This window comes from Pedobacter miscanthi (assembly GCF_032678605.1).
GTDB classification, from domain to species: Bacteria; Bacteroidota; Bacteroidia; order Sphingobacteriales; family Sphingobacteriaceae; genus Pedobacter; species Pedobacter miscanthi_A.
Genome location: NZ_JAVTSU010000013.1, coordinates 1 through 206,438, shown reverse-complemented (window position 1 = coordinate 206,438; position 206,438 = coordinate 1). Strand labels below are relative to the sequence as shown.

Below are 206,438 nucleotides of genomic sequence, written 5' to 3'. Positions count from 1 at the left end.
AGTTATTAAAAAGCTATAATTGCGCTTCGACTCCGCTCAGCGTGACATAGCTCTGTAAATCGCTCATCTTAAATTTATGATCGGTTGTCATCCTGAGCGGGGTCGAAGGACTAATCCAGCTGCAAGGTTAAATGAACAAAAAACTCGTTGGCACTTTCGCGAATAATCAGTTCATGTTTTCCATAATATAGCAAGGATAAACGCTGTTTTACATTTTCCAATCCAATGCCACTTTTCAATTTCTCCGGATCGCTATCAGCCTTAATATAAATACTATTGCTTACATCGAAGTATAAAGTGCTTTCTTTTGTTTGTAAGGTAATTTTAATATACGATGGCTGTTGCAAACTGATACCATGTTTAAATGCATTTTCGATAAATGGAATCAATAACATTGGAGTAATCTGCAAATTATTCAGTTGTTCCTCAATATGCGTATCAATCCTGATGTCGGCAGAGCGTGAAGTACGCAGTTTTTGCAGGTCGATATAATTGTTCAGGTATTCCACTTCGCGCGTTAGTGAAATTTTATCCTGTGTATTTTCATGGAGCATAAAACGCATCATATCGCCCAATTTCTGGATGCCTTCTCCGGTTCTTTCTGCATTTTCCTGCAAAGCAGTTCCAAACAAAGTATTTAAGGCATTGAATAAAAAATGTGGATTGATTTGTGATTTTAGAAAATTCAGGTTCGCATCCGATTTGCCCAGTTCCGTTTTCAACATCTGTATTTCACTCAGTTTCTCAAATTTATGTTTGTAAACATACCAGGCAGATGGTGTAGTAATGCAGATTAAACATATTGCATTTAAAATGAGGGTAACCGGTACAACTGAGCCATTGCGCATAAAAGGGATAAGAACGATTAAAAGGAGGAGCGAAATAATAATGGTTATGCCAATGTTGCCCCAGAAATAACGGCCAAAGCCTTTAAAATCCTTTCTAAGGTTTGGAATGATATAATAAATGGCACAAAAGGCGATAAAAATATTTACCGGTGGCACAATAATCCAGATTACCAGTAATTCATAGTCTATCTTAACAGAAAGCACCGCAGTGAAAATCATGAGGGTAATTAGCCATATTTTAGTGCTCACAAATATTTCTGAAACAATGTTCTTGTTATAATCCTTTAAAAACTGAATTTTATTAAAAAGCTCTATGCCACGCTCGTTAAAAAAGGCATAAGCGTTAAAGAGTAGGTAGAGAAAGAAAATATAAGTAAATGCCTCACCAAAAAATATCTCGTACCCACGCTCCATATCATCATATTCCACGAGGCGGTAAGCTTCAGAATAGGTACTGGCTACCATCCAGCCAATAATAGAAAACGCAGTAACGGCAATGGTCATGATGAGGTTCATGGTAACATTCTTATTCCGGGCTAATTGTGGCATCGAAACAAAATTGAAGAGCAAAAAGCTGAAATAGAGGATACTAATCTTAAATAGTTCGGGGAGAAAAAAATTCTGCATGATACTATATTCAACTGAACTATCCGAAAAACGGTAAGAGCCACCACCAGCATAAGTAGATTGTGTGCAGATACTGATTAAAGCAAGAATGTATAATGTTGTAGAAATCCAAAACTCAAGCTGGTTGATGTTTTTAGTTGTATATGGTTTACCTGAAATAATTTCCATTTTATTTTATTTATGGTACAATTTTACAAAGAGAAATGGCTCTAATATTTAAAATGTGATGGATGCGGCAAAAAATGTGACGAATGAATAGGGTTGGTAGAATTGTTGAGGTTTTTAGGATCAGGTTAATTGTACAGCCAGATATAATTGTGCAGTCGGATGTTACCATCTGACTGTTTACGAAATTAACAATAATAAACTCCGAGTCAGATAGAAATATCCAACACCACGAATACTATGCCACCACCCATCTTACATCATCCCTTTTTTACTATCTTTGAAACGGATTGTTGGATTGGTTTCCATCATCCATATTACATTATCCATTTTTCACTCACTCACTCATTCAAAATTCAATAATGACCGTTTACGGAATTCCAAATTGCAATACAGTTAAAAAATCACTCGATTGGTTAAAAGCGCATCAGGTTGATTTTGAATTTCATGATTTTAAGAAAAAAGGCATTACCGAAGAAAAATTAAACGAATGGTGTAATACCTTTGGCTGGGAAACCGTACTGAACCGAAAAGGTTTAACCTGGAAAAAACTAACTAAAGAGGAACAGGCTAAAATTGATAACCAGGCCCTTGCCGTTGCTTATTTAAAAGAAAATACGAGTGCCATAAAACGCCCGATTATTGAGCAAAACAACAAAGCCATATTAATTGGATTTGACGATAACAATTATTTAAAAACACTAGCCTAATTCAATTGTTCTAATGTTAAAGTTTGTTAAATGCAGATTTTAAATGTCGAACTAAATTACTTTTGAGTATGTACAAACTGATCATTTTTCTATTGCTTGCCCTGCCCATTGGCGTTTTTGCACAAACGGTAACTACAGGTACAGTTTTCGATTATTCGAAAAAAACGCTTTCACTGCCTGGTGTTTCCATCAGAAACCTGAACAGTAAAAAATCAACCAGCACCAATAAAGAAGGTAAATATACCATTGCTGCTAACATTGGCGATTTGATCGAGTTTTCTGCCATTGGTTACCATACCGATACCTTATATTTAACCAATCTTTTAAACCGGACTATATATCTGCCGGTTAAATCGAACAGCTTAAAAGATGTAGATGTTACGGCCGTAAGAATGAACAGCCAGGTTACAGATGCTAAAGATCCATTGGCCGAGAAATACACTTTATTAAATACAGGCGGTAATTTAAACCGTAAACGTATGAAAGATAAAGTGGGTGGTTTAAACCTGAACCTCGGTTACGGCAAATATAAAAGACAGCAACGTAAGGAAGCCGATTTAGAAGAAAAGGAAATGTACCAGGATGAAATCGACGAAAACTTTACCCCCAAAGCCATAACCGATATGACGAAACTGGAAGGCGAAGACCTTAAAAACTTTATGATCATTTACAGGCCATCTATAGAAGCTGTAAAAGCCGAAAGACCGTTTCGTTATGCTTTTTACATCTCACGTGCCTTTGTTGCATGGAGAAAATTATCACCACAAGAAAGAAAATTGCAGGATTTGCCAAAATTGAAAGCAAACTAGCATGCTTTAATCAATTTGTACCAAGATAATAACCATTATTGGTAACATTATAACCACATATAAATCTATATGTGGTTATTTTTTATATTTACCACATATTACAACCTTATTATCATGAAACTGACTAAACTGATTAATTTTTGTTTGGTTTGTTGTGTTTTTGCTTTATCGGCATCGGCTCAACAGGCTACAACCACTGCACCAGCCACCAATTATAATCCGGCTGAAGCATTTGGACCACTATTTTACACCCAAAATGGGAATGAATTCCGCTCGGCAATTGGTGCGCCAGGACCAAAATATTGGCAAAACCGTGTAGATTATAACATTACCGCTAACCTTGATGAAACCAAAAACATGGTTTCGGGAACAGTTACCATTACCTATAAAAACAACAGTCCTGATAAGTTACCTTATTTATGGTTACAGTTAGATCAGAATACTTTTAAAGAAACTTCTCGTGGTTATGCCATTACCCCTTCACGTAGCCGTTATGGTGCACAGGGTGAAAAATTTGATGGTGGATATAAAATCCAGAACATTAGCGTAGCGCAAAAAGCAGGCGCGGTAAAATTCACCTCTCTGGTTGAAGATACCCGTATGCAGATCCGTTTAGATCAGCCATTGGCCGCTAACGGTGATATTGTAACCATTAAAATGGATTACTCTTACATTGTACCTAAAGAAGGATCGGACAGAACAGGACACTTAACCACGAAAAACGGTGAAATTTTTGCCATTGCACAATGGTTTCCACGCATGTGTGTATACGATGATGTAATTGGCTGGAATACTTTACCTTACTGGGGAGGTGGTGAATTTTATTGCGAATACGGCGATATCAACTTTGCCATTACTGCACCGGCAAGCCATATTGTAATGGGTTCGGGCGAGTTATTAAATCCTGCTGAAGTGTTTACTCCAGAACAGTTAAAAAGATGGAATGAAGCTAAACTGAGCGATGCTACAGTACACATCCGCTCCGAAGCAGAGGTAACCGATCCAAAATCACGTCCGGCGAAAGATAAATTAACCTGGAAATTTAAGATCACCAATGCTCGTGATGCGGCCTGGGCTTCATCAAAAGCATTTGTTTTAGATGCTGCACGTTACAAACTGCCAAGTGGTAAAACAGGTTTAGCTGTTTCTGCGCAACCGGTAGAAAGCAACGGTGTTGATTCTTACGGCCGTGGTGTAGAATATGTAAAATCAACTATCGAGCATTATTCTTCTAAATGGTTCGAATATCCTTATCCAATGGCGGTTAACGTAGCCACAAATATTGGCGGTATGGAATATCCTGGTATTGTTTTCTGCGGGTGGACAGCTAAAAAAGGAAGCGCATGGGGTGTAATCGATCACGAATTTGGTCATACCTGGTTCCCGATGATTGTAGGTTCTAACGAACGTAAATATGGCTGGATGGACGAAGGTTTTAATACTTTCATCAACGGTATTTCTAAGAAAAACTTTAACAAAGGTGAGTATGCTACTCCACCGTCTGATTTACATAAAATTGGTAAAAATGTTATCGGTAACCCGATTTACGAAAACATTATGCAGATGCCAGATGGCATGACCGAAAGAAATATTGGTGTTAACCTTTACAGCAAACCAGGATGGGGACTTGATATTTTAAGAAACCAGATTTTAGGTGAAGACCGTTTCGATTATGCTTTCCGCCAGTACATTAAAAACTGGGCATTTAAACACCCAACACCATTTGATTTCTTCCGTTCGATGGAAAATGGGGCAGGTGAAGATTTAGCCTGGTTCTGGAGAAGCTGGTGGTTAAACAGCTGGAAAATGGATCAGGGCATTGCTGCGGTTGAGCAGGTTAAAAAAGATGATAAATTGGTAGGTTATAATATTAAAGTTGTCAACTTAGAGAAAATGCCAATGCCGATTATCCTGCAGATCAAAACCAAAAGCGGAAAAACTGAAATCGTAAAAGTGCCGGTTGATGTTTGGATGAAAAATACCAGTTGGCTGGTGCGTTATCCAACAACTGAAGAAATCGAATCGGTTACTTTAGATCCGGATAAAGTATTACCGGATTCGAATCCTGATAATGATACCTGGACGGCTACAGGCAACTAAGCTTTCTTTAAATAATTCCAGACCTCCTGATTTTAAAAGATCAGGAGGTTTTTTATTGCAAAATACCGACGTTTTAGTGCATACTATCGGATAATTTAGCATGCTATAAACTTACACGATGGAAAAAACTACTTTAGAAATTACCAACCCCGAAGGTATATACGATCCCCGTCCACATGGATATTCGCACGTGGCCTCAGTTCAGGCTGATAGTCAGCTCGTATTTGTTGCCGGTCAGGGCGGTAGCAGAACAGATGGCGTTTTAAGCCATGATTTCAGGACACAAGTAAGCATAGTTTTCGAAAATATTGCCTTAGCTTTAAAAAGCAAAAATTTAACCATGGCCAATATTGCAAAACTGACTACATTGGTGGTTGATTATGATGATGAAAAACACCAGGTGCTGATCGAAGAATCGAACAAAATTTGGCCGGACCAGAAATTTCCGGTGAATACCTTAATTCCTGTGCAAAGATTGGCCTTAAACGGTATGCTGATTGAAATTGATGCTACAGCTGTCGGCTAATTTACAAACCCGGTTGCAATTATTGTTAAGCCGATATTGTGTTTTTTTGGAGAAATGAAGGGTTCTGCTCTCTTGGCGGTTTTCAGGCCCGCTTTCCGTTCAAAGTCCTCGCTGTGCTGCGGGCTTCCACTTCAATCGGGTTTAGAAACATCGGGTATTATACCTTCGGCGCGATGCTGGGAGCAGACCGTTCATCTTAAACCTGACAGTAGCGGGCATCGATTTTACATCGGGATCAAGAGGGATAAAGCGGATGGCAGGGCTGCATTTGCCAAGAATCGTTGTACGTTAGTTTTCAAAAAAAAGGAAATATGATGAGTATGGTGTTGCTAAAGCAGGAGGAGTTGTTCTGAATATTTTAAATCTTTGAATTCAAAATTAACATCAATAATAATCGAATTTTATACGGATGGAAAAGGGAGAACGTAAAAACGTTTATCAGGTTTATAATAAAATAGGTCAATGGTTTGCCGAAAACCGCTATGCCGATGCTGTTGAAGAAACTTACCTTAAAGAGTTGCTTCAAAATCTTCCGGCAGATGCAAAGGTTTTGGATTTAGGCTGCGGTAATGGAAAACCCATATTAGCATATTTTGTTAACCGGAGTATAAATGTTTTAGGTATCGATGCCAGCGAACAGATGCTCGAAATGGCAAAAGCCAATTTTCCAGCTACGCGGTTTATGCTGAAAGATATGCGTGAACTGGATCTGGATGAAAAATTTGATGCGGTAATTGCATGGCATAGTTTTTTTCATCTGCCTGCTGATGATCAACCTGGCATGTTCGGTATTTTTAAACAGCACCTTAACCCCAATGGTATTTTATTGTTTACCTCCGGAACCGAAAGGGGAGAAGCCTGGGGGCTAAATGGTGGCGAAAACCTTTTTCATGCTTCTTTAGATACAGCTGAATATCAGGCTTTACTTCAATCGAACCAGTTTGAAGTATTAAAACACAAAATAAACGATCCTGATTGCGGCGGCGCAAATGTTTGGGTGGCACAATATAAACCCTGATAATTTTGCCTTAACTTTGTGCTATGGCCGAACAGCAAAAAAATAACCCTTTACATGGGATCACCTTAGAAAAAATTGTAACCGATCTTCAAACACATTATGGCTGGGAAAAACTAGGGTCACTAATCAGGATTGATTGTTTCAATAATAACCAAACGGTTAAATCAAGCTTGAAATTTTTAAGAAGAATGCCCTGGGCACGAAAAAAGGTTGAAGAATTATACCTCGATACGTTTCATAAATCATAATCATAAAATGAGCGAAGGAATGAGTTAGAAGTCAAATCAGCATTCAATCATTCCTTCGCTCATCCGTTTATATAATTCATCCAATCTTCATCTTGATTTTCGAGATTTAAATAAACAAAATAACAAAGGTTTATTCATCATTAATCAATTTGAAAATGAAAGCAATTAAAGTTTTAGTAATCGCACTAGTAGCCGCTTTTACCATTAATACCGTAAGCGCTCAAACCGCAGCTCCGGCAAAAGCAGGAACAGAAAAATCACAGACCAAAAAAGGCCATAAAAAACACCATCATAAAAAGCACACAAAAAAAGTAGCTAAAGCTTAAAAAAAGGAAAGTCTTTCAGGTAAAACTGGAAGACTTTTTTGTTTATTTTGTTTGTTCAGAAATCCTGTTTTCGTAAAATTTAAGCATAGATGTAAATTCTGACCCGTATATTTGATTTTTAAAGCAGATTAATCACAGAATAACGCTAATGTCTCTCTCATTCTCCTCTGAAAATAGTTTTTCCGGTTTAAATCAAAAAGGAATGGTCATCTGGTTATTTGGACTTTCGGGTTCCGGAAAAACAACCATTTCGACCTTACTAAAAGAAAAGCTCGAAAAAGAAGGGTTTTTTACGGTAACCTTAGATGGCGATGTACTTCGTAGCGGAATCAACAAAGATCTGGGCTTTAGTGAATCAGACAGGGCCGAAAACATCAGAAGGGCAGCAGAAATTGCCAAACTGATGTTAACAAACAATATCATTACCATTTGTTCTTTCATTACGCCCTTAAAAGATCACCGCACATTGGCCGCCGAAATTATAGGCAAAGAATATTTTGAAGTTTATTTAGATTGTCCCTTGGCCATCTGCCAGGAAAGAGATGTAAAAGGCCTCTATAAAAATGCAGGTTTAAACCTGATTAAAAATTTTACAGGTGTCAGCGCTAAGTTCGAACCTGCAATAAACGCCAACCTGATGATCGAAACCCACAAGGAAAGCCCGGTTGAAAGCAGAGATAAAGTATTTGCTGAAATAATTTCAAAAATCTGCCTTTTTGCATAAACATCTTGTGCTAAATATCCGTAACTGGTTAAAATTTCCATAAAATCTTTAATGATTACTCCTTTTAGTTGTATTTTGAAGGCTTTTTTATTGTTTCAGATTAAAAATCTTAACGCAAACGTTTGTTAGTTTTTTTATTTCACCACATTCATCTGGTTTATTAGACAGATTTTTTTAATTAATGAATTAAAAAAATGAGTTCATTAATATTCCCTCCATATTCCTTCATTAGGTTTCCATTGTCTGGTAATAAGAGCGGTAAAATTGTTCCATTTCATTATTTAAGATCAAACGTTTGCGTGGTGTTTTAAGATTTTACCTGCTTCAAATCGCCTAAATTAGGTTTAGAAAGGACAAAAATGGGAGTGGGTAACCAACTTCACTGTTGAAGTTCTTTTTAAAACGAATGAGCAAAAAGCAATCTGAAATCCCCATGGTATAACGAAAAGATAACTGGCCTATGATTTAAAAAAACCAGATCTAAATTATCTCGCAACAACCTATCAACTAACTTAAAAACAACAATAACATGAAGATCAAGTCTTTACTGATTTTTGGTGCAATTGGCTTATTCTGGCTTAACGAAAGTAAAGCCTTTGCCAATATAAACCACAACACAAACATTAAGGCGAAGGGCCCTGCTTATTTTGCCGATATCACAATTAAAGGAAAAATAACCGATAAATCTGGCCCGGTACCCGGAGCAACCATCACCTTAAAATCAAATCCTGGTATTGGCACCTCTACAGATGGCGCTGGTAATTTTGCAATCACCGTACCTGCAGATGGTATTTTAATCATTAAATCCGTAGGTTATAAAACACAGGAAATTCCTGTTCAGGGCAGAAGCTCCATCAACATTAGCCTCGAAGAAGAAAATAATAACCTGAGCGATGTGGTTGTAGTAGGTTATTCATCAAAAAAGCAAGGAGAATTATCCAGTTCTGTTTCGGTAATTTCTGCCGAAAAGTTAAAAGGAGTAGCCTCTAACGATGTAATTTCAATGATCCAGGGTAAAGCACCGGGAGTGGTGGTTTCTTCAGGTAGCGGAGACCCGACAGCTGCACCTAGAATGACCATAAGGGGTATTGGAAGTATTAATGGAGGAACAGCGCCATTATTGGTTGTTGATGGAAATATCCTTGGTGCTTACGGTACCGAAGGAGCCACCTACAGTCCGAATGATGTAGAATCTATTACCATCTTAAAAGATGCCGCTGCTACCGGTTTATATGGCTCCCGTGCAGGTAGTGGTGTGATCATTGTAACCACTAAAACCGGTAAAGCAGGAGAATCGAAAATAGAATTTAGTTCAACAGTTGGTTTTAACTCGCCTTCTACGGGGCATTTCAAATTGATGAACAGCCAGCAATTGTATGATTATCAAAAAACATTTTCTAATCCCAATCCATCGGTTTTAAATAATGATACCAATTGGTGGGATTTGGCTACCCGTAACGGAATGACCCAAAATTACACAGTCTCAGCTTCTGGTGGCACCGAAAAAACAAGATATTATGTTGCAGGTAACTTTTACAGGGAACAGGGTACAGTGGTTAATAATGACAAGAATGCCTATAACCTGCGTGCAAACTTAAATAGCCAGTTAACTAAAAAACTAAAATTAAGTTTGCTGCTAAACGGTGTTTTTACGAGAAATAATTATGCAAACAGCAACTCTTTAGGTGATGGGTATTTGAACCTGCCTTTCGACCCGGCTTACAATGCGGATGGAACACCGGTTGATCCACGGATTACTCCAACATGGAAAGGCCGCGATGTTGAAAATTTTCTTCACTCTACGCAGTATAATTTATCTTATCAGAGAAGTTTGAACTTAAGTGCTGATGTAAATTTAGATTATAATATTGTAAAGAACCTTACATTTTCTAGTTACAACAGAACCACTTTTTACAATACGTTTGCCGTAGATTATTACGATAAAAGAACCAAAGAAGGTGGTGCAAACAATGGAGAATTATATAACTCCACAACTTACAAAAACAGGTTATTAAGTTCGAACAGGTTAAAATATGAAAACAGTTTTGGCGAAAACCACTTAACGGTACTGGCTGTAGGCGAAGCGGAGAAATCATATTATGATGATGCTTATTTAAATGGTAAAAACCTGCCTGCCGGCCGCCCGGTAATGTCTACCGCAACCGATATTATCAGTAACCCATCGGGAGGTACCAACGAATATAATTTTAGTAAATATTTAAGCCAGGTTGATTACAATTATGCAGGTAAATATTTTGCCATTGCATCATTTGTGCACGAAAATTCCTCGCGTTTTGGTTTAAATAAAAGTGGGGGCGATTTTTACCAGATGGGTGCATCCTGGATTTTAAGCAACGAACAATTTTTAAAAGGGTTTAAGCCCATTAGTTTCTTAAAATTAAGAGCAAGTTACGGCACAACTGGTAATGCCGAAATTGGCGATTACCCATCTTTAGGTTTGTATGCCATTGATGCATCGGCCAGTTATGGTGGTTTACCAGGAGCAAGACCAGATCAAAAAGGCAATCCTGATTTAACCTGGGAAAAGCAAAAAACAGCCAACATAGGTTTAGATATCGGTTTCTGGAATCGCATCGATTTAACTGTCGATTTGTATGATAAACGATCTAATGCCTTATTGTTTAAAGTGCCATTGCCTTCAACCGATGGATACGGTTATATTTTTCAAAATGTTGGGGCGTTAAAAAATAGAGGGGTTGAGTTTAGCTTAAATACCAAAAACTTTACCGGAGAATTCAAGTGGGAAACCAATTTTAACATGGCTTTTAACCGCAATACCATTTTAGGGCTTACAGAAGGAAAGGATGCCATTACACCAGGAGGTTCTCAGCCCAAAGCTGTGGGTCGTGATATTTACGATTATAAAATGCCGATCTGGGCAGGAGTAGATCCAAATAATGGCGATCCGCTATGGGAAAAAGTAATTACCGATGCAGATGGTGTAAACCATATTGCCGTAACCAATACTTACGCTCAGGCTACCCGCCAATATACGGGTACATCGGCCTCGCCAAAATTTACCGGCGGTTTTACCAATACATTCAGTTATAAAGGCATTTCGTTAAGCGCATTTTTCAATTTTGTTTATGGCAACCAAGTGTACAACAACAGTCGTGCTTATTTTGATAATGATGGCCTGTACGAAAGTTATAATGCGATGGTATTAAAGTCAGGCTGGAGCAGATGGGAGAAGCCAGGTGATATTGCCACCCATCCAAAGCCACTTTTAGGTGGTAATCACGATTCCAACCAGCAATCATCACGTTACCTGGAAGATGGAAGTTATATCCGTTTGCGCAACATTACACTCGGTTATCAGATTCCTGCCAGCTGGTTAAGCAAAATTAAAATCAGTAGCGCCAGGGTTTTTGTAAGTGGCGATAACCTTTGGACAGGAACTAAATTTTCGGGTATCGATCCTGAAGTTGTACTTGCACCAGATGATAACGATACCAATGTTATTCCAGGTAGCTCAAGTTTCAGATACCCAATGAGTAAAAAAATACTGTTTGGTGTAAACATTAGTTTATAGGAGAGGAAAAATATGAAAACGAATCAAATTAAAATATATATAGTTGCCCTTGCATTAATTTTTAGTGTAAGTAGTTGTAAAAAGGAAGTAAAACCCTCAACAGCGATAGATGATGAATCAGCATTAACCAATCCTGGTGATATAGAAACCGCAACAATTGGTACTTATGCCGTATTGAGAGATGCCACTTATGTAAGGAGCGCACATTTTTTAACCGAATATCAGGGCGACAATGTTGCGCAGGGCCAGCCCTCATCTGATGATTTATCGAGGTGTTACCGTTATAACCATATCCCCACGGGTACACACGGGGCAAATTTCTGGAAACAGGCATTTTATGTAATCGTAGCGGCTAACAAAATTATTGCAGCCATCCCGGATAATGCAAGTGTAGATTTAAAGCAGCTAAAAGGCGAAAACTTCTACCTAAAAGGAATGATGGAATTTAACCTCGTTCGTGTTTTTGGTAGGCCCTATACACAAGGCAATGGAGAAAACCCGGGTGTGCCCATTTTAAAAGAAGGGGTGCCTGCAGGTACTCCGGCAAGAAATACCGTTAAAGAAGTATATACGGCGGCCATTGCCGATTTATTAAAGGCTGCTGATTTAATGACAGTTTCCAAATCTGATATTTTTGCATCGAAAGAAGTTGCTTATGCATTGCTATCACGCGTTTATTTAAATATGGGCGATAATGCAAATGCTATAAAATATGCTGATCTGGTAATTGCTTCAGGCCGCTATAAACTTTTACAAGGGGCAGATTATGCCAGTTACTTTACCAAAACGCCCGAAGCCAATTCGGAAACCATTTTTGCCATCCGTTATACCAAAACAGAAGATCAGGATTTTGGCGCAATTGGCTCAATGTATTATAGTGGTACACCCGGAAGTTTGGCTACGCCAGGGCCACAAGGCAGTACCGGATATGCCGAAATTTATGCATCACAGCAATATGTTGCCGAGTTGGATAAAAACCCGGAAGATTTAAGACATAGTTTCATTGCACCTTATAAAGATAAAGGCGTACTGCAGGTAAATACCAAAATTTCGCCCAATGTGCCGATGTATTATGTCACCAAATATAATTTACAAGAAGGGATTGCAAATTTAAGTTCGCCGGTTTACCTGCGTTTAGCCGAGATGTATTTAAATAAAGCCGAGGCAAATGCCAAACTGGGCAATGCCCAACTGGCACTCGATGATGTAAACCTGATCCGTACCAGGGCCGGAATTCCTGTTTTAACGATTGCAGGAATTGCTGCGGCAAATAAAACAATATTGGATGTGGTTTTAGAAGAACGTAGACTAGAGTTTGCATTTGAAGGACAGCGTGCTTACGATTTGTTCAGAAACAACAGGCCAATGGTTAGAAACTATCCGGGTACACATGCTTTAAATAACACACCCAATACAAACATTACGCAAACCATTTTACCTACCGATGCACGTGTTATTTTTTATGTTCCACAGTATGAGATAGACAATAACAAAAATCTAACTCAAAACCCTTAACTCATTCGTGGTAAAATTATGATGGCTTTATCACCATTGAAATCAAAATTAAAGAGATGAAAAATATAAAAATATATGCTACGTGCCTGCTCTTTGCAGGCTTAGCCATAAGCTCGTGTAAAAAGGATAAAAGTGCTGAACTCACCTCCAATTTAGAAGAGGTCGTGTTAGACCGTTCGGGCTGGAGCGCAACAGCTTCTAGTCAGGAAACGGCTAATCTGCCGGCAACCGTTTTAGATGGCAATACCAATACTTTTTGGAGTTCGAATGCTACCGCAGCATTTCCGCACTGGTTATTAATCGATATGAAAAAACAGACGGTAGTTACCCAAATCGGTTTAACTACGAAACAGGGCGACCCGAAAGGGTTTACCAAATTTAGGCTGGAAGGCAGTAACGATGGAACCAGTTTTATAGCTATTGGCGAACTTGCATTTAACCCGGCACTTTATACCGAACAGGCATTTACCTTATCGCCGGCTAGAAATGTGCGTTACCTTAAATTAACTGCCATAGAAAAAGCTGCAACGCAAACGGGTAACATTACTTTTTTAGCGGAATTTAGTGTGACTGGCCTGCAGGAAAGAAAACCGCTTACCGATGTTGCATTGAGCAAAACAGGCTGGACGGCAACAGCTTCGAGCGAAGTAAATTTTCCGGGCGATGAACTGAACCTGGCCTCAATGATCGTAGATCCTATATCTACCAAAAGCCCGATACCTGATGATTCAAAAGTTCCTTCATTTTGGCAGGCCGATTACGATGTGTTGCATCCGTATCCGCATTGGATTATTGTTGATATGAAAAAAGCAAGTTTACTTTCTTACATCGGTCTTAATGCCCATACCGACCCGAAACAAGGTTTTAGCAAATTTTCTATTTCGGGGAGCGTAGATGGTGTTACTTTTACTCCATTGGGTGATGACCGCAATTTCAATCCAACAACGGTAAACGAACAGAAATTTGCGGTTTCTCCTGCAACTCCAATCCGTTATGTAAAAATTACCCTGCTTGAAGGTACAAGTTACCCTTGCCTTGCTAATTTTGAAGGATATGTGAAGTTATAAAACGTGGTAATTCAGTTAAAGCGATCGAATAGGATCGCTTTAACTGTTTATAGGTTGCTTTGTTATAGAATCTTAAACGATAAATAATATCTTTGGGCAGTTTCCATTATTATGAATAAAATTTTACAGATCATCCTTATTCTCAGCCTAACCTCATCTGTTTTCAGCTGTAAAAAGGGAAATATTAAAAACCTGAACAGCATTACTTATGGTTCCTCATTTGGCATGTGTGTTGGCTATTGCTCTAACAGCTTAATGATTAGTGATTTAAAACTTACCTTTTCTAAATCAAACAACGGACAGCCGGCAGTGACCAAAACCTGTAGTAAAACCATTTCGGAGGCTGATGTAGCTGCGCTGAAAAATGAGCTGAATATCAACAAAATCTCCTCTCTGCCCGAAGTAATCGGTTGCCCTGATTGTGCCGACGGCGGAGCAGAATGGATTGCCATTAATGCAGATGGTAAACAGTATAAAATTACTTACGAGTATGGTAAAGCGCCAAAAGAGCTGGAAGCCGCAGTGGCGAAACTAAAAGTGCTAAAAGATAGTTTTAAAGATTGTAATTAGCATACCGCGTTCTCTCATTAATTTTAATCAGTTCTTTTCAGTCTTTGTTTTAAAAAGATTGCTTCACTCCGTCACAATTTCCATCAGTTCGCAATTACGATAATTTGGATTTTTAAACCTTGAGTGGGCAAACTTAAATAGCTCCGGTTTTTTTGCCACCTAAACCCGATATACGTGGAAAGTGAGTTCTTCACGAGCTTGTAACATTAGCGGGGCCGAACCCAGCCTAAGGATTGCTGCAATTGCTTTCCAAATAATGTTTTGTAATCAAGAAAAGATGCTATAATGGATTTAATGTTTAAGGTGAGGTAGATTGCCTCACGCCATCACCGCTTCCTCCGCTTCGGTTCGCAATGACGATGACCTGGAAGAAAAATTACAACTCCTTAATCCTGAACTGAAAACCGGCAATTGCCAACTGAAAACTTTTTACGCTAACCCCTTGATTTTTAAAAAGAATTGTTCTACTTTTGCAGTCCGTTTTATGGGCTATCTGTAAAGATGCCGGGGGAGCGGTAAATTTTTTAATAAAAAACATAAAAAAGCACAATGCCAACCATTCAACAATTAGTTAGAAAAGGTAGAGTAGCACTGGAGTTCAAGAGTAAGTCTCCAGCGTTGGACAGCTGTCCACAGCGAAGAGGTGTATGTACACGTGTGTACACCACTACCCCTAAAAAACCAAACTCAGCAATGCGTAAAGTAGCCCGTGTTCGTTTAACGAACGGTAAAGAGGTTAATGCATACATTCCTGGAGAAGGTCACAACTTACAGGAACACTCTATCGTATTGATCCGTGGTGGTCGTGTTAAAGATTTACCAGGTGTACGTTACCACATCATCCGTGGTGCATTAGATACATCAGGTGTAGCTGGTCGTAACCAACGTCGTTCTAAATATGGTACTAAACGTCCTAAACCAGGACAGGTAGTTGCGGCACCAACAAAAGGTAAAAAGAAATAATCGGGAGGAAATAAGAAATGAGAAAGTCAAAACCAAAAAAGAGAATTATTCTTCCTGATCCAAAATTTAATGATGTTCAGGTAACTCGTTTTGTAAATAATATGATGTACGATGGAAAAAAATCTATCGCTTATTCTATCTTTTACGATGCTGTTGAAATTGCTGAGAAAAAAGCAGGTGAAAACGGTTTAGAGATATTTAAACGTGCTTTAACTAACATTATGCCAGCTGTAGAGGTTAAATCACGCCGTGTTGGTGGTGCTAACTTTCAGGTTCCAACTGAGGTTAGACCAGAACGTAAAACAGCTTTAGGTATGAAATGGTTAATTTTATATGCTCGTCGTCGTGGTGAAAAAACGATGAAAGAGAAATTAGCTGGTGAAATCGTAGCTGCTGCTAAAGGTGAAGGTGCTGCTGTTAAGAAGAAAGAAGATACGCACAAAATGGCTGAGGCTAACAAAGCGTTCTCTCACTTCAGATTCTAGTATTAGGATTAACAGATTAGTAAGATTACACAGATTTAATTAGAAGATTATACTGATTAGATAAATTACACCGATTTGTTATTACATAATCGGTGTAATCATTTAAAATCAGAAATCAAAAACATAACATGGCAAGAGATTTAAAATTTACAAGAAATATTGGAATCGCGGCTCACATTGATGCAGGTAAAACTACAACAACTGAGCGTATTCTTTATTATGCTGGTGTAAGTCATAAAATTGGTGAGGTGCACGAAGGTGCTGCAACAATGGACTGGATGGCACAAGAGCAAGAGCGTGGTATCACGATCACTTCTGCTGCAACTACGGTTGATTGGAATTACAGAGGTCAAAAGTATCACGTTAACGTGATTGATACTCCGGGTCACGTGGATTTTACCGTTGAGGTAAACCGTTCATTACGTGTACTAGATGGATTAGTGTTCTTGTTTTCGGCTGTTGATGGTGTTGAGCCTCAATCGGAAACTAACTGGCGTTTAGCAAACAACTACAGTGTGCCTCGTATTGGTTTCGTTAATAAAATGGACCGTTCCGGAGCAGACTTTTTAAAAGTTGTTAAACAAGTTAAAGAAATGTTGGGTAGTAATGCAGTTCCATTACAATTACCTATCGGATCTGAAGACCAGTTTAAAGGAGTGGTTGATTTAATCAACAACCGTGGTATTGTTTGGAATGAGCATGATAAAGGAATGACCTTTACTGAAGTGCCAATCCCTGAAGATATGGTTGATGAGGTTGCTGAGTGGAGAGAGAAATTACTTGAATCGGTTGCTGATTATGATGAGTCGTTAATGGAGAAATTCTTCGAAGCGCCAGAAACAATCACAGAACGCGAAGTTTTAGATGCTTTACGTGCAGCTGTTTTAGATGCTAAAATTGTACCTATGGTTTGTGGTTCATCTTTCAAAAACAAAGGTGTACAAACCATGCTTGATTATGTGATGGAATTATTGCCTTCACCTATGGATAGCGAAGGTGTTATTGGTACTAACCCAGATACTAACGAAGAAGTTTTATTAAAACCAAGCATTAGTGAGCCGTTTGCAGCTTTAGCTTTTAAAATTGCAACCGATCCATTCGTAGGTCGTTTATGTTTTATCCGTGTTTACTCGGGTAACTTAGAGGCGGGTTCTTATGTTTATAACTCTCGTTCAGAAAATAAAGAGCGTATTTCACGTATCTTCCAAATGCATGCTAACAAGCAAAACCCTGTGCCAAATGTGGCTGCTGGTGATATTGCTGCGGTAGTTGGATTTAAAGATATCAAAACAGGTGATACACTTTGTGATGAGAAAAACCCAATCGTTCTTGAATCGATGGATTTCCCAGAGCCAGTTATCGGTTTAGCTATTGAGCCTAAAACTCAGGCTGATGTTGATAAATTAGGTATTGGTTTAGGTAAATTAGCTGAAGAAGATCCTACTTTCAGAGTTCAAACAGATCAGGAAACTGGTCAAACTGTAATCTCTGGTATGGGTGAGTTACACTTAGATATTTTAATTGACCGTTTAAAACGCGAATTTAAAGTAGAAGTTAACCAGGGTGCACCACAAGTAGCTTACAAAGAAGCTATTTTCGGTACAACTACTCACCGTGAGACTTATAAAAAACAATCAGGTGGTCGTGGTAAATTTGCTGATATTTCAGTAGTGATCTCACCAATTGATGCTGATTTCGAAAAAGGTGGCTTACAATTCGTAAACGAAATTACTGGTGGTTCAATTCCTCGTGAATTTATCCCTTCTGTAGAAAAAGGTTTTGCGGCATCTATGGCGAATGGCGTATTAGCAGGATATCCACTTCCTGATATGAAAGTTCGTTTAACAGATGGTTCATTCCACGCGGTCGATTCAGATGCTTTATCATTTGAGCTTGCAGCTAAAATGGCATACCGTGAGGCTTTACCTAAATGTAAACCTACTTTGATGGAGCCAATCATGAAAATCGAAATCTTAACCCCTGAAGAAAACATGGGTGATGTGATCGGTGATATGAACCGTCGTCGTGGTCAGCTATTAGGTATGGATACCCGTAACGGATCTCAGGTAATTAAAGCAACTGTGCCTCTTTCTGAAATGTTCGGTTATGTAACCCAGTTACGTACCATCACTTCGGGCCGTGCAACTTCTACAATGGAATTTGACCACTACGAAGCTGCGCCTAAAAACGTACAGGATGAAGTAATTGCTAAATCTAAAGGAAGAGTAAAATCTGAAGACTAGTTAGAATAAGTATTTTAGTATCAAGTATCGAGTATCAAGACGGATTGTCCGATCTTGATACTCGATACTAAATACTTGCTACTTAAAAAGATAAATCCGGTCTTTGTTATTAATAGCTCTAACAAGGATCATAATTAAAATAAAAAATGAGCCAAAGAATCAGAATTAAATTAAAATCTTACGATTACAACTTGGTAGATAAATCTGCTGAGAAAATCGTAAAAACTGTTAAACCTACGGGTGCAGTGGTTAGTGGTCCGATTCCACTTCCAACAGAGAAAAAAATCTTTACTGTATTACGTTCTCCACACGTAAACAAAAAAGCCAGAGAGCAGTTCCAATTATGCGCTTACAAACGTTTATTGGATATTTATAGCTCTAACTCTAAAACAGTTGATGCTTTAATGAAACTTGAATTACCTAGCGGTGTTGAAGTTGAAATCAAAGTTTAATTGATTTTAAAAGAACAGAAAAGGTTGTGATGCAAATCACGACCTTTTTTTATGCCCAACCATTTTCAAACAAAAACGGGTAAGTTCGGTTTAACTGATATGAACAAAGATGAGAATCAAAACGAAAAACTGCCCGTTGAAGGACAGGATTTTGCTAAGCCGGCAGAAGAGCAGGAAAAGAAACCCTCCTCACACGGCGAAGTAGCCAATCAAAAAGAAGGTGACTTTTCTGAATTGGAAGAAAGCAGGATGGAACACCCACCCAAACATCGTGAAGAAAACGGATCGGGCAAGGATGATGTAGACAGTGATACCAAAATTAACCAGGGCAAAGGGGTTAAATAGTAATTAATTATCAACTAAACATTTTCATCATATTAATTGTTATTAAGCAGTAGAATCACCTGAAAGTATTGCGATTATGGAAATGAATGATGAGAATAATAAAAAGGAAATTGATCCGCAACCGGATGCTAATCATGACCAGGAAATAGATTGGGATAATGGAGAGGCAACTTATGGACATAAACGTACTGATTTTAAACGTAAAGACCAGCCCGATGAAGCCCATTTGGAGAAAACTGAAAATGCGGGAGAGCATGATGTGAATACTGCACTAAAAAATGCCAACTTAAGCCAAAATGATGATATTGGCAGCAGAAACAAAGAAGCAAATAAAGGATTGAAAGGAACAGATCAATAGCCCAATTATTTAAAAGGGAATATTCATATAGAATAATCCCCTAGTAATATTGATGCATTTTCCGGTAGATGGAAATTAATGAGGATTCCACAACTTAATGCTTTAATCAAGTGGCAAATGCCCTTAAATCGTTTAGTCTCTGATTTTTTTAGTTAATCTTTGTCGCGAATCCTACAGCCGTGCAAATTTCAACGATTTAGCGACAATTTACAAAATACACAACTATATCTTTATTGATATATGTCAAATTTAAATGTCTTTCTCATCTATGCGGCATTGTCAATATAAATCACTGGTCTGTGAATAATCCTGCCTGATTCTTTCTCCGTAATTTTTAACCCGATCAACATATTCTGGTGCTTTTTCTCTAAAATCATCTACTAACGATTTTCCGTCTGTAGTTCTTTTTCTTGTAGCATATTTAAATCCGTAAACAGCTGCAGCACCTAATATGGCATATTTTAATAGTCCCATAACTTATAAATTTATATCCCGGTATTTAATGCGCGGTCCTCATCTGTTTCATCAAGGCCAGTATTGGTTTTAAAATCATCTGATGAACTTCCGGTATGGCTTTCGGCACTTTTTACAGTAGGGTGCTTATCCGGGCTATTATAGGCATCATCACTAAGCGAATCTTTACCCTGAGTACCCGAATTATCATAGCCGTCTTTAGCCAATGGATTGCCTTTAATCAGTTCACTCGGTTCCTTGCCATAAGCGGTAACCTCATTAACATCATTGCCAGCTTCATAAGCTTTTTGTACATCCGATTTTTCTTCCTGTTTGTTATCTTGCCCTACGTAACCTTCGGTATGTTCTTCCTTATTATAGATGCTCGTTTTCATACAAATAAATTAAATCTCATTTAAACAACGTTTCTGAAACCAAAAGGTTTGTATTTTATTATTGATATCGTGACTTAAGGCTTAGAATATATTTATTTTAATCGTTGATATTTAACTTAATATTACTAAGCTGATAACTGGTATAATTTTAGCAAATGCACGAGTAATTAAATTTAAATATGAGCAAGGCAGAGCAAAATCGAATTAATCAACAATATGCCAATCAAAAAGCATGGCTTAAGTGGGGGCCATATGTTACAGAGCGACAGTGGGGAACCGTGAGGGAAGATTATAGCCCCGGTGGAAATGCCTGGGACTTTACAACACATGATACTGCGAGGAGCAAAGCCTTTAGGTGGGGTGAGGAAGGATTGGCAGGCATAAGTGATGATCAGCAACTGCTTTGTATAGGATTAGCTTTATGGAATGGCAGGGATGCTATTTTAAAAGAACGGCTTTTTGGTTTGAACAATGGAGAGGGAAATCACGGCGAAGATGTTAAAGAAATTTATTATTATCTGGATAATACACCCATGCATACTTATATGCAAATGTTGTATAAATACCCGCAGTCTGCTTTCCCTTACACCAGGCTTATAGAAGAAAATGCTAAACGATCCAGGCAGGAGCCCGAATTTGAGCTGATGGATACTGGTATATTTGATGAGGATAAATATTTTGATGTTTTTATCAATTATGCAAAAAATGATGTGGATGACTTGCTCATTAATTACACCATTTTTAACAGAAGTAATGAAGATGCCGAGCTTCATATCTTACCACAACTATGGTACCGTAACAACTGGAGTTGGAATGGCGCTACTGCTAAACCTGCAATTAGCAGTATTGGACAAAATAAACTGCTTTTGCATTCAGAAAAACAAGGTAAATTGTATTTTTATACAGATGGCGGGCCTGAATTTTTATTTACCGATAATGAAACCAATAACGAACGTTTATATCAATCTGCCAATGTATCAGATTTTGTAAAGGATGGTATAAACGACTATCTGGTAAACGGGAATAAAAAGGCTATAAATCCAGCTAAAACAGGAACCAAAGTTGCAGTTCATCATACAAAGCTTATTCCTGCAAAACAAAGCGTCAGCATCAAATTAAGGTTAAGCAGTAGCCAGTTAAAAGCACCGTTTGAAGATTATGATCAGATTTTTGAAGATCGTAAAAATGAAGCCAATGAATTTTATGCCGGTAAATATGCTGTGGATTGTAGTGATGAAGAAAAAATGCTGCAACGGCAAGCTTGGGCGGGTATTTTGTGGAATAAGCAGTATTATAATTATGATGTAAATACCTGGTTAAAGGGCGATGCAGGTTTCCCAAAACCAGCAAATGAAAGATCGTGTGGTAGAAATTACCATTGGAGCCATTTTATGGCCAATGATATTATTTTAATGCCTGATAAATGGGAGTACCCCTGGTTTGCGGCCTGGGATCTTGCTTTTCATTGCATAGCGCTTGCACCTATAGATCCGGATTTTGCCAAACAACAATTGCGATTGTTATTAAACAATAGTTATATCCATCCAAACGGACAATTACCTGCATACGAATGGGATTTTACGGATGCAAATCCGCCGGTGCATGCATTGGCTTCTTACAAGGTTTACCTGGTAGATAAGAAAATAAAAGGAACCGGTGATTTAAAGTTTTTAGAAGAAGTATTTCAACGTTTACTCCTCAACTTTACGTGGTGGGTAAACCAGAAAGATAGTGAGGGTAATAATATTTTTGAAGGTGGCTTTCTGGGACTTGATAACATTGGGGTGTTTAACCGCAGTGAGCCTGTTCCCGGCGGTGGTTTTTTGGAGCAAGCCGATGGCACCAGCTGGATGGCTATGTATGCTTTGAATATGCTTCAGATAAGTATAGAACTTGCCTTACAAAATTCGTTATATGAAGATATGGCAATAAAATTTGCAGAACATTTTTTATTTATTGCCGGATCAATTGATAATATGGGCGACCATCACGTTGGATTATGGGATGATCATGATGGCTTTTACTACGATTTATTACGTAATCCCAATGGAGATTGGGATCGGTTACGCCTCCGCTCTCTTGTTGGTTTAATCCCCATGTTTGCGGTAATCGTTTTTAGCGATAAAGATTGGAAAGATTTGCCGAAACTTAGATCTCATTTGGAAGCTTTTATGCTCCAACGCCCTGATTTAGTGCAACTGGTGAGTCATTGGGCAGATACAAGTGGAAATGATAAACACTTGTTTTCGCTTTTACGTGGCCATAGGATGAAAATGCTCTTACGCAGAATGCTGGATACTACCGAGTTCCTTTCTGATTTTGGTATTCGATCGGTTTCTAAAACTTATGAAACCCATCCTTATCGTTATTGGTTAAATGGGAGTGATTATTCTGTAAAATACGTTCCTGCAGAAAGTGATACTGGCATGTTTGGTGGCAACAGCAATTGGCGCGGACCAATTTGGATGCCTTTAAACTATTTACTGGTTGATGCTTTAAAACACTTTCACGAATATTATACAGATGATTTTAGGGTAGAATATCCAACAGGATCAAACGAATATTTCTCATTGAATGAAATTGCAGATTTATTGAGCAAAAGGATGAAAAATTTATTCCTTAAAAATGATAAAGGGGAGCGTGCAGTATTTGGGGGTTATCCCAAATTAAATCACGACGAACATTTTAAAGACTATATTTTATATTACGAATACTTTAACGGTGAAAATGGAAAAGGCTTGGGTGCTAGCCATCAAACCGGGTGGACTGCTTTGATTGCCCTTTTATAGAAGTAAAAATGATCCATGCCATATATTCCACTTAATAGACTTAAAAAATCAAAGGTTTTAAAAACGAATCTTTTTATTAAAGCCCCTGAATCATTAACTTCGCCCAAAATTAATGGAACGCATGGAGTGGAAATATTTACTTTCGAATAAACGGTACGGTCAGGAACAATACGGGGCCAGTACCGATCGTGCGCGTTCTGATTTTCAACGTGATTACGACCGTTTGATTTTTTCATCTCCATTTAGAAGATTGCAGAATAAAACGCAGGTTTTCCCTTTACCAGGTAGTGTTTTCGTTCACAATCGGCTTACCCATAGTTTAGAGGTGGCAAGCGTGGCCCGCTCCATGGCTAATATTTTTCTGAACAACATCAGCATAAATCAACCCGAACTTATTAAAGAAGTGCCTTTAATTAATGAAGTAGGGAATATTGTGGCCGCGGCTGCATTGGCGCATGATTTGGGTAACCCTGCTTTTGGCCATTCAGGTGAAGCAGCCATTTCGAGGTACTTTACCGATGGCGACGGCCGTGTGTATCAAAAAGACATGAACGAATCGCAGTGGCATGATTTGATTAATTTCGAAGGAAATGCAAATGCCATCCGGATCCTTACCCACCCGCTAAAAGGAAAAGGCAATGATGCTTATGCCTTAACCTATTCAACCCTGGCTTCTATCGCAAAATATCCATGTGCATCAATCGCAGGGAAACAAAAAGGCCTTTTGCACCGTAAAAAATATGGTTTCTTCCAGTCAGAAGAAGCAACATTTAAAAAAATTGCTACCGAACTTCATTTAGATCAGGAAGAAAACCACTACCTGATTTATAAACGCCATCCTCTGGTGTACCTGGTAGAAGCCGCAGATGATATCTGTTATAGCATTATCGATCTCGAAGATGCACACCGTTTAAAAATCCTGTCGTACGAAGAAGTAAAAAACTACCTATTGCCATTTGCCAATTCTACAACGATTGAAGAACGTTTAAAAAATGACTATGAAGACGATGATGCCAAAATCGGATTGCTAAGGGCAAAAGCCATTAACACCTTAACCAACCAGTGTGCAAGCATCTTTTTCGAACAACAAGAAAAATTGTTAAAAGGAGAACTCAATCAAAGCCTAACTGATTTATTGCCTGAACCATACATTTCAGCCTGGAAAGCTGTCGAAAAAATTTCTGTCGAACGCATTTATAACTTCTCTTCCGTAATACAAAAAGAAGTGGCAGGTTACAAAATTATGGCAGGTTTGTTAGAAGAGTTTGTGCCGGCACTCATCCACAACAATACACACTATTATAAAAAACTGGTAAAGCTGATCCCTAAACAATACCATACCGATTTAACCGATATTTATTCGATTATACAAAGTGTATTAGACTTTGTATCGGGCATGACCGATCTGTATGCTGTAGATTTATACCGGAATATTAAAGGCATTTCATTCCCTTCTGAAACCTAACCTTATTTAGGTGCCTGTCTATTTTCTTTATCTGTCGCGATTTATTGTGATGGAAATGACCGTTGGTGTAAAATTATGAATCATGTTTTTATATATAAATCTGATTTTCAATATTTTGAGTATTTGTAATTAGTCTTTCGTGTAAAACAGGGATGCCAACCTGTACTAATTATTAGATTTGATCGTTCGGCTTCTTATTTTTTGAGGCCGGATAATTAGATCTCATCCCTATTTCATGAAAAAAATTTTACTGATCACTTTGCTAAGTATGGGTTTGGCTTTGGCTGTTAAGGCACAGGCTCCACAACAATTTAACTATCAAGGGGCCGCCAGAAATGCAAATGGTACTCCGCTGGCAAATAAAAGCATATCACTTCGAATCAGTATCCTGGATGCCTCGGCAACCGGCACGGTACAATATTCGGAAGTAAGGAGTGTAACCACAAATCTTTTAGGTTTATATGCGGTAGCCATCGGATCAAGTGGTGCTAATTCAGCTACCGGCACTATAGGAGGAGTTACCTGGGCAGGTGGATTAAAATTTGTGAAAGTAGAAATCGATCCTGATAATGGAAGCAATTTTACTTTAGCTGGAACGGCACAATTGTTAAGCGTTCCTTATGCCTTGTATGCCGCCAATGGACCAATAGGGCCCAAAGGCGATCCGGGAGCAACCGGGCCGGCCGGAGCACAAGGTATAGCCGGTGTGGCAGGACTGCAAGGACCAGCAGGCGTTGCCGGAGCAACGGGCGCGCAAGGACCCATCGGTTTAACCGGCGCACAGGGCGCAGTGGGTGCTACAGGTGCACAGGGCATAAAAGGTGATGCTGGTGCAACAGGCGCTACCGGATTGCAGGGTTTGCAAGGTATCCAGGGTGTAAAAGGTGATAAGGGCGAAAAAGGTGATGTTGGGCCTGTTGGTCCATCTACCGGAACTGCCGGAGGCGATTTAACCGGAAATTATCCAAATCCAACCATAGCCAGTCTTCAGGGGAAAACATTAAACGCAGCGGCACCAGCCAATAACCAGGTACTTTTATTTGATGGATCTGCCTGGAAACCCGTAACCCTGGATGTTAATCAGTTATCGGGGGCAAAAGCATTAACTTCTACCGATTTAAGTGTAAGTGCTAATGGGACTTCCGCATTATTAAAAGATGTAGTAATTGATATTAATGCAGGTGCCGTAAGTACAATTAAACTGGCTGATGCTGCAGTAACCTCCATTAAAATCGGGAATAAAGAAGTTAAGAATATCAATATCGGTGATGCCGCTGTAAACACCCTTCAACTTGCTGATGGTTCGGTAACTACACCTAAACTGGCTGATGCTGCAGTAACCTCGATTAAAATCGGAAACAAAGAAGTTAAAAATATCAACATTGATGATGCTGCTGTAAATACCCTTCAACTTGCAGATGGTTCGGTAACTACACCTAAACTGGCTGATGGTGCAGTAACCTCCATTAAAATCGGAAACAAAGAAGTTAAAAATATCAACATTGATGATGCTGCTGTAAATACCCTTCAGCTTGCAGATGGTTCGGTTACTACACCTAAACTTGCTGATGGTGCAGTAACCTCTATCAAAATCGGAAACAAAGAAATAAAAAATATCAATATTGATGACGCTGCTGTAAATACCCTTCAGCTTGCAGATGCCTCAGTTACCCTTGCTAAATTAACAACCAATGGTACAACCGACGCAAATAAGGTGTACATCACCAACGTCACCACTGGAAAACCCGAGCTGATTAGCAGAACATTATTTGCAAATGCAAATGCCTGGGCTTTGCGTGGAAATACCGGAAACATCGATCAGAACAATAATTTCCTGGGTAATACCGATGATGTGGCCATTAACTTTTTGGTTAACGGTTTAAAGTCGGGGCGATTAGGCAATTCGGCAGAAACCAATATTTCTTATGGTTATAAAACACTTACCGCAAATGTAACTGGTTTTAATAACAGTGCATTTGGAAGAGAGGCCTTGTCGGTAAATATTTCGGGTTACGAGAGCAGTGCATTTGGTTATCAGGTATTACAACATAGTTTTAGCGGAATTAACAATAGCGGCTTTGGTTCACAGTCATTATCAGCAAATACAGTTGGTTCTAACAATACGGCACTGGGTACGCACACTTTAATGGCCAACGGAACAGGAATTTCTAACACTGCTGTAGGAAGTTTAGCGCTGGAGGCAAGTAATGGTGACAATAACACTGCAATTGGTTATGCTGCAGGCTCAAAAAACAATGGGCTAGGGAATATTTTTATTGGCAGTAATGCCGGTAGCAATAGCACAAATATCAATAATGCGCTCGTAATTGCTAACAGCAATACCAATTACCCTTTAATAGCCGGAAATTTTACAACAAACGGAGGTTCCATAACCCTTAATGGAACGGCGGCTGCCACTTCTACAGCTTATGCACCGGCCAGCGCCAGTACCTTAAATGTAAATGGTTCTGTTTCGGCCAGTATTTTAACATTTACTGCGGCAGGTACTTTAACGCTTGATGCCAGTCATTATACCGTTAGGATTAAAAATGTGGGTACGCCTGTAACGGTTAACCTTCCAGCGGCCAGTAGTTGCAAAGGAAGAATTTATGTAATTGTTAAAGCTTTATCATCAGGTGATGTGACGTTGAATAATCCGGTGCTGTTGAACGACGATTCGGGTTTAACCACCATTACCGGAAATAAATCCTTTACCATCCAAAGTGATGGTTCAGCGTGGATCTCTTTAAACTAAACGTAATGAGGAAAATATACTACCTGCTTATATTCTTGTTACCAATGTTTTTTGCGAACAAGCTGAAAGCACAGAACTTGCCCTATATATTTAATGCTACCAGTGGCTACAGCAAAATCAATAATCAATTATACGATTTTAGCATAGGAGAAATGACAGTGGTGCAAACTTTCCAGGCCAATAGTACCACATTGAGCCAGGGTTTTTTGCAACCTTTCCTGATTATAGCAACCACAGCTGATGTTGCTGTTGTAAACAATATCCTAACGCCAAATGGCGATGGTAAAAATGATTTTTTTGTAGTTAAAGGGTTAGAAAAGTATCCGAATAACAAACTCACCATTTTTGATAGGGGAGGAAGGATGATTTATACTGCTACAAACTACCAGAACAATTGGGACGGTTACTTTAACGGGAAGCCATTGATGGAAGATACCTATTACTACATGCTCGATTTGGGTACAGATGGATCTATTAAAGGTTTTATATCAATATTATATAAAAAATAACGGTGTGAGAAAGATGAAATATTACCTATTGGTGCTGTTGTTTTTATTGATTACACCAGCATTTGCCCAGCTTAACCCCATGGGAAGTATCTATTACCAAAACCAGTTTTTGGCCAATCCGGCAATGGCGGGCCTGGAAACGGGTTTAAACTTAAATGCAGCTTTTAAAACCCAATGGGCTGGGGTAGAGGGCGCTCCAAAAATCCAGTACCTCACCGGTGATTATGGTTTGGCCAATAATAAAGTGGGCTTGGGGTTTCTTTTTTATAATGAAAGCGCCGGAGCCATTAACCGCACCAGGGCAACCGTTACCTACGCATACCATTTGCCTTTAAATGGTGGAACGAACTTTCTGGATTTTGGTTTATCGGCCGGGATTATGAACGAATCGGTAGATTTTGCCAAAGTTAAAGGCGATTTTGATGATGATGTGCTGAACAGTTTTAACGATCGCAAACTTTATTTAGATGGAGATTTTGGTGCCGCTTACCGAACGGATAAATTAACACTGCAAGCGGCTTTACCCAATCTTAAACGTTTTTTTAAAAGAGATGTGTTAAGAAATGTGGTAGACCGTTCTACCTATTTTATTGCAGCAGGTTATAAATTTACCACCGATAAAGTGATTAATACTATCGAACCAAAATTGGTATACAGAGGTGTACAAAACTATGATGGCATTTTCGATGCTGGTGTAAACTTCCAGCTTTTGGAGAACAAACTCATGCTAAATGGCATTTACCACAGTACAAACAGTTTTACAGCTGGTTTTGGTACCAATTATAAAAACCAGTTTTCGCTGTTGTTCCAGTACACCACCAATACCTCAAAAATGCTGAATTATAGTAACGGAGAGTTCGAACTGGGCCTGAAATATAGCATTAAGAATTAATCTCTATCGGCATATCGTTTTGATCAGGTTTGGGTGGCCAACTAGCAATGCTGTGGGTGCAATATACCCGACAGCAGCGGCAGCTCCCGATTTTTCATCGGGACTATAGCGAATGGCGGGGCTGGCGGAACCGAAGGGCCACAAGCCCTGCTTTACAAAATAAAAAGACTATTTATTTAATTTTTTAATGGTGTAAGATATTACCATCTGACACCGATCAGAACATGCTCAACATTTTGCCAGATGCAAGAAATTCTCCCTGTTGATCTGTGGCTAGATCTTTTTTATCTCCCTCTGCCTTCGTCCCATTTATTACGTTCATCCTGCAGTTCACGGGCAAGCCTCATCTCTTTATCTTTCGCTTTTACCTTATGCGCCTGAAACTCGTCGGCCACTTCCTGATAAAGTTCCGTTCTATATTTTGCCTCGTGCCTTAATTTGCCCGATTGAAAAATAATAAAAGCCAAACCGATAGCCAATACAATAATAATGGCCCAAACAATGGTATTGTAGGTGCCTTTATCGAAAGAAATTCCTAAAAACTTAATATCATTAACAGCCGCATTGGCATTGGCCAGCGAACTTTCTTTTCCAGTTACTTCACCTTTTAAGCTCGAAATATTGCCTGCCTGCGCTTTAATTTCCTGTCGGGCTTCCTGTAGTTGTTTGCGTTCCTTTCTCAACGTATCAGTAACACTTTTCCATAAGGATGATAACCGGGTTGGATTAATCAGCCTTGCGCCATACAAGCTTTTAGATTTCGATAACATGAAGTTATACTGTCCGTTTAAAGATGGATCAGTATTCTTTGTGGTGTCTTGTTTGGTTTGCGCAAATGTGAAATTTACAAATAGCAAAGCGGCTAAAAACAATAGGGTGTGTTTAATTTTCTGCATAGTTTAAATATAGGTGTTAGATTATAAAAAACATTTTATCCATTTGTGACGTAATCTGTTTTTAATTAAGCTGCGAGTAAAATTGATAAAAATGTTTCGTGTTTGACACCTAAATAACAATTTTATCTAAGTTTTATTATAAAATTATTTACGATAGGTTACTTTTGTTGCATGCAAATAGGAATTATTGGTTTGGGCGATATGGGCAAATTATATGCAATATCGTTTGTAAATGCTGGTTATAAGGTGTGTGGGGCAGACATGCCCTTGCGTTTTACCGATTTAAAAAATGAACTGGAACCTAAAGGAATCGAGGTTTTAATCGACGGTCATGAGGTTGCACGTAAATCAGACTTTATTATCTATTGCGTTGAAGCCGAAAAAATTGATGAAGTGGTGGCCACTTTTGCGCGATCGACAAAATATGGTGCCATAGTTGCCGGACAAACCTCTGTAAAACATCCGGAAATTGCTGCTTTCGAAAAACACTTGCCTGAAGATACCCAGATTGTAACCTGTCACTCTTTGCATGGTCCGGCTTTTAGTCCCGAAGGGCAAACACTGGTAGTGGTACGCCACCGCGCAACCGATGCTGTTTATGCGCAAGCTTTGGAAATTTATAAATCTTTAAAATCGAACATTATTGAAATGGACGATTACCGGGAACATGATCGTATTGTAGCCGATACACAGGCGGTAACGCACATGGGTTTCGAAAGTATGGGTTCTGCATGGAAAAATGCAGGTTTCTTTCCATGGGATAACCCTGCTTATGCCGGCGGAATTGATAATGTGAAAATTTTAACCACACTGAGGATTTTTAGCTATAAATCGCACATTTATGCCGGTTTGGCTATTTTAAATCCTTATGCACAAAAACAGGTAAAGTATTATGCACAGGCAGAATCAGAACTGTTTAAACTGATGATCTGCGAAAATGAAACCGAGTTTAGGGAAAAGATTTATGCTGCCCGCGATTTTGTTTTTCATGAAAGTCGTTCGCTGCTGCTTTTGGATGATAATATAATGAAAGAATTCAGCCTGTCGGATGCAAACCACAAACAGAAACCCAATTCGCATTTAAGTTTGTTGAGTATGGTGTATGCCTGGTATAAAATGGGGGTAAATCCTTACGATAACCTGATTTGCCAAACGCCACCTTTTAAGTTAAGGTTGGGTATTGCAGAATACCTTTTCAAAAATGAAGCCATGTTAGAAGAATCGATCAATACCGCTTTATACGATAAATCGATCCGTGGTGATGATTTGGAATTCCATACCGCTGTACACGAATGGGCCTCGATTATTGGTTATGGTGATTTAAAAGGTTACAAAGCGCATTTTGAAGCTGCCAAATCATTCTTCGCGAACCGTTTAAATGATGGACGCGATTTGAGTGCAGAGATGATTAAGCGCTTAGGTAAATAATTATTCAATATGAAAACCATTTTGAATAAACCTGAACTGGTTTTGCTGTTGGAGCAGGTATTAAAACAAATAGAAATACTTTGTGGTGAATATGATAATGGAAACGAAGCTGTTATCCAATTAATTGCCGAAAAAATTGTGCCGATGTTTCACAACACTGATCATTCGAAAGCGTTGATGAGCCAACTTAAATTAAGCCATCTCGATATGTATTGCAGTTCGGAGATTTACAATGCTAAAAGCCTCACTAATTTTATTGGCTTATTAAAACTGACGCATCATGCCGGAAAGGGGTGGGGATATTCTTCCAAATTAGACCGGCCGGAATTAAAAAAAGTATCTCAAGAAAACTGGTGGAGTAATAAAAAAGTAATTATTGATTCAGATGGTATTGCTTTTACGAGAGGTAAAATAGTAAAGTCATTAGCCAGTGCCGATCATTTGGTGTTAAACACTTCTGGCTGGATAATAAAAGATGGCGAAGGCAACAAATCAACTATCAACCCAATGGCCGAAACTGTTAGGCAAATTGCTTTCGAACTGCTGGAAAGTTTTAAGGATGTTGATTTGGATAAAGAAAGTAAGCTTTATTATAAATCTTAATTAACCTCAACAAAAAATTGACAATAAACATCTCAAAAATAAAACAATTCTGCCTTTTATTTTTTAACTTTATTATTATGATCACTTTAACTGTGAATATCGACAATAAGAAATCAGAAAAAGCTGTTTTAGATGCTTTAGGCTTAATTTATAATGTTGATAAGCCTTAATCCCTGGAGTAATATAATGCCGATCTTGAAGAAGGAAATGCCGAAATAGAAAATGGAAATTTTATTTCCGCAGATCAGTTGAAAGCCGAAGCCACTAAATGGTAGTTGTTTGGAGTTAGAGAGCAAGATCAGAACTAAAAAAGGTTTTTGATTACATTGCTTTAGACTCTTTAAAATATGCAGTATTGGTCAGGGATGAAATTATTGATTTGACAATAGCGCTCGATAAGCATCCTGAAAAATATGGTTTGGATAAATATAAAATAAATAACGATGGCAGTTGGCGGGCCTTTGAAAAATATCGTTACCGCATATCATATAAAATTACCCCAAATCAAATCCGCATAGTCCGGTTACGTCATACCAGTAAATCCCCCTTACATCATTAAGATCTCTCGTACATCTTCCATTTTCCCTGATCCATTTTACATCTCCCATATACCATATAGACTTTATTTTATTCCCTTAATCCTTCGTTTCCCCAAAAACGGTGCATTATATTTGCCCGCATGTCGGTATTGCTGTTTACCATTATCGTTTTATTAGGTGCTTTTTTAGCCGGATTATTGGGCTCGCTTACGGGGTTAGGTGGAGGGGTAATTATTATCCCGTTGCTCACTTTGGCTTTAGGCGTCGATATCCATTATGCCATTGGCGCATCTATTGTTTCGGTTATCGCTACTTCATCAGGTTCAGCAGCTGCTTATGTAAAAGAGGGCATTACCAATATCCGTATCGGGATGTTTTTAGAGATTGCGACCACGATAGGGGCGGTTTGCGGTGCCATTGTAGCCGTTTACCTCAATGCAAATTACATTGCCATTCTTTTTGGCTGTATCCTCATTTTTTCGGCCATCATGACCTTAAAGAAAAAAGTAGATCATACCACCATGGATGATACCGATAAATGGGCTAAATTTTTTAAACTAAACGGATCTTTCCCCGATAAAGGTGTAGATCATCCATATGCAGTAAAACATGTTCCTGGTGGTTTTTTAATGATGCTTTTTGCAGGAACGTTATCCGGACTGCTGGGTATTGGCAGTGGGGCACTAAAAGTAATTGCCATGGATAACATTATGCGTTTGCCTTTTAAGGTATCAACCACCACCAGTAATTTTATGATGGGGGTTACTGCCGCGGCAAGTGCAGTGGTTTATTTGCACCGCGGACAGATTGATCCTGGTATTGCCATGCCGGTTTGTATCGGTGTTTTAACAGGAGCTTCTTTAGGCTCTAAAATTCTGTTAAGAACAAAAACCGATAAACTTAAAATGGTATTTGCTGTAGTGGTTGCCTTTTTGGCCCTGCAAATGATTTATAAAGGCATAAGCGGATTATAATGGATACAGCAAAAAAAGAAAAGTTGAACGATAAAGATATCCAGGTAATTCTGGGTACACTTTTGCGTGCAGGTGTAATCATCTCGATGAGCATTGTATTAATCGGCGGAGCCATTTTTCTTGTCCATAATAAAGGAGCTGTTACCGACTATAAAGTTTTTAAGCCCGAACTCAACAATTTTTCTTCCATAGCTGCCATATTTAAGGGTGTATTAACCTTTCAGGGCGATGCCATTGTACAGTTTGGTATCCTGATGCTCATTTTTACGCCTATTGCCCGTATTGTTTTCGCTATTTTCAGCTTTTTAATCGAGCGCGATTACCTTTATGTACTCATCGGAATCATCATTTTAACCATCATCACCATCAGTTTAAATGGTGGAATAGCGCATTAATTTTATTTTCGCATCTATTTAACAATTCTCTTTAAAATATTTAGTTAAACCACTAAAATTGTAAATAGAAATTTATAATACAAATCCAATGGCGAAATCTGCTAAAGTTGTTCAATTATTCCAAAAACCTGAGAATTTTATTAAATCCCGTGCCAGAGAACTACAGTTGGGCAACTGTTATATCAATTTCGATTGGGAAGCATCGGGCATTGCAAGTGCGTTGGTGAGCCGGAAACATACCAGTGGAAATGTTACCCTGGGCTTTTATCTCATCGATTTGAAATGTCTGGGGATTAAAGATGCATTTTTTAAGTTTAATATTGCTGAAAACGAAATGCTCGACCTTGTAGACTATATAAGCGGAGTTGAGATCGAATACGAAAAAATACATAACATCATTTATGGCGCAGAAGCTTTTGCCAATGATTGTGGTTTTAAGGCCCATAAAGATTGGGCAATAACCCAATTTATATTGGAAGAAGATGATGATAAAATCCCATTAATCGAAATTGAGTTTGGGGAAGATGGCGTCCCTGCTTATTATGTCGGCCCCGAAGATAACCAGGTTAAGATAAATCAGATACTGGCCACGTTGGATAAAAACGTAGGAGAGGGCAATTACCTGTTTTATAACGATGAAGATGAGTTTGGGGAAGATGAAATTATTGAAGACGATAATGATCCAGGTTTTAAGGAGATATATTATACCCTTACCGACAATTACCGAGATAAATTTGAGGAGAGCGACACAATTACCTTAGATGAAGACCATATTGCCGAAATTTGGGACAATAAGGTACGATTAGGCCTTTATAGCCTTGATGATGATTTGGACGATAAAATTATGGAATGCGCTGAAGAATATGAGCCGGTTTTTGATGTCAAAAGCGTCGAAAGTCTTAATCAGATTCATTCTCTTCTAATCAAAAAACCTGATATGCCATTATTTTACGCAGAATTATTTTTGCAATATAAAGTTTTTGGACTTCATGCAAAGGCTGATGCCATAGCCAAAAAGGGGATGCAGCTTTTTCCTGATTTCTTATATTTAAGACTTTATGTGGCCCATGCCGCGATGGTTGATGGTGAATTGGAAAAGGGCTTAAAGTTATTGAATAAAAAGCACAACATTGATGAAGCGTTCCCACAGCGAACAGCATTTGCAGAAGGCGAGTTTATGCTTTTTTATGCTGCGCTATGTCAATATTTTATGGCTAGTGGTAATTTAGTTGATGCCATAATTTGTAGCGATGCGTTGATCATTGAGATTTATAAGTATGCTTGTAGCGAAAATGCGGTACTTAATGTTTTACAGCTGGTAAAAGCCAAACTCAAACAGGTTGAATAAACTGCTAATATTTTAAATTAAAAGCATTTTTACATCTGAAAATATTGCCTAAAGTGCTTTTAATCAAAATTATAACTACTGCTTTAAACACGCTAATGGCCTGCTAACCTCCCTTTTTAAGTTAAATGCCATCATATCAGCAATTTATTTGAAAAAATATTTCGCTAACTATTTGAAAATTAATAATTCTTGCCTATCTTTGCCGTCCCTTTCGGGGGATGTACAACCACCTTGAACGAAGCCCTACTGCTTCGATGGGTGTTAAAATTAAAAGATAAAATGTCAGGAATTATTGGAAAAAAAGTAGGAATGACCAGTATCTTTGATGCCGAAGGAAGAAACATTCCTTGTACGGTAATCGAGGCTGGACCTTGTGTAGTTACACAGGTAAAAACCGAAGAAGTAGATGGTTATTCATCAATCCAGTTGGGTTACGATGAGAAAAAAGAGAAAAACACAACTCAACCATTGAAAGGCCATTTCGCGAAAGCAAACACAACTCCGAAACGCAAGCTGGTAGAATTTGATTCGTTTACAACTGCACTTAATTTAGGTGACGTAGTAACGGTTGATTCTTTCGCAGAAGGCGATTTTGTTGATGTTGTAGGTACCTCAAAAGGTAAAGGTTTTCAAGGTGTTGTAAAACGCCACGGATTCGCCGGTGTTGGTATGCAGACTCACGGTCAGCATAACCGTTTACGTGCCCCAGGTTCATTGGGAGCATCGTCTTTCCCTTCACGTGTATTCAAAGGAATGCGCATGGCAGGAAGAACAGGTGGAGACAGGGTAAAAGTTCAAAACTTACAGGTTTTGAAAGTTTATGCTGATCAAAACTTATTAGTAGTTAGTGGTTCCATTCCAGGAGCTAAAGGTTCTTACGTAATCTTAGACAAGTAATCAGATGGAAGTTAAAGTATTAAACATTTCAGGTAAAGAAACAGGTGCCAAGGTGCAACTTCCTGAATCGGTATTTGGTATCGAGCCTAACGACCACGCGATTTATTTAGATGTAAAACAGTATTTGGCTAACCAACGTCAGGGTACTCACAAATCTAAACAACGTAATGAGATTGCTGGTTCTACCCGCAAACTATACAAACAAAAAGGTACAGGTGGTGCCCGTGCTGGTAGCATTAAATCTCCGTTATTTAACGGTGGTGGTCGTGTTTTCGGTCCTCAGCCACGTGATTATAGCTTTAAATTGAACAAGAAATTAAAATCATTAGCACGTAAATCTGCTTTAGCTTATAAAGCAAAAGATAACAGCGTGGTAGTTTTAGAAGATTTCAACTTCGATACTGCTAAAACTAAAAACTATACAAGTTTATTGGCTGCGTTAAACGTAGGTACTCAAAAAACTTTATTGGTTTTACCTGCGCAAAATAATAATATCTATTTATCAAGCAGAAACGTTCAGAAAACTAAAGTAATCTCGGCAGCAGATTTAAATACTTATGATGTATTAAACGCTGGTGTACTTGTGTTAACTACTGATTCTGTTAAAACTTTGGAGGAGGCATTTGCCAAATAATATGGAAATTTTAAAAAAACCAATATTAACCGAAAAAGCTTCAGCTTTAACTGAGAAATCTAACCGTTTCACTTTTAGCGTTAACCACAAGGCTAACAAAATCCAAATCAAAGCTGCTATTGAAAAATTGTACGGTGTAACCATCGTTGCAGTTAACACAATGGTTGTTGATGGAAAAGCTAAATCTCGTTACACTAAAGCAGGTTTTGTATCAGGTCGTAGCCCGAAATACAAAAAAGCAATTGTAACGTTAAAAGACGGCGAAACAATAGATTATTACGCAACCCTTTAATTTAATAATATATTATAACTATGGGCTTAAGAAAATTTAAACCAGTTACTCCAGGTACCCGCTTCAGAGTTGGTGCTAGTTTTACGGAGATTACAGCAACCAAGCCCGAAAAATCATTGGTTGTATCATCAAAAAAGTCTGGTGGACGTAACAATACAGGTAAAATGACTATGCGCTACATGGGTGGTGGTCATAAAAAATCATATCGTTTAATCGACTTCAAACGCGATAAATTCGATATTCCTGCAACAGTAGCTACTGTTGAATACGATCCTAACCGTACTGCCCGCATTGCATTATTACATTATGCAGATGGCGAGAAGCGTTATATCATTGCTCCAGAAGGATTGCAAGTTGGTTCGGTATTATTATCGGGCGATAAAGCAGCACCTGAAGTAGGTAACACTTTAACTTTATCGAAGATTCCATTAGGTTCTATCATCCACAACGTGGAGATTCACCCTGGAAAAGGAGCACAATTGGCTCGTAGTGCAGGTGCTTATGCACAATTAGCTGCCCGCGATGGTAAATATGCTACCTTAAAAATGCCTTCAGGCGAAACCCGTTTAATCTTGACTACTTGTCTTGCTACTATCGGTGCTGTATCTAACTCAGATCACGCAAACGAAGTATTAGGTAAAGCTGGTCGTAAACGTTGGTTGGGCCGTCGTCCGAGAACCAGACCGGTAGCGATGAACCCTGTCGATCACCCAATGGGTGGTGGTGAAGGTAGATCATCAGGTGGTCACCCACGTTCAAGAAAAGGTTTATTGTCTAAAGGCTTTAAAACCAGAGAACTTAAAAAATATTCTAATCGTTACATCATAGAGAGAAGGAAGAAATAATGGCTCGTTCGATAAAAAAAGGACCTTATATTGACCATAACGTAGAGAAAAAAGTAAACTCTATGAATGATTCAGGCAAAAAGTCTGTAATCAAAACTTGGTCTCGCAGATCAATGATTTCACCAGATTTCGTGAATCATACATTTGCAGTACACAACGGAAATAAATTTATCCCTGTGTACGTTACAGAAAACATGGTTGGTCACAAGTTGGGAGAATTTGCTCCAACCAGAACATTCAGAGGACACGCTGAAAAGAAAAAATAATTAGACAATGGAAGCAATAGCAAAATTAAACAATTGTCCAACCTCACCACGTAAGATGCGTTTGGTTGTAGATCTTATCAGAGGTGAACGTGTAGAAAAAGCATTAAGCATTTTAAAGTTTACCAATAAAGAAGCAGCAATAAGAGTTGAGAAATTATTATTATCTGCGATCAAAAACTGGGAAGCTAAAAATGATGGTGCCCGCCCTGAAGAAAGTCAACTTTTTGTTAAAACAATTATGGTTGATGGTGGCCGTCAGTTAAAACGCTTACGCCCAGCTCCTCAAGGCCGTGGATATAGAATTCGTAAACGTTCTAACCACGTAACGCTGATTGTAGATAGTAAAAACACAGAAACAACTCAAAACTAATTAGGAAATGGGACAAAAAGCAAATCCAATAGGTGCCAGGTTAGGAATTATCAAAGGATGGGATTCTAACTGGTTCGGTGGCAACAACTACTCCGATAAATTAGTTGAAGATGAGAAAATAAGAAAATACCTTTCTGCCCGTATCGCTAAAGGTGGTGTTGCAAAAGTAGTTATCGAGCGTACCTTAAAACGTATCACTGTAACTATCCACACAGCCCGTCCAGGTATCGTAATCGGTAAAGCAGGAGCTGAGGTTGATAAAATCAAAGAAGAGTTAAAGAAATTGACTAAAAAGGAAATTCAAATTAACATCTTCGAAATTAAACGCCCAGAACTTGATGCACAATTAGTTGCAGAAGGTGTTGCAAAACAATTAGAAGCAAGGATCTCATTCCGTAGAGCAATGAAATCTTCTATCGCATCAACCATGCGTATGGGTGCTGAAGGTATCAAAATCATGACTTCTGGTCGTTTAGGTGGTGCTGAGATGGCACGTACCGAGCAGTACAAAGAAGGAAGAGTGCCTTTGCATACATTCCGTGCTGATATCGACTATGCTTTAGCTGAAGCCTTAACTACTTATGGTAAAATAGGTGTTAAAGTATGGATCTGTAAAGGTGAGGTTTATGGAAAACGTGATTTGTCTCCAAACATTGGTGCAACAAACAACGGTCCAAAAGGCCAATCTGAAAAACCAGCTTTCGGCGGAAGAGATAACCGTGGTGGTGGAAGAGATAACCGTGGCGGTGGTAACGACAGACGTGGTGGAAACCAAGGTGGTGGTCGTGGTCCAGGTCAAGGTGGTCCCGGAGCGAACAGAGGTGGTGGCGCAGGCGCTAACAGAGGTCCTCGTAAATAATTGATTTATTAACATCGTTTAACGATTAGAACAAAATAAAATGTTACAGCCAAAAAGAACGAAGTTCAGGAAGATGCAAAAAGGCAGAATGAAGGGTTTAGCTTCTCGTGGAGCTGAGTTAGCATTCGGATCTTTCGGTATCAAATCTCTAGAAGCTACTTGGATCACAAGTCGTCAGATAGAGGCTGCCCGTATTGCCGTAACTCGTTTCATGAAACGTGAAGGCCAAGTATGGATCAGGATCTTCCCGGACAAACCGGTAACTAAAAAACCTGCTGAGGTACGTATGGGTAAAGGTAAAGGTGCTCCTGAGTATTGGGTAGCAGTTGTAAGACCTGGACGTGTAATTTTCGAAGCTGAAGGTGTGCCTTTAGAAGTAGCTAAAGAAGCATTACGTTTAGCCGCACAAAAATTACCAATCCAAACCAAATTCGTAGTACGTAGAGATTACGTAGAAGCATAGTAAAGGTGTTGAGATGAATGTTGTAAATACTTGTTTATTATAACCGCTACACTCAACGTAAAAGAAAAAGAAAAATGAAAAATTCAGAAATCACAGGGCTTTCAAAAGAAGAATTAGTAACTAAGATTGCGGAAGAAAAAGAGAACTTATCAAAATTGAAGTTCGCTCACACTATTTCAGCTATCGAAAATCCTTCACGCATTGCAAAAGTAAGGAAAGACATAGCCCGTTTAAACACTGAGTTGACTAAAGTGAAAAACACTGAGTCAGCTACTGAAACTAAATAATTCGAGAGTCATGGAAAGACAATTAAGAAAAACAAGAACGGGGTTAGTGGTTAGCAACAAGATGGATAAATCTGTTGTAGTGAGCGTTGAGCGTAAAGTAAAACACCCGATTTATGGTAAGTTCGTAAAGAAAACTACCAAATTTATGGCTCACGACGAGAAAAACGAATGCGGTATCGGTGATACAGTATTGATTATGGAAACTCGTCCTTTGAGTAAAAACAAGAACTGGAGATTGGTACAAATTTTAGAAAGAGCTAAATAAGATGGTACAACAGGAATCGAGATTAAACGTTGCTGATAACAGCGGCGCAAAAGAAGTATTGGTAATTCGTGTGCTAGGTGGAACCGGCAAACGTTATGCTTCAATTGGTGATAAAGTAGTTGTTACCGTAAAAAGCGCGTTACCTTCTGGTAACATTAAAAAAGGTACAGTTTCTAAAGCAGTTGTTGTAAGAACTAAAAAAGAAATCCGTCGTAAAGATGGTTCTTATATCCGTTTTGACGATAATGCAGCTGTATTATTGAACGCACAGGATGAGCCAAGAGGTACACGTATCTTTGGCCCGGTTGCGAGAGAACTACGTGAAAAACAATTCATGAAAATTGTATCATTAGCACCGGAGGTATTATAAAATGGGAAACAAAGTAAATACACCATCAAAACTTAAAATCCGCACAGGAGATTTAGTTAAAGTAATTGCTGGCGATTCAAAAGGTCAACAAGGAAAAGTACTTTCAGTACAAATAGATAAAAACAGAGCCATTGTAGAAGGCGTTAACTTAGTATCTAAACATACTAAACCAAATGCTGCTAATCCTAACGGTGGTATTATTAAAAAAGAAGCTGCTCTTCACATTTCTAACTTGATGTTGGTTGATCCAAAATCTGGTAAAGCTACCCGCGTTGGTCGTAAACTAAACGCTGATGGTAAATTAGTTAGAGTTGCTAAAATTTCAGGAGAGGAGATTAAATAATGGCTACACCTAGATTAAAAAGCAAATACAAAGAAGAAGTTGTAAATGCACTAAAAGAGAAATTTCAGTACAAAACTGTAATGCAGGTTCCCAAATTGGAAAAAATCTGTATCAATCAGGGTGTTGGTCGTTTTTCTGTTACTGATAAAAAGATTATGGATACCACTATCGTTGAGTTGACTACCATTACTGGTCAGCAAGCGGTTCCGGCTAACTCTAAGAAAGATATCTCTAACTTTAAATTACGTAAAGGTATGCCAGTAGGTGTACGTGTTACTTTACGCGATAACAACATGTACGAGTTCTTAGATCGTTTGATCTCTGTAGCTTTGCCACGTATCCGTGATTTCAAAGGTATTAACGATAAAGGTTTTGATGGAAAAGGTAACTATACATTAGGCGTTACTGAACAAATCATTTTCCCAGAAATTAATATAGATAAAATCAATAAAATTTTAGGGATGGATATAACTTTCGTAACTTCGGCAAAATCTGACGTTGAGGCTCTTGAGTTATTGAAACAATTCGGATTACCATTTAAAAATCAAAAAACAGCAGAATAATGGCAAAAGAAGGTGTAAAAGCACGCGAAGTTAAGCGCCAAAAATTGGTAGCTAGATACGCTGAAAAACGTGCAGTATTAAAAGCTGCAGGAGATTTCGAGGGTTTAGATAAATTACCTAAAAACTCATCTCCGGTACGTTTACACAACCGTTGTAAATTAACTGGTCGTCCTCGTGGATATATGCGTACCTTTGGTATTTCAAGGGTAACGTTCCGCCAGATGGCATTAGACGGTAAAATACCAGGTGTTAAAAAAGCATCTTGGTAATATAAAGTATTAGTACTGAGTATCAAGTATAGAGTAGCAAGTATCAGGGCCATATCGGACTTGATACTTGTATCTTATTACTTGATACTTATGTCTATATACTAAAAAAAGAATTTTAACCGGTAGCAGGTCTTACAGCTGAGTAGCAGGAGGAAACCACTATCAAAAACAATAAAAAATGAATACAGATCCAATAGCAGATTATTTAACAAGAGTAAGGAATGCCATTAAGGCCAACCACCGTGTTGTAGAAATTCCTGCATCAAACCTTAAAAAAGAAATTACTAAAGTTCTTTTCGATAAAGGTTACATAGCGAACTACAAGTTTGAAGATACTACCGTTCAAGGCATCATTAAAATCGCTTTGAAATACAATCCGATTACTAAAGTTCCTGCTATTCGTACATTAGTGCGGATAAGTAAACCAGGTTTGAGAAACTATGCTGGTGTTGAAAATATGCCAAGAGTATTAAACGGTTTAGGTATCGCAATCTTATCTACTTCTAAAGGTGTAATGACCGATAAAGAAGCAGCCAAATTAAACATTGGTGGTGAGGTATTGTGTCACGTTTATTAATATTAGGAGAACAGCACAATGTCAAGAATAGGAAAAGCCCCAATTACAATCCCTGCAGGTGTTACCATTACCGTATCTAAAGATAACGTAGTAAGTGTAAAAGGCCCTAAAGGTGAATTAACACAAGCAGTAGATTCAGATATCACTGTAAGTCAGGAAGACGGAATTTTAACAGTTCAACGTCCTTCAGAACAAAAGAAACACAAAGCATTACACGGTTTATATCGCTCATTGCTTAACAATATGGTTATTGGTGTTACAGAAGGTTACAAATTAACTCAAGAATTAGTAGGTGTTGGTTACCGTGCTACAAACACAGGTAATACACTAGATCTGGTTTTAGGTTATTCTCACCATTATGTATTCCAGTTACCAGAAGAGATTAAAGTAACTACATCATCAGAAAAAGGTCAGACTCCTAAAATTATTTTAGAAAGTATTGACAAACAATTGATTGGCCAGGTAGCAGCGAAAATCCGTTCGTTACGTGCACCAGAACCATATAAAGGTAAAGGTATCAAGTTTGTAGGTGAAGTGTTAAGAAGAAAAGCAGGTAAATCAGCATCTAAAAAATAGTAATCATGGCAGGTAAAAAATTATCAAGAAGAGATCGTATTAAAAAAGGGATCAGAAAAAGACTTACCGGTTCAGAAGAACGTCCAAGGTTATCTGTATATAGAAGCAATAAAGGGATTTATGCTCAGGTAATTAACGATGTAACCGGTAAAACAATAGCATCAGCATCATCATTATCGAAAGATTTTACTGGTACTGGAAACAAAAGCGATCAGTCTGTTGCTGTAGGCAAATTAGTTGCCGAAAAAGCAATCGCTGCAGGTGTTAAAGAAGTTGTTTTCGATAGAAACGGCTATTTATACCACGGTCGTGTAAAATCGTTGGCAGAGGGTGCCCGCGAAGCTGGTTTAGTATTTTAATCTGAAGAAAAAGTAAGATGTCAACTATTAATATAAAAAGAGTAAAAACCACCGATATCGAATTAAAGGATCGTTTGGTTAGTATACAACGTGTTGCCAAAGTAACCAAAGGTGGCCGTACTTTCAGCTTCTCAGCAATTGTTGTTGTAGGTGATGAAAACGGTGTTGTTGGTTTCGGTTTAGGTAAAGCGAAAGAGGTAACTGAAGCAATTGCAAAAGGTGTGGATGATGCTAAAAAGAACTTGGTTAAAGTTCCAATTTTAAACGGTACTGTTCCTCACGAGCAAATCGGTAAATTCTCAGGTGGTTTTGTATTAATCAAACCAGCTGCAGTAGGTACCGGAGTAATTGCAGGTGGTGCGATGCGTGCTGTATTAGAGAGTGCTGGTGTACATAACGTATTGGCAAAATCTAAAGGATCATCTAACCCACACAACGTGGTAAAAGCAACTGTTGATGCGTTAACTAAAATGCGCGATGCTTATACAGTAGCTCAAACCCGTGGTATTGATTTAAACAAAGTATTTAACGGATAATATCATGGCTAAGATCAAAATAACACAAGTAAAAAGCGTTATCGACAGAAGCGAGCGCCAAAAAAGAACCGTTCAGGCTTTGGGTTTATCAAAAATGAACCAAAGTGTTGAGGTTGAAGCTACACCACAGATTATCGGTATGGTTCGTAAAGTGAACCATTTGGTAGCAATCGAAGCAATTTAATAAAAGTTTTAAAGGTAATATTGGGTAAAACCGGTATTACCTTTATATATGTTTAATCGTTGTACCTGTTTAGTGAAAGCGAAGGGCAACACAAATTCAAAAAAATGAATTTAAATAATTTAAAACCTGCAGTAGGTTCTACAAAAAACAGCAAAAGAATTGGTCGTGGTACAGGTTCTGGTCGTGGCGGTACTTCAACCCGTGGTCACAAAGGTGCGGGTTCTCGTTCAGGTCACAAAACCAAAATCGGTTTCGAAGGTGGTCAAATGCCTTTACAACGTCGTGTGCCTAAGGTTGGTTTCAAACCAATCAACCGTACCGAATATGTTGGTGTAAACTTAGACGTATTACAAACATTAGCTGAAAAACACAGCTTAACAACTATCGATTTTGCTGCTTTACAAGCACATGGTTTAGCATCTAAAAACGACTTAGTTAAAATTTTAGGTCGTGGTGAAGTTAAAGCAAAGCTAGAAATTACAGCACATGCGTTCTCTGCAACCGCACAAAAAGCTATTGAAGCTGCAGGTGGTTCTATTGTAAAATTGTAATTATTAAATGAAGAAGCTATTTACTACTTTAAGTAATATCTGGAAAATTCAGGAATTAAAAGAGCGTATATTGTTTACGCTCTTAATTCTTTTGGTATACCGTTTCGTATCTCACGTGGTTTTACCAGGTGTAGATCCAACTGCTTTAGGCAATAACGAAAAATCAGGACTTTTAGGCTTACTGGATATGTTTGCCGGAGGATCTTTTTCTCGTGTGTCTATCTTAGCATTGGGGGTAATGCCTTATATCTCTGCGTCTATCGTGGTGCAACTATTAGGTATTGCTGTTCCTTCTTTCCAAAAAATGCAGAAAGAAGGCGAAAGTGGTAGAAAGAAAATGAACCAGATTACCCGTTACCTAACGGTAGCGATCACAATCGTTCAATCTGTTGGTTACGTTAAAACGCAGGTTCCTGCAGAAGCTATTTTATTACCAAACACTTTATTTTTAGTATTATCTACGTTTGTATTAACGGCAGGTACATTATTTGTAATGTGGTTAGGTGAAAAAATTACTGATAAAGGTATTGGTAACGGTACATCACTAATCATTATGGTTGGTATTATTGCCCGTTTACCAGTTGCAATTTCTCAAGAGTTTAGTGCCCGTGTAGGTTCTGCCAGTGAAGGTGGAGGCCCGGTTGCTTTGGTTTTAGAGATCGTTGCATTATTTGCTGTGGTAATGTTTACCATTTTAATTGTTCAAGGTGTACGTAAAGTACCTGTACAATACGCTAAGAAAATTGTTGGTAACCGCCAGTTTGGTGGTGTTCGTCAGTACATTCCTTTAAAAGTGAATGCTGCTGGTGTTATGCCGATCATTTTCGCCCAGGCGTTAATGTTTATTCCAGGTGCTTTAATGCAGTTTGTTCCTTCTTTACAAGGTTCTTGGTTAATCCAGTTCAGTAACACAACTTCGTTGGCTTATAGCTTAACGTTTGCTATTTTAATTATCGCATTTACTTTCTTCTATACCGCCATTACGGTTAATCCAACCCAAATGAGCGATGATATGAAGAAAAATGGTGGTTTTATCCCGGGTGTTAAACCAGGTTTTGCAACATCAACTTTTATTGATGATGTAATTTCTAAAATCACTTTCCCAGGTGCAGTATTTTTAGCAATCATTGCTATTCTCCCTTCATTAGCTGTTAAGTTCGGTATTAAACAAGAATTTGCACACTTCTTTGGTGGTACTTCTTTATTGATTTTGGTTGGTGTTGTTTTGGATACTTTACAACAGATCGAAAGTTATTTATTGATGCGCCACTACGATGGTTTAATGAAAACGGGTAGGGTTACAGGCAGAACAGGTATTCCTGCTGCAAGTAGCAACGCAGCGTTGTAAAAATGGAATTATTGAATTTTGAATGATTGAATGAGCGAAAAGCTGGTTTAGGCATTTTGCTCACTCAAAATTCACTCATTCAAAACTTTAAATGAATGTCTAAAATTTATTACAAATCTCTTGAAGAGATCGAGTTAATAAGAGAAAGTTCCATGCTTGTTTCTAAAACCTTGGCCGAAGTGGCTAAAGTGATCAAGGCGGGCATGACTACTATCCAGTTAGATAAGCTGGCTTATGAATTTATTAGTGATAACGGAGCAATCCCGGCATTTTTAAATTACAATGGCTTTCCTTATTCTTTGTGTATATCGCCTAATGAGCAAGTGGTTCATGGTTTTCCAGGCGAGTATGTAATTAAAGAAGGGGATCTGATTTCGGTTGATTGTGGGGTAATCAAGAACAATTATTTTGGCGATTCGGCTTATACTTTCTCCATCGGGGAAATTGATGCTGAAAAACAGAAATTGGTTGAGGTTACCAAACGTTGTCTGGAGTTAGGGATAGAAAAAGCAGTTGCTGGTATGCGTATCGGTGATGTTGGCTTTGCTGTTCAGAACCATGCAGAAACTAATGGATTTGGCGTAGTAAGAGAATTGGTTGGACATGGTGTTGGAGTAAAGCTTCATGAGAAACCAGAAGTTCCTAATTATGGAAAACGTGGCGCAGGGCCAAAACTTGAAGAAGGAATGGTGATTGCAATAGAGCCCATGATCAATGCAGGCGTAGCCGGTGTTAAATTTCATAAGGATGGGTGGACTGTAACGAGTAAAGACAATAAGCCATCGGCACATTTTGAACACACAGTAGCCATAAAAAAGGGCAAAGCAGAGGTTTTATCAACGTTTTCTTTAATAGAAGAAGTTTTACAACAAAAAAAATAAATAATTAAAATTTTTTATTTAATTTTGCAACCCTGTTTAGAAGCAGCTAATTAAGTAACAATCAATAAAATATGGCTAAACAAGCCTCAATTGAACAAGACGGAGTAATAAGAGAAGCATTATCAAATGCGATGTTCCGGGTAGAACTCGAGAACGGGCATGAGATTATTGCTCACATTTCAGGTAAGATGAGGATGCACTACATCAAAATTCTTCCTGGAGATAAAGTTAAATTGGAAATGTCTCCTTATGATTTAACAAAAGGACGCATTACTTATAGATACAAATAAAATGAAAGTTAGATCATCAATTAAAAAACGTAGCGCTGATTGCAAGATTATTCGCCGTAAAGGAAAACTTTACGTAATCAACAAGAAAAATCCTAAATACAAGCAACGTCAAGGGTAATTAAGAATATTGTAATGAACCGCACAACGGTGGCCCGCCGTTCGGAGTTACGTAAAAACATAAATAAATATGGCAAGGATTTCAGGTATTGATTTACCAAGAAACAAAAGAGGAGAGATCGGTTTAACCTACATCTACGGAATTGGCAGAACAACTGCACAACGTATATTAACTACAGCAGGTATCGATTTGAACAAAAAAGTACAAGACTGGTCTGATGATGAGTTAACAGCAATCCGTACAATGATCAACGATGAGATTAAAGTAGAAGGTGCTTTACGCTCTGAGGTTCAGTTAAACATCAAACGTTTAATGGATATCGGTTGTTACCGCGGTTTACGTCACAGAAAGGGTTTACCTTCTCGTGGTCAGCGTACTAAAAACAACTCACGTACTCGTAAGGGTAAGAGAAAAACAGTTGCTAACAAGAAAAAAGCTACTAAGTAATAGATAGATAGGAGCGGTGAGATTTTAGATGTGAGGTTCGCGTCTTTAAAATCTGCTCAGATCTGGAATAAAAGAGAAAAAGTAGGATACTGAGTATCGGGGTAGAGAAAGTCTCATATCTCAAGTCTCATATCTAAAATCTAAAAGATAAAATGGCTAAGAGTAAAAAAGTAACAAAAAAACGTATCGTTGTAATTGAGTCTGTTGGTCAGGCGCATATCAATGCTACCTTTAACAACATCATCGTTACCTTAACAAACAACAACGGACAGACTATTTCATGGTCTTCTGCTGGTAAAATGGGCTTTAAAGGTTCTAAAAAGAACACGCCGTATGCAGCTGGTCAAGCAGCTTCAGATTGCGGTAAAGTTGCATTTGATTTAGGTTTACGTAAAGTTGAAGTATTTGTAAAAGGTCCGGGTTCAGGTCGTGAATCTGCAATCAGAACTTTGCAAGTAGCAGGTATTGAAGTAACATCTATTAAAGATATTACTCCACTTCCTCACAATGGATGTCGTCCTCCTAAAAAGAGAAGAGTTTAATTAATTTTAAAGCTAAGAATCTCCAGCTTCAGGTTGGATGATACTTTAAAAACAGAAAAAAATGGCAAGATATACAGGCCCAAAATCAAAAATCGCCCGTAAATTCAGAGAACCAATCTTCGGTCCTGATAAGGTGTTAGACAGAAAAAATTATCCTCCTGGACAACATGGTGTGTCTAAAAGAAGAGGAAAACAATCTGAATATGCAATCCAGTTAATGGAGAAACAAAAAGTAAAATATACTTATGGTGTATTAGAAAAGCAGTTCAGTAACTTGTTTAAAAAAGCATCTTCACGTGCAGGTATCACTGGTGATAACTTACTTCAATTATTAGAAGCACGTTTAGATAACACAGTATACCGTTTAGGTATTGCAACAACCCGTTCTGGTGCACGCCAGTTAGTTAGCCATAAACACGTAACTGTGAATGGTGAAGTTGTAAATATCCCTTCATATCAGTTAAAAGCTGGTGATGTGATTGCTGTTCGTGAAAAATCTAAATCTTTAGAATCAATTAGTAACTCAGTTGCAGGCAGAACAATTAACAAGTTCGCATGGTTAGAGTGGAATGCTGGTGAATTAACCGGTAAATTCTTAACTTACCCTCAACGTGATGAGATTCCTGAAAACATCAAGGAAAACTTAATCATCGAGTTATACTCAAAGTAATAAATAAGATAGTTAATTACCTCAAAAGGGTAATTAACTTTTTTCTTGTTACTATATATTCAATAACGAATTTAAAAAATTATAAATGGCAATTTTAGCATTTCAGAAACCAGACAAAGTGATCATGCAGAAATCAACTGATTTCGATGGCACATTTGAATTTCGTCCTTTAGAGCCCGGTTTCGGTGTAACAATTGGTAATGCCTTAAGAAGAATTTTACTTTCTTCATTAGAAGGTTATGCTATTACTACTATTCGTTTTTCAGGCGTTTCTCACGAATTTTCTACCATGAAAGGTGTTGTAGAAGATTTAACTGACATCATCTTAAACTTAAAACAAGTACGTTTTAAGAAAACAGGTGATTCAGGTGATTCTGAAAAAGTTTTCATCATCGTTAATGGTCAAGATCAGTTTAAAGCTGGTGATATCACTAAATTCTCTAACAACTTTACAGTTTTAAACCCTGAGCATGTAATCTGCAATATGGATAAATCTGTTACTTTGGAAGTGGAATTAACCATCAATAAAGGACGTGGTTATGTACCTGCTGAAGAAAATAAAGTTGCTGATGCTGTTGTAGGTGTAATCGCAATCGATTCGATTTATACTCCAATGAAAAATGTAAAATACACGATCGAAAACTTTCGTGTTGAGCAAAAAACGGATTATGAAAAATTGGTTTTAGATATCTCTACTGACGGTTCAATTCATCCGGAAGAAGCATTAAAAGAAGCGGCTAAGATCCTTATCCAACACTTTATGTTATTCTCTGATGAGAATTTAGTATTAGAATCTCAGGCTAAAGAAGAAACTAAAGAAGTTGACGAGGAAATTTTACACATGCGTAAAATCCTTAAAACTGAATTAGTAGATATGGACCTTTCAGTTAGGGCATTAAACTGCTTAAAAGCTGCTGATATCCGTACTTTAGCTGATTTAGTTTCTTACGATGTTGCTGATATGTTAAAATTCAGAAACTTCGGTAAAAAATCTTTAACAGAGATCCAGGAATTAGTAAAATCAAAAGGTTTATCATTCGGTATGAACCTGTCTAAATTTAAATTAGACGAAGAGTAAGATTAGTCCTGAGTCTTTAGTTCGGAGTCGTGAGTCTTCTTTCTAAAGCCTTAACTAAAATAAATAATTTTTCACAGTGTATAATTCCCTCAGCTTAATTGCAACGAGACGGTATACACTCAATTAAAAAACAATGAGACACGGTAAAAAAGTAAACCACTTAGGTAGAACCGCAAGCCACAGAAAGGCGATGTTAGCTAACATGGCTTCATCACTTATTTTGCACAAAAGAATTACAACAACTTTAGCTAAAGCTAAAGCTTTACGTACTTATGTTGAGCCAATTATCACTAAATCAAAAAATGATACTACTCACTCACGTCGTACAGTATTTGCTTACTTACAAGATAAAGAAGTAGTAACAATCTTATTCCGCGAAATTGCTGAGAAAGTTGCAAACCGTCCAGGTGGTTACACTCGTATCATTAAATTAAACAATCGTCAAGGTGATAACGCTGAGATGGCTTTAATTGAATTGGTAGACTACAATACAGTTTACGGTAAAGATGTAGAAGTTAAAGAAGAGAAGAAAACAACTCGTCGTGGTAGAACTAAAGCTACTGCTGCACCTAAGGCTGCTGAAGCGAAAGCTGAAGTTACTGAAGAAGTTGCTCCTGCTGAAGAAGCTCCTGCTACTGAAGAACCAAAAGGAGAATAGTTTTATTCACCTTAATAAGAAAGTCCTGTTCGAAAGAGCAGGACTTTTTTTGTTTTTCTGTCATTCTGAACGCAGTGAAGAATCTCTATGCTATGAAATACTGCACTCAATAAACAGATTAAGGTGCCGTCAGATGTTTCCATCTGACGATTTGTTAGATCTTTCGATGATTATCTATCAAAGGATTTTTTCTTGTGTCAGATGGTAACATCTGACACCACATGAATCTATGAAATGAACTCCATTAAGCGACATGCGCTCAACTAATGAACCATTGAGCAATAAACTATTGGCTAATGAACCAAATAAACAAACGTTTGTCTCATTTTTTCATTACATAGCTTTATTTCAATCCGCTATACATAAATTAGCCTAAAACAAATTGATAATGAAATTTAGGCTTTTTCTATTGCTCTGTCTATTCGGGCAGCTATCCCTTAATGCACAAATATTAAAATATACCAACGGTAATAATGCCTGGAATCCTGATTCGTTGGGGAACCATCGGATTGTATTGCAGTTTGCAGGTACCAGTAAAATTGCCCATGCTAAAATCGATTGGCGCAGAAGGGATGAACATCCGGAGTTAAAAGGTATTATTGTTCAGGATGCAAACGGCAAAACGATTTCAGCTGTTGGTACAGATCAATTAAGCAGAGAAAGTGCCGATGTATATTTTGAAACTTCTGGTGCTGACAAATATTATGTGTATTATCTTGCTTATAAGAACGAAGGCAGGAGCAATTATCCTAAAGGCGTTTACATTAAACCTAAACAAGTAAACCAGACGTGGTTGGCTACCGCAAAACAGGCGAAAGTGAATGCTGCTGTTGTCGAAATCCAATCTATCGATGCTTTCAACTCTTTTTACCCGATGGAAGTAATTGCCACGGCTAAAGAAACGGCTTCTATTAAGGCAAAATATCCTTCGGATGCATTTATTGTATTTCCGGAGGACAGGATGTTTCCAATCAAAATGCAGAACGATTTACCTTATCGTTGGGTGCAAAAGGGTGCTACAAATACTTTTGCAGGTTTAGCTGGTAAAGGCGAAAATTATGCTTTTCAATTGGGGGTATATGCTTTAAAAGATTTAAAAAACGTTGAGGTGAGCTTTGGTGATCTAAAAACCACGACAGGAAAAGTTATTTCTTCAAAATATATCAACTGTTTAAATACCAATGGAACAAGTTACGATAATAAGCCACTGGTTGAAACAGTAAACGTTAACGCTGGTAAAATTCAGCCGCTGTGGATTACCGTTAATATTCCAAAAAATACCATTGCTGGTGCTTATGCTGGTAAATTTACGGTTAAAGCCAATGGAAAACTTAAAGTGATTGATGCTAAAATTACCGTGGGTAACGAGGTTTTAGCCGATGCAGGTGTAGGGACACCAAATAAGCAAACCCGCTTAACATGGTTAAATTCTACCCTGGCACAAGCCAATACCGTTGTTGCGCCTTATACACCACTAACTGTAAACGGTAATGTAATTTCACTTTTAGGTAGAAAATTCGAAATCAATACCGATGGTTTTCCTAAGCAGATCCAAACATTTTTTAATGCGGAAATGACGGCTTATAGCGAAAAACCAAATAATATTTTAGCTGAGCCTATTCACTTTCATTTTTTTAATACGCCGAAAACACAAGAAAAATTTGTACCAGGCAATTTCCAGATTACGAGTAAAGAAGCTGGAACAGTAAAGTGGTCGGCAACGAATACCTCCGAAAACCTGAAAATGGACCTGGAAGGTACTTTAGAATTCGATGGTTATGTACATTATGTAATTAAGGTTACTGCTTTAAAAGATGTGGAATTTAGTAATGTAGATTTTCATATCCCGTTTGATAAAAACTCAACAAAATATTTGATGGGATTGGGAGAAAAAGGTGGCGTTAGACCAGATACCGTAAAGTGGAAGTGGGATGTGGCGAATAAAAATCAGGATGCCGTTTGGATCGGGAACGTAAATGCGGGCCTGTATTACAACTTAAGAGACGAAAACTATGTTCGCCCGCTTAATACTAATTTCTACCTTCAAAAACCTTTATTATTGCCTAAATCGTGGGGTAATGGAGATAAAGGTGGTATCCAGATTAATGTTAAAGGCAGTTCGATGCTTGCCGACAACTTTACAGGTGCCAGAAGTATGAAAAAAGGCGATGTGCTATATTACAATTTCAATTTATTGATCACTCCTTTCCATTTACTTAATACAGATTTTCAGTGGGATAACCGCTTTTATCATAAATATGGTGATTTAGATTCTATTAAATCAACTGGAGCAACGGTAGTAAATATCCACCACGCCACGCCAATTAATCCATGGATCAATTATCCGTTTATTGAATGGAAAAAGATGAAAGATTATATCGGTAATGCACATTCGAAAGGTTTAAAAGTTAAAATTTACAATACTGTTCGCGAGTTATCAAACCACGCTTACGAGTGGCCAGCTTTAAGAAGTTTGGGCACCGAAGTTTATTCTCCCGGTAAAGGAGGAGGCTTTAGCTGGTTGCAGGAGCACTTAGATTCGAACTATATTGCTGCCTGGTTTGTGCCCGAAATTAAGGATGCTGCCGTAATTAACAGCGGAATGAACCGTTGGCATAATTATTACGTGGAGGGAATGAACTGGTTGATAAACAATGTTGGGATAGACGGCGTTTACCTGGATGATGTGGCATTTGATCGTGTAACCATGAAGCGGATTAAACGTGTACTTACGCAGAATAACCATCCCGGTATTATCGACCTGCATTCGGCCAATCAATACAATAAAAGTGACGGTTTTAACAATAGTGCCATTTTATACCTGGAGCATTTCCCTTATTTAAACCGTTTATGGTTTGGTGAATATTTTGATTACCAGAAAAATAATCCTGATTTCTTTTTAACCGAAGTAAGTGGTATTCCTTTCGGTTTAATGGGAGAGATGTTACAGGATGATGGAAACCCCTGGCGTGGAATGATTTATGGCATGACAAGCCGCCTGGGCTGGTCGGACAAAAGTGACCCGAAACCTTTATGGAAAGCCTGGGATAATTTCGGAATAAAAGGATCTGAAATGATCGGTTACTGGAGCGAAAACTGTCCGGTTAAAACCGATAATCCTAATGTATTGGCAACTGTTTATAAACAAAAGGGTAAAACAATGGTTGCATTGGCAAGTTGGGCAGAAGAAGATACTAAGGTTAATTTGACTATTAATTGGGCTAAGTTAGGTTTGGATGCCTCTAAAGTTAAGGTGATAGCTCCTGCGATTGATAAATTCCAAACAGCAGGAAGTTACCCTGATGGAAAATCGGTTCCTGTAGAAAAAGGAAAAGGTTTGATTTTGATTGTAGAATAGTTTATATAAGTTTTCGTCATTGCGAGGCACAAAGCAATCTTAATGCGCTTAAAAGGTAGCGATAGTTTTAGGGTTGCTTCGTGCCTCGCAATGACGATTTTTTTTAGATTATACCTTCACGTTTTCCATGCCGTACTGTTTCAGTACATCGGCAGGAACACCGGCCCATTGGTTTGGCGCATTGCCAACATAACCAATATCCTTTACGCCCATTTCTGTGGTGTAAAAGCCTGATGCCGTTAAATCTCTCATTCTGTTAAAAAAGGTTACGCCTGCCCGCATTTCTGGTCTGGCTTTTTTAGGATAGGCAATTTCATCCACAACCGAAATCTGCTGGTCTGCCGAGGCTTCCACAAATGATTTTTGAAATTTGTTAAAACTGTATAGATCCAGCCATTTCAGGCCACCACGCATCGGTACTTTATGTTCGGGAATATCTTTTACAATAAACTCGATAAACTCTGGTACTTTAGCCTCAGATGCACTGCCCGAAACCTCATCTTTGGGGATGATAATATCAGCTAATACTGTAATCGTAGCCATTTCATGTTTGGTGAAAAAGGTTTCAGATTTCAGGTTTTTATTGCGGTCTAATTCCCACTGTTCCCTTCCGGCTTCCTTTGCGGTTTCTTCTGGTGCAGCTGCTTCGGTTTTTGTTTCAGGTTGTTTACAGGCCTCTAGCAATACCGTTGTACTGATGGCTGTTATCCCTAATGCTTTTAGTGAATCACGTCTGTTCATATGGTAATTCTTAAATGTTTTGTTTTTTCTTTTGGGCTAAAATATATTCGGCGGTACGCATCGAAAGTGCCAAAATGGTCCAGGTGGCATTTTTATCGCCTTGTTGCACAAACGGACCGGCATCAACCACAAAGAGGTTTTTACAATCGTGCGCCTGGCAGTATTTATTAAGTGCCGATTTTTTAGGATCATCGCCCATACGAATGGTGCCCACCTCATGAATAATTTTACCAGGGTTAAGTAAACCATAATTGGTATCTGCACCCTGAATTTCGGAAGTAACCACTGCACCCATTTCTTTCATAATCGAAAGGAAGGTTTCCTGCATGTGTTTCGCCTGCATGATTTCATCTTTGTCCCATTTATAATTGAACCTTAAAACAGGAATACCATATTTATCTACCATATTCGGATCGATTTCGCAGTAATTGCTTTCTCTGGCAATTGCAGTACCACGACCAGCCATCCCAACACCAGTTCCATAGAAACGGCGGTAATCATCTTTTAAAGATTTTCCATAACCTCCGGCCTCTTTCGTTTTGCCATCTCTGCCTGGAACCATCCCGTTCATTTGGGCTACACCGCCGCCAAAACCGTAAGCAGGCATGCCCATGCCACCCCAATACTCAATATGATAGCCACGCGGAAAATTTAATTTACGGTTATCCAGCCACCAGGGCGAATAAATATGCACACTGCCAACACCATCTTCGTTATAACGTTTTCTATCCATTAACTGAGGCAGAAAACCTGATACGCTTGCGCCTGTAGAGTCATGCAAATATTTTCCAACCACCCCACTACTATTGGCCAAACCATTTGGATGTGAGGCTGATTTTGAATTTAATAATATACGGGCAGATTCGCAGGCACTGGCACCTAAAATAACCAGTTTACCATTTACCTGATATTCCTGAAGATCTTTACGGTTTACGTAAGAAACACCTTTGGCAGAGCCATCTTTATCGGTGATTACCTCGCGTACCATGGCATCAGTAATTACGGTTAAATTGCCGGTTTTTACCGCTGGGTTTACCAAACACGATGAAGAAGAAAAATCGCCGTAAACTTTACAGCTTCTACCACATTGACCACAGTAAAAACAAGGCGCACGGTCGCTATTATTTGGTAATGCTTCAGTTAATACAGATCCACGGCCGGTAATTACCTTAACACCCGCTTTTTCAGCTCCTTTTTTAATAAAAAGTTCGTTTAGTCTCGGTTTTGGTGGTTTCATGAAGATCCCATCGGGTTCGCTCTCAATCCCTTCTGCTGTTCCATAAATACCAATCATACGATCTACTTTATCGTAGAAAGGTTTTACATCAGCGTAGGTAATTGGCCAGGTATCAGTTAAGCCATCTTTCGGTTTAAAATCTTCCGGCCCCATTCGCAAAGAAATCCTTCCCCAGTGGTTGGTACGGCCACCGAGCATGCGCGAACGAAACCATTCAAACTCACTTTTGTTTTTCTGGGTATAAGGTTCGCCTTCTAATTCCCAGCCTCCATAAGAGGCATCAAAATCGCCAAATGGACGAACGGTACCAGCACCACGGCGTGGCGACTCCCATGGCCATTTTAATTGATGTGAATCTAATCTAGGATCGAAATTTTGACCAGCCTCGAGTAATAAAACCTTTTGACCAGCATGTGCCAGAACGTACGCAGCCATCCCGCCACCAGCTCCAGAGCCAACAATAATGGCATCATAAACGGTAGGCGATTTTTTTATTTGAAAGTCACTCATGTATTATGGTTAGCTATTTTTATATCTCTAATCTAAAGTTTAATTTTTTGAAAAAAAAGTGTTCGGCTATTTTGGAATGAATATAGATAATATTGCCCGTGCGTATTTCTAAATCGTATTACGTCATTCATTTATTTAAGTTGGTGCAAACGGTTTTTGAAACATAAACGCTATCCACTTTCCCTTTTACCTCTTTCATCATTCTCTGTATGGTCTCTCTATTGTTACATTATCAGGGATATGTGATGCTCCGGATAAACTTGATTATCTTTGCAGTTCAAAATTATCAATGCCAGTGTCAGAATATATAGAACAATTTACCACAGCTCTAAAAGAAAGCCTAAACGCAGCAACTTTTGTAAAAGTATCCTTAGGGAATTATAAAGGCGAAGAAGAAACACTAAAACAGATTTTGGTTCGTAAAGTGGTGATTAAACGTGAAGATAAACTGGCTTTTACCTATCGCTACAAAACCCGCGATTTGGTAAAAAACTACGTTATTGATGAGGCTATCGATCTGATTGCAGGTTGCCTGGAGAATGGATTTAAAATAGCCACATTGTTTACCACTGAAAAAGACCTGATTTTGGAGGAATTGAATAATGGCAAAGTTGTTTTAAGGGAAGGTCAAGCTTCTAGTAAGGAAACCCCATCTGCCAGTCATGATAAAGAAAAAATACGGTTGATTAAACCTGATTTAAAATCGTACCTAACCGAGTTGAAAATCACCGATGCTGATGGTAAGGTTTTTAAAAACGCACAGGATAAGTTCAGGCAGATTAACCATTACATTGAAATTTTAAGTTCTTTGATTAAGGAGCTACCCGAAGGTACCATTAAAAAAGTAGCTGATATGGGCTCTGGTAAAGGTTATTTAACTTTTGCGCTATATGATTATTTACATTCGGTTTTAAAGCTGGAAACTGAAGTGGTAGGCGTAGAGTATCGGCTGGATATGGTTGATTTGTGTAATCAGGTTGCAGCTAAATCTGCTTTCACTCAATTGAATTTTGTACAGGGAACGATTGAAGATTATAATGCAGATGATGTAAACTTATTAATCGCACTACATGCCTGCGATACGGCAACTGATGACGCCATTTTTAAAGGAATTAAAGCCAATGCCGAACTGATTGTGGTTGCACCTTGTTGCCACAAACAAATTCGCAGGGAAATAGAGCAACATAAAGTAAAGAATGATGTGTCTTTTTTAACTAAATATGGCATCTTTTTAGAACGTCAGGCCGAAATGGTTACGGATGGCATACGTGCGTTGATTTTGGAATATTTTGGCTACAAAACCAAGGTATTCGAGTTTATTTCTGATGCGCATACCCCAAAGAATGTGCTTGTTGTTGGAGTGAAGAAGGCAGAAAGCTTAAAGACTAAAGCTGAAAGCGAAAGGCAAGCGGAGATTTTGCGAAAAATTAAAGCAAGTAAGAAATACTTTGGGATTGGTTACCACCATTTGGAAAGGCTGTTGGAGCTTTAAGGGATATTCGTCATTCTGTCTTTTTGTGAGAAATCTGATAAACCTAGTATTTGTACTTTATATAGAACTTAAAATGGTCCGTGTCTCCACGAACCATAATATGTTTTTAGTAGCGGCAACAACATGTTTGTTATTTTTTAAACCTTAAAGCGTTAAAAATAACTGGCGTCACATGTTTTTTAATATTTTCCATATCATCGCTTAATATAAATATATAAGCATCTGCAATGTCTTCTTTGTGTATGGCAACCATCATGCAGAATTTGTAATTTTTACCGAAATTTTTTGTTGGTGTAATCACGGTAAAAAATCCGGCGTCGGCATTGAAATCTTTTTTTACAGACTCGATAGGAAATTGTTGTATAGCTGGTGGTTTAGTAAATTCATTAGCGATGTTCATGCCTATTGCCATAATTGAGGCGTTAACCATTCTATTGGGATCTGTTCTAATTTCTCCTTCTTTTTTTGTCTCTTGCCACTTTTTGAATTCTTTTACCCGCTCAATCAAAGAACGAACAGCATATCTGATCTCAATATGTTTTGCAGTATCGATAACTGCATATTCATACATCATACCTGTATTTTTGATTGGTTCGGTTTTTACAAAGCCCACTGGTTGATCCAGCATTAAGCCGTTATTCTCGATTGTTTTTTCAAAACTTTCTTGAGGTTTAGCATTTTGAGATTTAGCGGCATAGACTATACCCATTAGCGCCATTGCGATAAAATATTTCTTCATTTGTTTAATGGTTTAAGGAATGATGTAGAGATAAGCTAATTTCCATAACCTAAAATGTCAGAAATATTTATCACATAAAGAGAAGACTTGATGCTACAGGTGCAACAAAATCAACGCAATTAATGCTGGTATTGATTGCACATAAAGGATTTTTTTACTCGCTGTTGCGGCACCATAAATGCCGGCAATAATTACACAGGTTAAAAAGAATATGGCCACATAAAATTTCCAGTGATGGTCGTTTATGCATAACGACCAGATTAAACCTGCGGCTAAGAATCCATTGTACAAACCCTGGTTGGCAGCTAACGTTTTTGTGGGCACAAATAAATCTTTAGGGATGGTTTTAAAAACTTTTGGCGCCCTGGTAGTCCAGGCGAACATTTCTAACCAAAGGATATAAATATGAATAAAGGCTACTAAGCCGATTACGATTTGAGCTGCTATTTGCATTTTTTTGGTGATTACACAGATGATTTTAATTTAAAGATATAAAACTTTGAGGTTTATTGTATAATTGTGTTCTAGCTCGCCAGTCGTTTTTTTGCATTGTTTGCTGTTTATAAACCCGATAGCAGCGTGCATCCCGATTTTTCTATCGGGATAAAGCGGATAGCGGGGCAGGTGTTCCCGAAGCACTACTAATTCTCATTTTCAAACCCTTTTTAAAATATACTTCGCTTTGGTCTTTACCCTTTTTACTTCCCATTATCCATCTTCCATTTCACATCACCCATCATTTTCTGTCATGCTGTCAGTAAACTTCAACCTCTTTTTTTACATTTTATCAGTCTTTTACCCATATTTTCTGCCAAAAACCAATTGGCACAAGCATTGTTTAATAGGAGTAGAAATTATAATACTTTAAAAAGAGAAATTAAAAATACAATGGGAAAAATTATTGGAATAGACTTAGGAACAACAAACTCTTGCGTGAGCGTAATGGAGGGCAACGAGCCTGTAGTTATCGCAAACAGTGAGGGTAAACGTACTACACCGTCTATTGTTGCTTTTGCAGAAAACGGTGAGCGCAAGGTTGGCGAGCCTGCTAAACGTCAGGCTATAACCAACCCAACAAAAACGATATATTCGATTAAACGCTTTATGGGTAACAGCTACGACGAAAGTGCGAAAGAAGCTGGGCGTGTACCTTATAAAGTAGTAAAAGGTGATAACAATACACCACGTGTAGAAATCGACGACAGAAAATATACTCCACAAGAGATTTCTGCCATGATTTTACAAAAAATGAAAAAAACTGCTGAAGATTTCCTTGGTCAGGAAGTAACTGAAGCGGTAATTACGGTACCTGCTTATTTTAACGATGCACAACGTCAGGCTACTAAAGAAGCCGGTGAAATTGCAGGTTTAACTGTAAAACGTATCATTAACGAGCCAACTGCAGCTGCTTTAGCTTATGGTTTAGATAAAGCACACAAAGACATGAAAATTGTTGTGTTTGACTGTGGTGGTGGTACGCATGACGTTTCTGTATTAGAATTAGGTGATGGTGTTTTCGAAGTAAAATCAACCGATGGTGATACTCACTTAGGTGGTGATGACTTTGACCACATTATTATTGATTGGTTAACAGACGAATTCAAAGCTGAAAACAGCATGGATCTGGCTAAAGACCCAATGGCTTTACAACGTTTAAAAGAAGCTGCTGAGAAAGCTAAAATTGAGTTATCAAGCACAACTTCTACTGAAATTAACTTACCATACATTACTGCTGATGCAAGTGGCCCTAAACACTTAGTACGTACCTTATCTCGTGCTAAATTTGAGCAATTGGCTGATAGTTTGATTAAACGTACTATCGATCCTTGTAAATCTGCTTTGAAAAATGCTGGTTTAAGCACAAGCGATATCGACGAAATTATATTGGTAGGTGGTTCAACACGTATCCCTGCTATCCAGGAAGCGGTTAAAGCTTTCTTTGGTAAAGAGCCAAGTAAAGGTGTTAACCCTGATGAGGTTGTAGCAATTGGTGCCGCTATTCAAGGTGGTGTGTTAACTGGTGATGTAAAAGATGTATTGTTATTAGACGTTACGCCTTTATCATTAGGTATTGAAACTATGGGTGGTGTAATGACTAAATTAATTGAGTCTAACACAACTATCCCAACTAAAAAATCGGAGACTTTCTCAACTGCAGCTGATAACCAGCCTTCAGTAGAAATCCATATTTTACAAGGTGAACGCCCAATGGCTGGCCAGAACCGTACAATTGGCCGCTTCATTTTAGATGGTATTCCACCAGCACCTCGTGGCGTGCCTCAGGTAGAAGTATCATTTGATATTGATGCTAACGGTATCTTACACGTAAGTGCTAAAGATAAAGCTACTGGTAAAGAGCAAAAAATCCGTATCGAAGCATCTTCAGGTTTAACTGATGCTGAGATCAAAAAAATGAAAGAAGAAGCTGAAGCTAATGCAGCAGATGATGCTAAGCAAAAAGAAGAAGCTGATAAAATTAACGGTGCTGATGCATTAATCTTCTCTACTGAAAAACAATTGAAAGAGTTTGGTGATAAATTATCTGCTGATAAAAAAGCGCCAATCGAATCAAGTTTAGAGAAATTAAAAGCAGCTCACTTATCACGTAACTTCGCAGATATCGATGCAGCACAAGCTGAATTGCAAGCTGCCTGGAACGTAGCTTCTGAAGAAATGTACAAAGATGGCGGTCAGCCTCAAGGTGGTGAACAACCACAAGCTGATGGTCAGCCTCAAGGTGGTGGCGATAACGTTACTGATGTTGATTTTGAAGAAGTAAAAGAAGATAAATAAGTCTTGAGTCTTCAGTCCTGAGTCGAGAGTCTTGGGAGAATATAAAAAGCGTTTCTGATTAAGTTCAGGAGCGCTTTTTTTGTGAAATATCGTCATTGCGAGAAGGCTTTTTTAGCCGACGAAGCAATCTTGTTACAATGAGTTTAGACAATAGTTGCATCGCTTCTTGTTTCAGCAATGACGATAAAATTAATATTTTAAAAACGAATGGTTCTGTACTTTTCGGAAACTGCAGTCCCGCCATTCGCTAAATCTTTTTTAAACTTCTGTCATGCTGAAGAACAAAGCATCTCTTCCATCGCTTACAGTTGCTTCGTACCTCAGCATGACAGGGTATTCAAGTTGCTGCAACAAAAAAGTATTTTCGTTGCTGTCGGGTTTAAGGTGGATGGATTGTGCTTTTTAAGGTTTAATAGCGATTGGGTTAGCTTATATTTTTAAATGTGTTATACGGCTCAAAAATAATTAGGAAATAAAGGGTTCTGTACTTTTCGGAAACTGCAGTCCCGCCATTCGCTACAATCTTTTTTTAACTTCTGTCATGCTGAAAACGAAGCATCTCTTCCATCGCTTACAGTTGCTTCGTACCTCAGCATGACAGGGTATTCAAGGTTGCTGCAACAAAAAAGTATTTTCGCTGCTGTCGGGTTTATAGAGGAGGGCTTGGTGTTTATGGATGGGTTTTAATAGAGGTCGTCATTTCGAGCGGAGTGAAGCGTAGTCGAGAAATCTATCGAGATAGATCTCTCCATTCCACTGCGTTTCAGTCGAGATGACTCTTCTTTTTATTAAACTATCAATGGTAGCAGAGTGAACCTAGCTTGGACCTCTGAAATAAATCCGATAGCTATCGGATCAGGGTGACGAATGAGGCCTAAACCAAATTCTCCTCGATAATGCCCTGTAATTCTTTTTCATTCACAGATAATTCATGCAACAGTTTAAACTGGTTTTTAACACGGTCTAAGTTTTGTGTAGGATAACTTATCGGATAATAGGTATTGCCGCTTAAAAAGTCGGTTAAAAAGCGCAGGGCCTGCATATAAATCATGTATTTGCCCGAAAATAAAATAAGTTCTTTTTCTGTTTCCGTTAAAATACCCTTCATTTCAGATAAATACCCTTTTACCGTTGCTTCGAAATAAGGCAAACGTAATTTAATCTTATCCAGATCGGTTTCATTTTCAGAGCAGGCACAAAGGTAGGTACGCATCATATCGCCCAGATCGGAAATAAACTTACCTGGCATAATCGTATCGAGGTCGATTACGCAAATCCCTTCATTTGTTTCACGATCTAATAACACATTGCTGATTTTGGTATCATGATGCATTACCCGGTCTGGGAAATCATTTCGATGCGAATAAGAGTTATAATAATCTAAAATATATTGATGCGCTAAAGCATCTGATAGCTGTGTTTTAGCCGTTTCTCTAAGCGTTTCTTCAGCTTGATTTAATGCATCTGTAAACTGCTTATACCTTAAATTTAAATCATGGAAACCTGCAATAGTAGGTTGAAGTGTTTTCGCATCAAACTTGTCTAAAAGCCTGCTTAGTTTACCAAATTGTTTGGCGGCTTCATAAGCCTGTTTTGGGTAGGCCAGTACCTCCGGCGAAATGGTATTGGGTACAAAAGGAAGCAAACGCCAATATTCATGATGGATATGCGCCATTTCTTCACTTTTTACAGTTGGTACAGGTTTTATAAAAAGATAATCAGGAAAATTGAAGGTAAGGTAATCGGCAATTGCCCTGAGGTTATGGGCGATAGAAAGCGGCGATTTAAATACCGAGGTATTAATATTTTGAAGAATGTATTTTTTTTCTTCTGATTGGGGTGAAAGCAAATAAGTACGGTTAATTAAACCCGTACCTATTTGTGTGATTTTGGTATTTTCTTTAGCGTATCCGTAGGCTTCTAAAACTTCGGAGTCTAAATTTAGTTCCATAGTTTTTCAGGATATGTTCCGTTTTTAACCAATTGGTCAATACTATCCTGAACATATGGTTTATCTTCCTTATAAGTTACACCAAACCATTTGTTAGGCGTTGGTACCACTTTAAAAGTTGCTATATTTCTTTTTACCAGGTTTTCACCGATTAATGGAATAAAAAATTCGGCTTTTGGTTTGTCTTTATTGGCTTCTGCAAATTCCCTGAACATCTCTTCGGTAATTTTGAAAACTGCAGGCGTAAATCCCCAGAAATTCATTGAAACAGGTGTTTCGTAAGCTAAAGGAAATTCTTCTCCGTTTTCTTCGTAAAATATACTGCCATCTTTAGGGTAAACTTTGGTACGTTCTACAATTTCTTCCAGGTTACCTGATTCATCTACCTTGCAAACACCACGCGAAACTGCGCCAAACTCTGATAATGTTTTACCAATTTCGTAACCGATAATCGAATAATTACTATCTGTTACTTCAGTGGTTAAGAAATCAACCATTTTTTTAAAGGCATCGTAACCATAATAATCATCTGCATTAATTACACAGAATGGTTCTTTAATTACGTTTCTGCCCGAAAGGATTGCATGTGCAGTACCCCATGGTTTTTCTCTGTATATTTCTTCTTCAATACCGAATTGCTTTAAATCAAAATTCTGGAAAACATAATCGGTTTCGATTCTTCCTGCAAGTTTCGGTTCAAAAATGGCTTTGAAGTTTTCTACAAACTCTTCTTTAATGATAAATACAACTTTACCAAAGCCGGCATTAATTGCATCATATATAGAATAATCAATAATGGTTTCTCCATTTGGACCAAAACCATCGATTTGTTTCATGCTTCCATAACGGCTTGCCATACCTGCAGCCAATATTAATAGGGTGGGTTTCATCTATTGTTATTATATTTATTAGTGGTTTGAATCCTTTAATGATTAATAAATGATTCAATCATTAAAGGATTCATTGCGAAATTAATAATTTACGCGTTTTATATTGTTAATTAGTCAATTTTTTAAAATCCAAAAAGTCCGCCACCAGTTTTCGACCGTGTTTTTTTTCCGGTAAGCATGCCAAATATACCCCGAACAATTTCTTTGCCGATCTGGCGGGTAATGGTTGCACCCATTACCTGTTCCACCAGGCTTTTTTCGCCTGGTTTAGGTTTATTTTCCTGTTCTGCCTGTTTTTGCGCCTCAACTTCCTGTTTTTGTTGTTCTGCAGCAGCCGTTTGGTCGTTAATGCGTTTCGTTAAAATTTCGTAGGCGCTTTCCGGATCAATGGCGTCTTTGTATTTGGTATATACCGCACTGGCATGAATCAGCTGGTCGAAATCGGCTGTAGTAAGTGGCCCCATAACAGCTCTTGGTGGTGTTAGCAGCGTTGCCGAAACCTCTGTAGGGATACCTTTCTCATTTAGTACAGTAACTAAAGCCTGTCCGGTTCCTAATGAAGTTAATATTTTGTCAATCTCATAAAAATCAGATTTTGGATAGGTATTAACGGTCTTTTTCAATGCATCTACATCATTTGGGGTAAATGCCCTTAATGCATGCTGTACACGGTTACCCAATTGACCCAAAACACTTTCTGGCACGTCGCCAGGGGCCTGTGTACAAAAGAAAACTCCAATGCCTTTTGAACGGATTAACCTGATAATGGTTTCTATCTGTTCTAAAAATGCTTTTGATGAGTTTTTGAACAATAAATGTGCCTCATCAAAGAAAAATACCAATTTAGGTTTATCTAAATCTCCAACCTCTGGCATGGTATTAAATAACTCGGCCAGCAAGCTCAATAAAAAAGTAGAATATAATACAGGCTGATTTTGAACATCGGCAATGTTTAATAAACTGATGGTACCTTTGCCATCAACCCTTTCGAAAAGATCATCAATATCGAAAGATTTTTCTCCAAACATACCGCCCAGTCCCTGCTGTTCTATGGCGACGATTTTCCGGAGCATGGTACCTGATGTAGCTGTTGAAATACTGCCATAACTATTTTTAATTTCAGCAGCACCTGCACCCTCAGATAGATAGGAAACCAGTTTCTTTAAATCATTTAAATCAATGATTGGCATTTTATTATCGTCGGCATATTTAAAAATAACCGCCATAACACCTGCCTGTGTATCATTTAAATCTAAAATTTTTGATAAAAGCGTAGGGCCAAATTCGAGTACAGTTGCACGCATTTGTGCTCCCATTTTGCCCGAAAGCGAATAAATCTCAATAGGAAAACTCGTTGGCGAGAAAGCTTTGTTCAGCTGTTGGGCACGTTCCTCAATTTTTGGATTAACTGAGCCCGGCTGGTTCAATCCGGATAAGTCGCCTTTAACATCTAACATAAAAACGGGAACTCCGGCATCTGATAACTGCTCTGCCAGTAATTGCAGCGTACGTGTTTTGCCTGTCCCTGTTGCTCCAGCAATCAAGCCATGTCTATTCATCATTTTTAATGATAAATTAACTTCAGCTTCGCTGTAAACCTGTCCGTCTAAAATTCCGGCGCCTAAATAAATGTACGAGCCCGTTGGGGCATAGGATGATTTTATTTTTTCGATGAATTTTGAAGAAAGATCGCTCATTTTTTAAAATTAGATTGCCAATTTAAGAAAGATATCTTAAAAAGGTAGTGTTTTTGTTACCACTTTTAATGTGAAAGACCGCACAAACGGTTGTTTATTAATGGTAATTATAGTTGCTTATAATAATTTAGTTCGTTCCTCAGGGTGGTTATTTCTTCCTGCATATGCTGCAATTGATTTAACAAAAGCGAAACGGCATGAATACCCTCTAAATTGATCTCTAAGTCCTGCGACAAACGGAGATATCGTTCCAGTTTAGACAATTCATCAACAGGCAAAAAAACAGATTGCTTTTTAATGGTCGTATGAATCAGTCCAAAATCTTCGAGAGATTGAATGAAATTGATTTCTACACGATGATAAGCGCAGATATCTTCTACAGGTATTAGATTGGTTTCCATAATGGTTAGAATTTGGAAAGTTTTTCGAATAATTCTTTTTGCTCAGGGTTTAAGTTGGTTGGTAGTTTTACCTGCCATTTGATATAAAGATCGCCAAACTGGTTTTCTTTCTTGTAAACAGGAAATCCTTTACCTTTTAACCGTAGGGTAGCATCGGGCTGTGTGCCTTCGGGCACTTTAAGTTTTACCTTGCCATTAAGTGTTTCTACAATTTTTTCTCCGCCTAAAACAGCTGTGTATACGTCTATTTCTTCCTGAATATAGATATCGTTTCCTTTTCTTTTAAATTTAGGATCGTCGGCAATGTTAAATTTGATGAACAAATCGCCCGGAGGACCATTGTTAACGCCTGCTGCACCATAGCCCGGGAGTTTAATTTTTTGGCCGTTTTCTACGCCTGCCGGAATGGTAATGCGAACCTGTTTACCATTTACGGTTAGGGTTTGTTTATGTGTAGCATAAGCATCGAGCAGGTTCAGCTGTAAATCGGCGTTATAATCCTGACCTTTGAAAGGTGAATTTCGGCTGCTCCGGCCGCCGCCGCTGCCAAACATGGAGGAGAAGAAATCAGAAAAATCATCACCACCAAAACCACCCGAATAGCTGCTGCCACCACCATAACCGCCACCTTGCGATTGATATTGCCTTTGTTGCTGCTGCTGGGCATCTAACTGATCGGCATGCTGCCAATCTTTACCATATTTATCGTACTTCTTCCTCTTCTCCGGATCGCTCAACACTTCGTTAGCCTCATTAATCTGCTGAAATTTTTTATTGGCTTCTTCGTTATCCGGATTAAGATCGGGATGGTGTTTTCTGGCTAGTTTTCTATAAGCTTTTTTAATATCCTCAGTAGTTGCATCTTTCTTTAAATCGAGGATTTTATAATAGTCTATGTAGTCCATAATGGCTTAACAAATAAGTAAAGGTAATGTTCAGTTTAATGGAATAAATGTAAGGTTTTAATGTGTAAATGTGCATAAGGCGAGGGGGCAAACAATATATAGCCGGAGGTTTCCATCTGATTTATAGATGAAGTTAATTATCCGGATGATGTAAGGATAGTGCGAAAGAAAGATCTGTAAATAATACCCTTGTTATTTATAATGATTCAAAGCTGCACAATGCAGGAAGCTTTCAAAGTTACTTTGATCAGTCGCTGCGCACTGCGGGAAGCTTTCAAAGTTACTTTGATCGGTCGCTGCGCACTGCGGGAAGCTTTCAAAGTTACTTTGATCGGTCGCTGCGCACTGCATGAAGCTTTCAAAGTTACTTTGATAACATTTTGCTCCAGGCATTTATGTGCTGTCAGATGTTACCATCTGACTGATCAATTAATTGTTGTTCGGTATAGATAGTGGCAGATAGAAATATCTGCCACCACGAAAACCATGGAAAGCGTGTTCTTTAAACAAAAAAAGTGCCCCAATAGGAGCACTTTAATCGATAAAGGTAGAGAGAATATTATTTTTTGTTTTTTACATATTTTTCTAACCACTGATCCTGTTCCCAAAGCATGTGCAACAGGTTTTCTTTGCCACGGTAGCTATGTGCTTCGTAAGGCAAGAACACAAAACGGGTAGTACCACCAGCTCCTTTAATGGCGTTGAACAAACGTTCGCTATTAATCGGGAAAGTGCCGGGGTTGTCGTCAGAATCACCGTGGATCAACAATATAGGTGTTTTAATTTTATCGGCATAACTGAACGGACTCATTTCGTAGTACAACTGAGGGGCCTGCCAGTAAGTGCGCTCTTCATTTTGAAATCCAAATGGTGTTAAGGTACGGTTGTAAGCACCACTACGTGCAATACCAGCAGCAAATAGGTTGGTATGAGCCAATAAATTCGCCGTCATAAATGCACCATAACTGTGACCGCCAACGGCCATACGTTTTTTATCACCAACACCCAAATCCGATAATTTATTAATGGCTGCCTCAGCATTTAACTGTAGCTGCGCTACAAAAGTATCATTAGGTTTTTTACCATCTTTCGCTACAATTGGCATTTCTGCATTATCTAAAACGGCATAACCGCGGGTTACCCAAAAAATAGGAGAGGCCCAGCTGATGGTGGTAAACTTATCTTTTGAGCCACGGATTTGTGCAGCATCTGCAGCAGAGTTAAATTCGCGCGGGTAGGCCCAGATTAAGGTTGGCAATGGTCCGTCTTTATCTTTGTTATATCCTTTTGGTAAATACAAATCGCCGGTTAAATCAACTCCATCGGCACGTTTATACGAAATTTTCTCTTTGGTAATGCCTTCCAGTGATGGGTATGGATTGGTGAAACTCGTAATCGGCTGATCGGCAATACGCAGCACCAGGTTTTTGATAAAGTAATTCGGAACCAGTTTCTGACTTTCTTTTCGGGTAAGTAAAACCAGCTTGTCGGGATTGATTACATCGCTTACATATTCGAAAGTACCTTCCGCACTCCTCCAGATTATTTCATTTTTTTTCGTAGTTAGGTCGAACTTAGCCAGGAAAGGCAGATCTCCTTTTTCTGATGAGCCCACCGTGTTGTTCATTAACAGTTTGGAGCCATTATCAACAGTTTTAATTACCTGCCGACCGTATTTGTTTTTAACGGTAACCGGCGAACCTGGATTGCCATAAGCATCGGTTTGGTTACGGCTGTATAATTCTTCAACAGCTCCTGTGGTTGGATTGTAGCGGCTAACTTTGCTGGTTTGTTTGCTGCGTAAACCTTCCATAATTAATGCCAGGTTGGCATCGCCCCATTGTACACCACGGTAACGGGTTTGTGTTTTAAATAATTCTTTTTCCGTTCCTGTAAAAGGTGCACTTAAAGCATAAACGGCGTCGTGAAAAGGAACATCTTTTTTGATCAGGCCGCTATCTAAAGGTTTACTCCAAACCAGTGTGGCAGGTTCATCGTCGCGCCAATCAAAACCGCGGGCCACATTCTGTGTATTGTCATAACCCGATGGCGTACCTTCTGATGATGGCAGCTCGGCGATAACTTTGATGATTTTACCAGTTAAATCGGTGATGCTTACTGTTGAAGGAAAGCCATAAGCAGATACAAGGTAAGAAAAAGGCTTACGGATGGTTTCTACCATCATATAAGTTTTATCGGGCGATAAACTGGTTGAACCATAAATGGCCGGTTTACCGATTGTTGTTTCTATACCAGCTGTATTTTTAACTAGCTGTGAGGTTGCAAAAAACTCAAACAACTGTTCATCAAAAGGTGATTTAATTAAATCCTGATAAGTAACACTTGGCGCCGCCTTACCTAAATTTTGTTGAATGGTTGGCCCTTTAGGCATCAATGGTTTGGTTGGTGCTGCACTGGCTGGTTTAGTTATGGCTCTGTAAATAATGGTATTATCATTTAACCAGGTAAGGCCACTGCCTAAAACTACGTTTAAGAAAGTTTTGTTGGTTTTAGTGGCTTTTTTGGTTACCAAATCTATAATGTAAAGATCTACACCTTTTTGTGTAGTATTGGTAAAAGCAATTTTATTTTCTGATGGATTCCAGCTGATGTTACCCGCAAATAATGGCGTTGGCAGGCCGGCAACCTGGAAACTCTGGTTCGATTTTATATTTTTAAGACTGAAATTATTAATATAAGTCTGCCTGCTCGGCGAATAGTTATTGGGATTGAGCCTTAAACCTGCAATGCGGTATTCGGGCATCGCTAATTCTTCTACAGAAGGGTAGGAATTACGTTCGCTAAACAAGATCCACTCTGCTTTACCATCAACACTAACGCCCGGAGTTGGCTTAGCAAGTAAGAGGTCGGCAATTTCTTTTGGTGGGGTTTGATAGCTTATGGCATCCTGGGCTGTCGCATTAAGCGATGCACAAGCGCCTGCTATTAGTAAATAGAGGTGTAGTTTTTTAATCATTTCCGGTTTTTGTTCGAAATAAGGAATAATCAAATATTGCAAAATTTAAGGTATTGTAGCGTAACTTCTTATTTACATGGTTAGGTCGGGTTCGAACCCTTTCGCGGCGATTTAACGGCAAAGGGTGCAAAAATACGCAGACCACGCAATTTATAGATCTTTCTATTTTACACTCAAAACTTCTGACCCTGGTCTTCCGGCTTTCGGACTCAAGGATACAAACTACTAATCCACGCAACAGAACTGGTAACCATTTCTTTTAAAACCTCCACATCGATATCGCTCATTTTTTTAACGTAAACGCAAGCTTTGGCTGTTTTATGTTTGCCGAGTTTTGCCAGCAGTTCTTCGCGGTTGTTAAACTGAGAAGATAAATATAAGGCAATGGCATCTTTCCGTGGCGAAAAACCTACTAATGGTGCATCGCCTTCCCTGCCACTTTCGTATTTGTAATGATAGCTGCCAAAACCAACAATAGCAGTACCCCACATTTTCGCTTTAAAACCTGTGGTTTCTGCTATAATATCCGTAAGGTTAAAACAGTCTTTGCGTTTAGTTTCGTCGGTTACAGTGTTTAAAAAGTCGGTAACGCTTAAATTGTTTTCGGTGGTTTTATTCTGTGCCATTATTTTTTTTATATGAATATAAGCTTATTCAATAGTGGTTTCAAATCGAACAGCCCACTTTGTAATATTTTTAAGTCTTAGCCCTAAGCCTTTTATAAATTTCTAATTTGGTCATCATCAATTTAGGAAACATCATATGAAAGCGAACAATCCATTGAAATATTTTTTAGCCGTCAATAGCCTTATTATTTGCTTATTACTTTCTTTTATCAGCGTTAATGCGCAACAGAAATTAAATGTGGCAATAGCTGGTTTAAACCACGATCATGTATACCTGATTATGAACAGCTATCAAAAGGCCGAAGTAAATATTATTGGTATTGCTGAAAGTAATCCTGAATTGATTACACGTTTTAAAACCCGGTATAAATTACCGGATAGTATATTTTATAATAACCTGACGGATTTATTAAAGAAAAGGAAACCCGATGTGGTTTTGGCTTACAACGCCATTAGCGATCATTTAGCGGTAGTAGAAGCCGCTGCCCCGCTGGGCATATCCGTGATGGTAGAAAAACCTTTGGCGGTAACGGTTAAACAGGCCGAAAGAATGGCCTCACTGGCTAAACAATATCAGGTGCATATACTCACCAATTACGAAACCACCTGGTATCCGAGCAACCAGGAGATTTATAAAAATGTAAAGGAAAGTAACAGTGTTGGTGCGCTAAGAAAAATAATAGTACACGATGGGCACCAGGGACCAAAGGAAATTGGTGTGAGCAAGGAGTTTTTAAGCTGGTTAACCGATCCGGAAAAAAATGGAGCAGGAGCACTGGTAGATTTCGGCTGTTATGGTGCTAACTTAATGACCTGGTTAATGGATGGCAAAGCGCCAATTTCTGTTACCGCCATTACCCATCAAATTAAAAAGGATGTTTACCCGAATGTGGATGATGATGCAACCATATTATTGGAGTATCCTGATGCCACCGGAATTATCGAAGCTTCATGGAACTGGCCCTTTAGTATAAAAGATATGGAGGTGTTTGGTGCAACAGGTTATATTCAGGCCATCAACGAAAAAGATTTAAGAGCAAAGCTAAATGGTAAAGAAGGTTACAAAATTTACCAGGCACAAACTTTAGCGCCTGCCGGTGCAAATCACCTAAACTATCTTTCTGCCATTTTAAAAGGAGAGATCAATCCTAAAAATGACTTATCATCCTTAGAGAATAATTTAATCGTAGTTAAAATTTTAGAAGCCGCCAAAGTATCCGCCAAAACCGGTAAAAAAGTGATTTTGAAGTAAAAATGCCACAAAATAAAATAGCCACCTAAATGATGGCTATTGATTAAAGATTTTCATCTTTTTTATGGTGTGCCTGCCCTCCGCGGATCACCCGCTCACAGGACTTTTTTATCGTCTCTTTATGCATAACAATTTAGGCAATACTTGGTTTTGTTCTGCAAAATAATTTTACACATCGTGTGGAAAATGTTAGTATCTCCGTAAAACATACTCAATTAGTTAAAAAAGGGTAGATTCCGGCGTAATTCTACCTAAATTTTTAAAGCAAAAACTTTTTAGGACGTTTGATGTTTGTGATTTGATTGTTCGCAGGGTATAATTAATCCGGATATCTAAAATTAAACATCCTTAATCATGGTCGAATTAAATAAAGAGCTTTTTTGTACACTTGGCGATTTGTCTGCTGACGGATATTTTATTTTTGAACCTCAACAGCAAAAATTTTTATACCTGAACAAGTCCTTTGGCGACATTTGGGAATTGGAAACAGATCAGATTTTTGATCATTCGCAGATTCTTTTAAAGCAGGTGCATCCCGAAGATTTGGCGCATGTAATATCCTGCTACGAGGAATGTATTGATGGCGGAACTGAGAAAAAGTATGAATTTCGTTTGTTATTGGGCGATAGGGAAAAATATGTGCGAACCATAGTTTCTGCTGTTCAGGATGCAACAGGCAAGCATTTGGTTGGTACAGTAGAAGATACTACCGTAATGCGGCACAATAAAATCCACATCGAACAGATCAATGCCCGGAAAAACATTACCCTCGAAGTTCTTGCACATGATTTAAAAGAACCACTGGGCATGATGAAATTAACGGCATCATCAATGGAAGATGGCATTGCGCAAACGGGTGATGAACAGATGATGAATTCGCTTGCTTTTATAAAAGATATGTGCGAGCGTAATTTACTTCTGGTAAGGAGCATGATTAACCGCGAATTCTTAAAATCATCAGTCGTAGAAATCGGTAAAGAACGGGCAGATCTGGTTTGGGAACTTAGGGATGTAGTCCGTTTCTATAAACGGTCTAAACTGGGTAAAACCAAAAATATTAAGTTTACCAGCTCGGCTGAGCAGATTTACCTGCATTTAGACAGTATGAAATTTCTTCAGGTAATTAACAACTTAATTTCCAATGCACTGAAGTTTACCAATGATAATGGTTACATTGGCCTACATGCCGAAGAATTGGAAAACACGGTGCTGATTACAGTAACCGACAATGGAATCGGAATCCCGGATGATTTACAGCCCGGCCTTTTTGATCACTTACCAGAAACACTAAGACCCGGTTTAAAAGGGGAAGAATCTGGCGGTTTTGGGATGGGCATCATCAAAGCAATTGTTGATTTACATCAAGGAAAAATCTGGTTTAAGAGCAAAACCGGTATCGGAACTACCTTCTATATCGAGCTACCAAAGTAGCCGTTTTTAATTTTAAAATACCGTAAGTTATATTTGGATTATGATTAACATTATTCTTGCGGATGATCACAATATTATCCGGACCTCACTAAAAGTACTGATCGAAAAACATGAAGGGATTAAAGTTGTAGCAGAAGTATCTGATGGTTTAGGTGTTTTAGAACTTCTGGAAAAAGGAATAAAAGCTGACATTGTTTTATCAGATATTGTAATGCCTAACCTTGATGGGATAGGATTGATCAGCAAAATAAAAGCGGGTAATTATGACACAAAAGTGGTGGTGCTTTCTATTTTGGATGATGAAAAATATGCTTCAAATGCCTTTATTTCAGGAGCTTTTGCTTACCTCTCGAAAGACATAGAGGAAGATGAACTGTTGTTTTGTTTACAACATGTAATGAAGGGGAAACGTTATCTTTCTTCCAATTTATGCATTGCAATACTGGAGCGTTTTAATACCGAATTGAATATGTTATCGCAAAAAACCAGTACAGAAATTAACTTTTCTGAGCGCGAAATCAATGTGCTAAAACTCATTGCCGATGGCCTTACCAACCAGGAAATTGCCGACAAATTGTACCTCAGCAGGCGTACTGTAGAGAGTCAGCGAGAGGCTTTGATTAACAAAACCGGCACAAAAAACTCAGCTTCTTTGGTACGTTTTGCCATGCGGAATGGGTATGTTTCATAGTGTTTTTGGCTGTTTTAGGGTGCTTTTTTGATGGTTTCGAATAAACCGTAAAAAATCGGGTATTTCTACAAATAACATTGGATGATGGTATTTTGTTGATTAAGTACAATAACCCTAAAACCAACCTATGGAAACATTAAATTTCAACTGTGATATCTATCAGTACAAACAACCGCTTCTCGACCGTGCCTTAGCTTATACCCGTGATGAGGATGATGCTGCAGACCTTGTGCAGGATACTTTTATGAAAGCATTCCGGTTTTCGGCAAAATTCGAAATGGGGAGTAATGTACGGGCCTGGCTTTTTACAATTTTAAAAAATACCTTTCTCAATCACTATTATAAGGTAAAAAGGAAAAATGAAATGATCCAGCAGGAAGATGATCTTACCTCAGTTCAATTGGTGCCAAGCGCCTCAGCAAACGGCGGTGCAGCCAAATTTATGATGGAAGATATACAGCGGTCTTTAAATTTATTACCAGAGGATTGCCGTTTCTGTTTCTGCCGTTATTTTGAAGGGTATAAATACCATGAAATTGCTGCAGAGCTCGATATCCCGTTGGGAACGGTGAAAACTAAAATACATGTTGCCAGAGGTTTATTGAAAAAGATGCTTAAAAACTATAAAGATGGTTTAGCAGCCTAACCATAACTTATAACCAGCGGGGTTAAAATCAAGTATAAATACGGTATGCGTGGTTAATTAACTTATTTAGCTTTGCTGGCAAATGAGTACGCCCCCGGTTAAGAAAATTTTTGTTGTTGATGATGACGAAAGCATTCACGACATTATTAATTTAATTTTTGAGCAAGATATAGTACATGGTGTTTTAAATGCTGACCATTTAGAACAATCAGTATTAAGTTTTTTGCCTGATATCATCCTGATGGATATCCGCATGGGAGATGCTGATGGCCGCGAACTTTGCAACAGGTTAAAATCAAATCCTAAAACAGCACATTTACCTATTCTCTTATTATCGGCTTTAAATATCGATCTAAACAATTTGGGCTGCATTCCTGATGATGTAATCGAAAAACCTTTTGATATTAGTCACCTCATTAAAAAAGTTAACCAATTATTAGGCAGGGGTAACGTTTAGCATAAAAAAAGGGACAGACCAAAGGCCTATCCCTATATCTAAACTCAAACATGCGCTCAAACATGAATGAATCTTAACAACTAAACATTTCAGTTTAGTATTGGTTTTAAAAAGACAAATTTATCCACCATTATTAGCTGGATTTTATCTGATTTTTTGTTTTAATTCTATTTTTAATTCTTTAATCTGTTCCTGTGCCTGCCTGTTCTCCAGGTAAAAGTAAATGGCAGAGGCTAAAAATACTTTACCCAACACAAAAACAGCAATAAAAACCCATTTCCAGGCTTTATTTACACGCATTTGGTTCGATTCTGATTCAACCTCTATATATCTTTCCTGTTTGTTTTCCCGGTCTGTTCTATCATGACGGTTTTCTGGCTCTGGTGCGGCTTGTATCGCCTGGTTGCGGCGTTGAATTTCGTTAATCTCATGCTCAATTTTAGCCAAAGTACCAGCAGGCGGTTGGATGCTCATGCTTTGTGCAAGCACTTCCATGTCGAATTCCAGTTGCTCTAAAGCATCTTTAAATTCAGGGTACTCTTTTTTGAGTAATAAAACTTGTTGCACCTCCTCTTCAGTGGCAATACCCATTACATAGGTTTCCATTAAGCCACTGTCGATAATTTTATTAATTTCCACTTGCCCTCCTCATTTTATCTATCGATAATTTTAACTGATTACGGATTTCATTTTCATCAGTGCCCATGGTTGCCGCCAGGTATGGAATTGATTTTCCATGATAATATACCGCGCAAAATATTCGCTTTTGTACATCATCTAACAAATCTAATTTCCCCTTATTTGTCAACTGAGTGGGTTTTAACTGATGATCTTTTGCCGTAAACAACGTTAATTTGCTTTGTGCATACTGGCGTAATTCTAACCAGGTATTTAACTTATTTTTTTCTTTTAAAACAACATCCTTCACAAATGAGGTAAGAATGATAACCAAGTGCTCTTCTGATTTTTGATGATCTTGTACAATACCGTTGATATAGCCAAGCAGCATTGGGGCATACTGGTTATAAAACCAACGGATGTCTTTTGGTTCGGCAGAAGGGATGTTTAAAACTGCTTTGAACATGGGGATATTTGAACGGTTACGCTAAAATGAATCGCAAGATAATCCCAAATTTTTAAATTATCTTAATTATTTGCATAAAATGTGCCTCTGGAAATGTAATATGATGTTTTCTGGAACCGAAATATTTAATATTGGTTTCATTTTTAAGTTAAATTACGGAGATTTATAACATAGAAAACATCATGATTTTAAATAAGGGTTTTAATCATTCATGATCACTTCAGCACAATTAAAATATACAGATGAAAATAGCAACTTATAATGTAAACGGTGTAAATGGCCGTTTGCCTGTGCTGTTACGTTGGTTGGAAGAAACACAGCCAGATGTAGTATGCCTGCAGGAGTTAAAGGCACCAGAAGAAAAATTTCCTGAACAGGCCATTAAAGATGCAGGTTATAACGCCATCTGGCATGGCCAGAAAAGCTGGAACGGTGTGGCCATACTGGCCAGAAACTTAGAAATAAAAGAACTGAAACGGGGGTTGGAAGGCGATCCGGAAGATCTTCAAAGCAGGTATATCCAGGCCTTGGTTAATGGTGTGGTAATCGGTTGCCTTTACCTGCCAAACGGCAATCCGGCGCCTGGCCCAAAATTCGATTATAAGTTGCAGTGGTTTGAGCGTTTTGCGGCTCATACAGCAGATTTGCTCGCGCAGAATGTACCAGTGGTTTTGGCAGGCGATTATAATGTGATTCCGACTGAGCTGGATGCCTACAAACCTGAAAGATGGGTGGAAGATGCTTTATTTCGTCCTGAAACACGCCTGGCATTTAAAAACTTGCTGGCGCAAGGGTGGACAGATGCGATCAGAAAGTTATATCCTGAAGAAACCATTTATACTTTTTGGGATTATTTCCGTAATGCCTATGGCAGGAACGCCGGTTTACGGATTGATCATTTTTTGTTGAGCCCTCAGGTGAGCGATCGCTTAAAATCGGCTGGAGTAGATAGAAACGTTAGGGGATGGGAAAAAACAAGCGACCACGGACCTGTGTGGATAGAAATTGATGATTTGTAAATTAAGATAATGGCTGTCTAAAATCGGTAATATCTAAAGTAGTGCCAATTAATTTTAAGCATTCGCCGTCCTGTTGTGAGAGTATGCCGTCGGCTTTGATCCAACGGATTGCCCCATCCGGACGGCGGATCCTGTAGACAACATCATAGCAGTTTTTTTCTCTGGTAACCGTATGGTCTATTTCATCTTGAACATGATCAAGATCTTCCGGGAGGATTAGGCCTAAAACGGTTTCGTAGCTTAAAACGCCATCAGGTGGGTAACCAAAATTCTTCTTAAACGACCGGGTTGAGCGGAGTATTCCTGTTGCTACACTTAATTCCCAAAAACCTACACCAACCTGATCGAATACAACATCCCAATGATCATCACGGATAATTGAGAGATCGACACTTCTTTTGTTTGATCTCATAATAAGGATAAACTGAATAGTTAAATAACGAAACAATGTAAAAATAATTTCGGGTATAATTAACAATAAACGTAGTCCTTAAAGTTTTAGTCAGCTTGTTTATTGATCTTATTTTATTCCAGGTAATAATGCCTGATTTTTTGGAGATTATCATCCAGTTCGTAAACCAAAGGCACACCCGTTGGGATTTCGAGTGCCGTTACTTCTTCGTTCGATAAATTATCGATGTATTTAATCAGCGCCCTTAAGCTATTGCCATGGGCCGATATAATTACTTTTTCGTTTCTGCTGATAGCGGGTACTATGCTTTCGTTCCAGTAAGGTAATACCCTGGCAATGGTATCACTTAAATTTTCGGTTAAAGGTAGTTCTTCGGGCTTTAAAAGCTGATACCGCAGGTCGTTTCCGGGGTAACGCTCATCATCTTTGTTAATTTCTGGAGGTTCTTCATCAGGATTCCTTCTCCATTTATACACTTGGTCGGTGCCATATTTTTCTGCAGTTTCTGCTTTGTTAAGGCCCTGTAAAGCGCCATAAAAACGCTCGTTTAAGTGCCAGCTTTTATATTCAGGAATCCAAAGGTGATCGAGGTCTTCTAAAATAATATGAAGCGTTTTAATCGCTCTTTTTAGTAAGGAAGTAAAAGCAATATCAAAATTGTAATCGTGTTTTTTTAAGATTTCTCCGGCCTTTTTGGCTTCCAGATAACCATTTTCTGATAAATCTACGTCAGTCCAACCTGTAAAACGGTTTTCGAGGTTCCAAACACTTTGTCCGTGGCGGATCAATACAATTTTTTTCATAACTATATGCTAAACAATCAAGATGTGAAATGTTCTGAAAATAATTGTCCTATGATTGTAAATTGCCTGGGAGGGGGGAGACTGTGGTTACCTGTAATGCCGTCATTTCGGGCGAAGTGCAACGTAGTCGATAAATCTGTTTAGACAGATCTCTCCGCTCCGCGATGCTCCGGTCGAGCTAACGGGTTTTAGTTATAAAAGAAGTCAGGTTTCATGGGCACATTTGCCATTAAAACTTGACTTCTTTAGAGCTTAATGCTGTTTATTTCCTTTTTCTACCAGTTCTTTTTGATCGGTTAGATCTTTATAATAGAAATAAGCCGTAAAACCGAAAATAAGGATGATATTACTGATTTTAAAACTATGATCGAGCCAATAATTAAATGGGGGCACATTTCCACTATAACTTTGCTTAATGCTTGGCCATGAGTTTGAAATAAAAACGATCAAAACAATCAGCAAAAACTTTAAAAAAGTTCTGATGATGATTTTTTTATAGTTTACTTTTTCCATTATTTAAATTCTCTGAAATCCTGTCCGTCGGTAATGTTCAGCAAGCTTTCGTAAATCAAGCTAATTACATTATCAACATCTTCTTTATGCACCATTTCTACTGTAGTGTGCATGTAGCGAAGCGGTAGAGAAATTAATGCTGAAGGTACACCTCCATTCGAGTAGGCAAAAGCATCAGTATCGGTTCCGGTAGAACGTGATGAAGCCTGACGCTGGAACGGAATATTGTTCTTTTCAGCCGTTTTTATCAGTAATTTATTCAGGTTGGTTTGTACTGCTGGTGCGTAAGAAACCACTGGTCCTTTACCTGCAGCTAAATCTCCCTGGATGTTTTTGTTAATCATTGGGGTTGTGGTGTCGTGCGTTACATCTGTAATAATAGCTACATTCGGTTTAATGCGTTGTGCAATCATTTCAGCACCACGCAAACCAATTTCTTCCTGTACAGAGTTAACAATATACAATCCGAAAGGAAGTTTTTTCTTGTTTTCTTTTAATAAACGAGCAACTTCGGCAATCATAAAACCACCCACGCGGTTATCCAAAGCGCGGCCAACATAATAACGGTCGTTTAAAACCATAAATTCATCTTCGTAAGTAATTACGCAACCTACATGGATCCCCAGTTTTTCTACCTCTTCTTTGGTGGTACAGCCACAATCTAAAAAAATATTTTTTAACTCAGGAGCCTGTTCTTTTTCGCCGTGACGGGTGTGGATAGCCGGCCAGCCAAATACTGCTTTAACCAACCCTTTTTCGGTATGGATGTTTACACGTTTAGAAGGAGCAATCTGATGATCGGAACCACCATTGCGGATCACATAAATTAAACCATCATTGGTGATATAGTTTACATACCACGAAATCTCATCGGCATGAGCTTCAATAACCACTTTAAAACTTGCTTTAGGGTTAATTACCCCAACAGCTGTACCATAATTATCGATAAAATGTTCATCAATATATGGTTTTAAATAGTTTAACCAAAGTTTTTGTCCTTCCCATTCATAACCGGTAGGGGCAGGGTTATTGATGTATTCTTCCAGAAACTGTAGCGATTTTTTGGTTACTACAGGTGTGTGTTTCTTTTTTTCTTCGTCTTTTTTCTTAGCCATTTTTAATAGATATGAGATGGGAGTATTGAGATCCGAGATCTCCTCCTCATTTTTAACTAATTTGATAATTCCTTTTCCATTACCACAAAATCGTGTCCATCCTTAAAAAAGGTTTTATCGGTTTCGTGGAAGCCAAATTTAAAATAAAATTCCTTAGCATTTATACGGGCGTTGCACCATAGTTTCGCTGCTTTTTGAATTTTACAAAAATCTAAGATATATGCCATTAACTGCGAACCTAAACCAGCTTTTTGCGCTGTAGGGAGGATGGCCAGCTTCCTGAACTGATAAACATCGCCATGATGAAAGAGTGAAACCACACCCGTTAGTTTATGATCGAGGTATAATCCAAAATGGATACCATCAAAATCATCGGGCAGTTTTACAATGTCGAAAGGTTTATCAGGGTACATGGTTTCATGCCTGATGCGCCAGGTTAGTGAGGGGAATATCTGTTCAATCTGGATCATTTTTACAATAAAAAGCTAAAGCCTATTCTTCCATCAACGCCATAATAGGTTTGATATTTATTGATGCGCATGGTAGGACCTAATGAAAGTTCGAAATTTGTTCTTTTGCCGATGCTCCGTTGAATGCCCCATTGAGGAGTGATTCCAATTTCAAAATCAACCACATTGTACTGATTCATATTACCTCCTTTAATCAATGGAGAAAAATAACTGGTTACATCGAGGCCAAAATAATTCGAGGCATTATTAATGGTTTTTTTGCCTTTTTTTATTCTGTTTTCGAAGTTGTAATATTTCCTGATCCCGGCATACAAATTTGGTGCAAGGTCAAAATAAGTGTTGGTTTTGCCTCCTGATATATAGTTGTAATTATATTCTACCAAAAAAGTTCCGGCTACACCTGCACCTACATAGGCAGTGGTTAATTTTCCTATCTTTTGTTCTCTTTCGTAATGAAGCGACAAAAGGTTCAGTCGTATTTTATTTAGCGATTTTACCTCTGTAGGTTGCGTTACTTTGGTACTGTCTTGCGCTTTTGCCTTACCAAAAATGGCCAGGCAAATAATTAACGTGAATAATGTTTTGATTGCGTTTTTAGATTTCATGAATTTTATTGATTAGTTATTTTTTTCTTCCGTAAAACTGATAAATTAGCATGTTAAGCACAATAATGCCCGTCATGCCGTAACAAAATAAGGCCCAGCCTCCCTGTCCCCATAACCATAAACCTAAAGCTGATCCGCAACTTGCACCAATAAAACTTACCGACATAAAAATGGTATTGAGTCTGTTTCGGGCTTCAGGTATTAGGGTGTAAATGCGGGTCTGGTTGGTTACATGTATGGCTTGCTGGCCGATATCGATTAGTACAATACCAATTACAAACAGGAACAAATGTTCGCCCGTAAAATAGAATAGCGCGATACTGATGATCTGCAGGATAAAACCGATCATCAGGTTTTTACGGGGGTTATTGCCATCACTTAATTTACCAACCAATGGGGCAGCCAATGCACCTGCAGCGCCCGCAATTCCAAACAAGCCAATTTGTAAGGTTTGGAAGTTAAATGGCGGATTGGCCAGAAAAAGCACCATGGTGGTCCAAAATGCACTGATAATGGCAAAGGCCAGAAAATTGATGATGGATGTTTCTCTTAAAGCGGGTTGCGTTTTAATGTAGCTGAACATGGAGCGCATCAGTTCTTTGTAGGTACCTTTAAATGCCGGGTAGCTTTGCGGGAAACGTTTTGCCATTAAAAAGATCAGTAATCCACAAATGCCGGCTGCGATATAATAAACAGCCCTCCAGCCCAACCAAAAACCAATGCTTCCGCTTACCGCACGCGAGGCTAAAATGCCGACCAGTAAACCGCTCATAATCATGCCGATATTTGCCCCACGGTTTTCGTCGGTACTTAAATTGGCTGCTAATGGCAAAATTAACTGGGGTACAATAGAGCAGGTTCCGATGAGGATAGAAGCCACTTCTAGTATAAAAAAGGTGTGCGAAAGGGCCGCAACAAGTAATGCCAGAATGGCCATCCCGGTAATGATCAGGATCTGCTTTTTGCGTTCGAACATATCGCCCAGCGGTACCAAAAGGAATAATCCCAAGGCATAACCAATTTGGGTAAGGTAAGTAATCCTTCCTGCATCGGTTTCGGTGAGGTTAAAATCCTTAGCAATCAAAATCACTAAAGGCTGGCAGTAATAAATGTTTGCAACAATGAGGCCTGTGCAAAAAGCCATGAGAAGAATATCCGCTCGTTTTAACATGTAGGGTTATGTAAAATGGGGTTAATATGTAAAATGTATGTTGTAAAATGGGTGATGGGAAATTAGTCCATTATCCATCTTACCTCATCCATCTTACATCCTTACAAAGGTATATTTCCATGTTTCTTTCTGGGATTGTTTACCACCTTATTTTCTAACATCTTAAAGGCTTTTATCAACTTTATACGGGTTTGGGCAGGTTCAATTACTTCATCAACAAAACCACGTTCGGCTGCACGGTAAGGGTTTGCGAAGATATCAGAATAGAGTTTTTCTTTCTCCAGCCATTTTTCTTCAGGATTTTCTGCTGAGGTAATCTCTCTTTTAAAAATAATTTCTGCCGCACCTTTTGCACCCATTACTGCAATTTCGGCACTTGGCCAGGCGTAGTTCATATCAGCCCCGATGTGTTTACTGTTCATTACATCGTAAGCACCACCATAGGCCTTACGGGTAATTACGGTAATGCGGGGTACGGTTGCTTCGCTAAAAGCATATAATAATTTTGCCCCATTGGTGATAATACCGTTCCATTCCTGATCGGTACCCGGTAAAAACCCAGGAACATCCTCAAATACCAGTAAAGGGATGTTAAAACAATCGCAAAAACGAACAAAACGGGCCGCCTTGCTTGATGAATTGCTATCTAAAACGCCGGCTAAATAGGCCGGTTGGTTGGCTATAATGCCAATGCTTCTTCCTGCTAAACGTGCAAAGCCCACCACAATATTTTCTGCATAAGCAGCATGTACTTCTAAAAAGCTGTCGGTATCGGTTACCGTGCTAATTACCTCGCGGATATCGTAAGGTTGTGAAGCATTCTCGGGCATAAAAGTATTCAGTTCCGGCCGACTTTCGTCAGCAGCCTCATAAGGTAAATGACCGGCTATTTCCTCACAGTTTTGGGGCATATAGCTTAATAATTTCTTTACATGGTTAATGGCGTCGATTTCGTTGGTACAGGCAAAATGGGTAACCCCCGATTTTGTGGCATGGGTACTGGCGCCACCGAGCTCTTCTGATGTTACTTCTTCGTGGGTTACCGTTTTAACCACATTTGGGCCGGTAACAAACATATAAGAGGTATTTTCTACCATTAAAATAAAATCGGTAATGGCGGGCGAATAAACAGCTCCCCCGGCACAAGGCCCCATAATAGCCGAGAGCTGCGGAATAACACCTGATGCCTGTACATTTTTATAGAAAATATCAGCATAACCACCTAAAGATACTACCCCTTCCTGGATACGGGCACCGCCACTATCGTTTAAGCCGATTAGTGGTGCACCATTTTTCATGGCCATATCCATTAGCTTACAGATTTTTTCGGCATGGGTTTCGGATAACGAACCACCAAACACGGTAAAATCTTGTGAGAATACATAAGTTAAACGCCCGTTAATGGTTCCATAACCCGTAACGACACCATCACCCAGATATTTTTCGCGTTCCATTCCAAAATCGGTACTTCGGTGGGTAACCATCATGCCAATTTCTTCAAAACTCCCTTCATCCATTAAAAAATGGATACGTTCGCGGGCGGTAAGTTTACCTTTTTTATGCTGACTGTCAATACGTGCCTGTCCGCCACCAAGGTTGGCCTGGTTGATTTTATCTTTAAGTAATGCTATTTTTTTATCCATTGCTGAAGCTATGAGATTTTAAAATTAAAAATTACTAACGGTAATGCAAGGTTACGGGATGTTATTTTATCTATGAGCAAAGTGTGGTTTGATTAAAAAACGTTTGTGCCCGTTTCTAACGGGCGTTAGCGGAGGTTTTTAAAACCTGCGAGGTTTGAATACCGCAATTGTGTTACAGCCCTTGTTAAATAAACCCGATAGAAGCGAACACGTAGTGCAACGAAGTAAAGCGATAGCGGGACTGAAGTCGCCATAAAAACTGAATCCCTCATTTCCATAAAAATATTGACCGCCTGAGCCATCTAAAAACAACTAAGGAAAACCTTGATGTTTAAATCCTTTAGGTTTTTGAGACCTGCGAGATTTGAATACCGCAGTTATGTTACAGCCCTTGTTAAATAAACCCGATAGAAGCGAACACGTAGTGCAACGAAGTAAAGCGATAGCGGGACAGAAGTCGCCATAAAAACTGAACCCCTCATTTCCATAAAAATATTGACCGCCTGAGCCATCTAAAAACAATTAAGGAAAACCTTGATGTTTAAATCCTTTAGGTTTTTGAGACCTGCAAGATTTGAATACCGCAATTGTGTTACAGCCCTTGTTAAATAAACCCGATAGAAGCGAACACGTAGTGCAACGAAGTAAAGCGATAGGGGGACAGAAGTCGCCATAAAAACTGAACCCCCCATTTCCATAAAAATATTGACCGCCTGAGCCATCTAAAAACAACTAAGGAAAACCTTGATGTTTAAATCCTTTAGGTTTTCGAGGCCTGCGCGATTTGAATAGAAAAGCATCAACCATGGCACTTTTTACTTAAATTACATTTTTTTTACAGCTTAAAGTATTGAAAAACCAATTATCCGTTTATTTTTGTAACCGTTAGTTATTAAAACAGCATTAGAATTTTTAGATGTTTTTAAGAAAATACAAATATATCATCGTTACCGCATTCATGTTCATCTTCATGGCGAAGATGGGTATTTCTGGTGCGCCGGTATTTTGTACGAGTATTGACAAGGAAATTATGAATGCGGTAATTATGCAGATTGAGTTAGAGCATGAAGGCGGGAAGGATACCGCCAAAGACACCGCAAAATTTACCGATTTTAAACTCGTTGAACTTAATCATCCTATCTTTTCTTACGAGTTCTCTTCAAGTCACTTTATTTTGAAGAGCAGTTTTATTGAACATTTTAAAAGATATGTAGATCCATATCATCCTACGGTTCCAACACCGCCACCCAACTTTATCTAGTTCTTGTTATTGGGGTAACTCATTGTGCCTACTCAATTGTATTGAGCATTATTGCCATGTTTAAAATTGGCAGATTATGCCCATCTTTCTGTAGCGCAATTATTAACTCCTGCGATTTTATTCGTTAAAATTTACTAGATAATTATATCGTTATGCAAAAGTTTAACCCGGCCTTTTCAGGTTCGGACGTGAAAAAATATATTCTTAAAAAGAATTTAAAGAAAGATTTACCTGCAAGTATTGTAGTGTTTTTAGTGGCATTGCCATTGTGTTTAGGTATTGCACTAGCCTCAGGTGCGCCATTGTTTGCCGGTTTAATTACAGGCATTATAGGAGGGATAGTGGTTGCCTCTTTTAGTGGTTCGCAGCTTAGTGTAAGTGGCCCCGCAGCCGGTTTAACCGTTATTGTGCTGGGTGCCATTACTTCTTTGGGCAGTTATCCAACCTTTTTACTTGCTGTTGTGCTTGCCGGGGTATTTCAATTAATTTTGGGATTGGTTAAGGCAGGAACGATTGGTAATTATTTCCCATCCAGTGTAATTGAAGGTATGCTTGCCGCCATCGGACTGATTTTAATTTTAAAGCAGTTACCGCATGCTTTAGGTGTTGATACCGATTTTACAGGAGATGAGGGATTCTTTCAGCAAGATCACGAAAATACTTTTTCTGCAATTACAGCAGCTTTAAGCCATTTTAGTTTGGCAGCTGTGGTAATCAGTTTATTATCGGTAGCCATTTTAATTATCTGGCCTAAATTTCCGAAACTGGCCGTGGTACCTGCACCTTTACTAGTAGTAACACTGGGTGTTTTAGGCACGCTGTTGTTTGCGGGTACTGATCATCCTTTACGTGCCGATCAGATGGTAAAGATTCCGGTAGTGAGCGGCTTTGGAGAATTTTTAGGGCTGTTTACGATGCCTGATTTCTCTCAGTTGGCCAATAAAAACGTGTACATTGTAGCCTTAACCATTGCTGTTGTGGCAAGTTTAGAAACTTTGCTCAGCATTGAAGCAGTAGATAAAATAGATCCTATTAAACGTGTAACACCAACCAACAGGGAGTTAATTGCACAGGGTATAGGTAACATTACCAGCGGTATGGTTGGCGGTTTACCCATGACATCGGTAATTGTACGTAGCTCGGCGAATGTAAATGCCGGTGGCAGAACTAAAATGTCGGCTATTTTTCATGGCATTTGGTTGTTATTGTCGTTGCTGTTTATACCAGGTTTGATTAACATGATCCCACTATCATGTTTAGCGGCCATTCTTTTGGTAACGGGATATAAATTAACCCGTATCAGTTTATTTAAACACATGTACCATAAAGGTTGGGATCAGTTTGTGCCGTTTGTGGTTACCGTTTTAGCGGTTTTATTTACCGATCTGTTAAAAGGTGTTGCCGTTGGCATGCTGGTTTCTATTTTCTACCTGTTGCGTACCAATATGCGTAATCCCTTCTTTTACAGGATCTCGAATGAAGGCGATAAAAAGAACATCAGGATTAAACTGGCAGAAGAAGTTTCCTTTTTAAATAAAGCAGCGATACAGGTAGTTTTAACAAATATTCCAAAAGAAACCAATGTAATTATTGATGGTTCCAATGCCAGGTATATCGATCCGGATGTATTGGAAACGATTTACAATTACAAACATAATGCTTATACTAAAGGCATTATTGTAACTTTAGAAAACATACAGAAACATTATTCTGTACCAAAATTAAATATAAAAGTAGAAGAAGATATTAATAAATTATAGTTATGTGCGCAAAAACAATAGATACGAAAGATATAACATACGATAGCTTGTTACAAGGTAATAAAGATTGGGTTAAAGATACGATTGATAACGATCCTGCCTTTTTCGATAAACTTTCTGAAGGTCAGAGCCCACCAGTACTGTGGATTGGCTGTTCTGATAGCCGTGTGCCAGCAAACCAGATTACCAATACCAGACCAGGCGATATTTTCGTTCACAGAAACATTGCCAACGTAGTGGTACATACTGATATGAACCTGCTTTCAGTACTCGATTATTCGATCAATGTATTAAAAGTAAAACATGTTATTGTTTGTGGCCATTATGGCTGCGGTGGCGTTAAAGCTGCTTTAGGCAATAAACAGGTTGGTATTATCGATAACTGGTTAAGAAATATCCGCGATGTGTACCGTACCCACGAACGTGAGATGGCTACAATCAAAGATCCGGATCAGCGTTTTGACCGCTTAGTTGAATTAAATGCCATTGAAGGTGCCGCAAACGTAACCAATACTTCCATTGTACAAAGTGCATGGGCTAACGGACAAGAGTTAGCGGTACATGCATGGGTTTATAGCTTAAAAACTGGGATTATTAAAGACTTAAAAGTAACCTGTACTTGTCTTGATGATGTTGCCCCAGCGTTTAAAGTAGGATAAAACACTCCATAGGTGTTATTTTTTAGTTGTTAGGGAAAGTCCCCGATGTTACATCGGGGGCTTTTATTTTTCTGTGCTGTTTGGCATATTGCCGGCATGGCCCTTATTGCCTTTTTCGGCATCTTCGCGAGCCTCTTCTGAACCAAAATCGCCCATTCCGAAATCTCTGCCCAGGTTGCCTGCCTCAGTTTCTATCGTGTTTTTCTTTTCGTTATCGTTGCTGCGGTGGCGTGGCACCTGCTGATCGGGCATATTGGTTTTATCTGCAGCATTATCTGCCTTTTTATTGGCTAAATTTTCGTTGTTATCTGTTTTGCTTTCCATAATCTTAAGTTAAGATGTTTATTATAGAACAGCATAGCAATGAATTGGTTTTAGCATGGTTTGTTAAGTTTAACTGGTTAACTGAAAATTGCAAACTATCTTGTTTTAAGGCTGGTTTGGCACAGCTTTAAAGTTGAAGGAAGATCTGTTACTGCCACTAATGATATAAAGGGTAAAATCATAGTTTTGCCCTTTCTCGAATGTATTGCCTACAGGGAATGTTTTAATGATACTTGTATATTTAGCTACAGGTAGAATATCGCCTTTGGCTACTAATTTCTCTTGTTGATTGATGCTGGCATAAAGTTCTATCTTACTGTTTTGCGAAGTGCTTAAACCAAAATTTTCTATATTTATTTCTGCTGTTTGTTGTCCTGAAATGGTTTTAAAAATGGGTTTTCTCGCACTTAAAATGGCTTCATCGTATTTTACCCAGGGCACACGTGTATAACCGAAAAGCATTTTTCCTGAACGGTATTTGCCCAGCAGTTTTGGTGCAAATTCATCCTTGGTTAAAGTCAGACCAGCTGTGCTAAAAATTAAAATAAGATCTTTGCCCGATTTTTCTGTACCGGTCACTTTGGCGCCTTTACCAAAATTTACGACTTCAGATGAGCCAAAACGCAACGATTTAAGATCAATATCTGTGTATGGATTAAAACCCTTTTCGGCTTTAATTTTTATTTTAATGTTTTTGGTTTTAATATCGGGCAAGGTTTTAGTTAGCATGGTAATTAAAACCCCTGGATTTAAAGGGATTACGATGTTTTTAGAGCTATGGTTGTCGTTGGCAAAATCTTCTTCTTTCTGTGCATCAATAACCGCAAAATTGGCTTGTGTTGCCCTACCGTATTGATCTTGAAAAACACGCATTCTTTCGTATTTAAACCAGCTTTCTACCAAACCATCCTGATGGAAAGAAATGCCCGGAACATAAGCTTCGCCTGCTTCGGTAACCCAGTTTACCCCATCTTTTGAGCGCAGGTAATAAGCAATCCGGCCAAGCCAGTCGTTTACGATTAAGTTATACTGAACATGATCACGCCAAATTACAGGATCTTCAAATTCTCCTTTTATATTTGGATAAGCAGTTTTGTTTGATATTTGATAATAGGTTGATAGGCCAGATTCGCTAATCCAGCTTCCGCCGCCCCTGCAAACCATCAGGTAAGAGCCATCTGTTCTCTGCGCAAAAGTAAGGTTAGAAAGCCCTTCTATAATGGGCCGGTCTCTTTTATCAAAATTGAATTTCCCTGCTGTCCAAGGACCGTTTTCGTTGTCGGCAACATAATTTTTATCTATGGCGTACAATACCAATTTACCATTTTTTGCCCTAAAGGCATCTACATTATGGCCATAGCCAATGGTATCTTTAATCATGAAAGGACCGAAAGAGCTTTGAGCTGTAGCGTGGTAAATAATTGATTTTGGCCATTCGAAATGGCCCTTTGGGGCACTTTCTTTCCAGCCAACCACATATAAATGATATAAATTATCTTTTGCTTTGATAATGTCGCCACACCAGTAAGATCGCTGCCTGTCTTCAATGCCATTATCCACATATCTCGGCAGTACATTTTTTGCCCCCCAGGTATCGCTGCTCAATTTCCCATCGGGCATGGGTAAAAAACGGTCTTTGAAAGCACCACCTTTTTTCAGTTGCTTCCAGATTTCCGGACGGGGCCGTTCGGTGATTTGCGCATTAACGTAGTTGGTAATCGTAATGAACAATAAAAAATGTAGTAGCTTTTTCATAATCAGGTTATTCAATCGTAATCCATTTATATTCTTCCGGGTTAAGGGTAACTGGTATTGCTATTTCGTATGCCCTGTTTAATGTTAATTGTTGTGATTTTTCATCATTAATCCGAACAGATGCAAACTGTGTGAGGCCTGTATAATACAAAGGAATTTTGATTGTCCTGGTTATTTTTTCTTTTAAAGGATTGAATACCATGGCAAGTCCTTTTTGTTTAAGCGTTGGGTTTACATGTAACCAGCCATCCCAATCTCTTCCATCGGCCCTTCGTAAATGGATCAGGTCGCTATTTAAAATATTGCGGTACTTTTTATACCAATCAATCACTTCTATAACCATTTTTTTGGTTGTTTCGGTGTCGTATAAACGGGGACCGCGGTAACAAGCTTGCACGCCCGCCCCATAATATTGCATCATCAACTGTTTATAATCAGTAAGGTGTTCTGATAAAGGTTCGAGTATAGCTTCCGGGCCACCGCCCTGATATTTAGTTAAAGGCACAAAACCCCAGCTCATTGAGGGTGTTTTTTCCCAGTTACCGTCAAAAATATTCTGCCTGTTTAAAATTTTTTGCTGCTCACGTGGTAAGGAGAAATTCACTTCTCTGTAACCTATCGAAACTTTGTTTGTCCCATCCAGCAGGTACCAATCGGGTGCATTTACATAAATTTCGTTTTCGTTGCACCAGTGGTAAAGTTCTTTTTGGATTTCCATTTGCCGCCATTGCGAATCTTCCTGGTTGCGGTGCCCGGGATGGGAGGTTGATGCACAAATATCGCCAGGATAGGGGCCATCATTTTCCCAAATGGTAAAACCGGTTTTGGTTAAAAAGTATTTGATCTTGTCGCGGTAAGCTAAACCCCATTTGCTACCAAAGCAGGGAGCGTTACCAAAAAATGAACCACCAATTTTACCCGTTTTAGGATTTACCACATCATCTTCTTCGCTGATATGGCGGGAACTAAAAAGTGAATAACTACCAATGGCTATGCCTTTTTTCCGTGCGATATCTGCTATATTTTTCCAATGGCTTATGTTTTTTGCAGAGGTATCTTCCATATTACAGTGACTTCCAAAACTCATAATTAAAGCTTCGTAGCCGGTATTTGCACATTGTGTAATGGCATTAATCACTTCGGCATCATTTTTACTAACCAGATGCATAAAAATAGGATTCTGTGTAGTCCATGGTGCAATAGTACGGTACATTTTCCTGATCATTAAGCCTTTTCTTTCGCGATCGTAAGTATCAATCAGGAGTTCATGCGTGCGGATAGATTTGAAATTTTCTTTGGGGTTTAATAAAATTCCAGCCGCATTTTCAGGATAAATTTCTACTAAAGCCGGGGTTTTATAATCGTAGTTAACCTGCGAAGTATATGTGGTGTCCTTTTTCCAGTGTGTAGTTTGGTCGCTGATTTCATAAGTCATGGAGTTGTTAAAAGCATAATTCGATTCGATGTAAATGCCATGTTGCTTTTTCATCTGCGCTTCAGTACCTACCACAGCGCTTTCTTCTTCAACCACGCCCAGTATTTCATTGATCACCCGGTCTATTTTAACTGCTTTTTCGCTTTTGTTTTGTACACTTAACCATTTAACAATTACAGGTGCATGATTATAAAGTTCGTAGTGTATACTTATCCTGATGCCCTTTAAATCGGGTTGATTACTTTCAAAATTAAACGTGAGCATTTTACCCTTTGCCTGTTGCTTGTTTAAGGTCCAGGTGCTACTTTTCCAGTTGAGGTAAGGCTTTAAACTATCTATTTGGAATGATTTATAAATGAAGTCGGCTTTTACATCAAGCTGATTCGTCCACTGCGTTAGGAAGTATGCATTTTCTTTTTGTCCCGAAAGCCCGCCAACATCATAAATTTTGCCATTTATGGTAATTTTGGCCTCGGGTTTTATTGATCGGATCAACTGCTGGCCATTACTCATGTTTTTGAAATCGATACAGGCTAAACCAGGCGACAGTGTAAATACACGTTTTATCAATCCGTTAAAAAGAACTATTCCCTTTTTATCTGCTGTATAAAAAACCTGCGCCGGATGTTTGTTCTGACTTACAAGCCAATCGGATGTGCTTAAGCTTTCTATATCGGGCGAATAGGCTAAAGGTGTTTCTTGAGCTGTAAGGTCCAAAAAATTAAAAATGAACAGCGCCGTGAGAAATAATCTGACGAATATTATCGATTGCATATATTTAAAATTACAATTGACTTTAATTATTTGAAATCTGTAGCACCAATTTGATAATGCTGGCCAGCTTTAGTTTGTAAGGTAACTTTTTTTCCCTGATAACCGATTGTGCAAAGTCCCCCTTTTTTGGATAAAACGGTGGCAGACTGAAGTTGTCCATTTTGCCATTTCATATCCACATCAAAACCGCCTCTTGCTACTAAACCTTTTATCGATCCATCTTTCCATGCCGCCGGCAAAGCAGGTAATAAGGATATAAAATCTTCATGGCTTTGCATCAACATTTCGGCCATGCCGGCAATTACACCGAAATTTCCATCTATTTGAAAAGGAGGGCAGGCATCGAACAAATTATAATAACTGCCACCGCCCTGATCATATTTCGTATCTGTATCGGCAGTAGGACGCAGTTGTGCATTTAATATTTTAAAAGCCCTGTTTCCGTCGTTTAGCCTTGCCCAAAGTGCAATTTTCCAGGCGTATGTCCATCCCACACCTGCATCACCCCTCATTTCCAACGATTTTTTTACAGCTTCTGCCAGTTGGGGTGTTTTATCTGTCGTGATTTCATTACCTGGGTATAAGGCATATAAATGTGATAAATGACGATGTTGTACTTCCAGTTCTTTAAATTCTTCAGCCCATTCCATCAATCTTCCATCCGAACCTATTTTTGGACGAGCCAGGTTTTGTTTTGCATCACTTATTTTTTTTAGAAAGCCGGTATCAGTGTTTTTTAGAATAGCCGCAGCATTTAAGGTATTGTTAAACAATTCATAAATTACTTCCTGATCATGGGTAGGGCCCATACTGATCTGCACTTTGGCGCCATCCGGGGCCTGGAATGAATTTTCGGGCGATGGAGAAGGACCTGATATGAGTTTACCCGTTTTTGGATCTTTTACCAGCCAATCTAAGTAAAACTTACTTGCTTCTTTAAGGATCGGAAATACCTTTACTAAATAATTTTTGTCTTTGGTGAAGGCATAATGTTCCCATAAGTGCTGACAGATCCACCCGCCGCCGCCTATGTGCATGCCCCAGCTTGGGTGTTCTCCGGGAGAGGTATAACCCCAAACATTTGTAATGGGATGCAATACCCAGCCATTCATTTGGTATTGTATTTTGGCTGTACGTTTTCCTGGCTCTAATAACGATGATACCAGGTTAACCAACTGATCATGACATTCGGAAAGATTAGTCACTTCTGCAGGCCAATAATTCATCTGTACATTAATATCGGTATGGTAATCACCATTCCAAGGTGTTTGGATCTGGTTGGCCCAGATACCTTGTAAGTTTGCAGGCAAGCTTCCATTACGGGATGATGATAATAAAAGGTAACGGCCAAATTGATAATACAGGCCATATAAGGCCGATTCATTTTGGGTCTGAACATTTCTGGCCATTAACTCGTTTGTGGGCAGGTTATTGGTACTGTTATTTAATTGTAATGCAGATCTTTTCATGAAGGATGAAAAATCGGCTACATGCCTTTTACGCAATAAATCATAATTTTTGGCCTTTGCATTTTTAGTTACAGCATTTAATTCGCTTTCAAAATTTGCATTGGTATAATCAGGATAGTGTAAACGGTAGTTTGTAGCTGCCGTTAATATAATGGTAACCGAAGTTGCCCTTGAAATTTTTAATGCATGGCCATTAACTTTAATTGTTCCGCCGTTAAGCTGTGGAGTGGCATACGTTTTATAATGCATCCCATCGCCATTTTTACCATTGTTTAAAATACCACTCATTACCAAGCGGTCATTTTCTGCAAGGGTTTTAAATCTTTCCGGCCTATCCAGTGATAGAGAAAAAGATAAAGAATTTGGTTTATCCGCAGTTAATCTAATTACTAATGCGCGGTCGGGGAAGCTGGAAAAAACCTCTCTTTTGTATTTTATGCCATCTTGCTCATAACTGGTTAAGGCTATTCCTGTATTCAGGTCGAGTTCGCGATAGTAGTTTTTAAAAGTAGATTTTTTGCCAAAATCCAGGCGTAAATCACCTAAAGTTTGGTAACAGCCAAAGGGCACTGTAGCCCCATTACCTTGCCCGCTACCTTTACCTTTACAAATTTGGGTTTTATTGGTTAATTCGGCTGCTTCCTTATATTTTCCTTTAAAAAGAAGATTTCGTATTTCAGGGATATATTTAGCCGCTTCGGGGTTGTCGCTGTCTTGCTGGCTTCCGCTCCACAAAGATTTTTCGTTAAGCTGTATCCGTTCCTGGTTCACATCACCAAATACCATGGCACCTAAAAAACCGTTGCCAACAGGAAGTGCTTTTAGCCATTCCGGATCACTTTTCCATCCATTAGTATTGTCTTTGATACTGGCGCTTGCAGGAGTAGAAAACCAGATTTTGTCATTGTGGTTCGACTGCGACCAGACTTTTGCCGCGGCACAGGTTAATATAAAAAATAATAAGATAACTGTTTTCTTCATTATTGTTAAGATTGAGATGAGGTATTCGTTAACGGATATTAGTTATGGTGAAAAACTTCCTCCATGCTACTTCAGGTTTCGCCTTTTGCTGCGGCATTGGGCAAGGGAATTTGCATAGGTGCTGTTTCTTTCCACCAACGCTGTGTGGTTTTGTCGGCAGCCATTTTCTTCATGTCGGAGGCAAAATCGCTTCCAGTATATTCAAAGTAGCTGAAAAGGTATGTTTTTCCCTCTATTTCTTTTAAATATATTGAATAGTTTTTGATGTTACATTCGCTGATTTTCTTAAGTACGCCGGGCCACGCCGCAGCATGTAATTTTTTATAGTCAGCAATTTTTTCGGGTTTTAAACCTGTTATTGATCCATAACGTTTTATATGCTGAACGGTATCTGGCTGATTTGATCCGGAAAGGTTTGTTTTGCTTGTTGAGTTACACGCGAAGAGGAATAATAATGGAATGAATACTGAACAATAGAATGTTTTTGGGTTTTTCATACTGTTATTATTTACAACTATTTTATAATTTGAATATCTTCTGCATTCCCGTTTAACTCTAAAACGATGACGTAATTTAATTTTGCAAGCTCACTGGCAGGAAGTTGTATCGCAATATCATCGAGCTGCGTAATATTGATTGATTGTCCGTTTAAGAGATATACTTTTTTTACCTTTCTATTTGTAATGGTTTTTAAGTTTAGTTTATTCAAGTCGGTATTGAGCACGTGTAGGTAGATTTTATTGCCTTTCCGGGTTGTTGCATAATCATTATTAGGTTGGTAAGGCCCACCTAATGTGCCATAAATGGCTTCTCCGTTAATTTTTAACCAATCCCCGATTTCTTTTAAACGCTTAACCTGTCGGGCTTCGATCCTACCATCAGGCATTGGGCCAACATTTAATAAAAGATTACCATTACCACCTGCTGTTTTCGAAATAATGTCGAGACATTGCTTTAAGGTTTTCATTTTATCGTTTGGTTTCCATGCCCATTGGTTGCAAATGGTGAAACAGCTTTCCCAAGGGGTGGTCATATTGAGTTTACCAACAACTTGTTCAGGCGTGTCGTAATCGCCTACCATTTTAGAAGTATCAATATTTTTATTTTCCATGGCTGCAAACTCTTTTCCAAGCCTGTTATTGATAATTACATCTGGTTTTAATTTTTTGAGATAAGCATATAAATCTTTTCCCATTTCATCTGTCCATGGTTTTTCCCATTGTCCGTCAAACCAGAGCATATAAGGATCGTATTTGGTAATCAGTTCTTTTAACTCATTTTTCATATAGGCCCGATAACGGCCCATGTCTGATTTTGGATCGATATTTTGATTTTTCGGCGAATGGATCGGATAATCGGGATGGTGCCAGTCCAATACCGAGTAATAGATGCAAAATTTAATTCCCTGCTTTTTACAGGCTTCATTTAATGCACCAACAATATCCTTTTTGTAGGGCGTATGCGCAATATCGTAATCTGTGTAAGCACTTGGCCATAAACAGAAACCATCATGATGGCGGGCAGTAATGGTGAGGTATTTCATACCCGCATCTTTTGCTGTTTTTACAATGGCGTCGGCATCAAAAAGAAGAGGATCAAATTCCTTATATAAATTGTCATAATCTTCTATCGCTACCTGGTCGCCACGGCTCCAGCCAATTTCCGTACCCCGCAAACTTACCGGGCCCCAATGGATAAACATACCGAAACGTTTATCCATAAAATCGTTTATGGGTAATGATTTACTGTTTTTGGTTTGTGCACCAACAGCGAAAAATGCTATCCATGCAATAAGAAACAAGAAACTTTTTTTCATATCGATTTTATTTAAAATAAACATATAAAACAGCCATAATTAACAGTAAAAGTGCTGATAGTGCTTTGTAATTGCCAATACCATTCCAGCCCTTGCTTTTTAGCGGTTCCCATACCGATTTCCAGTAAAGCACTTCGCTTTGTGCAGTATGTTTTACCGGGTAGAGATAAGAAAATAATACCTGAACAAACACACACGCACAAAAAAGATAAAATGCCATCATCATAAATGGAATTTCACCGATGAAAGTTTCGGTACCGTATAACTTGTTAACGATAAATACGCCTACGCCTAAAATTGAACCGATGAGGAGCGTATATTGTGCGCTTTTTGCCGATGCTTTTTTCCAGAATACGCCCAATAAAAACACACAGGTAATGGGAGGGGCAATGTGTGCAATTACATCGTTTATGCCCTCGAACAAACTTTGGTAACTGTTTAATAGTGGTAATAAGGCAATGGAAACCAAAAGGGCAATGCCCGCCGACCAACGGCCTACATTTACCAATTGTTTATCGGTAGTTTGTGGTTTAAAGCGTTTATACAAATCGTAACTACTTAACGTTGCAATAGAATTTAGTGCTCCGGCAATCTGGCTCATCAATCCCGATAGGAGTGCGGCCACTAAAATGCCCACCAAACCTTTAGGCAAAAGCTGGGTAATCATTAAAGTATAAATGCCCTTAGTGTTAAGTACCGTTTCGCCTTTAGCGCCAACGGTTTGCAGGCTCGATAAATCCATTGAACCCGATTTATATAAAGCATAGGCAAAAAGGCCGGGAAGAACGAAGATGAAAACAGGCAGGATTTTTATAAAACCGCAAAATAATGCACCAACACGTGCATGGTTCTCATCTTTTGCACCCAATACACGCTGCACAATGGTTTGATCGGCACACCAGTACCAGATCCCCAGAACAGGATAACCCAAAAACACAGCAACCCAGCTCATGCCGCTTTTATCGCCTATGGGCCGCAACATGCTGATCTTATCCATGGCATTTTCTTTTTGCAACAACACCGTCATATGCTCCCAGCCACCAACTTTATTCCAGGCAAATATGGTGATGATGATGGCACCCGTAATGAGTACCAAACTTTGGATGGTTTCGGTAACTACAACCGCTTTTAAGCCACCAATTATGGTGTACAAACCGGTTAGTGTAGCTATAACGATAATGCTGGTGTACATGTTGATGCCAAATAAAGTTTCGAGTACAATGCCTCCTGCTAAAAAGGAAAAGGCAATGTGGATAATAATGGCCGATAGGATAGAAATAAAGGCCAGCCAATCCCTGCAGGCCCGGTTATATCGTCGTTCTAAAAAATCGGGCAGGGTAGAAATGCCAGATCGGATATAAAATGGAATAAACAACAGGGCCAACAGGATAAGGGTAAAGGCTGCCATCCATTCGAAATTGCCGTTTAAAAGGCCGCTATCAAAACCACTTTGTGCCAAACTGACTAAATGCAAACACGAAATATTGGTTGCAAATAAGGCTAAACCAATCATCGGCCACTTCAGGCTTTTGCCTGCCAGAAAATATTCACCACTGGTGGTTTCCTGATCTTTTTTCTTTCTTGTACCCGTCCACAGGCCTATGGTAACAATAAATAAGATGTAGGCTATGGTGATTACAATATCTATGGTACTGATCATATTTGGTTTTTTTTAATAGAATTTTATTTCAGGTCGCAGCTGCTTCCAGCTTCCTGTGGTGTAAGATACACCCCATTTTCAATCTTAATAGGATTTACAAAATGTTGTTTTAAATGGGGGATATGTTCTAAAAATAACGCTTCGTGCCCCATGGCAATGTGGTTAAACAAAACCAGGTGCTGGTGTAACTGCCCCATATCGCCAACGTGTGGTACCACCGGGACCCCAAATTTTTTACACATTAAACTGATGGTGATAAACTCACTAATCCCACCTACGCGTACAGCATCAACCTGGGCGAAACTGGTGCAGCCCGTTTGTAAATAGTTTTTAAAAATTACACGGTTAGGCACATGCTCGCCCAGCGCCAGTTTTACAGGGGCAATGGCTTTTGCAAGCGTTTGATGGGCCAGAACATCATCTGGATGGGTAGGTTCTTCAACCCAGTAAGGATTCATGTTTTTTAATTCGTTGCAGATGGATATGGCCTGGGGTAAAGTCCATTGCTGGTTGGCATCGAGCATTACTTTCGAGTTATCTCCGACAACCTCCCTTACAATATTTGCCCTGCGGATATCGCGTTTCGGATCTGCAGAACCAACTTTTAATTTCATGGCGGTAAAACCGTTGTCGATTGCTTTTTTACAGTTTTCGCGTACTTTTTCGTCATCATAATTAAACCAGCCTACCGAAGTATCGTAACCTGGGTAGCCTGTATCCAATATGCCTTCTCTGGATTTTTTCTGATCAACCTTCGCTTGCAGCATTTCAATGGCTTCTTCTCTGCTGAGCACATCTTCCAGGTAAGATAAATCGAGGGTATTTACTATTTCTTCCGGACTAAGGTTGATGAGTAATTTCCAGAGCGGAACGCCACGTTTTTTTGCCCAAAGATCGTAGCAGGCATTGGTTACCGAGGCTAAGCCCAGATGCACTATACCTTTATGCGGCCCCAACCACCTAAATTGTTGCTCGTTTGATAAGGTTTTAAAGGTTTGTCCGAAATTCCCCATCAATTCCTCTATTTCAATTCCTTTTAAAGTATCGGCATAAAATTTGGCAGCGCTGCAAACCAGCTCATTACCTGCACCTAGGGTAAAAGCCAAACCTGTTCCTGTTTTACCATTTTCGGTAAGTTGTGTTACTGCGTAAGAGTATTGAGGATCTTTGTGGATGGCATCACTTCCGGCACCGGTAGCAAGTTCGAATCTTTTATCGTGTATCTGTATTTTATCAATCATATTGCGTTATATTATAGTTCTGTACCCTAATTCTGCACCACCGCTAACCGGTAAAATGGTTCCGGTAATAAAACGGGCAGCATTGCTTAGCAAGAAAACGCAGGCGTCAGCAATTACATCGCCGGCCGGCATAATGCCCAAAGGCTGCAATTTATTCAGGTATTGTTCAATCTGTTCTTTATTGGCTTGTTCCTGGCTCCAGGCCTGCAGGGTTGGCGTGTTTACGGCTGCGGGCGATACTGCATTAACGCGGATCTTAAATGGGGCGTAATCTAGCGCCATTGCTTTGGTAAGTGCATTTATTGCGCCTTTGGTGGCCACATAAACAGCATGATTATCTTGCCCGATACTGCCCACCATCGAACTGGTATTTAAAATACAACCCTGCGATTTTTTTAAATGTGCTATTCCATAACGGGTGGTATATAAAATGCTTTTTAAATTTACGTTCATCAGTAAATCCCATTCTGCATTGCTGGTTTCATCCAGTGTTTTTGAAGGGTGGGCAATGGCAGCATTGTTATGGATAGCATCTATCCGGCCATATTTTTCGATAATGGTATTAAATGCAGCTGCTACCTCAACTTCGTCGGTTAAATTGCAGGTTAATATTAGTTTTTCTGCTTTTTTAAGTGCTTTAAGCTTGTCTTCATCCAATGGATTTTTATCGATAATGCAAATGGTAGCACCTGCTTTGGTATAAGCTTTTGCACATTCCCATCCAATACCATCGCCACCACCGGTAAGTACGATAATTTTATTTTCGAGCATGCCTCTGTTAATATTTGGTTAATGTTAAACTAAGTTATTGATGAAAATCTAAAACAACTGAGATAGGGTTCGCTAATACTAATGCGATATTAGCTTTTATTGCTATATTGTGATGGTATTAAGGTAATATTGATGTTTTTTATGGTTATTTTAAAAGTTTACATGCTATTATGAAGCCTGTTTTTACTAAAATACTGGATGGTAAAATAAACGGTGTATACGGTTTAAAGGTAGTTGATGCACCATATTTCTCTACCGAGTTTCATTTTCATGAGGAGTGCCAGCTTACCTACACCATCGAAAGCGAGGGCCGGAGGATGATTGGCGACAGCATTGAAGATTTTAATTGCAACGAGCTTATTCTGGTAGGATCTAACCTGCCACATGTTTGGCATAACAGCAATCAATATTTTAGCGATGCAGACCTGAAAGGCCATGCACGGTCGGTTTCTATCTTTATACATCCCGATAAAATTCTTGATCTTTTTAAGGAACCCGACAATGTTCAGCGGATTAAAAATTTTTTCCAACTGGCTAAAAGAGGGATGAAATTTGGTGATGCTGTAAAAATACCATTAAAAGAACTGATGCTTAAAGTGGTATCCCAAACTGATGAAATCGGGCGTTTAATTGGTGTACTTGAAATTTTAAACCTGCTTTGCTCAACCAAAGATTACCAGCTTTTAACCAGTCCGGGTTATACAAACAGTTACCAGTTGAAGGATAACGACAGGATGGATAAAATTTTAAAGTACGTTTTTGATAATTTTAATCAGGAGATTTTGCTTCATGTGGCGGCTGAAATGACAAACATGAATAAACAGGCTTTTTGCCGGTATTTTAAAAATCGTACGCAAAAAACTTTTGTCACTTTTGTAAACGAAGTACGAATTGGGCATGCCTGTAAGTTAATGGCGCAAAGCGATCAACAGATTAGCGAACTGGCCTATTCCTGCGGTTTTAACAACCTTTCCAGCTTTAATAAATTTTTTAAACTGGCTAAGGGAATTACCCCGAAGGAGTATAAGAAGATGTTGGTGGTTGGGTAATGCTTTGACCAGGCTATCAATATCAGACTTCAATAGAAAGGCTCGTCATTGCTCCCGAAAATCGGGACGAGCAGTCGGCTGAAAAAGCCTTCCCTAGCAATGACGATTATTCTATATTTATTGCCGTTAAATGCTATTTTCCTACTTCGTCCTGGCTTCCTCTGCACTTAATAAAGTTTCCAGTTCTTTTATTTTTTCGGGATACTTTAACGCCAGGTTATTTCTCTCTCTCAGGTCGTCGGCTAAATTATATAACTGGGCAACGGGCAGGTTGCCGGTATCGGTATGGGTAAGCTTGTAATATGCTTCTCCTTTTGATGGCCTGATGTATTTCCAGTTATCTTTAACAATGGCCAGCTGGTTGCTTTGTTCGATATAGAAATCACGTCCCTCTTGGTCTTTTCCTGTAAGGGCATTCCATACATTTTTACTGTCGATGGCATTTTTGGTTTCCAGGTTAAAAAAGCTGGCAAATGAAGCAAGAAAATCGATCTGCGATACCAAAGCACCAGAAACACCGGGTTTAATTTTCGATGGCCACGAAACAATAAAAGGTTCGCGGGTGCCACCCTCCAAAATACTGTATTTTCCACCACGCAGCTGGCCTGCAGGTGTATGTCCGTTCAATTTCTCAGCACCCTGGTCCTCATAACCATCCATAATTACCGGACCGTTGTCGCTGCTGAAAATAATCATCGTATTTTTGTCAAGTCCGAGGTATTTCAGTTGTTTTGTGATTTCACCAACCGCCCAATCGAGTTGTAAAATTACATCACCCCGGTAACCCAATTCGCTTTTACCCTTAAACATGGTGGCTGGTAAGCGCGGTACATGAGGTTCGGTTAAAGCATAGTATAGAAAAAACGGTTCTTGTTTATGGTCTTCGATAAAGTTTTTGGCTTTGGTTAAAAAGGTAAAAGGTAATTCCTCATCTGTCCATCGTGCCAGTTTGCCACCTTGCATGTAACCAATTCGGCCTATGCCGTTTACAATGGTCATATTGTGCCCGTGATTAGCTTCTGCCGGCATTTTTAACAATTCGGGATGCTCTTTCCCGGTTGGATCAGTACCTACCTGGTTTTTATAATCAACCTTAATTGGATCATTTGCATCTAAGCCTACTACCAGTTGGTTTTCCATAAAAACGGTCGGCACCCTGTCGGCAGTTGCCGGAAAAATAAACGAATAATCAAAACCTACTTCTTTCGGCCCTGGTTTTACTTCCTTGTTCCAGTCTTTTTCTACCGCAGTACCTAAACCTAAATGCCATTTGCCTACTAAGCCGGTTTTATAACCTGCCTGCTGAAAAATTGAAGGGAGTGAGGAATTATCCGTTGGTACTATCAAAGCCGCATCGCCGGGTAAAACACCAGTTCCTTTTTTGCGCCAGGCATACCTGCCCGTCATTAACGAATAACGCGAAGGGGTACAGGTTGATGCAGTAGCGTGACCATTGGTAAACCTTAGTCCCTGTTTAGCCAATGCATCAATATTTGGGGTTTTTATTTTTGTGGCGCCATAACAGCTGAGGTCGCCATAGCCTAAATCGTCGGCATAAATGATAATGACATTGGGTTTCTTTTGGGCAGATGCATAAAAGTTAAAACTGGCCAGGCATACAGCAATGGATAGTAGAAATTTGTGGTTCATGGTTAGAAAATTGTTGAAGTTTTAAAACGACCTTAATCATCCTCGTTTGTAGCGAGCGTGGATTTGTAAGATTCACATTTTTAATGTGATTTTTGTATTAAGTGATACAATCGCTTTTCTCGATTGCTCACAAAAAAAAGGCCAAACATTAATGCCTGGCCTTGATATGTTAAATATTAATCTTCTGCTAAAAATGGGTAGCGGTAATCAGTTGGAGGATTAAAAGTTTCTTTAATGGTACGTGGAGAAACCCAACGCAATAAATTTATCATTGCACCGGCTTTATCGTTTGTACCCGATCCTCTTGCACCACCAAATGGTTGTTGTCCTACTACAGCACCAGTACATTTATCGTTAATGTAAAAGTTACCGGCAGAGTTGCGCAAAGCGTAACTGGCTTTTTCAATCGCATATCTATCCTGCGATAAAATAGCCCCTGTTAATGCATAAGGAGAAGTAGTGTCGATTATTTCTAAAATCTGGTCAAAATCTTTATCTGCATATACGTAAACGCTTAAAACCGGACCAAATAGTTCTTCGCACATGGTTGTATATTTCGGATCATCAACCACTAAAATAGTTGGCTCAATAAAATATCCTTTGGTTTTATCGTAGTTACCACCGGCAATTACTTCTACACCTTTATCTTTTTTAGCCTGATCAATGTATTTAGCCAGTTTATCGAAAGAGCGCTCATCAATTACAGCATTAATGAAATTGCTGAAATCTTCTGTTCCGCCCATTTTAAATGAAGCCAGATCTCTGATTATTAATTTCTTAATTTCAGGCCAAATGCTTGCTGGAATATAGGTACGACTGGCAGCAGAACATTTTTGTCCCTGATACTCAAAAGCACCCCTTACAATAGCCGTAGCAGAAGCTGCAACATCAGCACTTGGGTGAACGAGGATAAAATCTTTACCACCGGTTTCACCTACAATACGAGGATATGACCTGTACTTGTGGATATTTGTTCCAATTGTTTTCCAGATTTCCTGAAAAACTTTGGTAGAACCGGTAAAGTGGATACCAGCAAAATCGGCATGATTAAAAATCACATCACCAACCTCTGGACCATCTGCAAAAATAAGGTTAATTACACCATCAGGTAGGCCTGCTTCGCGGAAAACCTGCATAATTACATTGGCTGCATATACCTGGGTATCGGCGGGTTTCCAAACTACAACATTACCCATCATCGCTACAGAAGCCGGTAAATTACCCGCAATTGCTGTAAAGTTGAAAGGTGTTAAAGCAAATATAAAACCCTCTAAAGGACGTTGTTCGGTTCTGTTCCACATGCCATTTGGCGATACTGGTGGTTGCTGACCATAAATATCCTGCATATAACTTACGTTAAAACGTAAGAAATCAATTAACTCGCAAGCAGAATCAATTTCTGCCTGATAAGCATTTTTACTTTGGCCAAGCATGGTTGCCGCATTAATTTGATAGCGGTATTTTGTAGCAATCAAATCTGCAGCTTTCATAAAAATGGCAGCCCTGTGTTCCCAGGCTAAAGCTTCCCAATCAGCTTTTGCAGCTAAAGCGGCATCTATGGCCTGTTTTACATGATCTTTATCGCCATAGCTAAATGTTGCCAGTACGTGTTGATGATCGTGAGGAGCTACTACTTTCTTTTTATTTTCAGTATGTATTTCTTTTCCGCCAATAAACATTGGAATATCCAACTGTTTAGAACGCGCCTCAGCAATGGCCTCTTTTAAAAGCGAACGTTCTTTTGTGCCTGGCGCATAGCTATTAATGGGCTCGTTAACCGGGGTAGGTACGTTAAAAAATCCTTTAAGCATATTTTATTTTTTATGATTTTGCCAAAGATAAGGCTTTTTGAGCTAGGCAATTCTATAATTCTGTAAAGAAAATAGGGCAAACGTTTGTGTATGCAACTGAACCATGGAAGAGATAATTTTAAAGAATTTGTGGTTAAAATCTGGTTATTCCGGATTGTAGTATTAAACAATTATAGCGATATTGGCAGTAACGCTTTTTCATATCAATTACCAATGAGATTTATATACCTGTTAATCACTTTTCTATTGTTTGCCAATACATCTTTTGGTCAGATAGATGACCATGATATGCTGATCAAGAAATTGGATACAATACGTGCGCTGGATCAGCTTTACAGAGGCCGACTTAATGATATCAGGAGCCACTTTGCTGGTGATAGCACTAAATTAAAAGATACGCTGCAGAAACAATTTAAGCTGATGAATAAAACAGACTCCTTAAATTTAATCACAGTATCTGCAATTATTAATCAATATGGCTGGTTAAGTGCCGAGGAAATAGGGGAAGATGCCAATTCGACATTATTTTTAGTTATTCAACATGCAGATTTGAAAACGCAGGAAAAATACCTGCCCATTATGCGGATTGCTGCAAAAAACAAAAAACTGAAAGCTTCAAGCCTTGCATTGCTCGAAGACAGGATTGCAATGTTTCAGGGCAGGAAACAGATTTATGGAAGTCAGGTAGCATGGAACATGCAGACTAATAAATATACCATCATGCCAATGATTGATCCTGATCATATTGATACCAGGCGGGCCGATATAGGGTTGGGTTCTTATGCGGCTTACCTGATCGATTTGGGGATTACATGGGATGTTGAGCAATATAAAAAAGACTTACCTGCGACTGAAAAATGGCATAATAAGATAATGAGCAGAAATAAGGTTAAAAATTAAAAGTACCAATATCTGTTTAATCTGCGTTTCTTATCCTTTTAGATCTGCAGGCGAATTATTGAGCTGTTGTATTTCCCGCAGATTGCGCAGAAAAATGCCGCAGATTTAAGGGCAATTTTTAGCAGGGAGTTTAATAAACCAAAGCCAGGTACCGCCCATGGTGGCTTACACAACCCGGGTTGGTGATTTTATAATCGAAAAGGTGATTTGGCGATTCATAAATAGCAACCTCGATTTTCTCTAGCCTGTTATAACTCGGCGAGGCAATGGTATGCACAAATGTTGTTTGCAGATCACTTTTAGTGAAATAGGCATCGTTATTAACGTTTACCACGCCATAAGTATTCGAACGGATGCTGCATTTTAAACTTTTGGGTGCAAAACTCCTTATACCGGTTTTACGGTTGTGGATTTTATAGGCAGATTCTTTCATGCTCCACAGCAACCATATCATCAAATCAGGATTTTCTGCACAAGTGATGAGCAACTGCTCTTCGGTAGTGAAAATTTTATCGAGGTAATTTTTACGGCGCCAGTTGCTTTGAATTTTGGCAAGATCTAAATCAACTATATCATTGCCCATCACGCGCTTCTAATTTTTGGGCTATAATTTCGGTTGTGGCTTTTACGTTGAGCATTTTGGCCATCGAATCGTTATCTATTTCGATGTTGAATTTCTCTTCAATATCTAAGATAATATCAACCAGGTTGGCCGAATTTATTTTTAAATCGTTAATAAAATCGGTTTTTTCGTCGATATGGGCCAAAGCGGTTGTTTCTTCGCTGTAAGGCTGAACGATTGTTTTTAAAGCTTCAATGATTTGTTCTTTATTCATAGGTGTATTTTTTAAAGATCACGCAGGCATTTATATCGCCAAATCCAAAGCTGGCTTTCGCTAAGATATTAATTGGCTGTTGAATTAAAGTTTGAGGAATGCTTTTTTCAGGGATTAATGCCTTAATTTCTTCACTCAGATCTTCACAATTGATATTCGGAAAAATAAATCCTTCCGAAAGTTCGAGTATCGAAGCCACACATTCTATACTTCCTGAGGCGGCAATGCAATGCCCGATCATGCCTTTTAACGAATTAATATAAGGGAAATTATCCGCAGGTAATTGGAGTGCCTCTTTCCAGTTTTGTATTTCGAGTGCATCTTTGGTAGTAGCGGTAAGGTGACCATTAATTACATCGATTTCGGAAGCTTTTATGCCTGCATTTTTTAAGGCTGCTTTTATACAACGCTGAACAGCAATAGGGTTGGGAGCTGTCATGGTGCCTAAACCCCGCTGCCCGCCGGAATTGATATTACCACCAATCACTTCTCCATAAATTTTGGCCTTTCTGGCGCGGGCGCTTTCCAACGATTCTAATACCAGCGCACCGGCGCCGCTCCCAGGTACAAAACCACTGGCGGTTGCACTCATGGGCCGGCTGCCTTTTTCGGGTTCGTGGTTATGTTTAAAGGTGCACACTTTCATGGCATCAAAACCACCCCAGATATAAGGACCGCTATCGCTCGTACTGCCAGCCAGCATTTTTGTTGCCTGGCCGGTTTTAATCCTTTCGTAAGCCAGTAAAATACTTTCGGCACCGGTTGCACAGGCAGATGAATTGGTACTTACCTGATTACCTAAGCCAAGTTTACCGCTGATAAAAGCACTCACTCCACTGGCCATCGTTTGTATTACTATGGAGCTACCAAGTTTTCTGATCTCGAGATCGTCAATTTTGTTGATGGCCCACCTGAATTTATCGATTCCTGAAGTTCCTGTGCCGAAAACAGTTCCACTCTCCCAATCCGGTTCGTCATTGTTTTCAATGGTCAAACCTGCATCTTTCCAGGCATCTAAGCCTGCAATTACCCCATAAACAATGCCCGAACTGTTTAAATTACGGAGTTCGAGTGGCGTAAAATACTGGCTGACCCGTTCTTCGCTCAGTTCAGGTTTTCCGGCAATCTGGCAGGAGAAATTTAAAGCTTCCAGATCAGGCTGATGGCGGATACCTGAGATTCCTTTTTTAATTGCCTCCGAAAATTGCGTAAGGGTGCTGCCATTGGGGGCACATATACCTAAACCTGTAATCACCACCCGGTTATCCATTATCTTTTGAAATTAACATGCCCGAAATATTTCCTTTACATACTACTTCCCCTTCAGTATTTTCCATTTTTACTTTGCAGTTCAGTTTATTAAACCTGAAATAGACCTTCTCACTGGTTACCGTCACTTTTTCTCCAGGATAAACCGGCTTTAAAAAATCGATCGCGTTTGATGTCATAGCAATTGATACATCTTGATCAATATCTCTCAACAGGTAAATGCCCAAACATACCAACCCGATCTGCGCCATAGTTTCGGTGAGGATTACCGCTGGGGTGACCGGATGGTTTTTGAAATGACCTTCGTAAAAGGATAGGTCTTTATGATAAGTAAAATTTCCTTTTGCGCCATTTTCATCAACATCTAATAACTCATCAACAAATAGAAAAGATTTGCCATACGGGAGTTGAGCTAATATTTCTTGCGGAGTCATATTGATTGAATGAGAGAATAATTAAGTTGTTGAATGATTGAGTATTACCATTGTAAAAGTATCCTTTGTGCTGAAAAACCAGGGCCAAAGCTCAACATCAGTCCCTTTTCTCCTTTTGCCGGCTTTTTATCAATTATTCGTTCTAGAACATATAAAACAGTTGCGCTACTCATGTTTCCGTAAAGTCTTAAAACTTCTTTTGTTTCATCTATGTTTTTGCCGAGTTGTCCAAATAATTCTTCTACAATCTGGATGATTTTTTTTCCGCCAGGATGAAAAATTAAGTGGTCTATATCCTTAATTTCGAGTTGGTTTTTAGCCAGAAAAGGGTGAATAATATCAGGGAAATGACTGGCAATGGTTTCCGGGACTTCTACATCCAGTACCATTTGCAAACCGGTATTGGTGAGTTGAAAACCCATCATCTTTTCAGCATCATAAAAATGGTACATTTCTTCAGCTAAAATTTCTGGTCCGTGGTCATCCTCATGCGAACTTAACAGTACACAGGCTGCCCCATCGCCAAATATGGCGGCACTTACAATGTTGGCCATCGAAAAATCATTAAGCTGGAAAGTGGCTGTTGGCGATTCTACCGCAACAACTGCTGCGCGTTTGCCGGGATTGGCTCTTAAGAAATTCTTGGCATAAATCATGCCCGATACCCCGGCTGCACAGCCCATTTCTGTTACCGGCAACCGAACAATATTCTGACGCAATTTTAATAAATTAATTAGATAGGCATCCAAAGAAGGAATCATAATGCCAGTACAGCTCACCGTAATGATGTAATCTAAATCCTGGGCCTGCCAGCCAGCCTTTTCGAGTGCCGAACTTAAACATTTAGCACCTAATTTAATCCCTTCCCTTGCATAGATGTTGTTCCGTTCTTCGAAACTTAAATCGCTAAAAACTTCTTCGGGCGACATGATCGAATAGCGTTTATCAACCGCTGCACCTTCGAAAATCTTTTTTACCTTTCTGATAAAACGTTCATCCTGATCTTTTAACCATACATCGAGGAAGGGTAAAATTTCATCGGTTGATCTCCAGAATTCGGGCAATGCTTTGCTTACTGCTTTTACGATTACGCTCATATTGTTTTAATTATCCATTGGTAGCGGAAAGCCCATTTCCATTTTATCGAACCCGATTTCAGGTTTAATTGTTTGCTGTATTTAACCAGGTCTGCTTTTTTAAATCCACGGAGGATAGAGACCAGGCCATCTTCGCGCGACATATCGTTTAAGCGGAATATGTAACATAAAGCCTGAAAAAGGCGATAGGCCATGGCGCTCCGTTGCAGATCATTAATTACTATACCCAATTTTGCCGATCTTTTAAAATTTTCAAGCAGCTCAATAATTTCTTCATCCTTAAAATGGTGTAAGGTTAAGGTGCAGAGCATAATATCGCAGGGTTTCTCCTGGCTCAAATCATCAAAAATATCGCTGCAATCGTAACTGATATTGGGATAATTTTCAGATAAACTTTTTGCGTGGTCGATGGTGAACCTATTGGCATCAATTCCTTTCAACATAAAATTTAAGCCCTTGCTTTTGGCATAATCGGCTAAAGTGCGTAACATATCGCCGTTTCCACAGCCGATATCAGTAATACGTATCAATTCATGCTTTGGTTTGCTGTCGATTAAGCTTTTAATGCCATCCAATGTAACTTTATTGCCACCAAGGAGTTGGTTAATGCTGGCAATTTTATCCAGTGCATCGCGTAATATTTCACCTTCCATTGCAAAATCGTCCATCATTTCAGGTGCGGTGCTTCTATATGTGGTATCTACTGCCATTTATTGAGGGATGGTAATGGGTTTTCCGTGGGTTTGTTTAATGATTTGGTTGAGCAGAAATGGCATTTTATTTAAGGCATTCATGGCAAAACTTTCGAGTTTATTATTTTTGAGCAAGGCAGCTAAAAGCCTTCCCATTTTTAAGCGGGTTTTAAATTCGCGGTTCCATGCTGTGGTATAATGTTGCTCTAAAACTGATCTGGAGGTGATTTTACCTTTTATTACCTGTTCTAATAATGTTGAAACAATTTTTGCACTGTGAATGGCCATGGCCATACCGTTTCCACATAACGGATGGATTAATCCGGCAGTATCGCCGATCATTAAAATATGCTGGTCAACCGGTTCTTTTGCCTCAAAAGAAATCTGACTGATGGTTAACGGTGTTTCGAATAAACTTTCGGCATTTTCGAAAATGTTTTTCAGGTGGATGTTTTTATAGAGGATGTTTTCCTGATAGCTCAGCATATTCTTATGTTTTTTAAAACTTTCATAATTGGCGAGGTAACAAATATTTAAACGGTCGTTCTCTACTTTAGAAACGCCGCAATAACCTCCTTCGAAATTATGTAGACTAACCACATGATTAGGGTAATCGGCTTGATAGTGTGCTTTTACTGCTAAATAAGGTGATTGTTTATGGATGAATTTTCGGTTGAGTTTTACATCAATGGCCGATCTTTTTCCATAAGCCCCGATTACGTAAGGTGCAGCATAAGTGCTGTTTGCAGTGGCTACTGTAAATTGATCGTTGGCAAAATTGATTTGTAGCACGCGCTCATGTATAACCCTGATATTTCTTTTGATGAGTTCGGTGTAAAGGTAATGATCAATGGTATAACGGCTTAAGCCAAAACCGCCAAGTGGGAGTTTCGTTTGCATACTTTTGTCCGAAAGCGAGGTGAAAAGCAGGTCGCTGATGAACGTGGGTTCCAGATTTTCGATTGATAAACCAAGCCACTCAAAATAGGGGAGTACTTCATTAGAAATATATTCGCCACAAACTTTATGATGGGGGTAAGCATCTTTCTCGATCAATATTACAGTTAAGCCCAGTTTATTCAGATGCAATGCTGCCGTTAACCCGGCCAATCCACCACCAATAATTAAAATTTCTGTTTCGGAATGCATACGATGAGATGGAACGCTAATATAACGTTTTAAAAGTCTGTTTGTTCAGCACATTCGTCTTTAACCACAGAGATCACCGGGAGAAAAAGCACCAAAGGCACAGAGCTGGGTGTATAGATAGCGTTTTGGTGCTGTGAGGTGTTACCATCTGACAATAATAATATTTGTTTTTGGCCACTTTAATTGGGTTTGTAAACCTTTGATAGTAGCAGTGTTAGTTTTGATTAAACGGGATTGAAGCGGTATACTTTTGTTTCCTTGAAAACAAAAGATGTAGCGGAAAGCCCGACTGACATTAATTATATCTAGAGATACTGCTTTTCAAATAATCTTTATAATTCTATCGTTTGCACTGTTTTCCAAACGCGTGCATCAATAGCTTATCGATTTCATCGTTAGAAAACGATAAACTATTCAACGCTCGTTAGAAACGAGCGTTAGCCTTTGGTTTGACGCTTGCACTGGTTTCCAAATGCGTGCATTAATAGCTTAACGATTTCATCGTTAGAAAACGATAAACTATTCAACGCTCGTTAGAAACGAGCGTTAGCCTTTGGTTTGACGCTTGCACTCGTTTCCAAATACGTGCATTAATAGCTTGACGATTTCATCGTTATAAACGATATATTATTCAACGCTCGTTCTAACGAGCGTTGGCTATCTATCGCTCCGTTCTTCCATATTCAAATCCGTATCAAACGGACTTTTTGTAAATGGATAAATAGACTGTTTAACAAATCCTTTCGGATAAGCAGCTTCATGCACACCCGTACCGGCGGGCCATTCTTTACCCGGTAAATAATAAGTGCCGAATATCATATCAATAAAAGGAAATATAGAGGCAAAATTATGGCCGTAATATTTAGGGTCTTCGCAATGGTGCCAATGGTGGTATTGAGGTGTAGTGAAAATATACTTCAACGGACCAAAGTTAATGCGCGTATTGGCGTGGATCAGTACAGCATGTATAGCAATGAAAATAATGTAGACGTTAAAAACCGTAGACGAAAAACCCAGAACATAAAGTGGGATAAACGTCATCGCACGGGTAAAAAAGATATCAATAAAGTGGGTACGGCTTCCAGCCAACCAATCCATATTTTGCGTAGAATGGTGTATCGAATGGAAACGCCAAAGTGATACCCTGGTATGGAAGAAACGGTGCGCCCAGTATTGAAATAAATCGGTGCTGAAGAATGCCAAAAACAAGGCCACTAAAAATGGTAAACCCTGTACCCAGGCATGTACCTTATCCAATCCCATCCAACCAAAAAATAATACCGCTGGTTTTTGGGTAATAATACCGAAAAACTGAATAAAAAGATGACTGATTACAAAATAGGTTAAATCTGTACGCCACTCCTCATGGAATTTGGTTTGCTCATTATTTTTAGGGAAGAATAATTCCAAAGGAACAAAAATGGCAACCATTAAAAGTAGATCCAAAATCATCCAATCCAGTCCAAAATGCCAGCCAGATTTGGCCACATCTCTACCCTCTACACTCAACGCGCCTAATATTACCGCCAATGCACCCAATGCAAAACCCGGCCATGCCCATTTAATTTTTTTACTCAGAATTAAACTCAGCAATGAAAAAAAGAAACAGCCAATAACACCGCCAAGCATTAAAGCTTCCATGCTCTCTTTGGTATATATTTCGCGGAATTCAGGTGTAGTCAATTTTTCCGGATAATGGAAACAAAGAATTCCTAAAAGCGCTAATACCGCTAAAAAAATAGAAATATACCCACTGATTTGGCCCTGGCCAACAACTAATCTTTTACTAGGAGACATTAAAATTATGTTTTGATAGATAACAATTATAATAAAAAAAATTGGTTCAGGTGTTTATTAGTTGATGCTTCATAGTCAGGTAGTTCATAGTTTGATTAACTTCAGACTAAAAAAATGGTTCATTGGTTGAGAGACTTCGAACTCCAGACTCCCGACTTCGGACTAAATTACCATTATCAAAAAAGAATATTTAAATTACAGCTCATTAACCAAATTTTAATAAATAACGCCTCAAATCTATGCCGCATCATTCAAAAATAATATTGCCACTCATAATATGCTGTTTTTTCTTTTTTTCTGAAGGATGGGCACAAAAAAATATTAAAGGTCGTGTTATTAATGCTGCCAATAAAGGTATCGCATCCGTTTCGATTTACCATAGTGATAAGCTGATTGCAATATGCGATGCTGAAGGGAGTTTTGCTTTTAAAATAGATTCATTAAATAAAGAACAGTCGCTTTTTTTTAGCGCTGTAGGTTACGAAAGCCGCTCAATTAAAATTGATGAACAGACCGATCTCACCGTTAAATTAAAAGATAAATATGAGACATTAGATGATGTACAGATTTATGCTTCTAATTTTGTTTCAGCCCTGGTAAAAAATGCACTGGCACATCTTGCCGATACGGGTGTAGTAAGTAAAAAGCTACTCTGCAGGCAGTACGTGGTTAGGAAAGGCAAATACAATACCTATGCCGAAGGAATATTTAACCTGCACACCGACGAATACAAAAACGATATCAAATTGCAATTGGAGGGGATAAGAAGGCTTAAGGATCTGAAGAATGCAGGAAGCGTTAAGATCAATTATGCCATTGATTTAAGGGTCGAACTCAAATATTATTTTGTAGGTAACCTGAATGATAATATGCTTAGTGAAGATAATGATTATGAGATTGAAGGGCAGGTTGATTACGAGGGTACAAAATGTTATAAAATTTATTTTAACAAGACGAGAAATGTATTATACAGGAACAAAAACGGATGGATTTATATCTCTGTAGATAAACACCTTCTTAAAGGGATGGAAAGTAATATTGCCACAGTAACAAAAAAAATGATCTGGATAAATAAGCAAAATTATACCATTCAAAATGGTTTGTCGCACCTTTCTTCTACTTCAATGAAGTGTAATGTAGTGGCCGGATTATTTTCCGAAGGTGAGCCTTCGGTAGAAATGGACCTGCTTTTTCTCGAAAATATCGATCCAAATCAAAAAAACAACAACAGTTTCTCCACCTTAAAACTCAGACAGGATTTTTACCAATACCCCAAAAAAAATGATGTCGGACTATGGAGTGAAATTTATCAAAAACATCATCTAACAATTCCTGCAGTAATTATAGAAACTTATAAATCAGACAAAGATATTTTGGAACAATTTTAAGTTTTGTTAGTTCATTGGTTGATTCGTCAATAGTTAATTGGTAACTGTCAACCGCCAACTGGTTAATCGGTTAACTGACTTTGAAAGTGATTTTATCAACCATATTTAAAGATCCTTCATTGCATTTAGGATGACAGATTATAGATAAATCGACTGCGGACTAAGAATTGGTTCATTGCCAACCATCAACTGAAAACTGAATATTGATTAATCTTCCAAACTCCAAACGCTCAACTCCAAACTATTTCCTGCACTTAAGGGTTGCTTTATCAGGCTTGTGCTATGCAATGCCATTCTTTTTTAAATTATCAGTATTTTTGAAACCACGATATGTTACTAAACTACCTGCGTCTTTTACTGCTCCCTTTCTCATTAATTTACGGAATTGCCATTACGCTCCGTAAAAAGCTATACGATTGGGGGCTTATGCGATCTGTAAAGTTCGATCTGCCAGTAATCTGTGTAGGTAATCTTGCCGTGGGTGGATCAGGTAAAACGCCCACCGTCGAATATCTGGTGAGGTTATTGGACGATTACAAAATTGCCATTTTGAGTAGGGGATATGGCCGGAAAACAAAAGGATTTATCCTGGCCGATGCCACTGCCACCGCCGAAACCATTGGCGATGAACCTTTACAATACCATCAGAAATTTACCGGCATAACCGTTGCCGTTTGCGAAGACCGCGTAAAAGGTATTGAGCAGTTAAAAGAAAATCACGATTTAATTATCCTCGATGATGCCTTTCAGCACCGTGCAGTACGGGCAGGCTTTAACATCTTGCTGTTCGAATTTAGAAAATTGGGTACCTTACAGTTTTTATTGCCGGCTGGTAATTTGAGGGATGTTTTTGCTTCGCGTAAACGTGCAGATGTATTATTGGTAACCAAATCGCCAGTTCCTTTGTTGCAGGTGGCCCAACAAGCCTCCGTAAACGAACTGCAACCCAATGCCGGTCAGCCTGTACTACATTCCTACCTTAAATATGGTGATCTTGTTCATTTATATGGCAAAGAAAGTCGTACACTGGAATCTGTTAAAGATTTTGAAATTTTTCTGTTAACTGGTATCGCCAATCCGCAACCTTTAATAGAAGAACTCGGAAAATATTCTAAAACCATAAAACACGAAGATTTTCCTGATCATTATGCCTTTAAAGAAGCCGATATCAGGAAGTTTAAAAGCACTTTTTTAGCCGGAATTAAAAAAGAAAAAATCATCATCACAACAGAAAAGGATAGCAAGCGTTTAAGAGCTACCGGATTTGAAGATTTACTGGTAGATTTACCTGTATATTATTTACCCATAGAGGTTGAATTATTTGAACAAGATAAGATTACCTTTGACGAACTCATTTTAGACTATGTTAAGAGCAATAGAAGAAACCGTTGAATATATAAAACGTAAAACAGAAAATTTTAAGCCAGAAATAGGCATTATTTTAGGTACTGGTTTGGGTGGCCTGGTAAAAGAAATCGAAGTTGAACATCAATTGATGTATTCTAATATTCCCAATTTCCCCATTTCTACTTTAGAATTTCATAGCGGTAAACTCATTTTTGGTACGCTGAACGGGAAAAAAATTATTGCCATGCAGGGTCGTTTGCATTATTACGAAGGGTACAGCATGCAACAAATCACCTTTCCGGTGAGGGTAATGAAAGGTTTAGGTATCGAAAACCTTATCGTATCCAATGCCGCAGGCTCATTAAACCCCGAATTTAAAAAAGGTGATTTAATGATTATCGAAGATCACATCAACCTACAGCCTGATAATCCATTACGCGGTATCATCGAAAGCGAATTGGGTCCGCGTTTTCCGGATATGAGCCAGCCATACAAACGCGATATCATTGCCAAAGCCTTAGAAATTGCTAAAGATGTTGATATTAAATGCCATAAAGGGGTTTATGTTGCCGTTTCTGGTCCGAATTTAGAAACCAAAGCAGAATATAAATACTTACGTTTAATTGGTGCCGATGCAGTAGGTATGAGTACCGTACCTGAAGTAATTGTAGCCAATCATGCAGGCTTACCTGTTTTTGCCATTTCTGTACTTACTGATGAGGGTTTTCCTGAAGACCTGAAGCCTTTTAATTTAGATGAAATTTTAGCCGCTGCTGCCAAGGCCGAGCCAAAAATGACAGAAATTTTAACCCGCTTAATCTCTGGATTGTAAGATGCGTAAAATCGTTCAAATCTGTTTTTTTATCCTCATGCTTTCTGGCATTAATAAAGCCTTTGCACAGGATTTAAAAACAAGTGTGGGTACAAACAAAGAACTTGATTCGGTTCGGAAAAAACTCGATGGTGGAAAAGATTCTACAGTTTTTACGGCCAAATATATCCGTTTTACCAAACTAGGCCTGAGTAAAGATAGTATTGTATTGCTGCCTCTCGATACTTCAACCGTTAACATCCAGAATTACAGTCCGCTTTTACAGCCTATGCACCCAACCATTAGCACGGGTAATATGGGCTTATCTGCAAGGCCTTTGTTATACGAACCAAGTAAACGGATAGGTTTTGATGTAGGTTTCCACTCACTCGATTATTATGCACTAACGCCTGACGACATTATTTACTACCAGGCCAGAACGCCTTTTACCAGCCTGTATTTTGTTAGCGCCGGACAAAAAGAACAACTTTTTAGAGCGATACATACACAAAACATTAAAAAAAACTGGAATGTTGGCGTAAATTTTAACCGTGCAGATTCTAAAGGTTTTTATGTGAGGCAGCGTGGCGATAATTTAAATGTTGCGGTGTTCTCCTGGTATCAATCACCAAGTAAACGTTATAACATGTGGGCCTCAGCAATTTTTAATACCATGCGGGGTTATGAAAATGGTGCGGTTGTAGCAAAAAATATATTCGATCCCGGGTATAACGCCATCAGCAGGGATGGTGAGGCCGTAAACCTGGCGGATGCGCGCAACATGTATAAAAAAAATACATTGTTTTTAAAACAGACTTACTACGTAGGCAGGATTGACACCTCTACCAATGCAAATAACGCAGTTTTGCCAACGAATAAGGTAACCTATACTGTAGAGTACAATAACGACAGTTACGATTTTTATAAAAACAGTACCGATCCGAACAATGTATTGCCTCCGGGGATAAATAATACCACGTTTACAAACGACTCTACCCATGTGCAACACCTTAAAAATGAGTTTATTTACAGCTTTTTCTTAAGGCCTAAAAATTCTTCATTAATTAAAAATGAATTAAAGGTTGATGCCGGAATCAGACATGACTATTACAAGCATGAATTTTTAGGTATTAAACAGGACGGTACAAATTACGAGCAAAGCCGCTTTGCTTATCAAAATATAACGATTTTGGGTGCTGCCGGATATAGATTTTCTTCCAATATAGATTTTAACTTAAATGTTGAACAGATATTGCAGGGCGAAAACGCAGGCGACTACCTCTACGAAGCTAAAAGTAAAATCCTGTTGAGTAAAACCATCGGAAGGATAGAACTTGGTGCCTATGCGCAAAATCAAACGCCGGCCACCATTTTTGATTATTACCATGGTAACCACTACCAGTGGACCAATAACGATTTTAAAAATACCAAAATTGCCAATTTATCATTCAATTATATTAATGATAAGTATGCTTTAAATGCGGGTGCGAGGTATATTTTAACCAGTAACTACCTGTATTTCGCCGCAGATCATTCAAGCGGTACCACGGCCATTTTACCTAAACAAGAAACAGCAGATATTAGTTTAATCCGGATAGATGTATCAAAAAAATGGAGGTTTGGCAGGTTTGCAATAGAAAATTATATCGCTTATCAAAAAACAGATAATAATGCCATTTTAAGAACGCCGGAGTTTTATACTTATAACAGTGTATATTTCGATAATACTTTTTTTAAAGTATTAAAGGCAAACATCGGTTTTGATGTAAGGTATAATTCTGAATATGCAAATTACCTCTATTCGCCTGCAACTGCGCAATTTTATATAGATGAAAGTAACCCGGTAACATTTGCTTCGAAACCGATTGTTGATGTTTTCTTTAAAGCCAATTTAAAGCGGGCCAATATATTTGTGAAATACGATTTTATCAATCAGGGTTTATTCCAAAGGGGATATTATACCGTAAACAGATACCCGATGCAGGATGCATTGTTGAAATTCGGCGTTACCTGGAATTTTTACGATTAATTAACTGGGGACATAAAAAAAGTTATCGAAACGTCTTAAAAGGGTATTTAACAGATCCTTCGACAAGCTAATATTGACAGACTTCAATAAAAATGAAGGCTCCTTGTGCCAAGCAAAAAATCAGCTAAAGCTTTAATAAGGCATAAAAAAACCTTTCCGATTTAAATCGGAAAGGTTTTTTACTTGAAAGGTTTTTCTTAGAATGAATAACCTACTGAGAAACCTAATACACGGTTGGTTAATTTGTTGGCATTAGCCCTGCTATCTTTAGGGGTTAAGTCTGTTAAACCTAAACCATAGTTAGCACCTACTAAAAAGCCAGAATTTGTACGGTAAGCTAAACCAAAATTTGCACCAAAATCTGTGCTGCCATAATTTTTATCGCTGGCGCTACCGAAAGATAAATCTCTATCATTGCTAACAGTAGCTGTAGTGCTTGCGTTAGTGGTATTATTTACAGTGGTTGTTCTGATTTCTCCTTTATCTTTTCCAGAAATATTGAATCCAATGTATGGACCAGCACTGATTTGTATTGCGCCAGCATCACCAGTAGGAATTCTGAATACGGCATTAATTGGAACTTCAATAGCCATTAAATTAGTTTTTCCGGTTGTAGTGGTTGTTATTGTAGTGTTATTACCTGTTATGGTTGATACCGATTCGCCTTTTGCACCTTTATTTTGCAATGATATACCTGGCTGAATGAAGAAATTGTTTCCTACACCAAAATCACCAAATGCAGTAACGTTAAAACCTACATTGTTTTTTACATTGTCATTATAGGCATTGGATGCTGCATTATCGCCACCTGCATGAAATTTTGATAAGTTAACACCAGCTTTAATTCCAAAACGGGCAGTTTCACCTGTCATTTTTGTTTGTGCAAATGCACCTGTTGCCAATAAAATAACCGAAGCGCTTAATAATAACTTTTTCATAATATTTTTCTTTTAGAAGAATCTTGTTTAAAATTTCAGGTTTTAACCTGTTGTTAATTACAAGCCTCATTTCCAAAAGCTGTGCCAAAGTATCAAGTCTGTTACATTTAGAAGTCTAAAGTATTGGTTTTCAGTATCCTTTTTAAGGATTTTTAGCGTAACAATATCAGCAAGCGGTTATGCCTTTAACGGTATTTTACTGTATAGATAACAGGAATAATTGGCAGAATTAGGATTTTTTACACCAAAAAGGAATAATGCCGAAATGTCGAATTCTGGAAAATTAGGTTTTTTGAGGTTTCTTTTTTGCCGCTGGAAAAAGCACATTGTTTAAAATTAAGCGGTAGCCTGGCGAATTGGGATGCAGGCTTAAATCTGTTGGTGGGTCGCCAACCGCGTGCTGGTAATCTTCAGGATCGTGACCGCCATAAAAAGTAAACTGCCCTTTACCAATCTCACCATGTAAATAGCGCACTTCAGCAGCCCCTTTATTCTCACCCAGAACGGTTACGCTCGTTTTAACCAAACTTTTTCTGAATGCGGTAGTTTGCCCCATAAAACCTTTAATCACTTTATCGTGATCCTGTGTAAGCATGGTAGGCACCAAATCCCATTTGGCAGAGAAATCGAATAAAGTGAAGTAATCGTTTGTTTGATTTAAAGTACGGGTTTGTGTGGCATCAATATCTGAGAACTCATAGTTCATTGGGTTATTATCCAGTTTAAAATTCTGAAAGGCCAGTGTTTTGCCAAAATCCAGTTTAGCCTGTGCGTTCGGATCGGCAGGATCGCCATCAAACATTTGGGCACAAATATCAACACCATCAGCAGCCAGGGCAATATCAAAACTATCGGTGCCTGAGCACATGGCAAAGAGAAAACCTCCGCCAGCACAATATTCTTTAATGTGTTTGGCTACAGCCAGTTTCATTTCTGATACTTTTTTATAACCCATACGTTTAGCCAGCGCTTCCTGGTTTTTAACATCTTCCTGGTACCAGGTTGCATACCTGAAATTGGCCCAAAAACGCCCGTATTGACCGGTAAAATCTTCGTGGTGCAAATGCAACCAGTCATATTTGCTCAATTTGTCCTGAAGGATGTCGTCATCATAAATAACCTCATAAGGAATTTCGGCATAAGTAAGCACCAGCGTAACCGCATCATCCCAGGGTAACTTGCTTTTAGGAGAATACACGGCAATTTTTGGTGTTTTCTCCAGTTTTACCATTTCCATATTAACCGACGGGTCGCTGATCTCATTTAACAAACTCACTACTTTGCCATCAGCCATTACTTCGTAAGATACCCCCCTGATTTTTAGCTCATCCTCAACTGCTTTATTGTATTTAATTAGAAAGCTGCCACCACGGTAATTTAACAGCCAATCAACCTCCACTTGTTTACTGATGGTCCAGTAGGCTATACCATAAGCTTTAAGGTGGTTTTTTTGGTCTTCATCCATATAAATCAATAGCGACGAAGCCCTGAGCCCTAGGGAGCAAAACAGGCAAATAAGGAGGATATAAGATTTCTTGATCAAATTGCTATGCTTAAAACACTAAAATACCGCATTTAAACTGGATAGAAAAATTTAATGATGTTATAAGTTATACAATTTTGTTATTTTTGCCCTCTACTAAAAAAAATGAGATTTTTTTTAGGCAAATAAAATTTAAAATTAGTACCGATATTAATATGAGTAAAGCAATAATAAAAACAGAAAAAGGCGAAATGACCGTAGAATTCTACGAAAACGATGCGCCGAAAGCCGTTGCAAACTTTAAAAAATTAGCTAAAGAAGGCTTTTATGATGGGGTAACTTTTCACCGTGTAATCCCTAATTTTATGGTTCAGGGTGGATGTCCAAACTCAAAAGATCCGGCTAAAGCTCATTTGGCAGGTACTGGTGGCCCGGGTTACAAAATTGATTGCGAACTGGACGGAGAAAACCAATATCACGACCGTGGTGTTTTATCAATGGCACATGCAGGCCGTAACACTGGTGGTTCACAGTTTTTTATCTGCCACAGCAGAACCAATACCGCTCATTTAGATCGTAACCATACTTGTTTTGGTAAAGTTGTAGAGAATGTTGATCTTGTAGATGATATCCGTCAAGGCGATAAAATTTTAAACATTGAAGTTTTAGAAGACTAAAAAATAGATGTGAGATTTGAGACATTAGATTTGAGACTTGATTGCTCTGATTGATGCCCTTATCTCATTTAATAATTAAACAAAGAGTTTTAGTTATTTGATTTGAGTGATTTCTCATTTCTCATATCTCGAATCTCATATCTCAAAAAAAATATGAATTTAAGAGGAATTGTTGCCGTATCTGGCAGACCGGGTTTATTTAAACTGGTTGGACAAAATAAAGTGGGTTACATTTTAGAGGGTTTAGACGCTCAAAAAACTAAAGTGGTAGCCAATATTACCAATACTAAATTGGCTTCGTTAGAAGATATTACCGTATATGGTGAGGAAGAAGAAATTAAATTGGCCGATATTTTTGCTAAAATTTCTGAAAAAGGATCTACCCCGGATTTAAAAGGCGATTTACGTACTTATTTTCTTGAAGTAGCTCCAGGCCACGATCAGGAAAAGGTTTACGCTTCAGATATGAAGAAAATCATTACCTGGTATAACTTGCTGAAAGATCTTCCTTTGTTTACTGAAGAAACTCCGGAAACACCTGGTACTCCGGCAGAGGTTAAATTATCAGAAGAAAAAGCAGCTGCAGACAAAAAAAACAAAGCTACTGGTTCAAAAGCATCAGCAAGTGCTAAAGCAAGTACTAAAACTTCAGCGCCAGCTAAAAAAGCAAGCATGACAAGTAAAAAAGGCGTTTAAGCTTAATTTACTTCATTATAAAAAACACCAGGCCATTCGTCTGGTGTTTTTTTATGGGTTTAATCGAAAAAATACCAAAGCAAGGCAACAATTACTAAAGAAGCAATAATGCTGATCCATAAGTATTTGTTATTGCGGTTCTGGTCGCTTTTATATCTATATTCCCTTTTATATTTATCCAGTATCATAGTTTCTTTTATTTAATGATGATTTTAATCTAGTTTTTCCATATCCCATCGTCAACCTTCCATCAACCATTTTTCATCTTAGGCGTGATGATAAGGTTCTCCTTTTAAAATACTAAAACCCCGGTAAAGCTGCTCTACAAAAAACAACCTGATCATTTGGTGAGAAAAGGTCATATCAGACAGGGAAATTAAACCATTTGCCCTTTTATAAATGGTTTCGTCAAAGCCATAAGGACCACCAATAATAAAAATGAGGTGTTGAACGCTACCCACCATCTGTTTATTTAAATAGTTGGAAAATTCTACTGATGAGTATTTTTTTCCCTTCTCATCCAATAAAATTACAACATCGCCATTATTAATTTGTTTGTGCAGCAACTCGGCTTCTTTCGCTTTTTGCTGTGCTTCACTCAGATTTTTAACATTTTTTACATCGGGTATGGCCAAAAAAGTAAAGTTAATATAATGTTTCAGGCGGTTGATGTATTTATCAATTCCCTCAATAAGATACTTATCTTCGGTTTTGCCAATGGCGATCAGGGTAATCTTCATTTAATATTTTACCTATCTTTAGAATTTCGAGTTCCAAAATTAGAGAAAATTGTAACAAAAAATACAATCTATCCATCTGATACCTTCGGAAATATATCATAGAATAAAAATCATGCTAAAGCAACAAGAAGAAATAATAGCCGCTTACGACCAGAAAATTAAAGAAGTTACAGCAGATATCAGTGAGACCAAAAAACTGATTGATCAACTTTCTTTTGTACGCATTGGTTTGTTCCTTGCCGAAATTTTACTTTTTATTTTACTGGTTAATTCTGCAGATGATAATTTGCGGACTTTAATTCAGATTGGTTTATGTGTACCGGTAATTGCATTTGCTTTTATTGTACGCAGGCAAAGTAAGCTCGATCGCGAAATCGATTATAAAAAACAACTCTTGTGGGTTTATCAGAACGAGTGGCATGTTTTAAACGGCATAGCCAATGGTTATGATCATGGTACGGCTTTTGAATCTGAACTGCATCCTTATACTTCCGATCTTGATATTTTTGGAAGTGCCTCTTTATTTGCCATGATTAACCGTTGCAGTACCAAAAGCGGGAATAACATTTTGGCGAAAAACTTTTCCGAAAAATCAACCAGGGATAGAATATTACTCCGCCAGGAAGCGGTAAAAGAAATAATTGAAAAGATAGACGAGACCTACAGTTTTCGCGCCAATCTTCATGGATACGATCCAGAAAAAATAGAACAAATTAAAACGCAACTTAAATATCAGCTGGGCGCTCAACTGAAGTTTGTGGCTGGAAAATTTTTACGATTTTATGTAAAGCTGGTTCCTTATATCGCCATCGCCCTGATTTTAGCTGCAGTGTTTGTGAGCGGTGTTTTTTGGAAAATATTAGTGTTGTTGTGCATCATCCATGGCGGCTGGAATGTATTATTGGGCAGCAAAATAAATAAGGTTTTTTATAGTTTCGGGGGAAGTTCGAACCTGTTAAATGGCTATGCCGGCGCTATTTTATGGACGGAAAACCAAAGCTGGAAAAGCCCATACATTCTGGGTTTATTCGATTCGAAAATCCCCGTGAGTAAAGAAATTAAAGCCCTTTCTAAAATCATCCAGAATTTTGATGCCCGGTTGAATATTATTGTGGGTGCAATACTCAATGTGGTTTTATTATGGGATTTGAGGTGCTGTGTAAACCTCGATATCTGGTATAAGTCGTCATCAAAGGATGTAATTTCTGCACTTGATCACCTGGGTGATTTTGAAGAACTGATCTCTTTGGCTACAACAGCTTATAACCAGCCACATTGGGTTTTTCCGGCAATTAAAGATCAGTTTGCGTTAACAACCGTTCAGGTTGGGCATCCCCTCATTAATGAGCGTTTAAGGGTAAACAACGATTTTCACCTGGAAACAAAACCAACTGTTGATATTGTAACGGGCTCAAACATGGCAGGTAAAAGCACCTTTTTGCGCACTTTGGGCATTAATATGATTTTGGCTTATGCAGGGGCACCAGTTTGTGCAAAAAGCATGGAGTTGTCTGTTTTTTCGATCAATACCTATATGCGCATCAAAGATTCGCTGAATGAAAGCACTTCTACTTTTAAGGCAGAATTAAACCGCTTAAAAATGATTTTAGACAACGTGGTAAAAGATAAAGATACCTTTGTGCTGATTGATGAAATGCTCCGTGGTACAAATAGCAGGGATAAATACCTGGGATCGAAGGTTTTTGTAGAAAAACTGATCGCCGAAAAAACACCTGCACTTTTCGCCACGCATGACCTGCAACTGGCCGATTTGATTACCGGTCATCCCGAAACGGTCCGCAATTTTCACTTTGATATCCAGATTAAGGAAGGTGAAATGAGATTTGATTACCTGCTAAAACAAGGGCCTTGCAAAACCTTTAATGCTGCCATTTTATTGAAAGAAATTGGGTTGACTTTGGAATAATATACTGTCAGATGTTACGGTCTGATAATGAGTAGAATAAATTTGAATCAGCCAGATGGTAACATCTGAAAGCGCTATAAAAACAAAAGAATTTGTAACTTAAATTTGAAAAAAGATCTAAACCTCATCTAAATTAAATGCCTCATGAAACAAGCGCTTATTTATACTTTAAAAGTAACACTTACAACCTTATTGGTTTGCTTGCCCGTTACTTTTGTAATCATGATGATTTACCTCAGGCTTTTGCCGCTTATTGCTTCGAATTACAGTGTTAGTGTTAACCTTGATATAAAGGATGCTGTTGTATTTATTGCCTTAACTTTTTGTACACTTTTATTTAATATGAAGAAAAAGGGTGGCATAGCACAGGCAACTTACAATAAACGCAGTATTAAAATCAATGCCTTTATGGCCTCAATAGCAATCTTTTTAATTTATTTGTTGTTACGCGGGAAATTAATGACACTTTCAGTTGATGAATTCCTGATTACTTATGGTCCATCATTTCTCATTACATTTATCTGTATGGGGGTTTATCCATTAAAAAATGAAAATGTGCAAGCTAAAGTAATCTAGAAATTCTTCTGCCGGATAATTGTTAATTGTGGTATCAGCTGTTACCATCTGACACTATGTGGAATGGCAATAGTGTAGAAATATTTGAATCAGTCAGGTGGTAACACTTTATTGCACCTTAATTAAACCTGTTGTCCCTGTATTGCTTTGGCGAGGTGCCCATAATGCTGGAGAAAAGCCGGCTAAAATAATAAGGATCGTTAATGCCGATTTTTAGGGCAATTTCATTAATTCGTAAATTGGTAAACAGCAAATATTGCGTTGTTTTCTGAATTTTAAGCTGGTTAAAGTAATCGATAGGAGGGGTGCCGGTTTTCTTTTTAAATATGGCCGATAAATACGATGGTGATAAATAAACGGCCAATGCCAATTCTTTTAAACTCAGCATTTTTTCAATATTGTTCCGCATAAAATCAATTACCTCTTCTACTTTATCTGGCTCTATAATTTTATCCGGCTGTTTATCCGAATAAATAATTCCGGCAATATAATGGTGGAAACATAAATTGGCATAAATAATATTTTCCCTGCTAAAACCTCTTTCCAGCCGGTTATATATGGTATTAAATAAATTATTTCTTTCTTCATTAAAACCTGCATAAGCTTTATAATGCTGTAATGAGGCTATCAGTTGCTCTGCTCCGGAGCCCGAAAAGTGGAACCAATAAATAGTCCATGGTAATGTTGAATCTGCCTGGTAAATATGTGCCGTTTTTTTAGGGATGATGATGAAATTGCCAGCCTCGATATGGTAATTGGTTTGCTGAAATTCTACATTTCCTTTTCCTTCGATACAATGGATCAAAATATGCTGATCGGCTCCTTTGTCTCTTTGTGCGTAGTGATTCAATGCTTTACGGTAGTAGCCAATATCAGTAACAAATAAATTGTTTATGATTTCGTTTTCAACGCATTGTTTTAGAAGCACATTTTTTGGAATAATGATGGATTTTTGGAAATCGAACCTATTCTTTTCTCTAATCGGGTATTTTTCCATGATTAAATTTTATAAACAAAAAGTAATATAATCCATCTTTTGCGCAAATTAATACATTTTTGTATTTTATTATTTTATTCACCTTTGGTTTACCGGGAGCTGAATCTTAGTAATTTAGCTAAGTAACCAACCCCTTTATAATTTTAATTGATGTTTAGCCGGATTTAACTTTGTGTATAAATACAAAACTGCTAAAAATTAACTTAAGTTTACACTGACCAAATGTTGTTGAAAAAGAAAATACTTTTTGCATCCGGCTTTGCGCTGGTTGCAATCATCTTAATTGCCTTTTCCCTCTTCTCATCTGAAAAACAGATTGATTTTAACTCGCAGGTAAAACCCATTCTGAATAAAAAATGTATTTCGTGCCATGGTGGGGTTAAGCAACAGGGTGGTTTTAGTGTTTTATTTAGGGAAGAAGCGCTGGCTAAAACAAAAAGTGGCAGGCCGGCAATTATTCCAGGCAACCCAGAGGATAGTGAATTTATCAAACGCTTAAAATCGAACGATCCTGAAGAAAGGATGCCATATAAGCATCCCGCATTAAATAATGATGAAATTGATATCCTGAGCGGTTGGATAAAACAAGGCGCAAAATGGGGCAATCACTGGGCTTATGTAAGCGTAAAGCCGGTTGAAGTACCAGACGTAAATAACGACTGGGCACGCAATGATCTGGATAAATTTATTTTAGCTAAACTGGACGAAAATAAACTTGAGCCATCTAAAACAGCTGATAAAGCTACACTGTTAAGGAGGGTAAGTTTGGATTTGATCGGAACCTATCCTTCAGATAAAATGGCGAAATTTTACCTGGAGAGTAAAAACGAACAACAAGCTTACAGTGTGCTGATTGATAGCTTGCTGGCTTCGCCTAAATTTGGTGAGCGCTGGGCATCGATGTGGCTGGATATTGCCCGTTACGCCGATACCAAAGGTTATGAAAGCGATCCTAACCGGAACATCTGGAGTTACCGCGATTGGGTAATTAAAGCATATAACCGCGATATGCCCTATGATCAGTTTATTACCGATCAGATAGCTGGTGATTTGTTTTCGAAGCCAACCGATGCCCAGTATATTGCAACGGCATTTAGCAGAAATACACCAACCAATGATGAGGGGGGAACAAATAACGAAGAATTTAGAACAGCGGCAGTTTTAGACCGCGTAAATGCGACCTGGGAAGGTTTGATGAGTACCACTTTTTCTTGTGTGCAATGCCATAGTCACCCTTACGATCCCTTTAAACATGATGAATATTATAAATTCATGTCATATTTTAACAATACCAGAGATGAGGATGTGCCGGGAGAATATCCGCTATTTAAAAATTTTAACGATAGCCTTAAAAATCAGCTTAATCTTTTAACCAATTGGGTTAAATCTGTTTCGGGCAAGGAAAGGTCGGCAGAAGTTGAATTATTCTTAAAAACCGGGCAACCAGCCATCAATTCTACTACAGCCGATCAATTGGTTAATTCGGTAATAGGCAATAATAATATTGCGCTTTATTTTAAAAACAGTTCCTCAGCGAGATTAAAATCCGTTAACCTCGAAAATGCAGATCAGTTAATTCTCCGTTATAATTGCAGCAAAGAAAATGGCACCATGACTTTACATGCAGGTTCGTTAAATGGTCCTGTGATCAAATCATGGAAACTGGCCGAAACTAAAGGCTATCAGAATATAGAAATCGATTTTCCTAAACAAAGCGGTGTAAAAGATGTGTACTTAAAATATACAAATGGCACAGAGAAAAATCCCGATGCATTTATGGTGTATTTCGATTGGTTTTACTTTACGAAACAGTTTCCCGGAAAAGGCAGGCCTGATTATTTGACCTACAAAAAAACATTTACCGGTTTAATGGATACCCAGGCGCCAACTACACCTATTATGGTGGAGAACCCATTGAGTATGCAGCGTAAAAATTATGTGTTTGAACGTGGTGCGTGGACATCAAAAGGTAAAGAAGTAAATGCTGGAGTGCCGAATTCTTTAGCCTTTGCCATGCCCAAAAATGCACCTGATAATCGGATGGGCTTAGCGATGTGGCTTACCGATAAGAGAAATCCACTCGTATCACGGACCATGGTAAATCGCCTGTGGGAACAATTGTACGGTGCCGGACTGGTAGAAACACTCGAAGATATGGGGACACAGGGTATGGCACCAACCCATCAGGAACTTTTAGATTTTATGGCCTATCAGTTTATGTATAAATACAACTGGAGCATTAAAAAAATGCTGAAAGAACTGGTAATGATGGCGACTTATAGGCAAGACAGTAAGCTTTCTGACGAATTAAAAGAGAAAGATCTTTTTAATAAATTTTACGCCCGTGGTTCGAGGGTAAGGTTAAGTGCTGAGCAAATCAGAGATCAGAGTTTAGCCATTTGTGGTGTATTAAGTAATAAAATGTATGGTCCGCCGGTAATGCCATGGCAACCCGAAGGTATCTGGTTTTCGCCCTATAGCGGAGCCAAATGGATCACGAGTGGTGGAGAAGAACAATACCGCAGGGGAATTTATACCTATTGGAAACGGACGGCTCCCTATCCATCTGCCATTGCTTTTGATGGTGCATCGAGGGTGGTTTGTAGTCCGCGGCGTATCCGTACCAATACCCCGTTACAAGCTTTGGTTACGTTAAATGATAGTGTGTATATCGATCTGGCAAGAAAACTGGCACTACGAATGGAAAAAGTTGGCGGAAATAGCAGTACATCAAAAATTGCTAAAGGGTATGAGATGATTTTGTATAAAACCATTCCTCAAAATAGGTTAAAAGTATTTGAAGAATTATATAGCAAAGCTTTTGATCAGTTTAAGAAGAATTCGGCAAATGTATCCGCATTTATGGGCGATAAACAAAAGAAATATAAACCAGAAGATGCTGCAATGGTGCTAGTGGCCAATGCAATGCTCAATCTGGATGAAGTAGTTACCAAAAATTGATCTGACCAGGTTATGACGAGAGACGAATTAAATGCACATCGGTTAATTAAAGAAGCACATGAAGCAAATGCCAGGTTACATTCCAGGCGTCACTTTTTAAAAGAGAGTGCTATGGGATTAGGGGCTTTGGCAATGGGTTCGCTATTGGGTAGCTGTGGTAACCTTTTTTCAAACAAACAAACCAAAATTGCTTACGATCCTGCACATCCGTTATTGCCAAAATCGCCTCCGCTGGTAGGCAAAGCTAAAAGTGTAATTTATTTGCACATGGCTGGCGCGCCATCACAATTGGAACTATTCGATTTTAAACCCGAGCTAATGAAAATGGACGGGCAGGACTGTCCACCTTCTTTATTGGCCGGTAAAAAGTTTGCCTTTATCACGGGAGTGCCTAAAATGCTCGGTCCGCAGGCTAATTTTGCCAGGCATGGTCAATCTGGCGCCTTGGTAAGCGATAATTTACCGCATTTTTCTACCATGGTAGATGACGTGACTTTTTTAAAAGCCGTAAAAACCGATCAGTTTAACCATGCTCCTGCACAACTTCTGGTGCATACCGGTTCGCCACGCCTCGGCAGGCCAAGTATGGGTAGCTGGGTAACCTACGGTTTGGGGTCAGAAAACCAGAACCTGCCAGGTTATGTGGTATTAACCAGTGGGGGTAGTTTTCCCGATGCCGGAAAGAGTGTTTGGGGAAGTGGTTTTTTACCATCCGTTTATCAGGGGGTACAATGCAGGAGTGAGGGCGATCCGGTGTTATTTATCAAAGATCCCGATGGAATGAACAGAGACCTGAGAAAAGCCTCTATCGAAGCCATCAATAAAGCCAATGAACAGCAATATCAGGAATATAACGATCCTGAAATTTTATCGCGGATAGCCCAATATGAAATGGCCTACCGCATGCAAATATCGGCACCAGAAGTGATGAACATTAATGATGAACCTGCGTATATCCACGAAATGTATGGCACACAGCCAGGTAAAGCTTGTTTTGCCAATAATGTGTTACTTGCCCGAAAACTGGTAGAAAAAGGTGTGCGTTACATCCAGTTGTTCGATTGGGGCTGGGATGCACACGGCGACAGTCCGAACAACTCGCTGAATGTTGGATTAAAAAACAAATGCAGAAGTATCGACAGGCCCATAACGGCCTTACTACTCGATTTAAAACAACGGGGTTTATTAGAAGAAACTTTAGTGGTATGGGGCGGAGAATTTGGCCGTACCCCTATGATGGAAAACCGGAATGGAATTCAGAATCCGTTTAAAGGCAGAGATCACCATACAGAGGCATTTACGATATGGATGGCCGGTGGAGGTGTGAAAAAAGGCTTTACCCATGGCGAAACTGATGAAATAGGTTACAGTGCCATCAGCGGAAAAGTAGATGCTTTCGATATTCAGGCTACTATTTTAAATCAGTTAGGCTTCGATCATGAACAATTTACCTATCCTTTTCAAGGCAGGCCATTTAGGTTAACCGATGTGGCTGGGAAGGTGATAACCGAGGTTGTAGCTTAAAGATTAGTCCGAAGTCGGAAGTCCATGAGGCTATGAACCATCAACTATTGACCAATGGACGAATTCTTTAGTCCGAAGTCGGGAGTCCGGAGTCGGAAGCCCATGAGGCTATGAACCATTAACTATTGACCAATGAACGAGTTCTTTAGTCCGAAGTCGGGAGTCCATGAGGCTGTGAACCATCAACTATTGACCAATGAACCAATGACTAATGAACCAATGAACTATTAAACAATGAACCAAACAAGAAGAAAATTTTTACAAAATACAGCAGTGGTAACGGCGGCTTCAATGTTAGCGCCAATGCAAAATATAAGTGCTAATCCCTTTAAAAATATAAAGGCAAAAGCAGGTTACGAATTGTTATTTATGCAAACCGATTGGGGTTTTGATGGGAACAGAGATGAATTTTGTGCAGCTGCAAAAAAAGAAGGTTATGAAGGCATAGAAGTATGGTGGCCCGGAGAGGAGAAAGCCATTAAGGAACTTTTTGATGCTGTAAAAAAACACGGCTTACAGATTGGATTTTTGTGCGCTGGCTCTAGCGCAAATCCTGCCGAACATTTTGCTCAATTTAAAAGCAATTTAGATGCAGTTTGTGCAAATACCTATCAAAAGCCTGTTTATGTAAATTGCCATTCAGGTAAAGATTATTTTACCTACGAAGAGAATAAAAAAATTATCGATTACGTAACGGCTAAAAGCAAATCTTCGGGCATACCGGTTTATCATGAAACCCATCGGAGCCGCATGATGTTTGCTGCACATGTTGCCAGAAATTTTGCGGAGAAAAATCAGGATTTAAGATTTACTTTAGATATTTCGCATTGGTGTAATGTGCACGAAAGTTTATTGTCTGATCAAAAACAAACCATTGATTTTATTTTAGGAAAAACAGATCATATCCACTCCCGCATTGGGCACCCGGAAGGACCACAAGTAAACGATCCGCGTGCACCAGAATGGGATAATGTTGTTAAAGCACATCTCGCCTGGTGGGATCAAGTAATTGAGCGTAAAAAGAAGAATGGTGAACGAATGACGATCCTGACCGAATTTGGTCCTGCTGATTATATGCCCACTTTACCTTACACCCGTCAGCCCCTCGCCGATCAGTGGGCAATAAATGTTTATATGATGAACTTATTAAGAAAAAGGTATCAGTAACATGTTAGAATTTTTTGGCCGTTTTCACCCTGTTTTTGTCCATCTCCCCATTGGGATTTTAATGCTGGCCTGTATTTGCATTCTTTTGTCGTTAAAAACCAGATTTGCTCATATAAAACCTGCAATCCCCATCATGTTGCTTTTAGGAGCGCTTAGTGCAGTTGTTTCCTGTATTACCGGATATTTTTTAGCCAATGGTGGCGATTATGATGGTAAATTGGTAAGCAACCATCAATGGATGGGGATTAGCGTGGCCATTTTATCAGTTGTGTTTTGGGTTATTTACAAAAAGGTTAAGTCTAACAGTTTATTGGGCGCAATTTCTTTAATACTGCTGATTTTGATTTCAATTACGGGTCATTTGGGTGGCTCTTTAACCCATGGTTCTGATTATTTAACGGCTCCGCTTAAAGCAGGCGATACAAAAGGTGTAGCCGCCATTCCTGCAATTCCAAATGTTCAGGAAGCTTTTGTTTATCAAAATGCCATACAACCACTCTTAAAGAGCCGCTGTTACAGTTGTCATGGCAGCGAAAAACAGAAGGGCAAATTAAGGTTAGATCAGGAAGAACATATTTTAAAGGGAGGAGAAAACGGGCATACCATTGTAAGTGGCAAAGCCGATGAAAGTGAATTAATTAAACGGATTTTATTGCCTTTAAACGATGAAGACCACATGGCTCCTAAAGAAAAGCCACAGCTTAGCCCTAATGAAATTGCATTATTAAAATGGTGGATTAATAACGGTGCTGATTTTAAAAAGAAATTTAAAGATCTCCCACAAACGGATGAAATTAAGCCAATATTAGCGAGCTTACAAAAAGGTGAAAATACTATCGGACAGACAAAAAACAGCGATATCCCTGCAGATGAAGTGCAGGCGGCCGATGATGAGGTGCTAAAAAAACTAACTGCAGCTGGTATTACCATCGTTCCGGTTGCACAAAATACCAATTACCTTTCAGCAAACTTTGTTAATGCACAATCAATGGGGAAAAACATTTTAGACCTCATCAGATCAATTGCAAAACAACTGCTTTGGCTTAAACTCGAAAACAAGAATGTAAACGATCAAACATTAACAGCAATTAAAGATTGTAAACACCTCACCAGGTTAAACCTAAATAATACACAGATAACCGATGCTGGTTTGGGGCCATTAAAAGATTTAGATCAACTGCAATCCTTAAGTTTAGTTGGAACACAAATTACTGTTAAAGGTATAGCACAACTAAAAAAGCTTAAAAATTTAAAGTTTCTTTATTTGTACCAAACTAAGGTGAACAAAACCGATTTAATGGCAATAAAAAAGCTCTTACCTAAAACCAGTTTAGATACCGGTAATTATAAAGTGCCTACCTTAGCTCAAGATACTACTGTGGTTAAGGCACCTTAAATATCAACCTGTTATATGCTTATAATTATCTGATAATGTTATCGAACCTGAATATTTAATACCGCTATTCGATAAGTTAATGCCTGATATGATGTAATAATACACACCAACAGGGAGTTCGTTGCCTTTAAAAGTTCCTTTCCAGTTTTCAAATATGTTATTGGTAAAGAAAACCTGGGTGCCCAGGCGGTTGTAAATCTGGATGTTGTATTTCCTGAGATTTGTTACACCAACAACCAGTTCATCATTAACCCCATCGCCATTGGGTGAGAATGCATTTGGAACAAACGTAGATGCATTTTTTTTGATGATCAGGTCGCCTTGTGTAATTGAATTTTGACAGCCGTTTTTAGAAAATGCAGTTAAAGTAATCCTGAATAATCCATCGGTCTGATAAATGTGGGTGGGATTTGATTCGAAAGAAGTAAGTCCATCGCCAAAATTCCATTCATAAAAATCTCCGTAAAGCGATGTATTCGTAAAAGCAATGGGTACCGGAGCAGAAAACTTAACGTTAAACGTAGGTTCGGTATAAAATTTAGCAACCGGAATTCTGGCAATCGCCGGAATAACGATAGTTGCTGGTTCAGAGTTATAAGTACCCGATGTTAGTACTACCTGATACTTACCGGCCACATTAAAATCAGTTACCGGAATTTCAATGGCATTTGTAGTTGCGGTATAATTGTTCGGCCCGCTCCAGGCGTAAGTAATACCTTCTTGTGCTGGTACAGCTAATTTTATGATATCTTTTAAGCAGTACAAGGCTTGATTACTATTGATTTCCGGTTTATCAGGCTTCAACTCTACTAAAATGTCTTTTCTAAAGGTAGAAATGCAGCCATCGTTGGTTTCAACAGTTAATGTGATTGTTTTGAGTCCGGTTTCGGTAAAGGTTAATGTTTTACTGTCGTTATCCAAAGCAGTCTGGCTTTTTACTCCCGGGCCAAAATCCCAGGTGAGCTTCGTATACTATTGCCGTCAATTTTTCCGCTAACAGAAATATTTACATCAAATTTAGATGCCGTAAATTTAAACCAAACATCTTTTCCAACAGCCTGCCAGTTTAAAGCTTTATTATAATTGCTCGGGGTGGCTTCTAAATTGTTAAATTCGGCATCGTTACTACAATATGCACTGGTATTGGTAATATTTATCGCATTTATCAGTTCGTCATTAATAGGGGTGTAAATTTTCCAAAGGCATAGAGGTTTAATAATACCAATAGAAAAGAAATTAATGAGTAGTAGCGCATTAGGTAAAAATATTAAAAATTATTTTCATTTCGAATCATTCATTTTGTTAACGATTAGTTAATATTAAACTTGCAACTTATGGCAATTAATTGGTAAACAATGGTTAATGCGAGCGATTTTGGTCAGGATTTTTTGTGGGGAGTAGCTACTGCTGCGGCTCAGATAGAGGGTACGGCTACCCAATATGGCAAGGGACCTTCCATTTGGGATACTTTTACCGCAAAAAGTGGAAAGATAAAGAAAAACCATAAGCTGGACCCAGCCTGCGATTTTTATCACCGTTATGCCGAAGATGTAGCACTGGTTAAACTTTTAGGCTTTAAAGTTTTTAGGTTTTCTATTGCCTGGTCGCGGATTTTACCGGCAGGCAGGGGAGAAATTAACCAGGAAGGGGTCCGTTTTTACCATCATCTTATTGATGAATGCCTTTTGCATGGAATTACACCTTACGTTACATTGTATCACTGGGATTTGCCCCAGGCTTTAGAAGATGAGGGGGGATGGACCAGCTTTAGCATCAACGCCGCTTTTAATGCTTTTGTAAGCATTTGTGCTTTAGAATATGGCGATAAGGTAAAAAACTGGATCGTATTAAACGAACCTTTTGGTTATACCTCTTTAGGTTATATGCTGGGGGTACATGCACCTGGAAAAACAGGTCTCAGCAATTTCTTTCCCGCAGTTTTACATACCGCTTTAGCGCAAGCCGATGGGGGAAAAATTTTACGTGCCGAAATTAGTAAGGCAAATATTGGTACCACTTTTTCCTGTTCAGAAATCATTCCAAATACACAGAGCGATAATGATATACTGGCAGCAAAACGGGTAGATTGTTTAATGAACCGCCTGTTTGTAGAACCTACACAAGGAATGGGTTTTCCAACCGCAGAGTGGGACTTGTTGGAGAAATTTCAGATCGAATATGGTACCTGGCGGTTACAGGACCGGATGAAATTCGATTTTGATTTTGTCGGCCTTCAAAACTACTTCCCGTTAGTGGTAAAATACAATGCTTTTATTCCGGTAATTCAGGCCTGGGAAGTAAAGGCCAAAAGCCGTAAAAAACCACATACTGCCATGGGATGGGAGATCAATGCCGATAGTTTTTATAATATCGTAAAACAGTTTGCGGCATATCCAAATATCAAAAACATCATCATTACCGAAAACGGCGCTGCTTATCATGATAAATTAACCGATGGTAAAGTAGAAGATGCCGAAAGGATTGAATATTTTAAACTCTACCTTAATGCTTTATTAAAGCTTAAAAATGACGGTGTAAATGTTACCGGTTACATGGCCTGGACATTAATGGATAATTTTGAATGGGCCGAAGGTTTTACAGCAAGATTTGGTCTGATTTATAATGATTTTAAAACGCAGCAACGCACCCTTAAAGATTCGGGTTATTGGTGGCAGGATTTTCTGAAAAAATAGATTTATCACGCTTAGTCATTCTACCATAAGCACTGCTTATAGCAAGAGATTTTATAGTTTGATTTCGGATAATTTTATCCACAGGAGTATTTAAAGCGTATAATATTCTGGCATTGCGTCATTCCCAACCTGATTGGGAATCTTAATATCTTAGCTAATAGTATGCTTTAAGAGCCTGCGATTTTGTTTTAAATCTGCGGGAAACTTTTTTTTGCCTAAATTAACATCATGAACGATAGAACAGTAGTTTACAGCACCTATTACAATCCAATGGAGGCCAATATTATTAAGGCTAAATTGGAAGATAGCGGATTTGCCTGTTTTTTGGCTGATGAAAATGTTGCAACCTTAAATCCACTTTACAATCAGGCCATTGGCGGTGTAAAACTCATTGTTTTTGAAAGAGATGTAGAGGAGATTAATACTTTACTGGCTGAAGATAATAGTTTGGCTTTTGAATCATCAGATGAAATTATTGAAGAAGAAGAATCAGGAGAAGATAAAACAGTTTGTGAGAAATGTGGATCTACCAATGTGGGTTATGGAATGGCTACCGATAAAAAATATAGTATTTGGGCAACTATACTTGCCTTTTTAACCCTAACTACGCCGATTAAGGCAAATAAGTGTCACCACTGTTACGATTGTGGTCACGAGTTTGAATAACTATTGAAGGTGTTTCTGTAATGGCTAAAAAACAAGGCAATTATTTATTTTATTTTTTGAATCGCTGGGCCAGTAAAGCTATTAAGGTTTGTTCCCATGCTTCGCTGTATCCTTGCGCTGCGCTTCAGGGATGCCGCTACGCCCGGGGCTAGAAAGTTCGTTTCCTGCAAGGAAGACAAAGTCTCCCCTCACGGCGGTCCAGAGAGTCTTTGTGCGAAAAGCGACTGTCTTTGCCATCTAAACCCGATATACGCGAATGCTGGTTTTTTTCTAACCAGCAGCAGCATTAGCGGGGCCAGACCCAGCTTAAGAAAACTGCAACTGCTTTCCAAAAAAATAAGTGAATCATTTATCCTCTCATTTTGAAGCGCAGGGTAGTGGCAACTATTAAAGTTTGTTCCCGTTCTCAGCTGTATTCTTACGCTGCGCTTCAGGGATGCCGCTACGGCCGGGGCTAGAAAGTTCGTTTCCTGCAAGGAAGACAAAGTCTCCCCTCATGGTAGTTTAGGGGATTTTCGTGCGAAAAGCGACTGTCTTTGCCATCTAAACCCGATATACGCGAATGCTGGTTTTTCTTCTAACCAGCAGCAGCATTAGCGGGGCTAGCCTCATCCTAAGCACTACTGCAATTGCTTTCAAAAAAATAAAGAGATTAATCCTATATGATAGATTTGTCATCCTGAGGGATGATTTATGGTATAAAAATCAATATTAGTGACGTTGTCCATCCGCACAGTCTTTCCTCGGCTACCGATGGAAAATCGGTACAGGTCCACTGCCGCCGATGGGCTCTTTCTTTTTGCTGCCAAAAAGACCAGCGAAGCTAGCTTGAACACAGTTGAAAAAATAAAAGCAAGTGAAAAAATAAAAACCACCGGCTGAAAATTTTTTTTTCGAAGTCAGTGGTATGGCTAGAACAGTGGCCCCCGATCCCGATGCCTTGATCGGGAGTTAGGCCGGATTTACGTAGAACGGGGAAATGGTGCTAAGGCCTAGCTGGACGGAAATGCACATCTTGCATAATTTGCTCATTTTTAGTCTATTACAAAATAGCGTCAATGGTAGAGGTTAGAATTTTTCAAATACATTAGAGGTTTAATGACAGTGCATAGAATCGTCATTGCCAGCTCGACTGGCAATCGTAATGCCTTAGTAGGGATTGCAGGTTGCATTAAGATTCCCGCCTGCGCGGGAATGACGACCAATTTTTAGAATCTGTTATTGATAGCCTGTAGAAGGAGTTTTAAAACGATTTTAAGGTATTTCGACAAGCTCAATGTGACAAATTGGAGAAACAGACATCATTTTAAACAGTATCTAGTAAAAGAACAAAAACTCCCGTTCTGAATGAACAAAACGGGAGTTGTATTTTGACTTTAGACTTAGTACTAAAGACTGTTGACTAATTAAAGCGCTGCTTTAGCTGCGGCCTCAGCTCGGATAATATTTAATGCACCACCAGCTTTAAACCAGTCAATTTGTTGTGCGTTATAACTGTGGTTAACCAGGAACGATTCTTCTGTACCATCAGCATGGTGTAAAACCAAAGTTAATGGTTGATCAGGTGTAAAAGTTGTTAAGCCTAAGATATCAACCGTATCATCTTCTAAGATTTTGTCGTAATCATCTTTATTGGCAAAAGTTAAACCTAACATTCCTTGTTTTTTAAGGTTGGTTTCGTGGATACGGGCAAAAGATTTTACCAATACAGCACGAACACCTAAGTGACGTGGTTCCATAGCCGCATGCTCGCGAGACGAACCTTCACCATAGTTTTCATCACCAACAACAATAGATCCTAAACCAGCTGCTTTATAATCGCGTTGCGTTGCAGGAACAGGACCATATTCGCCGGTTAATTCATTTTTAACGGTATCGGTTTTATCGTTAAAGTAGTTAACCGCACCAATAAGCATGTTGTTAGAAATATTATCTAAGTGACCACGGAATTTTAACCATGGACCAGCCATTGAAATATGATCCGTTGTACACTTACCTTTAGCCTTGATCAACAGTTTTAAACCTTTTAAATCAGTACCTTCCCAAGGACTAAATGGATCTAATAATTGTAAACGGTGAGAGGTTGGTGAAACCAAAACCTCAACTGTAGAACCATCAGCTGCTGGCGCCTGGTAACCCGCATCTTCTACAGCGAAACCTTTTGTCGGCAATTCAAAACCAGTAGGTGGATCTAATTTTACCTGCTCGCCTTTATCATTTGTTAACGTATCAGTTAATGGGTTGAAGCCCAAATTACCCGAAATGGCAATTGCAGCAACCATTTCTGGCGAAGCTACGAAAGCAAAAGTATTCGGGTTACCATCTGCACGTTTAGCAAAGTTTCTGTTAAACGAGTGTACAATGGTATTTTTTTCTGCTTTTTCTGCACCTGTTCTGTCCCACATACCAATACATGGTCCGCAGGCATTGGTGAAGATGGTTGCATCTAAATCTTCGAAAGTTTTTAAGAAACCATCACGGTTTGCAGTATAACGTACCTGCTCCGATCCCGGATTAATACCGAAAGCTGATTTGGTTACCAAACCTTTTGCAATTGCCTGGTTAGCGATAGAAGCAGCCCTTGATAAATCCTCATAAGAAGAGTTGGTACAAGAACCGATCAATCCCCATTCTACTTTTAAAGGCCAGCCGTTTTTCTCTGCCTCCACCTTCATCTGCGAAACAGGGGTGGCTAAATCTGGTGTAAACGGACCGTTTAAATAAGGTTCTAAAGTATCCAGATCAATCTCAATCACCTGATCGAAATAATTTTCAGGATCAGCATAAACTTCTTCATCGCCGGTTAAATAAGCCGCTATTTTGTTGGCTTCATCAGCAACTTCATTTCTTCCTGTAGCACGTAAATAACGTTCCATGCTTTCATCGTAACCGAAGGTAGAAGTAGTTGCGCCAATTTCGGCACCCATGTTACAAATGGTACCTTTACCGGTACAGCTTAAGTTAACAGCACCGTCGCCAAAATATTCTACAATTGCACCTGTACCACCTTTTACGGTAAGGATACCGGCAACTTTAAGAATAACATCTTTCGCAGCAGTCCAGCCGTTTAATTTTCCTGTTAATTTAACGCCGATTAATTTAGGGAATTTAAGCTCCCAGGGTAAACCAGCCATTACATCACAGGCATCAGCACCACCAACACCAATAGCAACCATACCCAAACCACCTGCATTTACCGTGTGCGAGTCCGTTCCGATCATCATTCCACCAGGAAAAGCATAATTTTCTAAAACTACCTGGTGAATAATACCAGCCCCTGGTTTCCAGAAACCGATACCGTATTTATTGGATACAGAAGATAAGAAATCAAAAACTTCAGCACTTTCTGTTTTAGCATGAGGTAAATCTATTGCGGCACCTTCTTTAGCCGTAATTAAGTGGTCGCAGTGCACGGTAGAAGGAACCGCCACTTGTGGCCTGCCGGCCTGCATAAACTGTAATAATGCCATTTGTGCAGTTGCATCCTGCATCGCTACACGATCTGGTGCAAAATCTACATAGTCAGATCCACGTTTAAATGCCTTTTTAGGATCTCCATCCCAAAGGTGTGCATATAATATTTTTTCAGATAATGTTAAAGGCCTGCCAACTACTTTACGGGCAGCCTCAACGCGGCTACCAAAGTTTGCATAAACCTTTTTAATCATGTCTATATCAAAAGCCATACTTTATTTTTTTTAAATTATTGTCAATAATGACGCTACCTAAATTAAACAATTTTTAACAGAGTTGTTTTTGAGAATTGTCAAATTGTGTTATTTAAAAACATTCTATGCAATTTTTACACCAAACAGAAAGGCTATCTGGTAAAACCGGATAGCCCCTTTATATCAACAAATGATAGGTTTAATTGTTCTTATTGTTTTGTAGAAATAGGGGTAAATTTTGTTAAATTAATACCTTCTACCGCTACTTTGTATTCTTCTATATTTGGAATACGACCTAAGATGGCAGAAAGTACCACTACAGGTGTAGATGCCAGTAAAGATTCACCTTTTTTACCATCTTTATCTTCTACCACACGGCCCTGGAATAAACGGGTTGATGTAGCCATTACAGTGTCGCCTTTAGCCGCTTTCTCCTGGTTACCCATACAAAGGTTACAACCCGGGCGCTCTAAATACATAATATTTTCGTACTCCGTACGTGCAGAACTTTTAGGTAACGCATCGCTGAATTCAAATCCGGAGTATTTCTGTAAATATTCCCAGTCGCCTTCTGCTTTTAACTCATCAATGATATTGTAAGTAGGAGCCGCAACTACCAGTGGAGCCTTAAACTCTACTTTACCCGTTTGCGTTTCTATGTTTCTCAACATTTGAGATACAATTTTCAGGTCATCTTTATGCACCATACAAGAACCTACGAAACCAAGGTCTACTTTTTTATCACCACCGTAATAAGTTAAATCTCTGATGGTATCGTGTGTATAACGTTTAGAAACGTCTACATTGTTCACATCTGGATCAGCAATCATTGGTTCCTGGATCAGATCAAGATCAATTATAACTTCAGCATAATATTTGGCATTATCATCTGGCATTAAAGCTGGTTTGATACCCGTTTTAATCTCTTCGATACGTTTATTTGCTTTATTGATTAAGCCTTGTAAAACCTGGTTATGGTTGTCCATACCTTTGGTTATCATGATTTGAATGCGGTTTTTAGCGATTTCTAAAGACTGGATCAAAGTATCGTCCTGCGAAATACAGATCGATGCTTTTGCTTTCATTTCTGCGGTCCAGTCTGTAAAAGTAAAAGCCTGATCAGCTAATAAAGTACCGATGTGTACCTCGATGATACGACCCTGGAATACGTTTTCGCCATCAAACTGTTGCAACATCTGCAATTGTGTTGCATGAACCACATCACGGAAATCCATGTGTTGTTTCATCTCACCTTTGAAGGTTACTTTTACTGATTCAGGAATTGGCATAGAAGCCTCACCGGTTGCCAGTGCTAAGGCTACCGTACCAGAATCTGCACCGAAAGCCACACCTTTAGACATACGCGTGTGTGAGTCGCCACCAATAATAATTGCCCACTCATCAATCGTGATGTCGTTCAATACTTTGTGGATAACGTCCGTCATTGCATGATATTCACCTTTAGGGTCGCGGGCAGTAATCACACCAAACTCATTCATAAACTTCATCAGTTTAGGGATGTTTGCCTGGGCTTTTTTATCCCAAACAGATGCCGTGTGGCAACCTGATTGATAAGCACCATCAACAATCGGAGAAATCACTGTAGCGGCCATGGCTTCTAATTCCTGGGCCGTCATTAAACCTGTAGTATCCTGAGAGCCTACAATATTTACTTCTACACGAACGTCAGATCCAGCGTGTAAAACCTTACCTGCTGTTAAACCTACTGCATTCCTGTTAAAGATTTTTTCAACAGCAGTTAAACCTTGTCCTTCGATCGATACCTCTTTCGCCGGGGCAAACACTAATGGAGCTTCGATACCTAGGGTTTTAGCCGCAAAAGTTTGAATTTTTTTACCAAATACGATGGCATATGAGCCACCTGCCTTGATAAATTCTACTTTTTGTGGTGTTAAAGCTTTTGAAATATCAATTAGCTCCTGATCACCATTGTATAATTTTTTGGTTTTTGTATTGATTGTTAAAACAGTACCTGTTTCAATAGTATAAACCTGCTCTAAAATTGGCTCATCGTTTTCGTTACGAAGCACATTGCCATTTTCATCAGTTTTCTTCACCCAGTTTTTAAGGTCGATACCAATACCGCCTGTAACATCAACAGTGGTTAAGAAAATTGGCGAAATACCATTAGTACCACCAACAATTGGAGCGATGTTTACAAATGGAACGTACGGGCTCGAGCGTTTACCCGTCCAAAGGGCTACATTGTTTACGCCCGACATACGTGAAGAACCTACACCCATCGTGCCTTTTTCAGCCACCAACATTACACTTTTATCAGGATGTAATGCCTGTAATGCCTGGATTTCCTCCTGGGCCTCCGGCGTAATCATACATTTACCATGCAATTCACGATCAGAACGGGAGTGCGCCTGGTTACCTGGCGATAATAAATCGGTAGAAATATCACCAATACCAGCAATAAACGTAACCACTTTAATTTCTTCGGCAATGGCAGGTAATTCTGTAAAAAATTCAGCCCTGGCATAACTTTCCAATATTTCTCTGGCAATATCATTACCATTGTTGTAAGTTTCTTTTAAACGATCGGTATCTGCATCGTACAAGAAAACCTGTGTTTTAAGTACATTGGCGGCTTTATGGGCTTTGTCACCATTATCAGCCAAAGCGATATCCAATAGCACTTTAATAGAAGGTCCACCCTTCATGTGCGATAACAATTCGAAAGCAAAATCAGGTGTGATTTCTGCAACTGTAGTTCCGCCTAAAATAATTTCTTTTAAAAATTCGGCTTTTACACCTGCTGCTGCGGTAGTACCGGGCAAGATGTTGTATATGAAAAAATTAACAGCATCTGCTCTGTTAAAATTATTTACATTTTTGATCTGATCAATGATTTCACTTAATAATTCGGCTCCATCAATCGGCTTAGGGTGAAGACCCTGGGTTTTCCTGTCTTCAATCTCCTGGATATAATCGTTATAAATACTCATCTTGGATATTTTATTCTTTTTGCTTTAAGATGGCGCAATAAAAGCACAATACTTTTCATCAAAAGAATACTGTTATTTACGTTTTAATTTGTGGTTTTTAAGCATAAAAACTCAGTTTTTATGCTTAAAGCAAAAATAACAAAAAGCAATCTTTAAATGTAATTTAAGCAGGCGATTAAGTAATTTGGAATTATTCTAAACAACAGTTAAAGGTTTAAATGGTAGGCTTTAAAAGTATATAAAATATGAAAAAACAGAATGTGTATTGATGATTTTAATCCCCTGGTATTTCCGAAAGATGGATTGCTTATCAGGGAAAGCTGAAAGATTAATCCAACATTATAATTAAGCATGAAAATTTCTGAGCATTCCATAAGCGTTCATTAACGGACAGGTTTGTACGATTTTGAACAGTTATTTATTTTTTATCATAATAACTACTTGTTAATCAGTTGTTTCTTTTGGATTAAAGGCCTTGGCACAAGATTAGCTTAAGGCTAAAGCGTTGAAAAAGTGAAACCTTTATCGCTAAAATAGGCTAATACTTTTGGGAGTGCATAAGATAAACGATCAAATGCTTTTAAACTATCGTGAAAAACAATTATAGAACCATTTTCTGTATGTTTAATTACGTTTTGATAACATTTTTCGGGAGCAAGATTGATGTCGAAATCGCCGCTGAGCACATCCCACATCACAATGTTAAGCTGGGAGCTGGGAGCTGGGAGCTGGGAGTTGTTTGGCGCTTTAGACTCCGAACTCCAAACTAACGACTCCAAACTTCTGATCTGGCTCTTCTTAATCCTTCCGTAAGGTGGGCGAAAAAGATTGGTTTGTGTGAGTTTCTGGCATTTTAGTGTATTTTCGAGATAGGTTTCATTATCAGTTTTCCATCCTTTTAAATGGTTAAAAGTATGGTTGCCGATAGCATGACCGTCGTTTTTTACACGTTCAAAAACATCGGGGTGTTTTACAATATTATCGCCAATGCAAAAAAATGTAGCTTTTGCATTAAAGACTTTCAAAGTTTTTAATACAAAATCTGTAACATTGGGTATGGGTCCATCGTCAAAGGTCAAATAAATAACTTTTTCGGTGCGGGATTTATTCCATAACAGTGATGGATAATACCATTTTAGCAGAAGCGGTGATTTGATCAGGTACATTTAGACTCAAAGTTAGTAAATGCCTGTACAGATTGAAATTATTAAAGTTGTTTATATAGATTTGAAACAAATTATGAAGATGTTTACCAAGAATAAGTTAATTACCGGATCTGCGTTATTAGTGGCATTAAGTTTTAGTCAGCAAATTAAGGCTCAAGAAGTGATCAGCATTCAGCAGGCTGTAGAAAATACCTTGAAAAACAATTTAAACATCAAACAAGCTGCTTTTGGGGCTGCTTTGAGTGAAGAAAATGTACGTCAGTCTAAAAATGCGCTTTTACCTACATTAAGTGGTGGTATCGATCAATCTCTGAGGTGGGGAAGGAGCCAGGTAACATCAGGTTTATTTCTAAACACTCAAAACTATAGTGTAAGCCCAAGTTTATCGGCTAATGTGCTGGTATTTGGAGGCGGTGCTCAGCTTAATCAGATCAGGCAGAATAAGTTGTTGTTAGCTGCAGATCAAACCAATGTAGAAAAGGTGAAAAATGATCTTATTTTACAAGTGGTAACGGCTTATTTGCAGGTTTTAAATAACGAAGATCAGGTTAAAGCTACCAAACAACAATTAGATGTAGCCAACTCTACCTTAAAAAGAGAACAGGCACTTTTAGATGTTGGTAACAAAACTTTAGCCGATATTTCGCAGGCCAAATCGCAGGCTGCAACCGCCGAACTTAATTTAACCAATGCACAAAACCAGTTAACCATATCTTATCTAACTTTAGGCCAGTTGATGGAAATCCAGCCACCAATGACGTTTAAGGTGCAGCCACCATTGGTTAACGAATTAAATAATATCCAGAGCAATTATGTACCTAACGATATTTATAACCAGGCTTTAAATACCTTTCCCGATATCAAATTGGCAAATTTGAATACAAAAGCAGCAGAAAAAGCAATTGATATTGCCAAAGGAAGTTATTATCCAAGAATTACATTTGGAGGAGGCTTAGGCTCTTTCTATCAATACCAGTTTAGCTTACCTGGGAACAATCCTTTTTTTACTCAGTTATCTGATAACTTCGCCCAATCAGTTAATATGGGTATTTCAATTCCGATTTTTAATGGTTTTACAACACGTTCGTCGGTTAGAAAAGCAAAAATTGTCTGGATGCAGCGTAAAACTGATGAGCAGATTTCAAAAAATAACCTGATTAAAGTAATTAACCAGGCAGTAGCCGATCTTGGAGCCGCACAAAGCCGTTATTCTTCTACCCAAAATGCTTTTCAGGCCCAGAAAGATGCTTTTTATGTAATCGATCAACGTTATAATGTGGGGTTGGTAAACTCATTAGATTATAGCACTGCACAAACCAATAGAAACAAAGCCGAAATAGATTTTATCTTAGCGAAATACGATTTACTGTTCCGTGCCAAGGTAATCGATTATTACTTAGGTAAACAGATTGTTTTTTAAGGCTAAAACTGAAAGCAAAGTATAACATTAAAACCTTTCAACTTTACAACCTTACAAATTTTTAATACAAACAAACGAAATACAATACATAAATTATGAAACTGAAGCATATTATTATCACCGTAGTTGCTATCGTAGCCCTTCTGGTTATACTAAAACTGACCGGAGTGATCGGTGGAGACAAAACCGAAAAAGTGACTACAGAAAAAGCATCAGATAAAACTGTTGTAGAAACCGTTACTGCGAGTGGTAAAATCCAGCCAGAAACTGAGGTTAAATTAAGTTCGGAAGTATCTGGAGAGGTAGTAGAATTAAAGGTAAAGGAAGGTGACATTGTTAAGGCTGGTCAATTGCTTTGTAAAGTACGTCCGGATGTATTACAATCAGGCTATGAAAGAACAGTGGCAAGTTTTAACGCTCAAAAAGCCAGCGTAGCTGCCGCGCAACAACAACTTGTACAAAACCAGGCTAATTTTGTAAACGCTGAAGCTACCTATAAACGTAATGTGGAGCTTTTTAATAAAAAAGTAATATCAGTTTCAGAGTTTGATTCGGCCAAAGCGGCTTATTTAACAGCTAAAGCAAACTTGGCTAGCGCAAAAGAAAATGTTACCGGTGCTAAATTTACTTTAGAACAAACCGGCGCAAACGTAAAAGAAGCTGGTGCAAACTTAGCTAAAACTACTATTTATGCTCCGGTTGATGGGGTAGTTTCCAAACTATCAATCGAGTTGGGCGACCGTATTCTTGGAACTTCGCAAATGGCTGGTACCGAAATTATGCGTATCTCTAACCTGTCATCAATGGAAGTTAATGTTGATGTAAATGAAAATGACATTACCCGCGTTAAAGTTGGCGATAAAGCTTCAATCGAAGTAGATGCTTTCTCAGATAAAAAATTTAGAGGGGTAGTAACCGAAATTGCAAGTTCATCAACAGCTGTTGGTACTGCAGTATCTACTTCGGTAGATCAGGTAACCAATTTCTCCGTAAAAATCAGGATTACTGAAGAGTTGGCTGGTAAACAACAATCTATTTTCCGTCCGGGTATGTCGGCAACGGTTGATATTGAAAGTGAATCGTTAACAGGTTTAGCTATCCCGATCCAGGCGGTATTTACCGATAACGGGAAATCTGGCGAAAACCAGGGCAACCAGGAAAACACCGATAAGCAAAAATCTAAGCTGGCCGATAAAAAGGTGAAGCAATATATTTATGCTTACGATGCTAAAACTAAAAAAGTTAAAAAGACAGAGGTAACTACAGGTATTCAGAACGATCAGTTCATTATTGTAAAATCTGGAGTGAAAGCAGGTCAGGAAATCGTAACCGGTCCATATTCTGCCATCCAGAACAAGTTGAAAGATGGAATGATCGTAGAAAAAACCGCTAAAGACCAATTGTTTAGCAAAGACGGTAAGAAGTAGTTTATAATTACCCGCAAGAAATAGTAACTTGCGTTGTTTAAGGTGTATTCCTAAGATTTAGGGTGTAAGGTTTAAGGTATAGGGCAGAGTAGTCTTAAACCTTAAGCCTTACACCTTTTGCCTTATGCCTATAAAAGGCTTTACACCTTTTACCTTAAACCTTTTTTAATCATGGTACCTAAAATAGCAATGATAGGGGGCGGTAGCTGGGCGACTGCCATTGTAAAAATGCTTGCGGATAATTTATCTGAAAAGGAAATTTTTTGGTGGATGCGCAATGAAAGTGCCATCGAGCACATCAAAAAATTTAAGCATAACCCTAATTATATCAGTTCTGTTGAGATTAAACTTAATGAGGATGATCATATTTCATCTGATATTAGTTCCATTATCAAATCGGCTGATTTTGTAATTTTAAACGTTCCTGCTGCATTTTTAAAAACTACCCTATCTTCTATCACTCCTGAAGATTTAAAAGGTAAAAAAATAGTTTCTGCCATAAAAGGTATTGTGCCCGAAGATAATTTGATTATCGGTGAGTTTATGCACGAAAAGTATGGTATTCCGTACCACGATATTTTAGTGGTGAGTGGCCCCTGCCATGCCGAAGAGGTTGCTTTAGAAAAACTTTCCTATTTAACCATTGCCTGTACCAATATAGAGCAGGCATCAACATTTGCCTCATTTTTAAATACCCGTTATATTAAAACAAACGTATCAGACGATATTTTCGGTACAGAATACGCTGCTGTTTTAAAAAATATATATGCAGTTGCAAGTGGTATCTGTCACGGCATAGGTTATGGTGATAACTTTCAGGCCGTATTAATCAGCAACGCCATCCGGGAGATTAAACGTTTTGTAGATGCTGTTCACCCGATTGAAAGGGATATTAAGGAATCTGCATATCTTGGTGATCTGCTGGTTACTGCTTATTCGCAATTTAGCCGCAACCGTACTTTTGGCAATATGGTAGGGAAGGGTTACACGGTAAAATCGGCCCAGCTCGAAATGAATATGATTGCCGAAGGTTATTATGCGGTAAAATGCATGCACATTAAAAATCAGGCCTATCATGTAGATATGCCTATTTGTAAAGCGGTATATAACATTATTTACGAAAATCGTTCACCACGCATCGAAATGAAATTACTGGCCGAGAAATTAAATTAAAATATTTATATCTTATTTTCTTTTATTTAGAGAATCTGCTAAATATGTCAACCCTGAGCGTATTCGAAGGGCATTTCTTAATTTACCAGGCGCTAAAGTCTTCGATTACGTTCAGACTGACAATCACAGAATTGTATTGTCGTGATTTGTATGTTTTCCTTGCACTAATTAACTGTGTAGCCCCGGGCGAAGCGGCATCCCTGGAGCGCAGCGAAAGGATACAGCGGAGCACGGGAACAAACTTATATAGTTTCACTGGTTTTGCGCTTCAAAAACAGGGTTTTAAGGTTTTTGGAAAGCAGGCTTATTGCTTTTCGGTTACAGCAGCCCTTCTTTCCGCTTTTATCTTTTTGTGAGGGTTAGTAGCATGTTTTTGTGGTGGTTCAACAAAAAGGATAACCGCTTTAATAAGGTTTATTTAACAGAAAGTTGTTCTAGAAACATATTAGTTGCCTTGCATAATATTAGGCGGGCTGTTTTACTTGTAGTGCCGTTAAATTTAGCCCCGGGCGAAGCGGCATCCCTGGAGCGCAGCGAAAGGATACAGCGGAGCACGGGAACAAACTCATATAATTGCACTGGTTTTGCGCTTCAAAAACAGGGTTTTAAGGTTTTTGGAAAGCAGGCTTATTGCTTTTCGTTTACAGCAGCCCTTCTTTCCGCTTTTATCTTTTTGTGAGGGTTAGTAGCATGTTTTTGGTGTGGTTCAACAAAAAGGATAACCGCTTCAATAAGGTTTATTTAACACAAGGTAGTGCAGGAAACAAATTAGTGTAACAGAAATAAAACAAATCTAAAGATCAGCTGTTATTATCAAAACAAAATATAGCTGTCATGAAAAAGAAATTAGTAATGGGTTTATTAACACTTGCCTTATTTGGTGGTGCAGCCCTAAATGTAAATGCTCAGGAAAAAAAGAAAACCGAAGTTGGTAAAGCATTAGACCATACCGGTAAAGCAATTGGTAAAGGCGCCAAATCGGTAGGTAATAAAACGGCAGAAGTAGCAGTAAAAGGAAGTTCGAAAGTTGCAGATAAAACCTGGAAAGGTAAAATGGCACCAGATGGAACGGATGTTTACATCAATGCAAAAAATGAAAAATATTATGTAAACGCTAAAGGAGCTAAAATCTGGTTAAAACCTAGTCAGATTAAAGACAGACCAGCACCTAAAAAATAATTAAAAAAAAGGCTGCCTCATTTACTTTGAGACAGCCTCTTAATATTTTGTGTGTTTTTTTCTAAACAATCGTTCCGTACAAATCGAAATCTTCTGCCCGGTCTATTTTTACCTGAACAAAACTTCCGTTTGCAGCGTAACCTGTTGCCGCGTCGATCAAAACTTCATTATCCACCTCTGGAGAGTCAAATTCAGTTCTTCCTACAAAGAAATCACCTTCTTTTTTATCAATCAGCACTTTAAAGGTTTTACCTACTTTTTCCTGGTTAATATCGAATGAAATACCCTGTTGAATTTCCATAATATCATCCACACGCTGTTGTTTTACTTCATCAGGTATATCATCAACCAAAGTATGTGCGTGTGTTTTTTCCTCGTGCGAATAGGTAAAACAACCTAAACGATCGAATTTGGTTTCGGCAACCCACTCTTTCATTTCTTCGAAATCGTGCTCTGTTTCGCCAGGGTAACCGCAGATCAATGTGGTACGCATCGCAATATTCGGTACCTTATCGCGGATCTGGTTTACTAAATCAATGGTTTTTTGTTTGGTGGTACCACGGCGCATCGATTTAAGCATGTTATCTGTAATGTGCTGCAATGGCATATCCAGATACTTGCAAATATTATCGCGCTCATTCATGGCATCTAAAATTTCCATAGGGAAACCGGAAGGGTAGGCGTATTGCAAACGAATCCATTCGATGCCGGGAACGTCTGATATGCGACGCATCAATTCATCTAACTTACGCACGCCATAAAGGTCCAATCCATAATACGTAAGGTCCTGTGCAATTAAAATCAGTTCTTTTGTGCCGTTTTTAGCTAAAATCTTTGCTTCGTTAACGAGTTCTTCCATTGGCTTGCTCATGTGTTTGCCGCGCATCAGCGGAATGGCACAAAAAGAGCATGGGCGGTTACAGCCTTCGGCAATTTTGAAATAAGCAAAATGAGAAGGGGTGGTTAATAAACGCTCGCCGATAAGTTCGTGTTTGTAATTTGCACCTAACTCATGTAATATATTCTGTAAATCGTTTGTGCCAAAAAAAGCATCAACGTTGGTAATTTCTGATTCTAATTCGGGTTTGTAACGCTCAGATAAGCAACCTGTAACCACTACTTTGCCAATTTTACCAGCCTCTTTAAGCTCGCTGAACTGGAGGATGGTATCAATTGATTCCTGTTTTGCATTATCGATAAAACCGCAGGTATTAATAACCACGATATCATCTTTGCCCATTTTATCAGATTCGTGCACAACGTTTAAATTGTTGCCACGTAACTGACCCATCAATACTTCCGAATCGTATATGTTTTTTGAACAACCTAATGTAATGACATTGATTTTAGGCTGTTTAACTGTGGTTTTTTTTATTGTTTTGGTATTCATGTTATGTATGATAGCACCGATAATAATGATTACACCGATTTGGGTGAGTACCGATGATATGTTTAGGCGGACAGTCGTTTTACTTCGCAGCTTGTGTTGCCAAAGTTAATCAATAATCCTGTTTTAATTTTGCTTGCTTTTAAGTATGATATAAGTTGACTTTGAAATAACTTAGGCTGGTATCCGGTGACTGATTTTAATTCAACAATTATTTTATTTTCAACCAAAAGATCACATCGAAATTTTCCTATGATTACGTTTTCGAATAAAACGCTAAATTCTTTTTCGGCAATATAATTTAAACCAGCTTGTTGAAGTTTAATTTTTAGCGCGTTTACGTAGATTTTCTCTAAAAAACCCGGACCTAATTGATTGTGAACTTCATAACAACAGCCTATTATGGTTTGCGTAAGTGTATCTTTTTCATACTCAATCATGTATAAATTTATACATAATCTGTGTAATCCTCAAATCGGTGTAATCACACACGAAGTGCTATTTAAACAAACTATTCACAAACTCTTTCTTGTCAAAAAGCTGTAAATCGCCTATTTTTTCTCCTACACCGATATATTTAACCGGAATCCTGAACTGGTCTGAAATGCCGATTACTACACCACCTTTTGCCGTCCCATCTAATTTGGTAATGGCTAATGCATTTACATCCGTTGCTTCGGTAAACTGTTTACACTGTTCAAAAGCATTTTGACCGGTAGAGGCATCCAATACCAACAAAATTTCGTGAGGGGCACCTGGAACAACCTTTTGCATTACCTGTTTAATTTTGCCAAGCTCGTTCATCAAACCGACTTTGTTGTGCAAACGTCCGGCGGTATCGATAATCACTACATCTTCGCCACTTGCAACGGCCGATTGTAGGGTATCAAAGGCAACCGAAGCAGGATCAGAGCCCATAGCCTGCGCTACTACCCTTACTCCAACACGTTCGCCCCAAAGTTTAATCTGATCAACAGCTGCAGCCCTAAAAGTATCGGCAGCACCTAAAACAACTTTAAGTCCTGATTCTTTTAGTTTATGCGCCAGTTTTCCGATGGTGGTAGTTTTACCCACGCCGTTTACACCAACCACCATAATCACATAAGGTTTATGGTCGCCGTATTCGAACTGACGGAAATCGTTACTGTTATTTTCTGATAACAACAGCTGTATCTCGTCACGGAGGATAAAGTTTAGCTCAGAGGTGTTGAGGTATTTATCTTTAGCAACGCGCTCTTCAATACGTTTGATAATTTTTAAGGTGGTACTTACGCCCACATCAGAAGTAACCAAAACTTCTTCCAGATTATCGAGGACTTCATCATCAACAGAAGATTTTCCTGCAACGGCCTTGGTAATTTTGTTGAAAAAACCATCTTTGGTTTTCTCTAAACCTTTATCCAATGCTTCCTGAGCTTCAGGTGCAGTTTCTTTCTTTTTGAAAAAATCGAATAAACCCATTAGTTATTAATTATGTTTTTTAAAAAATCGGTAGGTGTTTGTAATCCGAATTTGGATTCGTGTGCGCTAAAATTCAGTAAGTTATTAAGGGATTTCTACCTGTTCTTTTTGGGAAATAAATTGTTCTGATTTAACTAAAATAATGACTTCAACTTCTTTATTTTTTACATCAAATCCGTCAGGAACAGCAATAGTTCCATTTTCAGAAACTTTTGCCTTAAACTTATACGCTTCCATGGTTATGCTTTTTATCAAAGATAATCAATTATTTCCTACCGTAAATTTCACTAACAAAAAAAGCCCTTCCGGTTAAAACGGAACGGCCTTTAATATTTTTATGTAAAAATATTAACCTTATTTAGATGCGATAGCATCTTTTACGTGGTCGTTGTGTACGATAAGTTCTTTGAATGAGTAAGCACCAGTTTTAGGTGATTTTACCATTGTAATTACTTTCGAATATTCTTTACCTGTACCTGTTTTAAGGGTTGCAACTACTTTCTTTGCCATGTTCTTATAAAATTTTAATGATTGAATGATAGATTGATAGAATGGAGGATGTTATCCCCTAAACCTTCTACCTTTACATCCTCAATCTTATTTAATCTCTTTATGTACGGTTACTTTTCTCAATACTGGATTGAATTTTTTCAATTCTAATCTCTCAGTAGTGTTTTTACGGTTTTTGGTAGAAATATATCTAGACATACCTGGCATGCCACTTTCTTTATGTTCAGTACATTCTAAAATAACCTGAACTCTGTTACCTTTTTTTGCCATTTTATTATAAATTGAAAACTGTTAATCTCAACAGTTAATGTTTTTTACAAAAATCCTTTTTTTACGAAACGGTTAATTGCTTCGCTAATGCCCACTTTATTGATGGTTTTAATCGCTGAAGTAGAAACTTTCAACGTAATCCAACGGTTTTCTTCAGGAATATAAAATTTCTGAAGTTGTAGGTTTGGGTAAAATTTGCGTTTGGTTTTAACGTTTGAGTGAGAAACGTTGTTACCTACCATTGCTTTTTTTCCTGTTAAATCACAAACTCTTGACATGACTTGTAAATATAGTTGTTAATATCGTCCGCTTAATTTTTTTAAGAGTGTGCAAATATCTGAATAATAATTGTAAAAGACAATAGCCTAGCTAATTATTTTTTACAATTATTATCTACAAGGGGTAAAGGTTTGTGCATTGATTATTAAAGCCACCTATTAAATTCTTTAGATATTAAAAATAAATATTTCTTATCAAACGTTTGATATTCATTTTGATACGATTAGCCTATTTCTGCTAATTATTATTTATTTAAATTAGCCGCAACTAATCCAAAATATAAAACAGAGCAATGCAGATTACATCTTTTAAGCAGTACGAAGAAGATTATAAAAAAAGCGTAGAAAACCCGGAACAGTTTTGGGGCGAAGTAGCACAGAATTTTCAATGGCGTAAACCCTGGTTTAAGGTTTTATCGTGGAATTTTAATGAGCCTAATATTAAATGGTTCGAGGGCGCTAAACTTAATATTACCGAAAACTGTTTAGACCGTCATCTTGCTACCAATGGCGATAAACCCGCCATCATCTGGGAGCCGAATAACCCTGAGGAAGAAAGTGTTACCTATACTTATAAAATGTTGCATGAACGCGTTTGCCGTTTTGCTAATGTTTTAAAACGTAACGGTGCTAAAAAAGGCGACCGGATTTGTATTTATATGCCTATGGTGCCCGAACTGGCTATTGCAGTTTTGGCTTGTGCCCGGATTGGTGCCGTTCATTCGGTTATTTTTGGCGGGTTTTCAGCAAAATCAATCGCCGACCGCATTAATGATTCGCAATGTAAAGTGGTGATAACCGCCGATGGTTCTTACCGTGGTAATAAACAAATTCCGTTAAAAGATGTAATTGATGATGCATTAATTGGCTGTCCAACGGTTGAAAAATGTATCGTATTAACACATATCCGTACACCAGTTTCGATGTTGAAAGGCAGGGATGTTTGGTGGGAAGATGAGGTTAAACACGTAAACGATATCTGTGAGGCAGAAGAAATGGACGCAGAAGATATGCTGTTTATTCTTTATACTTCAGGGTCTACCGGGAAACCTAAAGGTGTAGTGCATACCTGTGGAGGCTATATGGTTTATGCAGGTTATACTTTTTCGAATGTATTTAACTATCAGCCGGGCGAAGTTTATTTCTGTACAGCCGATATCGGTTGGATTACCGGTCACTCTTATATTGTTTACGGACCGCTTTCGCAAGGGGCAACTTCTGTGCTGTTCGAAGGCATCCCTACTTACCCAACACCATCGCGTTTTTGGGATATTGTAGAAAAACACAAGGTAAATACGCTGTATACTGCTCCAACAGCTATCCGTTCATTAATGAGTTATGGCGAAGAACCGTTAAAGGGAAAAGATTTAAGCTCTATCCGTGTTTTAGGATCGGTAGGAGAGCCAATTAACGAGGAAGCATGGCATTGGTTCGATGAAAAAATCGGGCATGGTAAAGCGCCTATTGTTGATACCTGGTGGCAAACAGAAACCGGGGGGATTATGATTTCGCCAATTGCAACGGTAACCCCAACCAAACCCAGTTTTGCAACGCTGCCTTTACCAGGTATTCAGCCGATTTTGGTTGATGAAAATGGTAAGGAGATAGAAGGAAACGGGGTAATGGGAAATCTTTGCATTAAATTCCCATGGCCGGGGATGTTGCGCACCACTTATGGCGACCACGAACGTTGTAAACAAACCTATTTTTCTACTTACGAGAATTTATATTTCACCGGCGACGGTTGTTTGCGTGATGAAGATGGTTATTATCGAATTACTGGTCGCGTAGATGATGTGCTAAATGTTTCCGGACACAGGATTGGTACTGCTGAAGTAGAAAATGCCATTAACATGCATGCCGGTGTGGTAGAAAGTGCTGTTGTTGGTTATCCACATGATGTAAAAGGGCAGGGCATTTATGCTTTCGTCATTTATCCTGAAATGCATGGCGAAGCAGAATTATCGAAAAAAGATATTTTGCAAACGGTTACAAGAGTAATCGGTGCCATTGCCAAACCTGATAAAATATTGTTTGTTTCCGGCCTGCCAAAAACACGCTCTGGTAAAATTATGCGCCGGATTTTACGCAAGATTGCCGAAGGAGATACAGCGAATCTGGGCGATACTTCTACGCTATTGGATCCTGGTGTGGTTGAAGAAATTATTGAAGCAGCAAAGAAGCTTTAGTAGCATATAATATTTAACGAGAAAGCCTCCAGATGTAAATCGGGAGGCTTTTTTGTTTATAGGCAATTATGACTAGTAGCCTGGATTTTGAGTCAATTTTGTATTGGCATCAATTTCTCTTTGTGGTATTGGGAAAATTAATTTAGTTGAGTTCCATGGTAAGCTACCAATATTGGTTTGTGTTCTTTTTGAGTCGTGTAGCGAAAATCCTTCAAAAGCAAATTCAAGTTTTCTTTCGTTGAGAATATCTGTAAGTGTAGCTGTAGCGGTTGTTAAGCCAGCCCTGCTTCTAACGGTTGTTAAATCCTGAAGCGGCGTTACACCGCCAATTGGAGCTGCTGGTGCCAAACGGACATTACTTTCTGCCCTGATCAAATACATTTCGGCCAATCTGATTACCGGTACATTCCCAAATTGATTTCCGTACTTGGTAGTGAATATATCGTCATCGTCATAAAAGGCATTAATCCTGTCATCATCTGTGGAATAAGTCTCATCAATCCAATCTTGTGATATCACGGCATCTCCGCGGCCACCAAAAGTTGATGAACCATAAAACTCATTAAAACCGTTAAATCCGGTAAGCGTTGTTACTTGCACAGCAAAAACATCTTCAGTAGAATTGTCTCCAGGTCTTGCGGGCCTTCCACTTTCTGGCATTTTAGGGAAAGCAGCAAGGTATGTACCTGTTAGTTGATAATTTCCAGAAGCAATCACCCGGTTTGCGGCTGCCCCGGCCGCGCTGTAATTACCCATTTGTAAATAAAGTCTCGCTAGCATTGCAGCTGCTGCAGATTTAGTTGCGAAAAAACCATTAGTTGCCGGAAGTTTAGCTTCTGCATCTGTTAAATCGGTTATAGCCTGATTGTAAACGGCAGCTACAGTAGCCCTACTTACATAATTCGCCTCGCTAATGAGATTGGTTGGTGTTAAAACTATAGGTAAACCCAGATTTGTAGTTGGCGAACCATCATTATAGGATTTCCCGAATAATCTAACCAATTCGAAATATGCTGCACCCCGAATAAATTTGGCTTCTCCTTCAACTCTGGTTTTTTTGGTCGGTTCTACTTTATCAAGTGCAGCAATTACATTATTGGCGTCATTAATTGCGGTATACCCTGCAGCCCAAACATTATCAACAAAAACATTGGTTTTTAAAAGTGATTTGTTGATGGCTTGTGTTAACTCTTCGTAGGTGCCAAACCATTCAATGGCATCGGTATTTGCTAAGAAATCAGCAATTAAAAACGAACGGCCACCAAAGAAATTGCGGCTGCCGAGATCTGAGTATGCACCAACTAAGGCTCCTTCAACATCTTTTGAGGTGAGTAAAGCATTCTTTTGCTCAATGGTATCAACAGGATTTATTTCCAGTGCTTTCTTGCAGGATGATAAAGCCATCAAAAGCATGCAAGCAAATATGATATAATTTATATATGTCTTTTTCATTTTGATTCTTTTTTAATTATAGACCGATGTTAATACCAAATGAAATTACACGTGGTTGTGGTGCTGAGTAAAAATCTACTCCCTGATTAATATTTGTCGATTGATAATCGGCATTAACCTCTGGATCCCATCCCTTATATCCGGTTATAGTAAGCAGATTTTGAGCTGTAGCATATAACCTTAATTTGCTTAATTTAATTTTAGTTAATACTGAAGTTGGGAAAGTATAACCGAGTGTTAAGGTTTTTAATCTCAAATAAGAGCCGTCAGATAAATACCTTGTCGAGTTTCCAATACCATTACCCGCAAACAAACGTGGCTCTGGAACAGATGTAATATCACCCGGTTTGTCCCAATAGCTCATTTGATCTGTAGTTTGATTATCATAACCATTCGAACCGTTAGCGCTCATATATTGACCACCAGCATTAAAAATTTTATTGCCTTTCACACCTTGAAAAAATATACCTAAATCAAAATTTTGATAAGAGAAAGTATTGTTTAAACCAAAGGTAAACTTAGGATTAGGGTTTCCTGCAAATATTCTCTGTGCTTTATTGATATCTGTTGTGGTCGATCTATCAATATTCCCCGAGGCATCTGTGGTGTTTAGGTAATAAAGTGCATCTCCATTTGCCGGATTTACCCCAGCGTATTCTGGTATATAAAATACACCGATTGGTTGACCTGAAATGGCTGCGTTTATTTCATTACTATTCAAAATCTGTCCGCCTAAATTGGTAATCTTGTTGTTGTTAATTGCCCCCGTAATTGCAGTTGACCACTTGAAAGCACCTACAAAATTTTCGGTGTTAATACCCAATTCAAATCCGGTATTTTTTAATGAACCTAAATTTTGGGTTTTGATAGAGAAACCTGTTGTTTGGGGAATGGGAAGATCCAACAGTAAATCTGTGGTGTTTTTTTGGTAGAAATCAAAAACCCCTGTAATTCTGTTCTTTAAGATACCGAAGTCGAAACCAATATCGAGTTGTTTGGTTTTTTCCCAGGTTAGATCAGGATTGGCAATTCGAGAAGGAGTTGATCCTGGTAAGCCACCGTATGCACCTGTTCCGCTAAATAAACCACGGGCAGAGTAATTGCCTATTTCTGCATTACCTGTTAAGCCGTAACTTGCCCTTAATTTTAATAAACTGATGGTTTCACTTTCTTTTAAGAAATCTTCTTCCGAAGCAATCCAGGCCAATGATCCAGCCGGGAAATATCCATACCTGTTGTTGGTGCCAAAACGCGACGAACCATCTGCCCTTACGCTAAAGCCAACTAAATAACGTTCGTTAAATTTGTAATTGGCCCTGAAGAAATAGGATAAAAAACTAAATGCGCCTTCGTTGCTGGTTGCAATTACTTTTGTTGCCGCAGAACCTAGTTTAATATATGAATCGCTCGGGAAATCCTGTGCTTCTATAGTGCTGTATTTGGTGGTCGATTTTTGATAACTTGTACCCAAAATAACATCAAAAGCACTCTTGCCAATAGTTTTGTTGTAACTGAAAAAGTTATTGGTATTGGCGTTGATAACAAACGTTGAAATATTTTGTCCATATCCACTTGATGCACCCGTATTTCTGAATGTTAAAGAGCCATAATAACTTTCTTCGTTTTGATTTAAGTTATCGATAGAAAAATCAGTACTAAATTTTAAACCCTTTGCAATATTGATATTCGCAAAAGCTTTACCAATTGTTCTATAAACGGTTGCCTTGTAAAAGGCATTGTCCACACTAATAAATGGGTTATAGTAAACCGGATAGTTCGAAGCTGCTCCAGGCAAAGTTCCGCTGATTAAACCTGACCTTGGATCGATAAATGGAGTAATCGGCGAAAGTGCTACCGATTGTAGAGGACTTGAAAAAGCATTATCATTGGATAACCTGTTGTTAATGCTGTTTGAGAAATTTAGGTTAACACCTACCTCTAAAAAATCGGTTACTTTATTGGTCAGGTTTAATCTTCCACTATATCGTTTATAGCTGTTTCCAATCACAATTCCTTGCTGATCTAAGGCCTGGCCACCGATATAAAATTTAGTCTTGTCATTCCCTCCGGTCAAATTCAGATCATATTGCTGGGTAACTGGCTTATCCTGATAAGAAGCAGCTTCCCAGTTAGTATTTACTTTATAAGTTTGGTAATCATTATTGCCGGCCGAATACCGGTTTAAACGTGCCTCTACACTTTCACTATAATCATCAAGAGCTTCTTGTAAAGTTGTATATTCTCCAGCGAGAAAATCCTGGTTCGCCTGACCTTGCCCAGCTCTTCGCTCTAGTTGAACATATTGTTCGGCATTTAAAAAATCCCTATGGTTAGAGGGAGAACTTACTCCGCCTAATGCATTAAACTGGATAAGTGTTTTGCCAACCTTACCTTGTTTGGTTGTAATCAATACTACCCCATTAGAGGCCCTAGCTCCATATATGGCCGATGCAGAGGCATCTTTTAATACTTCAATGGATTCGATATCGTTCGTATTTAAATCCGCTAAAGCACTAGTTGGTGCAGTAGTACTGGAAAAATCGCCAGAAGTAATCGGAATTCCATCAACAATATAAAGTGGCTCGCTACCTGCTGTTACAGATGCCGCGCCCCTTACCCTCACGGTAATCCCCTGACCTAATTTTCCATTTTGTGCCGCAATCTGTACACCTGCTGCTTTTCCTTGTAAGGCCTGCTCAAAACTCGTTACAGGTAAGTTTTCCAGATCCTTCGATTTAACAGAGGCCACCGATCCCGTCACATCCCGTTTATTCTGTGTACCATAACCCACCACAATAACATCCGATAAGGTATTGTTTTCCTCGTCTAAACTGGTGTTAACAGTTTGCCCGGTAATGGGTACTTCTTTGGTTTTGTAACCGATAAAGCTAAAAACAAGTGTTTTGGCATCATCAGATACCGTTAATTTAAAAGCTCCGGTGGCGTCGCTCTGTGTGCCATTGGCTGGAGCGCCTTTTACAAATACGCTAACGCCCGGAATTGGTCCAGAGGCCGACGTTACCTTCCCGGTAATTACCTTGCCCTGCGCGAAAGCAAATGAAATTAAACCGAGGGATAAAATCATACTTAAGAGTAGTTTTTTCATCAAAATTTTAGGTTTAGTTAATAATGTTTAGTTTTTGTAGAAATATTACTATTAAGATAATCAAAAATTTATCTAAATCTTTGTAAAAGAGGTAGAAATGTGTTTAGTATTTGGTTTAGTGGATTGAAATCGAAACAAAAAAGCGGTTAAACTTGTTGAACAGGTATAGAAAACAGATTTTTATATTAAAAAAATACGAGCATGGATAAGTTAGAATTAAAAGGAAAGTGGAATGAAATAAAAGGAAAGGTTAAACAAGCTTACGCCGATTTAACTGATGATGATTTAAAGCACGAAGAGGGGCAAGACGATGAATTGTTGGGTAAACTTCAACAAAAAACCGGAAAAGGAAGAGAAGAGCTTGTGAAATGGATCAACTCACTATAACATCAATTCTATAAAAGAAACAGGCGGTCAATTTGGTCGCCTGTTTTGCTTTAACAAACATTTTTTATGCCTGATATTGCCAAAAGATTTCCTGAAAACCCAATTTTACATCCAAAAGATCTGGTGCCAAGCAGAGCAGGTTTGGAAATTGTTTGTCTTCTAAATCCGGGTGTTTTTACATTCGGGGCAAAAACATGGTTGTTGATCCGTGTTGCGGAAAGACCAAAGCAGAAAGATGGCCTAATTTCTTTTCCTGTATTGAAAGAAAATGGAATTGAAATTATCGAGATTAAAGAAAATCACCCTGAATTAAATGCCAGCGACCCGAGGATAATTAATTATAAAGGCTATGATTATTTAACCACTTTATCACATTTAAGATTGGTTTGTAGTGACGATGGCATACAATTCTATCAGCCAGAAGCTTACCCATTATTGCAGGGTGAAGGAGAAAATGAAGTTTTTGGGATTGAAGATTGCCGTGTTTCGTTGATTGATGATACCTATTATTTAACCTTTACCGCAGTTTCAGGGCACGGGGTAGGGGTAGGCATGCGGACCACAAAAAACTGGAAGACCTATCAAAATCATGGAATGATTATCCCTCCGCATAATAAAGATTGCGCCATATTTGAAGAACGGATAAATGATAAATTTTATGCTTTGCATCGGCCTAGCAGCGTGGCTTTGGGAGGCAATTATATCTGGCTGGCTGAATCTCCGGATGGAATACATTGGGGTAATCATCAATGTATCATCAAAACCAGGCCAGGTAACTGGGATAGTACCCGTGTTGGTGCCGGTGCTGCGCCGCTTAAAACAGCCCATGGCTGGCTCGAAATATATCATGGTGCAAATGAAAAACATCAATACTGTTTAGGTGCGTTTTTAATGGATTTAGAAGATCCATCTAAAGTATTGGCGCGAACGGAAGAACCCATTATGATACCTAAAGAGAATTACGAACTGCACGGTTTTTTTGGCGAGGTGGTATTTACCAACGGACATGTGCTTAACGGAGATGAACTAACCATTTATTACGGCGCTGCGGATGAATTTGTTTGTGGTGCTAAGTTTTCGGTGAGGGAGATTTTAGCTGAGCTTAGTTATTTTTGACTATAAAGGCACGAAGACACAGAGTTTTTTCTGCACCATGCTAACTAATGGCTACTGAACCAATGGCCAATGAACTATTGAACCAAACAAAAAAAGCGATCCCCATATCTGAGAACCGCTTGTAAAAATTGATTTTAGGCTTTGGGCTTTTACCTTCTGCCCTCTACCTTTCTACCCTCCTAGTATCCAAAAATCTGTTCTAAACTTAATTTAGTTACTGGACCAAATTTCGCTAAATCGGCCATGTTGATTTTTTTCTCTGAAGCAACGATACAATAACTGTAAGGTTTGCCCGAAAGGTTATTTTGGTGGAACGATTTTACATCATTAAAAGTTAAAGGTTTTAAGTTGGCATACTCATCAATTCTCGAATCATGATCAAAACCTAATTTTTTATCCGCCAGATAGGTGTAAATAATGCCATCTTTAGTGATGCGGCTGGTTTCTATACCGTTTAATGAGTTGGTTTTTGATAAATCGAATGATTTGTCAGACTCCGGTAGCGTAGTTATTAATTCATTCATACCTGCAACTGCATCGTTCATTTTATCAGCCTGTGTACCTACATAAGCGATAATGGTATTTTCTTTCTCTTTACTGTTAGGAGAAGAATATACTGCAAAGGTAGAATAAGCCAGTGCTTTAGATTCGCGGATGGTTTGGAACACCACAGAGCCCATACCACCACCAAAATAGTTGTTGAATAAAGCAATTTTTGCTGAGTTAGCCGGATCGTATAATCCTCCGTTACGTACCCAACGGATTTCTGCCTGAACCATATCGTAATCGGCAAAATAAACTTTGTTCGAATCTGTTTTGGTGTACACAAATTTCTTAATCGGTGCCGCATCTGTAAATTCTTTTGCAAGAGGATGTGCTTTTACAATATCAGAGGAAAATGCCGCTAAAGTTTTAGGACCGTAATAAGTAATGGTGTGTTTATAGTTGGTAAGGTTGTGCAGGATATAAATCAGATCGGCTGATTTCATATTCTTGATCTCATCGTTGGTTAATCCATAGTTGAAAGGATTGTCTTTTCCATATTGTGCATAACTCATTAAACCACCCAAGATTGACGATTTATTCAATTTTGCGTTATCTCTTGATTTTAACAAACGGCCTTTTAAATCTTCTAAAGCTTTTTCGTTTGGTTTGCAATGTGCCAAAACATCTTCAAGCAGGGCAACGGCTTTATCAAAGTTTTCCTGTAAACCACTGATCGAAACAGTAGTAACATCAGTACCTACATTAACATTATAACTGCAGGCAATGTTATAAAATGCTTTGCTGATATCTTCTGCAGAATATTTATCCGTACTTAAAAAAGCTAAGTATTGGGCAGCATAAGGCAATAATTTGTAGTTGTAAGAACCCATATCGAAACGGTATCCCATGCGGAAAATTCCGTTTTCAGTGTTCTGAACAGCAATTACATCAGCAATGCCTGCTTTACCAAACTGAAGATCTTTGGTGTAATCTAAAAATTTAGGGGCAATTGCTTTTACCGGTGCTGCAATAATTTCTTTTGTAAATGGAGAAACCTCGTTTACATTGGTTTTTACAGCGGTGATGGATGGTTTTTCTACTTTAACAATGCTTTTGTCTTCACCTTTATGTTTTAAGATGGAAACATAATTGTTGATGAAAAATTTGTTGGCAAAATCTACAATTTCTTTTTTGGTTACTTTGCCCATTGCATCGGTTGAGGCCAATGTTTTATCCCACTCCGTACCCCGGTTTTGGATAAAGGCATTCATGGTGAAATCTGCACGAACATCGTTGTTATCAAAGTTCTGTAATTCCGATAATTTAATGTTTGCAACAGTTGCTTTAATCAGGCTCTCATCAAATTCGCCTTTTTTAAGCAATTCTACCTGCTCTAATAATAATTTTTGAGCTTCTTCTAAACTCTGACCTGCTTTTGGTGAACCCGATAAAATGAAGATACCGTAATCTTTCATTGAATTGTAACCAGCACCTGCCCTTAACATTTTTTGCTGTTTATTAATGTTGATATCCATTAAACCAGCTTTGCCATTGGCTAAAATACTGCTGATCAAATCAAGCAATAAACTTTCGTGTGTATTTTGTGCAAAACCCCTGTAAGCAACGTATAAACTTTCGGCACTTGGGCCGTAAATATCAACTTTTTGAACCAGTGTTAATGGCTTTTCAGGTGCAGGATTGTATAATGATAAAGGTTTAGACTTCATATAAGCAAAATCCTTATCGATTTTTTTAATTAAATCATCATAATTAATGTCACCACTCATAATTAAGGCCATATTGTTCGGCACATAATATTTATCGTAATATTTCCTGATTTCTACTAACGATGGATTTTTTAAATGTTCGATGGTACCAATAGTAGTTTGTTGTCCGTAATTATGTGTTGGGAACAATGCGTACAACATTTTCTCGTACATTTTACGTCCGTCGTTATCCATACCGATATTTTTCTCTTCGTAAACCGCTTCTAACTCGGTGTGGAAAATACGGAAAACAGGTGCACGGAAACGTTCGGCCTGTACGGCTAAAAATTTATCAATGGCATTCGATGGAAGGTCCTCTTCGTAAACGGTTTCTTCTACCGAAGTATGGGCATTTGTGCTGTTGCTCCCGATCGATTTCATCATTTTATCGTATTCATTCGCAATAGAATAATTAGAAGCCTCACCCGAAGTTTTATCAATTTCTTTATAAATCTCTTTACGTTTAACCGGATCGGTGGTTTTGTTATAAGTTTCGTAAAGTGCCTCGATTTTATCTAAGTAAGGTTTCTCTTTCGCATAGTTTAAGGTCCCGAATTTATCCGTTCCTTTAAATAAAAGGTGCTCTAAATAATGTGCTAAACCAGTATTGGTACGCGGATCGGTATTACTACCTGCCCTAACGGCCATTTTATAGGTAATATTTGGCTCTTTATTGTTCTGAGATAAAATTACCGTTAAACCATTTTTTAAGGTATAAAAACGGGTTTTAGTCGGATCGTTGGTTACATACTTATAGGCATAGCCACCCGAAGTTCCTGTTTTCCATTGATAGGTTGTTTGTGCTTGCGCTAAAGAACCTGTAATCAGAAAACAAGCCAAAGTAAATAGTTTGAATTTCATTGTTTGATTTTGGTTTATGATTATGAGTGCGTATTTGTTAGTTGGAGTATGATCTCAAATACTGCGTTCATTTTTAATAAGTTATTTATTCAAATATATATGCTTTCCCTTATCGAACGAAAATAATTTTTATTTAGGAACTAAAAAGCCAGGAATAAATGATTTTAGCATATAAATCACGGTTTATTGTGCCCTGAATTTATAAATCTGTATTTTTACCGCCATGACAAAGCAGGGCACAAAACCAAATATTTTAGTTGTAAACGATGATGGGATTACAGCTACGGGTATTAAAAACTTAATGGAAGTAATGCAAGGGCTGGGCAATGTAGTGGTAGTAGCACCAGATAGCCCGCAAAGTGGAATGGGACATGCCATTACCATTGGTAAACCGATCCGTTTTGATAAAGTTGACCTTTATGAGGGCGTAGAAATGTATAAATGCAGCGGAACTCCGGTAGATTGTGTTAAAATTGCTGTAAATAAGATTTTTAAAGGTAAAAAACCCGATTTATGTGTATCTGGCATTAACCACGGACTAAATAACTCGATTAATGTGCTGTACTCAGGCACCATGTCTGCTGCGGTAGAAGGTGCGATAGAAAAAATTCCATCTATTGGTTTTTCTTTAGATGATTTTGCTGCTGATGCTGATTTTAGCCATACCAAAAAATACATTAAAAATATCTGTGAACAGGTATTGGCAAACGGCTTGCCCGAAGGTACTTTGTTAAACGTAAACTTTCCGAAAGATAATATAAAAGGCGTAAAAATCTGCCGTCAGGCGAATGCAAAATGGATGGAAGAGTTTGAAGAAAGAACCGATCCTTACAAACGTCCGTATTATTGGCTAACGGGTGTTTTCGAAAATTTTGATAAAGGAGAGGATACTGATAACTGGGCATTGGAGCACAATTACGTTTCTATCGTTCCTGTTCAGTTCGATTTAACTGCACACCATGCCATACAGGCACTAAACAGTTGGAATTTTATAGGAAATGATGATTCGAAGCCAGGGAATGGCGGTACAAAAGTTGCCGCACCCGATGGTATTAATTTAGGCTAGTGCTGCAATGATCGATCGGTTAAAAAAATTAAATAATTCGGTATGGATAGGTTTGGGCATTGGTTTGTTTATCCCTGCAATCTTTTGTTCCATCGCATGGTATATTATCCATCATGTGGCCTACCTTGCCAAAGCAGATTTGTTATACATTGGCGGTATCGCTATAAACGCCTACACCATGCAAACATTTTTTAAATACAATAAAGAAAATATCGGCAGGGGCATACTGGCGGCAACATTTTTATGCGCTTTTGCATTTTTTGCATATAAAGTTTTTTAAGAGAAAATACAATAGTGATCATAACTTGTTGTGTCGGTTCGTCATTCCCAACTTGATTGGGAATCCTAATGTTTTATGCTTTAAGGTTCCCGCCTGCGCGGGAATGACGAACGCTTTTTATATTACATGCAGTGATGATTTTTCTATAAAATTACAATTATGAAGTACTACCTCGTAGCCGGAGAAGCCTCAGGTGATTTACATGGCGCCAATTTAATGAAAGCCTTAAAAACGGAAGATGGCGAAGCTGTGTTCAGGTATTTTGGTGGAGATAAAATGCAGGTAGAAGGAGGGGAACTGGTAAAACATTATGCCGATATGGCATTTATGGGTTTTACCGAGGTGATATTAAACTTAAGAACTATTTTTAGAAACCTCAAAGCCTGTAAAGAAGACATTCTAAAATGGAAACCCGATGTATTGATCCTGATCGATTTTCCTGGTTTTAACCTAAAAATAGCCGAATTTGCAAAAGCCAATGGTATAAAAGTTTGTTATTATATTTCGCCAAAAGTTTGGGCCTGGAATCAGAAACGGGTGCTCAAAATCAAAAGGATTGTAGATCACATGTTCTGTATTTTACCATTCGAGGTTGATTTTTATAAAGAGTGGGGTATGCAGGTTGATTATGTGGGTAACCCTCTATTGGATGAAATTGCACAATTTACACCTGATTTAAACTTTCGCGAAAATCATCAGCTCGGCGGCGGAAAAATTATTGCGCTATTGCCCGGTAGCCGTAAACAGGAAATAGAACGTTTATTGCCGGTAATGTTGAGCATTACGGAAAGTTACCCCGATTATATTTTTGCCATTGCTGCGGCACCAACTTTTACTGAAGCTTATTACCACCAGTTTACCGGAGATAAAAAGGTCACACTTCTTTTCAACAATACGTATAATTTGCTCCACCATGCACATGCTGCTGTTGTCGCTTCTGGAACGGCTACACTCGAAACTGCGCTGTTTAAAGTTCCGCAAGTAGTAGTTTATAAAGGAGGCGCCATTTCGATTGCCATCGCTAGGATGCTGGTGAAAATTAAGTTCATCTCGTTGGTTAACCTGATCGTAAACAAAAAGATTGTAACCGAACTCATCCAGGAAGATTGCAACACCCAAAAAGTTAGCCAAGAACTTGGGATTATTTTAGCTGGAGAAGGCAGAAATAAAATGTTAAAAAATTACGATGAATTGCTTTTGTTGATGGGTAAACCAGGTGCCTCAGCAAAAACAGCTAAACTGATTGTCGAAAAGTTAGGGTTTTAAACAAAATCCTTCATCCGATAGCTATCGGATGAAGGATTCCAATAGAGCGGTCGTCATTTACCGTGTGGACACATCTTTTTTAAATTTTTGTGGCGTTATGCTAGCTTGCTTTGAAATAACACAGCCCTTACCGAAGAACTCCGTCAATCCCCAGGGCCAGGAAAATCAAAAAGACAGGCGTACAGCAGTACAAATGGCACTATCAAACCTAGAACGCAGTGGTTTTGTGTTTCATGTTTGCAAAAACTTTTCACCCAGCCCTAACAAACAAAACAATTGCCACTGTTTTTTTGATGTGTATGGGGATGGTGTAAAAGGCCCCTTGCTGGATTGACAAAGCATTTTTGCATACTTTTGATGCCTCAAAAGTTTGATGCCTTGCGGCATAGGAGCAAATAAAACTAATCTAATATTTGTGTCCACACGATAGGCGCTGGCGGGAACCACGAAGTGCTCAGCGAAGCTAATCTTAATACACCATCAAAATCCTACCAAGGCATTACAATTATTCATAAGTTTCCCTTTTTTAAAAGTATCTATCACCATTCCGATGTATTTGGGAATTCTAACCTCTATCATAACAGCGTTATATAAATCGTTCACTATTGCCTGGCACAGCCTTTCCCGTTTTTATGGGAAAGCAATCTTAAAGCGCATGCTAAATATGGAATTTAATTAATGTTTTTACCCACCCATAGTCGTAGGATTGCTTCGTGCCTAGCAATGAAGAACATTCTGGACCTGTCATCTCAAATCCTTTGTTTTTTTTCTAAAACTAATTTTCCGTAATCTAATTTCAATTTATTAGTAAATTTTTGTTTTATCTATTAACGTAACATTTTTAGGGTGATTTCATTTTTTTTAAAACAAAATGCCCTTTAAGGCGTTACTAAATCGTTTTGCGGAAATCCTAATTAAAACTAATTAATCTCATTGCTCTTATTAATTTGGTGAAATATGGCCGCATTGCGTAACTAATTATAAACTAAACTAGTGAGTGCCAATGAAAAACATTTTACTCAGGATGTCAGGATTCCTATGCCTGTTCCTACTTTCAAGCCCCCAGTTGTTTGCGAAAATTACGAGCGAGAAAATTAATTTCAACCGTTATTATTTCCAGCAGGATACAACTAAAAAGGACACAACCAAAAAAACACCGGTTGCAAAACCCGCTGATACGGTAAAAGTACCGGCAAATCCTCTTGGTGGTGCACCGCCGGCTACCAGTCCGGCCCCGGCGCCAACCACAACAACGCCTGCAACACCAGCTGCTGGCGCTCCTGCAGCAACATCAGCCGCACAAAAAACAATTACCGGTACTGTTGTAGATGAGCAGAAACTCGGTTTACCTGGTGTTGGAATTAAAATCCAGGGCAAAACGGGCGGTACCGTAACACAGGAAAATGGTAAATTCAGCATTAATGTAACTGCGCCAACTGATGTGTTGGTTTTCAGTTATATCGGCTACCAAAGTAAATCTGTTCCGGCAGGTAACGGAGCTACACCATTAAATATCAGTTTGGTGCCATCACAGTCGCAAAAATTAGATGAAGTGGTAGTGGTTGGTTATGGTACATTGAAAACCAAAGAAGTTACTTCTTCGGTTGCTCACGTAGATACTTCACAATTCAGGCAGAGTGGTGCCCGAAGTGCCATTGATTTGATTCAGGGTAAAGTAGCAGGGTTAAACATCACCAGGGGAAGCTCAAACCCTAACTCTGGTCCGAGTGTACAGCTAAGGGGCGTTGTTTCTGTAACCGGAAGTGCTAGTCCGCTTTTTGTTATCGACGGTATCCCTGGCGGTAACCCCGATCTTTTGCAGCAAGATGATATCTTATCTGTTGATGTACTAAAAGATGGTTCTGGTGCAGCAATTTACGGTACCAGTGCGAACGCAGGGGTAATTTTAATCACCACAAAAAAAGGAAAACCAGGCGCGCCAACTTTTAATTATTCTGGTTATGTAAGGAAAGAGTTTATCCAAAACCGCTTAGATTTTTTAACCGCTGATGAGTTTAGGCAAAAAATTGCATCCAAAGAAATTAATGCCATTGATTATGGCGGTAGTGAAGATTTGTACGATCGTTTAGTCAATCATGATAACCTTTCACAAAACCATAACCTTTCATTATCTGGCGGATCTGATAAAACAAGTTACCGTGCAAGTATAAACTACAGGGATTTACAAGGCATTGCTTTAGAAAACGGTCGTAAAGAATATACTTTAAGGTTAAATGTAAATCAAAAAGGATTAAATGATAAATTGAATGTCCAGATGAACCTGGCTACTAATTTTAATAATGCCAACCTGCTTGCAAATGGTACTAAACTCGATTTTTTTGATAATGAATTAACAGGCAGTGGTTGGGAAGAAGAAGCAACCAAAAACCCAACCAAGTTGATATATAATCCAGATGGATCATATTATTTTGATAACCAAAGTACAAATCAGTTTGCAAGGTTATTTCAGGAAACAAGTTATCGTAAACAACAAACCAGTTCGGCGGATATTAAAGCAGATTTGGATATCATTACGGGGTTAAAAGGAACTGTTTTTGGTTCCGTACAAAGAGATAGCTATATAGATGGGGGTTATGCAAATATAGCCAGTGAAAGATCTGTAGAGAATTCCGATTATCCAAATGGTGGTTATGCTTTTAAAAATAATTTCTTATCTCAGAGTTTTGCTTTTGAGCCAACCTTACAATATACTAAAACCATTGCAGATAAACATTCATTTACCGCTTTGGCTGGTTATAGTTACCGCTATTATATCGAAGAGGGAGCAAAAGCAAGTAATCGCGGATTTTTAAACGATCAGTTCCACGAGGATAATTTAAATGCCGGCCAGGCGCTTGCAGATGGCAAAGCTGCCATGGGAAGTTTTAAAAATGACAATACCTTAATCGCTTTCTTTGGCCGTATCAATTATGCATTTGATGGAAAATACCTTGCACAGTTTATCCTAAGAAGAGAAGGTTCATCCAGATTTGGTGATAACAACAAGTGGGGAAATTTCCCGGCAGTATCCGTAGGCTGGAATGTTAGCCAGGAGAAATTTATGGAAAACATAAAATGGGTTAACAATTTAAAATTAAGAGCAGGTTACGGAGTAACAGGTAATTCAGGCTTTCAAAACAATGCATCGAGGGTTACACTCAGTACAGGTGGAAAATACCTTTACCCTGATGGTGCTTACCGCGAAACCTATGGCCCGAGCAGAAATGCAAATCCGTTTCTTAAATGGGAAAGCAAACGCGAGTTAAATATTGGTGCTGACTTTGCTTTATTCGATAACAAGTTGACGGGTGCTTTGGATGTATTTAAACGTACTACCAAAGATTTATTGGATACTTACACCACACCTCAGCCACCTTATGTTCAATCAAGCATTTTTGCCAATGTTGGGCAAATTTCATCAAAAGGTATTGAACTTGCTTTATCATATCAAGCTATCAAAACCAAAGACTTTACTTTCAGTATGGATTTTACAGGGAGTACAATCAAGAATACTTTAGATTCATATTCTAACGATGTATATGCCGTTAAATATAAAACCTTCGGTACTATTGGTGGGGCTGGAGCTCTTGGTGATGCAATTACAACCTATGAGGGGGAAGATCTTGGTGTGTTTTATGGCAAACGTTTTGCTGGGTTTGATGCAAGTGGAAAGTGGTTGTTCTATAACAGAAACGGTGTTGCCGTACGTAATGATCAGATCAATAATTCAAAAGATAAAGACCTTACAGACCTTGCTCCAATCGGGAATGCAATACCAAAGTATTACGCTTCTTACACCGCTAATTTTACCTATAAAAATTTCGATTTCAGGGTTTTCTTAAGGGGTAAATTCGATTACCAGATTTTAAATACCACAGCACTATCTTACGGTAATCCGTCAATCTCGGGGATCAATTACTTAAAAGAAGCTTTTGGAAAATATAGCCAGATCAAAGATACCTATATGTATTCTGACTATTATTTAGAAAACGGAACCAATGTGAAAATTGATGAGGTAACCATTGGTTACAACTTTAAGCTTAAAACAAAAATGATCCGTAATCTTCGTGTATATGCAACCGGGCAGAATTTGGCTACTATAACAGGTTATTCAGGTAACGACCCTGATTTTGTTCAGGATACAGGTTTAGGCCCTGGTATTGATAACCGTGGTGCTTATCCAAGTACACGATCGTTTTTATTCGGTGTTAATGTGGGCTTTTAATTTATATAACAATGAAAAATAAATCAATCATACAAACAGCATTACTTTTATTGGTTGGCATTGCTAGTGCCTGTACCAATCTTGATGAAAATGCATATAGCGAAATTCCTTCTGATAAGTTTTATAATAATAAAAATGAAGTAATCTCTGCAGTTTTAAGGCCGTATACTCATGCCAATGCATGGGTAACCCCTTCCGGACAGGACGGTTGGTGGCGACCGGCAGAATTATCAGCAGACCAGTTGGCCTGGCCAACTAAAGGGCCACACGGCGAAGATAGTGGTAAATGGAAAAGATTACATTATCATAGTTGGACAGTTGACGAAGATGGTTTAAACAATGCCTGGTCCTTAATCTATGGAGGTATAGGTTATTGTAATGATCCGATTGCAAATATTAGTACACGCGATATTTCAGCCATGGGGATTACTCAAAAAGAAAAAGATGAATTTATTTCCGAATTAAAATTACTTCGCGCTTTTCACTACCTTAAGTTGATGGACTTGTTTGGTGGCGTGCCAATTGTAACCGCACCTGCCGATCCTGCAAATCCGATTTATCCAGGTACATCGAGCAGAAAGGAAGTCTTCGATTTTGTAGAAAAAGAGATCAAGGATAATATCAATAATGTACCTAAACTATCTAGAGCGATGCTGGGTAGAATGAGTCAGGCAAGTGGCTACGCCATGTTGGTTGAACTTTATCTAAATGCAGAAGTGTGGTCGGGAACAGCCCGCTGGGATGATTGTATTGCTGCTGCGGATAAATTAATCAATAATGAAGCCGGCGGTCAAAACGGAGTAATGCAGCTAGATACTACCATCACAGACCAATTTAAAAATACAAATGATCTATCTAAGGAGGTTATATTTTCTATTGCTTACGATTATACAAGAGCGAAATTCGAACCTTCCTGGACTGATGAGTTTTTCCATTTTGCCCAAAAGGATATTTATGGAGGAGGTAGAAACGGAAATGATGGTATTGTACTTATACCTGGTGTGTATGACAAATATGAGGCAGATGATCGTCGTAGAAGTGAGTGGTTATTAATCGGGCCGCAATATAAATTTGCAGATACCAATGCCAAAACCAAAGCAGTTCAAGGTACTGTAGAGTACCAGGGTTTACCGCTAGTTTTTGTTGATAATATTCAAAAAAACAAATCAGGATCTACTGTTAGTAACATGAGTGAGGGTGAAGAAAACAGTGGTGTCCGTTTTAATAAATACAAACTGGGCAATTCGGTTCCGGGTTTTGTGATCAATGGTAAAGACACGACAGCCGTTCAGCCTGATCCAAATTACAACAATACCGATTGGAATGTTTACCGTTTAACCTGGATTTATTTTGCAAAGGCGGAAGCATTAATGCGTAAAAACGGAGGTGCAGCCACAGCAGATGCCGTAGCTTTAATTAACCTAACCAAAAAACGTGCATATGCTCCTGGTATTCGCGATTCGAAAGCCTATACTACAGCAACTCTAAATTTAAATGAGCTATTGGTAGAACGTGGAAGAGAGTTTATCTTCGAAGGCTTTAGAAGGGACGATTTAATCCGTTTTGGTAAATTCACCTCCGAAAGCTGGTGGGACCATACCTCTTCATCAGCAACAAAAGCACTCTTCCCAATTCCACAAAGGCAACGGGATCTTAATCCTAAGTTAACCCAAAATCCAGGATATTAATTTTGATACAAAAGGCGCTTATACGGCGCCTTTTGTTGTTTTAAGTATCATTTTTATGCCTACTTGGTCTTTAGCAGGTGTTTCTAAAACGATTAACATAAAAAATGCTAAATTGCGTTTTTATAACGGGCAAAAAATTAAAAGCTATAATTTTTATTTAGCTTTGAATCGATTAACTTAAAGAATTCCAGCCAAATGAAATCGCTTTCTATCAAAGATATAGCTGTTAAAGCAAACGTATCCATCACCACAGTTTCCTTTATTATTAACGGTAAAGCAAAAGAAAAATCGATTAGTGAAGCGGTTATCGAAAAAGTAGAAAAAATTATTGCAGAGAGTGGATATAAACCCAACCAGATTGCCCGGAGCCTGCGTACCGGAAATTCCAATATCATTGGACTAATCATCGAAGATATTTCCAATTCTTTCTTTTCCAGGATTGCTCGATTAATTGAAGATAAAGCTTATAAAAAAGGCTATAAAATTATCTATTCAAGCACCGAAAACAGTGTTGATAAAGCGAAAGAACTCATTAACATGTTTAAATCGCGTAAAGTTGATGCTTATATCATTTCGCCGATTAAAGGAATAGAAGAAGATATCCAGATGCTGTTAGAAGATGGTAACCCGGTAATCTTTTTCGACAGGAACCTGCCCGATATTAACACCAGTTACGTAGGAGCCGATCATTTTAATGCTTCTTATCAATCCATCCAGAGTTTTATCGATCAGGGTAAAAAAAATATAGCGCTGGTAACTACCGATATTAACGTAGAACAGATTGTAGAGCGCTATGATGGTTATAAAAAAGCATTGGAAGATAATGGAATCAAATATGACGAGAACCTTGTTTTAAAGATTCATTTTAACCAGGAAGAAAGCGAAACGATTGAGCAGATAAAACAGCTTTTAGCAAACAAAAAAATAGATGCGGTTCTTTTTGCAACCAATTACCTTGCCATTAGCGGCCTTAAAGTATTAAAACAGATCAATAAAAAAATAGGGGATGACTTTGCGGTTATCGCTTATGATGACCACGAAGCCTTCGAATTACACACCCCGGGAATTTCGACCGTGCAACAACCTTTAGAAGAAATTGCTGAAAATGTAATCAAACTCATTCTTAAACAGCTTTCTTCTAAAACCAAACCCGAAAATCAACAGGTTATCATTCCGGCCAAACTCATCATCAGGGATTAATATTTTGTAACTCAAATGTTACCAAAAGCGGTTTTAATATGATTTTTAAAATCTCTAATATTGAATTAGTAAAACGTTTTACTTTATTGCGGTTTTAGAGAACGAAAATCCATCTTAAATAGAATTATCACCCTCATCTTTCATTCAGTCAGAATAAATATTTGGTCGGTAAATTAAGTAAAACGATTTATCATGCTGCAACGAACCAAATATTGACTATGAGAAACCTTTCCTTACTGGCAATTGCCTTTTTTTTCACTTTCAGCCTTAAAGCACAGGATAAAGCACCGGCTTATCCACTGATTACGCACGACGCTTATTTTAGCATCTGGTCTTTTGGCGATGGCTTAAATCAATCGGTAACCAAACATTGGACGGGTAAGGAACAATCTTTATTGGGCGTAATAAAAGTCGACGATCAGCTTTATCGTTTTATGGGCGAAGAGAGCAAAACCTTTAAAACCATATTGCCGGCTGCCGACGAAATTAAATATCAGGCCAGTTATACTTTCGATCAGCCAGAAAAGGATTGGGAAACCAATACTTACAATGATGCTGCCTGGAAAAAAGGCGATGCGCCATTTGGCGATGACCTTGCCGATAAAACAAAATGGAATACCGGTAATCTTTATTTCAGAAGAACTTTTGAAGTAGCCAATCTAACCTCTGCAAAAAAATACCTGAAACTCAATCACGATGATAATGTAATGGTTTACCTTAATGGTAAATTAATTTACAGCAAAAATGGCTGGGTATCAGATTATATCTACCTGCCGATTGAAGCTGGTGTTTTACAAAACGGTAAAAACATATTGGCTATCCATTGCAAAAATACTGCTGGCGGCAGGCATTTAGATGCTGGTATTGTAGAAGAAGAAGCGCAAGAAGTAAAAATTGCCCCTGCAACACAAACCAACGTTTCAATAGCAGCCACTACAACAAAATATACTTTTAATTGTGGTAAAGTAGAACTGCAGGTGAGTTTTACTTCTCCTTTATTGCTTAATGATATTAAATTAACGGCCAGACCAATCAGTTATATCAATTATGCTGTAAAATCAACCGATGGCAAAACGCATAAAGTTGATGTTTTCTTTAGTGCATCATCAAATCTAGCCGTAAATACGCCAACCCAGCCAGTTTCGGCATGGAAAAGTGCTAAAAACAATCTTTCTATCCTTAAAACAGGTACAGTTGAACAGCCGGTGTTAAAAAAACGTGGTGATGATGTACGGATTGATTGGGGCTATTTATATGTAGCCGCTCCTGCAAAATTTAAGGCTACACAGTATATTGCTACACAGAACGAAAGTTTAAAAGCTTTTATGGCAGCAAAATATCCTGATCAGGCTCAGGTTTTAAATGCTAAAAACTTAAGTTTAAGCAGTGTGATTTCATTCGGTGCCGTTTCTTCTACCGCAGTAGAAAAGTATGTAATGCTGGGTTACGATGATTTAAAATCGGTAGAATACTTTGGCGAAAAACTATCTCCGGTTTGGAGGCAATCGGGTTCACAACAATTTGAAGATCAACTGGTGGAGGCCAATAGCCAATATCCCTCTTTAATAGTCAAATGTGCTGCTTTTGATGCTAAACTTTATGCTGATGCCGAAAAAGCAGGGGGTACAGCATATGCAGAAATGTGTAAGTTGGCCTACAGACAAGCCATAGCAGCGCATAAAATTGTTTACGCACCTAATGGCGATATTCTTTTCCTTTCTAAAGAAAACTTTAGCAACGGATCCATCAACACCGTTGATGTAACTTATCCATCGGCGCCTCAGTTTTTAGTCTATAATCCTGAATTATTAAAAGGCATGCTGAACGGTATTTTCTATTATTCGGAAAGCGGAAAATGGAAAAAACCTTTTGCTGCGCATGATCTTGGTACTTATCCTTTAGCCAATGGTCAAACTTACGGCGAGGATATGCCAGTAGAAGAAGCCGGGAATATGATTATATTAACTGCGGCCATTACCCGTGCAGAAGGAAATGCAAAATATGCCGAAAAACATTGGGAAATACTTTCAACCTGGGCAAATTACCTGCTTAGAGAAGGTTTCGATCCTGCCAATCAGTTGTGTACCGATGATTTTGCTGGTCACCTGGCCCGTAATGCAAATTTATCGGTAAAAGCGATTGTGGCCCTGGGTGGTTATGCTCAAATGGCGCAGTTGTTAGGTAAAACCGATGTAGCGACCAAATACCACACTGCTGCTTTACAAATGGCGCAAAACTGGATGAAACTTGCCGATGCCGGCGATCACTATGCTTTAACTTTTAATGATAAAAATACCTGGAGCCAGAAATATAACCTGATTTGGGATAAACTTTTAAAACTGGATCTTTTCCCTAAAGAAGTATATAAAAAGGAAATTGATTTCTACTTAACCAAACAAAAAGATTTCGGGGTGCCTTTGGATAGCCGCAGAACCTATTCGAAATCAGACTGGATTATGTGGACGGCAACTTTGGCCGATAACGAAGCCGATTTCCAAAAATTTATTAGTCCTATTTACCGCTATGCTACCGAAACCGAAAGTAAAGTGCCGTTGAGCGATTGGCACGAAACCACCAACGGTAAAATGACAGGTTTCCAGGCCAGAAGTGTTGTTGGCGGTTATTTTATCAAAATGCTTGCCGATAAATGGAATATTAAATAAAAAACATTAATCAGCCTTGCCTGCAACCATTTACCTATGCAGGCAAATGCTGATTTTTAATATACAGTTGATTTATACCGGCTGGAAAGAACCACAAACAAACACACAAATGAAACTTAAATTAATTGCATCCATTTTATGCTGCCTCGCTGCCAAAGGGTTATTGGCACAGCAGAAAAATTGGGTCAGCTATGTAAACACCTTACAGGGCACCAATTCCAAACACGAACTTACCAGGGGCAATACTTACCCTACAACAGCTTTACCTTTTGGTATGCATACCTGGACACCCCAGACCGGCAGAAATGGTGATGGCTGGAAATATCAATATTTTAAAGATAAAATCAGGGGTTTTCAGCAAGCGCATCAATGTAGTTCATGGACAAGGGATTATGCCGTTTTTTCATTAATGCCAATGGTGGATGACCTGATCGTTGACGAAGATAAACGTGAAACCAGGTTCAGCCATAAAGATGAAATTGCCAGGCCAAACTATTATAAAGTAAAGTTCGAAAACGAGATTACCACTGAAATTTCGCCCTCAGAACGAGGTGCACACCTGCGTTTCAGCTATCCAAAAGGTAAAAGGAGCTTTTTGGTTTTAGATGGATACACCCGTTTAAGCGGTGTGCAGATTTATCCCAAAGAGAACAAAATCACTGGTTGGGTAAACAATGGTGAAGGCTTTAAACGTGGCTGGAAAAGCTATTTTGTGATTCAGTTCGATAAAGCCATTAAATCTTATGGTACCTGGGAGAACAAGCGTAATACCGTTAATAAAGATTCACTAACTGCCGAAGGTTTAGGAAAAGGTGCATTTGTCCAGTTCGAATCGGGCACAAAAGTGCAGGTTAAAACCGCTTCCTCTTATATCAGCTTAAAACAGGCAGAACTTAATTTAAAAAGAGAGTTAGGCAACGATAAAACTGTAGAAGATACCAGGGCCAATGCGGCTGCAGTTTGGAACAAATCGCTTGGTAAAATAGAGGTAGAAGGTGGATCAAAAGCCGATATGGAAACTTTTTACTCTTGTTTTTTCAGGGCGAGTTTATTTTCCAGAAAGTTTTACGAAATTAACGAAGCTGGAAAACCTTATTATTTTAGTCCTTATGATGGTAAAGTACACGATGGATACATGTTTACCGATACCGGTTTCTGGGATACTTTCCGTGCGCAGTTTCCTCTAAATACCCTGGTACAACCCGAAATGCACGGCCGTTACATGCAGGCTATGCTCGATGCTTATGAACAATGTGGTTGGTTACCTTCCTGGTCATTCCCAAGTGAAGCTGGAAGCATGATTGGTAACCATGCCATTTCTTTACTGGCCGATGCCTGGGCAAAAGGAATCAAAACCTTCGATCCGAAAAAAGCATTAGATGCATATTATCACGAAGCCATGAATAAAGGGCCATGGGGGCCTGCAAACGGGCGGGATGGGGTAACCGAATACAACCAGTTGGGCTACGTGCCTTATCCAAAATATAGGGAGGCTACCGCGAAAACACTTGAATACGCTTACGATGATTATTGCGCCTACGAACTGGCTAAAATGATAGGCAATAAACATTATATGGAAGTTTTTGAAAAACCCATGTATAATTATAAAAATGTTTACGATCCTTCAACAAGGTTTATGAGGGGCAAAAATGCAGAGGGCAAATGGTCGCCAAATTTTGATCCTACCGAGTGGGGCGGACCCTTTACCGAAGGTAATGCCTGGCACTGGCAATGGTCGGTTTTTCAGGATACTAAGGGTTTAATCAATTTAATGGGCGGTTACCATAACTTTACCGCCAAGCTTGATTCTGTTTTTACCGAACCCAATAAAGTTAATGTAGGTTCGTATGGTGGCATGATCCACGAAATGACAGAAATGGTAATGGCCAATATGGGGCAATATGCACATGGCAACCAACCAATACAGCACATGGTTTACTTGTATAATTATGCCAACCAACCATGGAAATCGCAGTTTCATGCCCGCGAGGTAATGCGCAAATTATATGATGCCACCGAAAACGGTTATCCGGGAGATGAAGATCAGGGTCAAACCTCCTCATGGTATGTGTTAAGTGCGCTGGGCTTTTATAGCGTTACACCCGGCACAGGAGAGTACGTGCTAGGTAGTCCGGTATTTAAAAAAACAACCATTAATTTAGAAAATGGTAAAAAATTCGTAATCGAGGCACCCGCAAACGACGCGGCGCACGTTTATATTAAATCAGCGAGCCTGAATGGCAAAAATTTCACCAAAAACTTCATTAACCACAGCGATTTATTAAAAGGTGGGGTATTAAAGTTAGAGATGAATGTTAAACCTTCGTTAAATAGGGGGCTTTTGGATGAGGATAAGCCATTTTCGCTCAGTAAATAGATATTGAATCGCTATTTTTAGCGCATTAATGAAAATTAGTAAAAAATAACAGAAATATAATATAGAATGGAAAAGCCTGTTGCATTAGGTGTAGATATTGGCGGCTCGCACATTACAGCCGCATTGGTGGATTTGGAAACAAGAACTTTGGTGAAGGATTCCATCAAGCGTAGCCCTGTGGACTCACAGGAGAATAAAGAAGTGATTTTATCAGCATGGTGTGATATCATCAGTAAAGCTTTTCAGAACATTAAAAATGGCGCACGAAATGTGGGTATTGCCATGCCGGGGCCTTTTAATTACAGCGAAGGAATCTCGCTGATCAAAGACCAGGATAAGTTTAAATCACTTTATCAGGTTAATGTTAAAGAAGAACTGGCCAAACGGTTGGATATTCCTGCAGAGAACATCCATTTTATAAATGATGCTGCGGGTTTTTTACAGGGTGAGGTTTTTGCCGGCGCTGCAAAAGGTAATGCAAGTGTATTGGGCCTAACTTTAGGAACAGGGCTTGGATCGTCGCTTTGTTTAAACTATAAAGCCTTCGATGCGGACCTTTGGAACTCCGAATTTTTGGACGGAATTGCAGAAGATTACCTTTCTACGCGCTGGTTCGTAAAACGTTTTAACCAGCTTAGCGGTAAAACGGTAGATGGGGTGAAAGAACTGGTAGAAATAGTAGAAACTGATCATTTTGCCACCAGGGTATTTATGGAATTCGGTTATAATCTTGCCCAGTTTTTAATCCCGATTATAAAAAAGCATAAAATTGATACCGTAATTGTGGGTGGTAATATTGCACAATCTTTCAGTGCTTTTGCACCCGAACTAATTGCTACGCTTAAAGGTAATGGCATAGAAACCGATATCAAAATCTCAGAACTTAAAGAACATGCAGCATTAATTGGTGCGGCAAGTTGCTGCGATTTAAGCCTTACTTAATATTTACCGGGCTGTTTGCAGTCTTTTTTTAACACACCCTAAAAATAGCTACAGAATTATAATTTTAATAATGTAATTCTGTAGTTAATCTCTGTTTTTTCTTTTTTCTTAAGAAAAAGTTATTTTTTGTAGGATATTTTCATTTTCCATTATCAGTAGACTCTTTTTTTAAATATTTACCGGAGAAAAAAAGATAAATAATTCTTGATTTATTAATAATATGCTTATTATTGCTTAATAAAACGTTTTAGTCTTCAGTTATTTACACATTTTATTTAACTGAATAGCAAGCTAAGTGTTGATCATCAGATCAAGGCTTTTTTTTACGAAAGAAAACTAAAACGTTTTAGTTTAAGGAAAAAGTAACTAACCATTCATAAAATTAGAGGAGAAAACTAAATGGAGTAAATTTTACATTCTAATATGCCTATTCCGTCCTGCGGAAAACCAAACTATTCAAACACCAACCAAACTAATCATGACTAAAAACTTACCAAACCAGCCCGGGCTATGCCATGCGCCATTAGTGTTTTCTTCGTAATACAAAAGAGGCTAGCGTTTAATTAACTGAAAATCATATCGCCGTAAACTGGTAGTTTACACCATTAACTTATACAAGGGTTAATGTATTGAATCAGCGATTTTCTGCACATTTTATCACTAGCTTTTCTTCAAAACGGATTGAATTCCCCGATCTATCATTGATCATGCGGCTAAATATTGCACATTTTATAACCAACAAACAATAAATTATCAATTATGAATCTTTTAAAAATGACCAAGAAAGCTGTCGGGCTCTGCTTTGCTTTAGCTTTACTTTTTGGATGTGGTAAAGAAAAGTATCCATCGGTGGAGCTTTTTACCTGGAAAGCAAAGGTAGATGTGACTGCTAAGGCCGCGCTTTCTGTTAACATTGAAAACTCTGGAGGTGCCTCGGCAGGAGAAGGCTCGTTAAAAGTGGTGGATAATGACATCAACACAAAATTCCTGATCAATCCCTATCAGTCTAGCCTTTATCTCCAGTTAACCTTTCCTTCGCCTCAACAAGTGGCATCTTACACTTTAACATCAGGTGGCGATGCCCCAGATAGGGATCCTAAAAACTGGAAATTAAGCGGTTCTACAGATGGTAGCAACTGGGTAGATCTTGATACAAGGACAGGTGAAGCATTTTCGGGTCGTTACCTGACCAAAACCTATAATTTCAAAAACAAAGTCCTGTATAAATACTACAGACTTAGTATTACGGCAAATAACAACGGCTCTTTGTTTCAGTTGTCTGAGTGGCGTGTAATTGAAGTGCCGGAAGAGCAACAATAGCCTATTCATGTTTTTGTAAATAAGACATGTTAAGATTAATCCTGCCGGTAACCGGTAGGCAATAAAATATTTCAACTGATCAATAGACCCAATAACAGTATTTCTGTTAACAACAACTAATTTTATGATGAAAAAAAATACAAATCTAACTGGGGGCAGGCTCAGGCTTAAAGATTGTGCTTTTAAGGCGCTAGCTTTTACATTAGCCTTAAGTAGCGGTTTTTATGCAACAGCTAATGCTTCGGCCATTAATATAAACAGCTCGGTTGCGGTGAGTCAAACCAAGGCCGATATTGTAATCCGTGGTATCATTAAAGATGAAGCAGGTTTGCCGCTACCAGGCGCAGGTGTTAAGGTAAAGGGCAGTTCTACCAGTGCAGCTGCAGATACGAATGGCGCCTTTACTATTACCGTCCCAAGTCAGGATGCCATTTTAATTATAACATATGTAGGTTATGATACAAAAGAGATTCCTGTTGGTACGCAAACCGTGTTGGATATCCGTTTAAAAGAGACCGTTGGAGCCAATTTACAGGAGGTAGCCATTGTAGGTTTCGGTACGCAGAAAAAAGAAAGTTTGGTAGGCGCACAATCTTCGGTTAATGTTGCTGATTTAAAACAACCGGTTTCGAGCATGAGCCAGTTATTGGCAGGTCGTATACCAGGTGTGGTTAACGTATCTAGAAATGGTGAGCCAGGTGCAACAAGCTCTGATATCTTTATCCGTGGTATTTCTTCATTAACAAGTACTGATAGGGGACCACTTGTAATTATCGACGGGGTTCCAAACCGTAACTTAAATGATATCAGTGTATATGATGTAGAGAATTTTACGGTACTGAAAGATGCTGCTGCAACAGCGGTATATGGTATCCGTGGTGCAAACGGGGTAATCTTAATCAATACCAAACAAGGCAAAATAGGTTCGCCGAAAATTAATGTTGAATATTATGAAGGGGTAAGCCGTTTCACTAAAAGACCGCAGTTAATTGATGGTGTAGATTACATGAACCTAGCTAATGAAGCTAAATATTCAGACTATTTAAGAGGTAATTCAGCAGGTGCATTTAATCCGGTATATTCTATTGATGCTGTTCAAAAAACGGCTGCTGGTACGGATCCGGTACTTTATCCAAATATAAACTGGTTTGATGCCATTTATAACGATTTCGGTAGAAACAGATCTGCAACTGCTAACCTATCAGGTGGGGTAAGCAATGCAAAATACTACGTTTCATTGGGATATTATGGCGAAGACGGTTTATTTAAAACCGACGAAGCCGTAAACTCTGCTGTAAAACAGAATTATGGCCGTTATAATGTGAATGCCAACTTAAACTGGGATATTACAGGTACCACCAAATTGGACTTAGGTATAAAAGGGATTTTGGGGCAGAACAACTACCCAAGCAGTTATAGTGCACAGGATATTTTCAGCCAGGCTTTCCAGATCAACCCAACTTCATTCCCGATCCTTTTTCCAAATGGAACTTTACCGGGTGTTAGTCCTCAGGCTGATCAGCGTAATCCTTATGGGGATATTACCAGGAACGGATATAGAGTTGGTTATAACACCCAATTATACTCAAATATCCGGTTGACCCAGGATCTAAAAGAACTAACACCAGGTTTATCTGTAACTTCAATGTTCTCTTTCGATGTTAGCAACAGCAATTTTATTAACAGGACGAAAAGAGAAACTATATATAGGATTAGCCAGGCCGATCCTTACATTACTCCTGGGGATCCAAATTCAGGTTATAAATATATACAGGTGCTTCAGGGACAGGATTTCTTGAATTATGGCATTAATAATAATGGTGATAAGAAAATGTATTTTGAACTTGGGGTTAACTACAACCGCACGTTTGGAAAGCACGCTGTGAGCGGTTTATTATTGTATAATCAGAATGATAACACCAATCCATTTGCCGGTAACTTAACACTTTCGCTCCCATATAGGTTGCAGGGTTTGGTAAGTCGTGCTACTTATGCTTATGATAATAAGTATTTCTTCGAGTTTAATATGGGCTATAATGGTTCAGAAAACTTTGCGCCTAACAAACGTTATGGTTTTTTCCCTGCATTGGGTATCGGTTGGTTGCTTTCGAACGAGAAATTTTTCGAACCACTTAAAGATGCTATCCAAATGGTTAAATTCCGTTATTCTGATGGTATTGTGGGTAGTGGGGGCAGCGGTTCAGGCTATGCAGCAAACGAGGGAGACCGTTTTTATTATTTAACCAAAGTTGGTGGGGCAGCGAGTTATACTTTTGGTCAGAATGGATCAATAGTGCCTGGGAATAACATTAATACAGGCGGTTTAGGCGTATTAGCTTATGGAGTTGATGTAACCTGGGCTGAAACACGCAAACAGGATCTGGGTTTTGAGTTGAAAACCTTGAACAATAACCTTTCATTCATTGTCGATTTCTTCAAAGAAAGAAGAAAGAACCAGTTTATCACAAGGGGAACGGTACCAAATTACATCGGTTTGGCCAATACCCCGATCGGTAACTTAGGTATAGTAGAAAATAAAGGTATTGATGGTACCATACAGTACGATACCCAATTTGGCAAAGATTGGTCACTTAACCTAAGAGCCAACTTTACTTACAATAAAGATAAAGTAATCGAAAACGATCAGGCTCCACAGGCTTATCCATGGATGGAGCAACGCGGTCTTAACATATTGGCTTCTACAAGGGTAGGTTATATTGCTGAAAAATTGTTTGATAGTCAGGCTGAAATTAATGCCAGCCCTACACAGTTCGGAACTTTAATGCCAGGTGATATCAAGTACAAAGATTTAAACGGTGATGGTAAAATCGACTCGTTCGATAAAACAGTAATTGGTAGGGGCGATATCCCAAGTACTACTTATGGTTTCGGTTTCTCGTTAACCTATAAAAACTTTGATTTTGGTCTGTTCTTCCAGGGACAGGATAATGCAGATATCTTATTGAACATCCCGTCATTCGCCAATTCGGGCGGTTTGGGCAACATGTTAGCAGTGGCTGCCGATCGTTGGACCCCAACTAATCCCCGTCAGGATGCAGTGTATCCACGTTTATCTTATGGTGGTACCAATAGCAACAACTACCAGCCCAGTACCTGGTGGAAACGTGATATCAGTTTCTTGAGGTTGAAAAATGCAGACTTAGGTTATACCCTTAAAAATGGGATCAAATCCATCGGTGTTAAGCGCATGAGGATTTATGCAATGGGCTATAACGTGTTTACCATCAGCAAATTCAAACTATGGGATCCCGAATTAGGTACAGATAACGGTACCAGATATCCATTAACGTCTAATTATTCTTTGGGTATTACCGCTAATTTTTAAAAATAAAAAGGATGAAAAAAATATTGATATATACAGTTGGCGCATTGCTGGTAGTAGGCAATTATGGCTGTAAGAAATTTTTAAACCAGGTACCTGATGATAGGTTAACCTTCGATCAGATGTATCAGAAAAAGGCTACTGTAGAACAGGCATTAGCAAACGTTTATTCTACTATTCCAGATCAGGATCAGGATCGTTCACCATCGGCATTGGGTAACATTGGTCCTTGGACAGCAGCTTCTGATGAGGCTGACTATACCTTACCTAATTTTAGCGAAAATGTAAATACAGGTGCATGGGATGCAACAAGTGGCTCCGTAAACTATCACTGGCAGAACTTTTACCGTGGTATTCAGGCAGCTAGTTCTTTTATGGCTAATGTAACCAAGTGTACCGACTGTAATCTAGGTGGTATTGATATCGTTAACCGCTATTACAATGAGGCCAGGGCTTTAAGAGCTATCTATTATTACTATCTGGTAAGACAGTATGGCCCGGTAGTTTTGCTGGGAAATGATCCTATTGCTTCTGATGCACCATTAGCTGCAATCAGTAAACCACGTAATTCTATGGATGAGTGTATCGATTATATTGTAAGCGAGTTAGATGCAGTAAGCACTAAACTTCCTGCTACGCCTCAAGCTGCCGAAGACTATGGTCATATTACAAGCTCTGTTGCAGATGCTTATAAAATTAAAGCCTTATTAACGGCAGCTCGTCCGTTGTTTAATGGAAACACAGACTATGCAAACCTTAAAAATCAGGACGGTAAGCAATTGATCAACCAAACCTATAGTGTTGCAAAATGGACAAGATTAGCTACTGCAGCTAAGGCATTTTTAAATAATGTTAATTATGCTAATTACGCGCTGTACAGTGTTACTTCTACGCCTACTGGTTTACAAAATAATTCTTTCAATAGAGCCTTTATAGCAACAAGAGATGTGTTTTTAAATGGATGGAACTCTGAAATTATTTTTGGTAGAGGAGGAGATGTAACACTTTATCAATATTCTTTAGCCCCTAATCACGCAGGTGCTTCAGGTGGCGATAAAGGAGGTTCATTTTTATCACCATCGCAGCAATTAGTAGATGCTTACTTTACTGCCAATGGTTTGCCAATCGAAAACGATCCATCATATTCTGCTATTGGTACCTCCGCGTATCAGGCACCAGATCCCAACGATCAGGGGGCAGCCAGATCAATTAGTAATATGTATGTGAACCGTGAGCCACGTTTTTATGCCAGCATTACTTATTCTGGCCGTAAATGGATCAACACTTCTTCAAATATCATTACCAGTTTTGAGTTTAATGGTAATGCTGGCAAGGGTGGCATTCCTAACAACGATTATACCAAAACAGGTTATACTTCAAGAAAACACTTAACTGTTGCCGGTTGGACAAGTGGTAGGACAATTTTTACCATGATCAGATTGGCTGAGATTTATTTAGATTATATTGAGGCATTACAAGAATCGAATCCTTCTGATCCTGATATTTTAGTTTATTTAAACAGGATCCGTACTAGAGCAGGTATTCCTGCTTATGGTACCGGTGGACTTCCAATACCAACTGACATGAAAGATGCGATCCGTAGAGAGCGTCGCGTAGAATTGGCTTTCGAGTTAGATCGTTATTTCTATACGAGAGAATGGAAAATTGCAGAAACTACAGATACGCAGATCAAGGGTTTAAATATTTCCCAAAATGGCACAGGATTTTTTACACCAGTGGTTACCGAAAATAGGGTTTTCCAAAAGAAACATTATTTATGGCCAATACCAAGTAACGAAATTCAAAAAGTTCCGGTTCTTGTACAAAATACAGGCTGGTAAATTAAAAAACACCGGGTATTCTGCCCGGTGTTTTTTTTAAACCATAAATATTAATGCTATGAAAAATACTTTCCCATTATCAGCCATTGCGGTGTTTGTACTACTGGCTTGCAATAGTAAAAAAGCACCTGTAGAAACGGTAAAACCTGCACCTCCGCTTGTAGAAGCAGTAGATCCACCAGATGCACCACCCAAAACCTGGAAAGAACATTGGTTTGAGCATGTCCAGTTGCTTAACCGTGTTGCTTATGATACCAGTGTAGTGGTTTATTATGATGGTGATGTTAAACCGACCATTGTTTGGCCAAAAACTTATATGGCCGAGGCCTGGAATTACACCAAAAAAGCTTATGGTAAATTTGGTGATGATAGCCGCCTATTTGTGATTTATCACGCCGGTAAATACGGAGGTGGCCATCCGGGTACCTATCTTGATGCCGGTCATGATTACAGAAATGTAACCGATTGCGGTTCCAATGATTTAAATGCCTGGGTTACCGGAGTAGATAACGACATCGATTTATCAACCCACGAAATTGGTCATATTGTAGAGGGAGCATCAAAAGGTGTAAAAGAATCGCCTGCTTTCGATATTTGGCATGATAGTAAATGGATGGAGATTTATCAGTATGATGTGTATTTGGGTTTAAACAGAACCGCCGATGCACAACGCTGGTCGAATAAAATGATGACCACAACCGATAGTTACCCAAGGGCAGGTACACAATGGTTTAAAAACTGGTTCCTGCCGATTTATGAAAACTATGGTAAAACGAAAGCATTAAATGGTTTCTTTACCCTGCTATCGCAGCAATTCCCTAAACAGGCCATTACCGTGCAGGGCAAAAGTTATCAGCAGTATACCCGGAAAATGAATTTTGGCGAGTTTATCCACTTTTGGAGCGGCGCAGCCAAAGCCGATCTGGCTCCGCTTGCATTATCCGCTTTCGGACCGAAAGACGAAAAAGGGGCAGATTGGGCACCGATGCTGGCCAAGGCCAAAACCGATTTCCCTACAATTACCTACTAAAATTTATGACCAGTAAAGATTCAGGATAATCACCTGAATCTTTACTTTTTTATCAAAAACACAAAATAACACATGAACAAGAAATTTTTAATCCTTGCGCTGGTATCATTCTTAACAGGCACTGCCTTTGCCCAAAACAGAGAAAGAGAATATAAAATTACCATCAACGATAAAGACAGTGTAACCAATGCCATTGTAGATGCCAAACTAAAGGCTGCTTTTTTTCAGGTTTACCCGGGCTTTGCACAAGCAGATGGCTACAGAACCAAAAGAAATGTAGTGCTTGATTTTGTAACAGACGAAACACCAACCATTATCGCTAAAGCCGGAGAAATTAAAGTAAACAGCGAATGGGTTAAAAATAAATCACAAAAAAAAATCCAGAAGGAATTATTTACAGCGCTTTCGAAAAACTGGGTTTCTTACAGCAAAGAGAAACATAAGGGATATAATTTAACTTTCATCAGTAAAGACCCTAACTTAGATCCAGCGGTTAGAAAAAACTTAATTTCTACCTATTTCGAAATTTACCCAACACTGGTTAAGACTTTTAACGAAAAATCTACACATGATGTATTGTTCGTGGTAGATACTGCTTACAAAGCCGTAGCCGAAGCCAGTGGCAACAGGATTTTGTTCAGCGCCGGTTACATGAAAGCACACCCAACCGATATTGATGTGGTAACACACGAAACCATGCACATTGTGCAGGGTTATGGTTATAGCGCCGGTCCGGTTTGGTTAACAGAAGGCATAGCCGATTATGTACGTTATAAATATGGTGTTGATAATGTAGGTTCTAAATGGAGTTTGCCAGCTTATAACGAAAAACAAAATTATACCAACAGTTATCGTATTACCGCACGCTTTTTCGCCTGGTTAGAGCAAAATGTAAAACCTGGCTTAATTGCCGCGTTAGATCAGCAATTAAGGGCTCATCAATATACAGAACAGTCGTGGATAACCCTAACCGGAAAAACATTAGATCAACTTTGGACAGATTACGGTAAAGAACCGCAGAAAGTAACGCTTACCTATAGCAGCAAAAAATCATAAAAGAAAACTCATTTTGCACAACGTCGTCTCGGCTGGAATAAAGTGAAGTGGAGATCCTTTGGTGGGCTATCAATGACAGATTTTAAAGAATGGCCGTCATTCCCGCGCATGCGGGAATCTTAATGCAGCTTAGAAACCTTACCAACGCATTACGATTGCCAGTCGAGCTGGGAATGACGATTCTACGCACTGTCATCAACTCTCCGATGTATTTGAAAAATGCTAAAGGCTATCAATGACAGTATGGCCGTCATCTCGACCGAAGCAACGCGGAGTGGAGAGATCTATTTCGAGACAGATTTAGCTCCGCTGAGCACTTACGTGGTTCTCGGCTCCCTTACACTCCGCTCGAAATGACAATACCTTTTAATGCCCTCTTTGTAAAAATAACCATCACTAAAGTAAAATTTTTGATCATTTACTAAAACGTTTTACATAAAATATTTAATTTGCAGAATTAAACGCGCTAACCAAAGTAATCATATCCCTATATAAATGAAAAAAATACTTATTCTTTCGATTTTTACCACACTCATTGCTGCTTTTTCAATGCAGTTAGAAGCACAGGAAATTACTAAAAAGAACGGATATACCTTATCGTTCGAAAGCAATTTCAAGGAACTCGATCCACAATTGAAAAAACGTTTGATCAAAACATTTTTTGAAGTTTATCCCAAACTGGCAAAAGAATATAATCCGTCAACCATTAAAGAAGTAAAGTTTTTTGTAGATACAGCTTATAAAGGTGTAGCTGCAACAGCTGATGGTAAAGTAACTTTTAGCTCCATGTGGATGATTAAGCATCCTGAAGATATTGATGTGGTTACCCACGAAGTGATGCACATTGTGCAGGATTATGGCCGGAGTGTTGGCCCGGGTTGGTTAACCGAAGGTATTGCCGATTATGCCCGTTATAAGTTCGGGGTAGATAATGCAGGTGCCAAATGGTCGTTGCCCGCTTTAAAACCAGAGCATAGCTATAAAAACAGCTACCGCATCACCGCTGCATTTTTTGCATGGATCGAAAAAAGCGTAAAACCTGGTACCATTAAAGCTGTTGATGCTTCATTAAGAGATCATACCTATACCAAAGATATCTGGGCCAAATTAACCGGTAAAGATTTAGATGCACTTTGGGCAGATTACGTTAAAAATTCGCAAGTTTAGAAAATAATTACACCCACATAAAAAACACAAACACAACAAATGAAACGACTATTTATCGCTTTATTGGGTTTTGCGGCAACAACCAGCTTCGCACAAACAATAGGCAAGGTTACAGATCCGGTAGACTGGATCAACCCGCTAATGGGAACAGCATCCAAACAGTCATTATCCAACGGGAATACCTACCCGGCAATAGGTTTGCCTTGGGGAATGAACATGTGGACACCACAAACCGGCAAAAACGGCGACGGGTGGGCATATACTTACGATGCCGATAAAATCCGCGGTTTTAAACAAACCCATCAGCCTTCACCATGGATGAACGATTACGGCGCTTTCTCCATTATGCCCCTAACCGGAAAATTAAAATTTACTGATGACGACCGTGCAAGTTGGTTTAGCCACAAAGCAGAGGTTTCTAAACCATATTATTACAGCGTTTATTTAGCCGATCACGATGTAACCACCGAAATTACACCAACAGAAAGAGCTGCACAGTTCAGGTTTACTTTCCCTAAAACTGATAGCTCTTATGTGGTTGTAGATGCCCAGAACAGGGGCTCGTACATTAAAATCATTCCTGCAGAAAGAAAAATCATCGGCTATACCACCAAATATGCCCGTGGTCCATTACCTAAAAATTTCAAAAATTATTTCGTAATCTATTTCAATAAAGATTTCAAACTGGCTAAAACCTGGGATGATAAAAAACTAAACGATAAAGATTTAGAACTGACTGTAGATCACGCAGGTGCTGTTATCGGTTTCGCTACACAAAAAGGCGAGCAGGTAATTGCTAAAGTTGCTTCTTCTTTTATTAGCTTCGAACAAGCCGATTTAAACTTAAAAAGAGAATTGGCTAACGATGGTTTCGATGCTACCAAAGCTAAAGGCAGGGCAACCTGGAACAAAACCTTAAGCAAAATTTCGGTTGAAGGTGGTACAATTGATCAGGCCCGTACTTTTTACTCGGCCATGTACCGCACTTTGTTTTTCCCGAATAAATTATACGAAGTGGATGCACAAAACCAGATTGTACACTGGAGCCCATATAACGGTCAGGTTTTACCTGGTTATATGTTCGCCGGTACCGGTTTCTGGGATACTTTCAGGGCATTATATCCTTTCTTAAATTTGGTTTATCCTTCTATCAACAAAGAAATGCAACAGGGTTTAATCAATGATTACAAAGAAGGTGGTTGGTTGCCTGAGTGGAGCAGCCCGGGTTACGCCAACATTATGGTAGGTAACAACTCTGCTTCGGTAGTTTCTGATGCATACATCAAAGGCATGCGAGGTTACGACATCGAAACCTTGTGGTCTGCTTTAAAACATGGTGCCAACAACGAAGGTCCTATGGAAGCCGTTGGCCGCGATGGTGTTAAATATTACAATGAATTGGGGTATGTGCCTTTCGATGTGAAAAAGAACGAAAATGCAGCTAAAACCTTAGAATATTCTTATGATGACTTTACCATCTACCAATTGGGAAGAGCGTTAGATAAACCAGCATCAGAAATCGAGATCTACAAGAAAAGAGCCATGAACTACAAAAATCTTTTCGATCCGGCTTCTGGTTTAATGCGTGGTAAAAACCAGGATGGAACTTTCCAAAGCCCGTTCAGCCCATTTAAATGGGGTGGCGCCTTTACCGAAGGTAACAGCTGGCACTATACCTGGTCGGTTTTCCAGGATGTTGATGGTTTAGCCAAATTAATGGGCGGTCATAGTAAATTTATAACTAAACTCGATTCGGTTTTCTCTATGCCTCCGGTATTTGATGAAAGCGCTTACGGTGGTGTAATCCACGAAATCCGTGAAATGCAGATTGCAAACATGGGTCAGTATGCACACGGTAACCAACCGATCCAGCACATGATTTATCTGTACAACTACGGTGGTGCCCCTTATAAAACGCAATATTGGGTGCGCGAAACCATGAACAGAATGTACAAAGCTACACCTGATGGTTATTGCGGTGATGAAGATAACGGACAAACTTCTGCCTGGTACGTATTCTCGGCAATGGGTTTCTATCCCGTAACTCCAGCGGTTGATCAGTATGTTTTAGGTGCGCCATTGTTTAAAAAGGTAACCATTACTTTAGAAAACGGCAAAACGGTTGTCATCAATGCACCAGCCAACAGCGATAACAACCGTTACGTACAAACATTGCAGATGAATGGTAAACCTTATTCTAAAAACTGGATCAGCCACAGTGGCCTGCAAAAAGGTGCTGTGTTAGATTTTAACATGACGGCAACGCCAAACAAAACAAGAGGTTCAAATCCGGTTGATTTCCCTTATTCGTTATCAACAGAAAAATAGAAAACACTACCACCGGGTAAAGCAATTTATCCGGTGGATATTTTAAAAAAACCTTAGTCCCTAACCGGGCTAAACTAACAAACCAAATATATGAACATCAACGTCTCGAAGACGGGTTTTACAGCCATGCTCTGGCTATGCGGAACCCTGCTGGCATTTGGTCAGCGTATCGATCTCAAAGATCTTTCAGCCTTTAAAAATCCTTCAAATTCATGGTCGCTTGCGCAAAATGTGGTTGCCGATCTTAATGCCGAAAATGTTTTAAAAACAACCAAGGGCGAAGGTATACTGGTTAATCAATCAACCGCTAAAAAAGCAGGTTCAGATTTATACACTACTAATGAATATGGTAATGTAGTGGTCGAATTAGATTATTTAACCGCAAAAGGAACCAATTCTGGTATTTACCTTCAGGGTAATTACGAAATCCAGATTGATGATGCATGGGGTTTAAAAAATGCCACGTCATCAAATAATGGTGGTATTTACCAACGCTGGGATGACAGCAAACCAGAGGCCGAAAAAGGATTTGGTGGTGTTGCACCCCGTCAGAATGCGAGTAAAGCACCTGGTTTATGGCAACACATTAAAATTATTTTTCAGGCACCAAAATTTGATGCTTCCGGAACAAAAAACCAAAATGCAAAAATCGTCGGTGTAGAATTAAACGGTGTATTGATCCATGAAAATGTAGAACTTTTTGGTGCAACCAGAGGTGCTGCAGGTGCCGAAAAAGCAAAAGGCCCTTTACGTTTACAGGGTGATCATGGTTCGGTAGCTTTCAGGAATATTTCTATCACTGAATTATCAGATATTCCTAAATCAGACCAAAGAGGTGGTGCCGATCCTATTTATATCGAAGCCGCAAGCAACAACATGATCAGAAGTTTTGTTGATGTGGTACCAGGCGTGCGCTCGGTACATGCCATTTCGGTAGGTGGACCAGAAAAAACAGCTTACAGCTACGATCTCGATAACGGAACCTTATTACAGGGCTGGCACGGCGATTTCATCGATGCTACGCCAATGTGGGATGGCCGCGGTAACGGAACTTCACGTGCTTTGGGCAGTGTTACCCGTTTTACCAAGAAACCGGTTTTGGCTATTGCAAAATTGGCAAACGACCAGGCTGCATGGATTACCGATACCACCGGAACAGGCTTTAAAACCAAAGGTTATGTAACAGATAAACAAGATCGCCCTGAGTTTAAATACATCATCAACGGAACTCATATTACAGATGCTGTTAAAGTATTGGAAAACGGACAGGGTTTAAGCCGCGAAATCGCTGTTGAAAAACCATCAAAAGACTTGTATTTTTTATTGGCTACTGCCTCAAACATCGAAGAAGTGGCTAAAGGTTTATACCTGGTTGACGATAAATCTTATTACATCCAGCTGGCCGATGGATCGGCCAAACCGGTAATCAGAGATGTTGATGGCAAAAAACAATTTATTGTAGCCATCGGAACCAGGTTAAATTATACCATTTTGTTTTAATTGTGATGACAATGAGAAATACATTCAAAAAATTAGCAATACTGGCATTAAGTTTTAGCTTTTCTACAGTTTTTGCACAGGAAACCCCGAAAGAAGAAGATTTTTTCAAAATAAATAAAGTACGCGTACCTGAAGGCCTTATTTTAGAGGTTGGTGGTTTAATTACCATGCCAAACGGCGATTTAGCCATTTCTACCCGTAGGGGAGAAGTGTTTATTGTAGAAAACCCAACCAGTGCCAAGCCTTACTGGCGTAGATTTGCCTATGGCCTCCACGAAATTTTAGGTATTGCCTATAAAAATGGTGCATTATATGTGGCACAACGTGGCGAACTGACCAAATTGATCGATAAAGATCAGGATGGTAAAGCTGATGTATATGAAACCATTTACGCCTGGCCTTTAAGCGGACACTACCACGAATATAGTTTCGGACCAAAATTAATGCCTGATGGTACCTTTATGGTTACCGCAAACGTTGCCTTTGGCGATGAAGAATGGTGGCGTGCCGAAAGCCGCGTACCAATGCGTGGTTGGGCAATGAACATTACCGAAGATGGTAAAATGAGCCCTTATGCTGCAGGTTTCCGTTCTCCTGCTGGTATCGGTAGCATTGATGGTCAGTTTTATTACACCGAAAACCAGGGCGACTGGGTAGGATCTGGCGGTTTATGGAAAGTAAACAAAGGCGATTTTATGGGCCATCCTGCAAGTTTAAGGTGGACAAACCTTCCAAATTCTCCTGTTAAGTTACAATCCGATTTCTTCTACTCACAAATGGACGAACGCCGTATTAAAAACGAACAGGGCAGGTATATTAAACCAGAAAACAGGGTAAACGAAACTTTCAAAACCTTATTCGAAATGAAAAAAGTATTTCCTGAACTGCGTTTACCTTCAGTTTGGTTGCCTTATGGTATTTTGGGTATCTCATCTGCAGAACCTGTTAAAATTCCTGCCAATACATTCGGCCCTTTTGCAGGACAGATTTTGGTTGGCGATCAGGGAATGAGTATTATTTCGAGGATTTTTATGGAAACCGTAAAAGGTGAAGAGCAGGGCGCAGCCTTCCTTTTCCGTAAAGGTTTCCGTTCTGGTGTGTTAAGGTTAGAGTGGGGGACCGATGGATCATTATTTGTAGGTGAAACCAACCGTGGCTGGGGATCTGCAGGTGATGCCAACGAAGGTTTGGAAAGATTGGTGTACAATAACAAAACCCCTTTCGAAATGAAAGCCGTAAGGGCAATGCCTGATGGTTTCGAAGTAGAGTTTACTGCACCAGTTGATCGTAAATCGGCAGAAGATTTAGCTTCTTACAATGCAGAAAGCTTCATTTATAAATACCACCCGGTTTATGGTTCACCTCCGGTAAATACCGAGAAATTAAAAATATCAGGTGTTAAAGTTTCGGCTGATGGATTAAAAGCCAGGATTGTTGTTTCAAACCTGCGTCAATATTATATCCATACCTTAACCCTGGATGGTTTGAGATCGCAGGATGGTTTTTACTCTTTGGTTCACCCCGTAGCTTATTATACCTTAAACCAGATTCCTGATGGAAACAAACTTTCTGCCAGCGAAGTGAGCACTAAAAACTCTGCAGCAGCACCAGCTGCGCCTGCGAAAAAACCAGTTGCACCAAAAGGAGGTAAAGCAGCACCAGAAGCCAAAGGAGCAGCTGCGACTGAAACCAAACCAGCTACTACAGCAGTAAAAGCACCTACGTATAAAGAAGTAGAAGGCCTTTTAACCAAAAATACCTGTCTGGCCTGCCACAACCCAACCAAAAGACAGATTGGGCCGCCGTTTGCAGAAATTGCCAAACGTAAATATTCACCAGAAAAAATATTTCAGTTGATCCATAACCCACAACCACAAAACTGGCCGGGTTACTCGACAGAAATGCCTCCAATGCCGCAGGTAACCAAAGCAGAAGCTTTAAAAATTGCCGGCTGGATCAATTCTTTAAACAAATAAGTTAGTTAGTATAGTTGTTAGGAACGGTTAGTAGAAATGCTAGCCGTTTTTTTACTTTTACAAGAAAAAGATGAAGAACATTTTACTGTTAATAGGTGCGTTCCTGTTAACCTGCTTTGCAGCCGATGCACAGCAAAATAAAATATCGGGAACCATAAAAAATGATAAAAACGAGGCCATTGCCAGCGTAACCGTACAAGTATTGAACACCAATTTATCAACGATAAGTAATGCTAATGGCAATTTCGAAATCACAAATGCCCCTGCCGGAAAATTGACATTAAAATTTAGTGCCATAGGTTATGCTACGGCTATTAAAACCATCTCCAATAATCAGAATCTGGAAATTATACTGGCAGAAAGCAATTCCAAACTGGATGAAGTAACCGTATCGGCACAAAAAACCGAAGAAAATGTACAGAATATTCCGGCTGCGGTTACCGTATTTTCAGCTTCAAAGGTCAGCGATTACCGCATTCTGAATACAAAGGATCTAGCCATGCTCGTACCCAATTTATATAGCAGTAATCCTGGTGATGGTAGAAATGTGACTTCGATAAGGGGAATTGGTACGACTTCTTACGATCTGGCCATTGCAACCTATATCGACGGCGTTAACCAGTTTGGTTTAGATACTTATATCTCTTCCTTATTTGATGTAGAGAGAATTGAAGTGCTCCGCGGTCCGCAGGGAACTTTGTATGGCCGCAATGCAATGGGAGGGGTAATCAACATCATCACCAAGCAACCCACTAATATAACAACTGGTTTTGCCGGGATAGATCTGGGTAACTATGGCCAGCAACGTTATAGCCTCGGCATCCGTACTGCTTTGATTAAAGATAAACTCTTTTTTGGTGCTGCCGGATTGTACAACAAACAAAACGGCTTCTATACCAATACCTTTAACAATACAAGATTTGATAAGCTGCATGGTTTTTTAGGTAATTATTACCTGAAATTTTTGGCTTCATCAAAATTTGCACTAACCTTAAATGTAAAGCACAACGAAAACAGGAACAATGGAACTTTCCCTTTAACCGGTTCGGTTGAAGAAGCGTTGGCCAATCCCTTTCAGTTAGGCCAAAACTCGGCAACAGAAATGGTCGATAACCTGTTTAATGCCTCTTTATCGGCAAACTACAGCGGAAATGATTTCAATTTTACTTCGCAAACAGCTTATCAATCCAATTACAGGTATTACAAGCAGCCAATTGATGGCGATTTTTCTCCGGCCGATATCGTTTCTATTGTAAATAATTACGGTAAAGACTGGAATAAAGTTAAAGTTTATACGCAGGAATTTAAATTCAGTTCGTCTGCTTCCAGTACTTCAAAATTTAAATGGGTAGCCGGTTTATATGGTTTTTATCAGAAAAACCCGGTAAAGCAAGGTTCCTATTTTGGTGCTGATGGTGCTATTTATGGTGCGGAACCCAATACTACCGCTGTAAATATTAATTCAGGAAAAGGTGCAGGTTTTGCCGCTTTCGGACAGCTTTCTTACCAGATAACAGAAAAATTAACGGCTACGGCAGGTTTGAGGTATGATTATGAGCACAAAAGATTACTGGCTTCCGGCGAATACCTTATCCCAACCATGGATCCAATTATAACACAGGGCGATACTTTGGCCAAAGCAAATTTTAATGCCATTTCGCCCAAAGTAACTCTGGCTTATGCCATAAGCAGCAACAACAATGTTTATGCAACTTACAGTCGCGGTTACCGTTCAGGAGGGATCACGCAACTGGCGTCCGATCCAACTACAAAACCACTCGATACCTATAAACCCGAATACAGCAACAACTTTGAGATTGGTACAAAAAATACCTTTTTCGATCAACGCTTAATTGCAAATGTTGCAGCCTTTTATGTAAATATTACCGATGCGCAAATTCCTGTTCTAATATTGCCTGATGCCCTAACCACCACCCGTAATGCTGGTAAATTGGTGAGTAAGGGTGTAGAGCTTGAACTTTCTGCCCGCCCGGTTAAAGGTTTAAGTATCGATTATAACTTTGGCTATACCAATGCTGCTTACAAATCGTTAAACATATCTAAAAATGGAGCAACAGTTGATTTAGCAGGTAATAAACAGGTTTATACGCCCGAAACTACTTCGATGTTTGCTTTGCAGTACAGCTACGAAATGGATAAAACCTCAAAGTTAAATGCCATTGCCCGTGGTGAATGGTTATTTACCGGAAATCAGTTTTATGATTTAAGCAACCAGATCCAACAAAAAGGTTATAGCGTTTACAATGCCAAAATTGGTTTTTCTGCTAAAAGTTTCGATTTATTTTTTTGGGGAAGAAACCTGGCCAATAAAACCTATATCGATTACGCCTACGATTTTGGAGCTGCCCATCTAGGTAGTCCAAAAAACTACGGAGTGAGTTTGGTAGGAAGGTTTTAAATTTAATTAGTCGTCATTCCCGCCTGCGCCTGTCGTGTGGACACATCTTTTAGGGAATATATAAGGCACTATGCTAGCTTGCTTTGAAATAACATAGTGCTTACCGAAGCACGCCCGTCAATCCCCAGGGCCAGGAAAATCAAAAAAACAGGCGTACAGCAGTACAAATGGCACTATCAAACCTAAAACGCAGTGGTTTTGTGTTTCATGTTTGCAAAAACTTTTCACCCAGCCCTAACAAACAAAACAATTGCCACTGTTTTTTTTGATGTTTATGGGGATTGTGTAAAAGGCCCCTTGCTGGGTTGACAAAGCATTTTTGCATACTTTTGATGCCTCAAAAGTTTGATGCCTTGCGGCATAGGAGCAAATAAAACTAATCTAATATTTGTGTCCACACGATAGGCGCAGGCGGGAATCTTAATGCACCTGCTATTCCATCTACTGCAGTAAGATTGCTTCGTACCTCGCAATTACGATCCATTTATTCGTTTATTGGGATGACACAATACTTGGAAAAAGAAATGGGGATTCCACTATCGCAGAATCCCCATCATCTAAATTAACGCTCTCATATACATAAACGCTGTAAATAAGATTTATTGTATCAACAGTAAATTTTTTTGTTTTAGCCTTGGTTCGTGTCTCCACGAACCAATTATTCCTCCAAGCATTTCGACTGGAGTGTAACGGATCGGAGAAATCTGTTATCATAAAATTCCGTCATTGCTGACGACCTTTTTATTAGAATAGCAATAAAAAAGAAATGGGGATTCCACTATTGCAGAATCCCCATCATCTAAATTAACGCTCTCATATACATAAACGCCGTAAATAAGATTTATTGTATCAGCAGTAAAATTTTTTCTTTTTAGCCCTGGTTCATGTCTCCACGAACCACTTATTTCATCCAATCTTATTTTGCGATGTTTATCATTTAAACCTATTTTTACTGTATGGCTACGATAGATAAAACCCAACAAGATGCTGAAAAACTTACGGCTGCCCTGGCTGCAGTTAAATTTGTAAAAGATGGCGATGTTGTAGGCCTTGGCACAGGATCTACCACTACTTTTGCCATTAAAGAATTGGGTAAACGTGTAAAAGAAGGACTCAAGATCACTGCTGCTGCAAGTTCTATACGTACAGAAGAGCTCGCTAAATCTTTAGGCATTCAAATTCTCGATCTGGGTAGTTTAAGTTCAATTGATATCAGTATTGATGGTGCCGACGAGTTTACCGAAACACTTAACCTGATTAAAGGTGGGGGCGGTGCATTATTCAGGGAGAAAATTATAGCCTCATTGAGTAAAAACGCCATCATCATTACCGATGCTTCTAAAAAAGTAAAAAAACTGGGTGCTTTTACTGTCCCAATTGAAGTAATCGCGTTGGCTTATCAGTATGTTTTCGATCAGATTGTTAAACTCGGCGGAAAAGGCCGGTTAAGATCGGTAGAAAATAAAACCTTTATCACCGATAACGGAAACCAGATCATCGATGCAGATTTTGGCCTGATTGATCATCCCGCACAACTGGCTTCCGACCTTAACCAAATTAACGGTTTATTGGCCCATGGCTTATTTGTTAACCTCACTTCAAAGGTGATTATGAGTGAAGGGAAGGATATTGTTATTTTTGAATGAGATTAGTTCATTGGTTCGTTAGTCATTAGTTCATCGTCCAATTCGTCATTGCGAACTGAAGGGCTGGGATAAGTGGGCGTGTGAAGCAATCTTTACAGTTTATTAGCCATCAGTGTACTCAATCGTTTAATCGACTCTGAACTGAAAACTATAGACTAAGGACTCTCAAATATTTTCACCGATAAATTCCACTTTCTCTAAACGTCCATAAAATTTTTACCGACAATTTTATTTCACTCACCGATAAAACATCGCAATTAAGGGAAAAGCCATTCTCCGGCCTGAGTTTCTGTGCTACATTTGATTCATAAAACAAACAGTCATGGAAACTTTAATCAACAAAAATCGCGCAGATAAACAATTAGGTTTAGGCATTTTAATCTTAGTAATTGGTTCAGTGTTCTTCCTTAGAAGCACAGGAGTAGATGTTCCGCATTGGATATTAAGCTGGCACAGCATCATGTTGGGAGCAGGTTTGTGGATGGGTTACCGCAAAAACTTTCAGGGAAACGGCTGGTTGGCATTAACTGTTATCGGTGGCATATTTACCTTTAGATCGATAAGTATTTTTGATTTCGATCTATCTGGAATCAGTGTTCCGGTAGCCCTAATCGGATTAGGTTTGTATGTGATTTTAAAACCTAAAAAAGTTCAAAATTTTGATCATTATTTCGAAAAGAAACCAGTTGACTTTACTGAAAAAGAAAGCTAAAATTCTTAACTCCATCATATATTTTAAAAAGGGACATTTTTTAACAATGTCCCTTTTTTGTGCTTAATAGCAGAGGGGCCTGAGCTTGGAGCAACGGTTCCATGCACTTTGCACCTGCTAAAAAAAGAAACGGGGATTCCACCCTTAGGCAGTATCCCCGTCATCTAAATTAACGCTCTCACATACATAAACGCTATAAATAAAATATATTGTGTTGAGTTTAATTTTTTTTTATTTTTTTGCTAAACCTGTAAAACAGGTGCCGCTTTATGGTATTTATTCCGGTATTCGATCGGGGTTAAACCCGTTATTTTTTTGAAAACATCCCTGAACGATTTGGTATCCGTATAACCCACATCAAACATCACTTCGGTAATGTTTTTCCTGCTCGATTCAAAACTTCGCTTTGCTGCTTCAATTTTTACCCTTTGAATGTACTCGATTACTGTATTTTTAGTCGCGCTTTTAAACCTCCGCTCAAAACTCCTTCTACCCAAAGCAAGCATATCTGCCAGCTGATCTACTGTAATTCGCTCCTGATAGTTTCCATCGATAAATTCCTGCGCTTTTTTAATCTTTGCATCCTCATGGCCTTTTTGCCCCTGAAACATCATAAACGCTAGCTGACTTTCGCGGTCGATATCAATAGCGAAATATTTTGCCGCCAGGATGGCGGTATCCCGATCGGTATATTTCTCTACCAGGTACAAAAGTAAATTCCAGTACGAATTTGCGCCACCGCTTGAGTATAAGCCCTGTGCATCGGTAATAATACTGCCATCAACCAGTTCCACATCAGGAAACATCTCTCTAAACTGATTGGCAAATAACCAGTGTGTAGAGCATTTCCGTCCGTTTAATAAACCTGTAGCGGCTAGTATAAAGGCACCTAAACAAAGCGAGGCTACTTCTGCACCTTTTGCATGTTGTTTTACAATCCATGGGATCAGTTCTTCGTTTGCTTCGATTGCGTAACCTACATGGCCGCTGATTGCCGGTACAAAGATGAGGTCGGTATGCTCCACTTCATGTAGCAGTTTATCGGCATGGACTGAAAAGAGACTATTGTTTAATTTTACCTCCTTTGTCATCCCCACAAGCTCAACTTTAAAAAGCGGCAATTTGCCCGATGCCTGTAAAAATTCATTAACAGCCGTAAATAAATAACGGGGATCTGCTATGGCCTCAATCACGGCAGTCTCTGGGATTAAGATAGATACATGTTTCATAACTCAAATATAGCGAGCCTATTTGTCGTAAACAACCCCTGCAATTGTCGTTTCTGCATATTTAGCTTGCTGCAATCTCCCCGTATGTTTGTGTTGTTAAACGGCTGATGCAAAATGTATAATAGAGGGAACGATGTGCAGTACGGCATCAAAAAAATAAAATTCAATGGCTAGTATAAATTCATATCTCACTTTTAATGGTAACTGCCGGGAAGCCATGACATTTTACAGGGATTGCCTTGGTGGAGAGCTAACCCTCGAAACCATAGGAGAATCGGTACCTGCAGATAAAATGCCCGCTATTATGAAGAGGAGTATTATGCATGCCGTTTTAGCTAAAGATGAACTGGTAATTATGGGTACCGATATGGTAGAAGAGCGGGGATTGGTAAAAGGAAATTCAATCTCCATGATGCTCAACTGCAATTCTGAAGAAGAGGCACAAATGATTTACCGGAAGCTTTCGGCAGGGGGAAGGGCATCTCATCCTTTACAGGAAACCTTTTGGGGTGCGCTTTTTGGCAACCTAACAGACCGTTTCGGGAATAATTGGTTAATTAATTACGATAAAAACAGATAAACATGAAAAAATTAAAAACCTGGTATTGGATTGCCACCATTATTTTCTCTTTAATGATGATTATGGATGGCTTTGGTGGAATAACACAGCAGGAGGCTGGTAAAGAAGTGCTAAAACACCTTGGTTATCCAATGTACCTGCTCATTATTGTTGGCATTGCAAAACTGCTGGGTGCAGCATGCATATTACAAAATAAATATGCGGTTATTAAAGAGTGGGCTTATGCAGGTTTTGCCATTAATTTTATTGGTGCTTTTGCGTCAAGAGCTTTTGTTGGTGATGGCATTTCGCTCTTAATACCTCCTGTTATTGCATTGGCCATTATGTTTATTCCATACATTTTATGGAAAAGACGAGGAGCAAATGTTAAAAATAGTTAAAACTATATTGTTAGTTGTTTTTAAGGCTTTTGAGAAGCAAATATTGTTAACTTTGGATATTGTAAACAACCAAACACAATCGCTGAAACCGTCGTGATTTTCCCCTTCGAAAAAAGGTAAGTTATGGCTGCTTCATCATCTCTAAAAACAAAATATTCGAATGAAAAAGAGCCTTTTATTCATAATTGCTTTATTATTTACTACCTCAGCGTTTTCTCAAAATGTAATCCAACTGTTTAACAGTACAAATGATTTTTTTAAATTATTACAGGAAGAGAAATTTAAAGATGCACATGCATTTTTTGACGATACCTTAAAAACCAAATTACCGGAAGAAGCCTTAAAAAAACTATGGAGCGATATCGGCACTAAATTTGGTAAAGCTGAATCTTTTGATGCTATTCAGAGTAAAGCTCAGGGCGATTTTTTTGCGGTAACCGTTGAAGGTAAATTTGCCAGGGGCGACCAGAACTTTATTGTTGGCTTTAACAAAATGCAAAAAATTGTTGGGATTTTTCTCGCTCCTCCTAAAAAAATAACCACCTATTTAAAGCCAACTTATGTGGATACGGCATTGTACACAGAAAAATCGGCATATATTGGTCCTGCGGGTAAACAGTTGGCAGCCATTATCACTATACCTAAGAATGTTAAAAATTTTCCAATGGTTATTTTTGTGCACGATTCTGGTCCTGGTGATATGGACGAAACCATTGGTGCTAATAAACCATTTAAAGATTTGGCTGGCGGACTGGCTTCTGAAGGGATAGGTTCTGTTCGTTATGTAAAAAGAACACTTATTTATCCAAATGAATTTATTGCGCCTTATACTGTTAAAGAAGAGGTGTTGAATGATGTTAATGCTGCAATTGCTGTAGCAAAAACAGCTGTTGGGGCTGATCCGAAAAATATTTATGTATTTGGACACAGCCTGGGTGGCTTGTTGGCACCAAAAGTGGCGACACTTTCGCCTGATTTAGCAGGCATTATTTTAGCTGCGGCACCAGCTAGAAAATTAACGGATGTCATTATTGATCAAAACAAGTATATGTTTGAGCAAGCTAATGATACCACTACTGTTTTTAAGCAACAACTGGCCAATGCAATTAAAGAAATTGATAAAAGCAGGATCACAGAATTGGGAACAACAATAAAGCCTGATTCAGTTATATTAGGGCTGCCTGCACAATATTGGATAGATTTAAATAATTATAACCAGGTAGCAGTTGCGAAAGGACTTTCAAAACCAAAAATTTATATTTTACAAGGTGGAAATGATTTTCAGGTGGACAAAGCTGATTTCGATTTATGGAATGAAGCTTTAGCGAAAAAGAAGAATGTAACCCTTAAATTCTACCCTGATTTAAACCATTTATTAAGCTCGCAAACGGGAAAAGGAACCATGGCACAGTATCAGGCTGCAGCGAGTGTTTCTGACGTTTTGGTGAACGATCTTGTACTTTGGATTAAGGCTAAATAGCCTCATTTTAAATATTAGCTAATAATAAAAGCTCTGGTTTGGCCAGGGCTTTTTTTGTGGCTATTGCCGAATAATAAAAAACAATTCAAAAAATGAGCGGTTTAATCTAAACAATCGCATTTTAAAAATTTATTATGGCAGCTAAGAATAAAATCACTTTTAAAGGAATCTGGGGCGTTTTAAAGGCTTCTTTTACAGGGTTTACCGATCATAAGGTAACCAAACTAAGTGGCTCACTGGCATACTATACTGTTTTTTCAATGGCTCCTTTATTGGTGGTGATTATTTCACTTTGTGGTATATTTTTGGGCAGAGAAATTGCCGAAGGTCAGGTTTATGCCCAGTTGGAAGGTTTTTTAGGGAGAGAGTCGGCCACTTCTTTACAACAGCTGATTAAAAACGCATACCTGGATGGAAAAAGCACCATTGCTTTGATTATTGGTGTTTTTACACTGTTGCTTGGAGCAACTACGGTTTTTGGCGATATCCAGGATTCTATCAATACCATTTGGGGTTTAAAGCCGAAACCTAAAAGAGGTTGGGTAAAGCTACTCCAAAATCGTTTCTTATCATTTTCAGTGATTATAAGCCTGGGTTTTGTGCTGTTGGTATCATTAGCCGTAACTTCTGTACTGGATGCCTTTAGCAACCGTTTACAGGTTAGGTTTGCCGAAGTATCGGTTATTGTGTTTTATATCATTAATCAACTGGTTACCCTTGCCGTTATTTCATTAATATTTGGGGTAATATTTAAAGTATTACCTGATGCGATTATTAAATGGCGTGATGTTATCGCCGGGGCAATTGTAACTGCCGTACTCTTTATGATCGGTAAATTTGCCATTTCGCTTTACATTGGACAAAGCAATGTTGGCGGTACCTATGGTGCTACGGGATCGTTAGTGGTTGTACTTCTGTGGACTTACTATTCTTCAATCATTTTATATTTTGGTGCCGAATTTACAAAGGCCTATGCTGTTGCATTCGGATCGGAGATTTATCCTTCGCATTATGCAGTTACCACCAAAGAAATTGAGGTAGAAACAGAAGGTAAATCTATTCAGGATAATCATCCTGAAATTAAGGAAGAAGTGGAAAAATCTTAACTTATTCTCCCCAGGCGGTAATAATCAATCTTCTTTGTCCGCCACGGTTGCGGTGTTCGCAAAGGTAAATGCCCTGCCAGGTGCCAAGAGCTAATCTGCCATTTCTTATCGGAACGGTAACCGAACTCCCTAAAATTGCCGATTTTAAATGGGCAGGCATATCGTCTGATCCTTCATAATCATGCTCATAATCTGGATCATTTTCTTTAACGGTTTTATTAAAGAACATCTCAAAATCCATGCGCACAGTAGGATCGGCATTTTCATTGATAGTAAGCGAAGCAGAAGTATGCTGGATAAAAACCTGGCAGATGCCGATATTAATCTCATCAAGCTGGGGTAGGGCATCTTCAATCTCGTCGGTAATAATATGGAAACCTCTTCTTCTTTCTCTAAGTGTTAATGCTTGCTGGTATATTTTCATTGGTTTAATAAATAATTCGTCATCTCGACTTTAGCGCAGCGAAATGGATAG

General features: G+C 38.7%; 182 protein-coding genes and 1 pseudogene. 118 read left to right on the top strand and 65 right to left on the bottom strand.

The genetic code is table 11. The features are described 5' to 3' along the window. Positions 1 to 110 precede the first annotated feature (110 nt). Positions 111 to 1,643, bottom strand: coding sequence for a sensor histidine kinase (locus R2R28_RS19890; RefSeq protein WP_316827413.1), 1,533 nt, complete (start codon positions 1,641 to 1,643; stop codon positions 111 to 113). Between the two features lie 359 nt (positions 1,644 to 2,002). On the opposite strand from R2R28_RS19890, the gene R2R28_RS19885 reads away from it, so the two are divergent. The 18 genes from R2R28_RS19885 (at position 2,003) to R2R28_RS19800 (ending at position 19,652) form a co-directional block, all read left to right on the top strand. Further along, positions 2,003 to 2,350: a Spx/MgsR family RNA polymerase-binding regulatory protein gene (locus tag R2R28_RS19885; protein ID WP_316827412.1), complete on the top strand. Its 348-nt coding sequence runs from the start codon at positions 2,003 to 2,005 to the stop codon at positions 2,348 to 2,350. Between the two features lie 68 nt (positions 2,351 to 2,418). Beyond that, positions 2,419 to 3,159, top strand: a complete 741-nt coding sequence (locus R2R28_RS19880; RefSeq protein WP_316827411.1) for a carboxypeptidase-like regulatory domain-containing protein — start codon at positions 2,419 to 2,421, stop codon at positions 3,157 to 3,159. Between the two features lie 114 nt (positions 3,160 to 3,273). Further along, complete coding sequence (locus tag R2R28_RS19875; RefSeq protein ID WP_316827410.1) at positions 3,274 to 5,259, top strand: M1 family metallopeptidase; 1,986 nt, start codon at positions 3,274 to 3,276, stop codon at positions 5,257 to 5,259. Positions 5,260 to 5,377: 118 nt separating this feature from the next. Beyond that, positions 5,378 to 5,785: a RidA family protein gene (locus R2R28_RS19870; protein WP_316827409.1), complete on the top strand. Its 408-nt coding sequence runs from the start codon at positions 5,378 to 5,380 to the stop codon at positions 5,783 to 5,785. A gap of 409 nt (positions 5,786 to 6,194) precedes the next feature. Continuing rightward, a complete protein-coding gene (locus R2R28_RS19865; protein WP_316827408.1) occupies positions 6,195 to 6,803 on the top strand; it encodes a class I SAM-dependent methyltransferase in 609 nt (202 codons plus the stop codon). 23 nt (positions 6,804 to 6,826) lie between these two features. After that, positions 6,827 to 7,051, top strand: a complete 225-nt coding sequence (locus R2R28_RS19860) for a VF530 family protein (RefSeq protein ID WP_316827407.1) — start codon at positions 6,827 to 6,829, stop codon at positions 7,049 to 7,051. A 155-nt stretch (positions 7,052 to 7,206) separates the two neighbouring features. Continuing rightward, a complete protein-coding gene (locus R2R28_RS19855) occupies positions 7,207 to 7,377 on the top strand; it encodes a hypothetical protein (RefSeq protein ID WP_316827406.1) in 171 nt (56 codons plus the stop codon). Between the two features lie 148 nt (positions 7,378 to 7,525). Continuing rightward, a complete protein-coding gene (gene cysC / locus R2R28_RS19850) occupies positions 7,526 to 8,101 on the top strand; it encodes an adenylyl-sulfate kinase (protein ID WP_316827405.1) in 576 nt (191 codons plus the stop codon). 529 nt (positions 8,102 to 8,630) lie between these two features. Beyond that, complete coding sequence (locus R2R28_RS19845) at positions 8,631 to 11,654, top strand: SusC/RagA family TonB-linked outer membrane protein (protein ID WP_316827404.1); 3,024 nt, start codon at positions 8,631 to 8,633, stop codon at positions 11,652 to 11,654. A 12-nt stretch (positions 11,655 to 11,666) separates the two neighbouring features. Next, positions 11,667 to 13,169: a RagB/SusD family nutrient uptake outer membrane protein gene (locus R2R28_RS19840; RefSeq protein WP_316827403.1), complete on the top strand. Its 1,503-nt coding sequence runs from the start codon at positions 11,667 to 11,669 to the stop codon at positions 13,167 to 13,169. A 56-nt stretch (positions 13,170 to 13,225) separates the two neighbouring features. Then, a complete protein-coding gene (locus R2R28_RS19835; protein ID WP_316827402.1) occupies positions 13,226 to 14,236 on the top strand; it encodes a discoidin domain-containing protein in 1,011 nt (336 codons plus the stop codon). Positions 14,237 to 14,347: 111 nt separating this feature from the next. Then, positions 14,348 to 14,806, top strand: a complete 459-nt coding sequence (locus R2R28_RS19830) for a hypothetical protein (protein ID WP_316827401.1) — start codon at positions 14,348 to 14,350, stop codon at positions 14,804 to 14,806. Between the two features lie 549 nt (positions 14,807 to 15,355). Next, the gene (rpsL, locus tag R2R28_RS19825; RefSeq protein ID WP_029278631.1) at positions 15,356 to 15,769 is read left to right on the top strand and encodes a 30S ribosomal protein S12; all 414 of its coding nucleotides are present in this window, start codon (positions 15,356 to 15,358) and stop codon (positions 15,767 to 15,769) included. Positions 15,770 to 15,786: 17 nt separating this feature from the next. Then, positions 15,787 to 16,254: a 30S ribosomal protein S7 gene (rpsG, locus tag R2R28_RS19820; RefSeq protein ID WP_056097505.1), complete on the top strand. Its 468-nt coding sequence runs from the start codon at positions 15,787 to 15,789 to the stop codon at positions 16,252 to 16,254. 128 nt (positions 16,255 to 16,382) lie between these two features. Further along, positions 16,383 to 18,497, top strand: a complete 2,115-nt coding sequence (gene fusA, locus R2R28_RS19815; protein WP_316827400.1) for an elongation factor G — start codon at positions 16,383 to 16,385, stop codon at positions 18,495 to 18,497. A 146-nt stretch (positions 18,498 to 18,643) separates the two neighbouring features. Next, positions 18,644 to 18,949, top strand: coding sequence for a 30S ribosomal protein S10 (gene rpsJ, locus R2R28_RS19810; protein WP_008244591.1), 306 nt, complete (start codon positions 18,644 to 18,646; stop codon positions 18,947 to 18,949). A gap of 51 nt (positions 18,950 to 19,000) precedes the next feature. Further along, on the top strand, positions 19,001 to 19,294 hold the full coding sequence (locus R2R28_RS19805) for a hypothetical protein (RefSeq protein WP_316827399.1): 294 nt from the start codon (positions 19,001 to 19,003) through the stop codon (positions 19,292 to 19,294). Positions 19,295 to 19,370: 76 nt separating this feature from the next. Beyond that, positions 19,371 to 19,652: a hypothetical protein gene (locus R2R28_RS19800; protein WP_316827398.1), complete on the top strand. Its 282-nt coding sequence runs from the start codon at positions 19,371 to 19,373 to the stop codon at positions 19,650 to 19,652. A gap of 279 nt (positions 19,653 to 19,931) precedes the next feature. Here the strand turns inward: R2R28_RS19800 and R2R28_RS19795 are convergent, their stop codons facing one another. Together R2R28_RS19795 and R2R28_RS19790 are read right to left on the bottom strand one after the other, a co-directional pair. Continuing rightward, positions 19,932 to 20,126 (bottom strand): YtxH domain-containing protein, encoded by a 195-nt coding sequence (locus R2R28_RS19795; RefSeq protein WP_316827397.1) that lies wholly within the window; start codon positions 20,124 to 20,126, stop codon positions 19,932 to 19,934. 11 nt (positions 20,127 to 20,137) lie between these two features. After that, on the bottom strand, positions 20,138 to 20,500 hold the full coding sequence (locus R2R28_RS19790; protein WP_316827396.1) for a hypothetical protein: 363 nt from the start codon (positions 20,498 to 20,500) through the stop codon (positions 20,138 to 20,140). A 179-nt stretch (positions 20,501 to 20,679) separates the two neighbouring features. On the opposite strand from R2R28_RS19790, the gene R2R28_RS19785 reads away from it, so the two are divergent. The 5 genes from R2R28_RS19785 (at position 20,680) to R2R28_RS19765 (ending at position 28,910) form a co-directional block, all read left to right on the top strand. After that, entirely contained in the window at positions 20,680 to 23,289 is a 2,610-nt protein-coding gene (locus R2R28_RS19785) for an MGH1-like glycoside hydrolase domain-containing protein (protein WP_316827395.1), read from the top strand. Positions 23,290 to 23,410: 121 nt separating this feature from the next. Further along, positions 23,411 to 24,754: a deoxyguanosinetriphosphate triphosphohydrolase gene (locus R2R28_RS19780; RefSeq protein WP_316827394.1), complete on the top strand. Its 1,344-nt coding sequence runs from the start codon at positions 23,411 to 23,413 to the stop codon at positions 24,752 to 24,754. A 235-nt stretch (positions 24,755 to 24,989) separates the two neighbouring features. Beyond that, positions 24,990 to 27,509, top strand: coding sequence for a hypothetical protein (locus R2R28_RS19775; RefSeq protein ID WP_316827393.1), 2,520 nt, complete (start codon positions 24,990 to 24,992; stop codon positions 27,507 to 27,509). A 5-nt stretch (positions 27,510 to 27,514) separates the two neighbouring features. Further along, positions 27,515 to 28,018: a gliding motility-associated C-terminal domain-containing protein gene (locus R2R28_RS19770; protein ID WP_316827392.1), complete on the top strand. Its 504-nt coding sequence runs from the start codon at positions 27,515 to 27,517 to the stop codon at positions 28,016 to 28,018. A 13-nt stretch (positions 28,019 to 28,031) separates the two neighbouring features. Then, positions 28,032 to 28,910, top strand: coding sequence for a type IX secretion system membrane protein PorP/SprF (locus R2R28_RS19765; RefSeq protein ID WP_316827391.1), 879 nt, complete (start codon positions 28,032 to 28,034; stop codon positions 28,908 to 28,910). A gap of 284 nt (positions 28,911 to 29,194) precedes the next feature. Here the strand turns inward: R2R28_RS19765 and R2R28_RS19760 are convergent, their stop codons facing one another. Continuing rightward, positions 29,195 to 29,806 carry a hypothetical protein gene (locus R2R28_RS19760; protein WP_316827390.1) on the bottom strand — a complete coding sequence of 204 codons (612 nt, stop codon included), beginning with the start codon at positions 29,804 to 29,806 and terminating at the stop codon, positions 29,195 to 29,197. Positions 29,807 to 29,977: 171 nt separating this feature from the next. On the opposite strand from R2R28_RS19760, the gene R2R28_RS19755 reads away from it, so the two are divergent. The 36 genes and pseudogenes from R2R28_RS19755 (at position 29,978) to R2R28_RS19585 (ending at position 53,989) form a co-directional block, all read left to right on the top strand. Further along, the gene (locus R2R28_RS19755) at positions 29,978 to 31,234 is read left to right on the top strand and encodes a prephenate dehydrogenase (protein ID WP_316827389.1); all 1,257 of its coding nucleotides are present in this window, start codon (positions 29,978 to 29,980) and stop codon (positions 31,232 to 31,234) included. 9 nt (positions 31,235 to 31,243) lie between these two features. Continuing rightward, complete coding sequence (locus R2R28_RS19750; protein ID WP_316827388.1) at positions 31,244 to 31,837, top strand: hypothetical protein; 594 nt, start codon at positions 31,244 to 31,246, stop codon at positions 31,835 to 31,837. A gap of 301 nt (positions 31,838 to 32,138) precedes the next feature. After that, a pseudogene (locus R2R28_RS29205) lies at positions 32,139 to 32,396 on the top strand (type II toxin-antitoxin system RelE/ParE family toxin); the annotation flags it as partial. 120 nt (positions 32,397 to 32,516) lie between these two features. After that, a complete protein-coding gene (locus R2R28_RS19745; RefSeq protein WP_316827387.1) occupies positions 32,517 to 33,350 on the top strand; it encodes a sulfite exporter TauE/SafE family protein in 834 nt (277 codons plus the stop codon). Next, positions 33,350 to 33,745, top strand: coding sequence for a DUF1634 domain-containing protein (locus R2R28_RS19740; RefSeq protein WP_316827386.1), 396 nt, complete (start codon positions 33,350 to 33,352; stop codon positions 33,743 to 33,745). The genes R2R28_RS19745 and R2R28_RS19740 overlap by 1 nt, the downstream gene beginning before the upstream one ends. A gap of 88 nt (positions 33,746 to 33,833) precedes the next feature. Next, positions 33,834 to 35,093, top strand: a complete 1,260-nt coding sequence (locus tag R2R28_RS19735) for a hypothetical protein (RefSeq protein WP_316827385.1) — start codon at positions 33,834 to 33,836, stop codon at positions 35,091 to 35,093. Positions 35,094 to 35,372: 279 nt separating this feature from the next. Beyond that, positions 35,373 to 35,990, top strand: a complete 618-nt coding sequence (gene rplC, locus R2R28_RS19730) for a 50S ribosomal protein L3 (RefSeq protein ID WP_316827384.1) — start codon at positions 35,373 to 35,375, stop codon at positions 35,988 to 35,990. Between the two features lie 4 nt (positions 35,991 to 35,994). Further along, entirely contained in the window at positions 35,995 to 36,624 is a 630-nt protein-coding gene (rplD, locus tag R2R28_RS19725; protein ID WP_316827383.1) for a 50S ribosomal protein L4, read from the top strand. Between the two features lies 1 nt (position 36,625). Next, a complete protein-coding gene (gene rplW, locus R2R28_RS19720; RefSeq protein ID WP_025145221.1) occupies positions 36,626 to 36,916 on the top strand; it encodes a 50S ribosomal protein L23 in 291 nt (96 codons plus the stop codon). A gap of 20 nt (positions 36,917 to 36,936) precedes the next feature. Beyond that, the gene (gene rplB, locus R2R28_RS19715; protein ID WP_187591698.1) at positions 36,937 to 37,761 is read left to right on the top strand and encodes a 50S ribosomal protein L2; all 825 of its coding nucleotides are present in this window, start codon (positions 36,937 to 36,939) and stop codon (positions 37,759 to 37,761) included. Continuing rightward, on the top strand, positions 37,761 to 38,027 hold the full coding sequence (gene rpsS, locus R2R28_RS19710; protein WP_010599906.1) for a 30S ribosomal protein S19: 267 nt from the start codon (positions 37,761 to 37,763) through the stop codon (positions 38,025 to 38,027). The genes rplB and rpsS overlap by 1 nt, the downstream gene beginning before the upstream one ends. 7 nt (positions 38,028 to 38,034) lie before the next feature. Beyond that, positions 38,035 to 38,397, top strand: a complete 363-nt coding sequence (rplV, locus tag R2R28_RS19705) for a 50S ribosomal protein L22 (RefSeq protein ID WP_316827382.1) — start codon at positions 38,035 to 38,037, stop codon at positions 38,395 to 38,397. 7 nt (positions 38,398 to 38,404) lie between these two features. Next, entirely contained in the window at positions 38,405 to 39,256 is an 852-nt protein-coding gene (gene rpsC / locus R2R28_RS19700) for a 30S ribosomal protein S3 (protein WP_316827381.1), read from the top strand. 40 nt (positions 39,257 to 39,296) lie between these two features. Beyond that, on the top strand, positions 39,297 to 39,719 hold the full coding sequence (gene rplP / locus R2R28_RS19695; RefSeq protein WP_010599903.1) for a 50S ribosomal protein L16: 423 nt from the start codon (positions 39,297 to 39,299) through the stop codon (positions 39,717 to 39,719). A 74-nt stretch (positions 39,720 to 39,793) separates the two neighbouring features. Continuing rightward, positions 39,794 to 40,006, top strand: a complete 213-nt coding sequence (rpmC, locus tag R2R28_RS19690; protein WP_316827380.1) for a 50S ribosomal protein L29 — start codon at positions 39,794 to 39,796, stop codon at positions 40,004 to 40,006. 10 nt (positions 40,007 to 40,016) lie between these two features. Then, positions 40,017 to 40,271 (top strand): 30S ribosomal protein S17, encoded by a 255-nt coding sequence (gene rpsQ, locus R2R28_RS19685; protein ID WP_010599901.1) that lies wholly within the window; start codon positions 40,017 to 40,019, stop codon positions 40,269 to 40,271. A 1-nt stretch (position 40,272) separates the two neighbouring features. Then, positions 40,273 to 40,641, top strand: coding sequence for a 50S ribosomal protein L14 (gene rplN / locus R2R28_RS19680; RefSeq protein WP_010599900.1), 369 nt, complete (start codon positions 40,273 to 40,275; stop codon positions 40,639 to 40,641). 1 nt (position 40,642) lies between these two features. Beyond that, the gene (gene rplX / locus R2R28_RS19675) at positions 40,643 to 40,984 is read left to right on the top strand and encodes a 50S ribosomal protein L24 (RefSeq protein ID WP_025145216.1); all 342 of its coding nucleotides are present in this window, start codon (positions 40,643 to 40,645) and stop codon (positions 40,982 to 40,984) included. Continuing rightward, positions 40,981 to 41,547, top strand: a complete 567-nt coding sequence (gene rplE / locus R2R28_RS19670; RefSeq protein ID WP_086547740.1) for a 50S ribosomal protein L5 — start codon at positions 40,981 to 40,983, stop codon at positions 41,545 to 41,547. The genes rplX and rplE overlap by 4 nt, the downstream gene beginning before the upstream one ends. Further along, positions 41,547 to 41,816 carry a 30S ribosomal protein S14 gene (gene rpsN, locus R2R28_RS19665; protein WP_025145214.1) on the top strand — a complete coding sequence of 90 codons (270 nt, stop codon included), beginning with the start codon at positions 41,547 to 41,549 and terminating at the stop codon, positions 41,814 to 41,816. Before rplE ends, rpsN begins: the two co-directional genes overlap by 1 nt. A gap of 178 nt (positions 41,817 to 41,994) precedes the next feature. Further along, entirely contained in the window at positions 41,995 to 42,393 is a 399-nt protein-coding gene (gene rpsH, locus R2R28_RS19660; RefSeq protein WP_187591697.1) for a 30S ribosomal protein S8, read from the top strand. An 18-nt stretch (positions 42,394 to 42,411) separates the two neighbouring features. After that, a complete protein-coding gene (gene rplF, locus R2R28_RS19655) occupies positions 42,412 to 42,969 on the top strand; it encodes a 50S ribosomal protein L6 (protein WP_316827379.1) in 558 nt (185 codons plus the stop codon). A gap of 5 nt (positions 42,970 to 42,974) precedes the next feature. Continuing rightward, positions 42,975 to 43,328, top strand: coding sequence for a 50S ribosomal protein L18 (rplR, locus tag R2R28_RS19650; RefSeq protein WP_029278655.1), 354 nt, complete (start codon positions 42,975 to 42,977; stop codon positions 43,326 to 43,328). Positions 43,329 to 43,345: 17 nt separating this feature from the next. Further along, the gene (gene rpsE, locus R2R28_RS19645; protein ID WP_010599893.1) at positions 43,346 to 43,864 is read left to right on the top strand and encodes a 30S ribosomal protein S5; all 519 of its coding nucleotides are present in this window, start codon (positions 43,346 to 43,348) and stop codon (positions 43,862 to 43,864) included. Positions 43,865 to 43,868: 4 nt separating this feature from the next. Then, complete coding sequence (gene rpmD / locus R2R28_RS19640) at positions 43,869 to 44,048, top strand: 50S ribosomal protein L30 (RefSeq protein ID WP_010599892.1); 180 nt, start codon at positions 43,869 to 43,871, stop codon at positions 44,046 to 44,048. Between the two features lie 104 nt (positions 44,049 to 44,152). Then, entirely contained in the window at positions 44,153 to 44,599 is a 447-nt protein-coding gene (gene rplO, locus R2R28_RS19635) for a 50S ribosomal protein L15 (RefSeq protein WP_316827378.1), read from the top strand. 7 nt (positions 44,600 to 44,606) lie between these two features. Then, a complete protein-coding gene (gene secY, locus R2R28_RS19630) occupies positions 44,607 to 45,947 on the top strand; it encodes a preprotein translocase subunit SecY (RefSeq protein ID WP_316827377.1) in 1,341 nt (446 codons plus the stop codon). Positions 45,948 to 46,042: 95 nt separating this feature from the next. Beyond that, complete coding sequence (map, locus tag R2R28_RS19625; protein WP_316827376.1) at positions 46,043 to 46,828, top strand: type I methionyl aminopeptidase; 786 nt, start codon at positions 46,043 to 46,045, stop codon at positions 46,826 to 46,828. A 71-nt stretch (positions 46,829 to 46,899) separates the two neighbouring features. Further along, entirely contained in the window at positions 46,900 to 47,118 is a 219-nt protein-coding gene (infA, locus tag R2R28_RS19620; RefSeq protein WP_010599888.1) for a translation initiation factor IF-1, read from the top strand. Between the two features lies 1 nt (position 47,119). After that, the gene (gene rpmJ, locus R2R28_RS19615) at positions 47,120 to 47,236 is read left to right on the top strand and encodes a 50S ribosomal protein L36 (protein ID WP_010599887.1); all 117 of its coding nucleotides are present in this window, start codon (positions 47,120 to 47,122) and stop codon (positions 47,234 to 47,236) included. A 69-nt stretch (positions 47,237 to 47,305) separates the two neighbouring features. Next, positions 47,306 to 47,683 (top strand): 30S ribosomal protein S13, encoded by a 378-nt coding sequence (gene rpsM / locus R2R28_RS19610; protein WP_187591694.1) that lies wholly within the window; start codon positions 47,306 to 47,308, stop codon positions 47,681 to 47,683. A gap of 152 nt (positions 47,684 to 47,835) precedes the next feature. Further along, positions 47,836 to 48,225 carry a 30S ribosomal protein S11 gene (rpsK, locus tag R2R28_RS19605; RefSeq protein WP_025145207.1) on the top strand — a complete coding sequence of 130 codons (390 nt, stop codon included), beginning with the start codon at positions 47,836 to 47,838 and terminating at the stop codon, positions 48,223 to 48,225. A gap of 61 nt (positions 48,226 to 48,286) precedes the next feature. Further along, positions 48,287 to 48,895, top strand: coding sequence for a 30S ribosomal protein S4 (gene rpsD, locus R2R28_RS19600; RefSeq protein ID WP_316827375.1), 609 nt, complete (start codon positions 48,287 to 48,289; stop codon positions 48,893 to 48,895). 85 nt (positions 48,896 to 48,980) lie between these two features. After that, the gene (locus R2R28_RS19595) at positions 48,981 to 49,973 is read left to right on the top strand and encodes a DNA-directed RNA polymerase subunit alpha (RefSeq protein WP_025145205.1); all 993 of its coding nucleotides are present in this window, start codon (positions 48,981 to 48,983) and stop codon (positions 49,971 to 49,973) included. A 133-nt stretch (positions 49,974 to 50,106) separates the two neighbouring features. Next, positions 50,107 to 50,631, top strand: coding sequence for a 50S ribosomal protein L17 (rplQ, locus tag R2R28_RS19590; RefSeq protein WP_316827374.1), 525 nt, complete (start codon positions 50,107 to 50,109; stop codon positions 50,629 to 50,631). A 388-nt stretch (positions 50,632 to 51,019) separates the two neighbouring features. Next, positions 51,020 to 53,989 carry a glycoside hydrolase domain-containing protein gene (locus R2R28_RS19585; RefSeq protein WP_316827373.1) on the top strand — a complete coding sequence of 990 codons (2,970 nt, stop codon included), beginning with the start codon at positions 51,020 to 51,022 and terminating at the stop codon, positions 53,987 to 53,989. A gap of 108 nt (positions 53,990 to 54,097) precedes the next feature. Here the strand turns inward: R2R28_RS19585 and R2R28_RS19580 are convergent, their stop codons facing one another. After that, positions 54,098 to 54,730 (bottom strand): gluconate 2-dehydrogenase subunit 3 family protein, encoded by a 633-nt coding sequence (locus R2R28_RS19580; protein ID WP_316827372.1) that lies wholly within the window; start codon positions 54,728 to 54,730, stop codon positions 54,098 to 54,100. A 10-nt stretch (positions 54,731 to 54,740) separates the two neighbouring features. Continuing rightward, positions 54,741 to 56,477, bottom strand: a complete 1,737-nt coding sequence (locus R2R28_RS19575; protein WP_316827371.1) for a GMC family oxidoreductase — start codon at positions 56,475 to 56,477, stop codon at positions 54,741 to 54,743. 289 nt (positions 56,478 to 56,766) lie between these two features. Between R2R28_RS19575 and R2R28_RS19570 the strand changes: the two genes are divergently transcribed. After that, positions 56,767 to 57,969 carry an SAM-dependent methyltransferase gene (locus tag R2R28_RS19570; protein WP_316827370.1) on the top strand — a complete coding sequence of 401 codons (1,203 nt, stop codon included), beginning with the start codon at positions 56,767 to 56,769 and terminating at the stop codon, positions 57,967 to 57,969. 130 nt (positions 57,970 to 58,099) lie between these two features. Here the strand turns inward: R2R28_RS19570 and R2R28_RS19565 are convergent, their stop codons facing one another. After that, complete coding sequence (locus R2R28_RS19565) at positions 58,100 to 58,708, bottom strand: hypothetical protein (RefSeq protein ID WP_316827369.1); 609 nt, start codon at positions 58,706 to 58,708, stop codon at positions 58,100 to 58,102. Between the two features lie 93 nt (positions 58,709 to 58,801). After that, complete coding sequence (locus tag R2R28_RS19560; RefSeq protein ID WP_316827368.1) at positions 58,802 to 59,161, bottom strand: DUF1304 domain-containing protein; 360 nt, start codon at positions 59,159 to 59,161, stop codon at positions 58,802 to 58,804. Positions 59,162 to 59,596: 435 nt separating this feature from the next. On the opposite strand from R2R28_RS19560, the gene dnaK reads away from it, so the two are divergent. Then, entirely contained in the window at positions 59,597 to 61,501 is a 1,905-nt protein-coding gene (gene dnaK / locus R2R28_RS19555) for a molecular chaperone DnaK (RefSeq protein ID WP_316827367.1), read from the top strand. Positions 61,502 to 62,375: 874 nt separating this feature from the next. Here the strand turns inward: dnaK and R2R28_RS19550 are convergent. The 7 genes from R2R28_RS19550 to R2R28_RS19520 form a co-directional block, all read right to left on the bottom strand. Continuing rightward, complete coding sequence (locus tag R2R28_RS19550) at positions 62,376 to 63,452, bottom strand: aminoglycoside phosphotransferase family protein (protein WP_316827366.1); 1,077 nt, start codon at positions 63,450 to 63,452, stop codon at positions 62,376 to 62,378. Continuing rightward, positions 63,443 to 64,342, bottom strand: a complete 900-nt coding sequence (locus tag R2R28_RS19545; protein ID WP_316827365.1) for an NDP-sugar synthase — start codon at positions 64,340 to 64,342, stop codon at positions 63,443 to 63,445. Before R2R28_RS19545 ends, R2R28_RS19550 begins: the two co-directional genes overlap by 10 nt. Before the next feature lie 122 nt (positions 64,343 to 64,464). Beyond that, positions 64,465 to 66,039 (bottom strand): helicase HerA-like domain-containing protein, encoded by a 1,575-nt coding sequence (locus R2R28_RS19540; protein ID WP_316827364.1) that lies wholly within the window; start codon positions 66,037 to 66,039, stop codon positions 64,465 to 64,467. 107 nt (positions 66,040 to 66,146) lie between these two features. Beyond that, the gene (locus tag R2R28_RS19535) at positions 66,147 to 66,440 is read right to left on the bottom strand and encodes a chaperone modulator CbpM (protein WP_316827363.1); all 294 of its coding nucleotides are present in this window, start codon (positions 66,438 to 66,440) and stop codon (positions 66,147 to 66,149) included. 5 nt (positions 66,441 to 66,445) lie between these two features. After that, complete coding sequence (locus R2R28_RS19530) at positions 66,446 to 67,345, bottom strand: J domain-containing protein (protein ID WP_316827362.1); 900 nt, start codon at positions 67,343 to 67,345, stop codon at positions 66,446 to 66,448. A 559-nt stretch (positions 67,346 to 67,904) separates the two neighbouring features. Beyond that, positions 67,905 to 70,322, bottom strand: coding sequence for an alpha/beta hydrolase family protein (locus R2R28_RS19525; RefSeq protein ID WP_316827361.1), 2,418 nt, complete (start codon positions 70,320 to 70,322; stop codon positions 67,905 to 67,907). A gap of 209 nt (positions 70,323 to 70,531) precedes the next feature. Then, positions 70,532 to 70,948 carry a DUF1801 domain-containing protein gene (locus R2R28_RS19520; RefSeq protein ID WP_316827360.1) on the bottom strand — a complete coding sequence of 139 codons (417 nt, stop codon included), beginning with the start codon at positions 70,946 to 70,948 and terminating at the stop codon, positions 70,532 to 70,534. A gap of 136 nt (positions 70,949 to 71,084) precedes the next feature. On the opposite strand from R2R28_RS19520, the gene R2R28_RS19515 reads away from it, so the two are divergent. The 5 genes from R2R28_RS19515 to R2R28_RS19495 all read left to right on the top strand — a co-directional run bounded on the left by R2R28_RS19515 (position 71,085) and on the right by R2R28_RS19495 (position 75,425). Then, positions 71,085 to 72,200 carry a Gfo/Idh/MocA family oxidoreductase gene (locus R2R28_RS19515; RefSeq protein WP_316827359.1) on the top strand — a complete coding sequence of 372 codons (1,116 nt, stop codon included), beginning with the start codon at positions 71,085 to 71,087 and terminating at the stop codon, positions 72,198 to 72,200. A 354-nt stretch (positions 72,201 to 72,554) separates the two neighbouring features. Beyond that, a complete protein-coding gene (locus tag R2R28_RS19510; RefSeq protein WP_316827358.1) occupies positions 72,555 to 73,631 on the top strand; it encodes a PAS domain-containing sensor histidine kinase in 1,077 nt (358 codons plus the stop codon). A 40-nt stretch (positions 73,632 to 73,671) separates the two neighbouring features. Continuing rightward, positions 73,672 to 74,322, top strand: coding sequence for a response regulator transcription factor (locus tag R2R28_RS19505; protein WP_316827357.1), 651 nt, complete (start codon positions 73,672 to 73,674; stop codon positions 74,320 to 74,322). Between the two features lie 127 nt (positions 74,323 to 74,449). Next, complete coding sequence (locus R2R28_RS19500; RefSeq protein WP_316827356.1) at positions 74,450 to 74,968, top strand: sigma-70 family RNA polymerase sigma factor; 519 nt, start codon at positions 74,450 to 74,452, stop codon at positions 74,966 to 74,968. Between the two features lie 82 nt (positions 74,969 to 75,050). After that, entirely contained in the window at positions 75,051 to 75,425 is a 375-nt protein-coding gene (locus R2R28_RS19495; RefSeq protein WP_316827355.1) for a PleD family two-component system response regulator, read from the top strand. Between the two features lie 144 nt (positions 75,426 to 75,569). Here R2R28_RS19495 and R2R28_RS19490 read toward each other — a convergent pair whose 3' ends face one another. Then, positions 75,570 to 76,064 carry a hypothetical protein gene (locus tag R2R28_RS19490; RefSeq protein WP_316827354.1) on the bottom strand — a complete coding sequence of 165 codons (495 nt, stop codon included), beginning with the start codon at positions 76,062 to 76,064 and terminating at the stop codon, positions 75,570 to 75,572. After that, a complete protein-coding gene (locus R2R28_RS19485) occupies positions 76,054 to 76,509 on the bottom strand; it encodes a hypothetical protein (protein ID WP_316827353.1) in 456 nt (151 codons plus the stop codon). Before R2R28_RS19485 ends, R2R28_RS19490 begins: the two co-directional genes overlap by 11 nt. Before the next feature lie 242 nt (positions 76,510 to 76,751). On the opposite strand from R2R28_RS19485, the gene xth reads away from it, so the two are divergent. Then, entirely contained in the window at positions 76,752 to 77,528 is a 777-nt protein-coding gene (gene xth / locus R2R28_RS19480) for an exodeoxyribonuclease III (RefSeq protein ID WP_316827352.1), read from the top strand. A 1-nt stretch (position 77,529) separates the two neighbouring features. Here xth and R2R28_RS19475 read toward each other — a convergent pair whose 3' ends face one another. The 8 genes from R2R28_RS19475 to R2R28_RS19440 all read right to left on the bottom strand — a co-directional run bounded on the left by R2R28_RS19475 (position 77,530) and on the right by R2R28_RS19440 (position 84,260). After that, entirely contained in the window at positions 77,530 to 77,940 is a 411-nt protein-coding gene (locus R2R28_RS19475) for a PAS domain-containing protein (protein WP_316827351.1), read from the bottom strand. Positions 77,941 to 78,053: 113 nt separating this feature from the next. Then, complete coding sequence (gene gpmA / locus R2R28_RS19470; protein WP_316827350.1) at positions 78,054 to 78,743, bottom strand: 2,3-diphosphoglycerate-dependent phosphoglycerate mutase; 690 nt, start codon at positions 78,741 to 78,743, stop codon at positions 78,054 to 78,056. A gap of 252 nt (positions 78,744 to 78,995) precedes the next feature. Beyond that, positions 78,996 to 79,256, bottom strand: a complete 261-nt coding sequence (locus tag R2R28_RS19465; RefSeq protein WP_316827349.1) for a hypothetical protein — start codon at positions 79,254 to 79,256, stop codon at positions 78,996 to 78,998. Next, complete coding sequence (locus R2R28_RS19460) at positions 79,256 to 80,371, bottom strand: M42 family metallopeptidase (protein ID WP_316827348.1); 1,116 nt, start codon at positions 80,369 to 80,371, stop codon at positions 79,256 to 79,258. The genes R2R28_RS19465 and R2R28_RS19460 overlap by 1 nt, the downstream gene beginning before the upstream one ends. Before the next feature lie 56 nt (positions 80,372 to 80,427). Continuing rightward, entirely contained in the window at positions 80,428 to 80,841 is a 414-nt protein-coding gene (locus R2R28_RS19455; protein ID WP_316827347.1) for a GNAT family N-acetyltransferase, read from the bottom strand. Between the two features lie 2 nt (positions 80,842 to 80,843). After that, on the bottom strand, positions 80,844 to 81,446 hold the full coding sequence (locus tag R2R28_RS19450) for a hypothetical protein (RefSeq protein WP_316827346.1): 603 nt from the start codon (positions 81,444 to 81,446) through the stop codon (positions 80,844 to 80,846). A gap of 16 nt (positions 81,447 to 81,462) precedes the next feature. After that, entirely contained in the window at positions 81,463 to 82,617 is a 1,155-nt protein-coding gene (locus R2R28_RS19445) for an MFS transporter (RefSeq protein WP_316827345.1), read from the bottom strand. A 101-nt stretch (positions 82,618 to 82,718) separates the two neighbouring features. Then, positions 82,719 to 84,260: an acyl-CoA carboxylase subunit beta gene (locus R2R28_RS19440; protein WP_316827344.1), complete on the bottom strand. Its 1,542-nt coding sequence runs from the start codon at positions 84,258 to 84,260 to the stop codon at positions 82,719 to 82,721. A gap of 916 nt (positions 84,261 to 85,176) precedes the next feature. Between R2R28_RS19440 and R2R28_RS19435 the strand changes: the two genes are divergently transcribed. The 3 genes from R2R28_RS19435 to can all read left to right on the top strand — a co-directional run bounded on the left by R2R28_RS19435 (position 85,177) and on the right by can (position 87,940). Next, a complete protein-coding gene (locus tag R2R28_RS19435) occupies positions 85,177 to 85,521 on the top strand; it encodes a hypothetical protein (protein ID WP_316827343.1) in 345 nt (114 codons plus the stop codon). 152 nt (positions 85,522 to 85,673) lie between these two features. Beyond that, positions 85,674 to 87,281 carry a SulP family inorganic anion transporter gene (locus R2R28_RS19430; RefSeq protein WP_316827342.1) on the top strand — a complete coding sequence of 536 codons (1,608 nt, stop codon included), beginning with the start codon at positions 85,674 to 85,676 and terminating at the stop codon, positions 87,279 to 87,281. 2 nt (positions 87,282 to 87,283) lie between these two features. After that, positions 87,284 to 87,940, top strand: coding sequence for a carbonate dehydratase (gene can, locus R2R28_RS19425; RefSeq protein WP_316827341.1), 657 nt, complete (start codon positions 87,284 to 87,286; stop codon positions 87,938 to 87,940). Positions 87,941 to 88,003: 63 nt separating this feature from the next. Here can and R2R28_RS19420 read toward each other — a convergent pair whose 3' ends face one another. From R2R28_RS19420 to R2R28_RS19380, 9 genes are all read right to left on the bottom strand, one after another. Further along, positions 88,004 to 88,264, bottom strand: coding sequence for a hypothetical protein (locus R2R28_RS19420; protein WP_316827340.1), 261 nt, complete (start codon positions 88,262 to 88,264; stop codon positions 88,004 to 88,006). A 105-nt stretch (positions 88,265 to 88,369) separates the two neighbouring features. Further along, the gene (locus R2R28_RS19415) at positions 88,370 to 90,019 is read right to left on the bottom strand and encodes a glycoside hydrolase family protein (RefSeq protein ID WP_316827339.1); all 1,650 of its coding nucleotides are present in this window, start codon (positions 90,017 to 90,019) and stop codon (positions 88,370 to 88,372) included. 7 nt (positions 90,020 to 90,026) lie between these two features. After that, a complete protein-coding gene (locus R2R28_RS19410) occupies positions 90,027 to 92,171 on the bottom strand; it encodes an alpha-galactosidase (RefSeq protein WP_316827338.1) in 2,145 nt (714 codons plus the stop codon). 83 nt (positions 92,172 to 92,254) lie between these two features. Next, positions 92,255 to 94,678 (bottom strand): glycoside hydrolase family 95 protein, encoded by a 2,424-nt coding sequence (locus R2R28_RS19405; protein ID WP_316827337.1) that lies wholly within the window; start codon positions 94,676 to 94,678, stop codon positions 92,255 to 92,257. Between the two features lie 71 nt (positions 94,679 to 94,749). Beyond that, a complete protein-coding gene (locus R2R28_RS19400) occupies positions 94,750 to 95,175 on the bottom strand; it encodes an L-rhamnose mutarotase (protein WP_316827336.1) in 426 nt (141 codons plus the stop codon). A gap of 17 nt (positions 95,176 to 95,192) precedes the next feature. After that, complete coding sequence (locus R2R28_RS19395; protein WP_316827335.1) at positions 95,193 to 96,494, bottom strand: alpha-L-fucosidase; 1,302 nt, start codon at positions 96,492 to 96,494, stop codon at positions 95,193 to 95,195. Positions 96,495 to 96,501: 7 nt separating this feature from the next. Beyond that, positions 96,502 to 98,154: a sodium:solute symporter gene (locus tag R2R28_RS19390; protein WP_316827334.1), complete on the bottom strand. Its 1,653-nt coding sequence runs from the start codon at positions 98,152 to 98,154 to the stop codon at positions 96,502 to 96,504. Between the two features lie 23 nt (positions 98,155 to 98,177). Beyond that, on the bottom strand, positions 98,178 to 99,395 hold the full coding sequence (locus tag R2R28_RS19385; RefSeq protein ID WP_316827333.1) for an enolase C-terminal domain-like protein: 1,218 nt from the start codon (positions 99,393 to 99,395) through the stop codon (positions 98,178 to 98,180). Between the two features lie 6 nt (positions 99,396 to 99,401). Beyond that, entirely contained in the window at positions 99,402 to 100,166 is a 765-nt protein-coding gene (locus R2R28_RS19380) for an SDR family oxidoreductase (RefSeq protein ID WP_316827332.1), read from the bottom strand. A 170-nt stretch (positions 100,167 to 100,336) separates the two neighbouring features. On the opposite strand from R2R28_RS19380, the gene R2R28_RS19375 reads away from it, so the two are divergent. After that, positions 100,337 to 101,215, top strand: a complete 879-nt coding sequence (locus R2R28_RS19375) for an AraC family transcriptional regulator (protein ID WP_316827331.1) — start codon at positions 100,337 to 100,339, stop codon at positions 101,213 to 101,215. Positions 101,216 to 101,356: 141 nt separating this feature from the next. Here the strand turns inward: R2R28_RS19375 and R2R28_RS19370 are convergent, their stop codons facing one another. Both R2R28_RS19370 and pruA read right to left on the bottom strand, forming a co-directional pair. Continuing rightward, the gene (locus R2R28_RS19370) at positions 101,357 to 102,865 is read right to left on the bottom strand and encodes an arylsulfatase (protein ID WP_316827330.1); all 1,509 of its coding nucleotides are present in this window, start codon (positions 102,863 to 102,865) and stop codon (positions 101,357 to 101,359) included. Between the two features lie 176 nt (positions 102,866 to 103,041). After that, positions 103,042 to 104,676, bottom strand: a complete 1,635-nt coding sequence (pruA, locus tag R2R28_RS19365; RefSeq protein WP_316827329.1) for an L-glutamate gamma-semialdehyde dehydrogenase — start codon at positions 104,674 to 104,676, stop codon at positions 103,042 to 103,044. A gap of 90 nt (positions 104,677 to 104,766) precedes the next feature. Here pruA and R2R28_RS19360 point away from each other — a divergent pair, with 90 nt between their 5' ends. Beyond that, the gene (locus R2R28_RS19360) at positions 104,767 to 105,576 is read left to right on the top strand and encodes a DUF6624 domain-containing protein (protein ID WP_316827328.1); all 810 of its coding nucleotides are present in this window, start codon (positions 104,767 to 104,769) and stop codon (positions 105,574 to 105,576) included. A 130-nt stretch (positions 105,577 to 105,706) separates the two neighbouring features. On the opposite strand, the gene R2R28_RS19355 is transcribed toward R2R28_RS19360, so the two are convergent. The 8 genes from R2R28_RS19355 to R2R28_RS19320 form a co-directional block, all read right to left on the bottom strand. Then, positions 105,707 to 106,159, bottom strand: a complete 453-nt coding sequence (locus R2R28_RS19355) for a 4'-phosphopantetheinyl transferase superfamily protein (RefSeq protein ID WP_316827327.1) — start codon at positions 106,157 to 106,159, stop codon at positions 105,707 to 105,709. Next, entirely contained in the window at positions 106,149 to 106,412 is a 264-nt protein-coding gene (locus tag R2R28_RS19350; protein WP_316827326.1) for an acyl carrier protein, read from the bottom strand. Before R2R28_RS19350 ends, R2R28_RS19355 begins: the two co-directional genes overlap by 11 nt. Further along, the gene (locus R2R28_RS19345; protein ID WP_316827325.1) at positions 106,405 to 107,682 is read right to left on the bottom strand and encodes a beta-ketoacyl-[acyl-carrier-protein] synthase family protein; all 1,278 of its coding nucleotides are present in this window, start codon (positions 107,680 to 107,682) and stop codon (positions 106,405 to 106,407) included. Before R2R28_RS19345 ends, R2R28_RS19350 begins: the two co-directional genes overlap by 8 nt. Next, positions 107,675 to 108,115, bottom strand: coding sequence for a 3-hydroxyacyl-ACP dehydratase FabZ family protein (locus tag R2R28_RS19340; protein WP_316827324.1), 441 nt, complete (start codon positions 108,113 to 108,115; stop codon positions 107,675 to 107,677). Before R2R28_RS19340 ends, R2R28_RS19345 begins: the two co-directional genes overlap by 8 nt. Positions 108,116 to 108,159: 44 nt before the next feature. After that, entirely contained in the window at positions 108,160 to 109,212 is a 1,053-nt protein-coding gene (locus tag R2R28_RS19335) for a type III polyketide synthase (RefSeq protein WP_316827323.1), read from the bottom strand. Beyond that, positions 109,209 to 109,922 (bottom strand): methyltransferase domain-containing protein, encoded by a 714-nt coding sequence (locus R2R28_RS19330; protein WP_316827322.1) that lies wholly within the window; start codon positions 109,920 to 109,922, stop codon positions 109,209 to 109,211. The genes R2R28_RS19335 and R2R28_RS19330 overlap by 4 nt, the downstream gene beginning before the upstream one ends. After that, entirely contained in the window at positions 109,923 to 111,053 is a 1,131-nt protein-coding gene (locus R2R28_RS19325; RefSeq protein ID WP_316827321.1) for an NAD(P)/FAD-dependent oxidoreductase, read from the bottom strand. A 657-nt stretch (positions 111,054 to 111,710) separates the two neighbouring features. Further along, on the bottom strand, positions 111,711 to 112,850 hold the full coding sequence (locus R2R28_RS19320) for a sterol desaturase family protein (protein ID WP_316827320.1): 1,140 nt from the start codon (positions 112,848 to 112,850) through the stop codon (positions 111,711 to 111,713). 263 nt (positions 112,851 to 113,113) lie between these two features. Between R2R28_RS19320 and R2R28_RS19315 the strand changes: the two genes are divergently transcribed. The 4 genes from R2R28_RS19315 (at position 113,114) to R2R28_RS19300 (ending at position 118,425) form a co-directional block, all read left to right on the top strand. Further along, positions 113,114 to 114,238, top strand: a complete 1,125-nt coding sequence (locus R2R28_RS19315) for a carboxypeptidase-like regulatory domain-containing protein (RefSeq protein ID WP_316827319.1) — start codon at positions 113,114 to 113,116, stop codon at positions 114,236 to 114,238. 330 nt (positions 114,239 to 114,568) lie between these two features. After that, the gene (gene lpxK, locus R2R28_RS19310; protein ID WP_316827318.1) at positions 114,569 to 115,630 is read left to right on the top strand and encodes a tetraacyldisaccharide 4'-kinase; all 1,062 of its coding nucleotides are present in this window, start codon (positions 114,569 to 114,571) and stop codon (positions 115,628 to 115,630) included. Next, positions 115,602 to 116,417, top strand: a complete 816-nt coding sequence (locus R2R28_RS19305; protein WP_316827317.1) for a purine-nucleoside phosphorylase — start codon at positions 115,602 to 115,604, stop codon at positions 116,415 to 116,417. The genes lpxK and R2R28_RS19305 overlap by 29 nt, the downstream gene beginning before the upstream one ends. Before the next feature lies 1 nt (position 116,418). Beyond that, on the top strand, positions 116,419 to 118,425 hold the full coding sequence (locus R2R28_RS19300) for a putative porin (protein WP_316827316.1): 2,007 nt from the start codon (positions 116,419 to 116,421) through the stop codon (positions 118,423 to 118,425). Between the two features lie 197 nt (positions 118,426 to 118,622). Here the strand turns inward: R2R28_RS19300 and R2R28_RS19295 are convergent, their stop codons facing one another. After that, the gene (locus tag R2R28_RS19295; RefSeq protein ID WP_316827315.1) at positions 118,623 to 119,363 is read right to left on the bottom strand and encodes an outer membrane beta-barrel protein; all 741 of its coding nucleotides are present in this window, start codon (positions 119,361 to 119,363) and stop codon (positions 118,623 to 118,625) included. 283 nt (positions 119,364 to 119,646) lie between these two features. Continuing rightward, positions 119,647 to 120,828 (bottom strand): asparagine synthetase B, encoded by a 1,182-nt coding sequence (locus tag R2R28_RS19290; RefSeq protein WP_316827314.1) that lies wholly within the window; start codon positions 120,826 to 120,828, stop codon positions 119,647 to 119,649. Positions 120,829 to 121,061: 233 nt separating this feature from the next. On the opposite strand from R2R28_RS19290, the gene R2R28_RS19285 reads away from it, so the two are divergent. Both R2R28_RS19285 and R2R28_RS19280 read left to right on the top strand, forming a co-directional pair. After that, positions 121,062 to 121,523, top strand: coding sequence for a peptidylprolyl isomerase (locus tag R2R28_RS19285; protein WP_057932098.1), 462 nt, complete (start codon positions 121,062 to 121,064; stop codon positions 121,521 to 121,523). A 153-nt stretch (positions 121,524 to 121,676) separates the two neighbouring features. Further along, positions 121,677 to 122,219 carry a DUF5606 domain-containing protein gene (locus R2R28_RS19280; protein WP_316827313.1) on the top strand — a complete coding sequence of 181 codons (543 nt, stop codon included), beginning with the start codon at positions 121,677 to 121,679 and terminating at the stop codon, positions 122,217 to 122,219. Positions 122,220 to 122,278: 59 nt separating this feature from the next. Here the strand turns inward: R2R28_RS19280 and R2R28_RS19275 are convergent, their stop codons facing one another. Both R2R28_RS19275 and rlmH read right to left on the bottom strand, forming a co-directional pair. Next, positions 122,279 to 122,407 (bottom strand): hypothetical protein, encoded by a 129-nt coding sequence (locus R2R28_RS19275; protein ID WP_262892372.1) that lies wholly within the window; start codon positions 122,405 to 122,407, stop codon positions 122,279 to 122,281. A 78-nt stretch (positions 122,408 to 122,485) separates the two neighbouring features. After that, positions 122,486 to 122,959 carry a 23S rRNA (pseudouridine(1915)-N(3))-methyltransferase RlmH gene (rlmH, locus tag R2R28_RS19270; protein ID WP_316827312.1) on the bottom strand — a complete coding sequence of 158 codons (474 nt, stop codon included), beginning with the start codon at positions 122,957 to 122,959 and terminating at the stop codon, positions 122,486 to 122,488. Positions 122,960 to 123,071: 112 nt separating this feature from the next. Here rlmH and R2R28_RS19265 point away from each other — a divergent pair, with 112 nt between their 5' ends. Then, positions 123,072 to 124,886: a MutS-related protein gene (locus R2R28_RS19265; protein WP_316827311.1), complete on the top strand. Its 1,815-nt coding sequence runs from the start codon at positions 123,072 to 123,074 to the stop codon at positions 124,884 to 124,886. A gap of 144 nt (positions 124,887 to 125,030) precedes the next feature. After that, entirely contained in the window at positions 125,031 to 125,462 is a 432-nt protein-coding gene (locus R2R28_RS19260) for a hypothetical protein (protein WP_316827310.1), read from the top strand. Positions 125,463 to 125,580: 118 nt separating this feature from the next. On the opposite strand, the gene R2R28_RS19255 is transcribed toward R2R28_RS19260, so the two are convergent. Continuing rightward, positions 125,581 to 126,459 (bottom strand): AraC family transcriptional regulator, encoded by an 879-nt coding sequence (locus R2R28_RS19255; RefSeq protein WP_316827309.1) that lies wholly within the window; start codon positions 126,457 to 126,459, stop codon positions 125,581 to 125,583. Between the two features lie 222 nt (positions 126,460 to 126,681). Between R2R28_RS19255 and R2R28_RS19250 the strand changes: the two genes are divergently transcribed. The 4 genes from R2R28_RS19250 to R2R28_RS19235 all read left to right on the top strand — a co-directional run bounded on the left by R2R28_RS19250 (position 126,682) and on the right by R2R28_RS19235 (position 133,507). After that, positions 126,682 to 129,420: a DUF1553 domain-containing protein gene (locus R2R28_RS19250; RefSeq protein ID WP_316827308.1), complete on the top strand. Its 2,739-nt coding sequence runs from the start codon at positions 126,682 to 126,684 to the stop codon at positions 129,418 to 129,420. Positions 129,421 to 129,432: 12 nt separating this feature from the next. Next, positions 129,433 to 130,944 carry a DUF1501 domain-containing protein gene (locus R2R28_RS19245; RefSeq protein WP_316827307.1) on the top strand — a complete coding sequence of 504 codons (1,512 nt, stop codon included), beginning with the start codon at positions 129,433 to 129,435 and terminating at the stop codon, positions 130,942 to 130,944. Positions 130,945 to 131,178: 234 nt separating this feature from the next. Continuing rightward, a complete protein-coding gene (locus R2R28_RS19240; protein ID WP_316827306.1) occupies positions 131,179 to 132,111 on the top strand; it encodes a sugar phosphate isomerase/epimerase in 933 nt (310 codons plus the stop codon). A 1-nt stretch (position 132,112) separates the two neighbouring features. After that, on the top strand, positions 132,113 to 133,507 hold the full coding sequence (locus tag R2R28_RS19235) for a c-type cytochrome domain-containing protein (RefSeq protein WP_316827305.1): 1,395 nt from the start codon (positions 132,113 to 132,115) through the stop codon (positions 133,505 to 133,507). A 3-nt stretch (positions 133,508 to 133,510) separates the two neighbouring features. Here R2R28_RS19235 and R2R28_RS19230 read toward each other — a convergent pair whose 3' ends face one another. Continuing rightward, positions 133,511 to 134,428, bottom strand: a complete 918-nt coding sequence (locus R2R28_RS19230; RefSeq protein WP_316827304.1) for a gliding motility-associated C-terminal domain-containing protein — start codon at positions 134,426 to 134,428, stop codon at positions 133,511 to 133,513. Positions 134,429 to 134,862: 434 nt separating this feature from the next. Between R2R28_RS19230 and R2R28_RS19225 the strand changes: the two genes are divergently transcribed. Both R2R28_RS19225 and R2R28_RS19220 read left to right on the top strand, forming a co-directional pair. Further along, positions 134,863 to 136,200, top strand: coding sequence for a GH1 family beta-glucosidase (locus R2R28_RS19225; protein ID WP_316827303.1), 1,338 nt, complete (start codon positions 134,863 to 134,865; stop codon positions 136,198 to 136,200). A 228-nt stretch (positions 136,201 to 136,428) separates the two neighbouring features. Next, positions 136,429 to 136,866, top strand: coding sequence for a DUF2007 domain-containing protein (locus R2R28_RS19220; RefSeq protein WP_316827302.1), 438 nt, complete (start codon positions 136,429 to 136,431; stop codon positions 136,864 to 136,866). Positions 136,867 to 138,272: 1,406 nt separating this feature from the next. Here the strand turns inward: R2R28_RS19220 and R2R28_RS19215 are convergent. From R2R28_RS19215 to R2R28_RS19205, 3 genes are all read right to left on the bottom strand, one after another. Then, positions 138,273 to 140,552, bottom strand: a complete 2,280-nt coding sequence (locus R2R28_RS19215; protein ID WP_316827301.1) for an aconitate hydratase — start codon at positions 140,550 to 140,552, stop codon at positions 138,273 to 138,275. A gap of 191 nt (positions 140,553 to 140,743) precedes the next feature. Continuing rightward, entirely contained in the window at positions 140,744 to 143,509 is a 2,766-nt protein-coding gene (locus R2R28_RS19210; protein WP_316827300.1) for a bifunctional aconitate hydratase 2/2-methylisocitrate dehydratase, read from the bottom strand. Positions 143,510 to 144,006: 497 nt separating this feature from the next. Next, a complete protein-coding gene (locus tag R2R28_RS19205; protein WP_316827299.1) occupies positions 144,007 to 144,675 on the bottom strand; it encodes a polysaccharide deacetylase family protein in 669 nt (222 codons plus the stop codon). A gap of 79 nt (positions 144,676 to 144,754) precedes the next feature. Between R2R28_RS19205 and R2R28_RS19200 the strand changes: the two genes are divergently transcribed. The 4 genes from R2R28_RS19200 to R2R28_RS19185 all read left to right on the top strand — a co-directional run bounded on the left by R2R28_RS19200 (position 144,755) and on the right by R2R28_RS19185 (position 149,874). After that, positions 144,755 to 146,095 carry a TolC family protein gene (locus R2R28_RS19200; protein ID WP_316827298.1) on the top strand — a complete coding sequence of 447 codons (1,341 nt, stop codon included), beginning with the start codon at positions 144,755 to 144,757 and terminating at the stop codon, positions 146,093 to 146,095. A 95-nt stretch (positions 146,096 to 146,190) separates the two neighbouring features. After that, on the top strand, positions 146,191 to 147,522 hold the full coding sequence (locus R2R28_RS19195) for an efflux RND transporter periplasmic adaptor subunit (RefSeq protein ID WP_316827297.1): 1,332 nt from the start codon (positions 146,191 to 146,193) through the stop codon (positions 147,520 to 147,522). Positions 147,523 to 147,693: 171 nt separating this feature from the next. Further along, positions 147,694 to 148,695 (top strand): NAD(P)H-dependent glycerol-3-phosphate dehydrogenase, encoded by a 1,002-nt coding sequence (locus tag R2R28_RS19190; protein ID WP_316827296.1) that lies wholly within the window; start codon positions 147,694 to 147,696, stop codon positions 148,693 to 148,695. 834 nt (positions 148,696 to 149,529) lie between these two features. Continuing rightward, on the top strand, positions 149,530 to 149,874 hold the full coding sequence (locus tag R2R28_RS19185; protein WP_316827295.1) for a hypothetical protein: 345 nt from the start codon (positions 149,530 to 149,532) through the stop codon (positions 149,872 to 149,874). 61 nt (positions 149,875 to 149,935) lie between these two features. Here the strand turns inward: R2R28_RS19185 and rimO are convergent, their stop codons facing one another. From rimO to rpmB, 7 genes are all read right to left on the bottom strand, one after another. Continuing rightward, the gene (rimO, locus tag R2R28_RS19180) at positions 149,936 to 151,264 is read right to left on the bottom strand and encodes a 30S ribosomal protein S12 methylthiotransferase RimO (RefSeq protein ID WP_316827294.1); all 1,329 of its coding nucleotides are present in this window, start codon (positions 151,262 to 151,264) and stop codon (positions 149,936 to 149,938) included. Between the two features lie 62 nt (positions 151,265 to 151,326). After that, entirely contained in the window at positions 151,327 to 151,701 is a 375-nt protein-coding gene (locus R2R28_RS19175) for a GxxExxY protein (RefSeq protein ID WP_316827293.1), read from the bottom strand. A gap of 58 nt (positions 151,702 to 151,759) precedes the next feature. Continuing rightward, complete coding sequence (gene ftsY, locus R2R28_RS19170; RefSeq protein ID WP_187591622.1) at positions 151,760 to 152,722, bottom strand: signal recognition particle-docking protein FtsY; 963 nt, start codon at positions 152,720 to 152,722, stop codon at positions 151,760 to 151,762. Between the two features lie 84 nt (positions 152,723 to 152,806). Continuing rightward, positions 152,807 to 152,959, bottom strand: coding sequence for a hypothetical protein (locus R2R28_RS19165; RefSeq protein WP_316827292.1), 153 nt, complete (start codon positions 152,957 to 152,959; stop codon positions 152,807 to 152,809). A gap of 117 nt (positions 152,960 to 153,076) precedes the next feature. Beyond that, on the bottom strand, positions 153,077 to 153,232 hold the full coding sequence (locus R2R28_RS19160) for a DUF4295 domain-containing protein (RefSeq protein WP_010599808.1): 156 nt from the start codon (positions 153,230 to 153,232) through the stop codon (positions 153,077 to 153,079). Between the two features lie 87 nt (positions 153,233 to 153,319). Continuing rightward, positions 153,320 to 153,502 (bottom strand): 50S ribosomal protein L33, encoded by a 183-nt coding sequence (gene rpmG / locus R2R28_RS19155; protein ID WP_010599807.1) that lies wholly within the window; start codon positions 153,500 to 153,502, stop codon positions 153,320 to 153,322. 44 nt (positions 153,503 to 153,546) lie between these two features. Then, on the bottom strand, positions 153,547 to 153,780 hold the full coding sequence (rpmB, locus tag R2R28_RS19150) for a 50S ribosomal protein L28 (protein WP_025145121.1): 234 nt from the start codon (positions 153,778 to 153,780) through the stop codon (positions 153,547 to 153,549). A gap of 293 nt (positions 153,781 to 154,073) precedes the next feature. Between rpmB and acs the strand changes: the two genes are divergently transcribed. Next, positions 154,074 to 155,969: an acetate--CoA ligase gene (acs, locus tag R2R28_RS19145; protein ID WP_316827291.1), complete on the top strand. Its 1,896-nt coding sequence runs from the start codon at positions 154,074 to 154,076 to the stop codon at positions 155,967 to 155,969. A 72-nt stretch (positions 155,970 to 156,041) separates the two neighbouring features. On the opposite strand, the gene R2R28_RS19140 is transcribed toward acs, so the two are convergent. Both R2R28_RS19140 and R2R28_RS19135 read right to left on the bottom strand, forming a co-directional pair. Continuing rightward, positions 156,042 to 157,421 (bottom strand): RagB/SusD family nutrient uptake outer membrane protein, encoded by a 1,380-nt coding sequence (locus R2R28_RS19140; protein ID WP_316827290.1) that lies wholly within the window; start codon positions 157,419 to 157,421, stop codon positions 156,042 to 156,044. A 16-nt stretch (positions 157,422 to 157,437) separates the two neighbouring features. Beyond that, positions 157,438 to 160,527: a TonB-dependent receptor gene (locus tag R2R28_RS19135; RefSeq protein WP_316827289.1), complete on the bottom strand. Its 3,090-nt coding sequence runs from the start codon at positions 160,525 to 160,527 to the stop codon at positions 157,438 to 157,440. A 201-nt stretch (positions 160,528 to 160,728) separates the two neighbouring features. Here R2R28_RS19135 and R2R28_RS19130 point away from each other — a divergent pair, with 201 nt between their 5' ends. After that, positions 160,729 to 160,914 (top strand): CsbD family protein, encoded by a 186-nt coding sequence (locus tag R2R28_RS19130; RefSeq protein ID WP_025145117.1) that lies wholly within the window; start codon positions 160,729 to 160,731, stop codon positions 160,912 to 160,914. 66 nt (positions 160,915 to 160,980) lie between these two features. After that, on the top strand, positions 160,981 to 162,030 hold the full coding sequence (locus tag R2R28_RS19125) for a glycoside hydrolase family 130 protein (protein ID WP_316827288.1): 1,050 nt from the start codon (positions 160,981 to 160,983) through the stop codon (positions 162,028 to 162,030). Between the two features lie 179 nt (positions 162,031 to 162,209). Here R2R28_RS19125 and R2R28_RS19120 read toward each other — a convergent pair whose 3' ends face one another. Continuing rightward, positions 162,210 to 165,143, bottom strand: a complete 2,934-nt coding sequence (locus R2R28_RS19120) for a M16 family metallopeptidase (RefSeq protein WP_316827287.1) — start codon at positions 165,141 to 165,143, stop codon at positions 162,210 to 162,212. Between the two features lie 223 nt (positions 165,144 to 165,366). On the opposite strand from R2R28_RS19120, the gene surE reads away from it, so the two are divergent. The 21 genes from surE (at position 165,367) to R2R28_RS19015 (ending at position 201,188) form a co-directional block, all read left to right on the top strand. Continuing rightward, positions 165,367 to 166,209, top strand: a complete 843-nt coding sequence (surE, locus tag R2R28_RS19115; protein WP_316827286.1) for a 5'/3'-nucleotidase SurE — start codon at positions 165,367 to 165,369, stop codon at positions 166,207 to 166,209. 7 nt (positions 166,210 to 166,216) lie between these two features. After that, on the top strand, positions 166,217 to 166,489 hold the full coding sequence (locus R2R28_RS19110) for a stationary phase survival protein SurE (protein ID WP_316827285.1): 273 nt from the start codon (positions 166,217 to 166,219) through the stop codon (positions 166,487 to 166,489). Between the two features lie 159 nt (positions 166,490 to 166,648). After that, positions 166,649 to 167,755 carry a lipid-A-disaccharide synthase gene (gene lpxB / locus R2R28_RS19105; RefSeq protein WP_316827284.1) on the top strand — a complete coding sequence of 369 codons (1,107 nt, stop codon included), beginning with the start codon at positions 166,649 to 166,651 and terminating at the stop codon, positions 167,753 to 167,755. Positions 167,756 to 168,758: 1,003 nt separating this feature from the next. Beyond that, positions 168,759 to 171,980: a SusC/RagA family TonB-linked outer membrane protein gene (locus R2R28_RS19100; RefSeq protein ID WP_316827283.1), complete on the top strand. Its 3,222-nt coding sequence runs from the start codon at positions 168,759 to 168,761 to the stop codon at positions 171,978 to 171,980. An 11-nt stretch (positions 171,981 to 171,991) separates the two neighbouring features. Then, complete coding sequence (locus R2R28_RS19095) at positions 171,992 to 173,668, top strand: RagB/SusD family nutrient uptake outer membrane protein (RefSeq protein ID WP_316827282.1); 1,677 nt, start codon at positions 171,992 to 171,994, stop codon at positions 173,666 to 173,668. A 195-nt stretch (positions 173,669 to 173,863) separates the two neighbouring features. Continuing rightward, on the top strand, positions 173,864 to 174,868 hold the full coding sequence (locus tag R2R28_RS19090) for a LacI family DNA-binding transcriptional regulator (RefSeq protein ID WP_316827281.1): 1,005 nt from the start codon (positions 173,864 to 173,866) through the stop codon (positions 174,866 to 174,868). A 218-nt stretch (positions 174,869 to 175,086) separates the two neighbouring features. Continuing rightward, a complete protein-coding gene (locus R2R28_RS19085) occupies positions 175,087 to 177,531 on the top strand; it encodes a glutaminase family protein (protein WP_316827280.1) in 2,445 nt (814 codons plus the stop codon). 109 nt (positions 177,532 to 177,640) lie between these two features. Then, entirely contained in the window at positions 177,641 to 179,908 is a 2,268-nt protein-coding gene (locus R2R28_RS19080; protein ID WP_316827279.1) for a GH92 family glycosyl hydrolase, read from the top strand. A gap of 66 nt (positions 179,909 to 179,974) precedes the next feature. Further along, the gene (locus R2R28_RS19075) at positions 179,975 to 180,850 is read left to right on the top strand and encodes an ROK family protein (protein WP_316827278.1); all 876 of its coding nucleotides are present in this window, start codon (positions 179,975 to 179,977) and stop codon (positions 180,848 to 180,850) included. 759 nt (positions 180,851 to 181,609) lie between these two features. After that, complete coding sequence (locus tag R2R28_RS19070; protein ID WP_316827277.1) at positions 181,610 to 182,170, top strand: discoidin domain-containing protein; 561 nt, start codon at positions 181,610 to 181,612, stop codon at positions 182,168 to 182,170. Positions 182,171 to 182,294: 124 nt separating this feature from the next. Beyond that, a complete protein-coding gene (locus tag R2R28_RS19065) occupies positions 182,295 to 185,516 on the top strand; it encodes a TonB-dependent receptor (RefSeq protein ID WP_316827276.1) in 3,222 nt (1,073 codons plus the stop codon). 11 nt (positions 185,517 to 185,527) lie between these two features. Beyond that, positions 185,528 to 187,354 carry a RagB/SusD family nutrient uptake outer membrane protein gene (locus R2R28_RS19060; RefSeq protein ID WP_316827275.1) on the top strand — a complete coding sequence of 609 codons (1,827 nt, stop codon included), beginning with the start codon at positions 185,528 to 185,530 and terminating at the stop codon, positions 187,352 to 187,354. Positions 187,355 to 187,412: 58 nt separating this feature from the next. Beyond that, complete coding sequence (locus R2R28_RS19055) at positions 187,413 to 188,384, top strand: hypothetical protein (RefSeq protein WP_316827274.1); 972 nt, start codon at positions 187,413 to 187,415, stop codon at positions 188,382 to 188,384. Between the two features lie 72 nt (positions 188,385 to 188,456). Beyond that, positions 188,457 to 189,440: a basic secretory protein-like protein gene (locus R2R28_RS19050; protein ID WP_316827273.1), complete on the top strand. Its 984-nt coding sequence runs from the start codon at positions 188,457 to 188,459 to the stop codon at positions 189,438 to 189,440. A 495-nt stretch (positions 189,441 to 189,935) separates the two neighbouring features. Further along, the gene (locus tag R2R28_RS19045) at positions 189,936 to 190,607 is read left to right on the top strand and encodes a basic secretory protein-like protein (RefSeq protein WP_316827272.1); all 672 of its coding nucleotides are present in this window, start codon (positions 189,936 to 189,938) and stop codon (positions 190,605 to 190,607) included. A 39-nt stretch (positions 190,608 to 190,646) separates the two neighbouring features. Further along, positions 190,647 to 192,935: a GH92 family glycosyl hydrolase gene (locus tag R2R28_RS19040; RefSeq protein ID WP_316827271.1), complete on the top strand. Its 2,289-nt coding sequence runs from the start codon at positions 190,647 to 190,649 to the stop codon at positions 192,933 to 192,935. Between the two features lie 90 nt (positions 192,936 to 193,025). Continuing rightward, a complete protein-coding gene (locus R2R28_RS19035; protein WP_316827270.1) occupies positions 193,026 to 194,435 on the top strand; it encodes a DUF1080 domain-containing protein in 1,410 nt (469 codons plus the stop codon). An 11-nt stretch (positions 194,436 to 194,446) separates the two neighbouring features. Beyond that, positions 194,447 to 196,411 carry a hypothetical protein gene (locus R2R28_RS19030; protein ID WP_316827269.1) on the top strand — a complete coding sequence of 655 codons (1,965 nt, stop codon included), beginning with the start codon at positions 194,447 to 194,449 and terminating at the stop codon, positions 196,409 to 196,411. A gap of 70 nt (positions 196,412 to 196,481) precedes the next feature. Then, positions 196,482 to 198,830: a TonB-dependent receptor gene (locus R2R28_RS19025; protein ID WP_316827268.1), complete on the top strand. Its 2,349-nt coding sequence runs from the start codon at positions 196,482 to 196,484 to the stop codon at positions 198,828 to 198,830. Between the two features lie 956 nt (positions 198,831 to 199,786). Beyond that, complete coding sequence (gene rpiA, locus R2R28_RS19020) at positions 199,787 to 200,476, top strand: ribose-5-phosphate isomerase RpiA (protein WP_316827267.1); 690 nt, start codon at positions 199,787 to 199,789, stop codon at positions 200,474 to 200,476. Positions 200,477 to 200,798: 322 nt separating this feature from the next. Then, positions 200,799 to 201,188 (top strand): LiaF transmembrane domain-containing protein, encoded by a 390-nt coding sequence (locus R2R28_RS19015; RefSeq protein ID WP_316827266.1) that lies wholly within the window; start codon positions 200,799 to 200,801, stop codon positions 201,186 to 201,188. 242 nt (positions 201,189 to 201,430) lie between these two features. Here the strand turns inward: R2R28_RS19015 and R2R28_RS19010 are convergent, their stop codons facing one another. Next, on the bottom strand, positions 201,431 to 202,417 hold the full coding sequence (locus R2R28_RS19010; protein WP_316827265.1) for a GlxA family transcriptional regulator: 987 nt from the start codon (positions 202,415 to 202,417) through the stop codon (positions 201,431 to 201,433). Between the two features lie 166 nt (positions 202,418 to 202,583). On the opposite strand from R2R28_RS19010, the gene R2R28_RS19005 reads away from it, so the two are divergent. The 4 genes from R2R28_RS19005 to R2R28_RS18990 all read left to right on the top strand — a co-directional run bounded on the left by R2R28_RS19005 (position 202,584) and on the right by R2R28_RS18990 (position 205,963). Continuing rightward, positions 202,584 to 202,997, top strand: coding sequence for a VOC family protein (locus tag R2R28_RS19005; RefSeq protein ID WP_316827264.1), 414 nt, complete (start codon positions 202,584 to 202,586; stop codon positions 202,995 to 202,997). 2 nt (positions 202,998 to 202,999) lie between these two features. Next, positions 203,000 to 203,377, top strand: a complete 378-nt coding sequence (locus R2R28_RS19000) for a DoxX family protein (RefSeq protein ID WP_316827263.1) — start codon at positions 203,000 to 203,002, stop codon at positions 203,375 to 203,377. 160 nt (positions 203,378 to 203,537) lie between these two features. Next, the gene (locus tag R2R28_RS18995; RefSeq protein ID WP_316827262.1) at positions 203,538 to 204,857 is read left to right on the top strand and encodes a DUF3887 domain-containing protein; all 1,320 of its coding nucleotides are present in this window, start codon (positions 203,538 to 203,540) and stop codon (positions 204,855 to 204,857) included. 134 nt (positions 204,858 to 204,991) lie between these two features. Next, on the top strand, positions 204,992 to 205,963 hold the full coding sequence (locus tag R2R28_RS18990) for a YihY/virulence factor BrkB family protein (RefSeq protein WP_316827261.1): 972 nt from the start codon (positions 204,992 to 204,994) through the stop codon (positions 205,961 to 205,963). A gap of 1 nt (position 205,964) precedes the next feature. On the opposite strand, the gene R2R28_RS18985 is transcribed toward R2R28_RS18990, so the two are convergent. Then, entirely contained in the window at positions 205,965 to 206,387 is a 423-nt protein-coding gene (locus R2R28_RS18985) for a secondary thiamine-phosphate synthase enzyme YjbQ (protein ID WP_316827260.1), read from the bottom strand. Positions 206,388 to 206,438 lie beyond the last annotated feature (51 nt).

Bases quoted from the DNA above. Each gene is read 5' to 3' on its own strand.
- R2R28_RS19415 (WP_316827339.1), bottom strand. From the start codon at position 90,019: ATGAAAAAGCTACTACATTTTTTATTGTTCATTACGATTACCAACTAC.
- R2R28_RS19025 (WP_316827268.1), top strand. From the start codon at position 196,482: ATGAAGAACATTTTACTGTTAATAGGTGCGTTCCTGTTAACCTGCTTT.
- R2R28_RS19460 (WP_316827348.1), bottom strand. From the start codon at position 80,371: ATGGCTAAGAAAAAAGACGAAGAAAAAAAGAAACACACACCTGTAGTA.
- R2R28_RS19750 (WP_316827388.1), top strand. From the start codon at position 31,244: ATGAAAACCATTTTGAATAAACCTGAACTGGTTTTGCTGTTGGAGCAG.
- R2R28_RS19880 (WP_316827411.1), top strand. From the start codon at position 2,419: ATGTACAAACTGATCATTTTTCTATTGCTTGCCCTGCCCATTGGCGTT.
- R2R28_RS19550 (WP_316827366.1), bottom strand. From the start codon at position 63,452: ATGGAACTAAATTTAGACTCCGAAGTTTTAGAAGCCTACGGATACGCT.
- R2R28_RS19370 (WP_316827330.1), bottom strand. From the start codon at position 102,865: ATGAACCACAAATTTCTACTATCCATTGCTGTATGCCTGGCCAGTTTT.
- rplC (WP_316827384.1), top strand. From the start codon at position 35,373: ATGTCAGGAATTATTGGAAAAAAAGTAGGAATGACCAGTATCTTTGAT.
- R2R28_RS19255 (WP_316827309.1), bottom strand. From the start codon at position 126,459: ATGGAAAAATACCCGATTAGAGAAAAGAATAGGTTCGATTTCCAAAAA.
- R2R28_RS19585 (WP_316827373.1), top strand. From the start codon at position 51,020: ATGAAATTTAGGCTTTTTCTATTGCTCTGTCTATTCGGGCAGCTATCC.
- rpmJ (WP_010599887.1), top strand. From the start codon at position 47,120: ATGAAAGTTAGATCATCAATTAAAAAACGTAGCGCTGATTGCAAGATT.
- R2R28_RS19015 (WP_316827266.1), top strand. From the start codon at position 200,799: ATGGAAACTTTAATCAACAAAAATCGCGCAGATAAACAATTAGGTTTA.
- R2R28_RS19195 (WP_316827297.1), top strand. From the start codon at position 146,191: ATGAAACTGAAGCATATTATTATCACCGTAGTTGCTATCGTAGCCCTT.
- R2R28_RS19510 (WP_316827358.1), top strand. From the start codon at position 72,555: ATGGTCGAATTAAATAAAGAGCTTTTTTGTACACTTGGCGATTTGTCT.
- R2R28_RS19395 (WP_316827335.1), bottom strand. From the start codon at position 96,494: ATGAAAAAAAGTTTCTTGTTTCTTATTGCATGGATAGCATTTTTCGCT.
- R2R28_RS19475 (WP_316827351.1), bottom strand. From the start codon at position 77,940: ATGAGATCAAACAAAAGAAGTGTCGATCTCTCAATTATCCGTGATGAT.
- R2R28_RS19845 (WP_316827404.1), top strand. From the start codon at position 8,631: ATGAAGATCAAGTCTTTACTGATTTTTGGTGCAATTGGCTTATTCTGG.
- R2R28_RS19525 (WP_316827361.1), bottom strand. From the start codon at position 70,322: ATGATTAAAAAACTACACCTCTATTTACTAATAGCAGGCGCTTGTGCA.
- fusA (WP_316827400.1), top strand. From the start codon at position 16,383: ATGGCAAGAGATTTAAAATTTACAAGAAATATTGGAATCGCGGCTCAC.
- R2R28_RS19465 (WP_316827349.1), bottom strand. From the start codon at position 79,256: ATGGAAAAAGTAAACTATAAAAAAATCATCATCAGAACTTTTTTAAAG.
- R2R28_RS19855 (WP_316827406.1), top strand. From the start codon at position 7,207: ATGAAAGCAATTAAAGTTTTAGTAATCGCACTAGTAGCCGCTTTTACC.
- R2R28_RS19735 (WP_316827385.1), top strand. From the start codon at position 33,834: ATGGCGAAATCTGCTAAAGTTGTTCAATTATTCCAAAAACCTGAGAAT.
- R2R28_RS19280 (WP_316827313.1), top strand. From the start codon at position 121,677: ATGAATTTAAGAGGAATTGTTGCCGTATCTGGCAGACCGGGTTTATTT.
- R2R28_RS19165 (WP_316827292.1), bottom strand. From the start codon at position 152,959: ATGGAAGCGTATAAGTTTAAGGCAAAAGTTTCTGAAAATGGAACTATT.
- R2R28_RS19090 (WP_316827281.1), top strand. From the start codon at position 173,864: ATGAAATCGCTTTCTATCAAAGATATAGCTGTTAAAGCAAACGTATCC.
- R2R28_RS19125 (WP_316827288.1), top strand. From the start codon at position 160,981: ATGCCTGATATTGCCAAAAGATTTCCTGAAAACCCAATTTTACATCCA.
- rpiA (WP_316827267.1), top strand. From the start codon at position 199,787: ATGGCTACGATAGATAAAACCCAACAAGATGCTGAAAAACTTACGGCT.
- rpsH (WP_187591697.1), top strand. From the start codon at position 41,995: ATGAATACAGATCCAATAGCAGATTATTTAACAAGAGTAAGGAATGCC.
- R2R28_RS19535 (WP_316827363.1), bottom strand. From the start codon at position 66,440: ATGGAAACCAATCTAATACCTGTAGAAGATATCTGCGCTTATCATCGT.
- rpmC (WP_316827380.1), top strand. From the start codon at position 39,794: ATGAAAAATTCAGAAATCACAGGGCTTTCAAAAGAAGAATTAGTAACT.
- rpsE (WP_010599893.1), top strand. From the start codon at position 43,346: ATGTCAACTATTAATATAAAAAGAGTAAAAACCACCGATATCGAATTA.
- rlmH (WP_316827312.1), bottom strand. From the start codon at position 122,959: ATGAAGATTACCCTGATCGCCATTGGCAAAACCGAAGATAAGTATCTT.
- R2R28_RS18995 (WP_316827262.1), top strand. From the start codon at position 203,538: ATGAAAAAGAGCCTTTTATTCATAATTGCTTTATTATTTACTACCTCA.
- R2R28_RS19770 (WP_316827392.1), top strand. From the start codon at position 27,515: ATGAGGAAAATATACTACCTGCTTATATTCTTGTTACCAATGTTTTTT.
- R2R28_RS19210 (WP_316827300.1), bottom strand. From the start codon at position 143,509: ATGAGTATTTATAACGATTATATCCAGGAGATTGAAGACAGGAAAACC.
- R2R28_RS19245 (WP_316827307.1), top strand. From the start codon at position 129,433: ATGACGAGAGACGAATTAAATGCACATCGGTTAATTAAAGAAGCACAT.
- R2R28_RS19375 (WP_316827331.1), top strand. From the start codon at position 100,337: ATGAAGCCTGTTTTTACTAAAATACTGGATGGTAAAATAAACGGTGTA.
- R2R28_RS19830 (WP_316827401.1), top strand. From the start codon at position 14,348: ATGAATAAAATTTTACAGATCATCCTTATTCTCAGCCTAACCTCATCT.
- R2R28_RS19005 (WP_316827264.1), top strand. From the start codon at position 202,584: ATGGCTAGTATAAATTCATATCTCACTTTTAATGGTAACTGCCGGGAA.
- R2R28_RS19320 (WP_316827320.1), bottom strand. From the start codon at position 112,850: ATGTCTCCTAGTAAAAGATTAGTTGTTGGCCAGGGCCAAATCAGTGGG.
- rpsQ (WP_010599901.1), top strand. From the start codon at position 40,017: ATGGAAAGACAATTAAGAAAAACAAGAACGGGGTTAGTGGTTAGCAAC.
- R2R28_RS19445 (WP_316827345.1), bottom strand. From the start codon at position 82,617: ATGTTAAAACGAGCGGATATTCTTCTCATGGCTTTTTGCACAGGCCTC.
- R2R28_RS19190 (WP_316827296.1), top strand. From the start codon at position 147,694: ATGGTACCTAAAATAGCAATGATAGGGGGCGGTAGCTGGGCGACTGCC.
- R2R28_RS19775 (WP_316827393.1), top strand. From the start codon at position 24,990: ATGAAAAAAATTTTACTGATCACTTTGCTAAGTATGGGTTTGGCTTTG.
- R2R28_RS19435 (WP_316827343.1), top strand. From the start codon at position 85,177: ATGTTTTTAAGAAAATACAAATATATCATCGTTACCGCATTCATGTTC.
- pruA (WP_316827329.1), bottom strand. From the start codon at position 104,676: ATGCTTAAAGGATTTTTTAACGTACCTACCCCGGTTAACGAGCCCATT.
- R2R28_RS19805 (WP_316827399.1), top strand. From the start codon at position 19,001: ATGCCCAACCATTTTCAAACAAAAACGGGTAAGTTCGGTTTAACTGAT.
- R2R28_RS19575 (WP_316827371.1), bottom strand. From the start codon at position 56,477: ATGAGTGACTTTCAAATAAAAAAATCGCCTACCGTTTATGATGCCATT.
- R2R28_RS19740 (WP_316827386.1), top strand. From the start codon at position 33,350: ATGGATACAGCAAAAAAAGAAAAGTTGAACGATAAAGATATCCAGGTA.
- R2R28_RS19335 (WP_316827323.1), bottom strand. From the start codon at position 109,212: ATGAGCGTAATCGTAAAAGCAGTAAGCAAAGCATTGCCCGAATTCTGG.
- R2R28_RS19095 (WP_316827282.1), top strand. From the start codon at position 171,992: ATGAAAAATAAATCAATCATACAAACAGCATTACTTTTATTGGTTGGC.
- R2R28_RS19485 (WP_316827353.1), bottom strand. From the start codon at position 76,509: ATGTTCAAAGCAGTTTTAAACATCCCTTCTGCCGAACCAAAAGACATC.
- cysC (WP_316827405.1), top strand. From the start codon at position 7,526: ATGTCTCTCTCATTCTCCTCTGAAAATAGTTTTTCCGGTTTAAATCAA.
- R2R28_RS19405 (WP_316827337.1), bottom strand. From the start codon at position 94,678: ATGAAGAAAACAGTTATCTTATTATTTTTTATATTAACCTGTGCCGCG.
- R2R28_RS19875 (WP_316827410.1), top strand. From the start codon at position 3,274: ATGAAACTGACTAAACTGATTAATTTTTGTTTGGTTTGTTGTGTTTTT.
- can (WP_316827341.1), top strand. From the start codon at position 87,284: ATGTGCGCAAAAACAATAGATACGAAAGATATAACATACGATAGCTTG.
- R2R28_RS19840 (WP_316827403.1), top strand. From the start codon at position 11,667: ATGAAAACGAATCAAATTAAAATATATATAGTTGCCCTTGCATTAATT.
- R2R28_RS19350 (WP_316827326.1), bottom strand. From the start codon at position 106,412: ATGAATAAAGAACAAATCATTGAAGCTTTAAAAACAATCGTTCAGCCT.
- R2R28_RS19500 (WP_316827356.1), top strand. From the start codon at position 74,450: ATGGAAACATTAAATTTCAACTGTGATATCTATCAGTACAAACAACCG.
- map (WP_316827376.1), top strand. From the start codon at position 46,043: ATGTCTAAAATTTATTACAAATCTCTTGAAGAGATCGAGTTAATAAGA.
- R2R28_RS19865 (WP_316827408.1), top strand. From the start codon at position 6,195: ATGGAAAAGGGAGAACGTAAAAACGTTTATCAGGTTTATAATAAAATA.
- R2R28_RS19345 (WP_316827325.1), bottom strand. From the start codon at position 107,682: ATGGATAACCGGGTGGTGATTACAGGTTTAGGTATATGTGCCCCCAAT.
- R2R28_RS19795 (WP_316827397.1), bottom strand. From the start codon at position 20,126: ATGGGACTATTAAAATATGCCATATTAGGTGCTGCAGCTGTTTACGGA.
- R2R28_RS19215 (WP_316827301.1), bottom strand. From the start codon at position 140,552: ATGGCTTTTGATATAGACATGATTAAAAAGGTTTATGCAAACTTTGGT.
- R2R28_RS19360 (WP_316827328.1), top strand. From the start codon at position 104,767: ATGCAACTGAACCATGGAAGAGATAATTTTAAAGAATTTGTGGTTAAA.
- gpmA (WP_316827350.1), bottom strand. From the start codon at position 78,743: ATGAAAAAAATTGTATTGATCCGCCACGGACAAAGTGTTTGGAACCTC.
- rplO (WP_316827378.1), top strand. From the start codon at position 44,153: ATGAATTTAAATAATTTAAAACCTGCAGTAGGTTCTACAAAAAACAGC.
- rpsL (WP_029278631.1), top strand. From the start codon at position 15,356: ATGCCAACCATTCAACAATTAGTTAGAAAAGGTAGAGTAGCACTGGAG.
- R2R28_RS19545 (WP_316827365.1), bottom strand. From the start codon at position 64,342: ATGAAACCCACCCTATTAATATTGGCTGCAGGTATGGCAAGCCGTTAT.
- R2R28_RS19055 (WP_316827274.1), top strand. From the start codon at position 187,413: ATGAAAAATACTTTCCCATTATCAGCCATTGCGGTGTTTGTACTACTG.
- R2R28_RS19530 (WP_316827362.1), bottom strand. From the start codon at position 67,345: ATGGACTACATAGACTATTATAAAATCCTCGATTTAAAGAAAGATGCA.
- R2R28_RS19010 (WP_316827265.1), bottom strand. From the start codon at position 202,417: ATGAAACATGTATCTATCTTAATCCCAGAGACTGCCGTGATTGAGGCC.
- R2R28_RS19075 (WP_316827278.1), top strand. From the start codon at position 179,975: ATGGAAAAGCCTGTTGCATTAGGTGTAGATATTGGCGGCTCGCACATT.
- R2R28_RS18990 (WP_316827261.1), top strand. From the start codon at position 204,992: ATGGCAGCTAAGAATAAAATCACTTTTAAAGGAATCTGGGGCGTTTTA.
- R2R28_RS19045 (WP_316827272.1), top strand. From the start codon at position 189,936: ATGAAAAAAATACTTATTCTTTCGATTTTTACCACACTCATTGCTGCT.
- R2R28_RS19560 (WP_316827368.1), bottom strand. From the start codon at position 59,161: ATGCAAATAGCAGCTCAAATCGTAATCGGCTTAGTAGCCTTTATTCAT.
- dnaK (WP_316827367.1), top strand. From the start codon at position 59,597: ATGGGAAAAATTATTGGAATAGACTTAGGAACAACAAACTCTTGCGTG.
- R2R28_RS19450 (WP_316827346.1), bottom strand. From the start codon at position 81,446: ATGAAATCTAAAAACGCAATCAAAACATTATTCACGTTAATTATTTGC.
- R2R28_RS19160 (WP_010599808.1), bottom strand. From the start codon at position 153,232: ATGGCAAAGAAAGTAGTTGCAACCCTTAAAACAGGTACAGGTAAAGAA.
- R2R28_RS19100 (WP_316827283.1), top strand. From the start codon at position 168,759: ATGAAAAACATTTTACTCAGGATGTCAGGATTCCTATGCCTGTTCCTA.
- R2R28_RS19275 (WP_262892372.1), bottom strand. From the start codon at position 122,407: ATGATACTGGATAAATATAAAAGGGAATATAGATATAAAAGCGACCAG.
- R2R28_RS19030 (WP_316827269.1), top strand. From the start codon at position 194,447: ATGAGAAATACATTCAAAAAATTAGCAATACTGGCATTAAGTTTTAGC.
- secY (WP_316827377.1), top strand. From the start codon at position 44,607: ATGAAGAAGCTATTTACTACTTTAAGTAATATCTGGAAAATTCAGGAA.
- rplN (WP_010599900.1), top strand. From the start codon at position 40,273: ATGGTACAACAGGAATCGAGATTAAACGTTGCTGATAACAGCGGCGCA.
- rpmB (WP_025145121.1), bottom strand. From the start codon at position 153,780: ATGTCAAGAGTTTGTGATTTAACAGGAAAAAAAGCAATGGTAGGTAAC.
- R2R28_RS19065 (WP_316827276.1), top strand. From the start codon at position 182,295: ATGATGAAAAAAAATACAAATCTAACTGGGGGCAGGCTCAGGCTTAAA.
- R2R28_RS19785 (WP_316827395.1), top strand. From the start codon at position 20,680: ATGAGCAAGGCAGAGCAAAATCGAATTAATCAACAATATGCCAATCAA.
- R2R28_RS19070 (WP_316827277.1), top strand. From the start codon at position 181,610: ATGAATCTTTTAAAAATGACCAAGAAAGCTGTCGGGCTCTGCTTTGCT.
- R2R28_RS19380 (WP_316827332.1), bottom strand. From the start codon at position 100,166: ATGCTCGAAAATAAAATTATCGTACTTACCGGTGGTGGCGATGGTATT.
- R2R28_RS19060 (WP_316827275.1), top strand. From the start codon at position 185,528: ATGAAAAAAATATTGATATATACAGTTGGCGCATTGCTGGTAGTAGGC.
- lpxB (WP_316827284.1), top strand. From the start codon at position 166,649: ATGAAGTACTACCTCGTAGCCGGAGAAGCCTCAGGTGATTTACATGGC.
- R2R28_RS19505 (WP_316827357.1), top strand. From the start codon at position 73,672: ATGATTAACATTATTCTTGCGGATGATCACAATATTATCCGGACCTCA.
- rplW (WP_025145221.1), top strand. From the start codon at position 36,626: ATGGAAATTTTAAAAAAACCAATATTAACCGAAAAAGCTTCAGCTTTA.
- R2R28_RS19085 (WP_316827280.1), top strand. From the start codon at position 175,087: ATGAGAAACCTTTCCTTACTGGCAATTGCCTTTTTTTTCACTTTCAGC.
- R2R28_RS19325 (WP_316827321.1), bottom strand. From the start codon at position 111,053: ATGCATTCCGAAACAGAAATTTTAATTATTGGTGGTGGATTGGCCGGG.
- R2R28_RS19265 (WP_316827311.1), top strand. From the start codon at position 123,072: ATGCTAAAGCAACAAGAAGAAATAATAGCCGCTTACGACCAGAAAATT.
- R2R28_RS19520 (WP_316827360.1), bottom strand. From the start codon at position 70,948: ATGGCACAGAATAAAACCACCGAAAACAATTTAAGCGTTACCGACTTT.
- R2R28_RS19595 (WP_025145205.1), top strand. From the start codon at position 48,981: ATGGCAATTTTAGCATTTCAGAAACCAGACAAAGTGATCATGCAGAAA.
- rpsD (WP_316827375.1), top strand. From the start codon at position 48,287: ATGGCAAGATATACAGGCCCAAAATCAAAAATCGCCCGTAAATTCAGA.
- R2R28_RS19250 (WP_316827308.1), top strand. From the start codon at position 126,682: ATGTTGTTGAAAAAGAAAATACTTTTTGCATCCGGCTTTGCGCTGGTT.
- R2R28_RS19050 (WP_316827273.1), top strand. From the start codon at position 188,457: ATGAACAAGAAATTTTTAATCCTTGCGCTGGTATCATTCTTAACAGGC.
- rpsM (WP_187591694.1), top strand. From the start codon at position 47,306: ATGGCAAGGATTTCAGGTATTGATTTACCAAGAAACAAAAGAGGAGAG.
- xth (WP_316827352.1), top strand. From the start codon at position 76,752: ATGAAAATAGCAACTTATAATGTAAACGGTGTAAATGGCCGTTTGCCT.
- R2R28_RS19285 (WP_057932098.1), top strand. From the start codon at position 121,062: ATGAGTAAAGCAATAATAAAAACAGAAAAAGGCGAAATGACCGTAGAA.
- ftsY (WP_187591622.1), bottom strand. From the start codon at position 152,722: ATGGGTTTATTCGATTTTTTCAAAAAGAAAGAAACTGCACCTGAAGCT.
- R2R28_RS19290 (WP_316827314.1), bottom strand. From the start codon at position 120,828: ATGGATGAAGACCAAAAAAACCACCTTAAAGCTTATGGTATAGCCTAC.
- R2R28_RS19540 (WP_316827364.1), bottom strand. From the start codon at position 66,039: ATGAGCGATCTTTCTTCAAAATTCATCGAAAAAATAAAATCATCCTAT.
- R2R28_RS19130 (WP_025145117.1), top strand. From the start codon at position 160,729: ATGGATAAGTTAGAATTAAAAGGAAAGTGGAATGAAATAAAAGGAAAG.
- R2R28_RS18985 (WP_316827260.1), bottom strand. From the start codon at position 206,387: ATGAAAATATACCAGCAAGCATTAACACTTAGAGAAAGAAGAAGAGGT.
- rpmG (WP_010599807.1), bottom strand. From the start codon at position 153,502: ATGGCAAAAAAAGGTAACAGAGTTCAGGTTATTTTAGAATGTACTGAA.
- rpsG (WP_056097505.1), top strand. From the start codon at position 15,787: ATGAGAAAGTCAAAACCAAAAAAGAGAATTATTCTTCCTGATCCAAAA.
- R2R28_RS19890 (WP_316827413.1), bottom strand. From the start codon at position 1,643: ATGGAAATTATTTCAGGTAAACCATATACAACTAAAAACATCAACCAG.
- rpsC (WP_316827381.1), top strand. From the start codon at position 38,405: ATGGGACAAAAAGCAAATCCAATAGGTGCCAGGTTAGGAATTATCAAA.
- R2R28_RS19760 (WP_316827390.1), bottom strand. From the start codon at position 29,806: ATGCAGAAAATTAAACACACCCTATTGTTTTTAGCCGCTTTGCTATTT.
- R2R28_RS19240 (WP_316827306.1), top strand. From the start codon at position 131,179: ATGAACCAAACAAGAAGAAAATTTTTACAAAATACAGCAGTGGTAACG.
- R2R28_RS19400 (WP_316827336.1), bottom strand. From the start codon at position 95,175: ATGAAAAACCCAAAAACATTCTATTGTTCAGTATTCATTCCATTATTA.
- R2R28_RS19040 (WP_316827271.1), top strand. From the start codon at position 190,647: ATGAAACGACTATTTATCGCTTTATTGGGTTTTGCGGCAACAACCAGC.
- R2R28_RS19430 (WP_316827342.1), top strand. From the start codon at position 85,674: ATGCAAAAGTTTAACCCGGCCTTTTCAGGTTCGGACGTGAAAAAATAT.
- R2R28_RS19330 (WP_316827322.1), bottom strand. From the start codon at position 109,922: ATGGCAGTAGATACCACATATAGAAGCACCGCACCTGAAATGATGGAC.
- rpsN (WP_025145214.1), top strand. From the start codon at position 41,547: ATGGCAAAAGAAGGTGTAAAAGCACGCGAAGTTAAGCGCCAAAAATTG.
- lpxK (WP_316827318.1), top strand. From the start codon at position 114,569: ATGTTACTAAACTACCTGCGTCTTTTACTGCTCCCTTTCTCATTAATT.
- rplX (WP_025145216.1), top strand. From the start codon at position 40,643: ATGGGAAACAAAGTAAATACACCATCAAAACTTAAAATCCGCACAGGA.
- R2R28_RS19340 (WP_316827324.1), bottom strand. From the start codon at position 108,115: ATGACTCCGCAAGAAATATTAGCTCAACTCCCGTATGGCAAATCTTTT.
- R2R28_RS19200 (WP_316827298.1), top strand. From the start codon at position 144,755: ATGTTTACCAAGAATAAGTTAATTACCGGATCTGCGTTATTAGTGGCA.
- R2R28_RS19780 (WP_316827394.1), top strand. From the start codon at position 23,411: ATGGAGTGGAAATATTTACTTTCGAATAAACGGTACGGTCAGGAACAA.
- R2R28_RS19235 (WP_316827305.1), top strand. From the start codon at position 132,113: ATGTTAGAATTTTTTGGCCGTTTTCACCCTGTTTTTGTCCATCTCCCC.
- R2R28_RS19570 (WP_316827370.1), top strand. From the start codon at position 56,767: ATGCCAGTGTCAGAATATATAGAACAATTTACCACAGCTCTAAAAGAA.
- rplF (WP_316827379.1), top strand. From the start codon at position 42,412: ATGTCAAGAATAGGAAAAGCCCCAATTACAATCCCTGCAGGTGTTACC.
- R2R28_RS19300 (WP_316827316.1), top strand. From the start codon at position 116,419: ATGCGTAAAATCGTTCAAATCTGTTTTTTTATCCTCATGCTTTCTGGC.
- acs (WP_316827291.1), top strand. From the start codon at position 154,074: ATGCAGATTACATCTTTTAAGCAGTACGAAGAAGATTATAAAAAAAGC.
- rplQ (WP_316827374.1), top strand. From the start codon at position 50,107: ATGAGACACGGTAAAAAAGTAAACCACTTAGGTAGAACCGCAAGCCAC.
- R2R28_RS19080 (WP_316827279.1), top strand. From the start codon at position 177,641: ATGAAACTTAAATTAATTGCATCCATTTTATGCTGCCTCGCTGCCAAA.
- R2R28_RS19580 (WP_316827372.1), bottom strand. From the start codon at position 54,730: ATGAACAGACGTGATTCACTAAAAGCATTAGGGATAACAGCCATCAGT.
- R2R28_RS19765 (WP_316827391.1), top strand. From the start codon at position 28,032: ATGAAATATTACCTATTGGTGCTGTTGTTTTTATTGATTACACCAGCA.
- R2R28_RS19800 (WP_316827398.1), top strand. From the start codon at position 19,371: ATGGAAATGAATGATGAGAATAATAAAAAGGAAATTGATCCGCAACCG.
- R2R28_RS19390 (WP_316827334.1), bottom strand. From the start codon at position 98,154: ATGATCAGTACCATAGATATTGTAATCACCATAGCCTACATCTTATTT.
- R2R28_RS19260 (WP_316827310.1), top strand. From the start codon at position 125,031: ATGAAACAAGCGCTTATTTATACTTTAAAAGTAACACTTACAACCTTA.
- R2R28_RS19035 (WP_316827270.1), top strand. From the start codon at position 193,026: ATGAACATCAACGTCTCGAAGACGGGTTTTACAGCCATGCTCTGGCTA.
- rplD (WP_316827383.1), top strand. From the start codon at position 35,995: ATGGAAGTTAAAGTATTAAACATTTCAGGTAAAGAAACAGGTGCCAAG.
- R2R28_RS19000 (WP_316827263.1), top strand. From the start codon at position 203,000: ATGAAAAAATTAAAAACCTGGTATTGGATTGCCACCATTATTTTCTCT.
- R2R28_RS19225 (WP_316827303.1), top strand. From the start codon at position 134,863: ATGGTTAATGCGAGCGATTTTGGTCAGGATTTTTTGTGGGGAGTAGCT.
- R2R28_RS19110 (WP_316827285.1), top strand. From the start codon at position 166,217: ATGATCGATCGGTTAAAAAAATTAAATAATTCGGTATGGATAGGTTTG.
- R2R28_RS19385 (WP_316827333.1), bottom strand. From the start codon at position 99,395: ATGATTGATAAAATACAGATACACGATAAAAGATTCGAACTTGCTACC.
- R2R28_RS19220 (WP_316827302.1), top strand. From the start codon at position 136,429: ATGAACGATAGAACAGTAGTTTACAGCACCTATTACAATCCAATGGAG.
- R2R28_RS19870 (WP_316827409.1), top strand. From the start codon at position 5,378: ATGGAAAAAACTACTTTAGAAATTACCAACCCCGAAGGTATATACGAT.
- rimO (WP_316827294.1), bottom strand. From the start codon at position 151,264: ATGAATACCAAAACAATAAAAAAAACCACAGTTAAACAGCCTAAAATC.
- rplB (WP_187591698.1), top strand. From the start codon at position 36,937: ATGGGCTTAAGAAAATTTAAACCAGTTACTCCAGGTACCCGCTTCAGA.
- R2R28_RS19755 (WP_316827389.1), top strand. From the start codon at position 29,978: ATGCAAATAGGAATTATTGGTTTGGGCGATATGGGCAAATTATATGCA.
- rpsS (WP_010599906.1), top strand. From the start codon at position 37,761: ATGGCTCGTTCGATAAAAAAAGGACCTTATATTGACCATAACGTAGAG.
- R2R28_RS19305 (WP_316827317.1), top strand. From the start codon at position 115,602: ATGTTAAGAGCAATAGAAGAAACCGTTGAATATATAAAACGTAAAACA.
- R2R28_RS19135 (WP_316827289.1), bottom strand. From the start codon at position 160,527: ATGAAAAAACTACTCTTAAGTATGATTTTATCCCTCGGTTTAATTTCA.
- R2R28_RS19455 (WP_316827347.1), bottom strand. From the start codon at position 80,841: ATGATCCAGATTGAACAGATATTCCCCTCACTAACCTGGCGCATCAGG.
- R2R28_RS19120 (WP_316827287.1), bottom strand. From the start codon at position 165,143: ATGAAATTCAAACTATTTACTTTGGCTTGTTTTCTGATTACAGGTTCT.
- R2R28_RS19420 (WP_316827340.1), bottom strand. From the start codon at position 88,264: ATGGAAAGCAAAACAGATAACAACGAAAATTTAGCCAATAAAAAGGCA.
- R2R28_RS19205 (WP_316827299.1), bottom strand. From the start codon at position 144,675: ATGTACCTGATCAAATCACCGCTTCTGCTAAAATGGTATTATCCATCA.
- rpsJ (WP_008244591.1), top strand. From the start codon at position 18,644: ATGAGCCAAAGAATCAGAATTAAATTAAAATCTTACGATTACAACTTG.
- R2R28_RS19790 (WP_316827396.1), bottom strand. From the start codon at position 20,500: ATGAAAACGAGCATCTATAATAAGGAAGAACATACCGAAGGTTACGTA.
- infA (WP_010599888.1), top strand. From the start codon at position 46,900: ATGGCTAAACAAGCCTCAATTGAACAAGACGGAGTAATAAGAGAAGCA.
- R2R28_RS19355 (WP_316827327.1), bottom strand. From the start codon at position 106,159: ATGGGCAATGATATAGTTGATTTAGATCTTGCCAAAATTCAAAGCAAC.
- R2R28_RS19515 (WP_316827359.1), top strand. From the start codon at position 71,085: ATGAAAGCGAACAATCCATTGAAATATTTTTTAGCCGTCAATAGCCTT.
- R2R28_RS19495 (WP_316827355.1), top strand. From the start codon at position 75,051: ATGAGTACGCCCCCGGTTAAGAAAATTTTTGTTGTTGATGATGACGAA.
- rplR (WP_029278655.1), top strand. From the start codon at position 42,975: ATGGCAGGTAAAAAATTATCAAGAAGAGATCGTATTAAAAAAGGGATC.
- rpsK (WP_025145207.1), top strand. From the start codon at position 47,836: ATGGCTAAGAGTAAAAAAGTAACAAAAAAACGTATCGTTGTAATTGAG.
- R2R28_RS19295 (WP_316827315.1), bottom strand. From the start codon at position 119,363: ATGAAAAAGTTATTATTAAGCGCTTCGGTTATTTTATTGGCAACAGGT.
- R2R28_RS19835 (WP_316827402.1), top strand. From the start codon at position 13,226: ATGAAAAATATAAAAATATATGCTACGTGCCTGCTCTTTGCAGGCTTA.
- rpmD (WP_010599892.1), top strand. From the start codon at position 43,869: ATGGCTAAGATCAAAATAACACAAGTAAAAAGCGTTATCGACAGAAGC.
- R2R28_RS19185 (WP_316827295.1), top strand. From the start codon at position 149,530: ATGAAAAAGAAATTAGTAATGGGTTTATTAACACTTGCCTTATTTGGT.
- R2R28_RS19745 (WP_316827387.1), top strand. From the start codon at position 32,517: ATGTCGGTATTGCTGTTTACCATTATCGTTTTATTAGGTGCTTTTTTA.
- R2R28_RS19440 (WP_316827344.1), bottom strand. From the start codon at position 84,260: ATGGATAAAAAAATAGCATTACTTAAAGATAAAATCAACCAGGCCAAC.
- rplV (WP_316827382.1), top strand. From the start codon at position 38,035: ATGGAAGCAATAGCAAAATTAAACAATTGTCCAACCTCACCACGTAAG.
- R2R28_RS19885 (WP_316827412.1), top strand. From the start codon at position 2,003: ATGACCGTTTACGGAATTCCAAATTGCAATACAGTTAAAAAATCACTC.
- R2R28_RS19175 (WP_316827293.1), bottom strand. From the start codon at position 151,701: ATGATTGAGTATGAAAAAGATACACTTACGCAAACCATAATAGGCTGT.
- surE (WP_316827286.1), top strand. From the start codon at position 165,367: ATGACAAAGCAGGGCACAAAACCAAATATTTTAGTTGTAAACGATGAT.
- R2R28_RS19140 (WP_316827290.1), bottom strand. From the start codon at position 157,421: ATGAAAAAGACATATATAAATTATATCATATTTGCTTGCATGCTTTTG.
- rplP (WP_010599903.1), top strand. From the start codon at position 39,297: ATGTTACAGCCAAAAAGAACGAAGTTCAGGAAGATGCAAAAAGGCAGA.
- R2R28_RS19565 (WP_316827369.1), bottom strand. From the start codon at position 58,708: ATGAAGAAATATTTTATCGCAATGGCGCTAATGGGTATAGTCTATGCC.
- R2R28_RS19860 (WP_316827407.1), top strand. From the start codon at position 6,827: ATGGCCGAACAGCAAAAAAATAACCCTTTACATGGGATCACCTTAGAA.